This window comes from Aeromonas sp. A04 (genome assembly GCF_047780465.1).
In the GTDB taxonomy this organism is placed as follows: domain Bacteria; phylum Pseudomonadota; class Gammaproteobacteria; order Enterobacterales; family Aeromonadaceae; genus Aeromonas; species Aeromonas bestiarum.
This window is the reverse complement of sequence record NZ_JBLNHP010000001.1, coordinates 515,845-744,218: the sequence shown is the minus strand read 5'-3', so window position 1 is coordinate 744,218 and position 228,374 is coordinate 515,845. Positions and strand designations below refer to the sequence as shown.

Genomic DNA, 228,374 nt, shown 5'->3' with positions numbered 1-228,374 from the left:
CAAATGGCTTGTGTTCAAACTTAAAATATAATTCTGATAAATCGTACCATTGACTCCCTGTACTTCTAACAGAGCGCTCCCAATTTTGATAACTGTGAGCTCTAGTACTAGTATAATCCAGCTGTGGATTAGCTACAATAGCGCCTTTCAAGCCGAGCAAAGAGGCATAATATATGGCAGCATACCCTCCCATTGAACCACCAACGGTGTAAACTGATTGCTCAGATACATTTGCCAGAGACATATAGTGAAGTATTATTTTCCTAAATGTTTGAGATAGTGGTTTTTCATCATCACCAAGGAAATATTTGAACGAATCATCCTTGATAAATAAATAAGCATAATCACACCATTGCTCATCTTCTGACCAAAACCAAGAATATCGGTCAAATCTATCCTTACCCATAGAGGAAAATATTACAATTAATCCCTTTGCATTTTCACATGGATAGTAAATGCCAAATTGCCCAAGCATTTGAAATCCATACTTTCCTCTTACATAATCACGATCCCATTTCATAATGAGTACCTTATTTTTTAATCTGAATGAGTGCCTTATCTTTTTTCTTAAAACATGGGATCAAAATTATATTGTATCCATGAGATAAAATTATTTTTTTTGCTATGGAAAATAATAACGGGTTGTCAAAAATTATGACTCTACACTGATTTTTATGCAACTCATTATAAATGAAATCAATTTTTTTTATATTATCCAAGGGGTTTTCTAGAGTACTACCTATAGATACATGTCGATATGTATTCTTCTGTGTCATATCGAAGCTATAATTGCCCTCGTTAGGAGTATCTATATTTTCCTCATTAATATAGTACAGGCCGTGTGTTATTGTATTTCTGAATATGGAATATATGGCTTTAGCAGTGATTTTTGTGAACAATTGAATAGATTCACTCCATGTTTTTGCAATGCTTGATAAGCATCTCTAATGTTTTTTATTTGTACACAGGTAAAGTTATCTATGGGTGCTGGGTTTTTTTCTTTATAAAATCTAGGTTTATCTTTTGGATATGTCAAATCAACTCCAACAAGATATATATTTTTTGCCCCTAAGTAAGCGGCTAACTGTATTGAAAACATTGTTGTGGTACATCCAAAATAAAAGCCATTCGTAAGGTTGAAGCTGAAACCATCACGACCAATAGCATTTACATAGTATGTGGCATCAATTAAATTTGCTGCATCGTGCTTTTTTAATTCACTCCTGAAAACTCTTATTGTCTTATCATTTATGACTTCGGTAGCTATTTTGAATTTTTCATTATCTTTTATGAAGCGCTCATCACTTACAGTGTAATAGCTTAATTTTAATGAATATTCTTTACAAAGAAGTGGAGTTGCGTTCATTCCAATGATGACTTTGTCAGATAATTTATCAATTACGGACTTGTCATTTGCGGAATGACCATTTGCAACAATATAAATATCTCTGCCACGCTCTTTGTTTTTAAGATTACTAACTTTCATAGAGAACCTTTATAAATATCAATCAAGCGAGCTGCTGTTCTTTGTGGAGATAAATATTTCTTATAAAATCTTAGTGATGCTTGTTGAGTTGAGTAAACAAAATCTTTGTTCGATAAAACTTCTGGTAATTTCTCCGATACATTTTTATCATTCATCCTAATGAATGGAACATTCTCTGAGGATTTAGATAACGTCTCAAGAAAAATATTACTGAAATAGTCGCTATTATTTACAACTAAGTTACCAGCAGCCAAACCTTCGAGTGATATCTGATGATATGAGCCAGTAGATATTTCATCGATAGTGATATTGCATGTTTTACGTAATTCAAATAGCGTTGAGGGTGATACTTTGTTTGGTGTAATAATTTCTAAATTTTTATCTTTAGTAATAAGCTTCAATGTCCGTTCAAGCTCATTAGATACTTTATCATTCCATCTCCCACCCGTTCTTGTATGGCTAGGGCTGAATAGTAGCCTAATCTTTCCATCAACACTTTTTACTTTGGGTGGAGCTTTAAACGGTACGATATTCAACAATGGAATAAAGTCAGGGTAATGTCTTGGATGATACTGACCGACAACAATTTTTTTATAAAACTCTATCCCAAGTGTTTTATACACCTCGAAGAATAGCGGTCCTTCTCGAAGAGGTGAGTGAACATGATAAACAAATTTACAGCTGGGCTCTTGATCCATAATAAAACGTAGGCAATCTGCACTTAAATCATTATGAATATGGATGATATCAGCAGAAGAAATAGCATGCTTTAATATATCCCATGAGCTACCACAGTCTAACAATATACTGTTATAGATAAATTTACCGCATAGTTCGCCAGGGTAATCTCTCTCAATGAATGCTAGCGAAGATATGTCGTTCACTTTATTGACTTCATCAGACAGTCGACCAGGGCTGCCAGCTAGAGGGGTTTTGCTTATGTGTATTATATGCATCACTCGCTTACCTCAATGCGTAATCCATCCTTCGTCGTTGCTAGAATAAACTTACCAATGTCTCCTCTGATAATAACATCTTCATATCGTTGATATATAGATTCTTTACATAGGACAAAAGAAGTTTTTTCTGCAATTGCAGTTGATAGTTCTTCAAACGTAAATTGTTTGGATTGGGTAGAAATCTTACTATTTATTTTTATGTAGACATCATGGCCTTCTTCATTTAGGTCATCAATGCCATTTAAAAATGGAACATTTCCAAAGCATGGTATTAATAAATCATATGGTTTTGAACCATTGATGAGGATAATATCCGCAATGCCTTTAAGTAGCTGAGCTGTTGTAGAAAAAAAATGTGTCCGATTAACTGAAAAAGAAAAATCTTTATGGCTTGAATGTAATATTGCGGTGTCTACATTTCCAGACCATCTTATGCAACGTTCAATGTCATCAGTGGATGACTTTTCTGTAAAGACACAATGTACAAAAACAGATGGAGATGTTGATTTTATTAAGCTTGGTAAATTGTTGTGAGGGTCGATTAAAAATATGTTTTTGTATGAAGAAAAAGGAGTGGATAACCAGAATTTATTTTGAAACGCCTCTTTGAAATCTAGAAAACTATCCAAAGTGTTCTCGTGCGCATCAAGAAGACTGATGTTGGTATCTCTAAACCCGATAAAATTATTTGGATTATCTAGTATGTTCGAATAAATAGGCTCATTTCTGGGAGAGCTACTTTTTCTCTCTTTTATAACAATAGATGAAAATGCCTGATTAGTTGGCTTTTTACTGCCGACAAAATTAATGCTAATAGCATTATCATCATTTAAAAAAATCTTCCCTATGGAATTATGAGATATTGCAGGCTTAATTAATTCTGGGGTGTCTCTTTTTATTACTGTGGGCAATACTTTTGAATCTTTAAAAAAACCTTTGGGATCTCTGAGTAGTTTTTTAAACTTTCTCTGTAATCTATCGGTATTCATTTAATTAACCCGTAAATGTCATGGTAACGTGATGCTATTTCTTTCCATTCTTGCGGCATGCGTTTAAAATCTTGCTTTATATTTTTTTTTGTGGATGCCGCATGCTTGAAGATAAGCTCTATATCTGTATCTATGTCAAATGTGATGATGTCATCATCTCGAATAAACTCATTTGCCATGCCACAATTAGATGATATAACGCTGCAACCTGCTGAAATTGCTTCAGGAAGAGATGCTGGACCTCCTTCATAAGGACTAAAGATAAAAACAATATTTATTATGCTGTATATGCGAATAAGGGCTTGATAATCATCAGGCTGTAGTATTTTGACATTGCCAAACTTATGTAGTGAACATTGTTCCCACTCTGCTCCGATGAGAAAAATATTAAACTTATTCTTAGGCAATTTTTTCACAACTTTTTCAAGATATTTATTTCCTTTGCGACCATCCTTATAATACTTCGAAAAAATACCTATGTTTATTTTTGAACATGGATATTTTTCTTTTCTTAATAATAGTGAGGAGTCATACCCATGGTTTATTAAATGTTTTTCTGCAAATTTAAAGTTCCAGCGTTCATATTCATTTCTATTTATAAAAACAAGATGTTTAAATGAATCTAACTTATCTAATGTATGATTGATGCTGGGATGCTGTCTTAGATCTAAAAGATCATAGTGTATAGTACAGACAGAGTTCTCTCGAATGTCATGGCATTTATTTGGGCGATGATAGTGATATATATCACTATCATCTATTGGTTCAATGGAAATTAGGTGTCGATATCCTATTGGGTCAAATAATGACAACCTTTTAATAAAGTCATCAAAAATCGATGACTTTGAATCAACACTCATTACATGGTTGATTATTCGCATTTTTATAGCAGTACTAATGCTCTGGCCGAAATGGCGATTTGATAGAGCACCTCGGTAATATCCTTGGTGATCTGCAGTGACTTGGTATCGACCTGCGGCAGAACGAAGATCTCGTCACCCGGCTTGATGGTGATATCTTTATTTTCCAGATCGCTCTTCTCGATCTGGCTGAAGGTGCCATCACGATGCAGCAACAAAATACGGGAGTTGCTGGCTTTCTGGGTAAAGCCGCCAGCCAGATTGATGTAATCGGCCACGGTACGCTTGTTGTCCATCAGGATGGCATTCGGGAACATGACATCGCCGTGCACCATGATGAGGTTGGTCTGGCGCGGAATGCGGATGATATCGCCCGGTTCGAGCCGCACATCTTCCATATTGGTGCCATTGGCGAGTACCACCTGACCGTTGGGTTGAATATCCTTGGCGCGCTCAACCCACTGCATCAGCAGTTGGGCTTCGCTGTTGCGCAGCTTGGCTTCCCCCTCGGAAGAGGAGCGGGCGGTCAGAATACTGGCTTCCAGCGCCTTGAGTGAGGAGTTCAACATCTCCTTCTGGCGCACCTTGACCGAGTCACGATAGAGCTGGATGGCGCTCAGGTCCGCATCCTGGGTCAGTTTCAGGCCGTTGAGGATGTCGCCGAGACGGGCACCGTACTTGAGCACATACTCCTGCGCGCTGTCGTGTTCCCCTTCGACCCGCACCGCGATGGAGGCATAGCGTTTGTCGGCGATCACTTCCACCGTATCGCCCGAGCTGACCATGTGGCTGGCGAGCTGCTCATCATTGATGGGGTAGTAATCCATGCGAATATCTTCCCCCTGATTGCGGCTCACCCGAATATGCGTGGCATCGGGATCGGGACTGGCCATCTGCATCAGCTCGGCCAGGGTGACATGGGGTTTGCTCAGCTCGAACTTGTTGGCATTCGCCACCTTGCCGCGCACCGTGGTCTGATAACGCAGCGGCGCCACCACTATGATGTCGCCATCGCGCAGCTGGGTCGGCAGCAGGGTGCCATTGACCAGGAACTGGTAGAGGTTGTAGTGGCGCAGGGTCTGGCCATTGCGCTTGAGGGCCACATCCAGATAGCTGCCGCGCTCGGGGGCGATACCGCCAGCCTTGTCGAGGAAGTAGAGGATGGAGTCGCCAGACTGGCCAGCAAACAGCCCTGGTTGTTTGACAAAGCCGGTCACGAAGATCTTGACCGGCTGACTCACGTCCAGGGTGGCGTAGACGCTGACGTTCTTCTGATAGACGGTGGTGACGGCGCCGAGCAGGGTGTCGTTCAGTTGCTCGTTGCGTACTCCGGCCACCTTGATGGGGCCCACCTTGGGCAGGAAGATATTGCCCTGGTGATCGACCGTCAGGGGTTGATCAAACTCGACCCCTCCCCACAGTTGCACCTGCAGGCGATCGCCGATGGCGATGCGGTAATCCGGGTTGAAGCCATTGAAGGATTCACGGGCAAACTCACCGCGAAACAGCCAGTTGCCAAACACAGGATCCCGAGTCTGGGTATCCGTGATGACCTTGCGCACCGGAGCCCCTTCCTGGGAGATTTCCAGGGCATAAGCGGGTTGCAACAAGAGGCCCAGACTCAGAGCCAGCAGACTCGGCTTGATATTCAGTGATCTAGTAAAGAAGGTATTCAACGACATACTCCTGTCAGTCCTGATGTTCGCGCAGGGTGGCAAGACCCATCACGACCAGGCCGTAGAAAAGGCAAAGCAGAACGCCTATGGTGGCCAGATTGTAGAGACGACGGGGATATTCGGCCTCTTCGGCCTGAGTGGGCTGGCTCACCACCAGCAGGTGTTTCAATTTTCGGTAGGCTTCGACGCGTGCCTGCTCCATGCTGACCAGACCCGTCTTGTAGACATCGGCCGCCAGCTGGGTTTGAACCTGCACCGCCTGATAGTCGGCATTGACCTCGTTGAGGGACTGTTTCTCGTTGCCGGTCAGGCGCTTCTTCTCTTGCGCCAGCTGGCGGGTGAGGGCATCGACCCTGTCTTTTACTGCCACCACGTCAGGGGCATTGGGGTTCATGTAGATTTGCAGTCGTTTGAGTTCGGCATCCTGGCGCACCAGTTCTGCTTCGAGTTCCGACACCACCCCCATCATGGCGGTACTGGTGGCTTCCGGGCTCATCAGCTGGTGCTGGTTCTGGAAGGCCAGCATCTTTTCCCGTTCACTGAGCAGTCGCTCGTGTGAGCGGGCCACTTCGGTTTCCACGAATTTGAGCTGCTCCATCGCCACCTGGCGGCTTAACCGGTTGATAAAACCTTCGCTCTCTTTGAGCATCAGACTGACAACCTGTTTGGCATAGTCAGGCTCGAAGGCTTGCAGGCTGACGGTCAGTACCCCGGAGAGTTCATCCAGACTGACGGTGAGGTGATCCCGATAAAATGCCAAAAACTCTTCGCGGGTGGCATCTGCCGGCAGGCGCGAGAACATATCGGCACTGTCGCTCTGAAAGTGTTTTTTCAGTTGCAGCTCTTTATCCAGGGTGTTGAGCATATCCCAGGACTTGAGGTAGTCCTGGATCACCAGCACATCCTGATGATTGCTGCCCCCAAGCCCCAGCATGGAGAGGGCATCCGGCAGCATCTTGAGCTGATCGGCCTGCTTGATGATGAGACTCGCCTGGCTGACATAGCGATCGCTGGCAAGAGTACCGTAATAGAGAGTGGCCAGGCTGAAGCAGACTACCACCCAGAGAAAACTGCCAAGCTTGATGGCTTTTTTCCAAGAGAACTGGGCTACCTGATAACCTTTGGAATCAATGAGAAATAATTTTGGGTCTCGTTTCAGCTTGCGTAACTTTCGCCCGAAAGGAGAGATAAATCTGGCCATGTTCATAATTTAACAACGTATTTTGAAGTGGGAAGGTTAGAGGTGGTTGTAGCGTTCAATTGCCTCTTCAATATCTGGATATAAGCGTAATTCACCATGGTGTAATAAAATTCCCATATCACATTGGCGTCGAAGCGTTCCCATATCATGAGATACCATAATAAGATTTGCGCTTTCCTTCTTCTTGTCAAAAACATCCACGCACTTTTGTTTAAAACGAGCATCACCAACAGCGGTGATTTCGTCAATAAGATAAGTATCAAAATCAAAAGCCATACTGACAGAAAATGAAAATTTTGATTTCATTCCACTAGAGTAACCTTTTATTGGCAGCTCATAGTGGAGCCCAATTTCTGAGAACTCCTTGACCCACTCCTCCACCGCTTTCGTATCATGGATGCCATGAATACGGCATATAAAGCGAGTATTTTCACGGCCCGTCATGCTGCCTTGAAAACCACCGCTCAGGGCCAGTGGCCAGGATACTCTGTTATGGCGTTGGACCTTGCCCCTGTTGGGCATATCCATTCCGCCCAGTAACCTGAGCAGCGTCGATTTTCCTGCTCCGTTGGCTCCCAAAATACCGATGTTTTTTTCACTGGGTAGAGTGAAACTGACATTTTTTAATACGTAATAGCGACCAAATTTGGTGGGGTAATACTTGGTGACATTGTCTAGGATGATCATTTTTAGGTCGCAATCAATTTCTGATGACTCAAGCGGTAACTGCTCATGGCCAGAGTTAATGTTATCAACGTAAATGCTCCCAGATAGAACCAGCTTCCTCCTGGTGTTTTGAAACCGGCAATCCAACCGCTTCTTATCAACTCAAGGGCATGAACAATGGGGTTCCATAGCAATAAGTGTTGATAGCTTTGTGGAACCGCAGCAAGAGGGAAAAATACGGCTGATACCCAAAGCATGGGTCTCATCACAATTGGAATTAATCTTTCAGCCTCACTTGATAAACTGGCCGCAATACAGAACAGCATTCCAATAGCAAACGAAAGCATCATCAGCAACCCGTAGCCCAGTAATACGGCCAGTGGATCTGCAGGCATGGCATTGAAGCCAAACCACACTAGCCCTGAGATCAGCACTACTGCGACAAGTACGCCAATTGTCACTTCCAGCAAGAAGCGAGAAAACAAGGTAGTAAAGGGGGTGACTTGTCGATAACAGAACAAGCCTCTGTTGGCACTAACCGCTGATTGTAGACGGCTGGCGGTGTTTTGAAACATCAGAAATGGCAAGTAACCTGAGGCAACGAAAACGGGGGCTTCTACCCCCCCGAATCCATTTCTCTGTCTGAGTCCAAAAATCACACAGAAAACGGCAATGGTGATAAGAGGATCCAGCAGTGCCCATGCATATCCCATTCGATAGTTACCAAAACGGGTTTTAAGTTCCCGCATTAATAAACCGAAGGTGACGTCACGCAGTACCTGTAGTGATGTTCGTGAAGTGAGTGTGGTCATCAGTTAAAGAAATCGACAATTCCAACCGGTATTTTGGCGTCATCAACAACCAGCAGTTGTTTGATTTGACGTTCGCGCATCAAGTCTTCAGCGTCACTCAACATAGAGTGTTGGGATGCAGTGATTGGGCTTTGAGTCATGATGTCTTTAGCTTTGAAAGTGTTCAAATCAAAATCTTGACGTGTCATGGCACGGCGTAAGTCACCATCGGTAATGACACCAATCAAAGAGGCTTCTTCAATAACCAGCGCAATGCCGTGTTGATCTTGTGTCATTCCAACAATGACGTCCTTAAGGGCTGCATCGGGAGAGACCTTGGTCAGTCTGGGGCTCATGACATCTTTAAGACGCGTCAGCAGACGACGGCCCAAGCTACCGCCAGGATGGAATCGGGCAAAGTCATTGGGCATGAAATGGCGTTTGTTCATCAGAGCGGATGCCAGCGCATCACCAATGGCCATTGTCAATGTTGTTGATGTCGTTGGAGCCAGATTGTTGGGACAAGACTCACCTTGCATTCTTATTTCAAGCACTGAGTCCGCATTCTTCGCCAAAGTGGACTGAACACCACCTGTGATAGCAATAACGCGATTGCCGAAATTTTTGAGAGAGGGGATAAGCTTCAGAATTTCATCAGTTTCACCACTGTTGGAGATCAGTATGACAACGTCATCACTGGTAATCATGCCCAGATCACCGTGAAATGCTTCAGCGGGGTGTACGAAGAAACTCGGTGTACCAGTTGATGCCAATGTGGCTGAAATTTTGCGTCCGACATGACCAGATTTGCCCATACCACAAACAATCACATGGCCTTTACATTGAATCATCAGAGAGAGAGCCAGTTTGTACTGAGCCTTGTTGAACTCTTCTGACAAACGCATCAAGGTATCGCCTTGTTGTTTAAACGTTTGCTTGATGCTATCCGTGATGTCTCCGTCGAAAGGTACTTCATCATAGAAGCTACGGATATCGACAGTTTTTTTCTGTTGCTGCATTTTAATTCCCTGTGCAATTTATGTTTTAATTTTGTTGGTTTTTCCGCTTAATGATGTTGCGGTTAGACGGTTCACTTTTTCGGTGTGAACTCTGAGATCATTGAATGAGCAAATTTTGGGATGGCTACCGCACGGAAATGACTTATTCCCGGGCTATACAATGAAATGTTGAGCGATTTGGGGATGATAGCGAGGGACTGCGTGTTTAAAAAACAAACAGAATTCAACTTACAAAGGTAAGCAACCAACCCGTGCATATGGCGCCATTATGTGACGCACGTCATGCTTCATTTTATTTATGGCGCATAGTACCTACCAGCTACAATTGAGTCAACACATGATAGTTAATCAGTTCAATGTCAGTCGTCACCTGTAACATATTGTTATGTAAGGAATAGTTGTGTTCTTAGGCAAAAAAGCATGCAGGTCAGATGAGTATTCGTGACGATAAGCCGATTAATTCAGCAGTTGCTAACATAAGCCAGTGACGTCATTTTATCTTTTTTTTGTGATCTGTATTTATTGTATTTTCTGTGACGTTATGAAATTAAATTCCTATGGTTTGATTGGTCAAATAATGACCTTTCGTTGTTGGTTCATCTGAATTGAAAGTCATGGTGCTATCATTGCTAGACTATTTATCCTGAAATGATGTTTTTTTTAGTTTTATCCATCGCGTTGACAAGCCTCCATCCCACTGACTATTCCTGATATGTGCCCGTTCGGATGGCACCATAGATAACAAGGATGTAGGAGGGGACATGGACGCTAACACTCTCTTGCTCTCAGGACTGCTGGCTTCGTTGGTCGCGAGTTCAGGGGCAATCGCCAATGACGATATTGTTGCACTGCAATTGGGTACACCTGCCGAGAGCGAGAAGCTCGACATCTTTACTGCTGACGTGAAATTTCATCACATGTTCTGGCGCTGGGGTGATTCAGGCTGCCAGTTTGGTCTCGGCGTACGGGGAGGCATGCTGAAGGTGGGGGATGAGAACACCGCCAGGCTGGGCACGGGTGCTCGCGCCGAATGCCTGTGGGGTAACTGGGTGATCTGGCTGCCGGCTGAGGTGCTCTGGCTGGCGGACCATGAGTTTGGTCATCGCGGCAATGGCTTCAAGGATTACGGCGGTCCTTTCCAGTTTTCCACCGGTATCGGTCTTGGCTATGCAATCACCAGCAACTGGCTGATTGGCTATCAGTATGAGCACATGTCCAACGCCAACATGTATGAGCAGAACCCGGGTCTGGATAGTCACTCCCTTCATATCGAATACCGGTTTTAAGCCTTCCTTCTCTTCTTGTTACCAAGCCCCTGCTCGCCAGGGGCTTTTTGTCTGCCCGTGAGTATTGAGTCGTTGGCAGACAAGCATGGCGTTCGGGGTCAGCGCCCCAGGTATTCCCGATCGAAGAAGGTGTTGACCCAGTGGGGGCGATAGATGGCGAGCAGCGTCATTGTCATGCCGTTGAGCAGGGCTTCGGGGAAGAGCAGCAGCGGCCAGATGGAGAGGTAGTCGGCGCTGATGGTGTGCCACGGATAGGTGCCACTCATGCCCATCAGCAGGGCGCTGGCGATCACCTTGACCGAGATGCTCAGCGCCCCGCCGCCGAAGGCGACCACGAACAGGTAGACGAACAGGTGGCGGGGCATCCAGGCCCAGCTGGCCAGAAACAGCAGCCAAGTGGTGGCCACGGGCAGGGCGATGCCGATCAGCGCCTGCCAGCCGATGTCGGCGAGCTCGATGACATCGAAGTAGCCGAGCACCAGCAGTGTCAGGCAGGGAGCGAGCAGGGCGAGGCGCCACCCCAGCAGCAGGGTCAGGCTGGTGAGACCGAGAAAATGCACCTCCAGCCCCTCGTGCAGGCCGGCACGCAAGACCCAGAGTGGTACCAGCGCTATGGCGCCGCCAAGGCAGAGGTGCTGATAGAGTGGCTGGGCAAGCAGGGTTCGCAGCAGGGCGCCGCGCAGGCTGAATATAAGCAGCAATAGCCAGAGCAGGAGGGCTGCGGCTTGTCCTTCACTCATGGCATGTCCTTGTCATGTGATGGCGTACTGAGCGAGCAGGGGTGACGGATAACAATAACAAGGGCTGGCGTCTTCCCTGCCAGCCCTGCTGTAACAATCAGTATTTGACGAGCTTGTGATACTTGCTGAGGATGCCCTGGACGCGGTCCATGGTCTCCTTGCTGGGGGGCTTGATCCCGGTCAGATCATAGTTCTCACCCAGTACGTCCCACTTGTGCTTGCCCAGTTCGTGGTAGGGCAGCAGCTCCACCTTCTCGACGCAATCACCCAGCTCGGCGATGAACTGGCCCAGCCCTTCGGCGCTCTCGTCATCGTCTGACCAGGTCGGCACCACCACGTAGCGGATCCACATGGTCTTGCCCCTGGCGGCCAGATAGCGGGCGAACTCCAGGGTGTACTTGTTGCTGACGTGGGTGAGCGGTATGTGCTTCTCGTCATTGATCTGCTTGATGTCGAGCAGCACCAGATCCGTGTTGTCGAGCACCTTGTCGAGCTGTTCGTCGTAGTGACGCACGAAGCCGTTGGTATCGAGACAGGTGTGTATGCCTTTCTCTTTGCAGGCGGCGAACAGTTCGGCGATGAAGTTTTGTTGCAACATGGCTTCGCCACCCGAGGCGGTCACGCCACCGCCGGAGGCATTCATGAAGTGGCGATAGCTGGTGATGTCGCTCATCAACTCCGGCACAGTCACTTCGCGGCCACCCTGGGTGTCCCAGGTATCCCGGTTGTGGCAGTACTTGCAGCGCATCAGGCAGCCTTGCATGAACACGATAAACCGTATCCCGGGGCCATCGACGGTGCCGCAGGTTTCAACGGAATGGATCCGGCCAATGATCCCGGACGCGCTGGTTTCAGCGACCACACCGCTGGTTTCGACAGCAGGGATCCGATTAATGACAGACATAGACAACTCCAACGATTCGAGCAGGTCGTTATTTTATTACATAAAGCCCTATAAATCCTACATGTTTAGCCCGGTTGGGGCGAACCCAGCAGGCTCTCCAGGGCCCTGACAGTGAGTGGCCGACTGGTCAGGAAGCCTTGATAATGCTGGCATCCCAGTGCTTTGAGGATGGCGAGCTGCTCCTCATCTTCCACCCCTTCGGCGGTGACGGTAAAGCGGAAAACCTTGGCCAAGTCCAGGATCGCCTTGACGATGGCCTTGTCCTGTTCGCTGTGCACCAGGGTCTGAATGAAACTTCTGTCTAGCTTCACCTCGTCCGCCGGCAAGTCGCGCAGGTAGGCGAGCGACGAGTAGCCGGTGCCGAAGTCGTCGATGGAGAGCAGGATGCCGAGATCCTTGAGTTGCCGCATGCGGGCTATGCTTTCCAGCCGGTTCTCCAGTACCACGGATTCGGTCACCTCCAGCAGCAGGCGGGAGGGGGGCACGCCTGTGTCGCGCAATATGTACTCCACCTGCTGCACGAACCCCGCGGTGTGGAACTGGCGGGCGCTGACGTTGACCGACAGGTGGGGAATGGCAAAGCCGCGGTTGAGCCAGAAGCTGTACTGGGCGCAGGCGGTCTTCATCACCCAGTATCCTATGTCCTGGATGAGGCTGGTCTCCTCGGCGATGGGGATGAAGTCTCCCGGCGGCACCATGGTGCCGTCGCTGCGCTGCCAGCGCAGCAGCGCCTCTATCCCTGACAAGCTGCCGTTGTCGACCCTGTATTGCGGCTGGTAGTAAAGCAGCAGCTCGTGGTTGCGCAGGGCATCGCGCAGCTGGTTGTTGAGGGCAAGCTTGTTCTTCTCCTTCTCCGCCATGGCCTCGCTGAAGAACACATAGTTGCCCTGACCAGAGCGCTTGGCCATGTGCGTGGCGGTATCGGCCTGCTGCATCAGCACCAGGTGATCCTGATCCTCGTTGGAGAAGAGGCTGATCCCCACAGAGGCGCTGCAATGCAGCTTGTGATCCTCGATGTCGAACGGGGTGCGAAACAGCCCCATCAGTTCGCGGGCGAAGTGCTCGGCCAGGATCTTGGCGGTGACATAGCCCTGACCCAGGGCGGTGAACAGCAGGGCGAACTCGTCCCCCGAGATACGGGCCAGCACCAGGTTGTCCTGGGGCAGCCCCTTGAGCCGCTCCACCACGGCTTGCAGCAGCAGATCGCCGCAGGCGTGGCCGAGGGAGTCGTTGATCGACTTGAAGTTGTCCAGATCCACCAGCAACAGGGCGCCCCACTGGCCACTGGGCGCCTGCAGGGTGCGCTGCATGATGTCGTTGAGGCTGCGCCTGTTGTAGAGGCCGCACAGATCGTCGTAATAGGCGAGCTGCTCTATGTGGCGGGCGGCGTCCTTCTCCCGGGTGATGTCGTAGAAACTGCAGACGTAATGGCTGAGCTCGCCATGCTCATCCTTGACGCCGCTCACCATCAGCCGTACCGGGAACAGGTGACCATCCTGGTGCAGGCAGCGCTCCTCGCCCATCCAGAACTCCTGCTCATCGACCGCCCGTCTGACATCCTCTTTCAGGTGATCGCCGTAATAGGTGGGCCTCAGCTTGACGATATGCTGGCCGATCATCTCATCATCGCCAAAGCCGGTGATGCGGCCAAAGGAGCGGTTGACCTTGAGGATGATCCCCTGGTGATCCATCACCAGCAGGCCATCGTGGGTGTTGAAGGCCACTTCCGCCAGGCGCAGGGCATCGTCGGCGGCGAGCCGCTGCAGTTCGATGGCGGCCCGCTCGTGCTGGCTGCTGAGGGCATCGAGCAGGGGCATGGGGTCGGCCAGCGGCTCGTCGAGCAGCAGGGTGAGCTGGCCCATGGGGGCGCCGCTCGGCCCGTGCAGCGGTATGCCGACATAGGCCCTGGCATTGAGGGCCAGCAGCTGGGCCGCCTGGGGGTAGCGCAGGGGCAGGTCTTCCACATAGACAGCCTGACCGTGCTGGAACAGCTCCTGGCCGGGGCCCGGATCCATTTGTATGGGCTTGAGGACGGAGAAGGTCTCCCCCTCCAGCACGCAGCGCGGAATGATCCAGAGATCCTGGCCGCGCGGCTGGTACTCACCGATCCAGCCTATGCGGGCGCCACAGGCGGTCATGGCCCAGTGCACCAGGGCACGGCAATAGGCGATGCCGGTCAGCAGGGTCAGCTCGGTCGGCAGGGCCAGCCCGGGGCTGAGCAGGGGCTCGGGTTCCGGCTGCCAGTGGCCGAGCAGTTGGGCGCTGTGGCGCACCAGCTGGAGCATCTCCTCGCTGAGCGGAGTGGCGTTGAGGTATTCGAGGCTCAGCACGCCGATGAGTTTTTCCTGCTCCAGCAGGGCGCCGTCGAGGCGCGAGCTTATCCCCTCGCAGGCCAGGTAGTAGTGCTGGCTCAGCATGGGCTGGTGGGCGGCTTCGGAAAAGCTCAAGGATTTGCGGGTGCGCAGGGCGCGTATGTAGCGGCTGTCACCCCGGATGGCCGAGAGCCCCTCGGCGCCGAGGGCAAAGACAGGGGTCAGCTGCTCGCTGCCGAGCGAGCCGTTGGCCTGATAGTGCCAAAGAATGAGGCGATCAGCCCCCAGGCTCTCCTTGAGGGCTTCCAGCATGGCGGCAAACTGCTGCTGGCTGGCCATCTGGCTCAGCCGTGGCAGCTGCAACGCCAGATCGGCGATGGGCTCCTGGCGCAGGGTCTGCAGGCAGATGAGCCAGAAGGCATCCTGCTCGTGAGAGAGGGCTATGTGCCACTGCTGGCCGGCGAAGCGCAGTACCAGCTTGCCTCCCTGGCCGCTGGCAAGGGCTTGCTCTATGGGCAGGCGCAGGGCATCGGGCAACTGGGCGGGCCAGGCGCTTCTCGGTTCATCCAGCCAGTAGAGCGGGGTTTGCATCACATCGGTCAGGGCGACCAGCCGTTGGCTGCGCACATCCAGACGAAAGAACAGGGGGGTCTGGCTGGCAGGGGGAAGGTGACTGAGCGCGGTAGACGACATGAACTGATAACATCCTGTTGAACAACTGTCGGGTGGCAAGAATACTGCAAAATCGATGCAAACAAAATTTCATTGAAATCTAAATTAGAAGTTACTAATGTAATGGCAATCTGTAGTTAACCGGAGTCTTGCTGATGAAACGGATCCTGATTGTAGGCGGTGTGGCCGGTGGTGCCTCTGCGGCGGCCAGAGCCCGCCGCCTGAGCGAAACGGCCGAGATAGTGATGTTCGAGCGGGGCGAGTTTGTCAGCTTCGCCAACTGTGGCCTGCCTTATCATATCGGCGGCGATATTCAGGACCGTTCGGCCCTGCTGCTGCAGACGCCGCAAAGCTTCAAGCGCCGTTTCAACGTGGATGTGCGGGTCTTTCACGATGTGATCGACATCGACAAAGCTGGCAAGACGCTCTTGGTGCGCAACCTGCTCACCGGTGAAGAGCGGTGCGAATCTTATGATCAGCTGTTGCTGAGCCCGGGGGCGGCCCCCATTCGCCCGCCTTTCCCCGGCATCGACAGCCCGGGCGTGCATACCCTGCGCAATATTCCCGACATGGACCGCATACTGGCGGCCCTGCAGCGCGATGATCCGCGCCATGTCACTGTGGTGGGGGGCGGCTTCATCGGGCTGGAGATGATGGAGGCACTGCACCAGCGCAAGCTGAATGTCACCCTGCTGGAGCTCTCCGATCAGGTGATGGCACCGGTGGACAGAGAGATGGCCAACATGCTCCATGCCCGCATCCGCGAAGAGGGGATCGACCTGCGGCTGCGCACCGGCCTCTCGGCCATCGAGCGCCAGGACGGGCAGCCGGCGCAAGCGGCCAGCACCGGCTTGCGGCTGACCCTGAGTGATGGCACCCGGCTCGACACCGACCTGCTGATCCTGGCCATCGGCGTCAAGCCCGAGACCTTGCTCGCCGCCAAGGCGGGGCTTGAGCTGGGGCCGCGCGGCGGCATCAAGGTGGATGCAGGCATGCGCACCTCGGATCCCTTTATCTATGCGGTGGGGGATGCGGTGGAAGAGACCGACTTCGTCACCGGCGAGTCCGTGCTGATCCCGCTGGCGGGCCCGGCCAACCGGCAGGGGCGGATCGCCGCTGACAACATGCTGGGCCGCGCTGAAACCTACAAGAAGACCCAGGGCACCGCCATCTGCAAGCTGTTCGACCTGGCGGTGGCCAGCACGGGCCTCAACGAGAAACGGCTGCTGCAACTGGGGCTGCCGTTCGAGAAGGCCTATGTGCATCCGGGCAGTCACGCCGGTTACTACCCGGGCGCCCACCCGGTCAGTCTCAAGCTGCTGTTTGCCCCCGATGGCAAGATCTACGGCGCCCAGGCCATCGGCAAGGACGGGGTCGACAAGCGTATCGATGTGCTGGCAGTGGCACAGCGCGCCGGGCTCAGCGTGTTTGATCTGCAGGATCTGGAGCTTACCTATGCGCCGCCGTTCGGCTCGGCCAAGGATGTGATCAACATGGCGGGTTTCGTGGCGAGCAACCACTTGAAAGGGGATACCCTGCTCTGTCACGCCGCCGAGGTGCAGGCCCGTCATCCCCATCAAAAGGTGCTGGATGTGCGCAATGGCCCCGAGCTCGACAAGCTGGGTCGCATCCCGGATGCCCTGCACATCCCCCTTGATGAGCTGCGTGGCCGGCTGGATGAACTGCCCAGGGATAAAGAGCTGCTCATCAGCTGTCAGGTGGGCTTGCGCGGTCACGTGGCCTGTCGCCTGCTCAGCCAGCACGGCTTCAAGGTGAAGAACCTCTCCGGCGGCTTCAAAACCTGGCAGATGGCCACCGCCGAATAGCGCTGACCCCGAGGGGGCAGTGTCAACATCAGTCAAAAGGCTACTCGGGGGAGTGGCCTTTTTGTTTTCGTTATTTGCCTGATGAATGGCTAGTGCGGCGTGTTGCCCAGTTGCTTGCGAACATGGTGTTGCAGGATCGCCAGCATGCAGGCGCCGGAGAGGCCTATCATCAGGGCGCCGTTGACCGCCTCGAGCGGTCCGAGCAGCTTCCACTGCGGGCTCATGACGATGTCGCCATAGCCCAGGGTGGCGAAGTTGACCCCGGAGTGGTAGACGGCCTCCTGCAGGGTGTCGAACTCCCCGAGCCACAGGAAGAGCCCGCCCCAGACGCCGATCTGGGCCAGGTTGCCCAGCATCACCAGGGTGATGATGCCAAACAGCGCCAACACCCCGGCGAGCATGCCTTCCCGCTCACTGAATCGCTTGACGTAGAAGCGGATGCACCAGACGGACATCAGGGATTGCAACAGCATGTTGGCCAGGATCACCGGGATGCCGACCAGAAAAATGGAAAACATATCAGTCTCCTATCGATGCTTCTGCCAGTGGCCGGCCGACGGGCCAGCACTGTTCGAGCAGCCAGATACACAGCCAGCCGTAACCGGCCACCAACAGATAGAGGCCGCAGCGCATCGCGGCCGCCAGCCAGACATCCTTGCCGGTGGCACTGTCCTCGATTGCCGGACCAAACAGGATCAGCGCCGTGATCCAGGCGTTGCTCCAGAACGACGGCGAGCAGCGGCTCGCCACCAGCCGGATCAGACGCCGCGCCAGCCAGAGGGTCATCAGGGCCAGCATCAGCACCAGCATCAAGAGCGAGGGCCAGAGGCTGAGACCCAGCCAGAGTGCGCAGGCCAGCAGGGCGCCCATCAGGGTCGAGAGCACCAGCTCCTGGCCCGCCTGTCTGGCGTTGAGGGAGGTACTCTGCTGGGCCAGCGCCACCGTCTTCATCACCGCCGGAATGTAGAATGCCGGGTTGCCGAGGGCCAGCAGCCACACCGGCAGCACTATGGCGACGGCGCGCAGCGCCAGCCGTTTGGGATGTTCGGGGGGCAATGGCACCGGCCTTGACGCCGCTCCCGCCACCGGCAGGGGAGGGAAGAGTGCGTGAGCCATGCGGTTGACCAGGGTACCTATCAGGATCCCCAGCCCCATCATCTGGGCGATGGCGATGGCAAGGGACTGCTCGATGAGCCCGGCCACCGGGATCACCGTAATGGCCATGATGAGCAGCATGGCGGCGGCCCCCTTGCCGGCCATCGACTGCTGCATCAGCAGGTAGAGCAGCAGGCCGATGAGCAGCACGGCCGCCAGGGCATAGTGGGTCAGCAGAGGGACCAGCAGCACTCCGGCGGCCATGATCCCCAGCAGCAGGAGCCCCCCTGCCAGCCCCTTCTTCAGGCCGAGCGCCTCCCCGGGGCGGCACAGCACCACCCAGGCCATGATGACGCCGAGGTGGGGCATGGGCAGGGCCAATCCGTAACAGATCCCCGCCGCGAGCCCGATGCCCGTGCCAATGCGCAGTACAGCCCTGTCGGCGTTATGCATATGGCGCCTCAATAGAGGAAGGAGAAGAGGCTCATCAGCCGGATATAGAGCGCCCCCAGGAAGTGCATCACCCCGCTCTCGCCGGTGTAGACCAGCACATCGGCCTGGCCGCCGACCCGCAGCGCCTCGACCGGCGGAAAGTCATCACTCTGGAAGGCGATTTTGACCGGGAAACGCTGCGCCTGACGCAGCCAGTCGCGGTTGTTGTCCACCGTGGGCAGGGCACCGGCGGGCTGGCTCTTGCCATCGCCTACCCCGTAGCCGACGCTGCGGATCTCTCCCTTGAACAGCTGTCCGGGCAAGCTGTCGAGCAAGATGGTGACCTTGTCCCCTGGCCGGACGTTGCCCAGGTTGTTCTCCGTCAGATCCGCCGACACCCAGACGTCATGGATGGCGATCAGTGTCATGGCCGGTGCGCCGGCCCCGATGAACTGGCCGGCATCCGTACTGAGATCCGTGATGAGGCCGCGACCCGGTGCCACTACTCGGGTGTTCTGGCGATCCAGTTGCGCCTTATGGACCGCCGAGCGGGCGCTGAGCAGCTGGGAGTTGTCATCACCGCTCGCCCCGGCGGCCTCGATGGCGCGACGGACGTCGGCTTCCGCTGCCGCCACCTGGCTCCTGGCCGTCTCGCGGCTGGCCTGGGCCACCTCGAGGCGACGTACCGAGATGGCGCCCGGATCCTCGCGATAGAGCCGCTCCTGGCGCTCCGCATCCTTGGCCGCGTTGTCATAGGCGGCGCGCATGGCCATCAGGGAGGCCTCGGCCGCCTTGACCCCTTCGGTGTTCGCCTTGACGCCGCTCAAGACCGTCTGGTAGTCGGAGTTGGCCTTGGCCAGGGCAATGTCATAGGGTTCGGGGTCTATCTCGAACAGGGGGGAGCCTGCGTCCACGTCCTGATTGTCGTGGACATAGACCCGCTTGATCTGGCCGGACACCTCGGCGGCGACGGGGATCACGAAGGCCTGCACGCGAGCCTGGGAGCTGTAAGGCGTCAGCCGGTCGGCCAGCAGATACCAGCCAAGCAGCAGGACGATTAACCCCAGCAGCCCTTGGGTGGCGCGGCGGCTGGCCTGACCGGGCGAGGCAGATCTGTCAGTCATGGGGGATTACCTTGATGGTCGTGGGTGGGGGCCGGGTGGCATCGAGCAGGGGAGCCCAGTCTGCGCGGGCTCTGAGCCGGGCATCGACCTCCGGGGTCACCAGGGCGCGCGATCGTCCCGGTTCCCAGCCACCGCCGAGAGCCTTGTAGAGCGTGATGAGGTCGCGCATCTGGGCACCGCGACTGTTGACCAGGCGCTCCTGCTGGTTGAACAGGGCGCGCTGGGAGTCGAGTACCCGCTGGAAGTCGGCCATCCCCTCGCGGTACTGGGTGTTGGCGATGTCCAGAGAGCGACGGGCCGCCGCCCCTGTCTGGATCAGCAGGGCGAGTTCATCCTGGTCGTTGGCATAGGCCACGGCTGCATCGTCCACCTCGCGAGCCGCCTTGAACACGGTATCGCGATAGCGTTCGTGCAACTGCTGGAAGCGAGCATCCTGCACCAGGATCTGGTTGCCGAGCCGCCCCTGATCGAGCAGGTTCCAGCTCAGTGACGGCCCGACGGCCCAGGAGAAGGTCTCGTTGCTGCCGCTGGTCGCGCTGATCCCCAGGGTGCCGAGCAGGGTGATGGCGGGGTAGAGTTCGGCCTCTGCGACCCCGATCAGCGCCGACTGGGCGGCCAGTTGCCGCTCCGCGACGCGCACGTCGGGGCGACGGCGCAGCAAGTCTGCCGGCATCTCGGCGACCAGTGCGAGCGCACCTTGCGGGATCTTCCCGGTATGGCGGCTCATCTCCGGCAGCGGCCCCGGAGCCCTGGCAAGCAGGGTACTGAGGGCATTCTGACTCTGGCGCAGGTTGGTTTCGAGCTGCGGGATGCCGGAGAGGGTGCCGAGGTACTGGGTCTTGGCCTGCTGCACATCCAGTTCGGCGCTGTTGCCGCTTTTGAACAGCCGCTCGGTGATCTCCAGGCTGCGCTGCTGGATGCGGGCGTTCTCATTGGCTATCTGCAGGCGGGCCTCGACTGTGCGTATGCTCACATAGAGCTGGGCCACCTGGGCAATCATCAACACCTGCACATCGTCATACTGCGCCAGGGTGGCAAAGTAGTTGGCATCCGCCGACTCGACACCACGCTGGAACCTGCCCCAGAAGTCGAGTTCCCAGCCGAGGTTGAAGCCAGCGCCATAGCGACTGCCCGCGCTGCTGTGGCCGCTCTGGGTCTGGCCGGCCTGCAGCCATTCCCCCGTGCCCACAGTGGCTTGCGGGCCGAGCAGGCTCTCGGCTATGCCGAGCTGGGCCTGGGCCTCGAGGATGCGCAGGCCCGCGATCCGTACGTCCGGGTTTTTGACCAGAGCCTCCTCGACCAGCGCAGTCAGCACGGGGTCATTCAGCCGCTGCCACCACTGGTGATAGTCGAGAGAGCGAGCCGCTGCTGGCATCTCGTGCTGGCTGGCGTTCTGCCAGCTGGCTATCTCCTCGACTCGGGGCGTCTGATAGTCGGGGCCGAGCAGAGTACAGGCGCCGAGCAACAGGCATGCGCCCCCGGCAAGCAGGGGGCGCATGAGAGGCAGGTCGGGAGCCATAGGGTTATTGGCCCGTGCTGGCCAGACCTTCGTTGACCCAGGCCATGAAGATGCGATAGCCGATGGAGAGCAGGGTGGCCCCGATGAACATGCCGAGGATACCGCTGGTGGCCATGCCGCCCAGGGCGCCGAGCAGCACCACCGGCATGGGGGCATCGACACCACGCCCCAGCAGCAGCGGCTTGAGCACGTTGTCTGCCATGCCCGCTACTATCAGCAGTACAGAGTAAATGATGTTCACTACTGTGCCGTGATCGCCCGCCGCCCACATGTAAGCGATGGCGGGGCCTGTCACCAGAATAACGGGGACCTGGGCTATGCCCAGGATGAGGGCCAGGATAAAGAAGATGCCGACCGCCGGGATCCCTGCCAAGGACATGACGATGCCTGCCAGCAGGGCCTGAATGAAGGCGACCCCGATGACCCCTTGAGCGACGGCCCGTATGGTGCTGGTGCACAGCTTGGTCAGGGCGAGGCCCTTGCGCTCATCCGTGATGCGCATGGCGATGCGGTCGGCACTGACGGCACCTGCCGTGCCCCAGGCCATCATGATGCCGGCGACGATGAAGGAGACAACGAAGCCAAGCAAGCCGCCCCCCATGCTGGCCAGCATGCCGACGACTTGCTTGGCCAGATCTCCCAACTGCGGCCGGTAGCTGTTCACCAGGCTGGGCAGATCCTGCGAGGCTTTTGACCAGATGCCATGCAGCTTGGCGCCCACCAGCGGAATGCTGGCGATGTCAGCAGAAGGTGCCGGGATCACCAGAGTATTGTTGTCCATCTTGTCGACCAGGGCGCTGACGCTGTCGCCCAGCGAGCTGAGCATGGCCACGGTGGGGGCCACGATCAGCAGCACGCCAAGCAGCACCAACAGGGTCGATGCCCGCCCTTGCTTTCCCCCCAGCCGTGCGGCAAAGCGCTGGTGCAGCGGATAGAGGGTCACGGCCAGGATAAGGGCCCATAGCATCATGTTCATGAAGGGTGAAAAGACGGTAAAGCAGAAAGAACCCAACCCCATGATCAGACCAAACTTGATGAACATATCTAGGAATCTGGCAACTAGTCGTTTTTCAAAAAGAGACTGGTCATTATTTTCCATTTTGACGAAACCTCATGATTAACAAAGGGGGCATACTATTCGGTGTGGCTAACGTCCAAGCCGGCAATCACATAAATATAATTGGATCTTTCATGTCGCTATATTCATGGCTGCACATCATCTCGGATGATGTTTGTCGCAATGCATTGAATAAATTAGATGTTTATCAAGCTTCTTAAAGATGGATTCTCTTTGTAATTTCCATTTCGACATGTTCTAAAAACAGTTGCTGTCTGAGCGTGAACCATCGTTAACTTCAGTAAAGATGGCAGTGACATTCAGTTTAGCCGGGGTTGATAGAAAGCATGTGGGTAGCGTCACACCAAGCATGGGTTTCGTAAGAGGTGCCCAATGACATGTCTGCCGGCTTGTTATTCGAACGACAACGCTATGGCCGTCTGGAATCACTGCTGAACAGCGAGGCGCTTGGCCTCCAGGAAATGAGTTTTGTGTCAAGCGAGTCGGATGTCTTATCCTGTTGCCTATCGCGCTGCTGTGGCAGCGATCCAATCCGGGATGGAACCTATGCGCCCCTTTGACCCTCGCCCTGCTGCCCACCACCTTGCTCCCCTGCGGCTTGCGCCGCGCCGGCGTCGCTGGTCTGCCTTGTTGTTGAGCGGACTGGCCGGTCTGCTCCTGGCCGGCTGCGGCCCTGACAAGCCCGCCACTCATGCCACAGCCAGTGCGCCGACTACGCAAACCGGCGCGCAGCAGGAGGCAGGAGCACCTGGCTCAGTGGTGCAGGCCAATGCCCGCCAATATAGAGACGCACCGGCGTTGGCGCTGGTCTTCTCCGGCCCGCTGGCGCCCAGGGCGAACTGGCAGAGCTGGCTGGCGGTGAGCCAGGGGGGCAAGCAGGTGCAGGGGGAGTGGATCCTGGCCGAGGATGGCCGCACCCTCTACTTCCCGCAGGTCGCACCCGACCAAAGCTACGAGGTGACCCTCAAATCGGGCCTGGGTCCTGAGCCCCAGCGCTGGACCCTCAAGACCCGGCCGCTGGAGGCGGGGGCCTCGTTTACCGCCAGCGGCATGGTGTTGCCGCTGCGCCAGGAGCTGCGCCTGCCCATCAGCGCGGTCAACGTGGATGAGGTCAATATCGACTTCTTCCGGGTCGATGCCGGCTATCTGCCGCGCTTCTTGGCCGAGTACAGACCCGGCGCCGGCATGGGCAACTGGGAGCTGGATCAGATCACCAGCCGCGCCAAGCGGGTATTCAGCGGCCGCTACGCGCTGGCGCTGGATGCCAACCGCCGCGAGACCCGCCTCATCAACGTCAAGGAGCCGCAGCTGGCCGAGGCCGGTGTTTACTTCGCCGTCATGTCCCCCCTTGGCAACTACGACTGGCGCAAGGAGACCACCTATTTCGCGGTGAGCGACATGGGGCTCAGTGCCCGCCGTTACCGGGATCAGCTGGAGGTGTTTGTCAGCTCGCTGGCGAGTGCGGATCCCCTCAAGGAGGTACAGCTCTCCCTGCTCGATGAGAAGGGCAACCGGCTGCAGGTGCAGACCAGTGACAATCAGGGCCATCGCCGCTTCGACCAGGTGCAGGGCGCCCGCCTGCTGCTGGCCGAGCAGGGCAGCCATCTGGCTGTGCTGCGCCTCGATGGCGCCGCGCTGGATCTCGCCGCCTTCGATCTCGGCACCCAGCCCTGGCAGGCCCAGCAGTTGTATCTGTTCAGCGGGCGGGATCTCTATCGTCCCGGCGAGCGGCTGGACAGCGAGATCCTGCTCAAGGGGCAGGATGGCCAGCTGCTGCCGGGAATGGCGGTGGAGCTGGAGGTGAAACAGCCGGACGGCCAGCTGCTCGAACAGAAACGGCTGCTGCCGGACAGCCTGGGGGCCGCCCACTACGGTCTGCGCCTGCCGGATGACGCGCCGCTCGGGCGTTGGACCATCAGCCTGAAAACCGCCGCTGGCAGCCGCTTCGAGTGGCCCTTCCTGGTGGAGGAGTTCCTGCCGGAGCGGCTCAAGCTGCAACTTGGCAAGGGGCCGGATGGCGAATTGCTGACCCCGCAAGAGGCGCTCACCCTGCCGTTGCAGGGTGATTATCTCTACGGCGCCCCCGCCAGCAACACCAAGGCGAAGGCCGACGTGAAAATAAGCCGTGCGGCCATGCCCTTCACCCAGTGGCAGGAATTCACCCTGGGGGACGTGTTGCTCGCCGAGCAAACCAAGGAGCTGGAACCCCTCAACCTCACCCTGAATGAACAGGGGCAGGGGACCTTCTCGCTGGCAGATGAGCTGGATGGCGTGCACGCCCTCGGACCGCTGGAGGTAGCCTATCGGGTGTCGCTCTCCGAGCCCGGCGGTCGCGCCGTCAATCGCAGTCGCACCCAGTACGGCTGGCCGGCGGGCAGCCAGTGGCCGGCCCTCAGGGCCGATTTCGTGGCGGACAGGGTGGAAGGGGGCAAGCCGCTGCCCTTCCAGATCCTCAACCTGGATGACAAGGGCCAGCCGGTGGCGGGCGAGGTGAAGGTGCGGCTGGTCAACGAATACCGCGACTACTACTGGCACTACGCCGACGGCGAGGGGTGGAAGTACGAGTTCAACAGCCAGCCCTATCTGGAACAGGAGCAGACCTTGCAACTCGATGGCAAGGGGCCGACCGCCCTCAGTTTGCAACTGGCGGCGGGCTGGTATCGATTGGAGGTGGAGAACAGTCAGGGCCATCAATCCAGCCTGAGGGTCGAGATCGGCAGTTACGCCTGGGGCGGTGGTGGTGAGCAGGCGCGGCCTGACAAGATTGCCATCAGCCTCGACAAGCGCGCCTATCAGGCCGGCGACAAGGCGAAGGTGACCCTGGTTGCCCCCCGTGCAGGCAAGGGGCTGCTGCTGGTGGAAGATGGCGACGGCCTGTGCTGGTGGCAGCGTATCGAGCTGCGAGCCGAAGGCGGTGGCTCAGCAGAGGCGCGTGGCGAGTTCGAGATCCCCATCAGCCCTGAGTGGCAGCGTCACGATCTGCATATCTCAGCCCAGATCGCCGCTCCCGACAGCGAATCAAAGCCGGTGAGCCAAAAGAGCGTGCAGAGTCTGCGCTCGGTCGGCCTGGTGCCGCTCACCCTGGACAGAGAAGCCCGCCGCCTGCCGCTCAGCCTGAGTGCGCCGGACAAGGCGGTGCCGCTCACCCGTTTCGAGGTAACCGCCACCTCCACCCCCAACAGTCAGGGGCGAGTGGTATTGGCGGCGGTGGATCGGGGCGTGCTCAATATCAGCGATTACCAGCCCCTCTCCCCGTTCGAGATCTTCTTTGGCCGCAAGCGCTTCGCGCAAGACTTGTTCGACAACTACGGTCAGGTGATACCGCCGCAGGATGGCAAGCTGGCCCGCCTCAACTACGGCGGCGATGCCCCGGCGCTGAAGAAGGGCGGTGCGCTGGAGAGCCGGGTCGAGATCGCCGCGCTCTGGAGCGGTGAGGTGAGTTTTGACGAGAGTGGCAAGGCGGTGATCCCGCTCGATCTGCCCAACTTCAACGGCGAGCTGGCACTGATGGCGCTGGCCTGGAACGCGCAGCAGGTGGGGGAGGCCGAGCGCGCCGTCAAGGTGGTGGCACCGCTGGTGGCCGAGATCGGCTGGCCGCGCTTTGGGGCCAGGGGGGATCAGACCCGCGCCCTGATGCAGCTGCGCAACATGAGCGGCGAGGATCAGAGCCTGTCGCTGGTCTGGACCCTGACCGGCGGCTTGCAGGCGGGCGGTGAACTGCCCGAGACGCTGACGCTTAAAAACGGCGAGGAGCAGTGGCTGACCCTGCCGCTCACAGTGACCGGGGCGAGCGGGGTGGCCCGCCTGCAACTGGCGGCGAGCGGCAAGGGCTTTGCGATAAGCCGCGACTGGTCGCTGCCGCTGCGCTCCCCCTGGCCTGCCCAGACGCGCCAGCGCTACCAGATGCTGACACCAGGTCAGCAGATGAGCTTTGCCCAGAGCGAACTGGCCGGGCTGGATCCCGCCAACCTGCAAGGGCTGCTCAGCCTCTCAGGTACGCCCCCCTGGGATCCGGCGGCCCAGTGGCAGGCGCTGGCCGATTACCCCTACGCCTGTCTGGAGCAGACCCTGTCCCGCGCCTGGCCTTACTTGCTGACCACGGCGGATGAGCGTGCGGCCTGGTCCAAACCTGTGCAGGGGAGCAAGCCGGTGAGCGAGGCGGATCTGCAGCGCACCCTGCTGCAGCGGCTGCAACGGTTACAACTGCCGAGCGGCGGCTTTGGCCTGTGGGACGGTCGATCCGACGAGGAGCAGTGGCTCACCGCCTATGCGGCCGACTACCTGCTGACCCGCAAGGAGGCCGGGGACGCCGTGCCCGAGGCCATGTTGAGTCAGGCCCTCAATCGCCTGCAGAGCTACCTCACCGACAGCCAGTACGGCGATCGCTGGAGCAGTGCCCCAGAGCACAGCCGGTTGGCCTATCAGGCCTACAGCGCCTATGTGCTGGCGCGGGTGGGCAAGGCGCCACTCGCCACCCTGCGCCTCATCTGGGAGCAGCAGGCGGATCACGCCCGCTCAGGCCTGCCGCTCTTGCACCTCTCGCTGGCGCTTTCGGCCATGGGGGATGAGCAGAATGCCGCCAAGGCCCTGGCTCGGGCATTGGCGACCGAGCGCGGTGAGGATTATCTGGGGGATTACGGTTCACCGTTGCGCGACCAAGCTCTTGCGCTTTCGCTGCTGCGCCAGCACAAGCTGGCCGAGGATCGCTGGCCTGCGCTGAGCGCCAGGGTGGCCGATACCCTGGCTCACCGTCAGTGGCTCAGCACCCAGGAGCGCCTCGCCTTGCTGCGACTGGCGCAAGTTGATCCCGCTGCCGACTGGCAGGCAAGGCTAGTGTCAATCAATGGCGATCATCCCGTTGCCGGTCAAAACAGCCTGCAGATCGGCGCACCCGAGGCGCTGGCGGCGAGCGCCGTCACCAACGAGGGCAAGGGCTCCCTGTATGTGCAACGCACCCTGGTAGGCTACCCGGAGCAGGCGCCCGCACGCATCAGCCAGGGCATGAGCGTGACCCGTAGCTGGTTCAATGCCGATGGTAAGCCGCTCGATCCCGCCAAGGTGCGGGTCGGCGATCTGGTGGTGGTGCGGCTCAATGTGAGCAGCGAGCAGACGGTGCCCGACGCCCTGCTGGTGGAGATGCTGCCGGCGGGCTTCGAGCTGGAAAACCCGGCCCTTGGCACCAGTATCAAGCTCGAGGAGCTCAGCATAGAGGGCAAACCTGCGTGGCAGAGCGAGTGGAACGACTACCTCAAGCATCAGGAGTTTCGTGACGACCGCTACACGGCGGCGCTGGATTTGAGCGAGGGGGGCAATCAGCAGCTGGTCTACCTGATGCGGGCCGTGACCCCGGGCCGTTATCAGGTGCCGCCGACCCAGGTGGAGGATATGTACCGGCCGGAGCTGCGGGCGGTCGGGCAGGATATTCACGAGGTGATCATCTCTGAGTAACGCCCCCTTGCTGGAGACGATTCTCCCGGCCACCTTCTGGCAACGTGGCCGTTTGTGGTTGCGCCAGACTTGGCTTGTGCTGCGGCATCTACCCCGCTGGCTGCGCCTGACTGGGCTGTTATTGGCTGGCGTGATCCTGTTGTTGCTGGTGCTGGATCGCGCCTTCCCGCCGCCACCGCTGGATCCCGCCTTTGCGCGGGTGGTGCTCGACATCAAGGGGCGGCCGCTGCGGGCCTTCGCCGATACCAGCGGGGTGTGGCGCTATCCCGTGACCCTGGAGCAGGTCTCCCCCCGCTATATAGAGGCGCTGCTGGGCTACGAGGATCGCTATTTCTGGCGCCATCCCGGGGTCAACCCTGTGGCCATGGTGCGCGGCATCGGTCAGTGGCTGCGCTATGGGCGGGCTGTTTCGGGGGGCTCGACTCTCACCATGCAGGTGGCCCGCCTCATCGAACCCTATCACAGGAGCGTGCCCGGCAAGCTGCGCCAGATGGCGCGGGCGCTGCAACTGGAGTGGCACTACGACAAGCGCACCCTGCTTACCGTTTACCTCAATCGGGCGCCGTTTGGCGGCAACCTCGAAGGGGTGCAGGCGGCCAGCTTTGCCTATCTGGGCAAGAGTGCGGCCAAACTCACCCATGCCGAGGCCGCCCTGCTGGCGGTGCTGCCGCAGGCACCCAGCCGTTACCGGCCGGACAGGCACCCGGATCGCGCCCGCGCCGCCCGTGACAAGGTGATGCAGCGACTGGTCAGGCAGGGGGCCTGGCCAGCGGCAGTCTGGACGGAGGGGCGCATCGAACCCGTGCTGGCGCGCGGCCACTTCACCCCCATGGAGGCGCCGCTGTTTGCCCGCCTCGCCGCCGACAGCCAGCCGGGGGCCCTGGTGCACACCACCATAGACGGGGATCTGCAGCGCTGGCTTGAGGCGCGGGTGGAGAGCTATATCCGCCGTTTCCCGGAGCAGACCTCCGCCGCCCTGTTGCTGGTGGACAACAGAACCATGGCGGTGCGCGCCTACGTGGGCAGCGCCGAGTACGGCAACTTGAGGCGCCACGGCTACCTCGACATGGTGCAGGCGATCCGCTCCCCCGGCTCCACCCTCAAGCCGTTCATCTATGGTCTGGCGCTCGATGCCGGGCTGGTGCACTCCGCCTCCCTGCTCTCCGATGCCCCCAGATTGGGATCCGACTATAGACCCGCCAATTTTACCGGGGCCTTTCAGGGACCCGTGACCCTGACCCGGGCGCTGCAGCAATCTCTCAACGTGCCGGCCGTGCAGGTACTGGAGGCGCTGGGGCCAGCTACCCTGGTCAATCGACTGGACAACGCCGGGGTCAGGCTGGCCCTCTCCGACAAGCCCAACCCCGCCATTGCGCTGGGGGCGGCGGGCATTCGGCTGGAGCAGCTGGTGGCCCTCTACAGTGCGCTCACCCGGCAGGGACAGGTGGCGATGCCGGTCTGGCTGGCGGGACAACAGGCGGTCTCGCGACCCTTGCTGAGCCCGGGCGCCGCCTGGATCGTCTGGCAGATCTTGAGTGCGCAGGGGCGGGCGGATCAGCCCTTTGCCAGCGAGGCGACCGGCCGGGTCAACCGGCTGGCCTGGAAGACGGGCACCAGCTACGGCTATCGCGACAGCTGGGCGCTGGGGGTCTCCGGTCGCTGGACCATTGGTGTCTGGCTGGGGCGCCCGGACGGCACCCCCTTGCCCGGTTTTTACGGCCAGAGCGCGGCCGTGCCGCTGCTGCTCTCCGTTTATTCGCGGCTGGGGGACAACAGCCCCTTGCCGGCGCAGCCCAATACGGTGAGCGAGGCCGACATCTGCTGGCCGCTCGGGCGGCGGGTGAGTGCCACCCTGCCAGAGGCCTGCCTGCAACAACAGAGCGCCTGGCTGCTGGATGAGCGGGATCCCCCCACCTTGCCGGACCCCATGGATTGGCCCTCGCCGCTGCGCCAGGTGGCGCTGACCGAGCAGGGAAACCCCACCCTGGCGCGCTGCAGTGATGCGACCCATTCAAGCTGGCGAGCACTCTGGCCGCTCTCGCTGGAACCCTGGCGGGCGCCGGGGGAACGGCGCACGGCGCTGCTGGCAAGCCATTGCGCGGGGGAGGGGCAGAGTGCCGATCTGCAGGCGCCCATTCGCATCGTGGCGCTGGGGGAGGGCAACCTTATCCGCAGCCAGCGCTATCGCCTGCAACCCAGGGTGCTGGGTGGCGTGGGCAAGCCGTTCTGGTTTCTCAACGGCCAGCGGCTGCGTTGGGACGGGGATCAGGTATTGAGCGAGGCGGGACGCTACCAGCTGGTGGTGGTGGATGAGGCGGGCAACAGCGACAGAGTCGAATTTCGGCTGGAAAACCCCTCCTGAGGAGACTCCTGATCCGCGCTGACCAAGCGCCAGAATATTGACGGCGCCTCATGTCACCAAGACGGGATCAGACGGTGATCCGATCCCGTTGGACCCTGTTGGCGGCCGGCGGGCTCAGGGTTTGACTTGCCCCAGCCGGGTGAAGAAGTGCTGGCTCTTGCGCTGGTGAAAATGACTCTTCTTGATGGGATGGAAGATGAGGCTGCTCTTTGGGTGGCTCGCCTTGAGCTGGTGGATCATCGCCATGGCGGGCAGGCCTGTGCTGACCAGCGTGGTGAGCGGCAGGCTTTGAGTCTCTGGCCCCAGCAGCTGATTGAGCCCTTGCTGCGCCAGCTCGAAACGAGTCAGGGCCGTTGGCTCGGCATAGCCACTGCCGAGCATGGCCAGCAGGGCATCGAGGGCCTGATGAAACTCGGCCAGCTGCTGGCGAAAGCCGCTGCGGGCGCGCAGGGCAATCAGCTCGGCAAACGGGATCTCGCTCAGGTGAGTGGGCACTTGCAATGGTATCTCGAGGTGGAAGCAGTCCTGCCCGCCCCGGTTGTGGTAGCGGGATTCGAGCAGGTGCAGCAGCCGGTCCAGATAGTCGTGATCCGTGATGAGGGCACCCTCATTGGCGAGTGCCCACTCACGGGCTAGGCGCATGGAGAGCAGATTCGCGAAGCGCCGCGCCATCCTGATCCCCCCCTCATCTTGCGTAGCAAAGCCGTGAGTCAGGCAAAAGCCGTGCAGCCGCTCGAGACCGGCCTGGGTCGGGCAGAAGCAGTCGTGGTTGGCGCCTTGGCGCCAGCGAGTGATCAGCTCCTTGTTGCCGAACACCTTGTGGCGAGTGAAGTCAGGGGCTATGAGGCCGCCGAGCTGGCTCTCCAGCTGCGGGGTGATGTCTGCAAAGAAGCCAGGCTCAGGCCGCTCTGCCAGCAGATCGGTCTGCTCTTCCAGGGTATGGAGCAGGGCGGTGAGGCCGCTCTTTTCACTGACGGTAAAGACGAAGGCGAGTCGCTCTAGATAGAGCAGGGCAAACTTGAGCCAGAGCTCGTCGCGTACCTCCATGCCGGGGTAGTAGATATAGGTCTTCATCGGATCAGTCTGTTGTCAGGGGGTTGCCAGGGCGCAGGCTTGGGAATATACGCAAGATTGCCGCCGCGTCGCAAACGTTGCGTGGGGGAATGTGAGCAAACGCGCATCCAGTAGGCGCCGGCCAGAAAGTTCTGATATAATTCGCGCCCTTAAATCAAGGCCACCCGAGTCAAAACCATGAAGTTCATTATCAAGCTGTTCCCGGAAATCACCATCAAGAGCAAGTCAGTTCGCCAGCGCTTCACCAAGATGTTGCAGGGCAACATTCGCAACGTGTTGCGCCGTTTCGACGAAGACGCCCGCGTACGGATGGATTGGGACAAGCTGGTAGTGAGCTCCCGCAACGATCAGTTCCACGCCCAGTATCTGGAGACGCTGGCCTGCATCCCGGGCATCCAGTATTTCCTCGAAGTGAAGCTGAGCAACTTTACCGACCTGCACGACATCTTCGAGCAGACCCGCGCCGTCTGGGGCGATCGCCTGAAAGGCAAGACCTTCTGCGTGCGTGCCCGCCGCGTCGGCAAGCACGACTTCAGCTCGCTGGAGCTGGAGCGTTATGTGGGCGGCGGCCTCAATCAGCATTGCGAAACCGCCGGTGTGCGTCTGAAGAAGCCCGATATCCAGGTCAACCTGGAAGTGGAAAATGACGAGCTCTACATCATCAGCGCCGTTCACCACGGCATGGGGGGCTTCCCCATGGCGACTCAGGAAGATGTGCTGAGCCTGCTCTCCGGCGGCTTTGACTCGGGCGTGGCCTCCTACCAGTTCATCAAGCGCGGTTGCCGGGTGCACTACTGCTTCTTCAATCTCGGCGGCGCCGCCCACGAGATCGGTGTCAAGCAGGTGGCCTACTACCTGTGGAACAAGTTTGGTGCCTCCCACAAGGTGCGTTTCACCGCCATCGATTTTGAACCCGTGGTGGCCGAGATCCTCGAGAAGATCGACAACGGTCAGATGGGCGTGGTGCTCAAGCGGATGATGATGCGTGCCGCCGGTCAGGTTGCCGACTACTTCCAGATCCCGGCGCTGGTGACGGGGGAGTGCGTGGGTCAGGTCTCCAGCCAGACCCTCACCAACCTCAACGTCATCGACCGGGTGACCGACAAGGTGATCCTGCGCCCGCTCATCACCTGGGACAAGCCGGACATCATCAGCGAAGCCCGCCGCATCGGCACCCTGGAGTTTGCCGAAACCATGCCGGAGTATTGCGGCGTCATCTCCAAGAAGCCGACCATCAAGGCTGTGCTGTCCAACATAGAGGCTGAAGAGGCCAACTTTGACTTCGCCATCCTGGACAAGGTGGTCTCCGAGGCCCGTTACCTCGACATCCGCCGCATCGGTGAAGAGACTGCCGCCGAGGTACAGGAGGTGGAGACCACGCAAGTGCTGGCCGCCGATGAGGTGATCCTGGATATCCGCTCCAGTGATGAGCGCGACGAGAAGCCGCTGGTGGTGGAAGGGCGCGAGGTACAGCACCTTCCCTTCTTCAAGCTGGCCACCGCCTTTGGTGATCTGCCAAAAGAGAAGACCTACCTGCTCTACTGCGATCGCGGTGTGATGAGCAAGCTGCAGGCGCTCTATCTGAAAGAGAAGGGCTTTGACAATGTGAAGGTGTACCGCCCGTAACGGCATGCGCTTTCCATAAAAAAATCCGGCCAATGTGCCGGATTTTTTTATTTCACGCTGATTGCATCCTGACGTCGTGCGCGGCTCAGGGGCAGGGGACGGGTGTAAAGGTCGATTGCCCCTGACAGCGCCAGCCCATTTCGGCTTGCCGCATCTGCCACAGGTTGTTGCTGCGAAACAGGGTCAGGATGTAGATCATGTCGCTCTTGTTGCCATCGAGGGCCACCGAGAGCACCAGATCGTTGTCCAGCTGTTGTGCCTGGATACGACTGGGTATGTCGCTGTGGCCGACGAAACGCAGCGCCACTTCACGATAATCATTGACCCAGGTTTGCTGGGCAGTGCTTGCCTGGCGGATCTGCTGGTTGAACTGCTGTACCGGGGTAGAAGCCAGTCGTCCGAACAGTACCTGTGCATCGGCTTGCGCCGTTGCCACATTCATCAGTAACAGGGAAGTGATGAGCCCAAGTTTTTGCATGAGGGATTCCGGCTTACAACGACTGGATCCTATGACAACAGAAAAGCCTGCTTGGTTCAACGTAACGAGGCCGGGAGTGCGACATGGCGCCCCCGGCCTGGATATCAATGGCGTTGCAGCGAGAAGGTGGGCAGTGACAGGTGCCAGTAGATGGCGGCAACCCGCAAACCGAACACGGCCGTCATGCAGATGAGCATGGCGGTGACCCTGTCCATATTGACCTCAAGCGCCAGGGTGTAGAGGATGCCGCCCAGGATGCAGGCGGTGGCATAGATCTCCTTTTGCAGCACCATGGGCACCTCCCGGGCCAGCACATCGCGGATCATGCCGCCAGCCACCCCTGTCATGGTTCCCATGATCACGGCAATCAGGCCGGGGGAACCAAAGTTGAGGGCCTTCTGGGTGCCGATCACGGTGAAGAGGGCCAGCCCGAAGGCATCCGCCACCGGCAGCACATACCAGGGCATGCGACGGGGCAGCTTGACCATCCACATGCCGATCAGCGCCGTGGCGATAACGACCCAGATATAGAGAGGGTCACGCACCCAGAACACGGGGGTGGCCCCCAGGATCATGTCACGTATGGTACCGCCACCAATGGCGGTGACGGCTGCCAGCACCATGACGCCGAAGCCATCCATCCTGAGCCGCCCCGCAACCAGCACGCCAGAAAACGCGAATACCGCAGTACCAAACATGTCGCTGATGTAAACAATCTGCTCAACCAGTGTCTGCATGGAGAACAACTCACGTCCAATTGTTGATGGGGCCGCGATTTTAGGGGCTGGGCCAGCATCTGACCAATGGCTGCCTGCAAAAGTGGGAGCCAGACCAAGTTTTTGCAGGCGGGATGGGTGGGAGGCAGAGGGGACGTGGCTGCTGGCTTGAGGCGGGAGCCGCAGCTGGCAAGGGGGCTGTGCTTCTCATTGTCCTCCGCCTGTGCCTGCATCCTGCTGATAAGGGGCACTTTTTGAATTTTTTCCCTTAAGTCCTGCGAGAATGTGCCGATAAATAGGGTAAGCGGCGTTAATGCGATGAAGCGTTAAAAATAATGCTAAAGACATCGAAAAAGAGGCCGTTAAATAAGACGCATCGGACATGAAAGACAATAAAGTTCGAGCAAATTAGATAGTAAATTTAATAGCTTAGGAGAATGGTCATGGGTCTTTATATCAATACGAACGTTTCATCGCTCAACGCTCAGCGTAACCTGATGAACACCAACAAATCTCTGGATACTTCCTACACCCGCCTGGCATCTGGTCTGCGCATCAACAGCGCAAAAGATGATGCCGCCGGTCTGCAAATATCCAACCGTTTGACCTCCCAGATCAATGGTCTGGATCAAGGTAACCGCAACGCCAACGATGGTATTTCCGTTGCCCAGACCGCTGAAGGCGCCATGGACGAAGTGACCTCCATGCTGCAACGGATGCGTACCCTGGCTCAGCAATCCGCTAACGGCTCAAACAACACGGATGACCGTACCGCGTTGCAGCAAGAGTACTCCCAGCTGATGACTGAAATCGACCGCGTGGCCAAAGACACCACCTTCGGTGGCCAGAACCTGCTCAAGGGCGGTTACGTGGGCTCCTTCCAGGTCGGTGCCGATGCGGGTCAGACCATTACCTTCCGGATGACCACAGCCTTTACCATCTCGGGCATGGCTTCAGCAACCAGCGGCAGTGCGACTGTGGCGACCACTGCCTCAGGTGAACCTTATGCAATCACCAAGACGGCGGGAACACCGGTCAGCTCCACCAGTATGTCGACCATCACTGCAGCAAGTTCCGCCCAGTCGGCCATGGCCAACTTGGACTTCATGATCAAGGTTGTGGACAGCAAACGAGCTGAATTGGGTGCGGTACAGAACCGGTTTGACTCGACCATTCGCAACCAGGCGAACGTGTCCGAGAACGTTAGTGCGGCCCGCTCACGGATCCGTGATGCAGATTTCGCGACAGAAACCGCCAACCTGACCAAGCAGAACATTCTGCAACAGGCTGCATCGACCATACTGTCACAGGCAAACCAGCGTCCTCAGTCAGCCCTCTCGCTGCTGCAGGGCTAACAAAAGAAAACAGGGCGGTTGTTCAGGCCGCCCTGGTCAAGAGATGGAACAAAGGGGTGTTCGGGTTTGCACTCTGTTCTATCGGGAGAGAATCAATTCTCTATTACTAATGCCAAGTGTTGTCCAGCTGTTCAGTTCTGTCACCCTTGGTCGTATTCTCCTGAGCATATGCTCATTTTAGGCCGGATTTTCCGGCCTCTTTTTTATTGTGCCGTCAAATTGACGCCACTCCATCATAGCAAGCACAAACCGTGCCAAAACCAATCTCTCCTGTGTGCATGTCGTCATGGTGCCTGACGTCACATGGCGAGTCTTCTGATGCCTGCGATTTGCCGCTTGCCGGATAAAACTTGCCGCCTTCGGCAATTATTTTCCTAAAGCTTGTGTCCATGCGGCCGTTAAATAAAGTGAAGCAATCGAGGGGTGTTCGGAATCCAACGTTTGCACTACTGCGGGTGGCCTGTTCGTTCAAACAGACACCCGCCAGAAGACACAGGATTGTTCAACCTGTTCTTCTAACGGTGGGACGTCGCTTTGGCGGCGCAACCCGCAGTCGCATGTTCTTCGGGAGAATATTTTATGGCCATGTATATCAACACGAATACTTCATCACTGAACGCCCAGCGTAACCTGATGAACACCAACAAGTCCCTGGATACGTCCTATACCAGACTGGCCTCAGGTCTGCGTATCAACACCGCCAAGGATGACGCAGCCGGTCTGCAGATCTCCAACCGTTTGACCTCACAAGTCAATGGCCTGGATCAAGGTAACCGCAACGCCAACGATGGCATCTCTGTTGCTCAGACCGCTGAAGGCGCCATGGATGAAGTCACCTCCATGCTGCAGCGTATGCGTACCCTGGCCCAGCAATCGGCCAACGGTTCCAACAACACTGACGACCGTACAGCACTGCAGCAGGAATTCGACCAGCTGACCACAGAGATCGACCGTATCTCCACCGATACTTCCTTTGGTGGTCAAAAACTGCTGGATGGCAACTACAAAGGTTCCTTCCAGGTCGGTGCCGATGCCGGTCAGACCATCACCTTCAAGATGACATCTGCCTTCACGATCAGCGGTATTGCGTCATCGACCAAGGGCAGTGCTACCGTTGCAACCAGCGCTACCGGTGAACCCTACACGGTAACCAAGGGCACCACTGCTGTGACTTCCACCAGTGTAAGCAGCATCAGTACTGCTAAGGATGCCCAGACCGCCATGGCCAACCTTGATTTCATGATCAAGGCGGTTGACAGCAAGCGGGCAGAGTTGGGTGCGGTGCAGAACCGTTTTGACTCGACCATTCGCAACCAGTCCAACGTCTCCGAGAACCTGAGTGCAGCACGCTCTCGTATTCGTGACGCAGACTTCGCGACTGAGACGGCCAACCTGACCAAGCAAAACATCCTGCAACAGGCTGCCTCCAGCATCCTGGCGCAAGCCAACCAAAGACCGCAATCTGCCCTGTCCCTGCTGGGTTAACAGACAGGCTGTGATGAGATAGAAAGAGGAGCGACGATATGGCCAATGAAATTGGAATCCCGTCATCGGTCACTCCTTCTTCTCTTCAGTCAAGTAGCAAGAGCGGCCAATCGGCCGCTCAAGTGCTATCTGGCACGACAGAAGAGCAGCGGGTGACGGCACAGGATGTGAAAAAACAGCAAGAGGTCAAAGCTGAAGAAAAAAGCAGCAAGCAGGACACCTCCGAGATTGATGTTGAAAAAGAGGTTCAAAACTTGCAGGAGTTCAGTAAGTTGCAAGGATGGACAGTAAATTTCAGTGTTGAGAAGGATCTCGAGCAGGTCGTCATCAAGGTGATGGATGCTGAAACCAAATCTATGATTCGCCAGATACCCAGTGAAGAGTTGCTGGCCATCAGCAAACGGATCAAGGATTTGCGCGAAGGCGATGTGGCCGGTGGAGGCTCGCGCGTCGGGTTGTTGCTCGATAAAGAGATCTAATACGCAAGCGTTACGAGGAGAGTGAGTATGACCACGATTACTTCTGCAGGTGCGGGTTCGGGACTCGACCTGGAGTCAGTGATTGCTGCCAGTGTCGATGCCAAGAAGGCACAGCTGCTGCAGCCTATCACCACCAAGAAGACCAACACTCAGATCACTCTCTCAGGGGTTGGGCAGCTGAAATCCGCAATTGCCTCTTTCGTGACCACGCTCAAGGCGATGTCCAAGGATGATGCCTTCAACAAGCGGGCCATCTCTATCACCCAGGACAAGGATAATCCTGTCCTCAAAATCGAGAGTAAAGCGGGAGCTTCCAACGGGCAGTATGACATTACCGTCGAAAAATTGGCAAAGACCAGCAGGTTTGAAGGTGTGTTCGACAAATCCACCGACCCTCTTATTACCCAGGATGGTGTCCTGACCTTCAAGGCCGGTGACAAGACCTTTGACGTGGATGTCAAGGCGGGGGATACGCTGCAATCCATTCGCAAGCGCATCAATAATGACGGTGACAACTTCGGCCTGAGCGTCAACATCATGAACACATCCGATGGCAAGTCCAAACTTGTCATCGACTCTGGCATCAGTGGTACAGGCAAGGATCTGCAGATTACCGGCAATACCACTGAGCTGACTGACAACCTTGTCTCCAAGCTGAGCCAAAAACAAGCTGCTCAAGATGCCCAGATCAAAGTGGATGGCAGCACGCTGACCAGTGCGACCAACACATTCGATGGCACCATTGCAGGACTCAAGCTCACTGTGTTGAGGGAATCGGACAGTACCACGGTCGGGACCACGACTACTTACAAGTCGAACAAGGTTGACGTGACCACCGACAAGGGCGGCATCAAGGACATGGTCAAAAGCTTCATCGATGGCTATAACGCCTTGGTGAAGAAGAGCAGTGACCTTGGCAAACGCAACTCGATTGTGGCAGGGGTCAGTCAAAATGATGGCGGTGCCTTGGCCGGTGACGCCACGACTCGCGCCGTGGCCAACATGATGAGCGGTGCGATCACAGAGCCTTCCAATAACTCCTCCACTTTTTCGACCATCTTCCAGTTGGGTGTCAAGATGGACAACAAGGGAGTACTCTCCCTCGATAGTGAAAAATTTAATGAGGCTATCGACAAGAACTTCGACCAGGTAGTTGCCGTATTTGGTGGCAAGGATGGTGTGGCGGGCAAGTTGGCCGGGCAGCTTGAAAGTTACTCAAAAACGGGCGGGTTGCTTGCCAAACGTGAAGAGAGCCTCAATTCGGATCTGCGCGATGTCAATCGCAAGCAGTCGGATGTCGCGGCCCAGCTGACCAAGTATGAAGAGACCCTGCGTGCCCGCTACGGGAGTCTGGATAGCATGCTGGCCAAGATGAACAAGTCGGCCTCATATTTGAATCTGCTCAACACCAAGAGCAGCTAATTTGTAGTCAGGATCGGTGTTTCATATGTATCGGAAAAATATCAAAGCCTATACCACCCAGAGTCTGCAATCCGAGCTGGCAGTCGCAGACCCTTATCGCGTCATCCAGCTGTTGATGCAGGGGTGTCTCGAACGTCTTGCTCAGGCGCGTGGTGCGATTGAGCGCCGTGATTTTGAGAGCAAGTCCCAATCCATTTCCAAAACCATGGCCATCATCAACGGGTTGCAGGACTCGCTGGATCTCTCCTATGGCAAGGTGCCAGAAGATCTCTTTGCACTTTATGACTATATGAAGGTACGGATGATGGATGCCAGCCGCGACATGGATATCGCCGTCGTTGACGAGGTGATGGCCCTGATGTTGACCGTGAAAAGCGGGTGGGATGCGATTCCTGTTGAAGAGCGTGACAAGGCGCTGGCTCAGCAAAAAGTGGGCCGGCCGGAATGAGCCATGTCCCGTTATCCGAGCTGATTGAGCATGGTAACCAGCTGTTGGCCCTGCTGGAGCAGGGCGACATGCTTGCGGCAGACAAGCTGACGGCTCATTACTTGAGCGCGCTTGATGGTGTGTTTCAACACATTGAACTTGGAACTGCATTGAGTGTGGAACAGCAACAAGTATTGCTGCAGTTTCAAACCATCCACGACTGGGTAGAAAAAGCGAAGCATCTGACAGAACAAGAGTTACTGCAGTTTTCCAAGGCCGGTCGAGCCTCTGATCTTTACAAATTGAATGCAGGTTAGGCATATAGAATGGATTTTAATAAAAATATTACTCAGGTCGAGAATGAATTATCCCGCCTCGAACTGCAAAAAAAGCAGGAGGCCGCCATGCTGGATGTGCTGCCTGCCCGTTATGAACTCAATATGGCGGCCTTCGAAAAATACATGCCTGGCATTCATGAATTTTTCAAAGATTACCAGCCTGTCAGGCCGTTTCGCTTCTTCTGCAATGAGAATGGTATTCCCAACGTCTTATGGCTTGATGAACAAGTGTCACTCTATGGGGAAGACCCACTTGTCGAAGCACAAGCACAGATAACCGAAGTGATTGAACAGAGTGTGTTGCAATGCATCGATTTTGTTCCCCAGTGGTACATCGATGGTCAAATCCATATAAAATACAACAATGAAATATCCAATCTTAAAGACAAGGCCGCGTTGGAAGGACTTAGATTAAATAAGGTATTGAATTCAGATATTCCATTGTCACTCATGTTTGGCATTGGTCTGGGTTACCAGCTGGGTTATCTCTATGAGCGGTGCAAGATAAGGAATCTCTTTGCCTTCGAGCCTGATCTCGACATGTTCTATGCTTCCCTCTACTGCTTCGACTGGCATACTTTGCTTGAGTATATGGAGCAAGAGTCACTGACTCTGCACCTGTTCATCGGTGTAGATGAACAATTGCTGGTAGCGGACATGATGGAGGCCCTCCATCGCAAGGGGGCATTCTGGTCGGCCAGTTATTTCTCGTTTTGTCATTATCATTCACCAAAATTACATGAATTGATAGATCAGGTAGAGCGCGAGTTCTATTTGCTCAAGACGGGTTGGGGATTTTTTGACGATAATATTTATGCGCTTGCCCATAGCCATAATCATCTGCAGGAGGGAACGCCATTCCTCAAGCGGCAGCGTGATACATCTGCATTCAGCCAGGTCCCTGTATTTGTTGTAGGTAATGGGCCGTCTCTGGACCAGAGCATAGATTTTATCAAGCAGCACCAGCAGCAGGCCATTATCATCGCCTGTGGTACGGCCGTCAGCGCGCTTCACAAGGCAGGAGTCAAACCAGATATCTATGTGGCGGTAGAGCGAACCAAGAGTTCGGCCGATTTTCTGCGTATCCTGGATGCCGATGATTTTATCAAGGATACCGTCTTCCTGAGTGTTGATGTCATCCACCCTGAGTGCAAAGAATTCTTCCGCAAGACGGGATTGACGTTCAAACCGAACGAGCCCATGTTCTCCATGCTGATAAGTGTCTTTGGCCAAGCATTTGAATATGACTCCATTGAGTTTTCCAACCCGTTTGTTGGGAATACAGGTCTCAACTATGCAGCCTTGCTGGGTTTCAAACAGGTTTATCTGTTCGGCATCGACAATGGTTACAAGTCTGCTGGAAAACACCACTCCAGTTTGAGCCTGTATTATAACGACAAGAAAGAAGCAAAATATGACGAGGATCTGAAAGACACTTTCCCCGCACCAGGCAACTTTGGTGGCGAGGTGCGCATCAACCATTTGTTTGGGCTCGCTATCCATAATATGGAGCGGGTACTGAATGATTATCCTGATTTGCGCTGTATCAACAGCAGCGATGGTGCCTATATAGAAGGCGCCAAACCTCAGCGTATCGAATCTCTGCAGCCATTCTGGCCTGAACTGAATAAAGTTCACTTGATGGATGAGGTGATGGAACGTTGTTTCCAACCTTTTGACATGTCCAGTTTTGATTTCAATGCTGCGCTCAATGCGCCACTCTTCGATGAGCTGATAGATAAACTTCGAGCAGACTGGCAAGTCGTGCCGTGCGAGCACAATGCCATATTAGCCCTGATGCAACGGCACCATGATTATCTCCTCTACTTGCTCATGAGTCGGGAATGCCATTTCTATCGTGTACTGATTGGTTCGATAAACTATTTCTATGCCAATATCATCAGCTTGATGATGGCATTGGTGAATGCAGAGTCTGACGAGTTTGAAATAAAGCTGAAAGAGGCTGAAGCAATACTCGGTCACTTCTTTGATGAGAGTAAGGTCATGTATGCCGATGCGTTCCAGCGGCAGGATTCTACCTACTTCGCCGGGCTTGATGTCTTCAAACATACCTGACAAGCAGGCCATGCCTTCTACTGAAAAGATGCCTGTTCAGGCATAACGAGACGCCGGCTGATGCCGGCGTCTCTGTTTTCAATATCTTGGTGTCATGACCAGATCTGGTTGCTACTTGGTTTGCAACTGCGCGATGGCATCACACACCTGCTGTACGGCATTGAGTGCCCTCGGGGTGAAGCGGTGCAACTCGTCCGAGTTGATGAGTTGCAGGCGCTGGTGCTTGACCGCATCGATCATGGGCCACTGCTGCCAGTGACGCAGGGCGTCGGGATCTTGACTCCCCGCCAGGATCAGTGCCGGGTTGGCCTTGATGATCTGCTCCAGGCTGACCTGTGGGTAGGGAGTACGGGCTTCCGCCATCACATTCTCTCCGCCACACAGTTCGATGGCCTGAGCCGGCCAGGCGGAACCGCTTACGCTGGTCAGGGGGGGATCCCAGAGCTGATAAAACACCTTGATATGCTTGGGCTGGCCGTAGCGTTGCTTGAGGTCGGCCAACCTGGCGAGATAGGCATCAGCCTGGGCATTGGCCGCTTGCTCCAGCTCCAGCCGTGTTCCCAGTGCGCGTATTTCCGTGGCCAGGGAGGCGAAATCCGTGGGCTCGGAGTAGAACACCGGAATACCCAGCTGCTCTATGGGAGCCAGCATGCGGGATTGGGCCGAGTGCCAGGCCACCACCAGATCCGGTTTCTGGGCCAGCAGGGCTTCCAGGTTGATGCTGCGGTAGTTGGCCACGTGTGGCCGTGTCGCCACCTCGGGTGGAAAGTCGGAGGCATCATCGGTGGCGACGATGCGATCGCCTGCACCGATGGCAAACAGCAGCTCGGTCAGATGGGGGGTTAGGCTGACGATGCGCATCGGCGCAGCCGCCTGCAGCATCAGTGGCCAGCAGAGCAGGCAGATCAGGGCGACATGCCTAGCCATGCAGTTGCTCCAGCGCGGTGAAGAGGACGGCCAGTGCCAGCCAGCCCCAGCCAATTTGTTGCAACCGGTTGAGCAAGCGCAGTGCACTGCTGGCATCAGGGTCGCTCACTGCATCGAACACAGGGAAGCGAAACAGGGTGTCCTGGTAATAGCGTGGGCCGCCCAGCCGGATCCCCAGCGAGTGGGAAAGCAGCGTGAGCAAGGCGCCCATGGCAGGGTAGGGCCACCGTATGGCCGTGCGCAGGCGAGCCCCCAGTTGGCGCAGCTGGGTCAGGCACAGGGGCAATGCCAGCAGCAGAATGGCGGGGGTACAGAGCCCCTGGTAAAGCACGGTAGCGGCACGGCCGAAGTGACTGAATGCCGCTTGCTTGGGGCTCCAGCCCTGGTTCATCAACTGAGCGAGTCGCCACAGCAGGGCACCCTGAACGCCCGCCAGTGCAAACCCGAGCAGGGGACCGGCCCATTGTCCTGTCAGTCGCAGCGCGCAGGTCTCGCTGACCGCCTTGGCGACCCCCATCACGGAGAGTTTGCCGGTATCGCGCCTGAGCCAGGGGGCGGCCTGCAGCCGGGCAACCACTAGTGTCTCCTGACTTGCCAGCGAACGGGTGGCCTTGGCCAGCTCTCGCAGCGGGCGCGACTCTATCATCAGCAGCAGAAACAGCAGATCAAACAACGGCTCCGAGAGGGAAAGGTTGCGCACCGCCCAGAGTCCGGCGGCGCACGGCAGCCAGACAACCAGCAAGGCCAGCAGACCGGCCTGGAATTGCTGCCTGGGCGCGCCATCTGGCCTGTGTACCTTGTGGCCGAGGCGGGTCAGCAGGGGCACCAGAGCGGAGAGCCTGAACTGGGCAGGCCAGGGCAGTATGGCTTCCAGCAGCGCGGCCCCGAGCAAAATGGCCGCCGGAGTGGCGGCCATTTGTTCCAGCGTGGCGAGGTCGATCACAGCTTGCCGAGCATCTTTATGATCATCTCGGCCGAATGCTGGCCCGCCACCTCGATGAAGGCGTCGAAGGATTCAACTTGTTCCTTGCCGGCGATGTCCGACATGGCGCGGACTACCAGGTAGGGAACCTTGAACATGTGGCACACCTGGCCGATGGCGGCCCCTTCCATCTCAACTGCCAGCATCTGCGGGAAATCGGCACGGGCTTTCGCAATCGCCTCGGGCTTGCACATAAACTGATCGCCGGTGCAGATGAGGCCAACTTTGGTCTGATGTTTGCCTTGCTCGGCGATGCAATCCTGGGCCACCGCGATCAGCTTCTCGTTGCAGGGGAAGGCGGCGGGTTGTTGCGCCATCTGGCCCATCTCGTAGCCGAAGGCGGTTACATCCACGTCGTGGAAGCGCATTTCGCTGGCGATGACCACGTCACCTATATGCAGATCCTGGGCAAAGCCGCCGGCGGAGCCTGTGTTGATCACGCAATCCGGGGCAAATTTTTCCAGCAGCAGGCTGGTGGCGACGCTGGCGGCGACCTTACCGATGCCGGAGCGAGTCAGGATCACCTCTTTGCCCGCCAGCATCCCCTGATAGAACTCGCAACCGCCCAGTTGCAGGGTGGTTGGCTCGCTCATCTGGCTGCGCAGCAGGGCCACTTCCTGTTCCATGGCGCCGATAATACCTACTTTCATCACTCACCTCGTCTCGATGGCCGCGTGGCCGAATAAGTTGTTGTGGATCATAACAAAAGTTGGCGATGGCGCCGAGCATTCCGAGAGGGTCGTCAGGAGGAAGATAAAAGGGGAAAGAGGCGGAAGTGACGTGTCCCCGCTCAGCGGTATTGTTCCACCAGCCTGGTCAGCGCGCCGCTGTCGGCCAGTTGCTGCAGCGTGCTGGCAAACAGGGCCAGCCGTGCGGGCGAGGTGTGTTGATGAAACAGTATGTAGAAAGGGGTCTCCTCCATGACGGTGGGGAGTATGCGCACCTGGCCGGTGAGCCTGTGCTGGCGAATATCGAATTCGAAGCCGGGTGAGCGGTAATAGATGAAGCGCCCCCGTTTCATCCGCAGCTTGTCGTAGTTGGCCGTGCTGTTGATCCCGCCGCTGTCGATGAGGAGCCCGCCGATGGCTTGCAGCCGCTCTATGGCTCCGCTGCCATGGTTGATGAGGATGATGCCCTCCTTGCCGAGGGCCCTGACATCGTCCCAGTGACGAATATGGATAGGGTCGTCGCTGCGCACCGCCAAGTGGTAGCGCACCGTGAAGATGGGCGGTTGCAGATAGATGAAGTGGTTGCGGCGGGCCGGGTTGTCGCCGACGCCACAGATAAAATCGAGCTGGCCGTGCAGTACGCTCTTCTCCAGCCGTTTCAGCGGCAGGAAGATCTGATCGCCCTGGATGCGCAGGGTGGGCTCTCGCTGCTCCATGAGTCGAAACAGGTCGACGCAGATCCCGCCGACGTGTCCATCCGGGTTTTCAATGTATTTTGGGGCCGACTCCGGCTGCGCCGCCGTGTGATAGACCTCTATGGCACTGGCTGCCCAGAGCGCAGGGGCAAGCAGGAAAAGCAGTGAGGCCACCCAGGATCTCATCTCATGCAGGCCCTCGATGAAGGCTCGGGGAGATCCCGATGCCAGCTATGTCAGTATCGTCAACGAATGAGACATTGGGCTATTTATCAGCATCTTATCAACCCAATGCGGTGTCGAGCGTCATCATGAGGGCAAAGCCGGCCATCAGCCCCAGGGTGGCGTGGGTCTGGTGACCATTGCGATGAGTCTCGGGGATCACCTCGTGGGAGACCACAAACAGCATGGCGCCGGCGGCCAGCCCCAGCCCTATGGGGTAGGCGATGGCCATGCCGCTGGAGAGGCCCACCCCGAGCAGGGCGCCGAGCGGTTCCAGCAGACCGCTGCCGATGGCGACCAGTACGGCTTTGCCTGGATGAAAACCGGCGGCGCACATGGCCAGCGCCACCGCCAGCCCTTCCGGAATGTCCTGCAGTGCGATGGCTGTGGTGAGCGGCAATCCCACCGACATGTCTCCTTGGGAGAAGCTCACCCCGATGGCCATGCCCTCCGGCAGGTTGTGCAGGGCGATGGCAAACACGAACAACCAGACCCGGGAGCAACTCTCATGGCCCGGGCCGCAGGGGCCCGTCTTGTCATGTTCATGGGGGGTGAACTGATCCAGTCCCAGCATCAACAGTACCCCCAGCGTCATACCGGCTACCACCACGGCGGCGGCGAGGAAGCCATCCCCGGTGATCCCTTCCGCCGCCTCGAGTCCCGGCAGCAGCAGGGAGAAGGCACTGGCGGCCAGCATCATGCCGGCGGCAAAGCCCAGCATGCTGTCTTCCACCCGTTGTGGCACGGCGCGCAGGAAGAGGGCCGGCAGGGCCCCGAGGGTGGTGGCGGCAAAACCGGCCAGTCCACCGATGAGGCCATAACGGGCTCCCGGACTGATGTCGCCAGCTGCCAGCATGATGAGGCTCTGCAACAGCAGCAACAACACGGCTGCCAGGGCGATGAGCAGGCCGATCGCGGTCAGCGGGCGAGCCTGCATCTGCTCGCGCAGCTGAATTGACCAGGAGGAAACCGGCAGCGCCGACGCGTTATCCATAAGCATGACCTCGATTGGCAGCGGATGAGGGGGCTCATCACCATGGTCTTGCATTACACCGAGACGGGCCTGCTTTGTCCATGCCCGCTGACCGATTGCCTTCATCGGTTAACTATTTGATATGTTTTGGTCGCTATAAAAAGTTTGTGATGAAAGTCCGGTTGTACGGAAAAACAACTTGCTTTCACGCCGCGAAATCCGGTGAAGGAGTAGGCAGATCTGTGGTAAAGTGCCGCCCTCGCGAAACCAGCCCTTCCCTTGGTTTTTCGCAACGTCCCATCTCCCGTCAGGAATGTCCGGGTATCAGCTCATACGGATGTGATCGCCACAGTGCACCTGCTTGTCAGCAGTTGAGGATCACCAGCCACCATGTTTTATAAAAATCTGTCTATCGGCAAGAAGATTGCCGTGGTCTTTGCGGTCATTGCCGCCGTCAACGTGATATTCGGTATTTTTCTCTCCAGCGAGCTGCGCGGCGTGCGCGACCGCGTGCTGAACTTTACCGACTCCACCCTGCCGAGCGTGCTCTCGGTGGAAACGCTGCTCTACGATGTCTCCTACGTGCGTCGGGCCCAGTTCGCCCTGCTGATGGTTGACGATGCCGCCGATCTGCAGGCCCGCCGTGGCCGCATTCAGGACAATGTCCAGAAGGTCGAGCGTGCCTTTCGTGCTTACGAGTCAACGGTTGGTGCCGATCATGAGCGCCAGGTGTTCAACCGCGCCAAGCAGGACTGGCAGCAGTACCTGAACTCGGTCAATGCGGTCGATCAGCTGCTGGTACAAGGCCAGCTGGCCCAGGCCAAGGCGCAGCTGTTCCAGTCCAACGCCGCCTATGGTGCGCTGGAACAGTCGGTCAACAGCCTGGTGGAGGTGAACCTCGGCTTCGTGAAGGAGAATCGGGGCAGCCTGCTCGACAGCGTCAACATGGTGACCAGCTTTGCCATGGTGAGCATAGGCGGCCTGCTGCTGTTCATGATGGCCATGACCTGGTTCCTGACTCGCCAGATCTGCCTGCCACTGCAAGCCGTGGTGGCGCAGGCCAACGCCATCGCCGCCGGTGATCTGACCCATCAGCTGGATCGCCAGCACATAGGCCGAGATGAGCTTGGCATGCTGGCCAAGGCATCCCTCAAGATGCAGGACAACCTGCGTGGCTTGATCGAAGAGGTGGTAGCCGCGGTGACCCAGCTTGGCGCCGCCATCGAAGAGGTGAGCGCTGTTTCCGAACAGTCGGCGCAAGGGATCCAGAGCCAGCAGCAGGAGATCTCCCTGGTGGCAACCGCCATGACCCAGATGAAGGCGACCGTGGCCGACGTGGCCGGCAACACTGAGACCGCGTCCGAATCGGCCAGCTCTGCCAACGCCCTGGCCCGTCGCGGCAATCAGGATGTGCAGAGCTCGCTGGTGGCCATTACCCGGGTCGCCGAGGAGATTGAACAGGCGGGGACCCTGGTCGCCGAGCTGGAGCGTGAATCTGCCCAGATCAACGTGGTGGTGGATGTGATCCGTGGCATCGCCGATCAGACCAACCTGCTGGCGCTCAACGCCGCCATCGAGGCGGCCCGTGCCGGCGAGCAGGGTCGCGGCTTTGCCGTGGTGGCCGATGAGGTGCGTACCCTGGCGGGCCGTACCCAGGCATCCACCGGCGAGATAGTGGCCATCATAGAAACCCTGCAGGCGCGCGCCAACCAGGCGAAAGAGGTGACAGGTCAAAGCTGTGACATGATCCGCCAGTGCGTGGTGCAGAGCGAGCAGACCAGCAACGGCATCCAGCAGATCGAAGAGGCGGTCGCCCAGATTGCCGACATGGCCATTCAGATTGCCAGTGCCTGTGGCGAGCAGGATGCGGTCTCCGATGAGCTGGGTCGCAACGTGGAGCGGATCAATGAATCCTCCAACGAGGTTGCCATCGGTGCCGATCACACCGCCCGCGCCTGTCTGGAGCTGAGCCAGCTGGCAGCCGGTCTGAAGCAGACCATAGGTCGCTTCCGCCTGGCCTGATGAGGGCAATGCTGGCTTGGTCTAGGCTGAGCCGGCCAATGCCCGCTGGACACACAACAAAACCCGGCGCTTGCCGGGTTTTGTTGTTTTACAGGGCGCCAGGGGAGGCGGATACCCGGTGCATAGTGAATCCTGATCTTCACGCCGGGCCTGCGACAGCGGGCGGATGGCCGCGGGCAAGGGATTGATGTCGGCAGTGACGCCTGGTGAAACCCGGTTGGCAGGAAAGGGGGTATGAGGATTTGCGTTGATAACGCTCATGCCAGCTGAGCTGAAAGGGAGGCTCAGCACTGCCACGGGATGGCCTGGCCTCGTTGCTGTAGCAATAAAAAAACCCGGCCAAGGCCGGGTTTTTTGTGCGTGCGCTGCGAGAGGCTGGCTTATTTGGCCAGGGACTCCGGCAGGTTTTCGCGGATCTTGCCGAGCATCTCTTTCAGGACACGCGGGTTGGCAACCACTATGTTGCCGGAGTTTTCGTAGTTGTGACCACCTACGAAGTCGGTGACGATGGCACCGGACTCTTTGGCCAGCAGCTCACCGGCAGCGGTATCCCAAGGCTTGAGGCCGATTTCCCAGAAACCGTCGACGCGACCGGCGGCCACATAGGCCAGATCCAGCGCGGCAGAGCCGGAGCGACGGATGTCGGCACATTCGATGAACATGCTCTGGAACATCTTCAGGTACGGCTCTATGTGGTGCTTCTGCTTGAACGGGAAACCTGTGGCCAGTACTGTGCCAGCCAGCTCTTTGGCCTTGCCGACACGGATGCGGTAGCCGTTCAGCTGGGCGCCGTTACCACGGGTCGCGGTAAACAGCTCGTCACGGATGGGATCGTAAACGACGGCCTGTTCGGTCTTGCCCTTGACGCGCAGGGCGATGGAGACGGCAAAGTGCGGAATGCCCTTGACGAGGTTGGTCGTGCCATCCAGTGGGTCAATGATCCATTGGTAGTCCGGATTGGTACCGGCAATCTCACCAGACTCTTCAGCTATGATGCTGTGTTCCGGGTAAGATTTTTTGATGGTGTGAATGATGGCCGCTTCGGCGTCACGGTCAACGTTGGTCACGAAGTCATTGCTGCCTTTCTGGATGGCCTCGATGTTCTCGGGCTGGGAGAAGGCTTTTACTACTACTTGACCGGCGTTGCGCGCAGCGCGCACGGCGATATTCAGCATCGGATGCATAGGTTCACCACTGGATGTTAAAGAACGGGGGATAAAAGGACGCGGTATAATACCAGTCTTTTCGATAATGGCAACCGTTATACGCCTTCTCCCTGACCTTGGCGACTGCCAGATCTGACGGCTCCAATATAGGCTTCTTTTGGTCTAGTCTTATGGCAGCAGCCGAATAACAGGCTGCATTGAGCATAGGGACGTGGATCATGAATCTGTCATTAGTCAGTCAAAAACCGTCGGCAGCGAGCACTCAAGGGCTGCTGGCTGCCTTGAGAGCATCAACCGGATATGGCGACTACTTCAATGAGGTGAGCATTGCCCAGCCATCACAGTGGCAACCGGGCAAAGAAGAGGCGGCCATACTGCTGCTCGATGGCGATACCCCCTGGCCCGAGTTTGCCTGGCAGCGCAGCGGCGAGACGTTCGGCTTGCCGGTATTGCCGTTGCTGATGCGCGGCGGGGATGAGACCCTCACCATTCAGGGGCCGGATGTGCGGGATCCGCGCTTCTATTTTGTCTCCAACGGCATAGTGCTGGACGAATCCGAGCTGGCCGATCCCGCCTGCAGCAGAGTGCTGTTGAGCAAGCTTGAGTCCTACTTCCCGCTGTTGTCCCGCCTCATTTTGCTGCGCCAGCGCCAACCCGTGGGGCTGTGCAACTAGCGCTTATCTTCCGGCTTCCGGGCTGTTCAAGCGGTGCAATATTTGTCATAACTGACCCGTATTGCGCCGCTTTGCCATGCCGGAGCCGGGAAAATGTCCGCATGGCGTCTATCCCGTAGTCTTTACCTGCTTGGCATCAGCACAGCAGTGGTCGTGTCTGTGCCAATGTGTGGATCACAAGGAGTTCATGATGATCGATTTTTATACCGCAGCCACCCCCAATGGTTTCAAGGTGGCGATCGCCCTCGAAGAGCTGGGGCTGCCCTATCGGGTGATCCCGCTGGATTTGTCGGCGCTGGATCAGAAAACCCCCGCGTTTCTGGCCATCAACCCCAACGGACGCATCCCGGCCATCATCGATCGGGATAACGGTGACTTCGCCGTGTTCGAGTCCGGCGCCATCCTGCTCTATCTGGCAGAGAAGGCGGGCAAGTTGTTGCCGCAGGATCCCAAGCGTCGTTCCCAGGCCATCCAGTGGCTGATGTTCCAGATGGGCGGGGTCGGCCCCATGATGGGGCAGGCCAACGTCTTCTATCGCTACTTCCCGGAGAAGATCCCGGCGGCCATCGAGCGCTATCAGAAGGAGGGGCGCCGCCTGTTCGAGGTGCTCGACAGCCACCTGGCGCAGCACGAATACCTGGCCGATGAGTACAGCATCGCCGACATCGCCACCTGGCCCTGGGTACGCATTCATGACTGGAGTGGCATCTCCATCGAGGGTCTGCCGCATCTGCAAGCCTGGATGGCGCGCATGGCAGAAAAACCCGCCTGCCAGAAGGGGATCACCATACCGCCACGCAACGAGACACCGGAGGATCTGGTCAAGCAGGCCCAGCAGATGGTAACGCGTTGATTTTTATTGCTGACGGGGCAAATTGCCCCGTTACATTAGAAAAACTAGGGAAAGCTGATTACAAAGATTCGTTCGTTTTTCGTGATCTGAATCACTAAGATCACGCCAAGCCAAGGGAGTGTCCTGCTCCCGGCCGGTGCGGGTTCTCCGCCTTGTATTTTCACCTTTGATTGACTCTGTTTTTTGGATCCCCTCTGCAGGTTTCTGCCAGGGGTGCGGCAGCTTTTTGATGATTTGCGGGACTGAGATATGTATCGGCACAGTTTTTACCCTCTGTTTTTTCTGACCATCCTGATGGTCGCCGTGGGTCAGATGACCCAGACCCTGTATGTGCCCTCCATTCCCATGATGGCGGGGGACTTCAACGTGGCCTCCGGCCAGTTGCAGGCGGTGATGGCCTGTTACCTCATTCCGTACGGGCTCTCCCAGTTTGTCTATGGCCCGCTGTCGGATCGCATCGGTCGTCGTCCTGTGCTGCTCATCGGCATGATGGTGTTTCTGGTGGGGACCCTGACCATTCAGCTGATCCCGAGCTTCACCGCGCTGCTGGTGGGCAGCCTGATCCAGGGGATGGGCACGGGTGCCGGCGGTGCCATGAGCCGGACCGTGATGCGCGATCGTTACAGCGGCGCCGAACTGAACCGGGCCAACAGCCTGGTGAGCATGGGGGTGATCTTCTCCCCGCTGCTGGCCCCCGTCCTGGGTGGCTGGTTGACCGAGCTGTTCAACTGGCGTGCCGGTTACTGGTTCCTGTTTGGCTTTGGCGCCGTGACCACCCTGGCCCTGCTGGCCTGGTTTGGTGAAACCCTGCCGCAGGCGGCTCGCCAACAGCCGCTGCGGGTCGGCGCTGCCTACCGCCACGTGCTGGGCAATCCGCGCTTTCAGGGCAATCTGCTCTGCCTGATGGCGACCTTCGCCGGTCTGGCGGTGTTTGAAGCGGCGGCCGGCGTGCTGCTCGGCGATGTGCTCAAGCTGAGCGCCCGCACAGTGAGCGTGCTGTTCGTGTTGCCGCTGCCCGGCTACCTGTTCGGCGCCTGGCTCTCCGCCAAGCTGAGCTTCCGGCTGAGTCAGGGCAAGCTGATGCGCCTTGGTATCGTCTTCCTGGCGCTGGGCTCCCTCATCATACTGTTGCCTGGCTTGTTCGGGGTGGTGAGTGCGGCCTCGCTGGTGGGGGGCGCGGCCGTCTACTTCATCGGTAGCGGCATCCTCTATCCGACCGCCACCTCCTGCGCCATCGAGCCCTTCCCGGGGCAGGCGGGCACCGCCGGCGCCATCCTGGGTGGCATGCAGAACCTGGGGGCGGGGATAGTCACCCTGCTGGCAGCCTGCTTCCCGATGGAAGGCCAGGTGACCCTGGGAGCCATCATGACGCTCATGGTCCTGCTGGTGGCCCTGAGCTTTGCCTGGCTGCGCCACCACGGCTCGCCGCACGAGCAGATGGCCGTCTGATCGCCTCGTGACAGTGACAAGCCCGCCCTCGCCGGCGGGCTTTTTATTGGCTCGATACTGGGTGTCGTGGGGGCCTGGGTTAGGGGAGAAGTAGGGGATGAACCTGAGCAGACAAGAATGAGCTGTCGCGCTGGGTCCCTGTAAACGAGAGACAAAGAAAAAGCCCGTCATCGTGATGACGGGCTTTTTGCTGTTGGTACCCCGGAGATGCCGTTGCCGGTTTGGGCCCTTGAACCGTAGGTTCAAGGCGGGAATCGAATCTGACCGCAGGCTTCTCGGTCGTGCCGAGCATGCGCAATAGCCAGAAGGCCGATCCCCTGGTGGGTATGATTATCGGCTCGGGGACTTGAACCGGCTGACGCACATCCCAGGGAATTTTAAAACGGTGCGCGATTAGGGCTGCAGGCCCTCGCCGCTGGATTCGCCATACTGTCCGTGCTCGATCAAGGCCGCTTCTATGGTGCGTTGCAGCATCTTGATCCGCTTGTCCATGGTCTCAGAGTATTGGTGATTCTTCTCTTTTTCAAGGCAGAGCTCATGGCAAAAATTGAGCGCTGCCATGATCGCCAATTGCTCGTTGCTGGAGACCTTGGAACGTTGACGCAGCTCGATGAGTTTGTCAGTCAGCTGGTCGGCGGCCTGGCGCAGGGCATCCTGCTGTCCCAAGGGACAGGATACCTTGTAGGGACGTCCCAAAATGACGATTTCTACGGCCTCTGTGCTCATGCCTTCCTCAATACGGCGGTGCTGATTTCCGCCTTTATCCACGTGGACAACTGGGCGGGACTATATAGCGCAGATGCAGAAGTTTCAAGGCCTTGCTGGCTCTGGAAGGGGGAGAATGCTAGGATCCTGACCATTAATTTTGCATATTTGCCTGAACTTTGAGCGGATCTTCGATGAGCAAAACGAACCCCCTGAAATACACGGCCGTGGCCGACCTGATGGAACAGCATGAGCTGATGGCAACGGCGGTGGAGGCCCATGGCGTGATCTGCGGTCTCGTCTGCGGTGGCGTGGCACTGGATGACAAGAGCTGGCTGCCGCCCTTCAACGATCTGGTCAACGACGGTTTCGGCTTGCCGGCCCCGGTGCGCCAGGTGATGACAGATCTCTATCACGAGATAGTCGAGAGCCTGATGGCCCAGAAGGGCGTCGAGCTGCTGCTGCCAAGCGATGAGGCGCCGCTCGATGAGCGCATCGATTCGCTGGTGGACTGGTCACAGGCATTTCTGGCCGGGTTTGGCGTGGTGCAACAGGAGCTTTCCAGGGCGTCCGAAGAGTTGCAGGAGATGATCCAGGACATCGCCAGCATCACCCAGGTCTCTGCCGAGTTCGATCAGGAAGACGACGAGAACGAAGCCTCCTTCCTGGTGCTCTACGAGCATGTACGCCTGGGGGTCATGATGACCTTCGAGGAGTTTGGCAAGCGTCCCGATACCCCGATCGCGCCGCCGACCCTGCACTGATCGCCCCTGCGACAGAAACAGCAAAAAACAAAGCAGAGCGCCCCGGTGGCGCTCTGCTTTTATCCGGCCGTATGGGGGAGCCAGCTCAGCATTTTTTCAACCAGATCATGGTCGTGACGCCGTTTTTTGCCCGTGGCCTCGCATCCCGGCCCCCCGCTTTGTGATAGCATGAGGTCACGTTCCCAGCTTCTTCCTCTCATCTCATGTCTCAATCTGATCTGGTTCACGTCGACGTGGCTATCGTCGGCGGTGGAATGAGCGGTGCCGTGCTGGCGCTCTCTCTTGCCGCGTTGCGAGGTGCCGACGGCGAGCCCCTGCAGATCCTGCTGCTGGAGGCGAGCGCCCCCGAGCTCAATGCCCATCCGGGCTTCGATGCCCGCGCCATCGCGCTCTCTGCTGGCACTTGCGAGGCGCTGGTCCGTCACGGGCTCTGGCCTCGCTTCGCCCCTCACTGCTCCCCCATCACCCAAATCCATGTCTCGGATCGGGGCCATTTCGGCCAGGCCAGCTTGTCGGCGGCGGAATATGGTCTGCCCGCGCTCGGCCAGGTGATCGAGCTGTCGGCGGCTGGCATAACACTGCAGCAGGGGATGGCGGCCTGCCCCCACATCCATATGCTGTGCCCGGCCCAGCTCTCGACCATTGAGCCGCTTGAGGAGGGCGTGACCCTGACGCTGGCCGGTGGCGAGCGTTACCAGACCCGGCTGCTGGTGGCGGCCGATGGCGGCCACTCCTTCGTGCGCCAGCACTTCAAGATGGCCGTCACTCGTCACGACTTTGAGCAAAGTGCCATCATAGCCACGGTCAAGACCGCCGAGGATCCCGCCGGGCGGGCGTTCGAGCGCTTCACCCAGGGGGGGCCGCTGGCCTTGCTGCCGATGCAGGATGGGCTCTCCTCCCTGGTGTGGAGCGTCGGGCGGGAGCAGGCGGATGAACTGATGGGGCTGGATGAGGCCGCCTTTCTCGCCCGGTTGCAGCAGGCGTTTGGCTGGCGGCTGGGCCGTTTCGAGCGATGCGGCCAGCGCCACGTCTATCCGCTGGTACAGACGGCCACCGACTACCCGCTGGCCCAGCGCACCGTGCTGGTGGGCAATGCCGCCCACCTGCTGCACCCCATCGCCGGGCAGGGCTTCAACCTCGGTATGCGCGATCTGGACCTGCTCACCCAGGCGGTTGCCGGCGCGCTCGCGGCGGGGGAGGACATAGGCAGCTTTGCGGTGCTGAACGGTTACTGGCAGCTGCGCAAGGAGGATCAGGCCCGGACCATCTGGCTCACCTCCTCGCTGGCCCAGCTCTTCTCCAATGGCCACGATCCGCTGGTGGCGGGCCGCAACCTGGCGCTCTCCCTGATGGGACGGCTGACTTGCCTCAAGGCGCCGCTGGCCTCCCGTACCCTGGGGTTTGTGGCCGACCTGTGCCGTAAATGAGGGGCGCCGCCCACCCGCGGCGGTCAATCGCGAATTGAAAGGGGCTATGCCAACGGGCGTCCCCTGCTGACCCGGCGGTCAGCCACGAAAGGAACAGATGATGCAGATGCAAAATGTGGATGTGGTGATAGTGGGGGGCGGCATGGTGGGCCTGGGGCTCGCCGCCGCGCTCAAGCAGAGTGGCCTCAAGATTGCCATCGTGGAGGGGCAGTTGCCCGATCCTGAGCTCGGGGACGCGCCGGACAACCGGGTCAGTGCCCTGAGTCTGGCCAGCCAGCGCATCTTGCAGCAGGTCGGCGCCTGGGCCGGGATAGAGGCGCGGCGCCTGCAGCCCTACGAGAAGATGCAGGTGTGGGAGCAGGACAGCTTCGGCCAGATTGGCTTTGATGCCGCCAGCCTGCGCCAGGGGGCACTCGGTCACATAGTTGAGAACCGGGTCATCCAGCTGGCACTGCTGGAGGCGATTCTTGTTGGCAATGCAGGGGATGCAGACAACATACAGCTGCTGAGCCCGGCCCGGGCCGCCAGCCTGCAAAGTGGCGAGGCGGGGTCGCTCCTGCTGCTGGACGATGGCCGCGCGCTGTCGGCCAAGCTGGTGGTGGCCGCCGATGGCGCCCACTCCTGGGTGCGCCGCCAGGCGGACATTCCGCTCACCAGCTGGGATTACGGCCATCACGCCCTGGTGGCGACGGTGCGCTGTGCCGAGCCCCACGAGGCGGTGGCCCGCCAGATCTTCACCCCGGATGGCCCGCTCGCCTTCCTGCCCCTGTGGCAACCGGATCTCTGCTCCATCGTCTGGTCCGTGCCCGCCAGCCGGGCCGAGGCACTGTGCGCCTGCGATGACGAACGGTTCAACCGCCAGCTCACCACCGCCTTCGATGGCCGGCTGGGGTTGTGCAAGGTGGAAGGGGCGCGCAGCGCCATCCCGCTCACCGCCCGCTATGCCCGCGACTTCGCTCGCGAGCGGCTGGTGTTGGTGGGGGATGCGGCTCACACCATACATCCGCTGGCGGGGCAGGGAGTCAACCTGGGCCTGCTGGATGCGGCGGCGCTGGCGGAGCAGATTGTGCAAACGCATCGTGCCGGTGGGGACATAGGTCTGCTGGCCAACCTGCGCAGCTACGAGCGCTGGCGCAAGAGCGAGGCGGCCCGCATGCTGGCGGCCATGGAAGGGCTCAAGCGGCTGTTCAGCGGGGCCAACCCCCTCAAGAAGCTGGTGCGCGGGGTGGGATTGTGCGCCTTCGACGCGCTGGCGCCGCTCAAGCAGGGGGTGATCCGGGCTGCCATGGGGCTCGATGGCGAACTGCCCGCCCTGGCCAAGGGTGAAAAAATCTAATACTACTCAGGTTTTTTTACAACAAAACTAATCTGACGAGGCTGATGACCCATTTTGGGCATCAGCCTTTAATCTGGGTGGCAGGCGAAACGTTTTTCTTCAAATTGTGACGAAACGGTAAAAATCAAAATTTAATCTCGTGTGAGTCGCTGTTCGACTGTTTTTATCACTGTTTTTACCTTAGTGTCTGGGGTCTGTTTACTGGCGGTGGATTAGTTTTTTTTGAGCGGCAGGCTCGCCCGCTTGTCATATAATCCGCTGCGTTCAAGGAATCACTCTTGCCCCGCGGGGCTGGAACGAGCACAGACTCCGACTGTCTTTTCTCTTTCTGTTGCACAGGCGATTGCATGTCCTGTTGGCTGTCAGGGGAGGGCGGATTGCGAGTGTTGTCGCGAACGCTTAAGGAAACACAGCGATGATCCAGACTACAGTACTGCATCCCAAGCACCTGGAAGCCGGCGCCAAAATGGTGGACTTCCACGGTTGGGAAATGCCCATCAACTACGGCTCCCAGCTGGAAGAGCACCACGCGGTGCGCACCGATGCCGGCATGTTCGACGTCTCCCACATGACCATAGTCGACTTGACCGGCGAACGGGTCAAAGCCTTCCTGCAACACCTGCTGGCCAACGACGTGGCCAAACTCACAGTCCCGGGCAAGGCCCTCTACAGCGGCATGCTCAATCCGGAAGGCGGCGTCATCGACGACCTCATCACCTATTATCTTGGCGATACGTTTTACCGCCTGGTGGTGAACTCCGCCACCCGCGAGAAGGATCTGGCCTGGATCCGCCACCACGCCATCGATTTTGCCGTGAGCGTGACCGAACGTCCCGAGCTCGCCATGATCGCGGTGCAGGGCCCCAACGCCAAGGCCAAGACGGCCAAGGTGTTCACTCCTGAGCAAAATGCGGCAGTGGAGGGGATGAAGCCCTTCTTCGGCGTGCAGGCAGGAGATCTCTTCATCGCCACCACAGGCTACACAGGCGAAGACGGCTATGAAATCGTGGTGCCACAAGAGAAGGCGTGCGACCTGTGGCAGGCGCTGCTGGACAACGGCGTGGCCCCCTGCGGGCTGGGCGCGCGGGATACCCTGCGCCTCGAAGCCGGCATGAACCTCTACAGCCAGGACATGGACGAGAGCATCAGCCCGCTCGCCGCCAACATGGCCTGGACCCTGGCCTTCGAGCCGGCCTCCCGCCAATTTATCGGTCGCGCCGCGCTGGAAGCACAGAAGGCGGCGGGCACTCAGCCCAAGCAGGTCGGTCTGGTGATGGAAGAGAAGGGCGTACTGCGTGCCGGCATGCCGGTCACCTTCACCACCGCCAGCGGCGAGAAGCGGGAAGGTGTGATCACCTCGGGTTCTTTCTCGCCGACCCTGGGCTACAGTATTGCCTTGGCGCGGGTGCCCCGCGACATCGGCGAACAGGCCGAGGTGGAGATCCGCAAGAAGCTGGTCACCGTCAAAGTCACCAAGCCCGCTTTCGTGCGCAACGGCCAGAAGCTGGTGTAACAACCCCATTGCGGCGAAGGGGCTGCCCTTCGCCAGTACCCCTTGTACGCGGTCCAGGTACAAGTGATCCAAGTGAATAAGAAGGAAGCACAAATGAGCCATATCCCGAGCGAACTGAAATATGCCACCTCCCACGAGTGGATCCGTGTTGAAGCCAACGGCGAGGCCGTGGTCGGTATCACCGAGCACGCCCAGGATCTGCTGGGAGACATGGTGTTTATCGATCTGCCGGAAGTGGGCAAGCAAATTGGCGCCGGTGATGACTGCGCCGTGGCCGAGTCGGTCAAGGCCGCCTCCGACATCTACAGCCCGGTGAGCGGCGAAATCATCGCCATCAACGAAGAGCTGGAAGGCAGCCCGGAACTGGTCAACTCAGACCCCTACGGCGCCGGCTGGCTGTTCCGCATCAAGCTGGATGACGCGGGCGAGCTCGCCAATCTGCTGGATGCCGAAGGCTACCAGAACCTGGTGGACGAAGAGTAATGCCCCCGGGCCCTGCCAACACAGCAGGGCCCCTTTGTATGACCGCCAGCCGGGCACATGCCGGCCGGTGGAAGGGTGAAGTCGCCCGCGCCTGCCGTTTGCCAGCCTGGCCTTGCCAGGGGGCAAGCGGGCCGGTACGCAACAAGGCGATCCCCTGTCGATGCTGGCGCAGCATCCGGTGCCGCACCCAGCCTGCGGGACCCAGAACATGAGTGGAGTCGGTATCAACCGGCTATCAGGAACATCAGGTCTTGGTTATCAGGACTTAATACCAGGAATAGGGAAATGACCCAGTCACTGTTTGAACTCGAGCAAAAAACCGATTTCATCCGTCGCCACATAGGCCCGGGTGAGGAAGAAGTGCGCGCCCTGTTGGCCACCGTGGGCGCAGAGAGCCTGGACGATCTGATTGAGCAGACGGTCCCCGCCGCCATTCGCCGGCCGGGCCCGCTCGGCATCGGCGTCCCCATGACGGAAGTGGAGGCACTGGCCAAGCTCAAGGGCTACGCCGCCCAGAACAAGATCGCCAAGAGCTATATCGGCATGGGCTATCACGACACCCATGTGCCCCACGTCATCCTGCGCAACGTGCTGGAGAACCCGGGCTGGTATACCGCCTACACCCCGTACCAGCCCGAGCTGGCCCAGGGCCGTCTCGAAGCCCTGCTCAACTTCCAGCAGCTGACGCTGGACTTGACCGGCATGGATCTGGCAAGTGCCTCCCTGCTGGATGAAGCCACCGCCGCCGCCGAAGCCATGGCGCTGGCCAAGCGCATGGCCAAGTCCAAGTCCCATCTCTTCTTCGTGGCCGATGACGTGCACCCCCAGGTGATCGACGTGGTCAAGGAGCGCGCCGTGCATTTTGGCTTCGACGTGGCCGTCGGCCCCGCCGGCGAGGCGGTGAGTGAAGAGGTGTTCGGTGCCCTGTTCCAGTACCCCACCACCACGGGTGAGGTGAAAGATCTGCGTGCCCTGATCGCCGCCGTGCAAGCCCAGAAGGGGCTGGCCTGCGTCAGTGCCGACCTGCTCTCCTTGCTGCTGCTCAAATCCCCGGGGGAACTGGGGGCCGACGTGGTATTCGGCTCAGCCCAGCGCTTCGGCGTGCCCATGGGTTACGGTGGCCCCCACGCCGCCTTCTTCGCCACCCGCGATGCCTACAAGCGCTCCATGCCGGGCCGCATCATAGGCGTCTCCAAGGATGCCCGCGGCAAGAGTGCCCTGCGCATGGCGATGCAGACTCGCGAGCAGCATATCCGCCGCGAGAAGGCGAACTCCAACATCTGTACCGCCCAGGTGCTGCTGGCCAACATGGCGAGCTTCTACGCCGTCTACCACGGCCCTGTGGGGTTGAAAACCATCGCCTCCCGCGTTCACCGTCTCACCAGCATCCTGGCGCTGGGGCTTAAAGCCAAGGGCGTTGCCCTCAAGCACGCCAGCTGGTTCGATACCCTCACCGTACAGAGCGCTGACAAGGCAGCCCTGATCGCCAAGGCCGAAGGGCTCGGCATCAACCTGCGTGCCGATCTCGATGGTGCCGTGGGCGTGTCCCTCTCCGAAACCACCACCCGCGCCGATGTGGCCGAGCTGTTCGATCTCTTCCTCGGCAAGGGCCACGGCCTGGATGTGGAGGCGCTCGACAAGGCGGCCCAGACCCATCACGGCATACCGCAGGATCTGCTGCGCACCGACGCCGTACTGACCCACGAGGTGTTCAACAAGTACCACTCCGAGACCGAGATGCTGCGTTACATCCACCGTCTCGAGGCGAAAGATCTGGCGCTCAACTACGCCATGATTTCGCTGGGTTCCTGCACCATGAAGCTCAACGCCACCGCCGAGATGATCCCGGTGACCTGGCCCGAGTTCGGCAAGCTGCACCCGTTTGCGCCGCTGGCCCAGGCCAAGGGCTACCAGCTGCTGCTGGCAGACCTGGAAGACTGGCTGGTGAAGGTGACAGGTTACGATGCGGTCTGCATGCAGCCGAACTCTGGTGCCCAGGGCGAGTACGCGGGCCTTCTGGCCATCAAGAAGTACCACGAGTCCCGTGGCGACGGTCATCGCGACATCTGCCTCATACCGGCTTCTGCCCACGGCACCAACCCGGCCTCCGCCCAGATGGCGGGGCTGCGGGTCATAGTCACCGCCTGTGACAAGTCCGGCAACGTGGATCTCGACGATCTGCGCGCCAAGGCCGCCGAGGCGGGGGAGAAGCTTAGCTGTCTGATGGTGACCTACCCTTCTACCCACGGGGTGTACGAGGAGACCATCAAGGAGGTGTGCGACATCGTTCACCAGCACGGTGGTCAGGTCTACCTCGACGGCGCCAACATGAACGCGCAAGTTGGGCTGACGGCGCCGGGCTTCATCGGGGCGGACGTCTCCCACCTCAACCTGCACAAGACCTTCGCCATCCCTCACGGCGGTGGCGGTCCGGGCATGGGCCCTATCGGTGTGAAGAAACACCTGGCACCCTTCGTGGCCGGTCACGCCGTGGTCAAGACCGACAAGGAGAGCCGCAACAACGGCGCCGTGTCGGCAGCCCCGTTCGGTTCGGCCAGTATCCTGCCCATCAGCTGGATGTACATCGCCATGCTGGGCGACGAGGGGCTCAAAAAATCCACCCAGGTGGCCATCCTCAACGCCAACTATCTGGCCAAGAAGCTGGGTGAATCCTTCCCTGTGCTCTATTCCGGGCGCAACGGCCGGGTGGCCCACGAGTGCATCCTGGATATCCGCCCGCTCAAAGAGGCGTCCGGCATCAGCGAGATGGACGTGGCCAAGCGGCTGATGGACTACGGCTTCCACGCCCCGACCATGAGCTTCCCGGTGGCGGGCACCCTGATGGTCGAGCCGACCGAATCTGAATCCAAGCGCGAGCTGGATCGCTTCGTCGAGGCCATGACCGCCATCCGTGCCGAGATAGCCAAGGTGCAGGACGGCCACTGGAGCCTGGCCGACAACCCCCTGGTCAACGCGCCCCATACCCAGGATGACGTGATGGACGAGCAGTGGAACCGTGGCTACAGCCGCGCCGAGGCGGTCTTCCCGTCCGACGCCGTGCGCGCCGCCAAGTTGTGGCCGTCGGTCAACCGCATCGATGACGTCTACGGCGATCGCAACCTGTTCTGCTCCTGCATCCCCACCGAGGATTACGCCAAGTAATAGCGGCGCAGAGTGAACGCGGGCCAGCTGCCCGATAAAATCAAGGCCACCCCTGCGGGTGGCCTTGTTGTTTATGGCGAATGTCAGACATGACATCACGCAGGAGCCTTCTCAGCCTCGGGCTGCGTCAGGATTTGGCCGGTGCGAGCAGGGCTAGGGCTTTGGCCAGGGTATCGACGGATTCCTGATGCTTGCCCGCCTTGTGCAGTGCCTCGCCTTCGGCGCGCAGCTGCTTCACCTCGGCCAGCTGCTCGGCGCTGAGGGCGGGGCCTGCGGCGAGGGCATCATCGATCTTCTTCATGTCTGCAGGGCAGTGAAACGCGAGGGCACTGCCGGCAAAGAGCAGGCCAATCAATAACAGGACAGGTTTCATCTTGGTTACCTCAATGGTGGGTCTCATCAAGGATAGTCCGGCCGTGGCGGGGCCGGTTGGGTTGAAGTGGGCGGGAAGCAAACGGTACCATGGCTGTTTAGCCCTACAGGGAGACCCCATGACACTCACAAGGTTGTTGTCACCCTTGGCCAGTCTGGTGATATTCATTCTGGGCCACGGCATGTTCAATACCCTGCTGACGGTGCGACTCTCGGCCGAGCAGGTGTCGGTGCAGGCCATCGGCCTGGTGTCGGCGGCCTATTTCGGGGGCCTGGTGCTGGGGGCCTTCATCAACGCCCGCCTCATCATACGGGTGGGCCATATCCGGGCCTATGCGGCCTACGCCTCCCTGCTCTGTTTCCTGTTCCTGCTGCACGGCATGGTGGTGGAGCCCATCGCTTGGGCGGCGCTGCGGCTGGTGGGGGGCTTTGCCACCGGCGGCCTCTTCGTGGTGCTGGAGTCCTGGATGCTGGTCTCCAGCACCCCGGCCAACCGGGGACGGCTGATGTCCCTCTACATGATACTGCTCTACGGATCCCTGGCCATGGGCCAGTTGCTGCTCAAGTGGGTGGATCCCATGGTGTTGACCCCCTTTGCCCTGTGCGCCATGGCCGCCACCCTGTCTGTGGTGCCGCTCGCCCTCTCCCGGGTGGCCACCCCTGCCATGGTGGCGCCCCAGCCGGTGGGGGTGCTGGAGCTTGTTCGGCTCACTCCGGCGGGGATGGGTAGCAGCTTCACCTCGGGCCTCATTCTCGGGGCCATCTACGGCCTGCTGCCGCTCTACTTTACCGACAGCGGCGCCTCGCTCTCGCGGGTGGCGGACATGATGGCGCTGGTGATCCTGGGGGGCATGTGCCTGCAATACCCCATAGGGCGGATGTCTGACCGCTATGACAGGCGGCTGGTGATCCTGCTGCTGTGCGCAGCGCTGACCCTGCTCGCCCTGCTGATGGTGCTGCTGCCCGAGGGCTGGCGCGAGCCGATCGCGGGGGCCCTGGTGTTCTTGCTGGGGGGGATGGCGTTTTCCATCTATCCCCTGAGCCTGAGCCACGCCTGCGATGAGCTGCGTCCGGATCAGGTGCTGGGGGCCAATCAGGGGTTGCTGCTCGCCTACAGTCTGGGAGCCATGATAGGGCCGCTGCTGGCGCCTTTCGTCATGCTGCAGTTCGGGCCGCAGGGCTTGTTCGTCTACTTCGCCCTGTGCGGCACCCTGCTGACGGCGTATCTGGGCTGGCGCAAGCGGCAGCGGGCCCCCATTCCGCTGGCCGATCATCAGGTGTTCATGCCGGTGCCGCCCAATACTCCCATGACTGCCGAACTGGAGCCGAGAACGGATCTGGCGGGAGAGGCTGTCCCTGCCAGCTATGCCACACCTGAGTCGCCCGGACCGCAGGATATGAAGGCCGGCTAGCAGTCGCTGAATCACGCGGATAAAAAAAAAGCCGGCTCCAGGGAGCCGGCTTTTTATTGGTAACGGAGACTATCAGGCGGTCACGGCATCGGCCTTGGCGGATGTCTCGATGGCGTCCGGCGCCGCATTGCGGATGAGGTAATCAAATGCCCCCAGCGCAGCGGTGGCACCCGCGCCCATGGAGATGATGATCTGCTTGAACGGCACTGTCGTGGCGTCGCCTGCGGCATAGACGCCGGGCAGGGAAGTGGCGCCCTTGGCGTCGATCTCGATCTCGCCAAAGCGGGTCAGGGCCACTTCGCTCCCTTTGAGGAACTCGGTGTTCGGCACCAGGCCTATCTGGACGAAGATGCCGGCGACCGCCAGATGCTTGATCTCGCCGGTGGTGCGATCTTCGTAATCCATGCCGACCACCTTGCTGCCGTCACCGATCACTTCCGTGGTGCGGGCGCTCATGATGATGTCGATGTTGCCCATGGAGCGCGCCTTCTTCTGCAGTACCTCGTCGGCGCGCAGGGTATCGGCGAACTCCACCACGGTCACGTGCTCGACGATGCCGGCGAGATCGATGGCCGCTTCTATGCCTGAGTTACCGCCACCGATCACCGCTACGCGCTTGCCCTTGAAGAAGGGGCCGTCGCAGTGCGGGCAGTAGGCCACGCCCTTGGTGCGGTATTCAAGTTCGCCCGGCACGTTCAGATCACGCCAGCGGGCACCGGTCGCCAGGATCACGGCGCGGCTCTTCAAGGTGGCGCCGGAGGCCAACTCCACGTTGACGTAGCCATCCTTGCTGATGGCGGCGGCGCGCTGTTCGGTGATCACTTCCACGCCGTACTGCTTGACGTGCTGCTCCAGACTGGCGGCCAGCTTGGGGCCTTCGGTGTAGGTCACCGAGATGAAGTTCTCGATGCCGACCGTGTCCATCACCTGACCACCGAAACGCTCGGCGACGATGGCGGTGCGAATGCCTTTGCGGGCGGCATAGATGGCAGCAGCGGCGCCAGCCGGGCCACCGCCCACCACCAGCACGTCGTAAGGCGCTTTTTCATTGAGCTCTTCAGCCTTGCGTTCTGCGGCGCCAGTGTCGAGCTTGGCCACTATCTCTTCCAGCGAGATGCGACCCTGGCTGAACGGCTGACCGTTCAGGTAGACGTTCGGCACCGCCATGATCTGACGCTCGTTCACCTCGTCCTGGAACAGGGCGCCGTCGATCATGGTGTGGGTGATGCCGGGGTTCAGGGTCGCCATCAGGTTCAGCGCCTGCACCACGTCCGGGCAGTTGTGGCAGGAGAGGGAAATGTAAGTCTCGAAATGGAACTCGCCCTTCAGGTTCTTGATCTGCTCCTGCACGGCCGGATCGGCCTTGGAGGGGTGACCACCGCTTTGCAGCAGGGCGAGCACCAGGGAGGTAAATTCATGACCCATGGGGATGCCGGCAAAATGAACGCGCGGGGTCTGGCCCTTTGGCGCGATGCTCATGGAAGGCTTGCGAGCGGCAGTGCCAGAGGTCTGGGTAATCTTGGGGGACATCTCGCTGATCTCGCTGGCCAATGCCAGGAGTTCTGCGGATTTGTCACTGTCATTGCCGGACACGCTGATCTCGATGGGATTGACGATGTACTGCAGATAGGTGTTCAGCTGTTGTTTGAGGTTGGTATCCAACATCTTCGAATTCCTTCTTTTGATTGCGGGTCGGCGTTTTGTCAGGCCAGAAAGCAGACCGGCCCTTGAATGGGCCGGTCTTGGAAGCGGAGGCTTAGATTTTGCCTACCAGATCCAGGGACGGGGCCAGGGTGGCATCGCCTTCTTTCCACTTGGCCGGGCAGACTTCACCCGGGTGGGAAGCAACGTACTGGGCCGCTTTGACTTTGCGCAGCAGTTCCAGTGCGTCACGGCCGATGCCGCCAGCGTTGATTTCAACGATCTGGATGATGCCCTGCGGGTCGATGACGAAGGTGCCGCGGTCAGCCAGACCGGCTTCTTCGATCATGACGCCGAAGTTGCGGGTGATGGCGCCAGTCGGGTCACCAATCATCGGATACTGGATCTTCTGGATGGTGTCGGAGGTGTCGTGCCACGCCTTGTGGGTGAAGTGGGTGTCGGTGGAGACGGAGTAGATCTCGACGCCCAGCTTCTTGAATTCGGCGTAGTTGTCAGCCAGGTCACCCAGCTCGGTCGGGCAAACGAAGGTGAAGTCAGCCGGGTAGAAGAACACCACGGACCACTTGCCTTTCAGGTCAGCGTCAGACACCTGAACGAATTTGCCATTGTGGTAGGCGGTGGCGTTGAACGGCTTGATTTCAGTGTTGATGTAGGTAGACATGTATTAGCTCCTTGGTGATGTACATATGCCTGTCTGGTATTGAAGAGTCTGTCCGGACCAGGCGTTTAACGTTCGATGGATTCATCATAGGGGCTTCTCCTAATCGGTTAAAGCCGCAATTTTGAATCACTTCAATCTATCTATTAGATAACCTACCGCTGCTGTACCTAACATGAATATTTCTGACATGCAGAGGTAACCCCTTGTCGAGATTCAACATCTGTGCGGTTCTTGGGTTTTTCAAGGGGCGAATGGGCAGCTTTCTCGGGGGGACGGGGCGTGGCAGTGACGTACTGGGCGAAACACGCAAAAAGAGGGGGCCCGGGGCAGGGCAGGAGGGTGCAGATAAAAAAAATCCCGGCGCTGTCGTAAGGACAAGGCCGGGTCATCAAACAAGGAATGGCTATATAAACAAAAGCTTTACAGCAAAGACTAACTACGGGGTGTGCAAACTTGCAGACATATGAGAGGAAGAGGCTGGGTGCACAATCCCTCGTCTCCCCCTCGGCAACTATTGCATGGGGAGATAATAGTGTGATGCAGATCACAAAGCAAGGTTGTGATGTAAATTTTCAATCAAAATGAAAGTCTTTCAGCTTTATTGTCGATTCCATGTGCTGAAAACGCTTTTATTGTAATTTTATTACAGGTTTTAAAGATCAGAAATCGCCGGGCGGCTCCTGTTCTTCCATCAGTTCGAGCAGGTTGATGGCAACCGCAATGAAATCCGACTCCGTGACTATGCCCACCAGCTTGCGTCCCTTGAGCACCGGCAGGCAGCCATATCTGTGGCGCTGCAGGTAGAGCGCCGCCTCCTTGATGCCGGCGTGGGGATCCACGCTTGCCACCTGGCGGGTCATGATCTCGTCGAGCTGGACGCTGTCGGTGAATTCCGCTTCCCGCTCCGGGTTGATCAGCAGCAGCTTGGACTCGCGGGTGGCCAGGATGTCGGTGAGGGTGACCAGACCTAGCAGGTGATGGTGCTCGTCGACGATGGGGATGTGGCGGATCCGCTCCTGCTGCATCAGATCCATCGCCTGTTTGACGCTGTTTTCCGGACCCAGAGTGAAGGGATGTTCTGTCATGATCTCGGATAAGGTCATCATGGTGGGCCTCCTTGTGTATCTGCTTTCACCCTAGCCCAGCCCCCACAGGCAAAACATGATCAGGGTCAATACAAAACCTTAAAGGTTTTTTAACTGGCCCTGCTTCACATAATTGCTCGCTATCCCTTGTCTCTCTTGGGTTTTTGGTCTTTTGGGTTGCCTTGGAAGAGGGGGATAACTAGACTAGCCGCCGATTCCCCCGAGGTGAAAGATGCAAGTATCCGATTTTCATTTTGATCTGCCAGACGAGCTGATTGCCCGCTATCCGATGGCAGAGCGTACCGCCAGCCGCCTGTTGCAGCTCGATGGTCAAAGCGGCGCCCTGCGCCATGGTCAATTTGTGGATGTGCTGGACCAGCTCAACCCCGGCGATCTGCTGGTATTCAACAACACCCGTGTCATTCCGGCGCGCATGTTTGGCCAGAAGGCCAGCGGCGGCAAGCTGGAGGTGCTGGTGGAGCGCATCCTGGACGAACACAGCGTGCTGGCTCACGTGCGCTCTTCCAAATCGCCCAAGCCCGGCACCCGTCTCATTCTGGATGGTGGGCCCGACGGTGAGAAAGTCGAAGCCGAGATGCGGGCCCGCCACGATGCCCTGTTCGAGATCCATTTCCAGGACCCCCGCCCCGTGCTGGAGATCCTGGAAGCCATAGGCCACATGCCGCTGCCGCCCTATATCGACAGGCCCGACGAGGATGCCGACAAGGAGCGCTACCAGACCGTTTACAACCAGAAGCCGGGCGCCGTGGCGGCGCCGACCGCCGGCCTGCACTTCGACGAGCCATTGCTGGCAAAGATCCGTGCCAAGGGGGTTGAAACGGCCTTCGTCACCCTGCATGTAGGGGCGGGGACCTTCCAGCCGGTGCGGGTGGACAAGATTGAAGATCACCACATGCACTCGGAATATGCCGAGGTGCCGCAGGAGGTGGTGGATGCCATAGCCGCAACGCGCGCCCGCGGTGGCCGGGTGATTGCGGTGGGGACCACCTCGGTGCGATCGCTGGAGAGCGCCGCCAAGGTGAGCCTGGCTCAGGGCAAGCCGCTGGCGCCGTTTTTCAGCGACACCGACATCTTCATCTTCCCCGGCTACCAGTTCCAGGTAGTCGATGCCATGGTCACCAATTTCCACCTGCCGGAGTCGACCCTGATCATGCTGGTCAGCGCCTTCGCCGGGTACGATCACGTGATGGCGGCCTATCAGGCGGCCGTGACCGAAAATTACCGTTTCTTCAGCTACGGGGACGCCATGTTCGTCACCCGTCGCCGGGCGGTGGCATAAGCCTCGCCCTTTATACCGGGCCTTCGGGCTCTCTATTGTCAGACTGTTTCTCTGACGCAACGAGGTAGCAATGAAATTTGAACTGAAAACCACCGACGGCCGTGCCCGTCGCGGCCAGTTGGTATTCGAGCGCGGCACAGTGCAGACCCCAGCCTTTATGCCGGTCGGTACCTATGGCACCGTCAAGGGGATGACCCCGGAAGAGGTACGTGAGACAGGTGCCCAGATCCTGCTTGGCAACACCTTCCACCTCTGGCTGAGACCGGGGCAGGAAGTGATGCGCGCCCACGGCGATCTGCATGACTTCATGAACTGGCAGGGCCCGATCCTGACCGACTCGGGTGGTTTCCAGGTGTTCAGCCTGGGGCACATTCGCAAGATCACCGAGGCGGGCGTGCACTTCCGTCACCCCATCAACGGCGAGAAGATCTTCCTCGACCCCGAGAAATCCATGGAGATCCAGTACGATCTGGGCTCCGACATCGTGATGATCTTCGACGAGTGCACCCCGTATCCGGCCACGTACGAAGAGGCGCGCAAGTCCATGGAGATGTCCCTGCGCTGGGGCAAGCGCTCGCGCGACAAGTTTGATGCCCTGGGCAACAAGAACGCCCTGTTCGGCATCATTCAGGGCTCCGTGTATGAAGAGCTGCGGGACGTGTCCCTCAACGGTCTGTTGGAGATCGGCTTCGACGGTTATGCGGTCGGTGGTCTGGCGGTGGGTGAGCCAAAAGAGGACATGCATCGCATCCTCGAGCACGTCTGCCCGAAAATTCCGGCCGACAAGCCGCGTTACCTGATGGGCGTGGGCAAGCCGGAAGACTTGGTGGAAGGGGTGCGCCGCGGGGTCGACATGTTCGACTGCGTGATGCCGACCCGCAATGCCCGCAACGGCCATCTGTTCACCACAGATGGTGTGGTCAAGATCCGCAACGCCAAGTATCGCAGCGACACCAGTACCCTGGATGCGGACTGCGATTGCTACACCTGCAAGAACTACACCCGCAGCTATTTGTACCATCTGGACAAGTGCAACGAGATCCTCGGTGCCCGTCTGAACACCATTCATAACCTGCGTTATTACCAGCGTGTGATGCAGGGTTTGCGGGACGCGATCGAGCAGGGTAAATTAGACGACTTTGTAGCTGAGTTTTACCGTCGGCAAGGGAAGCCTATGCCTCCGTTAGCTGAAAATGACGTGAAATAACAACGATATATAAGCCAGTTCTCAAATCTACATCAATAAGAGGTTGTTAAATGAGCATTATCTCCAAGGCGTATGCAGAAGGCGCAGTTCCGGGTGCACAGGGTGGTGGTATGGAAATGATCATCATGCTGGCCGTGTTTGGCCTTATCTTCTACTTCATGATCTATCGTCCCCAGGCCAAGCGCGCCAAGACTCATCGTGATCTGATGAGCTCCCTCTCCAAGGGTGATGAAGTGCTCACTTCCGGTGGCCTGGTCGGCAAGATTGCCAAGGTGTCCGCCGATAGCGAATACATTGTGCTGGCCCTGAATGATCAGACTCAAGTCACCATCAAACGTGATTTCGTCTCTGCCGTTCTGCCCAAGGGTTCTATTCAGTCCCTTTAATCTCCCGAGGAGCACAGCGTGTTAAATCGCTATCCGCTGTGGAAATACCTGATGGTGGTCTTCGTGATCGCCATCGGTTTTCTATATGCAGCCCCCAATCTTTACGGCGAAGACCCGGCCTTGCAGATCTCTGCCAGCCGGGGTGCCGAAGTCAAGCTAGAGACGCTTGATCTGGTGAAAGAGACGCTGGATGCGGCTCAGATCCCGGTCAAGCATGCTGCGTTCGAACACGGTTTCATTCTGATCCGTTTCAAGAACACCGAAGAACAGCTCAAGGCGCGCGACGTCGTCGCCAACAAGCTGGGCGACAACTTCATTACCGCTCTCAACCTGGCGCCCTCCACGCCTGCCTGGCTCGAAGCCATCGGTGCCAACCCGCTCAAGCTGGGTCTTGACCTGCGCGGCGGTGTGCACTTCCTGATGGAAGTGGACATGGCCGAGGCGCTGACCAAGCAGCAAGAGCAGATGGTGCAGGATTTCCGCGCCGAGCTGCGTACCCAGAAGATCCGTTATTCCGGCGTGCGTCGGGCCGGTGATCAGGTACAGGTGCTGTTCCGCGATGAAGCGGATCAGGCCAAGGCGGTCTCTCACCTGCGTCGTCAGAACCCTGATCTGACCTTCACCACAGAACAGAAGGGGGATGAGTTCATCCTGCTGGCGGGTCTGAGCGAAGCCAAGATCAAGGAAGTGAAGAAGTACGCCCTCGAGCAGAACATCACCATCATCCGTAACCGGGTGAACGAGCTGGGTGTGGCCGAGCCGCTGGTACAACAGCAGGGTGCCGAGCGCATCGTGGTGGAGCTGCCCGGTATTCAGGACACGGCCCGTGCCAAGGAGATCCTGGGCGCGACCGCGACCCTGGAATTCCACATGGTCGATGAGACTGCCGATATCCAGGCCGCCGCCGATGGCCGGGTGCCACCGAGCTCCAAGGTCTACAACGATCGCAACGGCCGTCCCGTCGTGCTGCAAAAGCGCATCATACTGACCGGTGACCACATAGTGGGTGCCCAGTCCGGTTTCGACGAATACAGCCGTCCCCAGGTCAACATCAAGCTCGATGGCCAGGGTGGCAACAAGATGGCCAACTTTACCAAGGACAACGTCGGTAAAGGCATGGCCACAGTGTTCATCGAATACAAGCCGGTCGGTCAGCCGGGTCCGGATGGCAAGCGCAAGTTCCGCAAGCAGGAGGAGGTGATCAACGTCGCCACCATCCAGTCGCGTCTTGGCAGCCAGTTCCGCATCACGGGTATCGACAACGCCAACGAAGCCCACAACCTGGCGCTGCTGTTGCGTGCCGGTGCCCTGATAGCCCCGATCCAGATCGTCGAAGAACGCACCATAGGCCCGAGCCTGGGTCAGCAGAACATCGACAGCGGTATGGAAGCCATCGGCTGGGCCATGCTGGTGATCGTGCTGTTCATGGGGATCTACTACCGTGCATTCGGTTGGGTGGCCAACCTGGCGCTCACCATGAACCTGGTGCTGATCGTCGGCATCATGTCGATGATCCCCGGGGCCACCATGACACTGCCGGGCATCGCCGGTATCGTCCTGACCTTAGGGATGGCGGTGGATGCCAACGTGCTGATCTACGAGCGTATTCGTGAAGAGATCCGCAACGGTCGCGGGGTGCAGCAAGCCATCCATCTGGGCTTCGACCGCGCCTTCTCGACTATAGCCGACTCCAACGTCACCTCGCTCATCACCTGCGTGATCCTGTTCGGTATCGGCACCGGCGCCATCAAGGGCTTCGCCCTGACGCTGGGCATTGGTCTGAGTGCCTCCATGTTTACGGCCATCACGGTATCCCGCGCCATCATCAACCTGGCCTGGGGTGGACGGCGCATCGACAAGCTGCCGATCTAAGGAAGAGACATGTTTCAGATTCTACATTTTGAAAAGCCCATTCCCTTCATGCGCTTCGCCAAGTCGGGAATGGTGTTCTCTGCCCTGCTGACGATACTCGCCCTGTTCTGCCTGTTCGATCGGGGTCTGAACTGGGGTCTGGACTTCACCGGTGGTACCACCATAGAGGTGGGATTCCAGCAATCGGTGAGCCTGGACAAGATGCACGAGGCGCTGGATCAGCAGAAGATTGAAGGGGCGACCCTGCAATTCTTCGGCTCCAGCCGTGACGTGCTGGTGCGCATGACCCCGAAAGAGGGGGTCAAGGTGGAGCAGCAGGGTAACGAAGTGCTGGCTGCAGCCAAGTTGATCGATCAGAGCGCCGTGCTCAAGCGCGTCGAATTCGTCGGCCCCTCGGTGGGTGACGAGCTGGCGACAGACGGTGCCCTGGCCATGCTGGCCTCCATCATCTGTATCCTGATCTACGTGGCGGTGCGCTTCGAGTGGCGTCTGGCCATGGGGGGCATTCTCTCCCTGGCGCACGATGTCATCATCACCCTCGGCATCTTCGCCTACTTCCAGTACGAGTTCGATTTGACCGTGCTGGCGGCGCTGATGACGCTGGTGGGTTACTCCCTGAACGACACTATCGTGGTGTTCGACCGGCTGCGGGAGAACTTTCGCAAGGTGCGCAAGGGAAATACCAGCGAAATCATGGATCTCTCCATGACCGAGACCCTGAGTCGGACCATCATCACCTCGGGGTTGACCTTCGTGGTGGTGGTGGCGCTGCTGCTCAAGGGCGGTCCGCTGATCCACGGTTTTGCCATCGCCATGGTGATCGGGGTGGCCTTCGGGACCTACTCCTCCATCTATGTGGCGAGTGCCTCAGCCATGTTCTTCGGGGTCAAGCGGGAGCACATGCTGCCGACCCAGGTGGAAAAAGAGGGCGCGGATCAGCAAGAGATCCTGCCGTAAACGACAAGGGCGCCGCGAGGCGCCCTTTCTCTTATGGCCCGGGTGAGTCATTATGCTCCCCGTTACCCATCTCCTATCATCCAAGGCAAGGAGCAAGCCATGCAACACAATCCCCGTTTTCTGGCGCTGGTAGAGGCCGTTCGTCCCCAGGTGCAAGAGACAGACGTGCATCAGGTCAAACGCTGGCAGGATGAGGGGCGCGCCTTTCATCTTATTGACGTGCGGGAAGAGAGCGAGTGGGCAAGGGGTCATCTGCCGGGGGCCGAATACCTGGGCCGTGGCGTGATCGAGCGTGACATAGAGACTCGCTATCCGGATCCGGCCACCGAGCTCTACCTCTATTGTGGTGGGGGATTTCGCTCCATCCTGGTGGCGGATAACCTGCAGAAGATGGGTTATAGCCGGGTTGTCAGCGTAGATGGTGGCTTTCGGGGCTGGTGTGATGCCGGATACCCTGTCGAATCCTGATTTATTTGAGGGAGAGAGGATCAGCCACATGACAAAGTGTCGGTTGACCTTTACCATATGCGGGGTCAAGCGTAAGCGTCGGAGTGTTCATTGAACGTCAGGAAAGGGATTGGATACCTCCTTGGTATCCTGTTGCTGCTCCCCATGTGGGGTTGCAGCAGTAGCAGTCAGGTTGAAGCGCCTCAAGTTCCCAAGCCGCAACCCGCTTCACTGGTATTGGCGACCCCCCTGCAGGTCTCTTACCAGAGCGAGTTGGCGTTGGCGCGACTCGGGCAGATGCTCGGTGAGATGGAATTGACCACAGAGCAACGGGCTGAACTGTTTTATGAGCGTGCCGTGGTGTTTGACCGGGTCGGCTTGCGCTCCCTGGCGAGGCTGGATTTCAACCGGGCCTTGCGGGAGAAACCGGATTTTGCCGAGGCCTACAACTTCATCGGCGTCTATCTGGTGCAGCAGCAGAATTATGACGAAGCCTACGAGGCATTTGATTCCGCCCTCGAGCTGGCTCCCGATTATGACTATGCCTATCTCAACCGTGGCATAGCGCTCTATTACGGCAATCGTCCCGAGCTGGCCGCAGCCGATATGAAACGCTTCTATGAAGCGCAGCCGGAAGATCCCTATCGGGTGATCTGGCTCTATCTGGCCGAGCAGAAGCTCAACGCGCCGGCCGCCATGAGCCGGATGCGCGAGCGTCTCAACAAGTATGACGACGACGCCTGGAACTGGGATCTGGTTCGCCTCTACACAGGCGAGCTCAATGCGACCCAGTTGATGGGCAACGTGGTGAAAGGGGTGAAGGACAACCGGGAGCTTGCCGAGCGCCTGTGTGAAACCTACTTCTACCTCGGCAAGTTTGAACTGGCCAAGGGCAACCGCAAGGAAGCCATCAGCTACTTCAAGCTGGCACTCGCCAACAACGTGTACGACTTCATCGAGCACAGGTATGCCTTGCTTGAGCTGGAGCTGATGGCGCGCAAACCCTTGCCGCCGGGTGCCCAGAGCGCACAGGGCAAGAGCAGCAAGCAGGCCTCCTGATTGCAGGCTCTCGCGATGTAAAAAAGGCCTCACAATGAGGCCTTTTTGCTGTCTGCGCTCTGGCATGGGAGTGGTGTTATTCCACCAGGCTCATGCCGGGGATATTTGGCAACAGTAGCCGTGGCAACCGTGCCCAGGCCTGTCTGCACTCTGGCATGGGAGTGGTGTTATTCCACCAGACTCATGCCGGGGATCTGACGCCAGTAACCGTTGCAGTCTAGCTCCTGCTGCAGGGGGAGAGGAGCCTGACCCTGCAGGTTGGCCTTGAAGCTGGTCAGCATCTCCAGTGTCTCCATCCCTTCGGGAGAGAGGCGCACCACGTCCACCAGACCCTCCATCGTTTTGAGCTCGTTGCCCAGGTTGTAGCAGTAACCTGACTGGGTCTGGATACCGTTGAGGTTGAATACCTTCTGCCCCTCGCGGCTGCTGGCGAGGCGCCCCGTGGGGTAGTGGATACAGGCGAGCTCGCAGCTGTCCTTGGGCTTGTCGAGGGAGCGGGCGGTGAAGCAGCGCGCCGAGTAGGCGAGCGGCAGGTGGCCGTAGGCAAACACCTCCACCTCGAACTGGCGGCGAGCGCTGCCCAGATCCTGATTGAGCTGCACCAGCCAGTCGCGCGACAGCTCCACCGGCATCACCCAGCGTTGCATCCCCTGTTTGAGCAGCATGCGCAGCACGTCGGCGTTGTAGGCATTGATGGCCGGGCCGCAGACAAACGGGAGCCCCGCCTCCCTGGCAAGTTGCACCGTGCCGAGATCGTTGGCCTCGACCATGAGATCGCCATTGTCGACCAGCCGCTTCACCTCCTTGAGCTCCGAGGGGGCCGAGATCAGCGCCAGGGTGGAGAGCACCACCTGCTTGCCCGAGGTCGCCACCTGGCGGGCGAGGGTAATCCAGTCATCTACTTTCAGTTCGCGGCGCTTGCTGCAGACGGTTTCCCCCAGATAAATGATCTCCGCCTGGCTCTGTGCAGCGGCGTCGTAGAAGGCCTGGGTGTCGGCCTTGGGCCAGTAGAAGAGCAGAGGCCCGAGAGAGAATTGCATGTGGTTGAGCTCCTTTATTGCCACTGACGATGATAGGCACCCAGGGTAGTCTGACTCCCCTCGGAGACGCGGGCGAGCTGGGCATCCCACTCGGCCTTGACGCTATAGCCCTCTGGACTGGCCTGGTAGGCATCGATGGCCGCGCGCCAGACCCGGGTGACCTGCTCCACGTAGGCGGGACTGCGCTGGCGCCCCTCGATCTTGACCGACTGGATCCCGGTCTGGAACAGCTCGGGCAAGAGGCCGAGCGTGTTGAGGCTGGTCGGCTCCTCCAGGGCGTGGTAGGTCTGGCCATCCACCTCGAAGCGGCCCTTGCACAGGGTCGGGTAACCGGCGTTTTCACCCGGGCCATAGCGGTCGATCAGCACCTCGTTGAGGCGGGACTCGAGGCCAGCCGGCGTCTCCTCCCAGCGCACAAACTTGGCCGGTGAGCAGGCACCCACGGTATTGGGACTCTCGCCTGTCATGTAGGAGGAGAGATAGCAGCGCCCCTCGGCCATGATGCAGAGGCTGCCAAAGGCGAACACCTCGAGACCGACATCGGTCTCGCGGGCCAGCTGTCTGACCTGATGCATGGAGAGCACCCGTGGCAACACCACACGGCCGACGTTGAAATGCTGCTGATAGAAGCGGATGGCGGCGGCATTGGTGACGCTGGCCTGCACCGAGACGTGCAGCTCCATGTCCGGATGATGGCGGCTGGCGTAATCGAGCACGGCGAGATCGGCGATGATCAGGGCATCGGCACCGAGCGCCACCCCCCGGTCCACAGCCTGCTTCCATCTGGCATCCGAGCCCGGGTGGGCGAAGGTATTGATGGCGATGTGCAGCTTGCGGCCATGCTGGTGCACGTAGTCCACCGCCTTTTCCAGCTTGCTGTCGGTGAAGTTGAGGCCGGCAAAGTGGCGGGCATTGGTGTCATCCTTGAAACCGATGTAAACCGCATCGGCCCCGTTATCCACGGCTGTTTTCAGTGCCGGCAAACTGCCTGCCGGACAGAGTAATTCCATCGGGTACGCTCCGAGAGGGCAAAAAATGCAAAAGTGGTCCGATTGTATTCATCGATGCCTTCCCACTTTTTGACCTGAGGCAGCTTTGTGTGGCTTTACCCTTCTTGAGGTAAGTCGGCACAAGTTTGATTTCCAACAGGATCCAGAGCGTGGCCCTGTGTTTGAATGCGCAAAAAACTGGGAGTTTATCGTGTTTCAACAACTGCAATGTCGCCTGGTCGAACAGGCTCCCCGCTTTCTGCGCCGCCCCCTCAAGCTGGTGCCGTTTGCACTGCAGCAGAACCTGATGGAGCGCCTGCTGGCGCGGGTGTTCAAGGAAGCCATCCAGGACGGTGACTTCGAGTTTCTGGCCGGCAAATGGCTCAAGGTCGAGGTATCGGATCTCGAGCTGTGCTGGTTCATCAGCGAACAGGATGGAAAACTGGTGGTGGCCCGCGATTGTGAGCGGGCGGATGTCTGCTTCAGCGGCACCACCAACGACCTCATACTGATCGCCGGCCGCAAGGAAGATCCCGATTCCCTTTTCTTTCAGCGCAAGCTGAAGATTGAAGGGGATACCGAGCTGGGACTGGAGGTGAAGAACCTGATGGACAGCCTGGATCTGGCTGGCTTGCCGAGCCTGATGCGCTACCCGCTGATGGATCTTGCCACCTTCATCGAACGGGCACGGACCGCGTTAGCGCAGGAGCCGCACTCTGCGCCGACGGGCGGGGTCCCGTCTCAGGTGTGATGCCAGGCCACCGGCATGGTGGCGGTAGTGACTGCGCGCCCACAGGCAGCGGCAGGCCCAGACGCAAGGGAGCAAGGCCAGCAGGGCAGTGGCGTTGGGGAGGCGGGAGAGCAACAGGCCCAGCGCCAGCCAGACGAAGGGCTGCGCCTCGTACAGCCACTCCGGCTGAAACCAGCGTTTGGCCGGAAAGATGACCAGATCGGTGCGCCGATAGCTGGAGCGCATCATCCAGATGACGGCGCCTGCGACAAACAACAGGCTGCCCGCCAGCCAGAGCAAGGGGGTCTGGGTAAGCGTGAGCGTGCCGACCGCGGTCAGCAGATAGCAGACTGGTAACCTCTCATAAAGCCAGCGTGGGCACATGTTGCCTCCGCTCCTGGATCCACTCATCCTCCAAGTTTAGCCTGCGGTCAGCCTCCGCTCATGATGCTTTGTTCTACACAATGATGGTTTTGTTGTGAAATGGCGCGCCTTTTACGGTGCCAAAATAGCGATTGGCTATGTTACAATTGCGCGCCATTTTTGACTGAAGATTGACTGGGCATGTTGGATCAGATTCGTATCGTGTTGGTAAACACTTCTCACACCGGCAACATGGGCTCTGCGGCGCGCGCCATGAAGACCATGGGACTGACTCAACTGGTGTTGGTTGATCCACAGGCCCTGCCAGATGACAACGCCATGGCCCTGGCGGCAGGGGCCAGCGATGTCCTGGCCAATGCCCGTATCGTCTCGACGCTGGATGAAGCCATTGCCGATTGTGGTCTGGTCATAGGCACCAGCGCCCGTTCCCGGACCCTGAGCTGGCCCATGCTGGATCCTCGCGAAGCGGGGAAGAAGGCGGTGGTGGAGGGCGTGAAGCATCCGGTGGCTCTGGTGTTTGGTCGTGAACGCACCGGCCTCACCAACGACGAGCTGCAGAAGTGCCACTACCACGTGGCCATTGCGGCCAACCCCGAATACAGCTCCCTCAATCTGGCCATGGCGGTACAGACCATCTGTTACGAAGTGCGGATGCACTGGTTGCAGGGTCAGGCTCCCGAGGTGGAGAGCGAGGCAGATTATCCCAGTGCCGATCAGCTGGAAGGCTTCTATCAGCACCTGGAGCAGACCCTGCTCAAGACGGGTTTCATCGCCGATGATCATCCGGGGCAGGTGATGAGCAAGCTGCGTCGCCTGTTCAATCGAGCCCGTCCGGAAACGGTGGAACTCAACATTCTGCGCGGCATTTTGACCTCGGTACAGAAGCCGAAACCGCAGGATTAAACCTGACTGGTTTACTCAACCATATACTTGACTGTTTTAGTCGGGTATGTGACCATATGCCCATATTGATTGGTTCGCAAGACGGTAAGGCATATGAGACTGACCTCAAAAGGACGTTACGCTGTGACTGCCATGCTCGACGTGGCGTTGCATGCAGAGCAGGGGCCCGTGCCTCTGGCTGATATTTCAGAACGCCAGGGCATCTCCTTGTCCTATCTGGAGCAGCTGTTTGCCCGCCTGCGCAAGCATGGTCTGGTGAGCAGCGTACGTGGCCCGGGTGGCGGTTATCGCCTCGGTCTGGCCCCTGACGCCATCTCGGTCGGTCAGGTGATCACCGCGGTCGACGAGTCGGTGGATGCCACCAAGTGCCTCGGCAAAGGCGGCTGCCACGGCGGCACCCAGTGCCTCACTCACTCCCTGTGGCGTGATCTCAGCGAGCGCATTTCCAGTTTCCTGGGGGATATCACCCTGGCAGAGCTGGTGGGTCAGGCGGATGTGCGCCGGATCGCCGGCAAGCAAGACGAACAAATGAAAACCGTGTTGTCCCTGGTTGATCGGGCAGAACGCGGCGATGTGAGCTTGAAAGTCCAACTATAAACAAACGTGCTTTCCACAGTCGGTCGATGTGTGACCCTGGCTGTAACGGAGAAAAACATGAAACTGCCTATTTACCTTGATTATTCGGCAACCTGTCCGGTGGACCCGCGTGTCGCAGAAAAAATGATGCAGTGTCTCACCATGGATGGCCTGTTCGGCAATCCAGCATCCCGTTCCCACCGCTTTGGCTGGCAAGCCGAAGAGGCGGTAGACCTGGCCCGTAATCAAGTGGCAGAGCTGATCGGTGCCGACCCGCGCGAGATCGTCTTCACCTCCGGCGCGACAGAATCCAACAACCTGGCCATCAAGGGCGTTGCCCATTTCTATGCTGGCAAGGGCAAACACATCATCACCTCCAAGACAGAGCACAAGGCAGTACTCGATACTTGCCGCCAGCTGGAGCGTGAAGGCTATGAGGTGACCTACCTCGAGCCGATGCCGAACGGCCTGTTCACTCTGGAGCAGATCGAAGGTGCCCTGCGCGATGACACCATTCTGGTCAGCATCATGCATGTGAACAACGAGATCGGCGTGGTGCAGAACATTGCCGCCATCGGCGATCTGTGCCGCTCCCGCAAGATCCTGCTGCACGTGGACGCAGTCCAGAGCGTGGGCAAGATCCCGGTGGATGTGGAAGCCCTGAAAGTGGATCTGCTCTCCATGTCCGCCCACAAGGTATACGGCCCCAAAGGCATAGGTGCCCTCTATGTGCGCCGCAAGCCGCGCGTTCGTCTGGAAGCCCAGATGCACGGTGGCGGTCATGAGCGCGGCATGCGTTCCGGCACCCTGCCGACCCACCAGATCGTCGGCATGGGCGAAGCCTTCCGCATCGCCAGGGAAGAGATGGTGAGTGAAGGTCAACGTATCATGGCCCTGCGTCAGCGTCTGTGGGATGGCATCAAGGACATCGAAGCCGTTTACATCAACGGTGACCTGGAACAGCGTGTGCCGGGCAACCTGAACGTCAGCTTCGCCTATGTGGAAGGAGAATCCCTCATCATGGCGCTGAAGGATCTGGCGGTCTCTTCCGGCTCTGCCTGTACCTCGGCCAGCCTGGAGCCCTCCTATGTGCTGCGTGCACTGGGTCTGAACGACGAGCTGGCGCACAGCTCCATCCGTTTCAGTCTGGGTCGCTTCACCACAGAAGAAGAGATTGATTACGCAATCAAGCTTATCCGTGACTCCATCGGTCGTCTGCGCGAGATGTCTCCCCTGTGGGAGATGTACAAAGACGGCGTCGATCTGAACACGGTCGAATGGGCTCATCACTGATCCACAGGATCAGTGATCAACGGAATTAGCAGGAGTTAGATATGGCTTACAGTGAAAAAGTAATCGACCACTACGAGAATCCCCGCAACGTAGGTGGCTTCGACAAGAACGATCCCAACATTGCGACCGGCATGGTTGGCGCCCCGGCTTGTGGCGACGTGATGAAGCTGCAGCTGAAGATCAGCGACGACGGCATCATCGAAGATGCCAAGTTCAAGACCTATGGCTGTGGTTCCGCCATTGCCTCCAGCTCCCTGGTGACCGAGTGGGTCAAGGGCAAGACCCTGGACGAAGCCGCCGGCATCAAGAACACCGACATCGCCGAAGAACTGGCCCTGCCGCCGGTGAAGATCCACTGCTCCATTCTGGCTGAGGACGCCATCAAGGCCGCCATCGCCGATTACAAGCAGAAGAAAGGTCTCTAAGGTCAGGAGCGCAGTATGGCCATTACCATGACAGATGCCGCAGCGGCACGGGTTTCCTCTTTTCTGACCAACCGGGGCAAGGGCATTGGCCTGCGCCTCGGCGTCAAGACCACCGGCTGTTCGGGTCTTGCCTATGTGCTCGAGTTTGTCGATGAGCTGGCGGATGAAGATCAGGTGTTTGAGCAAAACGGTGTCAAAGTCATCGTCGATGCCAAGAGCCTGATCCATCTGGATGGCACCGAGCTGGACTTCGTCAAGGAGGGGCTCAACGAGGGCTTCCAGTTCAACAACCCCAACGCCAAGGGCGAGTGTGGTTGTGGCGAAAGTTTCAGTGTCTAACCGATTTGACGCACGGCATGTGTTGCCGCTTGAACTGGCCGGAAACGGCCAGTTCAACATCGCCAGCGCCAAGGGCGAGTGTGGTGATGGCGAACGTGTCTAAGAGGCTTGCATGAATCATTTCGAGCTGTTTGGGCTGGTTGAAGGCTTCGAGCTCGATACCCGTCAGCTGGCGGACACCTACCGTCAGTTGCAAACCCAGTTCCACCCCGATCGTTTTGCCACGGCTCCCGAGCGGGAGCAGCTGGTTGCGGTGCAACGTGCCGCCCAGATCAACGATGCCTTCACGACCCTCAAGGCGCCCCTGCGCCGAGCCGAGTATCTGCTCTCCCTGCGCGGCACCGAACTTCGTGGCGAGCAGCAAACCCTGCAAGACACTACCTTCCTGATGCAGCAACTGGAGTGGCGCGAGCGACTGGCCGACTTGAAAGGGGAGCCCGAGCCTGAGCGCGCCATCAAGGATTTTCGCCACGAAATCAGGCATGATCACCAGTTGTTGATGCAACGCCTGACGCAGGATCTCGCCGCTGGCGATGATGTGAGCGCGGCTGATTGCGTTCGCAAACTCAAGTTTGTCGACAAGCTCCTCGAAGAGCTGGAACGATTCGAAGACTCGCTGTTCGAGTCTTGATCCTTTAACGCTGGAATTTTGATTACCCATGGCATTACTGCAAATCGCCGAGCCCGGCCAGAGCGCCGCACCTCATCAGCATAAACGTGCCGTTGGCATCGATCTTGGCACCACCAACTCTCTCGTTGCTGCGGTTCGCAGCGGCCACGCCGATACCCTCTGCGACGAGCAGGGACGCGATCTGCTGCCGTCCGTGGTGCACTATCAGTTCGACAATGGTCAGGCTGATGCGATCCGGGTCGGCTTCGACGCCAAGCGCGAGGCGGCCCTCGATCCGCACAACACCATCGTCTCCGCCAAGCGGATGATGGGCAAGGCACTGGCCGATATCGATACCCGCCAGCAGCCTTACCAGTTCGTGGCTGCCGACAACGGCATGCCCCAGTTGCAGACCCGTCAGGGGCTGGTCAACCCGGTGCAGGTCTCAGCCGAAATCTTGAAGAAACTGGCCGAGCGGGGCGCCGCCGCACTGGGCGGCGAGCTGGATGGCGTTGTCATTACCGTGCCCGCCTATTTCGATGACGCCCAGCGTCAGGGCACCAAGGATGCGGCCCGTCTGGCCGGTCTGCACGTGCTGCGCCTGCTCAACGAGCCGACCGCGGCCGCCATCGCCTACGGCCTCGACTCCGGTCAGGAAGGGGTGATAGCTGTCTATGACCTCGGCGGCGGTACCTTCGACATCTCCATCCTGCGGCTGCACCGCGGCGTGTTCGAGGTGATGGCCACCGGCGGCGACTCCGCCCTCGGCGGCGATGATTTCGATCACCTGCTGGCGGACTGGATCAAGGCGCAAGCCGGCCTTGAAGGCCAGCTCGACGCCCGTACCCAGCGCGAGCTGCTGGACGTGGCCGCCGCCGTCAAACACGGCCTGACCGATGCCGATCGGGTGCCCTGTGCCTTTGCCGGCTGGCAGGGAGAGGTGAGCCGCAGCCAGTTTGATGAGCTCATCATGCCGCTGGTCAAGCGCACCCTGCTGGCTTGCCGCCGCGCCCTGCGCGATGCGGGGCTGGAGCAGGTGGAAGTGCTGGAAGTGGTGATGGTCGGTGGTTCCACCCGAGTTCCGCTGGTGCGCGAGCTGGTGGGCGGTTTCTTCCAGCGTCCGCCGCTGACCAGCATAGATCCGGACAAGGTGGTGGCCATCGGCGCCGCCATCCAGGCCGACATCCTGGTGGGCAACAAGCCCGATGCCGAGATGCTGCTGCTGGACGTGATCCCGCTCTCCCTGGGGCTCGAGACCATGGGTGGCCTGGCCGAGAAGGTGATCCCGCGCAACACCACCATACCGGTGGCCCGCGCCCAGGAGTTCACCACCTTCAAGGATGGCCAGACCGCGATGGCGATCCACGTGGTGCAGGGCGAACGCGAGCTGGTGGCCGATTGCCGCTCCCTGGCCCGGTTCACCCTGACCGGCATTCCGCCGATGGCGGCGGGCGCCGCCCACATTCGCGTCACCTTCCAGGTGGATGCGGATGGTCTGCTGTCGGTCAGCGCCATGGAGAAATCCTCCGGCGTGCAGGCCGAGATCCAGGTCAAGCCCTCCTACGGGCTGGGGGAGGAGGACATACTCACCATGCTGAGCGCCTCCATCGCCAATGCCCAGCAAGACATGGATGCCCGCATGCTGGCAGAGCAGCAGGTGGAGGCCGATCGTGTGGTCGAAAGCCTCAACGCCGCGCTGGCCGCCGACGGCGATGCGCTGCTGAGCGCCGCCGAGCGCGCCGCCATCGACGGTGCTATCACCCATCTGCTGGCCATGCGCGCCACAGGGACAACCAATCAAATCAAAGATGCCATCGAGGCGGCGGACGCCGCCAGTGGCGAATTTGCAGCCCGCCGGATGGATGCCTCCATCCGCAAGGTGCTGACCGGACAAAACGTCAACAAGGTGTAATATGCCAAAACTGATTATTCTGCCCCATCCCGAGCTCTGTCCGGACGGTGCCGCCCTCGAAGGCAAGAGTGGCGAGACCATTCTGGACGTGGCGCTGCGCAACGGCATCGAGATCGAGCACGCCTGCGAGAAGTCCTGCGCCTGCACCACCTGTCACTGCGTGGTGCGGGAGGGGTTCGACTCCCTCGAGCCGAGCGATGAGCTGGAAGATGACATGCTGGACAAGGCATGGGGACTGGAGCCGGAATCCCGCCTCAGTTGCCAGGCCCGTCTGGCGGACGAGGATCTGGTGGTGGAACTGCCCAAGTACACCATCAACCTCGCCTCAGAACGCCATTGATGACGCCTTAATTACACATGAGTGAATTGAGCGTGCAGCATCCCATGGTGCAGTAATGATATGGTGAAGGCCGTGACCCTCGAGGGGAACGGCCTTTTTTGTGCTCGTTATTTCCCTGTTCATGAATGAAAGTGCCAATAAAAAGGAAGCAAGCGAAGATGGCTGACATGATGAAGGTTCTGTTGTCCACCCAGGCCGCCGCCGCCCATTGGGGCGAAGGCGCCCTGCTCAGTTTCAACGATGACCAGGTGCTGATCCATCTGGACCTTGCCCGCCAGGAGCCGGATGCACTGCGTGCCATCCAGCGTGCTGGCCGTCGACTCGAGTCGACCGGCATCAAGCGGGTCAAGCTGGCCGGTGATGCCTGGGATCTGGAGCGCCGCTACGCCTTTGTCCAGGGCTTCTATGCCGCCAAGGGCGTGCGTGAGCTGGACCTAGGTGAGCAGAGTGTTGCTGATGCCCACGAGCTGGATGCGCTGATCAAGGCGAGCCGCTGGGTGCGCGAGGTGACCAACGGTTGCCCGGAAGACATTTATCCCATGAGCCTGGCGGAATCCGCCCTGCTGCTCATTCGCGGTCTGGCCGGGGATCAGGTGACTGCCCGTATCACGGCTGGTGAGGCGCTGCGTGAAGCCGGCCATATCGGGATCTGGTCGGTGGGCCGTGGCAGCGAGCGCGAACCCGTGCTGCTGGAGCTGGACTACAACCCGACCGGGGATCGCAACGCCCCCGTGGTGGCGGCCCTGGTGGGCAAGGGCATCACCTTCGACTCCGGTGGCTACTCCATGAAGTCCTCTGACAACATGCTGCCGATGAAGTCCGATATGGGCGGCGCCGCCATGGTGACCGGTGCCCTGGCGCTGGCCATCAGTCGCGGTCTCAAGCAAAGGGTCAAGCTGATCCTCTGCTGCGCCGAGAACCTGGTCTCCGGCCATGCCTTCAAGCTGGGTGATATCCTCACCTACAAGAACGGTATCTCGGTCGAGATCCAGAACACCGATGCCGAAGGGCGTCTGGTGCTGGCCGACGGCCTGATGGCCGCATCCGACAGTGGCGCCGCCTATATTCTCGATGCCGCCACCCTGACCGGCGCCGCCAAGACGGCGCTGGGCCGCGACTACAACGCCGTGTTTGCCCTCGATGAGACCGAGCAGCAACGCGCCCTGGCGGCCGCCAAAGCCGAACAGGAGAAGGCCTGGGCCCTGCCGCTGGAACCCTGGCATGCCAGCCAGCTCACCTCCGCCTTTGCCGAGCTGGGTAACGTGGCCTCCGCCGAGGGCACGGCCGGTGCCACCACGGCGGCCGCGTTTCTGTCCCGCTTCGTGCGTGACGAGGGGCGGGGCTGGGTGCACCTGGATCTGGCGGCTTCCTATCAAAAATCCGGCAACGATCTGTGGGCGACCGGTGCCAAGGGCCATGGCCTGCGCACTATCGCTCGCTGGCTGCAGGAGGTGACACAATGAGTGTCTGGCTGGATCAAGAATTGGGTGATGGTTTGGGACAACCGGCGCAAAGAGCCACGGCCTGCGCATTATCGGTAGCCCGCAGGCTGCAGGAGGAGACAGCATGAACGTCTGGTTAAGCCGTGAGTTTGCGCCAGCCGAGTGGGGGGAGGGAGCGCTGCTCTCTCACCGCGCCGATGGCATGGTGATCCATCTGGTCACCGCCACGCCACTGCTCGATATCCAGCAGGCGGCGCGTCGTCTGTGCAGCCAGGGGATCCAGAAGGTGGCGCTGGCCGGTCATTGGGAGCGCGAACAGCAGTGGGCCTTCGCCCAGGGGCTGCAAACGCCCAAGGCCGAGGTCGAATTGCAGTGGGCCACCTCGTCGGAAGAGGACAGGGAAGAGCTGGAGGCACGCTGGCTGTGCGGGCGCTGGGTGCGCGAGATGACCAATGCTACCCCGGAGCAGCTGGGGCCGCTGGAGCTGGCGGTGGAGGCGGCGGCCTTCATCACAGAGCTGGCGCCGGACAAGGTGAGCCACCGTATTTTGAAAGGTGAAGCCTTGCAACAGGCTGGCTGGGTCGGCCTCTATCAGGTGGGCCGTGGCAGCGAGCGCGAACCCGTGCTGCTGGAGCTGGACTTCAACCCGGGGCGGGATCCCAAGGCGCCGGTGGCAGCCGCTCTGGTGGGCAAGGGCATCACCTTCGACTCGGGTGGCTACTCCATGAAGAGCTCGGAAGGCATGCTCACCATGAAGTGCGACATGGGCGGAGCGGCCATTGTCACGGGCGCGCTGGCGCTGGCCATCTTGCGCGGACTCGACAAGCGGGTGAAGCTCATCCTCTGCTGCGCCGAGAACCTGGTCTCGGGTCACGCCTACAAGCTGGGTGACATCCTCACCTACAAGAACGGCACCACGGTGGAGATCGTCAACACCGACGCCGAAGGGCGCCTGGTGCTGGCCGATGGGCTGCAACTGGCGAGCGACAGCGGGGCGCCGCTCATCATAGATGCCGCCACCCTGACCGGCGCCGCCGTGATGGCGCTGGGGGGACGTTACAACGCCCTGTTTGGCCTGGACAAGGGGCTGCTGAGCCGGGCCATGGTCTACGCCGATGCGGAGCAGGAGCCGGCCTGGCCGTTGCCGCTGGAGCCCTGGCATCGCCAGCAGTGTCCGTCCCACTATGCCGACACGGCCAACAGTCGTCCGGTCAAGGGCGGCGGTCCGGGTGGTGCTTCCAATGCGGCGGGCTTCCTCTCCCGTTTTGTCGCGAGCGAGGGGCAGGGCTGGTTGCATATCGATCTGGCCGCCTGTTTCAGCGACAACGGCGACAGCCTGTGGGCGCCGGGGGCCAATACCCTGGGCATGCGCACCATAGCGCATACCCTGCTGGCGGAAGCGCGCTGAGCAGAGAGACAATCGTCAAGGAAGGGCACCTGAGGGTGCCCTTTTCAACCGTGCTGGATGAGTGAGCAATAGGCAGGGTTTCAGAGGCTTAACATTGCTATCGTGCACAAGCGCACATTTTTTCCTGCTGCCCTGGGCCAAGATGAGTGGTGATGTTGTTTTAAGGACGTGTTTGTTTAATAAAAAGTTGCTTTTTTGTGTGTTATTTCGGTTTTTGTTTACGTATAATCGCCGCCGAACATGGATTCTAACAATAAAACTCTGTAGTTAAGGAAAGATCTCAATGGCCATCGAACGTACCTTCTCTATCGTGAAACCGGATGCTGTCAGCAAAAACCTGATCGGTGCCATCTACAACCGCTTCGAGAGCGCTGGCCTGAAGGTCATCGCCGCCAAGATGCTGCACCTGAGCAGCGAGCAAGCCGCCGGTTTCTACGCAGAACACCAGGGCAAGCCTTTCTATGATGCGCTGGTCAGCTTCATGACCTCTGGCCCTGTGATGGTACAGGTGCTGGAAGGGGAAGAGGCCATCCGCCGTCACCGTGAAATCATGGGGGCGACCAACCCGAAAGAGGCCCTGGCCGGTACCCTGCGTGCCTGCTACGCCGAGAGCATCGACCGCAATGCGGTGCACGGCTCCGACGCCCCGGCCTCTGCCGCCCGTGAAATTGCCTACTTCTTCTCCGACGACGAAATCTGCCCGCGCGGCTGATCTTGCCCTGAGATGATCAAGGGAGCCTCGGCTCCCTTTTGTTTTTTGGCCTTTTGGTCAATATCCTCTTATTCTCCAGCTGGAAAGCCGGACCCATTATTTGTACAATGCCGCCCCCTGACATCGTCAGCCAATAATTTGTGTAGTTTGTGGACTGAGGCCTTTGATGAGCGAAATAAAAACCAACCTGCTGGATCTTGATCGGGATGCCATGCGTGCCTTCTTCGTCGAACTGGGCGAGAAGCCATTCCGGGCAGATCAGATCATGAAGTGGATCTATCACTTCGGTTGTGATGATTTCGATCAGATGAACAACGTCAACAAGGTACTGCGCGAGCGCCTGAAGGCGATCGCCGAGATCCGCGCGCCACAAGTGAGCCGTGAACAGCGTTCCGCGGACGGCACCATCAAGTGGGCGCTGCAGGTCGGCGATCAGGAAGTGGAAACCGTCTACATTCCGGAAGAGGACAGGGCCACCCTGTGCGTCTCCTCTCAGGTCGGCTGTGCGCTGGCGTGCAAGTTCTGCTCCACGGCCCAGCAGGGTTTTAACCGCAACCTGAAAGTGTCCGAGATCATCGGCCAGGTATGGCGCGCCGCCAAGATAGTCGGTGGCAAGCGCCCCATCACCAACGTGGTGATGATGGGTATGGGCGAGCCGCTGCTCAACCTCGCCAACGTGGTGCCGGCCATGCGTCTGATGATGGATGACTTCGGCTACGGCATCTCCAAGCGCCGGGTGACCATCTCCACCTCGGGTGTGGTGCCGGCGCTGGATATCCTCGGCGATCAAATTGATGTGGCCCTGGCCATCTCCCTGCATGCGCCGAACGACAAGCTGCGTTCCGAGATCATGCCGATCAACGACAAGTACAACATCGAGGACTTCCTCGCCGGTGTGCGCCGTTATCTGGCCAAGTCCAATGCCAACGGTGGTCGCGTGACGGTGGAGTATGTGCTGCTCGATCATATCAATGACGACATGCAGCATGCCCACGAGCTGGCCAAGGTGCTCAAAGATACCCCGAGCAAGATCAACCTGATCCCGTTCAACCCCTTCCCGGGCAACCCCTATGGCAAGCCGAGCAACAGTCGCATCGACCGTTTCTCCAAGGTGCTGATGGAATATGGCTTCACCGTCATAGTCCGCAAGACCCGTGGTGACGACATAGACGCCGCCTGCGGTCAGCTGGTGGGAGAGGTGATAGATCGCACCAAACGCACCATGAAAAATCGGATGCAACAGGATGGGATTTCCGTCAAAATGGTTTAAATTGCTAAGCCATTGTATAGTCAGGGAATGGATACACGTACATTGATCGTAGTGGCAGCGCTCTGCGCGCTGCCAGGCTGTGTTACCGAGACCACTTACGCGGGCCAGAATTCGACCCAGCGTGAGGTGGGTCCCGACCTCAAGGCGGCTGCCCAGACCCGTCTGGACTTAGGCATTCAATATTTGCGACAGGGCAATGCCGAACAGGCCAAGTTCAACCTTGATCGCGCCCTCCAGTACGACCCCGACAACCCTCAGGTCTACATCGGCTTCGCTTACTTCTACCAGCAGGTAGAGGATTACAAGGCGGCCGAGGAGAGCTACAAGAAAGCCCTCGCCATGGATCCGTCCAATGCTGACGCAATGAACAACTATGGTGCCTTCCTGTGCAACCGTGGTCGCTTCGACGAGGCGGAGAAGGCATTCCTGCAGGCAATCAGCCAACCCAATTACATCAAGATTGCCGATACCTATGAAAATGCGGCACTTTGCGCCGCGCAAAATCGCAGAAATGATAAAGCAAGCGAGTACTATCGCTTGGCCTTGGGGTATAATCCCCGCAATCCAAGGTTATTGCTGGACATGGCTGAGCTTTCCATGAAAGATGGCAAGCTGCCTGATGTGCAGGCCTATCTCGCTCGTTTTGCCGATGCGTCAGACGAGAACGAGAGCAGTCTCTGGTTGAGATTGCGGCTGGCTCAGGCCATGGACAAACCGGCACTCCTTCACCAATTCGGGACTGAGCTGGTAAGGCAATATCCCTCTTCGCAACAAGCCAAGCGTTACTTAGCCAATGACTACTGAACAGCCACACGATTTTCAAGACGACTCTCAGGCAGCAGGCCCAGGCCAGCTGCTGCGCAACGCCCGTGAACAGCTTGGCTGGACACGAGAACAGGTTGCGTCCCGCATTCACCTTCGTCTGACCCTGATTGCTGCGATCGAATCAGATACGTATGACAAGCACACTTCCCATACCTTTATCCGGGGCTACCTGCGTACCTACGCCAAGCTGGTCGGCATTCCGGATGAGACCATACTGGCCGCCTACGACAAGCTGGGGCTGACGCCCCCCGACAACATCGACATGCAGAGCTTCTCCCGTCGCTCGCGCCAGCAGGCCAACGACAGTCGACTCAAGGTGGTGACCTGGCTGGTGATCCTGGTGCTGATCGCGCTCTCCGTCGCCTGGTGGTGGCAGAGCACTGCGCGCCGCTCCGCCGGTGACGAAGCTCTGGCGGCCACTGAAATGAGTGCGACCGCCAACCCGCAGGGGGCAACCCTGTCGTCAGCGGCGGATGTGGTCGACCCTGTGCTCATGCCTGTTGCCTCCGATGCGATGGCAACGACCGCAGAGCCGACCGTGAGCGGCGCTGCTGCCACGGCGCCGCAGGTTGAGGCCAGCAGTGCCGCCGTGGCGACTGTGACCTCTGCGAGTGTGGCGACGCTGCCGGTCGCTGACGATGCGGCCGCGGATCCCGCCAAGGCTCCTCAGCTCAAGATGAGTTTCACCGCCGATTGCTGGCTGGACGTCAAGGACGCCAAGGGCAAGACACTGTTCAGCGGCCTGAAGAAGGCAAATGATCAACTGGTATTGGAAGGACCCGAGCCGCTCAAGTTCATCATTGGCGCGCCCATGGCGGTCAATATCGAATATCAGGGCAAGTCCATCGACATGAGCCGTTACAACAACGGCCGGACTGCTCGCCTCTCACTGCCGCAGGAGTAATCTGTCCGCCATGTCCGCTCACGAATCTCCCATCATTCGTCGTAAATCCAGGCAGATCATGGTCGGTAACGTACCGGTTGGGGGCGACGCCCCCATCACGGTGCAGACCATGACCAACACCAAGACCACGGACGTGGCCGCCACCGTCGAGCAGATCCGGCGGATCGAGCGGGTTGGCGCCGACATAGTCCGGGTCTCGGTACCCACCATGGAAGCGGCGGAAGCCTTCAAGCTCATCAAGCAGCAGACCCGTATCCCCATCGTTGCCGACATCCACTTCGACTACCGCATCGCCCTGAAAGTGGCCGAGTACGGCGCCGATTGCCTGCGCATCAACCCGGGCAACATAGGCAACGAAGAGCGGGTGCGTGCCGTGGTCGACTGCGCGCGCCACTACAACATCCCGATCCGCATCGGCGTCAACGGCGGCTCTCTTGAGAAAGACATTCAGGAGAAGTACGGCGAGCCGACCCCGGAGGCGCTGCTCGAGTCGGCCATGCGCCACGTGGATTACCTGGATCGCCTCAACTTCGACAACTTCAAGGTGAGCGTCAAGGCGTCTGACGTCTTCCTGGCTATCGGGGCCTATCGCCTGCTGGCCAAGCAGATCGAGCAGCCGCTGCACCTTGGCATCACGGAAGCGGGCGGTTTTCGCGCCGGCGCGGTGAAATCCGCTGTCGGGCTCGGAATGCTGCTGGCCGATGGCATAGGCGATACCATCCGCATCTCGCTGGCGGCCGATCCGGTGGAAGAGATCAAGGTAGGCTTTGATATCCTCAAATCCCTGCGCATCCGTTCCCGCGGCATCAATTTCATCGCCTGCCCCTCCTGCTCCCGTCAGGAGTTCGACGTGATCGGTACCGTCAACGCCCTGGAAGCGCGGCTGGAAGACATCATCACTCCCATGGATGTCTCCATCATCGGCTGTGTGGTGAACGGGCCGGGCGAGGCGCTGGTCTCCGATCTGGGGCTGGCGGGGGCCGCCAACAAGAGCGCCTTCTACGAGGGTGGTCAGCGGGTCGACCGGCTGGACAACAAGGATCTCATCCCGATCCTGGAGCGCCGTATTCGCGCCCGGGCGGCCATGCTGGATCCGGCCAACCAGATCCAGGTGGACGAGGGTTGAGCCAGTGCGGGGCCACCTAGGGTGGCCCCGTCTTTAGGTTGCTGATTTTAAATCCCGCATTGGAACGCCCTGATTTTACCTCGGGGTCGAAAATCCCTATAATGCGGCCAAATTTCACGTCTTTTTCTCGAGTATCAACGTGGCAAAACAGATCCAAGCTATTCGCGGTATGAACGATTGCCTGCCGGAGCAGAGCCCGGTATGGCAGAAAGTAGAACAGATACTGCGCCAAGTGGTCGCCAGCTATGGCTACAGCGAAGTGCGCATGCCGATCGTCGAGCAGACTCATCTGTTCAAGCGTGCCATCGGTGAAGTGACCGACGTGGTCGAAAAAGAGATGTACAGCTTCGAAGACCGCAACGGCGACAGCCTGAGCCTGCGTCCGGAAGGGACCGCCAGCTGTGTCCGCGCCGGTATCGAGCACGGCCTGCTCTACAACCAGGAACGCCGGATGTGGTACATGGGCCCCATGTTCCGCCACGAGCGTCCCCAGAAGGGCCGTTACCGCCAGTTCCACCAGTTCGGGGTCGAGCTGTTTGGCATCAACGGGCCGGATATTGACGCCGAACTCATCATGCTGACCCACCGTCTGTGGCGGCTGTTCGGCATCAGCGATCATGTCACCCTGCAGCTCAACACGCTCGGTCAGAGTGCCGAGCGCGCCGCCTATCGCGATGCGCTGGTAGCCTACCTTGAGCAGTACAAGGATCAGCTGGACGAAGAGAGCCAGCGCCGCATGTACAGCAACCCGCTGCGGGTGCTCGACTCCAAGGATGCCAAGGTACAGGCCATTCTGGTGGATGCCCCGCGTCTGTTCGATCACCTGGGCGAAGAGAGCCTGGCTCACTTCGAGGGGCTCAAGCGCCTGCTCACCTCCGCCGGTATCCAGTTCGAGGTGAACGAGCGTCTGGTGCGCGGCCTTGACTATTACAACCTCACCGTGTTCGAGTGGGTCACCAACAGCCTGGGTGCCCAGGGCACCGTCTGTGCCGGTGGCCGTTACGACGGCCTGGTGGAGCAGCTTGGCGGTCAAGCGACCCCGGCGGTGGGCTTTGCCATGGGCATGGAACGTCTGGTGCTGATGCTGGAGACCCTCGAGCTCAATGCCGACATTCGTCCTGCGGTGGATGCCTATCTGTGCATGGTGGGCGAGGGGACTGAGCAAGCGGGCTTCCAGTTGGCCGAGCGTCTGCGCGATGCCCTGCCTGACCTGCGCCTGATGAGCCACTGCGGTGGCGGCAACTTCAAGAAACAACTCAAGCGTGCCGACAAGTGCGGCGCGGCCATTGCCCTGATCCTCGGTGAAACCGAGGTGCAAAACGGGGAGATCACCATCAAATATCTGCGTGGCCAGGCCGAGCAACAGACCGTCACGGTCGACGCCGCCATTGCCCTGCTGGCAGCCAAAGGAGAGTAAGCAGTGGAAGTTTATACCACCGAAGAACAACAGGTTGAGGTCATCAAGAGCTGGTGGAAAGAGAACGGAACCTCGGTGCTCGCAGGAACTGTTATCGGTCTGGTTGGACTCTTTGGCTGGCGTTATTACAACGAGCGTCAGCAGACCAACCAGGAAGCCGCTTCCCAGGCTTACAACGAGATCTCGGCCCAGCTGGCCAAGGGTGATGCCGCCGCCTTCGAACAGGTGCAAGGCTTCATCAGTGCCCACCAGGGTGACTCTTATGCCGAGCTGGCCGCCCTGCAACTGGCTGCCGCTGCCGTCAAGGCAAACAAGCTGGACTTGGCTGCCGAGCAGTTGACCCAGGTGGCGAACAATGGCGATGAGAGCATTCGTCCCATCGCCGCCCTGCGTCTGGCCCGGGTCCTGAACGATCAGGGCAAGGCCGACGAGGCCCTGGCCCAGCTTGGCAAGATCAGCAATGACGCCTTCAAGGCCCAGGTGGCGGAAGTGCGTGGCGACATCCTGCTCAAACAGGGCAAGGCCGAAGAGGCGCGCGATGCCTATCAGGCGGCAGCCGATGCCGGCGGCCTGCAGGGCAGCGCCGAGCTCAAGCTGAAGATGGACGATCTGGCGTTGCCAGCCGTGACCACGGGTGGAGCTCCGGATGCGTAATCTGTTCAAGATGGTGGCGTTGGGGGCGGCAGTCTCCTTCGCCCTGCAGGGGTGCTCCCTGTTCAGCTCGGAAGAAGATCTCAACCCCATGGCGCCTTTGCCCGTGGTTGAGTCTGCCTTCACCGCCGACACGGCCTGGTCCTCTTCCGTCGGTGACGGCATAGGCGACTTCTACTCCCAGCTCAAGCCGGCGGTGGAAGAGGAGCGCATCTATGCCGCGGCCCGCGATGGCGATGTGACCGCCTTCGATCGTGCCAGCGGCAAGGAGCTGTGGAGCGTGGATCTGGCTGACCTGCCCATCAACGCCGACAAGCGCAGCGCCCGTCTCTCCGGCGGTCTGGTCTCTCGCTACGGCAAGTTGTTCCTCGGCTCCGAGAACGGGGTTGTCTACGCCCTGAACGAAGAGAACGGGGAAGTGTTGTGGCAGACCACTGTGCCGGGTGAAGTGGTGGCAAGCCCCGCCGTCGAAGACGGTCGTGTGGTGGTGCTGACCACTTCGGGTCGCCTGGTGGCGCTCGATACCGATGAAGGCAAGTTGCAGTGGACCCTGGCGGAAGAGCAGCCGCCGCTGACCCTGCGCAGTGCCGGTGCCCCCATCATTACCAACGGCGCCGTGCTCTATGGCCGTGCCGATGGCAAGGTGGGCATTGCCCTGCTGAGCAATGGTCAGCCGGTGCGTCAGTCCAAGGTAGCCGATCCGCGCGGTGCGACCGAGCTGGATCGCATGGTGGACGTGGATGCGACGCCGCTGATCGCCGGCGATGAGCTCTATGCCATCGCCTACAATGGTCAGCTGATGGCGCGCAAGCTGATGACGGGTGACGAGGTGTGGAAGCGCAAGTATTCCGGCTACCGTGACATGGCGGTGACCGGCAATGCCATAGTGCTGACCGACAGCCGCAGCCATCTGTTTGCCGTTGACAGACGCAACGGGCTTGAGCTGTGGTCCAATACCCAGCTGGAAAACCGCACCGTGACTGCCCCCGTCATCCTGGGTGACTATGTGGTGGTCGGCGATGTGGAAGGTTACCTGTATTGGCTGGATCGTACCGACGGGTCCATCAAGGCCATGCAGCAGCTCGACAGCAGTGGTCTCTACGCCGCCCCTCTGGTGGACGGTGACACCCTGTATGTGCAGAGCCGTGGCGGCAAGTTGTACGCTATCAAGCGTCCCTGATCGTCCGATAATGTGAATATCCGGCTCCTGGTCTTCGGACCCGGAGCCTTTGTCGTCTTGAGAATGAGGCTTTTATGACTCCTGTAGTAGCCCTGGTGGGCCGCCCCAACGTGGGGAAATCCACCCTGTTTAACCGCTTGACCCGTACCCGGGATGCCCTGGTGGCCGACTTCCCCGGTTTGACCCGGGACCGTAAATACGGTCAGGCGAAGTTGGGCGAGCTGGAATTTATCGTGGTGGATACCGGTGGTATCGATGGCACCGAAGAGGGGATCGAGCTGAAGATGGCCGAGCAGTCCCTGCTGGCCATCGAAGAAGCCGATGTGGTGCTCTTCATGGTGGATGCCCGTGCCGGTCTGACCGCCGCGGATCAGGCCATCGCCGAGCACCTGCGCAAGACCCACAAGACGGTGTTTCTGGTGGCCAACAAGACAGATGGCATCGACGGTGACTCCGCCGTGTCCGAGTTCTACGGTCTGGCGCTGGGGGAGGTCTACCAGATCGCTGCCGCCCACGGCCGTGGCGTGCTGAGCCTGCTTGAACTGGCGCTGGCACCCCATTTGGAAACCCTGGTCGAAGCCGCTGCCGAAGAAGATGCGCAGGATGAAGAAGAGGAGGACTTCGACGAAGAAGCCCTGCTGCGCATGGTAGCCGCCGGTGATCTCGATACCCGGGAAGATACCAAGGAGACCCCGTTCGCCGACTTGCCCATCAAGTTCGCCATCGTCGGTCGCCCCAACGTCGGCAAATCGACCCTGACCAACCGCATGCTGGGTGAAGACCGCGTCATCGTCTATGACATGCCGGGCACCACCCGCGACTCCGTCTATGTGCCGATGGAGCGTGACGAGCAGAAGTACGTCATCATCGACACCGCTGGTGTGCGTCGTCGTGGCAAGGTGCATGAGACGGTGGAGAAGTTCTCCGTCATCAAGACCCTCAAGGCCATTGAAGATGCCAACGTCTGCCTGCTGGTGATCGATGCCCAGGAGACCATCACGGATCAGGACTTGAGCATCCTCGGCTTCGTGCTCCACTCAGGCCGCTCAGTGGTGCTGGTGGTGAACAAGTGGGACGGCCTGGATCAGAAGGTGAAAGAGGACGTCAAGAACGAGCTGGACAGACGCCTGGGCTTCATCGATTTCGCCCGTGTCCACTTCATCTCCGCCCTGCACGGCAGCGGTGTCGGCCACCTGTTCGAATCCATTCAGGAGGCGTACCAGTCCGCCACCCGCCGTACCAGCACCGCCATGCTGACCCGCATCATGCAGATGGCGCAGGAAGATCACCAGCCGCCCATGGTGAACGGTCGCCGCGTCAAGCTGAAGTATGCCCACGCCGGTGGTTACAACCCGCCGCGCATCGTGATCCACGGCAACCAGTTGAACGACCTGCCGGATTCGTACAAGCGTTACCTCATCAACTACTTCCGCAAGTCGCTCAAGATCATGGGCTCCCCGATCCGGGTCGAGTTCCAGGAGTCGGCCAACCCGTTCGAGGGCCGGAAGAACACCATGACCCTGAGCCAGGAGCGTCAACGCAAGCGCCTGCTCAAGGCCAAAACCAAGAAGTAAGGCCCAGCGGCTGCCCTCACCGGCAGCCGTTTTTTCTTGGGGAGAGGCGAAGGGGATCTGCTGTGGGGAGACCCACAGCAGATCCACTTTGAGAGGAGTCGAGTATGAGCACCCTGATATGCCCGGCCTGCGGCGCCGAGCTGGACAGCCGCAGTTCCGAGGTCTGCTGTGGCCAGTGCCAGGCCCGTTATCGCATCCGCGCCCTGTGTCCGACCTGCCAGCAGGAGCTGGAGCGGCTCAAGGCCTGCGGCGCCGTGGATTACTTCTGCAACCACTGCAACAGCCTGGTGTCGAAGCGCGCGGTGTACTTCGAGGCGAGCCCGGCAGGGTAGGCGTGAGGCAATAAAAAACCCGGCAAATGCCGGGTTTATGCTGTGTGTTCTGCTATCAGCAAGGTGTAGGAGCGGTTTCTGCGCCATATCTTGCGTTTGGTGTCATTGAGCTTGAGTTTGCGTCTGGGGCTCCAGGCGCACTTTGCTTTTCTGACCAGAGTAGTTCTTCTACGAGCTCGCATCTTGGTCTCCTCCCATTGGATGGCCATCCCGGCCTCGATGAATGGAGCCCATCTGAAAATGCTGTCATCCAGCTGTCAAGCTGCTGAAATCAGGCGATAAAAACAGTTTCGGACAGGCCCCGGCACATCCGGATGGTAACAGAGAACCTACCGGTAAAACAAACTTGTCAACAAGGGCTCAACGCAGGGTGATCTGCTTGACCACTTCGGCGATGACGGTGGGGCGTTCGGCACTGGTCGGCTCGCTGCTGTCGTCGTCATCCAGCTCCTCGCGGCGGTGGGCCTTCTGCTGCTCGTTGTCGAGCCAGAGCAGGCTCTGGTAATACTGGCGCACGTTGTTGACGTAGTTGCGCGCCTCGCCGCCCCGGGCATAGCCGTAGCGCGCCTTGCGGTGCCAGCGCGCCTGCTGCAGCAGGGGCAGCACCTCTTTCACGTCGCTCCAGGCGTCGGGATTCTTGCCGAGCTCCTTGGTCAGGCGGCGGGCATCCATCATGTGGCCGTAGCCGATGTTGTAGGCGGTGAGGGCAAACCACACCTTCTCGTCATCGGGCACTGAGGCGGGCACCTTCTCCATCATCTGTTGCAGATAACGGGCACCGCCCTTGATGCTCTCCTCCGGGTGCAGCCGGTTGTTGACCCCCATCGCCTTGGCGGTGGGTTCGGTCAGCATCATCATGCCGCGCACGCCCGTGTAGGAGCGCGCCTCCGGATCCCAGTGGGACTCCTGATAGCTGATGGCGGCCAGCAGGCGCCAATCCACCACGCTGGCGTGGGTCTTGAACAGATCCTGATACTTGGGCAGCAGACTCTTGGCCCGTTGCAGGAAGGTGCGGGTGTCGACGAAGTCGAAGTTCTGCACGTGGCCGAAGTACTTCTCGTCCAGCTTGGCAATGGCGCCATCCATGAAGCGCTGGCCGAAGAAGTCGATGATGCTGGCGTAGAGGCTGTCATCGGGCAGCTTGGTCATGGCCCAGGCCACCGTCTGGTTCTTGGAGAGGGTCAGCCCCTCGGTGAGCTCGGGGTAGTAGCGCTGGGTACGGGCCAGCACAGTATCCTGCACCACTGTGTAGTCAATCTTGCCGTCGGCCACCTGCTTGAGCAGCTCTTCCACATCCGCGTCCCGGTTGGTGCTCCACTTCAGGTTGGGGTGCTGTTTGCCGAGCTCCTTGAGCAGATCTTCCCCGGTGGAGCCGGCAGGCACCACTATGGAGCCCTTGAGATCACCAATCCCCTTGGGCTTGGGGGAGCCGTTGCGATAGACCAGCTTGGGGGAGACCTGATAAAAGCCGGGGCCGAAGCGAAACAGGGCACGCCGCTCCGGAGTGACCACGATGGCGGCGGCGGCGAGATCCAGCTTGCCCTTCTTGAGCAGCTCGACCAGTTCGGCGGTGGAGTAGACGGGGACTATGGTGAGCTTGACGCCCAACCAGTCGGCATAGCTTTTCGCCAGCTCGTAATCGAAGCCCTGGGCGGTCTCGTCACGCTGGTAATAGGAGGTGGGGCCATAGATGGTGCCAACCCGGATCTCGCCCCGTTGGCGGATCTGTTCCAGCTGGCTGGAGGGGGTGTAGAAGTCACAGCCGACCAGGGTCAGCAGCAACATCAGCCCGATAAACAGTCGAAAAATGCAGCGCAAGTAGGTGAGTACCCTTGTTGAAAAAATCGGCATTTGTCAAAAAAGAGGGACCTTTATACCAGAGAGTGTGCACCGAGTCACACTTGGCAAATCAAGAAAAACGTTTGTCCGGCGTCGGCCTGATCCCTATAATACGCGCGTCTCAATTCCCCCCCACTTTAACACTTGGTGAGAAAGGTCATATGGATATCTTGCGTGGTGCCCCAGCACTGTCTGATTTTCGTGTCCAAAAACTGCTGCAACGCTTCGCACAGATGAGAAAGGAGAGTGGAGTAGAGAGCGGAGTAGAGATAGAGGATGTCTATGCCGAATATGTGCACTTCGCCGAGCTCTCGAGCCCGCTGTCACCGCCCGAGCGAGCGACATTGGGCCAGCTTCTGCGCTACGGCCCGACCATCCCCGAACACACCCCCAGCGGTCAGCTGTTTCTCGTTACCCCCCGCCCCGGCACTATCTCCCCCTGGTCTTCCAAAGCAACCGACATAGCCCACAACTGCGGCCTGACCCAGGTCAAGCGGCTGGAGCGCGGCATCGCCTATTACGTGCAGGCCAAGGGCGAATTGACCCAGGCCCAGTGCGCTGACGTTGCCGCCGTGCTGCACGATCGCATGATGGAAGTGGTGTTTGCCGAGATGAACGAGGCAGCCGCCCTGTTCTCGCACCAGGCGCCACGTCCCTTCACCCAGGTGGATGTGCTGGCCGGTGGCCGCAGCGCCCTGGCCTCTGCCAACGTCGCTCTGGGTCTGGCGCTGGCCGATGACGAGATCGACTATCTGGTGGAGAACTTCACCAAGCTTGGTCGCAACCCCAACGACATTGAGCTCTACATGTTTGCCCAGGCAAACTCGGAGCACTGTCGTCACAAGATCTTCAACGCCGACTGGACCATAGACGGTGAACAGCAGCCCAAGTCGCTGTTCAAGATGATCAAGAACACCTTCGAGCAGACGCCGGATCATGTCCTGTCTGCCTATAAAGACAACGCCGCCGTGATGGAAGGCAGCCAGGGTGGCCGCTTCTTCCCGAGCCCCGCCAGCGGTGAGTACCAGTATCATCAGGAGCGCGTCGACATCCTGATGAAGGTGGAGACCCACAACCACCCGACCGCCATCTCCCCCTTCCCGGGGGCGGCCACCGGCTCCGGCGGCGAGATCCGCGACGAGGGGGCGACCGGCCGTGGTGCCAAGCCCAAGGCGGGTCTGGTGGGCTTCACCGTCTCCAACCTGCGCATCCCCGGTTTCGAGCAGCCCTGGGAGCAGGACTTTGGCAAACCGAGCCGCATCGTCAGCGCCTTTGACATCATGCAGGAGGGGCCGCTCGGCGGCGCCGCCTTCAACAACGAATTCGGTCGTCCGGCCATTCTCGGCTACTTCCGCACCTTCGAAGAGGAGGTGCCGAGCCACAACGGCGTCGAGGTGCGCGGCTATCACAAGCCCATCATGCTGGCGGGCGGGATAGGCAACATCCGCACCGAACACGTCCAGAAAGGGGAGATCCCGGTCGGGGCTGCCCTCATAGTGCTGGGCGGCCCGGCCATGAACATAGGCCTGGGGGGCGGCGCAGCCTCTTCCATGGCCTCCGGTCAGTCGGCCGAAGATCTCGACTTTGCCTCGGTCCAGCGTGACAACCCCGAGATGGAGCGCCGTTGCCAGGAGGTGATCGATCGCTGCTGGCAGCTGGGGGACGACAACCCCATCGTCTTCATCCATGACGTGGGGGCCGGTGGCCTCTCCAACGCCATGCCGGAGCTGGTCAACGACGGTGAGCGCGGCGGTCGTTTCGATCTGCGCGCCATCCAGAGCGACGAGCCTGGCATGAGCCCGCTGGAGATCTGGTGCAACGAGTCCCAGGAGCGTTACGTGCTGGCGGTGGCGCAGGACAAGCTGCCGCTGTTCAAGGCGCTGTGCGAGCGTGAGCGCGCGCCCTATGCCGTCATCGGCATCGCCACCGAAGAGAAGCACCTCACCCTCTCCGATAGCCACTTTGACAACCAGCCCATCGACTTGCCGCTGGACGTGCTGCTGGGCAAGGCGCCCAAGATGCACCGTGATGTGGTCACCCTGCCTGCCCAGGGCAAGCCGTTGCAGCTCGATGGCACCACCCTCTCCGAGGCAGCCGAGCGGGTACTGCGTCTGCCGGCCGTGGCGGAGAAATCCTTCCTCATCACCATAGGTGATCGCAGCGTGACCGGTCTGGTCAACCGTGACCAGATGGTCGGCCCCTGGCAGATCCCGGTAGCCGATTGCGCCGTCACCGCCGCCACCTACGACGGCTATCATGGTGAGGCAATGTCCATGGGCGAGCGCACCCCGGTGGCGCTGCTCTCCCATGCCGCGTCGGCCCGCATGGCGGTGGCCGAAGCGCTCACCAACCTGGCACCGGCTCACATAGGATCGCTCAAGCGGGTCAAGCTCTCCGCCAACTGGATGTCCGCAGCCGGCCATCCGGGTGAGGATGCCGGCCTCTATGAGGCAGTCAAGGCGGTGGGCGAGGAGCTCTGTCCGGCCCTTGGCATCACGATCCCGGTTGGCAAGGACTCCATGTCCATGAAGACCCGCTGGCAGCAGGATGGCAAGGAACAGAGCGTCACCTCGCCGCTCTCCCTGCTCATCACCGCCTTTGCCCGTGTCGAGGATGTGCGCAATACCGTCACTCCGCAACTGCGTACCGATCTCGGTGAGACAGACCTTATCCTCATCGATCTTGGCAACGGCAAGCAGCGTCTCGGCGCCTCCGCCCTGGCCCAGGTCTACCGCCAGCTGGGGGACAAGGCGCCGGATCTCGACAATCCGGTCCAGCTGAAAGGCTTCTTCAACGCCATTCAGGCGCTGGTGGCCGATCGCAAACTGATCGCCTATCACGACAGATCCGACGGCGGCCTCTTCGTCACCCTGACCGAGATGGCCTTCGCCGGTCACTGCGGCCTCGACATCCAGCTCGATCGCATCGGTGGCGAACTGCTGCCGGCGCTGTTCAACGAGGAGCTGGGTGCCGTCATCCAGGTGCGTCGCGACGACAAGGAAGCCGTGATGACACTGTTGGCCGGTCACGGCCTGGCCGCCTGCTCCCACGTGCTGGGCACGGTGCGCGAGGGGGATCACATCACCCTGCAGCGCGCGGGCCAGGAAGTGTATCGCGCCAGCCGCACTGCGCTTCGCACCCTCTGGGGCGAGACCAGTTGGCAGATGCAGCGTCTGCGCGACAACCCGGCGTGCGCCGATCAAGAACATGCCGCCCGTCAGGACGCCACGGATCCGGGTCTGCAGGCCAAACTGAGCTACAACCCGTCCGACGACGTGGCTGCGCCCTATATCGCCCGCGGGGTCTCCCCCCGTCTGGCGGTGCTGCGCGAGCAGGGGGTCAACTCCCACGTGGAGATGGCGGCGGCGTTTGATCGGGCCGGCTTTGCGGCAGTCGACGTCCACATGAGCGACATCCTCAGCGGCCGCATCAAGCTGGAAGAGTTCCAGAGCCTGGTGGCCTGTGGCGGCTTCTCCTACGGCGACGTGCTGGGGGCTGGTGAGGGTTGGGCCAAGTCCATCCTGTTCAACGACAACGCCCGCGAGCAGTTCCAGCGCTTCTTCGAGCGTGGCGACACCCTCTCCTTGGGCGTGTGCAACGGCTGCCAGATGATGTCCAACCTGCGCACCCTGATCCCGGGAGCCGATCTGTGGCCGCGTTTCGTGCGCAACCGCTCCGAGCGTTTCGAGGCGCGCTTCAGCCTGGTGGAGGTGCAGGAGTCACCGTCTGCCTTCTTCGCCGGCATGGCGGGTTCAGTGATGCCCATTGCCGTCTCCCACGGGGAAGGGCGAGTGGAGGTGCGTGATGCCGCTCACCTGAGCGCGTTGCAAGCCAGTGGTCTGGTGGGACTGCGCTTCGTGGACAACCGTGGCAGCGTGACCGAGCAGTACCCGGCCAACCCGAACGGCTCGCCGGACGGCATCAGTGCCGTGACCACCACAGACGGTCGCGCCACCATCATGATGCCGCACCCGGAGCGGGTGTTCCGCACCGTGGCCAACTCCTGGCACCCAGACAACTGGGGCGAGGACGGTGCCTGGATGCGGATGTTCCGCAACGCCCGGGTGCAACTGGGTTAATCCCGCAGCGCAACCTGCAACAATAAAAAACCGGCCAGCAGGCCGGTTTTTTATCTCTGCCTCCTGCTAGCCGTTGCCCAGCTCGTGGGGGGTGAAATCCCCCCGATCCAGAATGCGCAGGCAGGCATCCACCACGGCCTCGTCCAGCTGGGCTCCCCGCATCCGTATGATGTGAGCCCTGGCCTGGGGAATGCCGAGGGCGGCGCGGTAGGGACGATCCGAAGACATGGACTCGACAATGTCGGCCACGGTGAGAATGCGCGCCTCCAGCAAGATCTGATCCCCCGCGAGACCCTCGGGATAGCCTGAGCCGTCGAGATACTCATGATGCTGGTGGATCATCTGGGCGATGGGCCAGGGGAAGGCGATGTCCTTGAGGACCTGGTAACCGGCGCCCGGGTGCTCCTTGACCAGGTTGAACTCCTGGGGGGTCAGCCTGCCCGGTTTGGTGAGGATGTCGACCGGTACCTGGATCTTGCCGATGTCGTGCACCATGGCCCCCAGATAGAGGCCGCGCAGCTGTTTGTCGCCCAGTACCAGCTCGCGGCCTATGGCCATGGCCAGGGTGGCGACATGCTTCTGGTGACCGGCTGTGTAGGGGTCGCGTTGTTCCAGTACGGCGGCGATGGCCCCCAGGGCATCCTCCAGCGCCAGCTCCAGCTGACGGGCATGCAGCACCTTGTCCCGCTGTGCGGCGAGATAGGCCTGTTGAGTGCCACGGGCGTGCAGGCCATAGGCCAGGTAATCGGCCAGCTGGCTGAACAGTCGCACCTCCTCCTCGGTGAAGGCCCTGGCCTGTGGGCTGTGGATGAGCAGGGCGCCCCGCACGCTGGAATGCCACGGCAGCGGGAGCAGCAGGCGGGCCCGCAAGGTGGCCGAGTGATGGACAATCTCGCTCGCCAGTGCTTCGTTGCGTGGTTCGTCATCGCGAATGGCCTGACGCAAGGCAGGATCCCGGGTGAGCCAGCGGTCGTTGGCAAACCAGACGGCGTTGCCCGCCTGCGCCAGGATCTGCAGCGCATCCGACTCCGCGGCCTCCTGCAGCACGGTAACGAGGGGAAAGCGGCCATCGAAGGTGATGGCGTCACAGATCTCCTGCAGCAGCATCTGCTCATCCCCCTGCCTGAGCATGGCATGGTGGGCTCGGCCAATGGCCTCCAGGGTCCAGGTATATTGCAGCAACTGCTCCTGCTGCTGTTTCTTCTCCGTGATGTCATCGAAAAAGACCCCGACGCCGATCACCTGGCCCAGCTCATCGCGCAGGGGAAACTTGGTGGTGCTGAGCCAGCGGGCCTCGCCGCCCTTGAGGTAGGGCTCTTCGTGCCGGTGCGTTGTGCCGTTGGTCATGACCCTGAGATCGTCATCCCGATAGCGCTGGGCCAGTTCGGCCGGGAAAAAATCGGTATCGCACTTGCCGATGATCTGGGCCGGCTCCAGGGCGAGATCATCGGCCAGCAGCCGGTTGCAGGCGGTGAAGACGGAGCGGGTATCCTTGAGCAGGACGCGATAGGGCAGCTGATCCATCACCTGAGTGAAGAGAGGGCCAGCGGGCAACGGCAGCTGGGCGTCGAGCTGATGGCGGGATGAGGGTTCCGGTCTTGAAGTCATCTGTGCTCCTGCGGCTGATCAGCTGGTAGTGAAACGGTAGCCCGCCTGCCACACGGCGAGACAGGCGTTCACCACCTGCTCGTCATAGTGGACGCCGGCATAGCGCGCCAGCTGGGCGAAGGCATCGGTCAGCGACATGGCGCGGCGGAAGGGGCGGTGCGCCGTCATGGCAGCCAGCGAGTCCGCCACCCGGATGATCCTGGCCTCCAGGCAGATGGCATCACTCTGCAGGCCCTGTGGGTAGCCGCTGCCGTCCATGTTTTCGTGATGCTGCTGCACTATGGTGGCGATGGGCCAGGGGAAATCTATCTGCTGCAGGATGTCACAGCCGGCCTGAGGGTGCAGCTTGATCAGTTCAAACTCCACCGGCCTGAGCTCACGGGGGCGGGTGAGGATTTCGGCCGGGATCTGCAGCAGGCCTATGTTGTGCACCATGGCCGCGAGACCGAGCCCATCCAGCCGCTCCTGTGGCAGTTGCAGGTGTTGACCTATGGCCAGCGCCAGGTCGTGTACGCGCCTTTCATGGCCGGCCGTGCCGGGATCCTTGTGGGCGATGGCGGAGGAGAGCGCCGCTATGGTTTGAAACAGCAAGGTGCGCTGATGCTGCTCGCTCTCCTTGATATGGGTGATATCGACCAGTGCTCCTATGATGCCGGCCACCTTGCCCTGATGGTCATAGAAGAGATCCTTGAAGTTGAGCACCTGATAACGGTGGCCGCTGCGATCGAGCAGACTGTGCTCGAAATATTGCGGTTGCTTGCTGCGCAGTACCTCCATGTCCCGCTGGCTGTACTCGTCCGCCATCTCGGGCGGTAGAATTTCATCCACGCGTTTCCCCAGCAGCTCTGCCTTGCTGATGCCGGTGATCTGGGTAAAGGTCGGGTTGCAACTGATGAAGCGCCCCTCGACGTCCTTGTAGAACACGGGAATGGGGATCGCCTTGAGCAGGGATTCGTTGAAGCGCTGCATGTCCACCAGCTCCGCCTGCTGACGCAGGGCCAGCTGCTCGCTGTCCCGGCACAGCTGGATGGCGCGAGCCAGGTTGCCGAGGATGGGGCTGAACAGGTGGCACAGCTGTTCACCCTCTTGTTCGGCTCTGGGGGAGAGCAGCAGCATGAGGTAGCCCCCTTCGATCCGCAAGCGGTAGGCAAAGGGATAGGGGCGGGAGCCGGGCAGGGGGATGGGGCCGTGCAGGGTGCACTGCTCGCCGCCACTGACCCAGGCGGGCAGCACCAGTGGTTGCCCGTGCTGCTGGATCAACTGCTCGTCCCCGATGGCCTTGACGATCTTGTACTCCCCCTGCGGCAACTGCTGCAGCACGAGACCAACCGGGCAGGCGCAGTGAAACAGAAAGCGTTGCAGCACCTTGGTCAGCAAGGCATCCAGGGTCACCTCGCGTCCAATGCAGAGGGCGAGATCGCAGACGATGGCCATGGCATGGTCGTTGTTCATGACGGCGTTGCTCCGTTGCAGAGAATGGCGCCATTGTGGAAGAGGGGATAATCCCCCGCCCGCAAACTGCCAATCTCGCCGAGTGAGAGGGCGCCGACCAGCTCGCGGGCGCCGCTATGGGTAAACAGCGTGCTCAGCTCGAGCTCGCTCTGCTGGCCAAAATGCTGCTGACGGCCGGCGCAGTAATAGAGCTCCAGTGTGTCGACCGGGCCGTGCTGGCGGAGCTTGCCGGCCAGTTCGATGGCATGGGCGGTCGGGCTATGGGGGGCCTTGAGCAGGGTGAGAATGCTGTGATCCGGCACCTCGCCGACACAGAGCAGGGCGCCCTCTTCGGTGACTGTGACCGGGATCCTCACGACCACGTCGCCATTGGCCCGCAGCAGACCCAGCGGCAGGTGGACGCCGTACTGATAGAACTGCGCCTGGGTCAGCGCCTGCTGAAATTGTTGCCGGACAAGCGACTGGTAGCGGCTGAAGGCGGGCTCCCAGTCGATGAAGGAGACCTTGTTGCCCTCCGTACTGGTGGCGAGCATGGGCTGGGCCATGAGTTGATAGCCATGCTCCAGCAGGGGATAGCTGTGATGGGGCAGTAGGCTGCAGATGACCGCCTGACTCGTCAGGGTCTGGCTGTCGAACAGGCAGGGCATGGCCTTGAACTGGCCGCTGCCCGCATTGACGCCTGCGTAGTTGACCCTGTCCGCCAGCCTGAGATAGATCCCCTCGAGGATGGAGGCGATGTTGGGGATCATGGCATCGAAGGTCAGAAAGAGGGTGGGGGGGCGGGCCGGATCCGGCCATTGCGCGAGCCGGGGCGCCAGCTGTTCGCAGAGCATGGCGGCAAGCCGGTCTGCATCGTCATTTTGGGGTAACGAGATCAGCCGGGGATCGTGGGATGACGGACGGGGCAGCAACCAGGCGCCCCTGTCATGAAAACCCTGTCGGCTGATGAGGCGGGGAAAGATGGCGCCGGAAAGCGAAATCGCCAGCTGCCGGCACTCTTGCTGCAGCTCGGCGACACGGTCGATATCCTGTTCGGCCAGCAACACATCGAGCCGACCGCCTCGATAGGGGAGCAGTGCATCGACCAGTGAGCGGGTATCAAAGAGGCAAAAGGAGGGTTGCGTCATGGCTCCTGGCTCCATTCCTGTATTTCATGAATATATCAGCAAGGGGCGGGGTGATGATACTCAGCGGTGACCTGCGATGTGACATAAGTGGTTATAAATACGCATAAAAAAAGAGCTTGCCACCTTGCGGCCGTGCTCTTGCTCAACCAGCAATAAAAAACCGGCCACCTGGGCCGGTTTTGTGTTTCTGGCAGAGGCGTTACTTAGCGCAGTACCAGGTTCTGGAAGCCCTGCACCAGGCTGATGACGGGTTGGGGGTAGATGCCCAGCGCCACCACAGCCGGACTTTGACCGTCACGTAGATGGGACTTGCCGATAAAGCCCAATGTCATGGGAATACCTGGGCGATTCCCTAACCTGGGATATAACGCTCCCACTTACACAAAAAATGACATGGTTTTGTTTGAATTCACGTCGGTGAATGGTTACACACATCCCAGTTTAAAAATAAAATTTGATCCCTTGGTGAACTGGATATAAGACTTACTCTGCACGGGACTCACAAGGAAGATAAAATGAAAAATGGAAGAACAGGATGGTTAAATATTTTAACCATCCTAGGGTCAGTAATGTTCACTGTTCAAACGGAGGCTGCAATACCTTATGTCAACTATCATCACACGGTTACGCAGCCGGATGGTTCGACACTTGAGTTGATCCTCAATGGTTCAACTCTTTACGCAGATCAACGTACTAAAGATGGCTATCCGGTTATCTATGACAATACCCTGAAAGGTTACGCTTATGCCAAGCTTTCAGAAAATGGAGAAATGTTTGAGTCGACCGGAATTCTAGTTACCAAGTCGAATGGTGTTAGCACCAGGTCCATACAGAAGGGCACCGATATTCCTCAACATGCCAAGCGTTCTATCGTGCAACGTAACGCCAAGCAATTACAAATTTTACAATATCAACCCCAGTCACCAAAAATCAGTGTTTTTGCCAATCAATATGCCAATGTAACAGGTAATGTTCGAGGGTTGACCATATTAATTCAGTTTCCTGATGAATCCAGTTCTATTCCACCCAGTGAGGTCATCAACTACACCAACCAAATCGGTTACACAGGCTATGGAAATGCACAATCAATCCGGGACTATTTTCGTGCTGTGTCTGGTAATAAATTAGACTATACCAATACTGTTGTTGGATATTATACGGCCAAGAAATATAAGTCCTACTACACAGACCCCACGATAACCTATGGTGCCAGAGCAAGAGAGTTGATAGCCGAAGCTCTGGATTGGCTTGAATACACCGAAGGCTTCGACTTTTCGACCATCTCGAAAGATAGTGACGGCAATATTCGTGGTTTGAACGTGTTCTATTCTGGCAGTACTGGTGGTGGCTGGGCTCAGGGCCTATGGCCTCATCAAGGTGGCTTGAACCGCTGGTGTGCTGATGGGGTCTGTGCATCCAAATACCAGATCTCCAACATGGATAGCAGTTTATCTATCGGGACCTTCATCCACGAGTCAGGACACCTGTTGTTCGGCTGGCCTGATCTTTACGATTACGATGGCAGCTCAGGAGGATCCGCTGGCTCGCACTGCATTATGGGATATGGCGGTGTAACCGGTAACAGACATAAAAAACCAGTTCCACCCAATGGCTACTTTCGCTCACTGAGTGGCTGGGAAACGATCACCGAGCTCAATCCTGCGGTTAACAGCAATGCTCCTTCAGGTCTATTGAGTCACCAGGCTAACAGCAACACACTATACCGCTGGTCCAACCCGAATAAAGCTGGTGAGGCTTTTTATATAGAGACAAGAACGCAAGTCGGGCAAAATCAGTATATGCCAGGTCAAGGTCTGATTGTATGGCATGTTGATCCTAATGGCTCCAATAATAATGAGTGGTATCCATATGTTCAGATGGAGCATGCGGATGGGAATCGTGACCCAGAAAAAAATACTAATCTTGGTGATGCTTATGATATGTATCATGCTTCTGGGCAAGACACTTTCGGTGATACTCAACCCAATGCGCTGTCCAGCCGAGGAACCAATTCACGCTGGTGGAGTGGTGCTGATTCAGGGTTGGAGCTGACTAATATCAGCGCTGTCTCAAGTCAAATGACATTTGACATCGGTGGCAAGGGTAATTCAAATCAAGAGGAAAATTATTCAGGTTATCTGAGTGGGAAGGGCGTTAGTCATATCATTCCGAATGGCAGCTGGTTTCAATATGATGGTGGAGCCCTGAGTGGTGTGTTGACCGGCCCCGGCAATGCTGATTTCGATTTGTCACTGGAAAAATGGCAGAATAGTACTTGGATAGCTGTGGCAACATCAACAAGCGTCACCTCGAATGAAGCGATTAACTATGTTGCAAGTAGTGGTTATTATCGGTTTAATGTTTATTCTTATAATGGTGAGGGGAACTATGATTTCACGTTGAGAAAATAGATTCTTGTCATAAATATAAAGGGTCTTAATAAACACATTAATGGAATGTGTCGACTAAAGTCCTATTCTGAATCTGTAGGTTTCATCTGCTGACAATCACATTAATCCGAAACCAGCCAAGCTGGTTTCGGATTTTTTCATCTCTGGAAGATGGCCAATGGTACCTGACACAAGGGGCATTGGCCATCAGGGCGGGTTAGCGCAAGACCACGTTCTGGAAGCCCTGCACCAGGCTGATGACGGGTTGGGGGTAGATGCCCAGCGCCACCACTATGATGGCGGAGAGCAGGACCACCATGCCGCCCGAGGAGACGGCCCAGTCGGCCTTGGCATCGCGCAGCTGCATGCCGGGTTCCCGCAGATAGAGGGTGACCATGACGCGCAGGTAGTAATAGAGACCCAGGGCGCTGCCCAGCACTATGGCGCCAGAGAGCCACCACAGCTTGGCATCAACCGTCACCCCGATGAGATAGAACTTGCCGATGAAGCCCAGCGTCATGGGGATACCCGCGAGCGACAACATCATCACCGTCATGACGGCGGTCAGATAGGGGCGGTGCCAGAACAGACCACGGTAGCTGTGCAGGGAGTCCGCATCCTTGCCGCGATAGGGGCTGGACATCATGCTGATGACGCCGAAGGCCCCCAGGCTGGTGAACAGGTACATCAGCAGGTAGACACCGGCCGCTTCCACCGGCATCTGGCCGAGGCGGCTGGCGACGATCACCGCCAGCAGATAACCGAAGTGGGAGATGGAGGAGTAACCCATCATCCGCTTGATGTTGGTCTGCAGCAGGGCCAGCAGGTTGCCGATGACGATGGAGACGACCGCCATGGCGGCCAGCAGCCAGTGGATCATGGGATCTCCCGCCGCAGGCACCGCCAGGTAGAAGCGCAACAGCACGCAGAACACGGCTATCTTGCTGACGGTGGCCAGGAAGGTGGCCACAGGTGCCGGGGCGCCTTCGTACACGTCAGGTGTCCAGAGGTGGAAGGGGGCCAGGGAGAGCTTGAAGGCAAACCCCACCAGCATCAGTCCCAGACCGCCCATCAGCAGCGGGTGGTGAGCCGGGGTGGTGGCCAGGGTCAGGCCGAGATCGCTGAAGCTCAGGCTGCCCGCCTGGGCATAGAGCAGCGCCATGCCAAACAGCAGGAAGGCGGTGGCGGCGGCGGAGAGCACCATGTACTTGATGCTGGCCTCCAGCGAATGGCGCTCGCGGTAGGCGTAGCCCACCAGACCGAACATGGGCAGGGTCAGCATCTCGATCCCGATGAACAGGGAGGCGAGGTGGCGGGAACCGGCCAGCACCAGGCCGCCGGCGGTGGCGATCAGCAGCAGCAGGTAGAACTCTTCCCGGTTGTCCGGATAGCCCTTGAGCCAGGAGCGACCGAAGGTGCAGGTGGCCAGGGCGCCGATGAGCACCAGCCCCATGTAGAAGACGGCGTAGCCGTCTATCTGCAGCAGCGGAGTGACCCCCTGATCACCCTGCGCCATCACGATGGGCAGGGAGAAGAGCGCCAGGTTGAGGCCCGCTATGGTGACGACGAAGGCTGTGTCGTCACAGCGCCGCCAGGCGATGGCCAGCATCAGGGCCAGCATGGCCCCCGTGGTCAGCAGCAGGGGCAACAGGGCCAGCAGTTGAGAAGCTGTGAATGTCATTGCAGTGCTCCTGTAATGGACAAGTAAGGCAACAGGGCCAGCGGTCGGGAAACAGTCAGGTTCATTGCAACGCTCCGGCGGACGGCAGTGCGTACCAGTGCAGCACGCTCATCAGGCTGCTGCCTGCGGTATCGAGCACCGGCTGGGGATAGACACCGAGCAGCACCAGCAGGCCGGCTATGGTCAGCATCATGGCGAGCTCGCGGCTGTCCAGTCCCTTGAGGATCTTGTCGTCCTTGGGCGCGCCGAAGCAGGCCCGTTGCAGCATGATGAGGGAGTAGACGGATGCCAGCACCAGACCGAAGGTGGCGATGATGGTGATGATAGGAGCGACCTGGAAGCTGCCGATGAGGATCAGGAACTCGCCGACGAAGTTGCCGGTACCCGGCATGCCAAGGGAGGCCACCGAGAAGAACAGCATGACGCCGGGCAGGTAGCGCAACCGGCCCCACAGGCCGCCCATCAGGCGCAGGTCACGGGTGTGCAGCCGCTCGTAGAGCTGACCGCACAGGATGAAGAGGCCGGCGGCGGAGAGGCCGTGGGCTATCATCTGCACCACGGCGCCTTGCAGCGCCAGCTCGCTACCCGAGTAGATGGCGATCATCACGAAGCCCATGTGGGAGATGCTGGTGTAGGCCACCAGCCGCTTGATGTCGGTCTGGGCGAACGCCACTATGGCGCCGTAAACGATGCCGACCAGGCCCAGCAGCATGGCGTAGGGGGCGAACTCGGCGGAGGCCTCCGGGAACAGCGGCAGGGCGAAGCGCAGCAGACCGTAGGCGGCGGTTTTCAGCAAGATGCCGGCCAGGTCCACGGAACCCGCGGTCGGCGCCTGACTGTGGGCATCCGGCAGCCAGCCGTGCAGCGGTACCAGCGGCATCTTGACCGCGAAGGCGATGAAGAAGCCCAGCATCAGCAACCACTGGACGCCCTTGCTCATCGGGGTGTTGAGCAAGTCCTGATAGTCAAAGGTGAACACGCCGGTGGCGGCGTGGTGGGTCAGCACCAGACCCAGGATGGCGACCAGCATGATGAGGCCGCTGACCTGGGTGTAGATGAAGAACTTGGTGGCCGCGTTGATCCTGGACTTGCCGTCGGTGACCGAGTGGCCCCACAGCGCGATCAGGAAGTACATGGGGACCAGCATCATCTCCCAGAAGAAGAAGAACAGGAACAGATCCAGCGCCATGAAGACGCCGAGCACACCCCCCAGGATCCAGAGCAGGTTCAGGTGGAAGAAGCCGATGCGCTGCACGATTTCCTTCCAGGAACAGAGGATGGCCAGCACGCCGATGAAGCAGGTGAGCATCACCATCAAGAGCGACAAGCCATCCACCGCCAGATGCAGGGAGATGCCGAAGCGGGGGATCCAGGGCAACTGCAGTTCGGCGGCCCAGGCGGACACGCCCGTCTGGGTTGCAAGGGAAAAGTCACCGCTCCACCAGATGGCGCCGGAGAGCAGCAGGCAGGCGCTCATGGACAGCAGGGCGACCCAGCGCACGAAGTATTCACCGAAGCGCTCCGTCTGCCAACAGAGCAGACCGCCGATGAAGGGTATTAACAAGATCCAGAGTAAGGTCACGATATCAGCTCTCGTCTATGTTCTAGTCACTGTGCAGGCCCGTGGGCTTGCTGCGAGTTCAGGGGCTGCATCACGGGATCAGCCGAGCAGCAGCAGGGCCAGGATCAGGGCGGCGCCCATCCCCATGGAGGCTGCATACCAGCGCAACTTGCCGGAAACGGTCCAGGCCAACAGCTGGTGGCCACTCTGTGCCAGCCAGGCCGGCAGGTTCATCATCCAGTCCAGCGGATCCTTGCCGAGCAGACGGGTGCTGAGCAGGTAAGGCTTGACCCACAGCTGATCGTACAACCAGTCAAAGCCCCAGGCATTGAACCAGAGGGTGCTGAGCAGACGGCCAGGCGCGCTGTTCGCCACGCTGGTGGCCAGTCGACGCTCACCCAGGAACAGGAAGGCGGCCAGGGCTATGCCCGCGATGGCGACTATGCCGGAGGCTATTTCCAGCGCATGACGACCCGCTTCTATGTGATCTCCCGGCCCGGCCGGCAGTACTCCGGCTAGCGGCGGCACTATCAGGGCCCCGATCCCGGTGGAGAGCACCAGCAGCACCAGCAGCGGCAGCTGGTGGGCCAGACCGTGGCCGGCGTGGGCCTCGGTCTGCACCTTGCCGTGGAAGGCGATGAAGATGAGGCGGAAGGTGTAGAGTGAGGTCAGGAAGGCCCCCACCAGACCGGCCCACAACAGTGTGGTCTGGCCGGATGCCTGCACCTGCCACAGGATGGCGTCTTTACTGTAGAAACCGGCCGTGACCAGCGGCAGCGCGGCCAGCGCCGAGCCCCCCACCAGGAAGCAGGCATAGACCAGCGGCAGACTCTTGCGCAGGCCTCCCATCTTGAAGATGTTCTGCTCGTGGTGTGTCGCGACTATGACGGCACCGGCGGAGAGGAACAAGAGCGCCTTGAAGAAGGCGTGGGTCATCAGGTGGAAGATGGCCCCTTCCCAGGCGCCGACCCCGAGGGCCAGGAACATGTAGCCTATCTGGCTCATGGTGGAGTAAGCCAGGATCCGCTTGATGTCGGTCTGTACCAGGGCCGCAAAACCCGCCAGCACCAGGGTAATGGCACCGACCAGTGCCACCAGATGCAGGATCTCGGGGGCCAGCAGGAAGAGGCCGTGGGTACGGGCGATGAGATAGACACCGGCGGTCACCATGGTCGCGGCGTGGATCAGGGCAGAGACAGGCGTCGGGCCCGCCATGGCATCCGCCAGCCAGGTTTGCAGCGGCAGCTGGGCCGATTTACCGACGGCGCCGCCGAGCAGCATCAGGCAGGCGAACGACAGGGCAGGGGATCCCTCGGCGAACATCGCGGGGGCGCGCACCAGCAGCTCATGGATGTTGAGGGTGCCCAGCTCCCGGTAGAGGACGAACAGGCCGATGGCGAGGAAGACGTCGCCGACCCGGGTCACCACGAACGCCTTCAGGGCGGCCGCCCCGTTGGCCGGGTTGCGGTAGTAGAAGCCGATCAGCAGGTAACTGCACAGCCCCACCCCTTCCCAGCCGAGGTAGACGAACAGTAGGTCATCGGCCAGCACCAGGAACACCATGCTGGCGATGAACAGGTTGGTATAGGTGAAGAAGCGGGAATAGCCCTCTTCTCCGCGCATGTACCAGGAGGCGAACAGGTGGATGAAGAAGCCCACCCCGGTCACCACCCCCAGCATGGTCAGCGACAGGCCGTCCAGCGCCAGGCGGAAGGTGGGATTGAAGCTGCCCACCGACATCCATTGCCACAGGGTCTGGGTGTAGACACCGCCGACCGGCATGGTATTGAGGAAATTGATGCCGACCCACAGGGTGGTGAGGGCCGACAACCCTATGCTGCCGACGCCGATGAGCGCCGAGCTGCGCTCGCCGAAACGGCCGAGGGAGAAGGCCAGCACCAGCCATCCCAGCAGCGGAAATAGAAAAGTCAGGTATAAGAGGCTCATCCGCGCATCTCGCTCACAGTGTCCACGTTGAGGGTGTGGTAACGACGATAGAGCAGCAGTAACAGGGCCAGGCCGATACTGGCCTCCGCTGCCGCCAGAGAAATCACCAGTATGTACATGATCTGGCCATCGGCCTGGGCCCAGCGGCTGCCAGCCACCACGAACGCCAGTGCGGACGCATTCATCATGATCTCGATACTCATGAGGATAAACAGCAAGTTACGGCGGATCAGCAGACCGCACAAACCGATGCAAAACAGCACGGCGGCCAGCAGCAGACCGTGTTCCATGGGGATGCCACTCATTGCTGACCTCCTTCTTGAGATGGACTTGGTGCTGGGCGCACGGCAGTTTTGGGAACGGAAAGCACTTCCCCGCTCTTGTCTTCACGGCCCAGGTGGTAGGCGGTCACCAGACCCGCCAGCAGCAGGATGGAAGCGAGCTCCACCGCCAGCACATAAGGGCCGAACAGGGCGATGCCGACCTCTTTCGCGCTGACGTCGGTCAGACCAAGCTGACCCCCTGTCACGCCGAGGATGCCGTAGGCCAGAAAGCCCAGCAGGACGAGAGAGAGCAGACCCGGACCCACCCAGGTGGTGGGGGTGAGCCAGTTCTTCTCCTGATCCTGGGACGATCCCAGGTTCAGCATCATCACCACGAACACGAACAGCACCATGATGGCGCCCGCGTAGACGATCACCTGCAGGGCTCCCGCGAAGGAGGCACCCAGACAGAAGAAGATCATGGCCACGGCGATGAGCGAAATAATGAGATTGAGCAGCGCATGCATCGGGTTGCTGGTGCTTATCACCCGCAGCGTGCTGTAAACGGCTACCAGGGCCGCGGCATAAAATGCCAGTTCCATGATTGACTCCTAGGGCAGCAGGCTCTTGACATCGATAGGTTTGGCTTCGTGCTCGGCATCCCCTTTCGGCTTGCCGTCGATGGCCATACCGCTCATGCGATAGAAGTTGTAATCCGGGTATTTGCCGGGCCCGCTGATCAGCAAGTCTTCCTTCTCGTACACCAGATCCTGGCGGCGGTATTCGCCCATCTCGAAATCCGGCGTCAGCTGGATGGCGGTGGTGGGGCAGGCCTCTTCGCACAGGCCGCAGAAGATGCAGCGGGAGAAGTTGATGCGAAAGAACTCCGGATACCAGCGACCATCGTCCCGCTCCGCTTTCTGCAGCGAGATGCAGCCGACCGGGCAGGCCACGGCGCAGAGGTTGCAGGCCACGCAGCGCTCGTCGCCGTCCGGGTCGCGGGTCAGCACGATGCGGCCACGGAAACGGGGGGCGGCATAGACAGCCTCTTCCGGGTAACTCAGGGTTTCGCGCGGGCGCCAGGCATGGGAAAACACCATGCCCAGACTGCGAAGTTGGGTACCGACACCCTTGATTATGCTAACAATTTTCATAGTCGTGCCTCACTGCACATTCATCAGCACCACAGCCCCTGTGTCTTGCATCCCGAGTGGGGTACAAGGCGCGAGGCAAGCAGACGTTCCAGCCAAACGGCATCACAATGTTCATATCCATTCCGGCCTCACTGCGCACTCATCAGCACCACGGCACCCGTGATCAGCATGTTGATCAGGGTCAGCGGCAGGCAGACTTTCCAGCCAAAGGACATCACCTGGTCAAAACGCGGACGGGGCAGGGAGGCCCGCAGCAGGATGAAGAGCACCATGAAGCAGGCGGTCTTCAGGGCAAACCAGATGAAGGGCGGCAACCAGGGGCCGTGCCAGCCACCGAAGAACAGGGTCACTATGAGGGAGGAGATCAGCACTATGCCGATGTACTCGCCCACGAAGAAGAGACCCCATTTCATGCCCGCATACTCGATGTGATAGCCGTCGGCGAGCTCCTGCTCTGCCTCCGGCTGGTCAAACGGGTGGCGGTGGGTGACGGCAACGCCGGCAAACAGGAAGGTGATGAAGCCCAGGATCTGGGGCACCACGTTCCACAAGCCCGCCTGGGCCTCGACTATGTCTCTCAGGTTGAAGCTGCCGGTCTGGATCACTATCCCCATCAGGGAGAGCCCCAGGAACACCTCGTAGGAGAGAGTCTGGGCCGAGGCGCGCAGGCTGCCGAGCAATGAGTATTTGTTGTTGCTCGACCAGCCGGCGAACAGCACGGCATAGACCGCCAGTCCCGCGATGGCCAGTATGTAGAGCAGGCCCACGTTGAGATCCGCCACGCCCCAGGTGGGGGTGAGCGGCACCACGGCAAACGCCAGAATAAAGGCGGTGAAGGCTATGATGGGGGCCAGGATGAAGATCCGGCGATCCGCGAACGGCGGGATCCAGTCCTCCTTGAAGAACATCTTGACCATGTCGGCCGCCAGCTGCAGCAGGCCGAACGGGCCCACCCGGTTGGGGCCATAGCGATCCTGCCACAGCGCCAGCAGGCGACGTTCGATGAAGCTCATGAAGGCGCCAGCCCCCACTATCCCCACCAGCACGATCAGCGCCTTGCCGACTTCAATCAGCAGCTCCATCAGGGAATCACTCATGCGATCGCCTCCTGCAGGTTGTTGATGTAGGCCTGTTGCAGCGCGGTCGGCAGACCGTTCACGCCGAGCGGTAGACCCAGCAGACCCTGTGCCAGAGCATGGCTCAGCCGCAGCTTGAGGCGCCAGTGGTTGCCACCCCAGGAGAAGCTCACCTGGTTGCCCGCGTTGAGGGCAAGGCGAGCCGCATCGGCCGGGTTCAGCACCAGTTCGGGTTCGTTCATGCGGGCCTGGATCACCGGGCTGCGAGCGGAGAGCTCCTCGCCGCCAAACAGCTGGTCATAGTTGACCACCTGCAGGGCTTCCTGAGCCGCGAAGGGGGCAGGTATGGCATCAAACCAGCCGAGATTGTCTTCACCCGGCTCCAGCAGGCGGCGACCGGGATCACCGGCGCGCAGCTTGCCGCCCACCTCGTCCTGGAACTTGTTCCAGGCTGACGGGGAGTTCCAGCCCGGCGCCCAGGCAAACGGCACCTGTTGCATCGGTTGGCGGGCTCCGGCATAGCCTTCCATGGAGAAGTTGAAGGGGGAGTCCGGATCCTGGGCCACTCTCGGCTCGCTGACGTTCTGATCCGCCAGCATGGAGGTGCGACCGCTGTAGCGGTGCGGCTCACGAGCCAGCTTCATGCCACGGATCCGCAGCCCGGCGTTGGGCGAGGCTTCCAGCATGGGGGCGAGCAGCTGCGTCGAGGCGGCGCAGGCACTGCTGATCTCGTCAAGGTTCTGCCAGCGCAGAGGCTTGTGATCGAGAGCCCCCTGCAGCGCGGCCAGCCAGCGCCACCCTTCCCGGATCTGGATGTCGGCGTTGTAGAAGGCTGGCGCATAGACCTGGAAGTAGCGCTGGGCACGGCCCTCCATATTGACGAGGGTACCATCGGCCTCGGCAAAGCTGGCGGCAGGCAGCACCAGATCGGCCTTCTGGGCGGTCTGGGTATCCTGATGATCGACCACCAGCAGGTGTTGCAGGCGGGCGATGGCCGCATCGACCCGATTGCGCGGGGCGCGGCGATAGAGATCGTTCTCCAGGGTCACCAGCGCCAGGTTATCCTGGGCTTCGATGCGCTCGAGGGCAGCTTCCAGCGATTTGCCTGACGACTTGCCTGCATCCAGCATGGCCAGACCCAGACTGTTGGCTTCTTGGGCCACCAGTGCCAGGCTGACGTCCTGGCCACGGCCCTTGAGGGCACGGGCTATGTTGCTGGCAGCCTCGATCAGTGCCGGGGTGCGGGCGCCCGAGCCTGCGATGATGAGCGGCTTTTTGGCGTTGCCAAGCAGGTCGGCCCAGCGAGCGGCTTGCGCCTGTTGTTCTTGGCCGAGATCGGCCAGGGCCGGGGCCGAGCTGTCGAGCAGATGGGCGATGGCAAAACCGAGGCGGGCCTGATCCGCGTGGGGGGCGTGCAGTTTTTCTGCCGCCACGTCGTCGAGGCGGGTGCTGTCCAGGCTGGTGATGAGCAGCGGGTAGCGCTCATTCTGGCCCAGGGTCTGCACCGCAGCGACCTGCCACAAGTCCACCTTCATCTTGCGGGCGATCTCGCGCGCCTTGCCCTTGACCGACTGGCGCAGGGCCAAGGCGATGCGGGCGGCGCTCATGGTGACATCTTCACCCAGCACCAGAATGGCGTCGGCCTCTTCCATGTCCCGCAGGCTCGGCGTGCGAATGCCGCCGTGTTGCAGTATGTGCAACATCTTTTGCAGGCACTCCCACTCGCTCTGCTCGACGCCGCAATAGAAGTTGTCGGCACCTACCAGCTCGCGCAGGGCGAAGTTGCTCTCCAGCGACGCGCGGGGAGAACCGATGCCGATGACGCCGGCCGCGGTGCGCAGGGCGTCGGCGGCGCGGTTCAGGGCGCCGTCCACCGTGATGGCCAGCTTGTCGTTGCCGTCACGCAGCAATGGCTGACGCGGGCGATCCGCCAGATTGACGTAGCCATAGCCAAAGCGGCCGCGATCGCACAGGAAGTAGTGGTTGAGGCCACCGTGGAAGCGGTTCTCGATGCGGCGCAGCTCGCCGTAGCGCTCGCCCGGGCTGATGTTGCAACCGACCGAGCACTGCTGGCAGATGCTGGGGGCAAACTGCATGTCCCACTTGCGGTTGTAACGCTCGGAGTGGGTTTTGTCGGTGAACACGCCGGTGGGGCAGACCTCCACCAGGTTGCCGGAGAACTCGCTCTCCAGGGTGCCATCTTCGACCCGGCCGAAATAGACGTTGTCGTGGGCGCCATAGACACCCAGATCCTCGCCACCGGCGTAGTCCTTGTAGTAGCGCACGCAGCGATAACAGGCGATGCAGCGGTTCATCTCGTGATTGATGAAGGGCCCCAGTTCCTGATTCTGGTGGGTGCGCTTGGTGAAGCGGTAGCGACGGCTGTTATGGCCTGTCATCACCGTCATGTCCTGCAGGTGGCAGGCGCCACCCTCTTCACATACCGGGCAGTCGTGGGGGTGGTTGGTCATCTGCCACTCCACCACCGTCTTGCGGAACTCTTTCGCCTCTTCGTCCTCGATGGAGATATAGGTGCCATCGGTAGAGGGGGTCATGCAGGACATGACCAGGCGGCCGCGCTTGTCGTCGGCATTCTGATACTGCTTGACCGCGCACTGGCGGCAGGCGCCGACGCTACCCAGCGCCGGGTGCCAGCAAAAATAGGGGACGTCCAGCCCTAAGGAGAGACAGGCTTGCAGCAGGTTGTCTGCCCCGTCTACCTCGTACTCTTTACCGTCTACAAAAATGGTGGCCATACAACTTCCCTGACATCAATTAGATAAAACGCGCAGATTGGATTAGCCAGCAGGCGTAATCAGACAATGGCGTCATCAAACATTCGTGAACTCTGGTTTGCACCTGTGTTGCATGAAACGGCCGATCAGGCTTCGCCCATCGGCCCTGCGTCCTCGTCTTACCAGCGTTCACCCAGCAGATTGGGCTGGATCCCTTTGAGCAGCTTGTGATTATCCTGCGGTCCCTTGATCCCGGCCTCGAACTCGGCGCGGAAATACTTGAGAGCGCTGCCAAGCGGCTCGACGGCGCCAGGGGCGTGGGCACAGAAGGTCTTGCCCGGGCCTAGGAAACTGACCAGCTGTTCCAGCGTTGCCAGATCTCCTTGCTGACCCTCGCCCCGCTCCAGCGCCCGCAGCAGCTTGACGCTCCAGGGCAGGCCGTCGCGACAGGGGGTGCACCAGCCACAGGATTCGCGGGCGAAGAACTCTTCCATGTTGCGCAAGAGCCCCACCATGTTGATGCTGTCATCCACCGCCATGGCGAGGCCTGTGCCCATGCGGGTGCCGACCTTGCCGATGCCGCCGGCATACATCTGGGCATCCAGGTGCTCGGGCAGCAGGAAGCCGGTACCGGCGCCGCCCGGTTGCCACGCCTTGAGGCGGTAGCCGGGCTTCATGCCACCGGCGTAGTTTTCAAACAGCTCGCGGGCCGTGATGCCAAACGGCAGCTCCCAGACCCCAGGGTTGTTCACCTTGCCGGAGAAACCCATCAGCTTGGTGCCGTGATCTTCGGAGCCCGGCAGCGCCAGCCCCTGATACCAGGCAACCCCGTTGCCTATGATGGCGGGCACGTTGCACAGGGTCTCGACGTTGTTGACGCAGGTAGGCTTGCCCCAGACGCCGGAGACGGCGGGGAAGGGGGGCTTGGCGCGCGGGTTGGCGCGGCGCCCTTCCAGGGAGTTGATGAGCGCCGTCTCTTCGCCGCAGATGTAACGACCTGCGCCGGTGTGGACGAACAGCTCGAAGTCAAAGCCAGAGCCCAGGATGTTCTTGCCGAGCAGGCCGGCGGCCTTGGCCTCTTCCACCGCGCGGCGCAGATTGATGGCGGCATCCACGTACTCGCCACGCAGGAAGATGTAACCGCGATAGGCCTTGAGGGCCTTGGCGGAGATGATCATTCCCTCGATCAGCAGGTGGGGCAGTTGCTCCATCAGCAGTCGATCCTTGTAGGTATTCGGCTCCATCTCGTCGGCGTTGCAGAGCAGGTAACGTATGTTCATGCTCTCGTCTTTGGGCATCAGGCCCCACTTCACCCCGGTGGAGAAGCCGGCGCCACCACGACCCTTGAGGCCGGCATCCTTGACAGTGCCGACTATCTCATCCGGGCTCATCTGGCCGAGGGCTTTGCGGGCAGCATCATAGCCCTGCTTGCTCTGGTATTCATCCAGCCAGACCGGCTGGCCGTCGTCACGCAGCCGCCAGGTGAGCGGATGGGTCTCGGGCGCGCGCGCGATCAGGTTGGCCGTGCCGATGGAGGCGAGAGGCGTGGTCGGCCGTGGGCTCATGGACATAGGTTGGCCTCCGGGGTCTTGTTGCGTTCAAGGCGCATGGGCAGATTGCCCTCGTGAAGACTCATGGGTAGGCCTCCAGGGTCTTGAGCAGGCTGATGGCATCGAGTCCGCCATAGGTGTCGTCGTCGATCATCAGTGCCGGCCCCTTGTCACAGTTGCCGAGGCAGCAGACGGGCAGCAGGGTGAAGCGGCCGTCGGCGCTGGTCTGGCCGGGGGCCAGATCCATCACTTCCTTGAGGCCGGCCAGCAGCCCTTCGTGGCCGTTGATGTAACAGACCATGCTGTCACAGACCCGGATGATGTGGCGCCCGACCGGCTGGCGGAAGATCTGGCTGTAGAAAGTCGCAACCCCTTCCACGTCGCTGGCGGGAATGCCGAGTTCGGCAGCGATGGCATGGATGGCACCGTCAGGTACCCAGCCGCGAGCCTGCTGCACTATCTTGAGCGCTTCTATGCTGGCGGCGCGGGGATCTTCGTAGTGGTGTATCTCATGCCGGATGGCATCGCGTTCGGCCTGGCTCAGGACGAAGCCGTCCCCCTTGCCCTGGCACTCACTTTGCCCCTGCGGGGTCTGATTGTTTTGGCACTGACATTGCTGGCTCATGGCTTAACCTTTTGTGGCTTGTCCTTTTTGTCGCGTAACGGTTGTTTAGTAACAGCGGTTACTCAACGATCCACATCCGACATAACGAAATCGATACTGCCCAGGTAGGCGATGAGATCCGACACCATGCTGCCCCGGATCACCGAGGGGATCTGTTGCAGGTGAGCAAAGCTCGGGGTGCGGATCCGGGTCCGGTAACTCATGGTGGAGCCATCGCTGGTCAGGTAATAACTGTTGATCCCCTTGGTCGCCTCTATCATCTGGAAGGATTCGGCGGCCGGCATCACCGGGCCCCAGGACACTTGCAGGAAGTGGGTGATAAGAGTCTCTATGTCTTGCAGGGTGCGATCTTTGGGCGGCGGCGTGGTGAGCGGGTGATCCGCCTTGAATGGCCCCTCCGGCATGTTCTTCACACACTGTTCTATGATGCGCAGGCTCTGGCGCATCTCTTCGAGGCGTATCATGCCGCGGTCGTAAACATCACCGTTGGCACCGACCGGCACCTCGAACTCGAACTGATCGTAGCCGGAGTAAGGGCGCCATTTGCGCACGTCAAAGTTGAGGCCGGTGGCGCGCAGACCGCCCCCCGTGATGCCCCACGCCAATGCCTGTTCTGTGGTATAGGGGGCGACGCCTATGGTGCGGCCGCGCAATATGCTGTTGCGCATGGCCGCCTTCTCATAATCCATCAGCCGCTTGGGCAGCCAGTTCAGCAGGTTATCCTGGATGAGACGAGCCCAGCCCACCGGCAGATCGTGCGCCACGCCGCCGATACGGAACCAGGCCGGGTGCATGCGTGCGCCCGTGATGGCTTCGATGATGGTGTAGATCTTCTGGCGATCGGTGAAGGTGAAGAAGACGGGGGTCATGGCGCCCACGTCCTGGATATAGGTCCCGAGGAACAGCAGGTGGCTCTGGATGCGGAACAGCTCCGCCAGCATCACCCGGATCACGTCGACCCGGTTTGGCACCTTGATGCCCGCCAGCTTCTCGACCGCCAGCACATAAGGCAGGTTGTTCATGACGCCGCCCAGGTACTCGACCCGGTCGGTATAGGGGATGTAGCTGTGCCAGGACTGACGCTCACCCATCTTCTCGGCACCGCGGTGGTGATAGCCGATGTCGGGCACGCAGTCGCGTATCTCCTCGCCATCGAGCTGCAGCACCAGCCGGAAGGCGCCGTGGGCGGAGGGGTGGTTCGGACCCAAGTTCAAGAACATGTAGTCCTCGTTCTCGTTGCCCCGGTTCATGCCCCACTCTTCGGGTTTGAACAGCAGGTTGTCCTGCTCCTGATCCTGTTTGACCGCATCGAGCATGAAGGGATCGAACTCGGTGGCGCGCGCCGGATAGTCTTTGCGCAGCGGGTGACCCTGCCAGCTCTTGGGCATCATGATGCGGGTCAGATGGGGGTGACCATCGAAGTTGATGCCCATCAGATCCCACACTTCCCGCTCGTACCAGTTGGCGTTGGGGAAGTGGCGGCTGATGGTTGGCAGGCTCAGATCGCTCTCTTTGAGCGGCACCTTCAGTATCACATCGGCGTTGCGGTCGATGGAGATGAGATGATAGAAAACGGTGAAGTCGCTCTCGGGCAGGCCGTCGCGATGGCTGCGCATCCGCTCGTCGGTGGCGCTGAGATCAAACAGCATCACGAACGGGGAGGGGAGCTTGCGCAAGAAGCCGATCACGTCCAGCAGCAGCTCGCGGGAGAGCCAGACCACGGGCACGCCGGTGCGGGTGGTCTGAACGGTGAAGCGCTCGGCGCCAAAGTGGGCAAACAGCTCGCCGACCACCTGGGCATCCTGGTGATCGCTCGGTTGCCACTGGGCCATGGTGTAGTTACTGGGGAATTCTCGAGTCAGTTTCATGATCAGATCTCATCCGGCGTGCGCAGGTTGGTAACGTTGATCCGCTCGCCGCGCTTGCGTTCCTTCTCGGCCTGCATCTGGGGACGGTAGATCCCCTGATCGCCCACCACCCAGGAGAGGGGGCGGCGTTCCTTGCCGATGGAGTCCTGCAGCAGCATCAGGGCTTGCAGGAAGGCCTCGGGACGGGGCGGGCAGCCAGGAATGTAGACGTCGACCGGCAGGAACTTGTCCACGCCCTGTACCACTGAGTAGATGTCATACATGCCGCCCGAGTTGGCGCAGGCGCCCATGGAGATGACCCACTTGGGTTCGAGCAGCTGTTCGTACAGGCGCTGGATGACGGGTGCCATCTTGATGAAGGGCGTCCCTGCTATCACCATGAAATCGGCCTGACGCGGCGAGGCTCGAATAACCTCGGCGCCGAAGCGGGCCACGTCATGGGGGGAGGTGAAGGCAGTACACATCTCCACGTAGCAGCAGGAGATGCCGAAGTTGTAGGGCCAGAGGGAATTCTTGCGACCCCAGTTGACGGTGTCTTGCAACACCTCCTCGAGACGCCCCATCATGATGCCGCGTTCAGCCTGTTGCGCCAGCGGATCATCGACTGTCTGGCGCTGTTCCTGGGGGTAGCGCTCAACCGGCGCATCCGGGTCAATCCGGGTCAGGGTGTACTTCATGGTGCAACCTCAAAGGGAATATCGGTAATTCAGTCTGGCTTCTTGTCAGTCAGAACGCGTTTCTTTGGTGCCCAGTCGAGGGCGCCGATGCGCCACAGGTAGATAAGACCTACCAGCAGCAGAGTGATAAAGATGGCGGCTTCAATAAAGCCGACCCAGCCACTCTCCCGAACGGAGACGGACCAGGCGAACAGATAGAGTGCCTCGACGTCGAAGATGACGAAGAACATGGCGACCAGGTAGAACTTGGCGGAGAAACGCAGACGGGCATTGCCAACCGAATCTATGCCCGATTCGAAGGGCTTGTTTTTGGCTCGACCGTAGGCACGGCCTCCCAGCAAGGCGGCCAGACCTATCATGATCAGGCACAGGCAAATGGCTGCAACGACATAGATAGCAAAAGCCCAATGCTGGACAGCAATATCAGCAAACATATAGGTTTTCCCTAACCGAATTAATCATGTGACTTAACAAGGGTGTTACGCATTATGCCACTTCCATACTGATTTACATGTCATTTCAAAGGATTAATTATTAATCATGGGGGGAAAAATCGGTTTTTGCTAGCAAGGTCAATTTTCTCATTTGAGAATCATTTTCAATGGCGCGAATAGACCCGGAAAACGGCGCGCCGCAGGGGCCTGTACGGCGTGGCATGCGGGGAAAATAGGGGATGCTGGTCGGATGACTTGGGCGATAACGGCTGGATGAGATGCAAAGAAAACCCCGCTGGGCGGGGTTTGCTGATCAGGGTTTGAGGATGGGGAGCGCCTCTTCGGCAGCCTTGCCTTGGGAGAGGGTGATCTCGACCCGGCGGTTGGCCTGTCGATGCTCAGGCGTGTCGTTGGCATAGCGCGGCTGGGCATCGGCCACCCCCTGAGCTATGACCCTGGTTGCGTCCAGCTTGGGGTTGGTGAGCAGGGTATGGACGATGGAGGCCGAGCGCAGCACCGACAGCTCCCAGTTGCTGCGATAGAGCTCTATCGGCGCCTGCGAGTTGTCCGTGTGGCCTGTCACCACCACCTTGCCCGGGATGTCGGCCAGTATGCCGGAGATCTTGCTGACCAGCGGAATGAACTGGGGCTGCAGGAAGGCCGAATCGGCCGGGAACAGCGCCTTCTCGCCGATGCGGATCACCAGCTGGCTGCCGAGCTGCTCCACCTCCAGATCCTTGGATTCAATCTGTGCCTTGAGCTGCTGCTCGAGTTTCTTCTTGGTGACCTGTACCCACTCCTGTTCCTTGGTCTTGTGCGGCCAGGCCTCGGTGGCACTCGGCTTCTCCGAGGCCCCTATGGTTTCGTTAAAGGGATCTGCCGCCGCGGTCGGTGCCTCTTTTTCCAGCACGGTTTCTTTATCCGGGCTGCTGGGGGCCGTTCTGGATTCCGGCTCCAAGATCCCGGTGCCGCCCTGCATCACAGGGGAACCCGCGGGTGGAGAGATGAGGCCGATTTTACCCAGCGACTCGATGAAGCCCTGGATCAGCACCCGGGTCTCGGACTGTTTGGCCATGGCAAAGGAGTAGAGCACCACGAACAGGGCGAACAACAGGGTCATGAAGTCGGCATAGGAAACCAGCCAGCGTTCGTGGTTCTCCGGCGCTTCAGGCTTTTTCTTTTTGGCCACCATGGCCTCCCAGATAAGGTTCGAGGGTAACTTGTAACCGGGCTTGCGACTCGCCATCCACGATGCAGAGGATGCCGGTCAAGGTCATCTCCTTGTAGTGGCGGATGTCATGGGCAAACCCCTTGTAGCGGTTACCGAAGGGAAGAAAGATCAGGTTGGCGGCACCCACCCCGTAGATGGTGGCGATGAAGGCCACTGCGATGGCACCACCCAGTTTGTCAGGGGCATCCAGCAGGCCCATGGCGTGGATCAGGCCAAATACCGCGCCCACTATCCCCATGGTCGGGCAGTAGCCGCCCATGGCCTCGTAGAATTTGACGGTCTGCTCGAGATCCTCATGCTCGAACTCGATCTCGTTCTCCAATACCTCGTGGATCTTGGTCTTCTCGTAGCCATCGACCATCATCTGTACCCCTTTTTGCAGGAAGGGATCCTTGATCTCGTCGATCATGCCTTCCAGGGCCAGCATGCCGCTGCGTCTGGCGTTGCCGGCCAGGGTTTCCAGCAACTGCGCCTGTTCCAGCATGTCGAGTTTGGGGGGGGCAAGCAGCCACTTGAAGCGCTTGAAGGTTTTACCGACGACGGAGAAGGGAAACTGGGTCAGTGCGGCACCGACAGTACCGCCTATCACTATGAGGAAGGCTGGCAGATCGAGCAGGGCGCTGGGATGGCCCCCCTCGATGATGTTACCGCCAAGGATACAGATTATTGCAAAAATCAGGCCAATCAAGCTCATTCTTTGTACGTCCCTGAATATTGATAATGGCTAGTGTAGCTATTTAAGTATCAGTTTTTCAAAATGATATCCAATCGGTGTGCAATAAATCAGAGCCGGGTCCGGCGGGAAAATATTTAACGGCGTAGGGCGGAACATCTATCTGGACAGGGCGAGAAACCAGGCATTGTGATACCGAGGAACAAGGACGCCTGATATGAAGAATGCCCTCAGGGTCATGCCGGTGTTTTTCGAGCGGGCGGTGAGAGCATTAGCCGCTCGAGAGCCGATGGCCCAGGCCAGAAAGCAAAAAGCCCGACCAGTGGGTCGGGCTTTGTAATTTGGCGGTGAGGGAGGGATTCGAACCCTCGATACGTTGCCGTATACACACTTTCCAGGCGTGCTCCTTCAGCCACTCGGACACCTCACCAAATTTTTGACCAGAGTTTAACGTGTTTGGCCAACACTGCGTTCGCTGCGCCGTTGCGCTGGAACGGGGCGTAATTTAGGGGAAAGGGCTGCCGGGGTCAACCACTTTTCCCCTTATTTTTCATAATCTTTATCGGATGCCTATCCCTTGAACAGAATGCCGGTTTTTTAAACCCGATCAGGGCTTGTCGAGGATGATCAGGCTGTCGGGCAGCTCATTCTGATCCCGGGTCGCCGGGAAGGCATCGGTCAGGATGGCGCTGGTGCGCTCCACGCACTCGATGAATCCCTGCTCCACTTCCCGGTTGCGCACCCGTTGGGTGAAGTCGTCGATGATCGCCTGCCACTGGGCATTGTCGATGTGCTGGGCTATGCCGTCGTCCACCAGTATCTCCACGTAGTGCTCGGCCACCGAGACGAAGATCAGCACCCCCAGCCGGTCACGGGTGCGGTGCAGACCCTGTTCGATAAACTGCAGGCGAGCCATCAGCGCCGCCCTGTGCCGGCGTACCTTTTTCGGGATCAGGTACATCTTGATGGGGGTCCAGTGGAACAACAGGCTCAGCAGCAGCCAGACCGACCACTGTGCCAGCAGGATCTCGTACCAGCCGAGCCAGAAGCCGAGCTCAAACACCAGCAGGGGTGTGAGCATGGCAATCAGCGCTGCCCACAGGGTGGGAATATAGCGATAACCGTCACTGGCTGGCGCCAGCACTGTGACCAGTTCAGCATCCGTTTCCAGCTCAGCCTCGCGAACCTTGGCCTGCAGCGTGTGGAAGAACTGTTTAGAAATCATGGTGTCGTCTCTTCATTCCTGTATTCCTGTTACCAACCACCGGAGGCTCCGCCGCCGCCAAAACTGCCGCCGCCCCCGCTGAAACCGCCACCGCTGCCGCCACGGCCACCGAAGCTGCCGGCCCCGAAGCCTCCGGTCAGCAAGGCCGCGCGGCGTCGGCCACCGCTGCCACCCCCTCCGCCACCGCCGCGCAGGTTGTGCAGCACTAGCATCACAATCACCATCAGGATGAACAGCCAGGGGCCGCCCAGCTTGCCTTCCTGTTTGTCGGTGTCCACCGGCGTGTACTCACCCGCCAGCGCCTGCATGATGCTCCGGCTGCCGGCGACCACGCCGGCGACCATGTCGCCACGCTTGAAGGCGGGCAGGATCCGGGTCTGGATGATGTTGGCCGCAATGGCGTCGGGCAGGGCACCTTCCAGCCCATAACCCACCTCGATGCGCACCTTGCGTTCATCCTGGGCGATCAGCAGCAGGACGCCGTTGTTCTTGCCCTTCTGACCTATGCCCCAGTGGCGGCCGAGCTGGTAGCCGTACTCCTCTATGGTGTCGCCATCCAGCGTGTCGATGGAGACCACCACCAGCTGGATGCCGCTGCGTTTTTCAAACGCGGCCAGTTGCTGGGTCAGCTGATGGGCCTGCTTGCGGGACATCAGGTTCGCCTCGTCCACCACCCGGCCGCTGAGGGCCGGAAAGGTAGGGGCGGCTTGCAGCGCCGCCGTCCACAGCAGCAGACAGGGCAACAGCCAGCGAACAAGCCTGCTCATTGGAAGCTGACCTTGGGCGCCTCATCGGCACCTGGCTTGGCACTGAAGCTAGGTTTGGCTTCCAGATCCGAGTAGAGCAACTTGGACCAGATGACGCCGGGGAAGGTGCGGATCTCGGTATTGAACTGGCGCACCGCCTCTATGTAGTCGCGCCGGGCCACAGAGATACGGTTCTCGGTGCCTTCCAGCTGGGCCTGCAGGGTGAGGAACTGCTGATCCGCCTTCAGATCCGGATAGCGTTCGACCACCACCATCAGCCGGGAGAGGGCGCTGGAGAGCTGGTTCTGGGCCGCTTCAAACTCCTTGAGCTGGGCGGGATCGCTCACCTGCACGCTGCCGACCCGGGCACGGGCATCGGTGACCGCTTTCAGGGTCTCCTGCTCATGGCTGGCATAGCCCTTGACGGTGGCCACCAGATTGGGAATGAGATCGGCCCGGCGCTGGTACTGGTTCTCGACCTGGCCCCAGCTCGCCTTGACCTGTTCATCCAGGGTCGGAATGTTGTTCATGCCGCAACCCGTCAGTCCCAGCAGCAGGGTCAGGGTCAACAGGCTCTGCGTTGTCCTGCGCCAGAGTGAAGTGGCCATCTTGTTGTTCTCCATTGAAATTTCTAGCGGATATAGGTGCACCATAACAGCTTGTGGTCAACTGCCACAACGGGCGGGCAGCCTGGGTTTGCTGTACGCCATCGAGACCTTGGGCAATTGCGGCTTGTCCTTGAGCCAGGAGGCCAGTTCGGCGCCGCAGCCATTGCCGGGCGGGATAGGGGCCTGGGGCTGGCAATCCGGACTGCCAGCCGGACAGCGCAGGCGCACATGGAAGTGGCTGAAGTGGCCGACCCAGGGACGCAGCTTGGCGACCCAGGGTTCGTCGGCGGCCCGTTTGCACACCTCGCCCTTGAGCACAGGGTTGATAAAGATGCGGGCCACCTCGGGCTTGCTGGCCGCGAGACGCAGCAGTTCCAGTTGCTGGGGGCCGAAGCGTCCCGGCAAGACCCGGTAACTGGGCTCGTCGATCAGTGCCCACTCCCTGGGGGCATCCTGCTCCCATTTGCTGATGGGCTGGTTGGCCATCCGAAACCAGATGTCGGCATCGAGCCCGGTCTGGTGGCTGCGATGGCCCGAGCTGAACGGGCCGCCGTGGGCCATGGCCAGATCGGCGATATAGAGATCCGGCATGCCGGCCATCCGGGTCTGGTTTGCCAGGGTAGTGAGGTAGTGAATAAGGTCGGGGTGACCGTAGTAGCGCAGCCGTTTGCTGCGGATCACCTGATAGCCGGGCCCTGTCAGCGGCAGGGCCATGCCATTTTTGAGGCAGCCGGCCGAATAGCCACCAATGGCTTCGGGATCGATCGGGCGGCTGGTCCCGGTATGCAGGGCACTGGCCATGAAGAGCAGGGTGGTAGCAAGCATGAGACTCCCGACAATCACGCTAAGAGGTGGGCTCAGATAACCCCAATCATATCAAGAGTCTGGCAAGGTCGTCATCCGACTTGCCGGTCGGGTTGCATCTTGGCGTCCGGCTCCCGCACAATGCACGCCACAGCCAGGTGAGCGCGCGAGAGCATGAGGAGAAGGAGATGAAGGTGAGTGAGCTGGTGGAGAAGGCGGGGCTCTGTTGCCTGATGCCTCCCGCCCGACGTTTCTATCCTGTGATGGGGGTCTTGCTGCTGGCGAGTCTGGTAACCGTGTTTGCCGCCGTCGGCCTGGGTTATCCGACGATGGGGCTGCTGCCCTGGGTGGGTCTGGTGTTTGGCGGCATAGTGCTGCTGATGATGGTGCTGCCTCGCAACTGGCAGCGCTGGCGACTGGCCGAGCTCGCCTGGGACGATGAGCGCCTCTATCTGCTCAATGGCAGCGAGGACAGGGCGCTGGCACTGCCAAGAGCGGCCCTGGTCGGCATAGAGCGGGATCGCAAGGTGGGCCACGACGGCCAGTGGCTGGAGTTCAGCCTGGATCTCCGGCTCGATGGCGAGCAGCTCGCGGCGGCGACCAAACTGATGGGGCTTGGCCGTGAGGGGACCCACGAGGTCGCGCCCGGCATTTATCGCTTTGGCTTTAAACGGGCCTGGCACGGTCGCCGTGCACTCAAGGAGATACTCAAGGCGCTGCTCCCCATTTGAGCTGACTATTTTCTCGACAATCCACCTCAAAGCTCAGATACTGCCAGTGACTCGAATTGATCTTGCCTGTTCTGTTCGCCCAAGAGATCAATGACTTGAGTGAACAGGACGGGGAGTGCCTCGGCATGATGCCCTGGCAGGTCCGGCATGGAGGTTGTGCCCTTACTTCTGTGTTGGTGATTGGATAGAGAAGGCACCTTGAATCGAGAGTGGATGGCATGAAGATTTACGTAGGTAATCTGTCGTACCGGATGACGGCCGACGAACTGACAACCGTGTTCAGCCAATTTGGGCAGGTAGAAAAGGTCGATATCATCATCGATCGCGATACCGGTCAGTCCAAGGGGTTTGGCTTTATTGAAATGCCTGTCAATGGCGATGCCGAGAAGGCCATCGCCGGTTTGCATGGCACCGAAATCGGTGGCCGCACCATCACAGTCAACCAAGCCAAACCGAAGACAGATGCACCACGTGGTCGCCCCCAGCGTCATCGTTGAGTTGCCTCGATAATGCAAAACGGCATGGGTATCCCCCATGCCGTTTTTGTTGGTGCGGCGCCATGCCGCTATCACTCAGGGTCAGGGCACGTCATACCCGAGCGCCGCCTTGCGAATGCGGAACCACTGCTGGCGAGTGAGCTGGATGGATTCGGCGGCCACGGCGGCGGCGATCCGCTCCCGCTTGCCTGATCCTATCAGCGGCAACGGCTGGCTTGGCAGCATCATCACCCAGGCGTAGACCAGCTGCTCTATGTGCTGAGCGCCCACTTCATGGCGGATCTGCTCGAGCTCGGCGCGCAGCGGCGCATACTCCTGGCCGTTGAACAGGCGTCCGCCACCGAGGCAGGACCAGGCCATGGGTTTGATGCGCAGTTGCTGGCATTGATCCAGGGTGCCATCCAGGGTGGTGCTCTGGTTCAGCGGCGAGATCTCCAGCTGGTTGGTGACCAGCGGGAAGGGCAGGCGCGACTGCAGCAGCTCGAACTGGCGAGGGGTGAAGTTGGATACCCCGGCGTGCTTGATCTTGCCTGCCTGCCTGAGGGTGATGAAGGCATCGGCCACCTCGTCGGCATCCATCAGGGGATCCGGACGGTGGATCAGCAGCAGATCAAGATGGTCGGTGCCGAGCTTTTGCAAGGAGGCCTCGGCGCTGGCGACGATATGGGCCTTGCCGGTGTTGTAGTGGTTGAGGGCATGTTCCGGCCTGGCGGTGAGGGCGATGCCGCACTTGCTGACGATCTCCATCCGCTCGCGCAGGGAAGGCTCGAGGCGCAGGGCCTTGCCGAACGCCTCCTCGCACTGGTAACCGCCGTAGATGTCGGCGTGATCCAGGGTGGTCACTCCCAGATCCAGGTGGTACTTCATCAGGTCGAGCAGCGCGGCCGGGGAGAGTTGCCACTCCATCAGACGCCAGTAGCCCATGATGAGGCGGGAGAAGGTCGGGCCCTGATCGTGCAGGGCGACGCGAGATACAGACATGAGTGACTCCTTGGGAAATTAATGCTGCCAGCATCTTGGTCTCTTCTGCCTGGCAAGGCAATAATGCGGCTTTTGTTCACTCGAACTTTGGTTCTGACGGGATACATATGGAAGGATTTGCCGAGCGGTTGCGGAGCCTGATCGGGGCGGGCAGCATCAGCGCGTTTGCGCGTAAAGTCGGCTTGAGCGAAGCCTTGATCCGCAAATATCTGAAGGGGGCCGAGCCCGGCCTTGGCAAGGCAAACCAGATCGCCATGGGGGCCAACTGCTCGCTGGAGTGGCTTGCTACCGGCTGTGGTTATCTTTACCGACAGGCAGAAGTGGTGGATCGGGAGGCGCTGGCCGCCGCAGGCGCCCTGCTGCAGGAGCTGCAGCAGGCGCCATCCTTGCCTGATGAAAGGCAACTGGTCACCCTGCTCGCCTACTACCAGTTCCTGCGCAGCCACAAGAAGGCCGACGGTTTCCTGGATCTGGCACTGGCGCGCGAATTTGGCAAGCACCTCAATGAGGCATGAACCCGGATGGGCATAGCCGACCAACTCTTGGCGGCAGCCGGTTATTATTCTGATAACCTCTAAACAGACGGCAGATCCGGGGAGAGGGTGATGGGCTATCTGATCTTGGGCAGTGGTGGATTGGGCACGGCGCTGGCCAGGGAGCTGTCGGACCGAGGCGAGGAGCTGGTGCTGGCGGGCAGGCAACTGCCAAAAGGGCTGGATCCGGCCTGCTACTTCCCGTTGCAGGAGGTGGATCCACTCTCCTTCGATGCGCTGTTCACCCTCTATGACACGACCACTCTACCGAACGTGGTGATCAACACCATAGGCTTGCTGCACGACATCAACTTCATGCCGGAGCGGCGGGTGGAGGAGGTCAATCCCAAGTGGCTGTGCGACAGCCTGCTGGCCAATGCCTGGCCACATCTGGCCCTCGGCGCCTGCCTGAGTCGCCGCATGGCCCCGGATGCCAGCTTGTGGCTCTGTTCTCTCTCCGATCTGGCCGGCAGCCTGACCGCCAATGAGACGGGCAGCCGCTATAGCTACCGGATGAGCAAGGCGGCCCTCAACATGGGGGCCTGGACGCTGGCGCTCGAATGGCGGGACCGCTTCCCCTGTGCCGGGGTGATCACTGTGCATCCGGGTTCCATGGATACCCCCATGAACCAGCCCTTTCTCCATGAGCTGGCCCCCGCCAGCCTGCAGGATCCGGCCTGGGTCGCCCCCCGTTTGCTGGATCTGATCGCCGGTTTGTCGTTGGCGCAATCCGGCACTTTTGTGGATCTGCAGGGGCAGCCGCTGCCCTGGTAAGCCGTCACCGGGTTCACATTCCGGCGACTCCCTGCTTGCCAAGCCCGCCCGGGCTGGCTAACGTCGTCCTCCTGCACCAGGAGGGATGTCATGCGCTACATCGATTTACGAAGTGATACGGTCACCCAGCCCACGGATGCCATGCGCCAGAGCATGCTGCATGCCGAGGTCGGGGACGATGTCTATGGGGAGGATCCGGGCGTCAATGCGCTGGAAGCCTATGGCGCCGACCTGCTTGGCAAGGAGGCCGCGCTGTTCGTGCCGTCCGGCACCATGTCCAACCTGCTGGCGGTGATGAGCCATTGCCAGCGAGGGGAAGGGGCCGTGCTGGGCTCGGCAGCCCACATCTATCGCTACGAGGCGCAGGGTTCTGCCGTGCTGGGGTCTGTGGCCCTGCAACCCGTGCCCATGCAGGCCGATGGCTCGCTGGCACTGGCGGATGTGCGGGCGGCCATCGCCCCTGACGATGCCCATTTTGTCCAGACCCGCCTCGTCTGCCTCGAAAATACCCATAACGGCAAGGTGCTGCCCCTGTCTTATCTGCGCGAGATGCGCGAGTTTGTCGACGAGCATGGCTTGCAGTTGCACCTGGACGGCGCGCGTCTGTTCAACGCCGTGGTGGCGAGTGGCCATACGGTGCGCGAGCTGGTCGCGCCGTTTGACAGTGTCTCCATCTGCCTCTCCAAGGGGCTGGGGGCGCCGGTGGGATCGTTGCTGGTGGGTTCCCATGCCTTCATCGCCCGTGCCAGAAGGCTGCGCAAGATGCTGGGTGGCGGCATGCGTCAGGCGGGGATCCTGGCCCAGGCCGGCCTGTTTGCCCTGCAGCAGCATGTGGTACGCCTCGCAGACGATCATCGCCGTGCCAGACGGCTGGCCGAGGGGCTGGCGGTGCTGCCCGGCATCAGGCTGGATCTGGCGCAGGTGCAGACCAACATGGTGTTTCTGCAACTGACGAGTGGCGAGAGTGCACCCTTGCTGGCCTTCATGAAGGAGCGGGGGATCCTCTTCTCCGGCTATGGCGAGTTGCGGCTGGTGACCCATCTGCAGATCCACGATGATGACATCGAAGAGGTGATCGACGCCTTTACCGAGTACCTAGGAGCGCATTGATACGGATTGTTCACTACAGAAACAACACAGGGCGCCGCGGCGCCCTGTTTCATTTTTGAATGATGTTGTTGGTCACGGCTGTCGCTGGCCTGTCATCAGCATGGCCTCGTCGGTAGCATCGTAGATCATCACGGCGATATGGGTCACCTGACCGCCGAAATCGGCCAGCGGCACCAGGGTCAGATTCTGGAACATGTGGGGGGCCGAGCCCGTGATGGGGCGATAGTTGGAGAAACGCAGCAGATAGGGTTTCTGCTCCCAGGTGCTGAAGGCGCGATTGTTGAGCTTGAACACCATGTTGGCCTTGCGTTCGAACCAGGCCCTGTCCACGTCGGGGAAGAGATCGAACAGCACGCCATCGCGCACCTCACCGGCCAGCCGGCCGCTGTGGCTCTCCATGAAGCCGTTCCATACCTGCACCCTGTACTCCTTGTCGAGCACCACCAGCCCCACGTCCAGGTTCTGGACTATGTTCATCAGCCAATGAAATTCACGAATTTCCATGGTCACTCCCTAGAGCATGTGCATGATTTTGTTGTTCATGGTGGCGATGGAATCTTCGGTAAACAGCAGCAGCAGGTCACACTGCACCGCGTAATCCTGGACCCGGTAATTGATCTCGATGGCCAGGGTGCGGCGCCAGCGGCTCTTGTTGGTGTTGATGAGATCCTTGATGGGCCTGTGCTGACCGAGCACCACAGGGTGACCTTGGCTGAAGGGGGTATCGAGCTGGCTGGCGTAACCGCGCAGGAAGGCGCCGATCAGCACGTTGGCCGTGTCCATCAAGAGTTCCAGCTCGGCATTGCGATCCAGCGCGCCCTGATGGTTCATCAGCCGGGCCAGATCCTTGAAGCTGGAGTCGTGAAACAGGATCAGCGCTTCGCCGGCGATCCCCGCCCCGATGAAGCCCTGACAGACGGCGGAGAGGGTATCCGAATCGGCTGCGGCCGAGAGGGCCATGTGCAGCTCGGAAACCTCCAGCACGTTGACGTTGGGGATGGGCAGCACCACGAAGGCGTTGAGCAGGCGGGCAAGCAGGTCGGCGGCCTGGCCCATGGAGACGTTGGCAAGCTCCTGGTAAACGTCGCGGATCTCGGGGGTGATTTTGATGCCGACATCGGCATCAGGTTCACCTGCCGCTAGGCCCTCGAGCAAGGCAGGCGCAGCGGCGACGCCATTGGGTTGCCACAAACCGTGTTGTCTGAGCAGGGCGCTCAGGGTCTCGGGGGCGGCGGGTTTCTTGATGAAATCGAGGGCGCCCAGGCTCATGACCCTTTGATGCGCCTCGGGCTGGATGTCGCCAGAGACGACGAACACCTTGTTGCGCAGCCCTTCCTGTTGCAGTGTCTCCAGCACCCCGTAGCCGTCCATTTCCGGCATGGTCAGATCCAGAAAGATCAGATCGCCATGCCCCATCAGCACCTGTTCCACCCCTTCGAGCCCGTTTGCGGCGTAATGCAGCGTCACATCCCAGTCGGAAGGAAGGGCGCGGGCCAGCTGCTTACGAGCGAATCCTGAGTCATCACATATCAATACATTCATAGTGTTAGGCTGGCCTGGTCAACGAGGATTGCTATAAGTGTGGCCCGCTGACGGTCAGATGCAATGGGACAAACTGGTTGCCGGTGAAAATTGGTTGTCCCATTGATGGTTCCGGTAGCGCGCTGAGTATTTTTCAACGAATTCAGCGAACATCTTAACACGCAGCGGGGCGAACTGAGGCTGGCAGCGCAACATATAGAAGGGGCGATTGCCGGTTTTCCAGTCCGGCAGCACGGCGACCAGTTGCTCATCCTGCAGGAAGGGGTGCACGTAGTGGCGCGGTGCATTGACTATCCCCAGATGCCGTCTGGCGGCCCTGACAGCGGCCTGGGTCTGGTTGACGGTGAGCTTGGCGGCGCGCTTGATCTGCACCGTCTGCTCGTCCCGGCCGGTCAGTTGCCAGTGCTGATGGGGCCAGCAGTAGATCAGGGAGTGCTCCTCCAGCTGGGCCGGGTGCGCCGGTGTGCCCATCTTCTCCAGATAGAGTCTGGAGGCGAACAGGCCGTATTCGATGTGACCGAGACACTGGGCATTGGTCATGGATTGGGGCAGTTCACCGTTGAAAAACACCAGATCCCGATCGTTGTCGAGCAGGTGCTGATGGTCGTTGGTCTGGGCGATGTCGAACCGCACCGCCGGGTAGTGCAGGCCAAAATCCGCCAGCATGTCGACCAGTATGGTGTTGGAGAGCGCGATGGGCGCGGCGAGGCGGATCACCCCGTTGATGTCGGCTTCCCGACCCTGGATTTCACCCGTGGCCTGCTCAATCTCGGCCAGCGGGGTGCACAGACGCTCGTAATATCTGAGCCCGTCGTCGGTGAGGCGGAGTTTGCGGGTGGATCTGTGTAGCAAGGAGCAGCCGAGCTGCTCTTCCAGCTGAGAAATACGTCGACTGATGGTGCCGGTAGGCATGCCCAGTGCGGCAGCCGCGTGGGAGAAGCCTCCCTCTTGCACCACCTTGACGAACAGATAGAACTCTTCGATGTACTTCATAAGCGGTGTTCTGGGTGTAACAAGGGAGTGACCTTAAAAAGAGCCGCCCGCCTTGGCAAGTGCAATCCGGCGTTTAATTGATCTGGATTAGATTCGACTCCCGCTGGTATTGGTGCAACAGGCGGACAAATTCGGCCGGATCCCGGTCCAGGCTGTTGTCCGGCACCAGCAGATCGTAACCGAGCAGGTCACGCAAGCGGGTCATGCGATTGGCCAGCATGGCGATCACCCCCTCGTAGCGCTGACCAGACGGGGAGCGAAAGTGGCTCTCTTCCAGCAATCCCTCCCCCTGAAAGGCATCACCGCAGCCGCCGCTGGCACAATCTTGTCGTTCACTGCGCAGGGCTTGCAACAGCACTGCCCGCTGTTCGGTCAGCAGGCGCACGGCCAATCTGGGTGTGATCAATGTCAAAAAATCGTCGTAATCTTTTATCTTCAAACCTATGTAGGGCAGGGCGACCAGATCCCAGCCCAGATGAATGCGTGGTTGGTCAATACGTTGAATATTTCTCCATTTCAGGATCCAACCGCCGTATTTATGGTGATATTGCAAACAATCGTGACAGAGCGAGAGGCTGAAATGGGGTTCAACCAGCTTCAATGAGCCGATAAATATCATCATCAGACCCGCCAACAGGCCGGAGACGAAGGGGATTAGTGGTTGTTCACGGAATAAAAAAAGTATAAAAATCATAGTAATGGTTACTATGATGCCCAACAATATCAAGGTGAGTCCGTTTTTCCTGACCATGGGTTTCACATGTAGCGTTTTCATATGAAGTCAGCCCTTGTGCGCATGCTTATTTCCAGATTATGGGCTGGATCCGATTTTGTACCAGCACCGGGCGTCCCGATAGGGCGTCTTGTTGCAGGGTTTCCCTGTGATCACACATCATGAATCACCATATTAGATGAATACGCTAGACGAACGGTTATTGAACGGGATGGATGTGCTGCATACCCCGATCTGGGTTTATGACATCCGCCACCATCATATCTACTGGGCCAACCGCACCGCATTGGGGGTGTGGGAAGCCAGCTCGCTTGCCGAACTGCAATCGCGCGACTTCTCGGCCGACATGGCCGATGCCATCGACTTGTTGCTGCAACGCTATCTCGGTGATTTTCAGCAGGGGCGCAGCTACAGCGAGTGGTGGACTCTCTCGCCCAAGGGCGTCAAGAAGCAGATCTACCTGCGGCTGTCCGGCATTCAGCTGGCTGGCCGCCTGATGATGATGACGGAGGCGGTGATCGATGCCGATACCCTCTATCAGGAGTCCTCTCTCGCCACCGGCGACACCCTGGCCTGCCTGTTTGACAATCAGGGGCGGCTGGAGAGTGGCAACCACCACTTCGACATGTGTTTTGGTGGCCAGGTCAGCCAGCTTTCCCAGGTGTTTTCCGGCAATGACGAAGCCTTCTATCAGAAGCTCTCCCGACTCGACGAAGTGGTGGCCGAGGGGGAGTGCCGGACGCTCAAGGGGATGCGCTGGTTCCAGTACCAGTTCCGTCATATCCAGCAGGGGGCGCAGATCCTGCTCACCATGCGCGACATCACGGACCGCAAGCTGGAAGAGCTGGAACACCGCCATCTGGCCTGGCACGACTCGCTGACCGGGTTGCTCAACCGTTACGGCCTGATGAAATCCCTCGAGGCATATTGCGGTCTGGGTGGGCGTTTCGCGCTGGTGTTCATGGATCTGGACAACTTCAAGCTGGTCAACGACAACTATGGCCACAAGGCCGGGGATCGGCTGCTGGAGCGGGTGGCCGGTCGGCTCAAGCAGGTTTGTCCGCGAGATGTGGAGCTGGCGCGCCTCGGCGGGGACGAGTTCACCGCCCTGGTGCCGCTGACACACTCCAGCGATCGGGCGCAGGAAGTGGCCGATCTCATGCTCTCCCAGATGACCAAGCCGCTGCAGCTGAGCGGGGTGCCCGAGGTGACCATAGGTGGCAGCATAGGCATCGCCATCTACCCGGACGATGCGGATGACGGCGACAACTTGATCACCCGCGCCGACATGGCCATGTATCAGGCCAAGCAGATGGGGCGCCTGCGCTGGCAGCGTTTCACCCCCAGCATGCAGCAGACCCTGCACCGCAAGCTAACCCTGAAGCAGTTTCTGGCCAAGGCCATAGGTCGGCAGGAGCTGAGCCTCTGCTACCAGCCCCAGGTGGATGTGGCAAAGGGCAAGTTGCTCGGTTACGAGGCCCTGCTGCGCTGGCACAACCCTGTGCTCGGCCATGTCTCGCCGGTGGAGTTCATTCCGCTGGCCGAGGAGATGGGGCTGATCCGGGAGATCGGCAGCTGGGTGCTCTCGACGGCCTTGGCCCAGATGGCCCATTGGCAGCAGCAGTGGCGGGTGCGGGTGCCGGTTTCGGTCAATCTGTCCGGGTTTCAGCTCTCCTCCTCCTTGCCGGAGCTGGTGGCTCAGCAGCTCAAGGCGTATGGCGTGGATGCCAGCCTGTTGACTCTGGAGCTGACCGAGACAGTCCTTATGCTGGACATGAAGGGCTGCATCGAGATCCTCGATGCCCTGAGCGAGCAAGGGATCAAGATCGCCATCGACGATTTTGGTACCGGCTATTCGTCGCTGGCCTACCTGAACCGACTGCCGATCGACACCATCAAGCTGGATCGCTCGTTCGTGGTGGGGCTGAACCTGCCGGTGATCCGCGCCACCGTCGCCATGGCGACCAGCCTGGGGCTTGGCATCATGGCCGAAGGGGTGGAGGATGAGCATGAGCTCGCCGCGCTGCGTGCCCAGGGTTGTCACGTGTTCCAGGGCTTTTTGTTCAGCAAGCCGATGACAGTGGAGCAGGTGGAGGCCAGTGCCTTTCTGGTGTGCTGCAAGGCGGGCGACTATCCGCTGGCGGGATAGGGCCAAAGAAGTGCCTCTGTCATCGTCAGCTGCGAGGGGCCTTGGGCCCCTCCGTTTTTTTGGGTAGAGTGTGGGCTTCTTCCTGGAGGCATCATGAACCCGACCATAGACCTTATTCTCGCCCATAGATCCATTCGTCAATTTACCCCGGAGCCCATCACGGCGAGCCAGCTCGACCAGATCCTGAGTGCGGCCCAGTCTGCCTCCAGCTCCAGTTTCCTGCAGGCGAACAGCATCATACGGGTGACCGACATGGCCCTGCGTGCCCGGCTCGCCGAGCTGGCGGGGCATCAGGCCTATGTAGCCGAGGCCGCCGAGTTTCTGATGTTCTGCGCCGATTATCATCGCCACGGCCAAATCGTGCCGGATGCCCAGACAGGTTTTGTCGAGCAGCTGCTGATCGGGGCCATCGATGGCGCCCTGATGGCCCAGAATGCCCTGCTGGCCGCCCAATCGCTGGGATTGGGTGGCGTCTACATCGGTGGCATTCGCAACAGTCCGGTCGCCGTGAGCGAGGCGCTGGGGCTGCCCCATCAGGTGATCCCCCTGTTTGGGCTCTGTCTTGGCCATCCGGCGCAGGCTCCCGAGCAGAAACCCCGCTTGCCCCGGGCGCTGGTGGTGCACGAAAACCACTATCAGGCCGAGCTGGACCGCCCCTTGCTGGCGCAATACGATCAGCAGATCGAGGCTTACTATCAGGCTCGCAGCAGCAATAACAAGCAGCAGACCTGGAGCAGCCAGATCCGGGGCATCCTCGGCAAGGAGGCGCGCCCCTTCATGCAGGAATTCCTGCAATCGAAAGGGTTCAACCTCAAGTAATGGGCCCGATGGGCGATACTATGAGGTAATGGCAGTGTTGCCATCGCTGCGTGATCCTGATCTCCGCTGCCGATTTGTGGCTCCAAAGCGCAATAAATCGTGGGTAAGCGCGGCGGTGCGGACTACCTTAAGTGGGTAAGCTGTTGTAGGATCACGCAATTGGATTGGGACAGGAGTTTGAACATCCTATGATTTTAACCTTGGTATTGCTGTCTATTGGCGCACTCCTGTTTCTGGTGATCGCCTATAACGTGATGCAGCAATATAAGCAGAAGGCAGAGGCCGACAAACGCCATGCCATCGCTCGTCATAAGGCAGTGGCGGATGAAACCGAAGAGGTGCTGCTGAATGTCAACTTGGTGCCCTTCTCCAAGAACATAGTGCTGTTGCTGCAACACCGTATTCTGGATGCGTACCGGGCGATCGCCCTGGTGATGCCCAATGGCCAGATCAAGCAGCGCATCGCAGACGTGCAGACCCAGATCAAGAATGTGCAGGAGAATTACAGCAGCCAGGATGAGGGGCATTTCAAGACGCCCGAATCCGACCGCCAGGCCATTCAGATGCTGCAACTGGTCAAGAAGATGCGGGCCGTGCTGCGGGTCGAGCACAACAAGGGCAAGATAGATCCCCACGGTTTTGCCCAGGAGGAGCGTCGGCTCGAGCTGATGCAGCTCAAGATCAACATCTCCAATCTGGTCAAGCGGGCCATGGATGCCCAGATCCAGGGGCAATATGGTACCTGTCGTCAGCTCTATACCAAGGGACTCTCCGCATTGGCCGGGGTGTCTGACAAGGATCCCTACCTGATGGCCCGTGAAGAAGACATGCGCCAGGGACTGGCCGGACTGGATGCCCACCTGCAGCAGCACAGCGAGAAGGAGCTGCAGAACATCAAGGATAAAGAGGCGGACGAGCTGGACGTCCTGTTCCAACCCAAGAAGAAATGGTGATCATGTCCCACCCACTCGATACCACACTGGGGCCCATGGCCCCATTTGTTTGCCAGCTGCTGGCTGAACTGGCGCAACGGGCCGTCCATGTCGATGCCATCGACGTTGACCACCTCTGTTACCGTGCGGCCACGCTGGTCGAATATCAGGCCCTGAAACAGACTCTGGTGGCGCACGGTGCCCTGCTGGTGGAAGGCATGATAGGGGGGCGTCCCATTGCCACCTACCAGCTGCATCATCCCGTGTGCTGTGGCGACGTCAGCGTGCCCTGCATCGAACTGGCGGCGCCCAAACCGGGTCGCAGCCATCAGGCGGGGCTGGAGCACATAGAGCTGGTGGTGCCGTCACTGCCGGCGCTGGTGGCCGCGCATCCCGATGTGCCGTTCAAGACTGGCAACATGGATGATCTCCGCAACCCTGACGTGGGCTTGATGCTGACATCGGGCCAGATCAAGTTTCACCTGCGCTCTTTGGCCGAGGTGATCGAGGAAGAGCTGCACACTGGCGCCGTGGTGCCTGTGCCCGCCGATTATTACGACAACCTCTGATTGATGCGAGCGCGGGCACGGGTGCCCCTTGATGATGATGCTGTGTAGGCGTGGGGGCCGCTACCCGTGACTACGATGGCGTAAGGAGAGGGGGCGGGTGTTACGCCCCTTCAAGTGACCGAGCCAGAGGCTCAAGCCCGCGGTGATCACCAGCACCAGCTCGATGCCGAGCACCAATCCCCCCAAGCCACCCCGCTCCCAGAAGGGATGCAGGTAGAGGCCTCCCAGGCTGGCACCCAGATAATACCCCACCAGATAGAGTGATGAGGCGAGCGCCCGGTTGTGTTCCACGTGCTGGCCGACCCAGGCACTGGCACAGGCGTGGGCGAGAAAGAACCCGAAGCTCGAGATGAGCAGCCCCGTCAATATGGCCGCCAGCGAGCCGTGCAACAGCAGCGCACTGCCCAGCGCCATCAGCGAGATCCCCGCCAGCAGCAGGCGCTGTGCCCCCCAGCGGTGGGCGCAGCGACCACTCAGGGAGGAGGCGACCGTACCCGACAGATAGGTCAGGAACAGCATGCCGAGCCACTGGGTGGGCAGGGAGAAAGGGGCCTTGGCCAGCAGGAAGGTGAGGTAGCTGTACTGGTTCAAAAACACCATGAAGTTGAGCCCGCCGATGAGATAGGCACCGACCAGCAGCGGGTTGCCGAGGTGGCTGCTGATGGCCTGCCGGAACTGGCCCGGCTCGGCGATGACGGGCACGAAACGGGTCTGGGCCGGCAATAACCAGATGACGAGGGGCAGCAGGGTCAGGCTTATCAGGCCTATGCCGAGAAAGGTGTGCTGCCAGTCGCCAAACCAGCCGGCCAGCAGACCACCGACCACCCGGCCGGCGATCCCGCCGAGCGAGTTGGCGGCGATGTAGACGCCGACTGCGGAGAGCAGGGCGCGCTTGCTGAACTCTTCTCCCATGTAGGCGATGGCGGTGGCGGGCAGCCCGGCCAGCAACACCCCTTGCAGTATCCTCAGCAGCAACAGCGATTCAAACTGGTTCACCAGGCTGATGAGCAGGGAGAGCAGTATGGCGCCGGCCAGGCTCCACAGCATGATCCGTCGCCGACCGAACCTGTCCGCGAGGCGGGCGCAGAGCAGCAGCGAGGCGGCCAGACCTGCGGTGCAGCCAGCCAGTGTCCAGCCCGCCGCCAGCGAGCTGACAGAGAAGACATCTGCCAGCAATGGCAGCAGGGGGTGGGTCTGGTAGAGGTTGAGAAACACCAGGAAGGAACCCAGGCTCAGGGCCAGGGTGGCGCGTATCCATTCGCGGCTGCCTACTTCGATCATATGCGGTTGTCCTGACGGCTTTTGTGCAGAGTAGTGCGCCGCAGAGCATAAATATAATATATTTAAGTTATCCAACTAATAAGATTAATTGATATGGATTTGAAACAGCTCACCTATTTGCTGGCGGTGCGGGATGCCGGTTCCTTCACTAAAGCGGCCAATGGCCTCCATATTGCCCAGCCCGCCATCAGCATGGCCATCGCCAAGCTGGAACAACAGCTCGAGTTGCGGCTGTTTGACCGGCAGGATCGCACAGTGCGGCTCACCCCGGAGGGGGAGGTACTCTGCCGTCATGCCGAGCGACTGTTGTTGCAGATGCACCAGGCGGAAGCCGAGATGGCCGAACTGAAAGGGCTGGAGCGTGGTGAGGTGCGTATCGGCATTCCCTACATGATGGGCTCTTACTACTTTCCGCCGATCCTGATGGCCTTCAAGCATCGCTATCCCGGCCTCAAGATCCGGGTGGAGGAGGCGGGCTCGCGTGAGCTGCTGAGCCGCATGGTGGATGGCACCCTGGATCTCGCCATCCTGATCACCAGCGATCTGCCGCCTGCATTGGAAGGGGCCCAACTGCTGCGTGAAGAGATGTTGATGGTGGTGGGGGAGGAGCACCCGCTGCGGCAGGCCCCGGCCGTCTCCCTGACCCAGTTTTTCAGCCAGGAGCTGGCCATGTTCCGGCGCGGTTTCTACCACCGCGAGCACATGGAAGCATTGGCGCAGGGGCTGGGCTGTGAGCCCAATATCGCCTTCGAGAGCAACCTCATCCCGCTGCTCAAGGCGGTGGTAAAGCAGGGATTTGCGGTGACAACTTTCCTGCGGATGGTGCTGGACGAGGAGACTGCCTTGACCGGCGTGCCGTTTGCTCCGCCCATTTTCCTCGATCTTTGCGTGGCGTGGCGGCGGGGGGATCCGCTCTCCATGGCGAACCGCGCCTTGCGGGATTTTTTGCTGGCGCAGGCCCGGCCATAAATGGCCAAGAAGGAAAGGCTATCAGGCAAAAGTTTGTTAGTATTAGTTCAAGTCGCCTTTAGAGCCTAACACCATGAAACTCCAACAGTTGCGTTATATCGTTGAGGTTGCCAACCACAGATTGAACGTGTCGGCAACGGCAGAGAGCCTCTACACCTCTCAGCCAGGGATCAGCAAGCAGGTGCGCATGCTGGAAGATGAGCTGGGGATCCAGATTTTCGAGCGCAGTGGCAAGCATCTGACCCAGATCACTCCGGCAGGGCGGGATGTGATCAAGATAGCCAACGAGATCCTGGGCAAGGTGGAGAGCATCAAGGCGGTGGCGAGCCAGCATACTCATCCCGAGCAGGGCACGCTGCATATCGCGACCACCCATACCCAGGCCCGCTATGCGTTGCCCGATGTGATCAAGGGGTTCATCAAGCGCTTTCCCAAGGTCTCCCTGCACATGCATCAGGGCACCCCGACCCAGATCAGCGAAGCCGTGGTCAAGGGCCAGGCCGACTTTGCCATTGCCACCGAGGCGCTGCACCTGTACGAAGATCTCATCATGCTGCCTTGCTACCACTGGAATCGCAGCGTGATCGTGCCCAAGGGCCACCCGCTGACCCAGGTTGGCAAGCTCTCCATTGCCGATATTGCCCGCTTCCCGCTGGTGACCTATGTGTTCGGCTTCACCGGCCGCTCCGAACTAGATACCGCCTTCAACCGGGCCGGGTTCGAACCCAACATCGTCTTCACCGCCACCGATGCCGACGTGATCAAGACCTATGTGCGATTGGGGGTGGGGATCGGCGTGATGGCGACCATGGCGCTGGATCCCCAGGTCGATACCGATCTGGTGGCGCTCGATGCCAGCCACCTGTTCGCCCACAGCACCACCAAGATAGGATTTCGCAAGGGCTCCTTCCTGCGCACCTACATGTATGACTTCATGACCCGTTTCGCCCCGCACCTGACCCGGGATGTGGTGGAGCGCGCCATTGCGCTGCGCTCCAGTGACGATGTGGATGCCATGTTCGCCGATATCGAGCTGCCCATCCGCTAGCGCGGCCAGTCTGAGTGTCTGCCAACAAAAACGCCTCCCGATGGGAGGCGTTTTTCATGCCGGCGTGGACGAGTCGGGATCACTTCTTGAACAGGTGATCCAGCTTGCTCGCCTTGGTCGAGAGATAAAACTCGTTGTGGGGATTGCGCCCTTCCTGCAGGGGAACCCGCTCCGCCACCGGAATGCCAAAGCTCTCCATTGCCTTCATCTTGCGCGGGTTGTTGGTCATCAAACGCAAACTGGTGACGTGCAACGCCTTGAGCATGTCGGCGCAGATGGTGTAGTCGCGCATGTCGGCGGCAAAGCCCAGCGCCACATTGGCCTCAACGGTATCGGCGCCCTGATCCTGCAGGTGGTAGGCCCGGATCTTGTTGAGCAGGCCTATGCCGCGCCCTTCCTGGCGTACGTACAGCAAGACGCCACGACCGGCCTTGGCGATGTTCTCCATGGCGGCCTGCAATTGAAAACCGCAGTCGCAGCGCAGGCTGAACAGGGCGTCTCCGGTCAGGCACTCAGAGTGAATGCGGCCCAGCACAGGCTCATCACCCGTGACATCGCCCATCACCAGCGCAGCATGATCCTTGCCGGTACCGGTTTCCTGAAAGCCTACCAGCGTGAAGGTGCCCCAGGGGGTCGGCAACTTGGATTTGGCCACGAGGGTAACGCTGCTCATAGGTTGCTCCTTACTACAGCTGCTTAAAAAGGGCGGCCAGTTTAGCGCGCCTTGTCCATAACAACCATAAGAACAAAACCTTGCACTGTTTAATGACTTGAGTCGCTGTACGCAAACCACGCGATCGCGACGGCTTCTGCGCAAATGTGCGCCTTGACGACTGCCAGGCTCGGCACATTTGGGTATAATCGGCGCCCATTACCCCATCCCTTCCGGGATGTGTGCAACAAGTGTGCAGGAGAGAAGTTATGCCTCAGATGGCCCCCGTGATGACAATCGATGGCCCGAGTGGTGCCGGTAAAGGCACCCTGTGCCAGTTGCTGGCTGAGAAACTGGGTTGGCACCTGCTCGATTCCGGCGCCATCTACCGGGTGTTGGCCCTGGCTGCCTTGCATCACGATGTAGAGCTCGATTCTGAAGCCGCGCTGGTCCCACTGGCTGCCAATCTGGATGTGCAATTCCAGGTGGACAGCGAGCAGGTCAAGGTAGTGCTGGAAGGGGAGGATGTCTCCCGTACCATACGTACCGAAGAGGTGGGCAATGCCGCGAGCAAAATCGCCGCCTTCCCACGGGTACGCGAAGCCCTGCTGCGCCGCCAGCGTGCATTTCGTCAGGCACCGGGTCTGATCGCCGACGGACGTGACATGGGAACCGTGGTTTTCCAGGAGGCCGAGGTGAAGATTTTCCTCGACGCCAGTGCGGAAGAACGCGCCCAGCGCCGCTATAAGCAGTTGCAAGATAAGGGCTTTGATGTTAACTTTGAGCGTCTTTTAACCGAGATTCGGGAACGTGACGATCGCGACAGAAATCGCGCCGTAGCGCCCCTTAAACCGGCAGAAGATGCTCTCGTGGTGGATTCTACCGCCATGACCATAGATGAAGTGCTGGCAACGGTACTCGCCTATGCAGAGCAACAACTTGGTGATGCCAGCGCAAGCTGACATCCGGTCGTCTGCACCAAGGATGGCGCAGATTATTTAAAACAGCCCCGCTTGTGCCGGATTGCAAGTGGATGTTTCATTTGTGACATAAACAATGATCGAATCTTTTGCTCAACTCTTTGAAGAGTCCCTGAACTCCGTTGAAACCCGTCAAGGTTCCATCGTCAAGGGTACTGTCGTTGCTATCGAGAACGGTTTCGTACTGGTTGACGCCGGTCTGAAATCTGAGTCCGCCATCCCGGCTGAAGAATTCAAGAACGCCCTGGGCGAGCTGGAAATCAGTGTGGGTGACACTGTTGACGTAGCTCTGGACTCTATCGAAGATGGTTTCGGCGAAACCAAGCTGTCCCGTGAAAAAGCCAAGCGCCACGAAGCCTGGCTGCAGCTTGAAAAAGCTTACGAAGAGCAAGCTACCGTTATCGGTATCATCAACGGCAAGGTCAAGGGTGGTTTCACCGTTGAACTGAATGGCATCCGTGCCTTCCTGCCGGGTTCTCTGGTTGACGTGCGTCCGATCCGTGACACCGCTCACCTGGAAAACAAAGAACTCGAGTTCAAAGTCATCAAGCTGGACCAGAAGCGCAACAACGTTGTTGTTTCCCGTCGTGCCGTGATCGAGACCGAGAACACCTCCGAGCGCGAGAGCCTGCTGGCTAACCTGCAAGAAGGTCAAGAAGTTAAGGGTATCGTCAAGAACCTGACCGACTACGGTGCATTCGTAGATCTGGGCGGTGTTGACGGCCTGCTGCACATCACCGACATGGCGTGGAAGCGCGTTAAGCATCCTTCCGAAATCGTCAACGTTGGCGACGAGATCGCAGTCAAGGTTCTGAAGTTCGACCGCGAGCGTACCCGTGTATCTCTGGGTCTGAAGCAGCTGGGCGAAGATCCCTGGGTTGCTATCGCCAAGCGTTACCCGGAGACCACCCGTCTGTCTGGCCGCGTGACCAACCTGACCGACTACGGCTGCTTCGTTGAAATCGAAGAAGGCGTTGAAGGCCTGGTACACGTATCCGAGATGGATTGGACCAACAAGAACATCCACCCGTCCAAAGTTGTTAACGTTGGCGACGTGGTTGACGTGATGGTTCTGGATATCGACGAAGAACGTCGTCGTATCTCCCTGGGTCTGAAGCAGTGCAAATCCAACCCGTGGCAGCTGTTTGCCGAAACTCACGCCAAGGGCGACCGTGTTTCCGGTAAAATCAAGTCTATCACTGACTTTGGTATCTTCATCGGTCTGGACGGCGGCATCGACGGCCTGGTTCACCTGTCTGACATCTCCTGGAACAACCAGGGCGAAGAAGCAGTTCGTGAATTCAAGAAAGGCGACGAGATCGAAGCCGTTGTTCTGCAAGTGGACCCGGAGCGTGAGCGCATCTCCCTGGGTGTCAAGCAGATCGAAGAAGACCCGTTCAATAAGTACCTGTCTGATAACAAGAAAGGTGCTATTGTGAAGGGTAAGGTTACCGAGGTTGATGCCAAGGGTGCCGTGATCGAACTGGCTGACGGCGTAGAAGGCTACCTGCGTGCCTCCGACGCTGCTCGTGACCGTGTTGAAGACGCGACTCTGGTACTGTCTGTTGGTGATGAAGTTGAAGCCAAGTTCATGGGCGTTGATCGTAAGAACCGCACCGTAAGCCTGTCTGTCCGTGCTAAGGACGAGGCTGACGAGCGTGTTGCTATCGATAGCCTGAACCAACAAGAAGAAGTTGTGTTCAGCAATGCTATGGCTGAAGCGTTCAAAGCTGCCAAGGGTGAATAATCCTTGATGCAAGAAAAGGGCGGCTTCACGCCGCCCTTTTTTATATTGGCGTAATGAATATTGCATGTGATCGGGGAAGGAGATTTAACGTTATGACCAAATCAGATCTCATCGAACAATTGGCTGCGAGCCGCATGCATATGCCGGCCAAGGATGTCGAAGCTGCCATCAAGGAGATCCTTGAGCAGATGGCATCGACTTTGCAAAACGGCGATCGGATTGAAATCCGTGGATTTGGAAGTTTTTCACTGCACTATCGTGCCCCCCGTGTGGGTCGTAATCCCAAGACCGGGGACAAGGTTGAACTGACCGGGAAATATGTCCCTCACTTCAAACCTGGCAAAGAGTTGCGCGAGCGCGTGAACATTATTGAATAATGCAGAAAACGGCATACTTGGGTATGCCTTTTTTGTTTTTATGGCCGCTATTGTGCCAATCGTCCGGTTTCTCCAAGTCTTTTCCCATTCGCTCTAGAGTCTGCCCGTGATTTTAAGGATAATCAGCCTTTCATTAGATACTGACAGGGAGCTCCTATGAAGCGTATCTTGGCCCTCATTCCGCTGGTGCTGGTGTTTATTCTGACCCTGGCCATCGGTTCGCAAAATGGTCAGCTGGTGCAGTTCAACTATCTGATTGCCCAAGGGGAGTTCTCGCTCTCCATGCTGCTGGGTTTCTTCTTTGGCGGTGGTTTCCTGCTCGGCTGGCTGGTATTCGGCCTGCTGTTTTTGCGCCTCAAGATGCAAAACCGCACCCTCAACCGCACCATGCGTCGTCAATCCCGCGAGTTGGAGCTGGCTCGGTCGGCAGTCAAGGAATAATGTCCCTCGATGCTTGAACTGCTTTTCCTGCTGTTGCCGATTGCCGCTGGTTATGGCTGGTACATGGGGCGCAGGAGTGTTCGCCAGGACACCCAGAAACAGAGTAACCAATTTTCCCGCCAGTACGTGGCGGGCCTCAACTATTTGCTGTCTGACGAGTCGGACAAGGCGGTGGATCTCTTCATCCAGCTGCTGGAAGTGGACAGCGAAACCATCGAAACCCACCTCTCCCTTGGCAACCTGTTTCGCCAGCGCGGCGAAGTCGACCGTGCCATCAAGATCCACCAGAACCTGGTGACCCGTGAGTTGACCCGTGAACAGCGCCAGCTCGCGTTGCAGGAGCTGGCGCGCGACTTCCTGGCCGCAGGCTTGCTGGACAGGGCCGAGGCGCTCTGGAACGAGTTGTGCGAAGACGGTGACTATGAGGAGACGGCGCTGGCCCAGTTGTTGATCATCCATCAGCAGTTGCGTGACTGGGACAAGGCCATCGAGGTCGCGGTGCGGTTGCAAAAATATCAGGGCAAGAAGCTGGCCGATCCCATCTCCCATTTCTATTGCGAGCAGGCAGACAGTGCCTTGCGCGACGGCGACAAGCCAGCTGGGCTTGCCAAGCTCAAGCGGGCGCTGGGGGTCAACCCTGCCTGTGCCCGCGCCAGCCTGCGGCTGGCCGAACTGGCGATGGAGGCGGGGGAGTATGAGCAGGCCGGCAAGGATCTGCTGCGGGTGTTCGAGCAGGACATCGATTTTGCCTCCGAAGCCATCCCCCGGCTCACCGAATGCTACCAGCGCCAGGGCCGCTCTCTCGAGCTCATTCCCTTGCTGGAGCAGGCGGTGGAGGATCACGCCGGCGTCAGCGTGACCCTGGCCCTTGCCAAACTGGTGGAGGAGCGCGATGGCCTGAGTCAGGCCCGCGCGCTGGTGCTGCGCCAGCTGCGCCGTCACCCCTCCATGAAGGGCTTCTACCAGTTGGTGGGCTTCCAGCTTGCCAGCGCGGAGGAGGGGCCCGCCAAGGAGAGCCTGGAGTTGCTGCAGCAACTGGTTGGCGAACAGATCAAGATCAAATCCACCCACAAGTGTCGGCAGTGTGGTTTTGCCACCCACTCGCTGTTCTGGCAGTGCCCATCCTGCCGTCAGTGGGGATCCATCAAGCCGATCCGCGGCCTGGACGGCGAGTAAGAGCCAGATCAATTGAAAGTGAGATGCCGGGAGCTGCAAGTGCCGCCGCGGTGTCATCAGGTTGAACCTGGGCCTGGATGGTGAAGCCGTGCCCAGATGGTGAACAACAATCAATAGGAAGTGAGATGCTAGATCCCAAAGTACTGGTAGCGCTGGATTATCAGCACGAGGCCGATGCCTTCGCGTTCATTGAACGTATCTCTCCGGCCCAGTGCCGCCTCAAAGTAGGCAAGGAGATGTTTACCCTGTTTGGCCCTCAGTTTGTGCGTCAGCTGGTCGCCAAGGGATTCGATGTGTTTCTGGATCTGAAGTTTCACGACATTCCCAATACCGTGGCCAAGGCCGTGGCCGCCAGTGCCGAGCTGGGTGTCTGGATGGTCAACGTCCATGCCAGCGGTGGTGAGCGCATGATGCGTGCCGCCAGAGAGGCCTTGCTGCCCTATGGCGACAAGGCGCCGCTGCTGATCGGGGTGACAGTGCTGACCAGCATGGAGCAAGCCGACATGGCGCCCCTTGGCCTGGATGTGAGCCCGGCCGAGCAGGTGATCCGGCTGGCGACATTGACCAGGGCCGCAGGGCTGGATGGGGTGGTCTGCTCCGCCAATGAGGCGAGTGAACTCAAGGCCCTGCTCGGTGCCGGCTTCAAGCTGGTGACCCCGGGTATTCGCCCCACCGGGTCTGCGGCCGGGGATCAACGCCGGGTGATGACACCGCTGGCTGCGATGCAAGCCGGCGCCGACTATCTGGTCATAGGTCGCCCCATCACCCAGGCAGAGGATCCCGCCGCCATGTTGGCAGGCATCAATGCGGAGCTGGCCGGGCGTTAAGGTTTGAAGGCCGGGTGACCCCCGGCCTGTTTTTTGGCCAAGGCAAGCAGGCGTTGGGCGCCATCACTCCTTGATGGGCTGGTTGCCGAGACTGACCGGCAACAGGCCGAGCAGCAGGCCCGCCACCGAGCCAATCAGATGTGATTCGATGTGAACCCGGGCGCCAATCAGTACAGAAACCGGGCTCTCGCCCGCGCTGTAGAAGTCCACTCCAAGCTTGATGGCCACCCCCAGCAGCATCAGCCAGCCCGAATAGCGGCGATAGCGGATGTCCTGCAAGGCTCCCCATACGAACAGGCCGTGCAAGGCGCCCGACAGCCCCATGTACCACTGGGTCTGCGGGCATAACCACCAGATGCCGAGACCGACGGCACCCCCCAGCAACAGCAGCAATACCGGCAGGCGACAGCCCGTCAGGTATTCACGAAACAGGCTGTAGAGCACGCACAGGCCGCTCAGGTTGAGCAGCAGGTGCCATAAATTGGTGTGGGCCAGATTGCCTGTTATGATGCGCCACCCTTCGCCTTGGGCGATCAGGGTGCGATCGAAGGAGAGCAAATGATTCGGTACTGTGAAGAAAAGCAACAAGCTGGCGAGTGAAAGCGTGATGACCCAGAGCAATCCTGATTTTTCTGACAACATGAAACAGCCCAACGACAAGAACAGCCGATACTGTACACGTTGCACCAGAGCCCTCAAAGCCTGTCTGTGTGATTATATTCGGCAGGTGCCGCATCTCGCTCCCCTCCATATTTTGCAGCATCCGAGCGAAGCGGGGCACCCCAAGGGCACAGCCGCTCTGCTCGCCGCCTCTCTCACCCAGGCCAGTATTCATGTGGGGGAGGATTTTGCCGAGGCGCATTGGCTCAATGACTTGCTGGCGGATCCCGAGGTGCACTGCTATCTGCTCTGGCCTGACGAGCATGCGCTGGCGCTGGATCAGGTGCGCGATCAACGGCATCAGGCAGGGGATCGCCGTCAGGTCTGCTTTTTGCTGCTCGATGGCACCTGGCGCAAGGCGTATCGCATCTTGCACAGCAATCCGGCGCTGCTAAGGCTGCCCAGGATCAAACTCGGCGCCATACCGGGCCAGTACTCCATTCGCAAGAAGCCGTTTCCCGAGGCGTTGTCGACCCTGGAAGCGGGTTATCATCTGTTATCCCAGTGGGAGGGCGAGCCCGCGCGCTTCGCCCCGCTGATGAACCTCTTTACCCATTTAAACCGGCAGTGGCATGACTTTGCACAAGGTCGCCGTACTTGAACTGCCTGAAGGAGTGATAAACGTGAAAAAAGCCGTCGTGGTATTCAGTGGTGGGCAGGACAGCACCACCTGTCTGGTGCAGGCTCTGGCCCAGTATGACGAGGTGCACGCCATTACCTTTGACTATGGCCAGCGCCATCGGGAGGAGATAGAGACGGCTCGCCGACTGGCCGGCGCGCTTGGCATTGCCGCCCACAAGGTGATGGACGTGACCCTGCTCAATGAACTGGCGGTCTCGGCCCTGACCCGGGACGACATTCCGGTCAGCTGCGAGCTGCAGGACAATGGTCTGCCCAATACCTTCGTGCCGGGCCGCAACATATTGTTTCTGACCCTGGCCTCCATCTATGCCTACCAGGTGGGTGCCGAGTCGGTGATCACAGGGGTGTGCGAGACCGATTTCTCCGGCTACCCGGATTGTCGTGACGAGTTCGTCAAGGCGCTCAATCAGGCGGTCTCCCTGGGGCTGGGTCGCGGCATCCGCTTCGATACCCCGCTGATGTGGCTCGACAAGGCCGAGACCTGGGCGCTGGCGGAGCACTATGGTCACCTGGAGACGGTGCGCCAGCAGACGCTGACCTGCTACAACGGCATCGCCGGCGATGGTTGTGGTACCTGTCCCGCCTGCGAACTGCGTAGCCGGGGGCTGAATCTGTATCTGGCCGACAAGGCGGGCATCATGGCCCGGTTGTACGAGAAAACCGGGCTGGGTGAGAAAAGCGGACTGTGAGCCTGCGTCTTGCCTCCGCTTGGGGTATAATCCGCGACTTTTGCAACAAGCCGTGACCGAGATGTACTACCCAATCAACGAGATTTTCCAGACCATCCAGGGGGAGGGCATCTTCACCGGCCTGCCCGCCATCTTCGTTCGCCTGCAAGGCTGCCCTGTGGGCTGCCCCTGGTGCGATACCCGCCATACCTGGATTGTCGATCCCGCTCGTGAAGTGGGGGTTCAGGCGGTGCTCGACTGTTCCAATGAATCCGATGGTTGGAGCAAGGTGAACACTGAGCAGATCCTGGCCAGTTTCCAGCAGCTCGGTTATCAGGCGCGCCACGTGGTGATCACGGGTGGGGAACCCTGCCTGTATGATCTGCAGGGTCTCTCTACCGCCCTGATTGAGGCGGGTTACCAGGTGCAGATTGAAACCAGCGGTACCAGCGAGATCCAGACCCATGCCAATACCTGGGTCACAGTGTCGCCCAAGATTGGCATGAAGGGGGGCCTGCCCGTGCTGGTTTCGGCCCTCGAGCGTGCCAACGAGATCAAGCATCCGGTGGCGACCGAGCGCCATATCGAGGAGCTGGATGCCCTGCTGGCGACCGCCACCTTGCGACCTGACGTGGTGATTGCGCTGCAACCCATCAGCCAGAAGCCCAGAGCCACCCAGCTGGCGATGGCCACCTGCATCGCCCGTAATTGGCGGCTCTCCATCCAGACCCATAAATATCTGGACATTGATTAATATGGAGTGGCTCTCTGACGAGCGGGTGTTGCTGACCCTGGCCCACAAGATGCCTTACGGCAAATATCAGGGGCGGCGCATCATAGATATTCCAGAGCCCTATCTGGTGTGGATGGCGCGCACCGGTTTTCCTGCTGGCGCGTTGGGCCAGACCCTGGCCCTTGCCTATGAGATCAAGCTCAACGGGCTCGAATCCATGATTGTTCCCATTATTAACAGGATGTCGGTATGAGAATATATACGAGGCAGGGTGATAAAGGCATGACCCGGCTGGCCGATGGTGTGCAATTGGCCAAGGACGATATGCGGGTGGAAACCTATGGCTATATCGATGAATTAAATTCTCATATAGGTCTACTCATTGCCGAGGTTCCTGCTGCTGAAACCGGCTTATTAGCCGACTTGTTATTATTGCAACAAGAGTTGTTCGATTTGGGCGGTGAACTGGCATTTTCCAGCGCTGGTCAGCAGGAGGCCATCTGGCAGGTGAATAATGAGTGGACCTTGCGCCTGGAGCGGCAAATTGATGGCTATAGCGCCAATTTGCCCGTGCTGCGCAATTTCATTTTGCCCAGTGGTTCCCGGGCGGTGGCGCAAGCCCATGTGGTGCGCACCCTGACCCGTCGCTGTGAGCGCCTGCTGCTGAGCCTGAGCCGTGCGGAGCAGATCAATCCGGCCATACTGCCTTATATGAACCGGCTGAGTGACTGGTTCTTCACCATAGCCCGCTACCTGCTGGCCTGTACCGCGACGCCGGAAGTGCTCTGGGTCAAGGCGGCAGAACGGAGTTGATGAGCTGATATCAGGCAATAAAAAACCTCGCAGTGCGAGGTTTTTTATTGGAGGTCGTTTGCCTGATCAGATGGCAAATTCTTCGACGGATTTACCGTCGGCAACGGCCTTGGCAATCACGGATGGCATGCGACCCTGACCGGTCCAGGTTTTTTCAATGCCGTTATCCAGATAGCGATATTTGGCCGGGCGAGGGGCGCGCTTGCCTTTGGCAGCTTTGGCCGGTTCAGTGGCAACCGTGCCCACCAGTTCGGCCGGATCAATGCCGGCGGCTTTCAGCATTTCGGCATATTCGTTAATCTTGCGCTGATGCTCTTCACGGGCCTGACGATCGGCGGATTCATCTTGCTGACGTTCGGCAACAATAGCAGAGAGCTTTTCCAGCCCCTCTTCCAATTGCTCCAGGGTCAGCTCACGGCAAGCTGCGCGCAAGCTACGGATATTCAGCAGTACTTTCAAAAATTCGTTCATAGTGTCCACCACGCGAGCAAAGGAGTGAATTAAATAAAAAGAGTAATTTTGGGTAATTTATACGGCAGCTTGCTATTAAGTCAAGATAAGCGAATTAATAAATTCAGAGTGCAAATTAAGTGAACTATTTTGAATTCAGGCTGGATTCAGCAATATTGGCCGTCATCATACTCGACTGAGTTCTGGATAGATGAAAATAGCGACAAAACCAATATATTTGCACCATTTGACTACCATTTTGCCATTTTAAAACGCCCCATGTGGGGATTTAATCAAAAAACTTGCTATAACGTGCCGGCACGATAAAATGTGCCTCGAATACCTTTAAGTAGAGGCGCGCTGCCTATGACTACTTGTGCGGAGGGTGATGCCTGTGATGCATGAGGAAAGGAGTCAGCGCCGAAGTGGCCAGGCCATCATACCGGGCTGCTGGTTCTGCATCGAACAGGTGCAGGACTGCCATAGTCATCCACTATGGAGCGCTACCTGAAGGGGCTGAGGAGTATAACCTCCCCATGGGTTTTGTTTCTTTATCCTCTCGGTAGATCTCCACCTGCTGTCTTTAGGTGCAAAGAGATCATGGACATCATTCATTACGCCGACTCCGGTTGGTCTGTCATTCCCCCTTTACTGGCCGTCGCTCTGGCGATCATCACCCGCCGCGTCCTGGTGTCGCTGGGGGTAGGTATTGTTGCCGGCAGCCTGCTGCTCAATCAGTTTTCCCCGCTCGATTCCCTGCATTACATGTTGAATACCGTGCTCAAGATCTTCTGGGTCGAGGGTGCACTCAACCGTGACAACGTCAACATGCTGCTGTTCATGCTGCTGCTGGGCGGCCTCATCAGCCTGATGAGCGTCTCCGGTGCGACCCGTGCCTTCGCCGAGTGGGCAGAGCGTCGTGCCAAGACCCGCAAGGGGGCCAAGGCGCTCACCGGCATGATGGTGTTTGCCTTCTTCATCGATGACTTCTTCCACAGTCTGTCGGTGGGGGCCATCTGCCGTCCGGTCACCGACCGTTTCCAGATCTCCCGTGCCAAGCTGGCCTATCTGCTGGACTCCACCGCGGCGCCCGTCTGCGTGCTGATGCCCATCTCCTCCTGGGGTGCCTACATCATTGCCCTGGTGGGGGGCATCATGGCGGCGCACGGTCTGACCGATCAGAGCCCCATCTCCGCCTTCGTCGAAATGATCCCGATGAACCTCTACGCCGTGTTCACCCTGATCATGGTGCTGGTGGTGATCGCATTCCAGCTCGACATAGGCTCCATGCGTCAGCATGAGCAATGGGCACTGGAAGGCAAGCTGTGGGACGAGTCCAAGGGCCGCCCCATAGGTCTGGACATGGAGAGCCCGGAAGAGAGCAATGGCGGCATGATCGACATGGTGTTGCCGATCCTGACCCTGACCGCCGCCACCGTCTACTTCATGATCCACTCCGGTGCCGCCGTGCTGAGCGAGAAGGGGCTACCGTTCAGCGTGCTCGGCTCGTTCGAGAACACCAATGTCGGTTCTTCCCTGGTCTATGGCGCCCTGTGCAGCCTGGTGGTGTCCATCGGTCTGGCCATGCGCCTCAAGCTCGGCGCCAAGAACTGGATGAAGGCCGCCCCGCAAGGGATCATGGCCATGCTGCCTGCCATCAACATATTGCTGTTTGCCTGGACCATAGGCGCAGTGGTACGCGACGTGGAGACCGGCAAGTACCTGGCCTCCATGGCCAACGGCAACCTGCCGATCGAAGTGTTGCCGGCGGTGGTGTTCATCCTCTCCTGCGCCATGGCGTTTGCCACCGGCACCAGCTGGGGCACCTTCGGCATCATGCTGCCGCTGGCCGGTGACATGGCGGCAGCCAGCGACATCAGCCTGATGCTGCCCATGCTGGCCGCCGTGCTGGCAGGCTCTGTGTTCGGTGACCACAGCTCGCCCATCTCGAGCACCAGTATACTGTCGGCCACGGGCGCAGGGTGCCATCACATCGATCACGTGATGACCCAGCTGCCCTATGCGCTGGCCATCGCCTTCGGGGCCGCGCTCGGTTACCTGGTCATGGGGTTGATGCATTCCGTGCTGGCAGGCTTCACGGTCAGCGGGCTCTGGTTTGTGATCTTCTCCGGTTACCATCTGCGCAAGGCTCGGCTCCATCGAGAGCTGGCTATCGCATAAATAGAACAAGGGGCCCACGGGCCCCTTGGTTTTGGCAGGGGCTTTGGTTAGCATGCGCCCCATAAATTCAGTTTCGGAACAACACCATGGCTTCACTGCACTACAAATTTGCCACCATGAATTCAGGCAAATCCACCCAGCTCATCCAGGCCCACTTCAATTATCTGGAGCGGGGCATGCAGCCCCTGGCCATGACACCGGCCATCGATGACCGCTTCGGCGCGGGGGTGATCAGTGCCCGGGTGGGATTGGAGCTGAAGGTGGATGTGTTCAGTGACGGCTGCGATCTGTTCGAGATGGTGAAGGCGCGCCATGCCGAGAAGCGCATCGATGTGTTCATCGTCGACGAGGCCCAGTTTCTGACCCGCGAGCAGGTCTACCAGCTGGCGCGCATCGTCGATGAGCAGGATATTCCCGTGATGGCCTACGGTCTCAAGACCGACTTTCGCGGTGAACTGTTCCCCGGCTCCTACCATCTGCTCTGTCTCGCCGACAAGTTCGAAGAGCTGAAAAGCATCTGCTGGTGCGGCAACAAGGCGCACATGAACTCCCGGGTCAATGAAGCAGGCCAGGTGATGCGCGATGGCGAGCAGGTGGAGATAGGTGGCAACGATCGCTATGTGTCGCTGTGCCGCAAGCACTATCTGGAAGGTCGGGCCTACAAGTGAGTCGGCCGGGATAAGAGAGAAGGGCGCCAATCTGGCGCCCTTCTTGTTTGCGACTCAGTCGATCTCGATATCCACGGGGGCAATGATGGGATCGGCCACCGGCAGGCGATGGAACAGCTGGCGAAAATGTTGCTGAACCCGGCCTATGTCCACCAGCGACATGCCGGAGGCGAAGCCGAACCAGACGTAGAGCCCGGTGAGATCGCGAAACATGGGCGGCAGGTAGCGGGGGGCATCGATCAGCCCTTCCAGATAGTGCTGATAGAGTACGGGGATGTCGTCCAGGGTCACCTTGCCGACGAACAGCATGGGCAGGATCTCGGGGACCCCTTCCAGCACGGCGCTGCGGATGAAGTTGACCGTCTCCACGTAGCCGCGTACGTAGGAGAGATCCTTGGTAAAGCAGGCGCCGCCACCCACCATGCCGCCACGAAACACCCGCTGGGTGATCTTGTAGGCATCGTGCTCGCTGGTGCCCTGCGCCACAAAATGCTGGAACACCTCGACAAAATTGGCGCCTCGCTCCGCCATGTCGATGGCCATTACCCGATCCGAGATGCGCTTGGCCCGATCCGGAAAGGAGCTGAAGGTGAGTGTCTCGATCAGGACCGCCAGCCCCTCCTGACAGGCGGTGATGCGCGGCGAGCCGGCGCTGAGCCAGGTGGCGTAGGGCTGCTGGCGGCCGTTGAGGGTGGTGCCCACGTGCACCCAGCCCTCGTGTACCTCCAACACCTGCAGATCCAGCTCGGAGAAGCGGGCGTGGGAGTTGAGCTTGATGTAATCGCCGCCAGCGGCGGCGTCTGAGACGATGCCATCGCTCAGTTTGACCTGTACCGTGCCGTCGCTGAAATAGCTTGACAGCTTGCCCTGCAGCTTGGCGACTGCCGCTTCCCCTTCAAACTCCTTGGGGTAGGGGCGCACCAGATGACGGGCACCGGGCAGGGAGAAGATGTCGCACAAGCGGGCTCCCAGCTCCTTGAGGGTCTTGCGATCGCCGCGCAGGTGATCGCTGGCCGAGCCGTACAGCAGCTGGCTGTAGCGCAGGAAATCAGGCTGCCCGCGTTGGCGCAGCATCTCGATCACCACCATGTACTGATCGACCGTCTCTTGCAGGATCCGGCCCAGGTCATCCTGAGGGCCCAGCCGGCGCCGGATCCTGTCCCGCAACTCCTTGAGTTCAAGATACTTGTTGCGGGGATCGAAGCCGAGGGGCAGGGCATCGTAGAAGTGCTGATCGATGGTGGGCAGCACTCGTCCCCCGTTGGCCAGAAAATCGGCTTGGAGGTGACGGGGCCACTTGATGGCATCCAGAATGCGAATGGGCTTTTGCAGGGCCAGCAGTTCATCCGACAGGGATTTCAGATGCAGGCGGTACTTTTCTTGGATGGTCATCAGGCCTTCTGTGGGGTGAAGGTGGGGCGAGAATGGCTGAGTATATGCATAGTGTTTGCCAAAAAGAAGCTGGCTCCCTGCTTATCCGGCCACTGCACTTTTGGTTGCCGGAAAATTGGTTTAGACTGCGCCCCTTGATCCTTATCGTGTCGTGGAAATGATGAATATCCCCAGCTCTGAAATGATAATGCGTTGGTTGCAGCAGGCTCGTATCGAGCACTATGTCTGCGATCAGTGTCATGGCATCCACATTGTCTCCCTGCAGTCCGTCGACGGCATCCAGGAGAGCCGGATCTTTGTCGAAGAGGAAGGGCTGCTGTTTTCATCCGAGCTGGAAGTACGTCCCTCCTCGCTGCTGCCGCTGATGGCCGAACTGGGTCGCCTCAACATGCAGTACCCGTCGCTCAAGGTGTTCCTCGACATTATCGATGACAACCTGCCGCGCCTCATCGTGGGCCACACCGTCTTCACCAAGGCGGGTCTTTCAGTGGAACAGTTCCTGCTGTTTGTCGAAAGCACCACGGCCGCGACCCATGAAGTGGTGTCCGAATGCGAGCGCCTTGGCTTCCTGAACCTGCCCGAGATCCTGGTCGCGCCGGAATGCGTGCACTGATTTGTGCGTTAAATGTGCGAACGATTCGTCAGGCAAAAAAAGCCGTTGACGCCGGCGGGGCTTTCCCCTAAATTACGCCCCGTTCCAGCGCAACAGCGCCGTGAACACAGTGTTGGCTGAACACGTTAAACAACAGACCAAAATTTGGTGATGTGCCCAAGTGGCTGCCAGTCGATGGTATTGGCAAGCAACGGCACATGACTAAAACAAATTGGTGAGGTGTCCGAGTGGCTGAAGGAGCACGCCTGGAAAGTGTGTATACGGCAACGTATCGAGGGTTCGAATCCCTCCCTCACCGCCAAATAAAGCAAAAGGGCCTGTCGAAAGACAGGCCCTTTTGCTTCTCCAGTGCTTGCTGGTGCAACCCCTATCCAGGCTCGGCAAGCGGACAGGCTCCGCCATGCCGGGCCGCCGAAGCTGACGGAGGGGCTGCAACTCATGATGCCCGGCGCCTTGATCACGCAGACGCTGGTCGGGTTTGATATCGACTAGCCAGGACAAGATTCTGGGGTCTGCGTCGAGCAACTCGCCCAGGGTCGGAGCGGCTGGCCAGCGTGAGCCCGCCTCAGCCACCAGAGGCTTAGTCACACCTGGCGCAGTCCGGCTGCGCCGGGTGTTTTTTAGATGCCGCCATGCCTCATCTCTCCCGAGTTGAGATGGGGGAGCCTGTGCTAGGCCGTGACTCGCCGGGCGTGGCCTGCATATGAGGGCATATCGGCGTCAGCCAGCGACTGTGCATTGGCGCAGGGCTGGGCAAGCGTGACGAACACCCGGGAGGTGAGGCGGGTCAGCAGTTCATAGGGGATAGTCCCTATCTTCTCCGCCACCTGTTCCACCGGCAGACCCTCTCCCCACAGGATGACCTCATCCCCGCACAGGTCGCTGGCGTGTGGCCCGAGATCGACCGTGATCATGTCCATGGAGACCCGGCCGACGATGGGCACCCGGCGACCATTGACCAGCATGGGCGTCCCCTCGGGAGCCATGCGCGGGTAGCCGTCGCCATAGCCGACCGCGACCACCCCCAGGGTGGTGTCGCGCTGGGCCACCCAATGGGCGCCATATCCTACCGATTCTCCCCGCTTGCACTCTCTGATGGCGATGAGCTGGCTCTTGAGGGTCATGACGGGGCGCAGCCCATGATCGGTGGCCAGCTGACCTCCGAAGGGGGAGGCGCCATAGAGCATGATGCCAGGTCTTATCCAGTCGCTGCGTGAACCCGGCCAGGCCAGGATCCCCGCCGAGTTGGCCATGGCCCGCTCGCCCGGCAGGTGGGCGGTGAGCAGGTTGAACGCCTCGATCTGCTGCTGGGTGGCTTGGTTCTCCTGCTCGTCGGACTGGCCGAAATGGGTCATCAGATGGAATGGTTGTACCACGCTCCTGCAATGGCTCAGTCGTTCGATGAAGGCGGGCAGATCCTGCGCCCTCACCCCCAGCCGGTTCATCCCGGTATCGAGCTTGAGCCAGACCCTGATGGGAGTGGGCAGCTTGGCCTGTTCGAGCAGCGCCAGCTGATCCCAGGTGTGCAGTGTGGTCTCTAGATTGTGCTCCGCCAGCAGCGGCAGCGCCTCGGCCGAGAAGAAGCCACCCAGCACCAGAATGGGTTTGGTGATGGCATTGGCACGCAGCACCAGCGCCTCTTCGAGTCGCGCCACCGCATATGCATCCGCCTGGACCAGGGTGTTGGCGACCTGCAGCAGACCATGACCATAGGCGTTGGCCTTGAGGACCGCGATGATCTTGCTGTGGGGGGCGTGACGTCGCACGACGGCAAAATTGTGATGGAGCGCATCGACATCGATGCTGGCCGTAACTGTGTTCATCATGGGATCGGGTGTCTGCTCGATGAGGATCTGGGTTGGCTGTTCGTCTCAATCTTGACCCGCTGGCTTGGGTGCCTTGTGTCGGGTCGCTGGAGCACGCAGCGGATGTTTGTTTATATGCTTTAAAATGTACGATTATGTTATCAGTTGTTTTTTATTTGGTAAATTACGTGGCGAATGGGAGCGCATTAATGGCCTGAATACGGGATATTCCTCTGTATAAATGTGCTTCCCAATGCTTTGTCTTGCTCCCTATCACGCGATATTTATCACTGGTTATGACCCGCCAAAAGGCAGGGGTTTATGTGGGTTTTTCAGTGAGTTGGCGGCAGGATCCGGCTCGGATTGATGGGGTTTGACACGGATTGGGGGCCGAGACGGGCCGGATGAAGGCGCAGGGGAGGGGGAAAAGCAGGGCTGCCGGGATGGCAGCCCTTGCTGGCCTGTTACACCTTGAAGAAACCTATGCCCTGGTTGAGCTGGTGGATGATGTCGGTCAGCTGGGAGGCATCGTGGTTGACGCTCTCGGCGGCGGATACGTTCTCCAGCGACATCTGGGTGATCTCCTCGACCGACTGGGCGATCAGCTGGCTGGCGGCGGCCTGCTCATGGAGCATGGAGCTGATCTCCTGGATGAGGCCCACCACCTTGCGGGAACTCTGATCCACCTGGGCCATGGTATCGCTGGAGCTGTCGGTGGTTTCTCGCACCCTGCTCATGCTGTCGGCACAGGCATTCATTCCCTTGACCGCGCCTGTGGCCCCCTGCTGGATCGACTTGAGCATCTCGTTGATCTCTTGCGTCGCCTGGGTCGTCCGCGCCGCCAGGGTGCGCACCTCGTCGGCCACCACGGCAAAGCCACGGCCCATGTCACCGGCCCGGGCGGCCTCGATGGCGGCGTTGAGTGCCAGCAGGTTGGTCTGATCCGCCACCCCCTGGATCATCACCGAGATCTGGCTGATGCGGGTGATGTCATCGAACAGCCCCTGCACCTGTTTGGCCGAGTCGTTGACGGCCGTGGTGACCTTGAGCACCTCTTGCGAGGCGTGCTTGACCTGCTCTTCACCCGAATGGGCAATCTCCCCCGACTGCATCACCACGCTGTTGGCCTGGTTGGCGAAGGAGGAGAGCTGGGAGACCGAGGTGGTCAGCTCTTCTACCGATGCGGCTGTGTTGGCGGTCGCCAGCGACTGTTGCTGGGAGCTGGTGTTGACCTGCTGGGCGGCGGCGACCAGCTGGGAGGAGCTGGCGGTCAACCCTTCGGCGGCGCGCTGCATGGTCGAGACGATGTCGCGCAGGCTGTGGCGGGTGCTGCTCATGGCTTGCTGCATCTGGGTCAGCTCGTCGTTGCCTTCCGCACTGTCCTGCGCCGTGAGATGCCCTTGCGCCAGCTGCTTCAGCTCGCTCATGATGGCGAGCAAGGGCAGATTGATGCTGCTGCTGAGCAGCCAGCCCAGCAACAGGGAGAGCATGACGGATCCGGCGAGTATGGTGTAGGTGGCGGTGGTGATATCGGTGACGATCACGTCGCTGTCATCATAAGCCTTCTTGCCGAGCCCCTGATTGATGTCCACCAGCTTGCTGAGCAGGTCGTCGACCACCTGGAAGCTGGCGGCGGCTTCCCCCTTCATCAGCTTGATGGCGGTGTCGTTGTCATTGGCTGCGCTTGCCGTCATGGTTTTTTTCGCCGCTTCCTTGTAAATCGGCCAGGCTCTGTCCACCTCCGTCAACACGGATTTTTCCTGATCGGAGGTTTGGGTTGCCCGGTATTTATTCAGCAGGGCATTCATCTTCTGTTCGTAGCCATCCATCTGGCTGGCGATCTTGTCCATCCCCGCAGGAGTGGGCTCGATGACATAGTCAAACAGCGAACGGTTATGGTAGATGGCCTGCATATTGGCGTTGGAGACATCTGTGATGGGGGTCAGAATGTTGAGATACATGTCATTGAGCATGTCGTTGACGGTGGCGGTATTCTGTTTGCCGTAGAGCCCCACCCCGATCAGGATGAGGTTCAGCAACAGAAAAGAGACGATAAGCCGCGTCTTGATGGAGATCTGGCGAAGTAGGTTGCTCATGGTAGCCTCATGCTTGTTTTATTTGCGTTCCCTGCAGCGAGATTACGACTGCTCTCTTGTCATCTCACCCCTGGCCGGGTGAGCACCACAATATCGTTTCTGCATCCTTGTTATTTCACCCTTCATGTCACCCTGGCTTGCCATTCGGCAAACCAGGACGCTATCTGTGCCACAGGCAAGGGACGACTGACGTAATAGCCCTGGGCCAGTTCACAGCCCAGCAGGGCCAGTTGCCGCCAGTCCTCTTCGCTTTCAACCCCTTCGGCCACCGTCTTGAGCCCGAGCTTCTGGCTCATGACGATGGCTGAGGTCAATATAGCCAGCTTCTTCGGGCTGCTATGGGCGTCGTGGACAAATTCTTTATCTATCTTGATCTCGGTGAAGGGGCAGCGGGATAACTGCTTCATGGAGGAGTAGCCGGTGCCATAATCATCCATTGCGACGCCAAACCCCCTGAGCCGCAAACGGGCCAGGGTGCCCAATGACATGGAGAGATTGGACATGAAGGTGGTTTCGGTGACTTCAATAATGATGGCGTTGCAGGGCAGTTGATGCTCCTGCACGACGGCAATCATGTTCTCGACCAATTTATCCGTGAGCAGCAGGCTCACCGGCAAATTGATCGAGCAGCTGATGGGGCCGGGCAGGCTGGCCAGTGTCGTGAGCGCATCACAGGTGGCGTGCAGGAAGTGATAAAAGAAATCCAGCGCCAATTGCCCCTCTTCCAGATGGTGGACGAAACAGACGGGCGGGATCACGCCGTGTTCGGGATGGAGCCAGCGCACCAGGGCCTCAAAGCCATAGAGGCGCGAATCCGCCATCGTGATCTTGGGTTGCAGAAAGGGCACCAGTTGCCGGTTGTCCAGCGCCTGTTGCACATCGTCGGCGGTGAAGGCGAGCTGCATCCACTTCTTGTTCTCCCTGTGCACCAGGGGATCGCAATGCTGCAGCATGTTGCGCAGGTCGCTCTGTTTGAGCGGCTTGGACAGCACGCCTATCACCTCCAGGGTACCCGCATCGGCAATGGCGTGGATCACGTCCAGCACATCCCGCTCCACTCCGCTCATCACGGCCACAAACATCCGGTAGTGGGTATTTTTCTCCAGGTTGCTGATGAGCTCCACCCCGTCCATGCCCGGCATGTTGAGGTCGGTCAGCAGCAGATCGATGCGCTCGTCTATGTGCTCCAGTTGCTGCAACTTGTTCAGTGCATCCTGACCATCCTGAGCCACATGAACGTGGCCAAACCCCAGCTCCTGCAACAGGCAGGTCACCTCATACTGCTGGGTGCGGGAGTCATCCACCACCATAGCACTGCGTCCTTGCCATTTTTCCAACGACATAATTACACGCCTCGCTGATCCGGACGGCTGAGCGTCTGGGTGATGTGGGTGAGTGACATGACTTCGTCCACGCCGCCATGGGCTATGGCCTCCTTGGGCATGCCAAACACCACGCAACTGCTTTCATCCTGCGCTATGGTGCGGGCCCCTGTGTCGTGCAGCTCTTTCATGCCCCGGGCACCGTCGTCCCCCATGCCGGTCATGATGATGCCGAGCGCATTGCTGCCCGCGCTCACAGCCACCGAGCGAAACAGCACGTCCACCGACGGGCAGTGGCGGGAGACTGGCGGGCCTTCTTTCACCTCGGCCAGATACTGGGTGCCGCTGCGCTGGATCAGCAGGTGCTTGCCGCCCGGGGCTATGATGGCGACGCCCGGCAGCAGGCGATCGCCGGTGGCGGCTTCCTTTACCTCCAGCTGGGAGAGGCTGTTGAGCCGCTCGGCGAAGGAGGCGGTAAAGCGGGCCGGCATGTGCTGCACTATGGCCAGCCCAGGGCAACTGGCCGGCAGGCGGGAGAGCAGGTACTCCAGTGCCTGGGTGCCGCCGGTGGAGGTGCCTAGCGCGATGATCTTCTCCGTGGTGCGAAATGAGATCCGACCGGCCGGGGGGGAGAGCATCTCATCGGCATTGTGGCGCGGGACGACCGCAATCTGATTGGTCGCGGGCAGCAGATTGCGCAGCTTGGCACTGACGGCACCTCGTATCTCCTGGATGAAGTCGTTGGTCGACTGCTGCAGGAAGCTCTTGATGCCCACGCTGGGCTTGGTGACGATGGAGATGGCCCCCGCCGAGAGGGCCTCCAGGGTGATCATGGCGCCCTCCTCGGTCAGGGAGGAGCAGATGATGACGGGGGTCGGGCGCTCGGCCATGATCTTCTTGAGGAAAGTCAGCCCGTCCATGCGCGGCATCTCTATGTCGAGGATGATGACATCGGGCCAGCACTTCTTCATCTGCTGCATGGCGAAGATGGGGTCGAAGGCGGCGCCAATGACCTCTATGTCCGCAGCCTTGCTCAGCATCTGGGTCAGCACTTCCCGCACCAGGGCCGAGTCGTCGACGATCAATACCCGTATTGTCATGGCGCATCCTTTGCTGGCAGATGGTGATAGCGGGAAGGGGCCTCCTGCACCAGAGAAAGGTCCTGTTGGCGAATGACCTCTGAGTGCCCGACCAGCAGATAGCCACCGGGTCTCAACAGCTGGCAGAGCTGGGTCAGGACGCGGGCCTTGGTGGTGTCGTTGAAGTAGATGAGGACATTCCTGAGCAAAATCACATCGAAATTGCGCTCCTGATACTCGCCGCACGACAGCAGGTTGAGGTTGGCGAAGGCGACTTTTCTGGCGAGCGCCGGCTTGACCCGGATCTTGCCCGCGTATTCGTCGTGACCGCGCTGAAAGTAGCGCAGCCACAGATGGGGTGGCACATGGCGGGCCCGCTCGACCGAATAGATGGCACGCCGGGCAAAGGGAATGACGCGGGTATTGATGTCGGTGCCATGAATGCTCCAGCGTTCGTTGATGCCGAGCTGTTCGGCCAGCACCATGGCGGCGGAGTAAGCCTCCTCGCCGGTGGAGCAGGCCGCTGACCAGACGCGAAGCGGCTGGCTGCGACTGGCGAGCAGCTGCTCGGCATGGTGTTTCAGCCAGCTGAAGTGCTGGGCCTCGCGAAAAAAATAGGTCTCGTTGGTCGACAGCAGATTGATGGCAAGCTGGCGTTCCTGGGGATCGAGGGGCTGGTTTATCCGCTCCCAATAGGCTTGATAGCTGGTGAGCTGCAACGCCCGCAGCCGCTTGGCGAGTCTGGATTGCACCAGCGCCCGCTTGCAGGGGGCGAGATCTATGCCCGCCGTGTTGAGGATGAAGCGTCGAAACAGATCAAATTCGCTCTGACTGAGGGTCGGGACCAGCTCTGGCGTGAACAGCGGCGCCGCCATGTTCATCCGCCTTGCTCTTGCGAGAACAGCTGGCCGGTGGCGGCCTCGGCCATGGCGCTCAGCTCTGTGATGGAGAGCGCCTTGTGCATGTCGAGCAGGATGGCAAACCGCTGATCTATGGTGACCACCCCCTGAATGAAGTCGCCCCGGATGTGGGTGCCGAAGGTCGGGGCCTGCTCTATGGTGTCGGTTCGGATCTCCAGCACCTCGCACACCGCATCCAGCAGCATGCCGATCTCCTGCTCCTCCCCATTGCTGTTGGGCAGGGAGAGGATCGCGACGCAGGTGGTGTGCAGCAGCGGGGTCTGATCTCTGCCAAAGCGGATGGAGAGATCGATCACCGGTACCACGGCGCCGCGCAGGTTGATGATGCCCCGCACGAAGCGCGGCATCATGGGGACCGGGGTCATGCCTTCGAACTCGATGATTTCACGGATGCAGCCTATGTCGACCCCATACAGCTCCCCTCCCAGCATGAAGGTGACGCAGTGAAAATGGGAAGCCGTGGCAGCAGGAGCAAAGGTATCTCTCATCGGCCTGCTCCTAATAGTTGGTGAACTTGCCATCGTCGATTTCCCGCTCCAGATCCTCTTCGTGGAAGGGCTGCTGACGAGCTGGTCCCTTCTTCGGCTTGATGCGTCTGGCGGCGGAGTAGGTGGCACTGTGCAAGGGATGGGGTTGGCGGTTGTTGCCCCCCCTGAGTGTGAACTGCTGCATCAGCTCCTGCAGTTGCAGGGCGGTGGAGCTGAGCTCTTCCGAGGTGGAACTGAGCTCTTCCGCCGAGGCGGCCGAGGCCTGCATGCCATCGCTTATCTGGGTCACGGCTATGTTGATCTGGGAGACGCTGGCCCGCTGCTCGCGGGAGGCGGAGGCTATCTCCTGCACCAGGGTGGCGGTCTGATCGATGCCGGGCAGCATCTCGCGCAGCAACGAACCCGCCTGCTCGGCCACGCTGACGGAGCGACCCGCCAGCTCGCCGATCTCCTTGGCGGCGGTTTGTGACCGCTCCGCCAGCTTTCTCACCTCGGCGGCGACGGTGGCAAAGCCCTTGCCGTGCTCACCGGCCCTGGCCGCCTCGATGGCGGCATTGATGGCCAGCAGATCCGTCTTGTTGGCGATGTCATTGATGACTGTGATGCGCGAGGCTATCTCCTTCATGGCGTGGACCATCTCGCCAACTGCCTTGCCACTGTCGGTGGCGCTGCTGGCGGCCTTGGTGGAGATGTTCTCGGTCACCCTGGCGTTGTCGGCATTCTGGCTCACTGTCGCCGTCATCTCCTCGACCGAGGCGCTGGTCTGCTCGACGCTGGAGGCGAGTTCGGACGACGTCTGGGAGAGGGCATTGGCGGTGGCGGCGACCTGCTCGGAGGCCGAGCCTATCGCCTCCGACATGGCACCCACCTCGTTGAGGGTATCGGAGAGGCGGTGGGCCATGCTCTTGATAGCGTAAAGCAGGCTGCTGGTGTCGTCGGCTCTGAGCAGCACAGGGGTGGAGAGATCGCCGTCGGCGACGCGGGCTACCACCTGCACCGTATAGGAAGGATCTCCTCCCAGCTGGCGCAATATGCTGCGGGTCACCAGCAGGGCCAGCACGAAGCAGATAAGAAAGGCGCTGCAGGCGATGGCGATCATGATCTGCAGATTGTCCCCATAAACGATTTTGCTGTCGGCTAATGACTGGGTGGCGAGTTTGTCATTCAGGTTGACCAGGTTGGTGAGAAGATCGTCAGCAACATTGAACGCCGGTCGCCCCTGTTCGGTCAGCATGATGGCGGCTTTCTGGTTATTGAGATTGTCCCCCGCATCGGATTGCACAGTCCGTATGATGCTGTCGGCTATGGGTTTGTAAATTGCCCATGCCTGGTCAAAGCGAGCCAACAGATCTATTTCTGGCTGGGTGAGGGAGGTTTTGCGGTACTTGTCGATCAGTTCATTCATCTTGCTTTCATAGCGCAACATGTTGTTTTCATTTTCTTTTCTTGTTTTTTCATTGCTTTCAAGCACATAACGATAGAGGGCCCGACTCGTGTATATGGCCTGTATATTGGCGTTGGCCAGATCCTTGATGGGGACGAGCTGATTGGCATGCATGTTCTCGACCAGCGTTGCCATCTCCTTGGTGGAGGAGTAGCTGGTGAGCGTCAGCACGCCCAGCAACAGCATGAGAATGGAAAACGAGAACACCAGCTTTGTTCTGACTTGCAAGTTGTGAAACCAGTCCATGGCTCTACTCCGTGAATCCTGTCAGTGACAGTGTGGTCTGTGGTCAATGCCTGATGGTGAACAGGACGTCGGCCTGCTGATGGAGCAAGTGTTGCTCCCGCCGCCACGCCAGCTGAATGAGTTGGGGTACGTCGAGGATCAGCGCCGGCTGGCCATTGCCCAGAATGGTGGAGCCGCTGACGTAACGCAGGGATTTGAACAAGTCTCCCAGCGGCTTGATCACCGCCTGCACTTCCCCTATCAGGCGATCCACCACGATACCGGCGCGGTTGTCGGCGTAATCGACCATCACCACGAACTCGGGTTCGGTCGCCGCCGGCAGGGCAAACAGTTCGCGCAGGGCGATGAAGGGAACCCACTCCCCGCGCACGTTGATCTGGCGACTCTGGCTGTGCAGGGCATCCGGCGGCAGGTCGATGCACTCGACCATCATGTCGAGGGGGATCACCAGGGAGGCGTGATCCACCTCAATCCGGAAGCCGTCTATGATGGCCAGGGTCAGGGGCAGCCTGAGCCGGAAGGTGGTGCCTGCACCCAGCCGACTCTCTATGGTGGTTTCACCGCGCAGAAAGTCCAGATTGCGCTTGACCACGTCAAGCCCGACCCCGCGCCCCGAGAGATCGCTGACATCGGCGGCAGTCGAGAACCCCGGCAGGAACAGCAGCTGGAAGATCTCCTGCTCACCGAACACCTTGCCCTCCGGCACCATGCCCTGGGCGTGGGCCTTGGCGAGGATCTTGTCGCGATCTATGCCCCGGCCGTCATCGCTCACCTCCACCACAACGGCACCGGCGTCATGGTAGGCGTTCAGGGTGATCACCCCTTGCGCCGGCTTGCCGGCCGCCAGCCGAAGTGCCTGATCTTCGAGGCCGTGATCGGCGGCATTGCGCACCAGGTGCATCAGGGGATCGGTCAGTTTCTCGACCATGGATTTGTCGATGTCGGTGTCGGCGTTGCGGATCTGCAGCTGGATCTCCTTGCCCGTCTGCTGGGAGAGTTCGTGCACCAGTCGCGGGAAACGGTTGAAGATCTCGTTGATGGGCACCATGCGCAGGGTCAGGGCATCGTCACGTATCCCCTCCACCAGGGTGTTGACGGTGGCGACTGATTCGATGAGCTCCGCATCCCCCCTGAGCCTGGCCTGCAGTGTGGTGGCCGAGGTGGCGATCACCAGCTCGCCGACCCGGTTGATCAGGCGATCCAGCTTGGCCGCCTCGATCCGGATGTAGTGCCCTTCGGCGCGCAGCTGCGGCTTGGCCTGAACCAGGGGGGCGGGGATGGGGGCCGGCTCGGGCTCTGTTGGTGTCGGCGTCGTGGCGGCACTCGACAAGTCACCGCTCGCGATGCGGGCGGCTTCCGCTTCGGTCAGTGCCTGAGCGGCCACCCAGCGTTGCAGTTGGGCCGAGAGCGGTTCATCCCGCCATGCCGCCAGCCGTTGGCCCTGCTCGGCAAACAGCGCCAGATCCTGATGCGGCGTGAGCACGCTGATGAGGCTGGCGTGGGCGACAAAATCGAAGGTGCCCAGGATCCGTTCTCTGGGCTCGGCACTGAGCAGGCCTATCTCGTAGCCGAGAAAACATTCTGTGGGATCGAGCAGTTGCAGCGGTGGCCACTCGTGCCAGACCGGCTGGATGAAGTGGATCCGTCCCAGATTGGCCAGGTAGCGGATGAAGGCAAGCAGGTCGAAGCCATCCTGATACAGGGCCGGATAGAAGCGCAAGGAGAGGTGCCAGGGGCGCAGATCCTGCGAGGCGACGGGAGCCGGCGAGGGCATGGCCAGCGGCTCGCTGGGCAGGGTCTGGTGACCCTGCAACTGGGAGAGCAGGGCCAGGATCTGCTGGGTCTCGGTCTGCTGCAGTTCGGGATTATGTTCGGCGCCCTGCAACAGATCGCGCAGTTGATCGTTGCAGGCCAGCAACAGGTTGATCAGGTGTTCATCCAGCGCTATCTCGCCGCTGCGCAGCCGCTCCAGCATGTTTTCCATGGCATGGGCGAAGCGCACCAGCATGGTCAGCCCCAACATGCCCGCCGAACCCTTGATGGTGTGGGCGGTGCGAAACATCAGGTTGTAGGTGTCGGGGTGGGCCGGATAGCTCTCACGATCCAGCAGGGCATGTTCCAGGTTGTCGCATTGCTCATAGGCCTCTTCGAAAAAGAGGGCGCGGGCCTTATTGATGTCCATGAATCGCCCCCTCTGAGCCTACGTCTGCCCACAACCCCAGCTCGGTCAATACCTCGTGGGCGACACACTCATCGCTCGCCAGCAGCCGCAGCCGCTTGCTCTGCTGGCTTGCTTCCTGCTGCAAGATGGCGATGAGCTGGGCGCCACAGCCGTCGAGCACCTCCAGCGGGTTCAAGTCCAGGTTCAGGTCGGCAAAGTTGAGCAGGCCGAACAGATCGTCCTGCAGATCCCCCAGCGTCATTATGCTCAGTTCACCGCTCAGGGTGGCGGTGGGGGGCGTGTGCCGGGTATCGAGTTCCAGGCTCATGACAGTCGCTCCCGGATCATGGTTGCACCACCTTGTAGACATCATCGAGCAGCTTGAGCGGCTCGAACGGCTTGGTCAGCCAGACCCGGGCGCCGGCCTCGAATCCCTCTCGCTTGATCTGGTCGGAGTCTTCCGTGGTCAGCATGATGAAGGGGAGGTAGCGGGTCGTCTGCTGCGCCTTGACCCGTCTGAGCAGCGTCATGCCATCCATGCCGGGCATGTTGAGGTCTGAAATAATGAGGTGTACGCGTTGGTTGTCCAGCTGGATGAGGGCGGCCTCGCCATCCCCTGCTTCTATCACGTCAAAACCGGCGCTGCTGAGCGTCATGGTGATGGCCGCCCTGATCCCGACGGAATCATCCACCACCAGTATGGTCTTGCCCATAAGTCATCCTCTCGACGCTACATCAGGAGTGGGCCCCAGCGCAGGGGCGAGGCCAGCTCTGGGCCTCAGTGATAATTGTTGTTCAAGAGTCTGATGTTGGAGAGATTTTTTATATTGCAACCATACTTGGGAGACACTTGGCACTGATTGTGCAATCTCATATGGGGGCTAGGTGTGAGGCGAGGGGTGGAAACGAGGAAAAGGCTCCTGGCCGTAGTGCGGTTTTGCCCAAATAAAAGGCAGTTGAATGAGCGCTGCCATGAGCACGATATTGACGGAACGACAGCTGATAATAAATATCATTGGCAAGTCTATTCTTGTTGTTTACATATATGATCACAAATAATAAAGGTATATTTTATCGGCCTCTTTCTTTTCTGGCTATCACTCATGGCTGATAACATCAGTGGCCTGGAAAATAGTGTGACAACGCTTTCATTCTGATTATTTAACATCACGAATTAACGAATGATTTTTATGTTGTTAATTCATAAAACCATAAAAATAACCCTTTATGGGTATTTTTCTGGCTCATTGCAGTGTTGCCTAACTACATGCTGCATATGGTTTTTTTAAATTAATGATGATGAGTTATATATCCGGATAATGTCCCGCAGCTTGATGGAGATCAACACGGGAGGGGAGGGGAGTCCTTAGCATTTCCGCTATTAAGCATTTATCAAACAAGTGCTCACTAACGGGAATAAGAAGAATGGTCGAGGATAATTTTTTATCGGCTCATGGAATTAATCGCCGTGACTTTATGAAATTGTGCGCCGGGATGGCCGCAACCCTGGGATTAAGCCAGAATGCCGTGGCCAAGATGGCCATGGCGCTCACCAGCCCCGAGCGGCCACCGGTGATCTGGATTGGCGCGCAGGAGTGCACGGGTTGCACCGAGTCACTGCTGCGCTCAACCCACCCCACCATAGAAAACCTGATCCTCAACACCATTTCGCTGGAGTACCACGAGGTGCTCTCGGCGGCCTTTGGCCATCAGGCGGAAGAGAACAAGCGCAACGCCATCGAGCGCTACAAGGGCAAGTATGTGCTGGTGGTGGACGGCTCCATTCCATTGAAAGATGGGGGCGTCTACTGCATGGTGGCCGGTGAACCCATAGTCGATCACATTCGCCGTGCGGCTGCCGATGCGGCTGCCGTCATCGCCATCGGTTCCTGCTCTGCCTGGGGCGGTGTGCCCGCCAGCGGTGGCAACCCGACCGGCGCCGTCAGCCTGGAGGAGGCCCTCGGCAATATCGGCACCCCCATCATCAATATTCCAGGTTGCCCGCCCAACCCCCACAACTTCCTCACCACGGTCGCCTACTACATCACCTACGGCAAGTTGCCGGCGCTGGATGCCAAGAAGCGCCCGCTGTTTGCCTATGAGCGCCTCATCCACGAGAACTGCGAGCGTCGCCCGCACTTCGATGCGGGACGCTTTGCCAAGGAGTTCGGCGACGAGGGCCACCGTCAGGGCTGGTGTCTCTATCACCTCGGCTGCAAGGGACCCGAGACCTATGGCAACTGCTCGACCCTGGAGTTCTGCGACGTGGGTGGCGGCATCTGGCCGGTGGGCATAGGCCATCCCTGCTATGGCTGCAACGAACAGGGGGTGGGTTTCAGCAAGGGGATCTTCCAGCTCGCCAAGGTCGAAAATCCGACCCCGCGGGTGGAGAAACCCGACGTAGCCATTCAGGAGGGGGGGCACATGTCGCCCACCGCCACCGGCCTCATCGGCGGTGCCCTCGGGGTGCTGGTCGGGGTGAGCCTGATGACGGTGCGCGAACTCGGTCGCCAGCAGAAGCGCCACGAAGCCGGGCAGCACCCATCACGGGAGGAGTGACCGTGAACAGACGCAATTTCCTCAAGTTTGCCTCCGCCAGCGCGCTGGCGGCAGGGGCCGCCGTGCCCGGCAGCGCCATGGCGGCGGCCAAGAACAAGCCGCCCATTCCCGGATCGCTCGGCATGCTCTACGACTCCACCCTCTGCGTCGGCTGTCAGGCCTGCGTGGCGGAGTGTCAGCGCCTGAACGGCAACCCGGCCAACCCGGTGGGAGAGCAGACCTGGTCCAACAACGACAAGCTGACCCCCTACACCAACAACATCATCCAGGTGTGGAAGAGCGGCACGGGTGAGCACAAGGATCAGCTGGTGGATGGCTATGCCTACATCAAGAAGCAGTGCATGCACTGTGTCGATCCCAACTGCGTCTCGGTCTGTCCGGTGCAGGCCCTTAAAAAAGATCCCAAGACCGGCATAGTCCACTACGACCCGAGCGTCTGCACCGGCTGCCGTTACTGCATGGTGGGCTGCCCGTTCGATGTGCCCAAATATGACTACGACAACCCGTTCGGGGCCATTCACAAGTGCGAGCTCTGCAACCAGCAGGGGCTTGAGCGGATTGATCAGGGCAAGTTGCCCGGTTGTGTCGAGGTGTGCCCGACCGGCGCCGTCATCTTCGGCAGCCGCGAGGATCTGATGGCCGAGGCCAGGCGCCGCCTGCTGGCGAGCCCGGGCAGCGAGTACGCCTATCCGCGCCAGACCCTTAACGCCAACGACCCTTATCTGCATGAAGTGCCGAACTACCAGCCCTACGTCTATGGCGAGAAAGAGGGCGGTGGCACCCAGGTGCTGGTGCTGGCAGGGGTGCCTTACACCAAGCTCGACATGCCTGATCTGCCGGAGCTCTCCTCAGGGGCGCGCTCGGAGCATATCCAGCACACCCTCTACAAGGGGATGGTGCTGCCCATGGTGGTGCTGACCGGCCTCTCCGTGCTCATTCGCCGCAACGCCAAGAAGCACGATCAGGCGCACCCTCATGACGAGGACCCTGCGCCTGGGCAGGGCAAAGAGCCGGGTTCTGACAAGGGAGGCAAGGATCATGAGTAACCACAAGGCACATCCGCTCGGTGGCAAGCTGGTCAGCTGGCCCGTCATAGTGCTGGCGCCCTTCGTCATCCTGTGCGGCATGCTGATCCTCAAGCGCCTCATCTTTGGGCTGGGCTCGGTCACTGATTTGAACGGCGGCTACCCCTGGGGTCTGTGGATTTCGTTTGATCTGCTGATCGGCACAGGTTTCGCCTGCGGCGGCTGGGCACTGGCCTGGGCCGTCTACGTCTTCAACCGGGGCGAGTATCACCCCCTGGTGCGACCGGCCCTGCTGGCGAGTCTGTTCGGCTACTCCCTTGGCGGCCTCTCCATCACAATCGATGTAGGCCGTTACTGGAACCTGCCTTACTTCTACATTCCGGGTTTCTTCAACACCTCCTCTGTGCTGTTCGAGACGGCGGTCTGCATGACCATCTATATCGGGGTGATGGCGCTGGAGTTTGCGCCCGTGCTCTTGGAGAAGTTCGGCTGGAAGACCTCCATGGCCCGGCTCAACAAGATCATGTTCTTCATCCTGGCGCTCGGGGCCCTGCTGCCCACCATGCACCAGTCCTCCATGGGATCCCTGATGATAGTGGCGGGGGAGAAGATACATCCGCTCTGGCAAAGCTACGAGCTGCTGCCGGTCTTCTCCTTGTTGACCGCCTTCATCATGGGCTTCTCCATCGTAGTGTTTGAAGGTTCTTTGGTGCAGGCGGGGCTGGCGGGGCGGGGCCCCAACGAGAAGTCGCTGTTCTACAAGTTGACCCAGGTGATCGACATCTTCCTGATCCTGTTTGTGGCGCTGCGCTTTGCCGAGATCGTCATCAACGACAAGTCGGCCTATCTCTCAGAGTTCAACCGCTACGCCGTCATGTTCTGGAGCGAGATTGCACTGATGATATTCCCGCTGCTGGTGTTCCACTGGGACAAGAGCCGCCGGGACTCGCGCATGTTGTTCCTGGGGGCACTCAGCATGCTGCTGGGCGCCGCCCTCTGGCGACTGGATTACTCCCTGCTCGCCTTCAACCCCGGCAATGGCTATCACTACTTCCCCTCCGCGGCGGAAGTGCTGATCTCCCTTGGCTTCGTCGCCATCGAGGTCTGTGCCTATTTGCTGCTGATCCGGCTCTTGCCGGTACTGCCATCACTTGAACGTGTTCACCAAGATTATCAGGCCCGAGGGAAAGCCAACGTATGAGCCAACGTATCACCATAGACCCCATCACCCGTATTGAGGGGCACCTGCGTATCGACTGCGAGATCGAAGGCGGCATAGTCACCAAGGCCTGGTCGTCCGGCACCATGTGGCGCGGAATGGAGGAGATCGTCAAGGGCAACGACCCGCGCGATGCCTGGATGATAGTGCAGCGCATCTGCGGGGTATGTACCTCCATTCACGCCATCGCCTCGGTGCGGGCGGTGGAGAACGCCATCGGCGCCCAGGTGCCGGTCAACGCCCAGTACATCCGCAACCTCATCATCGCGGCCCACAATATCCACGATCACATAGTCCACTTTTACCAGCTGTCGGCGCTGGACTGGGTGGACATCACGGCGGCGCTTGAGGCCAACCCGCAAAAGGCGGCGGACATCCTCAAAGGGGTGTCCACCTGGTCCCTCAACAGCGCCGAAGAGCTGACCAAGGTGCAGGACAAGATCCGCGCCCTGGTGGCGAGCGGCCAGCTCGGCATCTTTGCCAACGGTTACTGGGGTCACAAGGCCATGAAGCTGAGCCCGGAGGTGAACCTCATCGCCGTGGCCCACTACCTGCAGGCGCTGGAGTGTCAGCGCGATGCCAACCGCATCGTCGCCATCCTGGGAGGCAAGACGCCCCACATCCAGAACCTGGCGGTAGGCGGGGTAGCCAACCCCATCAACCTGGATGCCCCTAGCGTGCTCAACCTGGAGCGGCTGCTCTATGTGAAGAGCTTCATCGATCGGCTCGGCGAGTTCATCGAGCAGGTCTACAAGGTGGATGCCGCCATCATAGCCGCCCACTATCCCGAGTGGCTGAGCCTGGGGCAGGGGGCCAAGCATTACCTGAGCGTGCCCGAGCTTCCCACCGATGCCAAGGGTGGCAGCTTCCTGATGCCGGGCGGCTACATCGAAAACGGCGATCTGGCGGGTTATCGCCCCATCGAGAGCCATCAGGATGCCTGGCTGATGGATGGCATAGCCGAGAGCAACAAGCATGCCTGGTACAAGGATGACGAACCCCTCAAACCCTGGGAGGGCAAGACAGAGCCCAACTACACCGGCTGGCAGGATGATGGCAAGTACTCCTGGGTCAAATCCCCTACCTTCTACGGCAAGGTGGTGGAGGTGGGGCCCCTCGCAGACTTGCTGGTGAAGCTGGCCGCCAAGCACCCGGAGACTGTGGCGCATTTTGATCAGCTGAACGGCATCTACAAGGCGCTGACCGGTTCTGCCATCAAGACAGAACAGCTGCACTCCACCATGGGCCGCATCATAGGCCGCGCGGTGCGCTGTTGTGTGCTCAAAGACACCCTGGCGCACCAGTGGAAGGCGCTGGTGGACAACATCGGCAAGGGGGATTTCAGCGCCTACATCAAGGCCGAGATCCCGGCGGACAAGGAGTTTCGCGGGGTGGGCTTCGAGGAGGCGCCGCGCGGCATGCTCTCCCACTGGATCGTCATCAAGGAGGGCAAGATCGCCAACTATCAGGCGGTAGTGCCGTCGACCTGGAACTCGGGTCCGCGCAACTTCAACGACGAACCCGGCCCCTACGAGCAGGCGCTGGTGGGCACGCCGGTGGCGGATCCCGCCAAACCGCTGGAGGTGGTGCGCACCATCCACTCGTTCGACCCCTGCATGTCCTGCGCTGTGCACGTGGTGGATACCCAGAATGGCGAAGTGACCCAGGTGAAGGTGCTGTGATGAACACCTTGATCCTGGGGGTCGGCAACCTCTTGCTGAGTGACGAGGCGGTGGGTGTGCGCCTCGTCGAGGCGCTGGGGCGCGAATACCGTTTCGCCCCCGGCATCGAGCTGCTGGACGGCGGCACCGCCGGCATGGAGCTGCTCGAAGCCATGGCCAGTCGCGACCACATCATACTGGCGGATGCGGTGCGCAGCGGCAACCCGCCGGGCACTGTGGTGACCCTGCAGGGCGAGGAGATCCCGACCCTGTTTGGCCGCAAGATCTCCCCCCATCAGCTGGGGCTGGCGGACGTGCTCTCGGCGCTGCACATGACGGGGGAATCCCCCAAGCGGCTCACCCTGATAGGGGTGGAGCCTGAATCACTCGAGCCCCGCATTGGCCTCACCCCGGTGGTGGCGGCGGCCATGGGGGAGGCGAAGGATAGGATCTTGACCCTGCTGGCCAGTGTCGGCGCCCCCGCCATTGCGCTTTCCGAACAGGAAAAGGCAAAACAGGAGCAGGAGGGCCTATGGCGCAGTCCCATTTGAGCGAGGCTGATGCCGTCCAGGAAAGCGTGCAGGAGTTCATCGGTTTTGCCACCAATCCCGCGCCCCTGCTGGTGGCCCAGTATGAACGGATTGCCCGGGAGCAGATGCAGGGGTTGCCCTTCTATCACGCCACCATGCCCATAGTGGCCGAGTGCGTGTTGTTTGAAGAGCAGTGGCTCGGCTGCGTGCTCACCCCCTGGATGCTGAGCCTGGTGGTGCTGCCGGGGCCGGATCAACTGTGGCCCGTGCGCAGCAGCAGCGATCGGCTCGCCCTGCAGCTCCCCTGCGGCAACATGACCTTCATGGTGGGCGAACTGCCCGAGACGGGGCAGTTGCTGGCCTGCTCCCTGATGTCGCCGCTCGATCCCCATCTCGGGGCCGATGAGGGGCGCTCACTGGTGAGCAGCACCCTCAAGATGCTGCACTCCTTGCCGGTGCAGCAAGGCGCCGCCGGTGTGGATCTGGGGCGCAGACGGCTGTTTGGTGCCCGTCGTGGCCAACCGGCATAGCCGCTAGGTTTCACGCGAAATCAAGTTTAGAATAGGGGCCCGTTTTGGCCCCTCACTCGCTTCTTCGTCTGGCGTTTTTCTTCGAGGTGAGTGGTACAAACGAACAAGGAATCTTATGACCATTCAATGCCATGGCCGCCGCAAGGGCGTGCCTGTCGTCGCGGCCACCCTGCTGGCCCTGCTCTCGGGCGGACTCTCTCATGCGGCACTGGCAGCCCAGCCGGTTCCTGCCGAACTCAAGCTCGCCATCGGCGCCGAACCTACCGAAGGGTTTGACCCCCTGCTTGGCTGGAGTCACGGCAGCTACCTGCTGCTGCACAGCCCGCTGCTCAAGCAAAACGCAGACCTCAGTTGGCAGAATGTGCTCACCCAATCTGTGACCCCGAACCAGGATGGCAAGGGGTGGCTCATCCGCCTCAAGCCCGATCTGAAATTCTCCAATGGCGCGCCGCTCACCGCCGAGGATGTGGCCTTTACCTACAAGAGCGCGGCCAGGGGCGGCGGCAAGATCGACATGGGCAACTTTGTCTCTGCCAAGGTGGTCTCACCCACCGAGGTTGCCATCACCCTGAGTGCCCCCCAGAGCACCTTCGTCAATGTGTTGGGATCCTTGGGCATAGTGTCGAAGCGGGATTACGATCCCAAGCGTTATGCCCGCGAGCCGGTCGGTGCCGGCCCTTACCGGCTGGTGAGCTTCCTGCCCGGTCAGCAACTGGTGGTGGAGGCGAACCCCCATTACGCCGGCGGCAGCAATGACTTCAAACGGCTGGTGTTTGTCTTTATCGACGAAGAGAGTGCCTATGCCGCCGCCCAGAGCAGCCAGCTCGATCTGGTGCGCATCCCTCCGTCGCTGGCCCCCACAGTGCCTGCCTCACTCAAGCTCTGGGTTCGGCCAAGCGTGGAGAACCGCGGCATCGTCTTCCCCATTCCTGCAGCGAGCAAGCGTGGCGAAGAGGCTAAAAAAGACGCCAAGGGTTATGCCATCGGCAACGACGTGACCGCCGATGTGGCGGTGCGCCGCGCCATCAACTACGCCATCGACCGCAAGCTGCTGGCCGATCAGCTGCTGGAGGGGCACGCCATCCCTGCCTACAGCGCGGTGGAAGGCTTGCCCTGGCAAAGCAAATCTACCGCCTTCAAGGACGGCGATGCCGCCCATGCCAACGATCTGCTCGACAAGGCGGGCTGGAAGAGGGGCAGTGACGGCATTCGCCACAAGGGCGACCAGCGCGCCGCCTTTACCCTCTGGTACACCAGTGGCGACAGCACCCGCCGGGATCTGGCGGAAGCTGTGCGCGCCATGCTCAAACCCATAGGTCTGGAGGTGAGCCTCAAGTCCGGCAGCTGGGAGCAGGTGGAGCGTGAGATGCACGCCAATCCGGTGCTGATGGGGTGGGGGAGTCTGGATCCCATGGAGCTCTATCACCACTACCAGAGCGGAGCCGGCGGCGTTGAGTTCTACAACCCGGGCTACTACAGCAACCCTGTGGTGGATGGCCACCTCAAACAGGCGCTGGATGCCCCGAACTGGCAGGCGGCCGTGCCCTTCTGGCAGCAGGTTGAGTGGGATGGCAAGACAGGCGCCGGAGTGCAGGGGGATGCCGCCTGGGCCTGGTTGCTCAACGTGCAGCACACCTATCTCGCCAACCGCTGTATCGATCTTGGCAAGGGGGCGCCGGAGATCCACGGTAGCTGGTCTTTGCTCAACAACCTGCAGGATTGGCGGTGGACGTGCCGCTAAGTTCGCCCTTGAGCACGTCAGGTTATATCTTGCTAAAAGCCCTGCTGCGTCTGGCAGGGCTGTTATGTCTGGTCTCTGTCGCCACCTTTGTGTTGCTCAGCTACTCCCCCATAGATCCCATCAAGGCCTATATCGGCAACGATCTGCTCCATGTGCCTCCCGAGCAGTACGCCCGCATCGCCGCCCGCTGGGGGCTGGATCAGCCGCTGTGGCTGCGCTACTGGCACTGGTTCGGTCAGGTGCTGCAGGGGGATCTCGGCTACTCCATGCTCTACAACGCGCCTGTGGCTCAGGTGATAGGCAGCCGCTTTGCTGCCTCTTTCCTGCTGCTGGCCGGCGCCTGGCTGCTCTCCGGCGTTTTCGGCATTTTGCTTGGGCTCTGCGCCGGTCGCTATCTCAACCGCTGGCCCGATCGCCTGATTTGCCGCTTTGCTTACTTGCTCGCCTCCCTGCCCACCTTCTGGGTTGGCCTCTTGCTGCTCGCCCTGTTTGCTGTGCACTGGCCGCTGCTGCCGGTCTGCTGCGCCTGGACGCCGGGGCTCTCTGCCGATGAGGCGGGTTGGGCATTGCGGGCGCGCCATCTGCTGCTGCCGGTGACCACGTTGGCGTTGCTCGGGGTGGGCAACATAGCCCTGCATACCCGGGGGCGGGTGGCCGAGGTGCTGGCGAGCGACTTTATCCGCTACGCCCGCGCCCAGGGGGATGGCGGTTGGCCCATGCTGCGTTTTCACGTGCTGCGCCACGCCCTGACCCCGGCGCTCTGCCTGCAGTTTGCATCCCTGGGTGAGCTGATTGGCGGATCCCTGCTGGCGGAGAAGGTCTTTTCCTACCCGGGGCTCGGGCAGGCGACCGTGGATGCGGGGCTGCGGGGGGATATCCCCCTGCTGATGGGCATAGTGCTCTTCTGCACCCTGCTGGTCTTTATTGGCAATACGGTGGCCAGTTTGCTGCTGGCCCGCATCAACCTGGGTTGGGAGGGTGAGCATGCTGTTTAATCCGCTCCCCTCAATGTTGCGTCTGGGCTTTGCCCTGATCGGATTGGCGTTGCTGGCCGCCTACGGCTGGAGCCTCTCTCATCAGGATGTGCCCATGGATCTGCTGGCCCGCCAGCAACCACCCTCGCTGGCCCACTGGTTCGGTACCGATCAGATGGGGCGGGATCTCTGGCTGCGGGCCTTTCAGGGCACCCTCACCAGTCTGGAGCTCGGCATCAGCACGGCCCTGTGCAGCGGCCTGCTGGCCATGGTGGCGGCCAGTGTCTCGCTCATCCACCCCAGATGCGATGTGGCGGTGCGCCTCGTGATCGACGCCATGCTGGCGCTACCCCATATGCTGCTGCTGATCCTCATCTGCTTTACCGTGGGGGGCGGCATGCGCGGGGTGATCCTGGCGGTGGCGCTCACCCACTGGCCCAAGCTGGCGCTCATTCTCTGCGCGGAGGCGCGACGGATCGCCTGTAGCGACTACGTGGTGCTGGCCCGCTGTCAGGGGATGGGGGCGCTGCGGCGCTGGCGCACCCACCTGCTGCCGGGGCTCTTGCCCCAGTGGTTTATCGGCACCTTGCTGATGTTTCCCCATGCGGTGTTGCACAGCGCGGCATTGAGCTTTCTCGGCTTTGGTCTGGCGGCCCATGAGGCCTCCCTTGGCCTGCTGCTGGCCGATGCCTTGCGTTATCTGGCCGGTGGCGGCTGGTGGCTTGCTCTCTTCCCCGGCCTGATGTTGCTGCTGCTGGTACTGCTGTTTGATCAGGCTACCCGCGCCCTGCAGCAGCTCTGGTTTGGGGGTGAAGCATGCTGATATTTGAAACCGCCATCTGGCGTCAGCACAGGCTGGCGCTGCTGTTCGATCAGGTTACTCGCGCGCCCCGCAACAGCGGCTGTGGCACAGGAGTGAAGCATGCTGAGTTTTGACCATGTGACCATAGAGGCCGCCCACTACTCCTGGTTGGGACGGCGCAGCTGGCAGCCATTGCTGACCGATATCAGCCTGCAACTGGCGCCGGGGAAGATAGTGGCGCTGGTGGGGGGGAGCGGAGAGGGCAAGAGCCTGTTGCTGCAAAGCGCTCTGACCCTGCTGCCGGACAACCTGCGGATGCGCGGTGCCATTTCCCTCGATGGCACGCCCCTGTGCGATGCCAGCCGGGCCCGTCTGCGCGGCCACACCCTCTGTTATGTGCCGCAGGGGGTGAGCGCCCTCAATCCGCTGCTGACGGTGGAGCGCCAGCTGGGCCGGGCGGCCCGTCTCTGTGGCCAGAACGGTTCCCGCGAGCGGCTCGGCGAGCAGTTGCAGCGCTATCAGCTGCCCGCTGCCACCCTGGACAGATACCCGCGCCAGCTCTCCGGCGGCATGGCCAAGCGCATTCTGGCCTGCACAGCGGCGCTCGGCGGCGCCCGCTATATTCTGGCGGACGAGATCACCGCCTGGCTCGACGAGGAGCTGGCCTGTCTGCTGCTCAGCCAATTGCGCGAATTGGCCAATCAGGGCAGCGGCATCCTCTGGGTGACCCACGATCTGGCGCTGGCGGCCCGCTTTGCCGATCGCATAGTCGCGCTGCATCAGGGCAAGGTGAGCGATACCTTGAGCAGCCACCATCTGCGCCAGGGGCAGGGAAGCGAGATGCTCCGTGCCCACTGGCAGGCGCTGCCGGAGTTCAACACGCTCTTCTCTGCGCCGGAGGTTTCCTGATGTTCGCGTCTCTTAAACAGGCAGCTTGCTGCGCGGCAAATATGCAATGGCGGGGATTCAATCTCAGGGCTCGCAACAACGCCGTTCACCCTTTGTTACCCCGGAGGTCTGCTGATGTTTGAAGTACGGGATCTCACCATCGCCCAGGGGGAACGCCCCCTCTGGCAGGGACTGTCACTGGCGGTGAAGGCGGGCGAGCGGCTGGGGATGTCTGCCCCGAGCGGTTATGGCAAGACCACGCTGGGGCGGGTATTGGCGGGCTGGCACCCGGTTCGGGCCGGTGGGCAGATCCTGCTGGATGGGCAGCCTTTGCCTAAGCAGGTGAAAGGCTACAACCCTATCCAGCTGGTGCCCCAGCACCCGGAACTCACCTTCAATCCCTATCGCACCACAGGGCAGGCGCTGTGGGATGTGTGGCACCCCGATGACGCCATGCTGGCCCGCTTTATGGTCAAACCCGAGTGGCTTGAGCGCAAGCCAGGCCAGCTCTCCGGTGGTGAGCTGGCCCGCATCGCGCTGCTGCGCGCCCTGGATCCCCGCACCCGGTTGCTTGTCGCCGACGAGGTGACCGCCCAGCTGGATCCGCAAATTCAACGCCAACTCTGGCGTGAGCTGATGCGTGAGTGCGAGTCGCGCGGGCTCGGCATGCTTGTTTTCAGTCACCAGCAGGCGCTGCTGTGTCAGATTTGCCATCGGGTGCTGCGCTTTGGTGAAGCGCCTACTGAGCAGGAGGCGATGGCCCGCAGCGTGGCCTGAGGATTGGTGTTCCCCCTCATCCCCAGCCCTTCTCCCGCAAGGGGAGAAGGGAGCAGAAGGTGCCATCTCGCCAGGCTAGCGGTTTGGGAAATATGGCTTGTTGTTATGCTCGCAGACTCTCTCTGGGGGCGAATATTTCGAACATATTGCCAGCATCCATGAATAGGTTTCCATTTCCCTGTTGAGACGAGAGAGAAGAATGCGGTATCCACGAACCGGTTCCCTCTCCCTGGGGAGAGGGCCGGGGTGAGGGGGCGCGAGTGTGAGAAGCTGGCCTTTCGGTACAGATAGAACGGCTGACAAGATTCGCAGATAAAGAGAGGGAGGCATCAGCCTCCCTCTTTTGTTATCCACAGTTAGCTACGGCGTTTAACCGGTTTACCACTCAGGCACTGGCCAGCCAGTTGAGCCAGGCATCCATCCCTTCACCCGTGGTGGCACTGACCTGGATCACCTGAATATAGGGGTTGACCCGTTTGGCGTTCTCGATGCAGCGGGCCACGTCAAAGCTGACATAGGGCAGCAGATCGATCTTGTTGATCACCATCAGCTGGGCGGCGGCAAACATGTCCGGGTATTTGAGGGGCTTCTCTTCCCCTTCTGTGACGGAAAGGATCGCCACCTTGTACTTCTCGCCGAGATCGAAGCTGGCGGGGCAGACCAGATTGCCCACGTTCTCGATAAACAGGATGCCCCCTTCATTGGCGGGCAGCTGGTGGCAGGCGTCGTGGACCATTTTGGCATCCAGATGGCAGCCCTTGCCGGTGTTGATCTGCACGGCAGGGACGCCGGTGGCACGGATACGATCCGCATCGGCGCTGGTCTGCTGATCCCCTTCGATCACAGCGCAAGGGCGCTTGTCGGCCAGTTGGCGCAGGGTTTCGCACAGCAAGGTGGTCTTGCCTGACCCCGGGCTCGACACCAGGTTAAGCACCAGCTGGGCCGCCTCGTCGAAGTGTTCGCGGTTGTGGGCCGCCAGCTTGTTGTTCTTGGCCAGCACATCCATCTCGATGGCGATCAGCTGGCGCTGTCCCATGCCGGGCACCGACAATCCCGCTTCCCCTTTGCCATAGTGCAGATCACCCTGCTGATGGTCATGGTCATGGTCATGGTCATGGTCATGGTCATGGCTGTGATCATGGGGATGCGCGTGGGAATGGCCGTGATCATGAGAGTGGGCATGATCATGATGATGGTCGTGAGGGTGACTGTGATGGTGTTCATGACCCTCTGCTCCCACTGGCGCCCGTACCCCGTGGTAGTGGTGATGGACATCCCCCTGATGGTGATAGTGGTGGTGAACGATCAGGGTGCGCGGTGCGCTCTGCTCGTGGGCATGATGGTGCTGAGCCTCATGGGCATGAGGGTGGCCGTGCTCATGGTTATGATGGTGCTCATGATCGTGGGGGTGTGCATGGTCGTGATCCTCTTCATGGCCGGCGATCCGTGCCTGGCCGCATCCGCATACGCTACACATATCAACTTACCTCGATGTCGGTGATGCGCAGGCTATCACCCTGCGCGACTCGTAATTTGTATCCGCCACACTCGGGACAGGCCTGCCCGCGCTCGGTGAGGGTGACCGTCTGGTTGCAGTCGTAACACCAGGCTTCTGCCGCCCGGTGTTGAAAGTGAAGTTGGGCCCCTTCGACGGCGGTGCCCTTGGCGGCAGCCTCGAAACAAAACGCAATGGTGTCCGGGTCGACGCAGGAGAAGCTGCCGACCTCGAGCCAGAGGGCGGTCACCTTGTTAAAGCCCCGCTGTGCAGCCTGTTCGGCCGCCAGATCGATGGCGGCCATGGCCAGAGACATTTCGTGCATGGTGGCTCCTTAACCGATATTGGGAGGAGCAGTGACTCCTCCCGGTAATTGACGGAACGGCATGGCCGCTCAACAGATCCGCGGGAGCAGTTCCCCTTGCGGTAGCTCCAGATAACGGCGGCTGCCCCAGGGGTTGTTGAGCACCACCTTGTGGCGATCGCTCGTCTGCACCACGCCTATCTGGCTGGCAGAGGGGTTGAATTGCCGCAATATGCCCAGCGCGTCCTGCGCTTGTTCGGCAGGCAGAGCCAGCACCATGGTCCCCTCGTTGGCAAGATCATGGGGCTCGAAGCCGTAGAGCTCGCACAGGCCGCGCACCGGATCGCAGACCGGAATGGCGGACTCCTCCAGCTCGATACCTACTTGGGAGGCGGTGCTCCACTCGTTGAGTACGGCGGCAAGGCCGCCGCGGGTGGCATCGCGCAGGGCATGGGGGGTAAGCCCCGCTTGCAGCAGTGCCTCCACCTGCGGCCAGAGGGTGGTGCAGTCGCTCTTGAGTGTCGAGCCCAGCTGCAGGGCGTCGCGGGCCATCAGGATGCAGGCGCCGTGGCTGCCGATATCCCGTGACACCAGAATGGCGTCACCGGCCTTGAGGTTTCGTACCGAGATGCCCCGGCTCTGCTCAGGTAGCGGGAAGGTGCCGACCCCGCTGGTGTTGATGAAGATCTTGTCGGCCGCTCCCCTCGGCACCACCTTGGTGTCGCCGCAGACGATGCGGGCGCCGCTCTTGGCCAGCTCTGCGGCCATCGACTCGACGATGCGGACGAGATCCGCGTAGGGGAACCCCTCTTCGATAATGAAGCTGCAGCTGAGGTATTCCGGTTTGGCCCCCATCATGGCGAGATCGTTGACCGTGCCGGCGATGGCCAGCTTGCCGATATCGCCCCCCTCGAAGAACAGCGGCGAGACGGTGAAGCTGTCGGTGGTGAAGGCGACGGGGCCGCTCACCGGCAACAGGGCGGCATCTTCACCGCGCAACAGGATCTCGTTGCCAAAGTGGTGAAAGAAGAGCTTATTGATAAGCTGGTTCATCTCGACGCCACCGCCCCCATGGCTTAACTGAATTTCTCTCATCGGGTCTGGTTCTCCACAAGATTGCCGAAACAGGCTGGTTCATCTCCACCCATCACCCGACCGTCGTGGCTAAGTTGAGTTTCTCTCATTGCTGCTGGATCCCCATATAGCGGTAGTAGGCATTGCAGGCTCCCTCGGAGCTGACCATGCAGCTGCCCATGGGCTGGGTCGGGGTGCAGCCCCGGCCAAAGACTTTGCACTGGTTCGGCTTGGCCAAGCCGCGCAGAATATCGGCGCACTGGCACGCCTTGTGGTCATCGATGGGGGTCTCACTGAGTTGAAAGTGGCGCTCCGCATCGCGCCTGGCGAAGGCATCGCGCAGGCGCAGGGCGGAGGCGTTGATATCCCCGAGGCCTCGCCAGCGAAAGTGCTCGCGGGTCTCAAAATATTGGTCGACCAGCCGCTGGGCGGCCCGGTTGCCGCTGGCGGTGACGGCGCGGCTGTACTGCACCTCCAGCGCGTAGCGACCCTCCACCTTCTGGCGCACCATCATCAGCAGCGCCTCCATCACATCCACCGGCTCGAAGCCGCTCACCACCACAGGCACCTGATAGCGATCAACGATGGGAAGGTAGATATCGGCACCTGTGATGACGCTGACGTGGGAGGGACCGATAAAGGCGTTCACCTTGGCAACCCCGTCGGCCATCACGGCGTGGATGGCGGGCGGTACCAGCACATGGTTGATATGAAACAGCAGGTTCTCCACCCCCGCAGCGTCGGCTGCTGCCAGCAGCGCGGCTGTCATGGGGGTGGAGGTCTCGAAACCGATGGCGAAGAAGACCACGGTTTTTTCCGGGTTCTCCTTGGCGATGCGCAGCGCATCGAGGGGGTCATAGACGGGGCGGATATCGCTCCCCTTGGCCCGCTGCTGGGCCAGCGTGCCCTTGGAGCCCGGCACCCGGATCATGTCCCCCAGGGTGACCAGAATGACGTTGGGCTCTCTAGCCAGTTCGATGGCCTGATCGATGCGCTCCTTGGGCATGATACAGACCGGGCAGCCGGGGCCGTGGACGAACTCTATGCTGGCCGGCAGCAACTGGGGCAGGCCGTATTTCATGATGGTGTGGGTATGGCCGCCGCACACCTCCATCACCCGCAGCGGCTCGGGCAGATCCTTTGCCAGTTCAGTAATTTGCGCGGCGAGGGCGCGGATCACCTCGGGCTGGCGAAAGCCCTGAAACAAGTCATTCAAGGTCAGCATGGCAAGATATCCTGTTTGGGCATCAGGGCCACCATCTGGCGGAAGCTCTCCAGGCTGGCCTGCGCCTCCGCTTCGTCAATCTTGCTCATCACAAAGCCGATATGGAGCAGCACATAGTCGCCAAGGTTGAGGGGTTCTTCGAGCAGCATGCAGCTGACCCGGCGTTGCACCCCCAGGGTGTCGACGGTGACGCAGTTATCTTCTGGGTGCAGCTGCACCACCTGAGAAGGTATGGATAGACACATGGATTTCAGGACTCCGACAAGGTGGCACAACCGGTTGTGGCAGGCTGGTGCGTGGCAATATGGTGGATGGCAAACCAGAGCTGACCGGCGGCTATGCCACCGTCATTGAGCGGCAGGGTTTCGCTGGTCAATACCTGCCGACCGGCGGCTTCGAGGCCGGGCACAAGCTGATCCATCAGCATCCGGTTTTGAAACACGCCACCCCCGAGCGCCACCGGATAGCCGGGGAAGCGCTCGGCCAAAGCGATGATCAAATCGCTGATGGCGCAGATAAAACCGGCGGCCAGGCTGGCGGTTGAGGTGCCTTTGCGCCGCTCGCCGACAAGGGTATTGAGCAGCTCTGCCCACTCGATTTGCAGTGGCCCCTCCGCGCTCTGGTGCAGGCCAAAGGCGAGGGGGAAGGGCAATTCATCGGGGGTCAGCTGCAAGGCGGCGGCCTCCAGCAAGAGCCCGGCTTCTCCCTCGTAATCCGGGGTATCGATCACCCCCAGCAGCGCCGCGACGGCGTCGAACAGTCGGCCGATGGAGCTGGTATGGGGGGCGTTGCGACCGAGATGCCAGAGCTGGTGCAGGTTGCTGATCCGATCAGCTGACAGTCGCTTGATCGCCGGAATATCGAGGGCGCAGACCTCCTCCACGCCATAGGATTCAAACAGCAGCCCCAGCAGCTGGCGCACCGGCTCGCGAATGGCCGCCTCGCCGCCAATAAGCTTGAAGGGTTTGAGGTGCGCAACCCGTGTAAAGCCCTTCACATCGGCCAGCAGCAGCTCGCCACCCCAGAGGGTGCCGTCATCCCCAAGGCCGGTGCCATCGAAGGCAACACCCAGCACTGGGCCCCTGATGTCGTGCTCGGCCATCACAGCCAGCAGGTGGGCGTGATGATGCTGCACCTCGAGATGGGTCGCACCCTCTGCCGCGCAATAGCCCTTGGCCCACTGGTGGCTGAGGTAGCCCGGGTGGCAGTCCGACACCAGCAGCTCGGGCTTGAGATCGTAGAGTTCGCGAAAGGTAGCCAGGGTCTGCTCGAAGTGGCCCTGCATCGGCAGGCTGTGCAGATCGCCGATATAGGGGCTGTAGATGCGCTGGCGACCGAAGGCCAGCGCCAGCTGGTTCTTCTGCTGGGCTCCGACTGCCAAGAGCGGCACCTTGACCGCCTCTTTCAGGCTGGGGGTGCAGGGGGCATAGCCCCGGGCGAGGCGCAAAGTTTGGCGTCGCCCGCCTGCCCACTGCACCAGACTGTCGTCGCACGGGTGCAGTATGGGGCGGTTGTGATCCAGGATGCCGTCGATTTCGCCCCCGAGTTCCCTGACCACTGCATCGCATTCGATGAGGATCGGGCTGCCGCGACCATTGGCGCTGGTGGCCACCAGCGGTAGGGCACAGGCGTCCAGCAGCAGCTGATGGAGCGGGGTATAGGGGAGCATTACGCCGAGATAGGGAATGCCGGGGGCTATCCCCTCGGCCAGCGGGGCCGCGGTGTGTTGGGATTCTGACGGCCGTTCATCCTTGGTGCGCTTGCGCAGCAAGGTGATGGGTCTGGCCTGAGAGGCGAGCAGCTTCCACTCCTCCTCGCAGCCGGTGACATGCAATTTGGCCTCGGCAAGGGAGCCCATCATCACCGCCATCGGCTTGCGCTCGCGCCGCTTGAGCTGGCGAAGCCGTGCCACGGCGGACTCGCTGCGCGCATCACATATCAGGTGATAGCCCCCCATCCCCTTGACCGCGATAAGCGCCCCCGCTTGCAGGGCGCGGGCAGCCATTTGCAGGGCATGATCGCGCTCGGCCAGGGCATCGCCCTTGCCTGTGCGCCAGCTGAGGTGGGGCCCGCACTCGGGGCAGCTCACCGGCTGGGCGTGATAGCGTCTGTCCAGCGGGTTTTCATAGGCCGCAGCGCAGCGCGGGCACATGGCAAAGCCCGCCATGGCGGTGTGGGGTCTGTCGTAGGGGAGGCGGCGGATGATGGTGTAGCGCGGGCCGCAGTGGGTGCAGTTGGTAAAGGGGTAGTGGTGGTGGCGATCAACGGGGTTGGCCACATCCGTGGCGCACGCCTCGCACATTCCCTGATCCGGCGAGATGGCGACCGTGGCGGCGCTCTGCTGCTGGCTGGCCTTGATATGAAACTGGCCGTCATAGTCGGGATTATCTTCTCGGAGAAGCTCCCGCTCGCTGAAATGATCGATGCGGCTGAGCGGTGGTGCCAGCTCCCGCAGTTCGCGGGCAAAGGCGGCCAGCCGCTCGGGCAGGCCTTCGGCACCTATGGTGACGCCGTTGGCATCGTTCAGCACATAGCCGATGAGGCCGTGGCGCAGCGCCAGCCCATAGACGAAGGGGCGAAAGCCGACCCCCTGCACTATGCCGTCGATATGAAATTCGCGGCGCAGTCGGCTGGCCACAAGATTGGGAGAGATAGAGGGGGCGATGGCGGTGCTCATGCCGGCTCCAGTTCATCTTGAGTGGCTGGCAAACGCAGCACCCGGCGCTCGTTCTCCTCGCGCCGCACCCAGCCATCCATCTCCATGCGCAGGCAAAACGGAATGGCGTATTTACGCGACAAGCCGGTGATCTCCTTGAGGGATGCCATGTCGATCAGATCTCCCACCTGCTGGCCCGCCAGCACGGCGGTGACCATCTGGTTGTAAAGCACGGCGTCGTAGTAGATGGGGCCATCGAGCTGCACCAGATACTTGAGTCGCGCCAGGTTGCGCAGCTGCTTTTGCAGCGCGCAGTTTTTTTGTAAACCATTGCGCTGCAAGCCCTGCTGCAGGGCGGCGGGCAGCTTGCGGGTGATAAAGGGATCCAGCTCCACGCCGCCGGGGCCCAGTTTACCGGGCTCGTAACCCTCCTTGCCTTGATCTCGCACCACTTTGAGCACCAGCTGCGCCTCTTCCCCCAAATCATCTTCCGACTCGCCACTGCCCGGCTGCCACTTGTCATGGTGCAGACGAACCAGCTGCTCACTTTTGAGCTGCTGGAGCAGGGCTTGAATGACCGGCAGGGCGATGCCAAATCGGGTCGCCAGCTCGGCGGCGCTCAGGGGCTCGCATTTCAGTGTGGCGAGCAGCTGCTCGCGGCTCTGCGCCAGCCAGTGGTTGTCCAGCAGCCAGTCACCGAGCGGGGTGACCTGATCGGGCTGCTCGTCAAAGCGGCTGGCCAGCACATAGCCGTTGAGCCCCAGTTGCAGGGTGGCCGGGTTGTAGTTGGCGAGTTCATCGGGCAGCTCGCCCAGCAGGGCGTGCAGCGCCTTGCGTCTGGCGGGGTGAATATCGCCGCACCAAAGGATGCGGGCGCCGTGCAACAGTTCGCTGCTGCCGTGGCGGATAATGGCGAGCGGTTGGCCGAAGAAGCAGGGGATGGGGTTGGCAAAGATCAGTCGCGCCAGCCGGGTATCCTTGATCGGAACAAAACGGGCCCGGCCGTGCCAGCTGCCGAGGGCTACTTCCACCTCGCGGTTGCGTTGCTCCCGGATGCTGTCGCCGACTTCGTTCAGTCGCACGATAAGGTGGGTCGCCGCCTCGCACTGGCCGGCGGCGCTGGTGAGGCAGTGGCCGCGTGCCGCCTCCTTGTGGGGCACCTTTTTAAGACCCACCGCCACCCGACAGACGGCGCCAATTTCATCGACGCTCTGGTGATAGGCCTGCAGGGATCGCACCTGCACCTCCCGATCAGCGGGGTAGAGGCGCAGTTTGTCCCCCACCTTGAGGCTGCCCTGCTGCAGGGTGCCGGTGAGCACTGTGCCTGTGCCATTGGCGGTAAAGACCCTGTCTACATAGAGACGCGGTGGCGCCTCTTCACGAGAGCGGCGCGGGGCGCCCTGTTCGCGGGTTATATGTGATTCAGGCAGATCGGCAAGCTGGCGCACAATGGCGGTGTGCAGGGCGGTCATGTTGGCGCCGGTTTTGGCGCTGACGCTGACGATGTCGGGCACCATGCCGCTCTCGTCCATCACCCGCTCCAGCAGGCTCTCCTCCAGCAGGGCCAGCTCGTCGGCGCTGACCAGATCGCACTTGTTGATGCAGACCAGCAGGCGCGGCACCCCCATGGCCTTGAGCAGGCGCAGGTGATCCCCTGTCATCGGCATCCACCCCTCGTCGGCGGCAATAACCAGCAGCACCAGATCCAGACTCCAGAGCCCCGCCACCATGTTGCGGATATAGCGCTCGTGGCCGGGCACGTCGATGACGCCTATGGTGTTGCCCTGACCGTCGTCGAAGTGGGCGAAGCCGAGATCCTGGGTCATGCCGATGGCCTGCTCGTGGGCGCGGGCTGTGGTGATGCCGGTGAGGGCCTTGATAAGCAGGGTCTTGCCGTGATCCACGTGGCCGGCAAGGCCGATAACGGCGCGATAGGGGGTCATGGGATCAGGGCTCCTCTGTCGCATTGATCTGGGCGGGCAACAGCAATTCCTTGAGTTGGGCTATCAACAGCGCCATCTCAGCCGGCAGCAGGGTGGCCATATTGAGCAGCGCCTTCTGCTGGCGCACCGTGGCAATCACAGGCACCGGTAATTCCCGCAGGGCGTCGAGCAGTTGCTGGGCCGGGCGCGGATCTGTGCATTCGAGCGCCAGCGCCGGGTAGAATTCGTCCGGTAGGGTGCCGCCGCCCACCACCAGCTGGGCGGGCACCTCGGCAAAGCAGCCGGGCAGGGCGGCCATCAGCTGATCGGCTCTGGCCTGCATGGCGGCGGGGTTGCTCAGGGTGCGCTGGGCAATCCCTTCGCCGATGGGGGACTTGTTGAGCTTGTGGATGAGCAGGCGTTCCAGCAGGGAGTAGACGATGCGGCTCGGGCGGAAGGTGCGCATCATGGGGTGTTTTTCCAGCCGCTTGATGAGATCGCTGCGGCCGCTGATGATGCCCGATTGCGGGCCCCCCAGCAGCTTGTCGCCTGAGTAGCAGACCAGATCCGCCCCCGCCTTGATGTACTGGCGCACCGAGGTTTCGTCCGGCGCAAACTCTTCTGTGGTCAATCCCGAACCCTGATCCACCGCCAGCACCACGTGCTCTGGCAGGGCGCGGGCCAGCTCGCCGATGTCGGGGGATTCGGTAAAGCCGCGAATGGCGAAATTGGATCTGTGCACCATCAGCACCAGCGCGGTCTGATCCGTGATGGCATCCAGGTAATCTTTGGCGGTAGTGATATTGGTGGTGCCCACCTCCACCAGTTTGGCGCCGGAGAGGGCCAGAATGTCGGGAATGCGAAAGCCGCCGCCAATCTGGATCTGCTCGCCCCGCGAGACGATCACCTCGCGCCCCTTGGCTATCTCTTGCAGCAGCAGGAAGAGGGAGGCGGCGTTGTTGTTGACCACCAGCGAATCCTCGGCCTGGGTGAGGCAACGGAGCAGGGGAGCGATCAGCCCCTTGCGCCCGCCGCGCTTGCCGGTGGCGAGATCCAGCTCCAGATTGTTGTAGCCGGTGTTGAGGTCACGCACCTCGTCCCACAGCTCACTGCTTAGCGGCGAGCGCCCCAGATTGGTGTGCACCAGGGTGCCGGTGGCGTTGATGACCCGGGTCTGACGCTGGCGCAGCTGCTGCTGGCAGCGGCTGGCAACCAGCGCTTCAAGATGCTCGGGGGCGACCCCGTGCTGGCGAAACGCCTCGCTCTGGCGCAGTTCACTCAGGGTCTCGCGCACTGCCTGGGTCACCAGCGGGCGGCTCAGTTCATCGATGTAAGTGGCGAGAAAAGGTTGCTGCAGCAGCTGTTCCACTTGTGGCAAACGGCGCTGGTTTGCTGGAGTCGCGGTATAAGAGGCGCTGGGGGCGAGGGAGGATACGTCAGACGGAGTTGGCATGGGATGACCCGGGCTGTGCGTGGGAGTGACATGCACGCCGCTTTGCCGGAGGAAGGCCGCTGCGACGCTGCTTATTTGCTGCTTTCGCCATTCATGAATTAATAAAAAAGGCGAATAGATAAATTAATGTTCGAGCAGAGAAATAAGAGTGTCGGAGCGCATTCAGATTATATTGGCAATGCGACAGGCGCCTTGTTAGAACAATGTGTGAAACAGTCGTCAACCAGCCTGAAACATAATTGACGGTTTCTCTCCAATATATGAAATTTGGCGGAAGAGGCAGGAATCGAACCTGCCAAAGCCTTCTCGGCTCTCATCGGTTTTGAAGACCGAGGAGGCCACCAGACCCCATCAGCTTCCGCAATGGCCACCATTTTGTGGCAATTTTCTGTGACTGGCAACGCTTTTTTATGTTTAAAAATAGCTAGTTGGCCGGTTTTCTGAAAAATATCCGTGCGTTGATTTATATCAATTTCATGGCAATTAGCCCGATGTTTTTAATTTAACATCGGGCGTTTATATATGCCTTTTGAGGGATCGATAACTGCCGCCGTTAACAAGCCGGCAAATAATCGGTGGCCGCATTGGTGATATTCCACTGGGCCAGCCTATTTATTAACAACTCGCTATCTTTAGCCTCTTCCAGATGATCGTAGAGATAATCCATGGCCCCGCTCACCATCTCTGTCATCGGGAAGGAGAAGGCGACTATGGCCGGTTGCACCCCGACAAAGATCACCTCGGGGACAAAGGTCTTGAGTTCGTCGATCAAAAAATTGAGCGGCATATTGTGGGTCGAGAAGATAAACATCTCGGCTATGGTTTCGGGGGGGATCACCTGCAGGGTGCCCGCCTTCTCGCCGATCTCGGCGGCATCCACCAGCACTACCCGCTTCGGTTGCAACTCCCGCACCTTGTGGACCACATTTTCCGGCGCTATGCCGCCGTCGATATGGAGCCAGCCGGGCAGGGGGGCGGCTTGCAGCTTGTCCGCCAGATAGGGGCCGGCACCGTCGTCCCCCATCATGGCATTGCCCACGGTCAACACGAGATTGCAGCCCATCAGCGGCTCCTTACCATCAGGTACATATGGGGATCGTTATAGAGGGCGGTGAGCTGATCCATAAAGGTGTCGGTCCAGCCCAGCTCCTGCTCATCGAGCACACCTTGTGCCTTGCGCAGCCGGTCGAAGGCACAGGCCAGCATATGACAGTGCTCGCGATAGACGGTGATCTCGCCAAAGGTGAGAAACCCCTCCATCTTGCGGCGCGCCTCGCTCCCTTCGGGCAGCTTGGCCACCCAGTCGCGATAGCCCGCCAGGGGGCAGACCAGATCGGCGCTCAGACAGTCGACGATGCCGAGGTGGTGGCCGATGGCGAGGCTGTAGTACATCACCTCTTTCGCCTCCTCCGGCACATCGAACTGCTCATCCACAAACTTGCGGGAGAGGCGGTAGAAGAAAACCTGATCAGCCATGCACTGCCTCTCTCTTGCCTGCTACCCGGTTGAGGCAGGCGTTGGCCAGGTTGTTGACGATCTCCGACAGGCGCGGGTCGTCGTGCTGATTGAGGTAGCTCTGGATGCGCAGATCCACATCCTGCTGGGTCGCCCCTTCGAGCAGTGCCATAAACTGGTCGGCGATGATCTGTCCCTGACGGTAACCGGCCATGCGGCGCGCTTCGCGCTCGATCATCACCCGAATTTCATTGGGGATGCCGGTGTGGCGCAGCTCGACCCGCACTCCCGGTTGCACCTCGTGGCTGATGGCTTTGAGTTTTTGCTCAAGCAGACCGAGCGCCACCGCAAAGCCATAGATGGTGGCGGCGGGAGTGGGGGGGCAGCCCGGGATGTAGACATCCACCGGTACGATTTTGTCGGTGCCGCCCCAGACGCAATAGAGATCGTGAAAGATGCCGCCGTCACAGCCGCAGGCGCCGTAGGCGATGCAGATCTTGGGATCAGGGGCTGCTTCATAGGCGCGCAGGGCAGGGACTCGCATCGCCCGGGTCACCGCGCCGGTAAAGAGCAGGATGTCGGCGTGACGGGGGGAGGCGACCACCTTGATGCCGAAACGCTCGGCATCGAACAGCGGTGTGATGGTGGCGAAGATCTCGATCTCGCAGGCGTTGCAGCCACCGCAATCGACCCGATAGACATAGGCCGAGCGGCGAATGTCTTTGAGCAGGGTTTTTTTAAGTTTGGTGATCTCGGGATCCTGTGCCAGCGGCACGGCGCGGGTATGGGCATGGCCGACAACCGGTTCTATGCCTTTGATCTTGCTCATCACATCCACTCCTGTTGTGTGGTAGTCGGTGCGGCAATCGGTGTGGTCAGGGCCGAGTCAGGCTGGCTCAGCATGCCCTGTTTTCGTTTGCAGTCGGGGCAGTGGTGCAGGCGCTCAGGGGTAGCGAGCGGCGTGCCTGCCTGCTTGAGGGTGTCCTCCACCAGCGCCACCAGTTTGCTCGGGGCAAAGTAGGTGCCGCACAGGGTGCAGGGGGCCAGCGCGAAGCGGGCCTCCTCATAGAGATCGGCCTTGTTGGTCACCGCCAGCTCGAACTCGGGGGAGAGGGCGATGGCGCGGGTCGGGCAGACCTCTTCGCAGCGGCCGCAGAAGATGCAGCGGGCCATGGAGATCTCCCAGCGGCGCTCGCCGGTCTCCATATCGACCTCCATCACCAGCGCGTTGGCCGGGCAGGCCTTGGTGCAGGCGGCGCAGGCGATGCACTGATCCGCCTGATATTTCGGTTTGCCGCGAAAATCCCGGTTCACCTCGTAAGGGGCGAAGGGGTACTTGGCGGTTGGGGTGCCAGCCTTGAGGATGGTCTTGAACAGCTTGATCATGATGACCCCTTATTTCAGCGGAGAGTTTTTGCGGTCGATGCCGTAGCGCTCGATCTCCTTGTAGGAGACCACGGTGGACTTGCCCTTCTTGGGGTCGACCAGGGTGACCCGATCGGTACAGGAGTAGCAGGGATCCAGACTGCCGATGATCAGCGGCGCATCGGCGACGGTATTGCCGCGCAGCATGTAGCGCAGGGCGGGCCAGTTGGCGTAGGTGGCGGCGCGGCAGCGCCAGCGGAACAGCTTCTGGTTATCCCCGGTCATGCTCCAGTGGACGTTCTCGCCGCGGGGCGCTTCGGTAAAGCCCAGCGCAAACTTGCCCGGCTGATAGGTGAACCCTTCGGTGAGCAGTGGCCCCTCCGGCAGGTGCTCAAGACCAAACTCGATCATGTCGAGGGAGTCGTAGAGCTCGTGGATGCGCACCAGCACCCGGGATTGCACGTCGCAACCGGCCAGGGTCTGGATCTCCATCGGCAATTCGCGATAGGCGGCAAAGTCGTGGACCCGGCGCACATCGCGCTTGAAGCCGCTGGCCCGCACCATGGGGCCGACGCAGCTGAAATCGCGGGCCACTTGCGGGTCGAGGCGGCCTATCCCCACCAGACGGGAGGTGATATTGGCGGTGTCGAGCAGCATGGCCACCAGCGGTTTGAGCTCATCACGGAGCTCGCGCACCAGCTGGGCGCCCTTGATGCGATCTTCCTTGAAGATGTCGCGGCGCACCCCGCCAATCAGGTTGAGGCCGTAGGTCTTGCGGGCGCCGGTGAGCAGCTCGGCCAGAGTCATGGACTTTTCCCGCACCCGGAAGAACTGCATAAAGCCGGTGTCGAAACCGGTGAAGTGGCTCGACAGCCCGATGTTGAGGATGTGGCTGTGCAGGCGCTCCACCTCCAGCAGCACGGCGCGGATCATCTTGGCCCGCTCGGGCACCTTAATGCCCATGGCGTTCTCCACCGAGGTGGTGTAGGCCACGCTGTGGGTAAAGCCGCAGATGCCGCAGACCCGGTCGGTCAGAAACGCCACTTCGTTGTAGCCCATGCGGGTTTCCGCCAGCTTCTCCATGCCGCGATGGACATAAAACAGCCGGTAGTCGGCATCGATGATGTCTTCCCCATCGACAAACAGACGAAAGTGACCCGGCTCGTCCGAGGTGATGTGCAGCGGGCCGACCGGTACGATGCGGTTGGCCTCATTGCCCAGCTCATTGACGAAGGGGTAGGTCTCGGTGTCGGTGGTGGGCATGGGGCGCTGGCGGTAATCCATGGCGTCCTTGCGCAGCGGGTGGATATCCTCCGGCCAGTCGTCCGGCAGCACCAGACGGCGTTCGTCCGGCAGGCCGACGGCGCGCAGGCCGTACATGTCGCGGATCTCCCGCTCGCCCCACACAGCCGCCGGAATGGTCGGGGTGATGGAGGGGTACTCCTGCGAGGTGGCTTCGACCAGCACCTTGACGGTGATCCAGCTCTTGGTGTCGCCCTCCATGGAGAAGACGTGGTAGACGGCGAAATGGCCGTTGAGGCTGCGTTCGTCATTGGCAAACGAAACCGAGAGCCAGCCGCCCTGCTTGTGGAAGATCAGGCTGGTGAGGGCCACCAGGCTGGTGGGCTTGACGGTCAGGGTGGCCTGATCGGCGGTCTGCCATTGCTCGTCGATAATGGCGTGGGGCAGTTGCTGTCGCAGTTGCTGGATATAGTCGCAACCGATGCGATCCTGGATGGCGATGGTCATGCAGTTCTCACTTTATGTTCGGGAATGAGCAATCGGAAAAGGTGAAATCGAAAAAAGCAGCTGTGATGGCGGGCATGAGTTATACCCCGACCAGATAGGCGAGCAGCGCCAGCAGTGCCAGCCCCAAGCCATAGCGGGTGAGCTTGTGGGTGCGCACGAACTGGGTGCGGGCCATGGAGTTCTCGATAATGCCCGCAAGTCCAAATGCCACCAGCAGCTTGCAGAGCAGGATCAGGGTTGCCAGCGCCAGTGCGGGCAGGCTCCAGTTCGCCGCCTTGCCGAAGGGGAGGAAGATCACCAAAAAGAGCTGCACCACCACCAGCTGCTTGAGGCCCATGCTGAGTTTGAGCAGTGCGAGACTTGCGCCCGAGTATTCGGTGAGCGGCCCCTCCTGCAGCTCCTGCTCGGCTTCGGCGCAGTCAAAGGGCAGCTTGCCCATCTCCACAAACACCGCGAAGGCGCAGGCGGCACCGGCCAACAGGGTTGCGATGGGGGCGGCCAGCGGCTGGGTGGCCACATAGTTGCTGATGTTGCCCAGATCCGAGCTGCCCACCATCATCGCCATGATGAAGCAGGCGAGCACCAGAATGGGCTCCACCAAAATCCCTAAGGTCAGCTCGCGGCGGGCACCGATCCCGGCAAACATGCTGCCGCTGTCGAGCCCCGCCAGGGAGAAGAAGAAGCGGAAGATGGCGAACAGGTAGATGTCGGTGATGAGATCCCCGGCGATGGGAAAGGGGGACTCGTGGGTCAGGGTCGGCAGCGCCATCCCTACCAGCAGCAGGGCTGCGATCAGCAGCGCCGGCATCAGGTTGAAGATGATGCCGGCAGGCTCGGGGGTCACTTCCTGACGGCGCAGGAGCTTCCCGATATCCCGGTAATCCTGCAGCAGGCCCGGCCCCTGACGGGAGTGCATCTTGGCCCGCAGCACCCGGTTGAAACCGGTGGCCAGCGGCGCCAGCGCCAGCATGGCGATGGCCTGGGTCAGGGCGAGGGCAACCATGCCCCAGCTCGGCATTTCAAGAACAGGCATATCAGACTCCTACAGCCATCAGGATAAAGAGCGCCAGCACCAGGCCGTGCAAGAGCCAGCCAGCGGCAGAGGGCGACGCGCTCACCCCGTGCAGGGCGGTGGCCAGATCAAGCTGTGGCTGTTTGCGATAGAGCGGGGCACAGAGTTGGCGCAGGGTATGGGTGACACCACCGGAGGTGAGGCTCATGCGCTCCTCGTAGGCGTAACCGCAGGCCCAGGGGGTACCGGCATGACGACGACCCAGCTTGGGCCCCTTGAAGATGGCCACGACCAGCAGCGGGATGAGGAACAGCCCCAGCAGGGTGATGGCAATCACCGGCGGGGAGAGGATCGCCTGTGAGCTGTCGAGCGGCAGCAGGGTTGCGCCAGTGGCCACGCTCATTTGGCCCATTAGGTGAGTAGAGACGAGCGCTTGGCCGTAGCCGCTGACAAAGGGGGCAATCCAGGGAGCGCCCAGACCCAGCACCAGACAGACCGCTGCCAGCAGCAGGGTGCCTGCCACCATGGCATTGGGTACTTCGCGGGCCTGACTCGCTTTTTCGCTGCGCGGTGCGCCGCAGAAGCAGATGCCATACACCTTGACGAAACACATCACCGCCATGGCGCCGGTCACCGCCAGCATCACCACCGCCAGCGGGGCCACCACAGAGGTGCCGAGCTTGGTCATGGAAAGTAAGGCCTGATAGATAAACCACTCGCTGACAAAGCCGTTGAGCGGTGGCAGGGCCGAGATGGCCATGGCGCCAATGAGGAACGCCAGCGCGGTCCAGGGCATCAGTTTGGCCAAGCCACCCATTTTGTCCATGTCACGGGTGTGCAGGCGGAACATCACGGAGCCGGTGCCCATAAAGAGCAGGCTCTTGAAGATGGCGTGGTTGAGCAGGTGATAGAGCGCGCCGAGCAGCCCCAGCACCACCAGTGCCGGTTGCTGGTTGGCGATGCCGATCATGCCGATCCCCATCCCCATCAGGATGATGCCGATGTTCTCCACCGTGTGGTAGGCGAGCAGCCGCTTGAGATCGTGCTCGGCCAGCGCAAACAGCACCCCGAGCACTGCCGAGCAGGCACCAAAGATCAGCACCATGTAGCCCCACCAGAGCTGGCTGGCACCGAGAAAATCGATGCTGACTCGCAGAATGCCAAACAGACCCAGCTTCACCATGACGCCAGACATCAGCGCCGAGATATGGGACGGAGCAACGGGCTCTGCTACTGGCAGCCAGCCGTGCAGCGGCACGAAACCGGCGCGCAGGCCAAAGCCGCAGAAGCTGAGCAGGAACACCAGGGATGCCAGTGTGCCCGCCAGATGGTGCTCGCGCAGCGCGGCGAACTCCAGCGAACCGCTGTCGCGGCAGAGCAGCCAGAAGGCGATCAGCACCAGCGCCATGCCGATATGGTTCATCACCAGATAGAGGCGGCTCTGTTTGGCCGCGTCCGGGTTGGTCTTGACCAGCCAGTAGGTGGTGAGGGTTACCAGCTCGTAGCAGAGCAAGAAACCGAGCGCGTTGTCGGCCAGCACCATGCCCACCATGGCGAACAGGAAGAGGTTCATTAGCGCGCCGATGGCCACATCCCCCTTGCCCTGATATTCGCGAATATAGGCAAAGGAGTAGAGGGAGACAGCCAAGCCCACAAGCGTGATCACCAGCAGCATCAGGGCTGCCAACATATCCAGATGCACCGAGCCCAGCAGCCAGATCTGGCCGTCGATGGTTGCATCCTGGGCCAGCGCCTTGATGGCGGCAACAACACCGACGAGCGAGCCCAGCAGGGCGAAGCCGCTATTGAGACGGTTGGCAAGCCAAGGCTGCTTTTGCAGCATCAGACAGGCGGCAGCGCCCAGCAAAAAGAGCAGGAGCGTGCCCATAACAAGGGGGGACAACATCAGCAGGATCCCTCAGTGATTGAAGCGTCGGGTGAAACAGGCGTAGCCGTGGCGGTCGAGCAAGACGCGCTCGCGCAAGCAGAGGCCGAGAAGGCGGGGGCACCTTGCGGGTGAGCATTGGCCGCTTGCAGGCGACGGTCGCGGGCGGCGTTGGCGCAGGAAGTGTCGTTGACCATGCTCAGTGACTGGGAGGGGCAGGCACTGACACAGGCGGGGCCTTCAGCGCGAAACTCACAGAGGTCACATTTGACCGCAATGCTGCGCACCCCGGGCTCCCAGCTCAGCAGATCCTCGCCAAAGCAGCGCAGACCGGCGGAGGTGGAGGGATTGCTGGAGCGGATGGAGCAGGGAATATAGGTGTCGTAGCTGTTGGCCATGGCCACCGGACGGCTGCCACCGCTCTGGATGGCACCGAACGGGCAGGCCACGGCGCACAGGTTGCAGCCGATGCAGAGCGACTCGTTGAGCTGCACGCAATCGCCCGTCTGGGCAATCGCCTCGACCGGACACACCTTGATGCAGGGGGCGTCTTCACAGTGACGGCACTGAACCGGCATGGTCGCCTGCTCGTGTCGCATAACGGTTAATCGGGGGGCTTGCTGCAAACCTTGCGCCTTGTGAACCGTGCTGCAGGCCGCCATACAGGTGCCACAGCCGATACACAGCTTGGGGTCAGCGATAACGAAGCGGTTCATAGCCTACCTTGTCGTGTCGCGAACGGAGAGAATAGGGGCAGGATGGCAAAATGCGGGCCAGATTGACTTTTGGCGTAAAATTGATTTCAACTTGCTGTTTTTAAATGACTTTAAATTTGGTGTCGAACCGTGACCAGGACGCGGCACAGTGTCGAAGTGTGACGTTCGTCACTTGTGACGAAGGGCGGGAGAGGGTTCGTCACCTCGGAAAAACAGTGCCGACAGGGAGCAATGCGGGGTCGTAATGAAGGGCGGAAGGGTTATTCGTCTGCGGTAGGGAATGGGGTGCAAAGAACGAAGTGAATTGCACCGTTTAGCCATATGGTCGCCGTGCTTTGCACCCTTCTCCCCTCGTGGGAGAAGGGTTGGGGATGAGGGGAAAGTCAGCCATATGGTCGCGATGCACTGTGCTTGTTGTACCCTACGGCTGTTGTGAGAGGGGGCGGTATAGCCGTAAGTGAGCAGGTTCGATTAGGTGTAGGGTGCAAAGAACGAAGTGAATTGCACCGTTTAGCCATATGGTCGTCGTGGTTTGCTCCCCTCTCCCCTTGTGGGAGAAGGGCTGGGGATGAGGGGGGAGAAATGCCCCCGTGGTTAACGGCAAAAAGAGAGGGAGGCCAATGCCTCCCTCTCTCTTGCTGGCCTTCTTTATGCCCTCAGAACGCCATCAGATATCCACCTGCGAGCCCAGCTCTATCACCCGGTTGGGCGGGATCTCGAACTGATCCGGTGCGCGCAGGGCGTTGCGCTGCAGCAGCATAAACAGCTTGCCGCGCAGGTAGAGATACCAGGGGCGTTCCTTCATGATCAGTGACTCGTGGGCCATGAAAAACGAGGTTTCCATCATGCGGCAGCTCAGCCCCTCGGCGTTGCAGCGGTGGAAGATCTCTTCCATGTTGGGGGTCTCGCGCCAGCCGTAGCTGGCCACCACCCGCCAGAAGGTGGGGGAGAGCTGCTCGATGCAGACCCGGCGCACGTTGTGGACGTAGGGCACATCCTCCACCCGCAGGGTGAGCAGGATTATCCGCTCGTGCAGCACCTTGTTGTGCTTGAGGTTGTGGAGCAGCGCATGGGGGATCACATTGACCACCCGCGACATATAGACGGCTGTGCCGGCCACCCGGGTCGGCGGGGATTTTTCCAGCGAGGCTATCATGGGCTCGAGCGAATTGCCGTGCTCGTTCAGGCGGCGAATGAGCTGGAAGCGTTCACTCTTCCAACTGGTCATCAGGGTGAACATGACGGCGCCCAGGGTGAGCGGCAGCCAGCCACCGGAGAAGATCTTGCCCAGGTTGGCGGCAAACAGCGGCACGTCGATGGCCAGCAGCAGGGCGAACAGGGCAGCGACCAGATAGGTGGGCCAGCGCCAGCTGTTTTTGGCCACTGAGCAGAAGAGGATGGAGGTGAGTACCATGGTGCCGGTCACGGCGATACCGTAGGCTGCCGCCAGATTGCTGGAGTGCTCGAAGCTCATGATCACGATCACCACTGAGATATAGAGCATCCAGTTGATGACGGGAATATAGATCTGGCCGGACTCCTGCTCGGAGGTGTGGACGATGCGGATGGGTGAGAGATAACCGAGCCGCACCGCCTGCCGGGTGAGGGAGAAGACCCCGGAGATCACCGCCTGGGAGGCGATCACGGTCGCCATGGTCGCCAGCACCAGCAGCGGCAGCAGCGCCCATTTGGGGGCAAGCAGGAAGAAGGGGTTGGCGATGGCCGCCGGGTTGCCCAGCAGCAGGGCGCCCTGGCCGAAGTAGTTGAGCACAAGCGACGGCAGCACCACCACAAACCAGGCGAGCCGGATCGGGTTCTTGCCAAAGTGGCCCATGTCAGCGTAGAGCGCCTCCACCCCTGTGATGGCCAGCACCACGGCGCCGAGGGCAAAGAAGGACGTGGTCTGGTACTCGGCGAAGAAGCGCAGCGCCCAGATGGGGTTGAGCGCCCCGAGCACCTCGGGATTCTGGATGATGCTGCGCAGTCCCAGCACGGCCAGGGTCAGAAACCAGGTGAGCATGATGGGGGCAAACAGCTTGCCCACCATGGCGGTGCCATGTTTTTGAATGGCAAACAGCAGGGTCAGCACCAGCACGGAGAGCGGCACTATATAGGGGTCGAGGGAGGGGGCCATCAGGCTCAAGCCCTCGATGGCCGACATCACCGACATGGCCGGGGTGATCACCACCTCGCCATAGAAGAAGCTGCCGCCAATCAGCCCCAGGATGATCAGCACAGGCGTCCAGCGGGGAGAGGCGTTGCGGGTGGCCAGTGACATCAGGGTGAGAATGCCCCCTTCACCGGCGTTGTCGGCCCGCATCACGAAGGAGAGGTACTTGACCGAGACCACCAGGATCAGCAGCCAGAAGATGAGGGAGAGAAATCCCAGGATGGCGGCGGGTTCGGCCCCGATCCCGAATTGACCCGACAGGCACTCACGCAGGGTATAGAGGGGGCTGGTGCCGATATCACCATAGACCACGCCAATCGCCGCCAGCGTGACGCCGGACAGGGCTTGTTTGTTATCACAGCTCATGAGGTTATCTTGTTACACGTTTGCCAAAGCACAAGGGCCCGAGCGATCAGGAAAACCCTGATATTCAATCGGGATAGTATTAAGAGATTGCGATGGGAAAGGGAGTTAACTGGATATAAAGGGGCTCATTATGGGACACAGTCTGTTCATCTGCCGTTAAGCGTATGATGACACACACTCTGTGGGATCATGCTCTGGTATAAATAATCAAAAGGGGCTTTTGAACGAAATCATTAATTATCCATTGATTGAAATAACCCGTCGGGGCGCGTGCAAGCGTTTGTTTTCTCTGAGTATCCATTTTGGCCAGAGTTTTCAATTAGGCTGGTTGAAAAATAGACGATAAAATGCTGACTAATAAATTGATGCAGAGGTGGGTAAAGAGGACTGTGTTGGGTGGCGATAGAGTCTTTATTTGGTCTGGGGGCAGGGACGGAAAGAAAAAGGATATGGCCACCACAACATCAGCCATCATCAAGCAAAGCAAGAGAGAGGATATATACGTAGGGTGCAATGAACGAAGTGAATTGCACCACTAATTGAACATACGTAAGAGGTGTAATGCGCTGCGCTTATTACACCCTACGGCACCATAAATATTCCCTATGCTAGGTTGTTATTTTTATTTGCCTCGTATGTTGAGATTAAAAATAATGACATTGCGCCAGCTAAATTTACGGCAAGTTCAGCATGCCTTGCTTGTGGTTTAACTGGATGTTTACCATGCCCATGAGCGTCACCTAATTTATTGCGTAGTGTACCCAAACCATTAACTATTCCAGAGCACCCGCCCAAAATCTGTTTGAATATTGGTTCGTTATGCTGCTCTGGAGCCATATTTAACTCTTTTGCTGTAAGTTTATAAAGATCAGACAGTTCAATTGATGAGTTGTTATAAGCAACACTAAGTTCTTCTAGAATATGCTTACATACGCTTTCTAAGATTGTACGTGCAATTGTAATTGCACCTTCGGGATCTCTCACTTTGCGCTCTAGAGCTTTAGTCCATGCATAATGGATGCTGTCTGAGTCAAAACTTTGTAAAACATCGGATATAGATTGTTGAGCTGGGTGTATTTGACCTTTTTCTAAGTACTCAAGTAGTGGGTTGAACTCTTGCCATATATATTGTCTGCGATCAGCATAAGTTCCATACTCAAATTTGATGAACTGCCAAAATTGATCGAGGTTACGATTGGTTTTAACACATCGTGGGGTCATAGTCGCTATTGTTGGATTGCCAAGTAACTCAGTTCTAATAACTTGGTAATCAGCATTATCACCAGCACCGCCTGTTGCTTGCGCAACCAGCATATTTTGTAAATATGTTACCCGGTCAAATAATGTTCCCAAATAACTTAACTCACTCATTTTATATCTCACAGCCTCTAATACAATATCAAATGTCGGCAGTGTTCGTACCAACTGCTTAAATTACTTTTCTTGCTTCAATTTCAGTCATTGATTCTTTTTCAAACTTAAGAGCTTCGGTGCGATCACCTAGATACCTTGGTAGGTTATCCAAAGCCATAAAACCACCTAGACGTTGTTCATGATGCCCGATTATTAGTCCCCCGTAACAATTATGTGCATGACAACCACTAATTAAAGTCGAGTTATTTGTGATTAAGATATTGCGAGGTCTAACCAATATCTCGACACCATTTCTTAAGAATCGGCCTCGATTTATAATGACTTTGTTTGGTGGTTTGAAATCTACTTCTATAAGTATCTTTCGGCGTGCCTCACGAATCGATAGTTTTGTGCCAATTAACTGTATGTCCCATGGTGTTATCGAGTAATAAAGTTGATTGTTTTTTATATGAAGAACGGGAGCGTTAAATTCATCGAAAATAACTAAATTTAGGAGTAAGTGACCATCTGCCATGATCAGGCCGATCAAGGGATTGCCATCAACACTAATGGGTACCATTGCGGTTCCATACCCTTGGTCATCGCATGTAAAGGTGTTTCCACCTATTTCAACTTCAGCTGTTTTTCCGGAAAAATGCAAGCTATATGGTTTAGACACACCCTTACGAAGGTTAAATGGATTTTCATTCGCATTTCTTACTACTTCTTTTGGAAGTAGGCCACCCGTTTTTTCTCTGTGGTGTTGGTCACACAATAAAGTTATCTCTTCAGCTACATGGCGTTTAACGTTAGCCCATTCCTCCATATGCTCATATTCATACAGCGGCATTCCGCAGATAACACAACCGAAGCCACAACGTTGTCTAACCTCTCGTTGAATCGGAAGAGGTATATTCCTACTATTTAAATCTTGTTCTTTAGTCATGCAGATTCCTATTTAAGCTAATAATTCTTTAAATGGAGAATGCTAGTACTGTAACTTGGTATTCTAAAAATGGTTTTCGTAGCTATCTCTCAATTTCCCCAAGTTTCAGTCATCAATCTATTTTTTGAACCAGTGACATTGTGCTGTGTATCTGCATGGTAGCGATCTCAACGGAGCTGATTGTCAAGTGAGACATATTAACCGTACAGGTAAAAAACTGAAGAGGTAGGAGCTGAAAACCGGTTCTGGCTCAATAAATTTATCAATATAAGGCGCTTTATTCTTCGGTTTGGCTTGGTGCTGATGGGCTGGCGCGATAGTAAAACCAAACAACAGGCCGCTCCGGCATCCTCTCTGATGGTGCCATTTATCCTCCGATAATCAAGCGGGGCAGGGGGCTGTCAACCGGTGTCGAGCTCGTCACTTTTGTCGTGTCGATCACAGTTCAGCGGAGCTGTCGTCATCGTCATCGGCCTGAAAGTCGTCGTCCATTTTTCTGATTACCCCTTTATTTTCAGTTGCTTGTGAACTTTATTTGGCCCGTCCCCGCTTTTGGTCTGATAAATGCTTTGTGGGTGAGCCGGCTGCGTCGTCGGTGTTTGAGTGTGCGCCCCCTGAGGCGATGACACTTGGGCACGCCGGGCGATGCCAGTGCGGCAGTAACGAAACATTTAGGATCCCTCTCTATGAACAGCTTCGTGATTGCAGATCCCAGTCTTTGTATTGGGTGTCGTACCTGTGAGGTGGCGTGCGCCGTTTCACACCAGTCAGGGTCTTGCAGCGGGACCCTTGAGCGGGAGGGCGGCCTGCATCTTGCCATCGAGGATGGACATCTGGTCTCCAAGGACAGCTATTTCCAGCCGCGCCTGAAGGTGATCGTGGGCAGCAAGGTGACCACGCCCGTGCTCTGCCGCCAGTGTGAAGACAAGCCGTGTGCTGTGGCCTGCCCCAACAATGCCATCGTGACCGAAGATGGCTGTGTCAAGGTGCTGCAGGTGCGTTGCATCGGCTGCAAATCCTGCGTGGTGGCCTGTCCTTACGGTGCCATGGCGGTGGTGGTGAAAGAGGTGGCCCCCGCAGCCGATGCGCTGTTCAAGCGCCCGCAGACCAAGGCGCAAGCCTTGAAGTGCGATCTCTGCCGTCACCGTGAGGCGGGCCCGGCCTGTGTCGAGGTGTGCCCGACCCAGGCGCTGCGCTTGGTGACGCCGGAGTCGCTCGGCGAGCTGAACCGCCAGAAGCAGCTGGCCAGTGCCGAGGCGATGGCGTCCTGCCAGCGCCAGCCGGTCTCCGCACAGGGGTGAGGCATACGGGAGTGGGGCATCAAGATGGCGTACGCAGCCCCTTGCTGGCCGCCGCTTGCGCCTCTGTACTCTCTACCCCTGACAAGCCATTTTCGTTAAAGGCCTTTTAGCGTTAACAGCCTTTTACCGTTAACAAACAAGAGTGTGAGTCATGAAAAAAGTCATTACCGTCTGCCCCTATTGCGGCACCGGTTGCAAGATCAACCTGTTGGTTGAAAACGACAAGGTGGTGGGGGCCGAAGGCGCCAACGGCCGGACCAACGAGGGGCAGCTCTGCCTCAAGGGTTATTACGGTTGGGATTTCCTGAACGACACCAACCTGCTGACCCCCCGTCTCAAGAGCCCTATGATCCGCCGCGAGCGCGGTGGCAGGCTTGAAGCCGTCTCCTGGGACGAAGCCATCGAGTTTGCCAGCAGCCGTCTGTCCGCCATCAAGGCCAAATATGGTGCCGACGCCATCATGACCACAGGCTCGGCCCGTGGCCCCGGCAACGAAGCCAACTATGTGATGCAAAAATTTGCCCGCGCCGTGCTTGGGACGAACAACGTCGACCACTGCGCGAGGGTGTGACACGCACCCTCAGTCTCCGGTCTGGAGACAACTGTAGGCAACGGCGCCATGAGCAACGCCATTCCCGAAATTCAAGAGACCAAGTGCTTGCTGGTGTTTGGTTACAACGCTGCTGACTCTCACCCCATAGTCGCCCGCCATATCCTCAAGGCGAAGGCGAACGGGGCCAAGGTGATTGTGTGTGATCCCCGCATGGTGGAGACCGCCCGCATCGCCGATCAGTGGCTGCCGCTCAAAAACGGTTCCAACATGGCGCTGGTCAATGCCTTCGGCAACGTGCTGATCGCCGAGAACCTCTATGACAAGGCGTTCGTCGCCAACTACACCGAGGGGTTTGAGACCTACAAAGCGCTGGTAGCCAGGTACACCCCGGAATACGTGGAGGGGATCACTGGCCTCAAGGCCGCCGATATCCGCGCCGCCATCCGCACCTATGCGGCCTCGCCTGCGTCCATGATCCTGTGGGGCATGGGGGTGACTCAGTACGGTCAGGCGGTGGATGTGGTCAAGGGGCTCGCCGGAATTGCGCTGCTGACCGGCAACTTCGGTCGCCGTGGCACCGGCTGCGGTCCGGTGCGTGGGCAGAACAACGTGCAGGGCACCTGTGACATGGGGATGCTGCCGCACCAGTTCCCGGGCTATCAGTCCGTGAGCGATCCCGCCATCAGCGCCAAGTTCGCCAAGGCGTGGGGCGTGCCGGCGCTTTCCCAACAGCCCGGCTACCGTCTGACTGAGCTCAGCCACAAGGTGGAGGAGGGCAAGTGCAAGGCCTTCTATATCTTTGGGGAAGATCCGGCCCAGACCGAGGCCGACCTGGCCCAGTTCAGGCGCACCCTGGGGGGCATGGATCTGGTGATAGTGCAGGACATCTTCATGACCCAGACCGCCGAGATGGCGGATGTGATCCTGCCCGCCACCAGTTGGGGCGAGCACGAGGGGGTTTACAGCTCGGCGGATCGCGGCTTCCAGCGCTTCTACAAGGCGGTGACGCCGCCGGACAACGTGAAGCCGGACTGGGCCATCTTCTCCTTGATGGCCACCGCCATGGGGTATCCCATGGAGTACCGGGATACCAACCAGATCTGGGACGAGATGCGCGCCCTTTGCCCGCTCTATACCGGGGTCAGCTATGACAAGATGGCCGATCTCAAGAGCGTGCAGTGGCCTTGCCCGACCGAGGATCACCCGGGCACCAGCACATTGTTCGAGGGCAATGTGTTCACCACCCCGAGCGGCAAGGGTCAGCTGATTGCCTCCGAGTGGCGTGCGCCGCTGGAGCAGCCCTGTGCCGAGTATCCGCTGGTGCTCTCCACAGTGCGGGAGGTGGGTCACTACTCCTGCCGCTCCATGACAGGCAACTGTTCGGCGCTGCAGACCCTGGCCGATGAGCCCGGCTATGTGCAGATCCACCCGAGCGATGCGCAAAAGCTCGGCGTGAAGGATCAGGCGCTGGTCTGGATCTCGTCGCGGCGCGGCAAGGTGATCACCCGGGCCAACTACAACGAGCGGGTCAACGCCGGTGTGGTCTACATGACCTACCAGTGGTGGATAGGGGCGTGCAACGAGCTCACCATAGAGCACCTTGATCCCGTCTCCTACACCCCCGAGTACAAGTACTGCGCAGTGAAGATTGAGCGCATTGAGGATCAGCCCGAGGCGGAAGTGTACGTCCAGACTGAATACAGTGCCCTCAAGGCGAAATTGCGTAGCGCCGCCAAAGGGTAATCGTCGTTAAATAAAGTGGATCCAGGCTCTGTTCACAGGGCCCGGATCCTCTCATCCTTTTTTCAGCTGGCAGGTGTCCTTCATGAAAAATGAATTAACTCTCTCATTCGGGATCTTTTATGTTTCCGCTTATTTTCTGGTGATGTTATTGGGGCTGGTCTGCTTCTGGTGGCACGACGAGTTGATATTTCTGCTGGGGTTCGGTTTCTTCGGCTGTTTTATCGCCGCGCGCATCGCCATGGGCGCCGTGCTGGCGGCGCTGAGCGTGCAGGCGGCCTGGCTGATAGCCTTTCTCTCCACCACCCTGGTCAACGGCCTGCTGACGGGCTTGCTGGCGCTGGTGATCCTGTTCACCCATCAGGCGGTGTCTGCAGAAATAGCCGACAATATCAGTGGGTTATTGATTGCATTCCAACTGCTGTCGGCCGGCTTCATCCTGGGGGGCCTCAAGCTCTACAACTACCAGCTCATCTCCTCCTGACGGAGCGCAGCCATGGGCAAGCGGCGGCTATCCAGTCAACCCATCAAACGACGCAATGCGGCGACGCGAGCCGACAGGAATTGGCGGAGCACGGCAATATATGTGAGCCAATGTGAGCATATTTGGTAGTGATGGCGGGATATTGGCGCTGGCCTGTCTGGTTGTAATGGGGGTAGGGCTACCTTATTATGCGTCAGGCAGTGAGAAGCTATTTCAAGGCATGTTAGTTTTTATAATTAAGCGTTAAGTTTTTAAAAATTAATTATAACATCTGACGGATCTGGCTGACCTGTTGTTTACCGTCGTTGCTGACCGCAATGTGCCTGCAATCTTTTGCCCATATAGATGTAACGTGAGGCCAGAATGCTGAATGTGAGTGCCATTCCGTTAACCGACATCTCACCCATCTGGGATGACGGCTTTCTCTCTCTCTCCAAGAACCTGCTCTCCGCCGTCACCCTGGATGATTTCATCAAGAAGCTGAACCGGATCGATGCCTGCTTCGCCGGGGTGACCCGGGTCAACCTGATCCTCAATCTGGGGGCGGGGGAGGAGGCCCTCTTCTACTTCATGGGGGAGAAGGGCCCCAAGCACCTGGTCTGTGCCAAGGCAGATCTCCATTTCTCCAGGGAGCAGGCCATAGTGCTGCCCGCGGCCCGCTTTCACAACCGCTGCGAGTTACTGGCGGCGGCCGGGGTGTATGAGGGGTTGCACTCTTACTGCCAGTTGCCCATCACCACGGCCCGCAGCCACCTGGGCGGGGTGGAGTTCATCAGCCCGGCGGCCAACGCCTTCCCGATGGAGACCCTGGCCAAGCTGACCCAGCTGGCGGCCATCGTCGCCATCGCGCTCGAAAACGTGCTCGACAAGGAGCGCACCCTGGAGCAGGCCAACTCCCTGCGTCTGGAGCGCGACAGCTGCAAGATCCTGGTGGATGTCACCAATGCGGTGATCAAACTGGTGCGCATCGCCGAGTTGCCGAGGAGCCTCTTCTCCATACTGCAGCACCACTTCTTCATCAGCAGCCTCTGCCTGGCGGAGTACAACGCCACCTCCGACAGCTTCAAGAGCTATCTGGTCAATCAGCAGCAGAGCGATCAGCCCGGCATCATCAACCACTCCTGTTTCGAGAAGAACTGTCTGCAGGGGGCGCTCGGCCACAGCGAGCCCTTCTTCATCTATCGGGAGCAGGGCCACGGCTGCGATTCGAGCTGCCGCTTCAGCTCCCAGATACTGCCGGCCGATGCGGACAGCTCCTGCATACTGCCGCTGCGCTATCGGGGCAACCTGCTGGGGGTCTTGATCCTCTCCCACCCAGATGCCGATTTTTTTGCCGACATCGATATCTCATTGCTGGAGCAGGTGGCGGCCCGCACCGCCATTGCCATGAACAACGTGCAGGCACAGCAGGAGATCTCCAACACCACGGGTGCCCGCGAGAAGACGATCCGGGTGGCGGAGCTCGAGCCCAACGCCGATTTCTCCAGCATCATCTATCAAAGCGCCGCCATGGAGAGCGTGCTGGAGAAGGTGAAGCTGGTGGCCCAGAGCGACTGCTCAGTGCTGATCCTGGGGGAAACCGGCACCGGCAAGGAGCTGATCGCCCAGGCCATCCATCGGCTGAGCGATCGCCGCGAACAGGAGATGGTGAAGGTGAACTGCGCCGCCATTCCCACCGGCCTCATCGAGAGCGATCTGTTCGGCCACGAGAAGGGGGCCTTCACCGGCGCCCTGGCCCAGCGCATCGGTCGCTTCGAGCGGGCCCACAAGGGCACATTGTTTCTGGACGAGGTGGGGGACATGCCGCTGGACTTGCAGCCCAAGCTGTTGCGGGTATTGCAGGAACACGAGCTGGAGCGGGTCGGCAACAGCAACCCCATCGCCATCGACGTGCGGCTGGTGGCGGCCACCAACTGCGATCTGCTCTCCATGGTCAAGAACAAGCGCTTCAGAAGCGATCTCTACTACCGGCTCAACGTCTTTCCCATCGAGTTGCCGCCCCTGCGCGAGCGGCGCGAAGACATACCGCTCTTGGTCAACTTCTTCATCAAGAAGATCGCCAAGCGGATGCGGCGCAACATCACCTCGATCCCGGCCGATGCCATGAAGATGCTGGTGTCGCTCCCCTGGTACGGCAACATCCGCGAGCTGGAAAACATCATAGAGCGCGCCGTGGTGATGACCCGGGGCCATGTGCTCAACCTCTCGCCGGACGAGCTGATGCCGCTCAAGGGCTATCACAAGATAGAGACCCTGGTCTATGACGAGCCCGAGCAGGCCTTGTTCAAGGGCGCCAGCAGCCAGAGCGAGGGGGTGGAGGACGAGCGCCAGACCATCATAGACACCTTGCGCGAATGCAACGGCATAGTCGCGGGGGAGCGGGGCGCTGCCAACCGGCTCGGCATGAAACGCACCACCCTGCTGTCGAAGATGAAGCGGCTCGGTATCTCGGCGAAAGCCCCCCAGACCCTCAACTAAGGGCTCCAAGATGTTGCTCGAACTCGATAGCGATACGCCGCTGGCGCTTAGCGCCCACCGGGAGGTGGTCCATTACCAGCGCGATGGCGTCACCACGGACAGCGCCATGCAACTGCCCTGCGAAACTCCGGTGGCGCTGGTCTACAACGGCCTGGCCCACAGCGTCATGATGTGTTCGGCCGCCGATCTGGAGGACTTTGCCATCGGCTTTTCACTTTCCGAGGGGATCATCGACGCCCTGCAAGACATCCACGACATCGAGCAGGTCGATGGCTGCCAGGGCATAGAGCTGCATATCACCCTGGCCAATCGCTGCGTCCATCGCCTGAAAGAGAAACGGCGCACCCTGGCGGGGCGCACTGGGTGCGGCATCTGTGGCAGCGAGAGCCTGGAGCAGGTGGTGCGCACCTTGGCACGGCTGCCGGACAGCCAGCGCTTCGAGGTGACCCTGATCGACAAGGTGCTGGACGCGCTGCGCCCGCTGCAACTGCTGGGGCAGAGCACCGGGGCCACCCATGCCGCCGTCCATGTGGATGGTGCGGGCAATATCCTGGCCATTCGCGAGGACGTGGGGCGTCACATAGCGCTCGACAAGCTGGTGGGGCACCTGCAGCGCACCGGCCGGCGCGATGGCGCCATTCTGGTGACCAGCCGCGCCAGCTTCGAGATGGTGCAAAAGTGCGCCAGCGCCGGTGTGGAGATCTTGCTCGCCATCTCGGCCGCCACCGAGCTCGCGGTCGAGCGGGCCGAGCAGACCGGGCTCACCCTGGTGGGCTTTTGCCGCCCGGGCCGCGCCGAGATCTACAGCGGTCGTCAGCGGATCCTGCTGGGCTAGTGTGGCCGCAGTCGCTGCCTCATCCGGTTGGCGACGTCATAGCGCCGGCAGGCACAAGGCCAGTGGCGGACGGGGGGCGGCTCGGGTATAGTCCTGCGCCAACAAGATAGGTTCGGCCGGGCGAAGCGCAACCCGCACCCGCGAGGGTTGCCTGAGGTCGCCGCCCGCCGACACAGCGTCAAAGGATACTTAGCCCATGAAATTCAGCCCCTTGCTGGATGAGATGATGAAGGCCCTGCAGGTGCTGCCGGGGGTCGGTCCCAAGTCGGCCCAGCGCATGGCGTTCACCCTGCTCGAGCGCGAGCGCAGCGGCGGTTTGCGCCTGGCCCAGCTGCTCAACCGGGCGCTGACCGAGATAGGCCACTGCAGCCATTGCCGCACCTTCACCGAGAACGATCGCTGCGAGATCTGCGCCAATCCCAAGCGCGAAGAGAGCGGCCTGCTGTGCGTGGTGGAGAGCCCGGCGGACGTGGCCGCCATCGAGCACACGGGCCAGTTCTCCGGCCGTTACTTCGTGCTGATGGGGCACCTGTCCCCCCTCGATGGCATAGGTCCGGAAGAGCTGGGGCTGGAGATCCTGGAGCGGCGCCTGAAGGCCGAATCCATCAGCGAGCTGATCCTGGCCACCAACCCCACCATCGAAGGGGATGCCACTGCCTGGTATATCGCCGACATGGCCCGCGCCGCCGGCGTCAAGGTGAGCCGGATTGCCCACGGCGTGCCGGTGGGGGGCGAGCTGGAGCTGGTGGATGGCACCACGCTTTCTCACTCGCTGATGGGGCGTCAGCCCCTTAATTGAGCCTGCGTCAGCCCCTTAATTGAGGCCGCATCAGCCACTGAGCTGAGCCTGCGCCAGGCTTATTGTTTCCCAAACCCGCCTCGGCGGGTTTTTGTTTGAGCGATGGGCGGCGCCTGGCTGAGTGCTGGCGCAAAAATCGCCATTCGCACCGTCAGCAGACTTGTCCCCCTTGAAATGGGGATCCCAGGCCCCATCTTGTATCAGGAATGTGTTCAACCCGAATCGCCTGAGGATAGTGTCGATGACCCAAAGCGTTCATGCCGAAACCCACGGGTTTCAGACTGAAGTCAAACAACTGCTGAGCCTGATGGCCCACAGCCTCTACTCCAACAAAGAAGTGTTCCTGCGCGAGCTGATCTCCAACGCCTCAGATGCGGCGGACAAGCTGCGCTTCAAGGCGCTTTCCGATGCCTCTTTGTTCGAAAACGACGGCCAGTTGCGCGTTCGCCTGGTGGTTGATAAAGAGAACCGGACCCTGACCATCTCTGATAACGGCATAGGTATGAGCCGGGATCAGGTGATCGAGCATCTGGGCACCATCGCCAAGTCCGGTACCGCCGAGTTCTTCAAGAACTTGTCCGGTGATCAGGGCCGCGACTCCCAGCTGATCGGTCAGTTTGGGGTGGGTTTCTACTCCGCCTTCATCGTTGCCGACAAGGTGACTGTGGTTTCCCGCGCCGCCGGCACCGAGCCTGATCAAGGGGTGCAGTGGGAATCGGAAGGGGAAGGCTCCTTCACCGTGGCCGATGTGACCAAGGAAGGCCGTGGTACCGACGTCATCCTGCACCTGCGTGCCGAAGAGGAAGAGTTCCTCGACGACTGGCGTCTGCGCGCCGTGGTCGCCAAGTATTCCGACCACATCAGCGTGCCGGTGGAGATGTTCAAAGAGGGCACCCCGGACCGTGAAGAAGATGGCGAGACCGTCGTCGGCACCCCGGGCGAGTGGGAGCAGGTCAACCGAGCCACCGCACTCTGGACCCGCAATCCGAAAGAGATCAAGGACGAGGAGTATCAGGAGTTCTACAAGCACGTCGCCCACGACTTCGAAGATCCGCTCTTGTGGGGTCACAACCGGGTGGAAGGGGCGCAGGAGTACACCAGCCTGCTCTACGTACCGGCCCGCGCGCCCTTCGATCTCTACAACCGGGATCAGAAACACGGCCTCAAGCTCTACGTGCAGCGCGTCTTCATCATGGACGACGCCGAGCAGTTCATGCCGGCCTACCTGCGCTTTGTCAAAGGGGTGCTGGATTCCAACGATCTGCCCCTCAACGTCAGCCGTGAAATTCTGCAAGACAACAAGGTGACCGTCTCCCTGCGCAAGGCCTGCTCCAAGCGGGTGCTGACCATGCTGGCCAAGCTGGCCAAGGATGACAGCGAGAAGTACGCCAAGTTCTGGAGCGAGTTCGGCAACGTGCTCAAAGAGGGTCCGGCCGAGGATCACGCCAACCGCGAAGAGATCGCCAAGCTGCTGCGCTTTGCCAGCACGGCGGGCGAGGGCGAAGCCCAGACCGTCTCTCTCGAGGATTACGTTGGCCGCATGAAGGAAGGCCAGCAGAAGATTTATTACATCACCGCCGACAGCTTCGCCGCCGCCAAGAACAGCCCGCACCTCGAGATCTTCCGCAAGAAGGGCGTCGAAGTGCTGCTGATGTGGGAGCGCGTCGACGAGTGGCTGATGAGCCACCTGACCGAGTTCGACGGCAAGCAGCTGGTCTCCGTCACCCGTGGCGAGCTGGATCTGGGGGATCTGGAGGACGAAGCGTCCAAGCAGGCGCAGGAGGAGGCTGAAAAAGCCAACGCCGGTCTGGTGGAGCGGGTCAAGCAGAGCCTGGCCGACGCGGTGAAAGAGGTGCGTGTCACCCACCGTCTGACCGATTCACCCTCCTGCATCGTCACCGACGACCACGGCATGAGCACCCAGATGATCAAGCTGATGCGCGCCGCCGGCCAGCCGGTACCTGAGCAGAAGTACATTCTGGAGCTCAACCCCGACCACGCGCTGGTGAAGAAGCTCGACACCATCCAGGACGAGGCGCTGTTCGGCGAGTGGGTCACCCTGCTGCACGAACAGGCCCAGCTGGCAGAGCAGGGCGGGCTGAATGATCCGGCGAGCTTCGTCTCCCGTATCAACCGTCTGTTACTCCAGGCATGATGTTTGGGCCCACTGCATGCAGTGGGCCTTTTTTATGTGGCGCTTGCCCGACAAGGGGCAAGCGCCTCTCTTCGTTATTGGGGGGGCGCTGCATTTTCACTCATTTTTTCAGGGTAGCGTTGCGGCTTGAGTCGCCTCGCCGCTGCGGGAACATGGTGAAAAATAAGCCACTCACACGGGGCAAGCTTGTGAAAATGAGCGAAACCGTGTAGTTTTTTGCCTTCTCAAGAATTGAATAACCAATCAATAGGAGCGTGTATGCGCATTGTTCTGTTGGGGGCTCCGGGTGCCGGCAAGGGTACTCAGGCTCAGTTCATCATGGAAAAACACGGTATTCCGCAGATCTCCACCGGCGACATGCTGCGTGCGGCGATCAAGGCGGGCACCGAGCTGGGCCTCAAGGCCAAAGCCGTGATGGACGCAGGTCAGCTCGTCTCTGACGACATCATCATTGGCCTGGTCAAAGAGCGTATCGCCCAACCGGATTGCGCCAACGGCTTCCTGCTGGATGGCTTCCCGCGCACCATTCCCCAGGCGCAAGCCATGAAGGATGCCGGTGTCGTGGTCGACTTCGTGCTGGAATTCGACGTGCCGGACGAAGAGATCGTCAAGCGCATGAGCGGTCGTCGCGTCCACTCCGGCTCCGGCCGTACCTACCACGTGGTGTTCAACCCGCCGAAAGTGGAAGGCAAGGATGACGTGACCGGCGAGGATCTGGTGATCCGTGCCGACGACGAAGAGACCACGGTGCGCAAGCGTCTGGACGTGTACCATCAGCAGACTGCGCCGCTGATCGGTTTCTACGGTAAAGAGGCGGAAGCGGGCAACACCCGTTACGTCAAGATCGACGGCACCCAGCCGGTGGATCTGGTCAGCAAGCAGCTGGCCGCCATCCTGGGCTAAGCCTGCCGTTGCCAACCGCAATCGGTCGATAACGAGTCTGAGACAAGGGTCCATCCAGGGCCCTTTCTTGCATCATAACAAGAACGACAAAAACAGCATGACAGGAAGCTAACGTGACCACCAAAACCGGGATCTTGCTCGTCAATCTGGGGACGCCAGCGGCGCCGACCACCTCCGCCGTCAAGGCCTTCCTCAGCCAGTTCCTACAGGATCCGCGGGTGGTCGAGATACCTCGCCTGTTGTGGTCCCCCCTGCTCAACTTCGTCATATTGCCACTGCGTGCCCCCAGGGTGTCCAAGCTCTACCAGCAGATCTGGACCGAGCAGGGATCGCCGCTGATGGCCATCAGCCAGCGTCAGCGCGATGCCCTCGAGCAGGAGCTCAAGCGCGAAGGGGTGGATGTGCCCGTGGTGCTCGCCATGACCTATGGCAAGCCGTCACTGGCCGACGGTTGGCAGGCGCTCAAGGCGCAGGGGGTCAACCGGGTGATACTGTTGCCGCTCTATCCCCAATATGCCGCCAGCACCACGGCCGCGGTGTTCGACGGCTGGGCGCGGGTGATGAAAAACGAGCGCCACCTGCCGGTGATGCGGCTCATCCGCGACTATCACAATCACCCCGAATACATACAGGCGCTGGCCATGAGCGTGCGCCGCCAGTGGGAGCAGCAGGGCCAGGGTGAGCATCTGCTGATGTCGTTCCACGGCATCCCCCAACGCAGCGAAGACGAGGGTGATCCCTATGGTCATCAGTGCCGGCGCACCGCGACCCTGCTGGCCGAGGCCCTGGGTCTTGCGCCCGAGCAGTGGAGCGCCAGTTTCCAGTCCCGCTTCGGCAAGCAGGAGTGGCTCAAGCCTTATACCGATGCCACCATCACGGCGCTGGCGGGGCAGGGGATCAAGCGACTCGATGTGATCTGCCCGGCGTTTTCCGCCGACTGCCTCGAGACTCTGGAGGAGATCCAGGTCGAGAACCGCCACCTCTTTACCGAGGCGGGTGGCGAGCAGTTCCATTACATTCCGGCGCTCAACAGCGATCAGGCCCATATCCGCATGATGGTGTCGCTGATCTGCCGCGAGCTGGCGTGACCACCCGGGTTTCAACGTTCAACGATAAGGATTGTCTTCATGATGCATATCACCCTGATTTACGCCGGCCTCTTGGGGCTGCTGTTCCTCTTGCTCTCCTTCTGGGTGGTCAAGCGCCGTGCCCAGTTCAAGGTGATGATAGGGGAAGGGGAGGCGCCCGAGATGCGCTCCGCGATCCGCGCCCACGGCAATTTCGCCGAGTACGTGCCGCTCACCCTGCTGCTGATGGCCCTGTGTGAACTGGCGGGGGTCGGTGCCCTCTGGCTGCACCTCGGCGGTGCGCTCCTGCTGGTGGGGCGAATCCTGCACGCCATCGGCATCCAGATCCCCAGGGCGCCGAACAAGCCCAGGCTGTTTGGTACCCTGTTCTTCTGGCTGTCCCTCGGCCTCTTCTCCGTGCTGGCCCTGGTGCAGGGGCTCTCGTTCGGCTGATTTCCTCATCGTGGCTGACTGAAAAAACCACCTCCCGGCGAGGTGGTTTTTTTATAGGAGCGGGATAAACGTTTTCCTCTGCAGCCCTTGTCTATACTGACGCCATATTTTAATCAGGCGACTTTTCGGCGCGGCGGATTGTGTTAAAATCCCGCCCCTCTTTCCCCCAGAGCACAGAACATTGCCATGAAATTTCCCGGTCAGCGCAAGTCCAAACACTACTTCCCGGTCGACAGGCGCGATCCCCTGATCCCGCAAAATCCCCTGCTTACCGAACTTGGCAAAGCCTATGTGGTGGGAATCGATCAGACCCTGGTGGACATCGAAGCCCATGTGGATGAGGACTTCCTGAACCGTTATGGCCTGAGCAAGGGCCACTCTGTGGTGATCAGTGACGACGTGGCCGAACGGGTCTACGAAGAGCTCAAGACCAACAACATGGTGGTGAGCGAGTTTGCCGGTGGCACCATAGGCAACACCATGCACAACTATTCGGTGCTGGCGGACTCCCACTCCATCCTGCTCGGTGTCATGAGCCAGGACATCCGCATCGGCAGCTACGCCTACCGCTATCTGTGCAACACCTCTTCCCGCGTCAACCTCGATTACCTGCAGCCGGTAGACGGCCCGGTCGGTCGCTGCTTCACCTTCATCACAGAGTGCGGCGAGCGCAGCTTTGGCATCAACGCCGGCAAGATGAACCAGCTGGATGTGCACCATGTGCCGGAAGAGGTGATCAAGGGGGCTTCCGCCCTGGTGATCACCGCCTATCTGGTGCGCGGTGACGATGGCGATCCCATGAAAGAGGCCGCCATGGCCGCCGTGCGTTACGCTCGCGAGGCCGGCGTGCCTGTGGTGCTGACCCTGGGTACCCGCTTCGTCATTGCCGACAATCCCCAGTGGTGGCGCGACTTCATCGCCGAGAACGTGACTGTGCTGGCGATGAATGAAGATGAGGCCGAGGCTTTGACCGGCATCGCCGATCCCCTCGGCGCTGCCGACAAGGCGCTGGACTGGGCCGACATGGTGCTCTGCACCGCCGGCCCCATCGGCCTCTACATGGCGAGCTACACCGAAGAAGATTACAAGCGCGAGACCACCCATACCCTGCTGCCCGGTGTCATCCCCGAGTTCAACATGTATGAGTTCAGCCGCCCCATGGCCCGCGCCAAGTGCCGCAAGCCTGCCCGCATCTACTCCCACATCTCCCCTTACATGGGTGGCCCGGAGAAGATCAAGAACACCAACGGGGCAGGGGATGGCGCGCTGTCTGCCGTGCTGCACGACATGGTGGCCAATGCCTATCACCGCATGAATGTGCCGAACTCCGCCAAGCACATGTCCGAGTTCCTCACCTACTCCTCCCTGGCCCAGGTGTGCAAGTATGCCAACCGGGTCAGCTATGAGGTGCTGGCCCAGAGCAGCCCGCGCCTCTCTCGCGGTCTGCCCGAGAAGGAAGACAGCCTGGAAGAGGTTTACTGGGAGCGTTGATCCCGACCATGGCAAACGCCTCCTTCGGGAGGCGTTTTATCAGGCAAAACACGGCATTGGGCAGTTTTTTGTGCGAATAACCCCAAGATGCTTGAGTCCATGTCACTTTTGCGACACCATTTGGCCACCGCATTGCCACTCGGCACTGCAGTGGCCGCAGCACCCGATAAAGAGAGAGCCCCATGAGTAAGTTAACTGACAATCTTGACGCCAATTTCCAACTGTTCATCGAAGAAGTCCGCGAGTCGGGTCAGGTGTGGGGCTTGCGTTATGGTGAAGACTGGGTCGTCTGCCGCTCTGCCGAATTTGAAGATGCCGATGTGATGCCGCTCTGGTCCGCCGAGGTAGATGCCCGCCTGCATTGCGTGGACGAGTGGGCCGACTACGAGCCGGAAGTGATCGAGCTGGAAGAGTTCCTCGACATCTGGATCAACGATCTGGACGAGGACGATGTGCTGATCGGCCCGAACTGGAATGCCGATCTGGAAGGCCAGGAGCTCGAACCCATAGAGCTGGCCAAGGCACTGGTCGAACTGGACGCCTGAACCGTTCTGCATTGATGGCCACGGCCATCGGATGCCTGAAGAACCGATATCCGCGAGGATGTCGGTTTTTTTATGGCCAGCTTGCAGAATACTGAATGAAAAGGCGATTTGGCTTTGCACCTGCGGGGGGTATGGTCCATCATCAACCTTTTGCCGAGCGGGAGGAGCCATGTTTGTATTCGACGTAACCGGCATTGCAGGGGAGCGCGCCGAGATCCGGGTCCAGGCGCTGGACTGGGGGCAGACAGGCCCAGTCACCTTCAGCTGTGATGACGATCAACTGGCCGTGCTGCTGTTGACCGAGTGCCGCTGCGATGCGGTGGGTTTCTTCAATCTGCTGGCGGGCAGCAAGCCGCTTTATCTCGAACAGTGGCTCGCCTATCTGCAGGAGACAGGCCGCATCGCCAAGCAGAGCAGCCAGCTGGAGAGCCCGGCCCAGAGCGACTACCTCGCCAGAGCCGGCTTCGAACACGAAGAGCTCAATGCCCTGCTGGGCCAGATCTATCAGGTGGCGGGTTTCAACCGCCTGCAGATCAACCGCTACCTCAAGAATCGCCACAATCCCACCACACTGGCGACCCGTTACGATCAGAAGGAGCTGGAACGTTATCGCCAGCTCAACGACATCATTCTGACTCTGCTGAAGTTGAAGCGTCCTCAGTAAATAGGCCAAGCTGGCTGATATCCGGCCGCAACTGCTGGGGCTTGGCGATGAGATAGCCCTGCAAGCCGTCCACATACATGCCCTGCAGCAGCTGTTTCTGGCCAAGTTGCTCCACCCCCTCCGCTATCACCTGGCAGCCCATGCGATGTGATACGTCCACTATCATCCGCACGAACTGCTGATTGGTCAGATCCTGCTCCAGCCCCGTGATCAGGGCGGGATCCAGCTTGATGTAGTCGGGCTTGAGCTCGCGAAACAGGTTGAACGACCCTATCCCCTTGCCGAAGTTGCAGATGGCGGAGCGACTGCCGTTGCGCCTGAGCAGCTCGAACACCCGCTTGGCCCCCGTCATGTTGCGCTCCAGATGCTCCTCATCCAGCTCGAACACCAGGTTGGCGCTGGTGTTGGGATCCTTGAGCAATTGCCGGTCGAGCCAGATCAGGAAGGCGCTGTTTTGCAACAGGTTGCTGGAGAGGCTGATGCCCCAGCGACTCTGGTTGGAGCCAAATGCCCGGTACTGCCGCATGACGTTGATGACCAGCATCTGCTCCAGCCGCATCACCATGTCCAGTCGCTGGGCCATGGCAAACAGGGTGTCGGTCGGCAGCACTGTGCCATCGGCGCCGCTGAAGCGGGTGTAGATCTCGTTGTAGGCCAGCATGCTGCGGTGCATGGGCTGGATCGGCTGATAGGTAAAGCTGATGCGCTCCTGCTCCAGCAGATCATTGAGCACCAGCTTCCAGTGGTGCTGGCCCTGCAGTTCCACCACGTCATCGTCCTGTTGAATGGCCCAGCCGTTGACCGTTTCTGTCTGGGCGCGAGCCAGCGCCAGATCCGCCCGCGCCAGTATGGCCTCTATCTTCTGCCCGCTGCTCAGGCGCGTCAGCCCCGAGTAGGCGGCGCTCTCCAGCTCGTGTTGTTGTTGATAGTGATCGAAGGCGATTTTCAGATCCCGGCCGAGCAGGGGCGGCGGTATGTTGGCCACCGGCTGCACCAGCACGGCGAAGTCGGCCCCCGAGATGCGATAGACCTGATGACCCGGGAAGCGGCTGACCACCCGGGTGATGAGATTGGCGATATCCTTGATGTAGGCGTCCCCCGACTGGAAGCCGCGCTGGGCGTTGAGCTTGCCAAGTTCGGTGGCGCGGATCAGCACCAGGGTGGCGGTCTGGGTATCCTGATCCCGCTGCAGCAGCTCCGTCATGTCGCGCCGAAACGCGTGGCGGTTCTGCAACTGGGTCAGCTCATCTTGGGTGGCCTGATTGTGCAGCTCGCTGATCTGACGGTGGGCGTCGAGCTCGGCTTCATTGAACCGGGTCAGCAGTTGTTGCAATGCCTCCTGGGCTGCCGGGCTCTCCAGACAGGCGGGATCGCGCAGTCGCAGTGCCTTGAGCCAGACTTGTTCCTGCTGTTCACGCTCAGCGTTGCGGGTGCGATGGGCCAGCATGAACAGCAGGCCAAAGCCGAGCAGGGTAGTGCCGACGATGAGGACCAGGGTGAAGGGGGTTGCCTGTACGGCGAGCCAGATACCTTGTAACAACAGCAGAGGAGCACAGGTGACGGCTGCGATCAGTAACAGGTTACTCCCGAGCTTGTTCAACATCTTGTCATCCTTGATGATGCGTGTGATGTTGAAATTCTAACCAAGCTCGGGGTGTAAAGCATGGGATCCCGCTCAACTCCTGGAAAAGGGCCAATTGAAATCGGTTAAATGTGAGTGAAACCACTTTCATGGGCACTTAAAAAGGCGAAGATGGGTTGAAAATAGATCAAACAAGGCAGAGGTAAATCATGTTGTTAGAACCCGTAAATACTGCCAAAGCACGGCAACTATTGAATCAGAGTATGGCCTTGGTGCTCGCGGGGGGACGGGGCAGCCGCCTGAAGCAGTTGACGGACAACCGCGCCAAGCCTGCCGTCCATTTCGGCGGCAAGTTCCGCATCATCGACTTCGTGCTCTCCAACTGCATCAACTCGGGCATTCGCCGGGTGGGGGTGGTGACCCAGTACAAGTCCCACAGTCTGTTGCGCCACCTGCAATCGGGCTGGTCCTTCCTGCGCTACCAGATGAACGAATTCATCGACCTGCTGCCCGCCCAGCAACGGGTGGACGAGGTGCACTGGTATCGCGGCACCGCCGATGCCATCTATCAGAACGTCGACATCATTCGCGACTACGGCCCCAAATACATAGTGGTGCTGGCAGGGGATCACATCTACAAGATGGATTACGCCGCCATGCTGCTTGATCACGTGCGTCTCGGTGCCAAGGTGACGGTGGCCTGTATCGAGGTGCCACGGGCGGAGGCCTCTGCCTTCGGGGTCATGGACATAGACGAGCAGCGCAAGATCCGCGCCTTCGTCGAAAAACCGGCCAACCCGCCGGCCATGCCGGGCCATGAGGACAGATCCCTGGCCTCCATGGGCATCTACATCTTCGAGGCGGAGTACCTCTATCAGCTGCTGGAAGAGGACATCCACAATCAGGAGTCCAAGCACGACTTCGGCATGGACGTGATCCCGCGCATCGTGGGAGAGGGCAAGGCCTTTGCCCATCCCTTCACCATGTCCTGTGTCGGTGCCAAGGAGGGGCAGAAACCCTACTGGCGCGATGTGGGGACCCTGGATTCGTTCTGGGAAGCCAACATGGATCTCGCCTCCGTGGTGCCCGAGCTCGACATCTATGACGAAAACTGGCCCATCTGGACCAGCCAGACCATGACGCCGCCCGCCAAGTTCGTGCAGGACAGAAACGGTCAGCACGGCATGACCATCAACTCCATGTTCGCGGGGGGATCCATCGTCAGCGGCTCCTTCGTGCTCAACTCTGTGCTGTTTACCCATGTGCGGGTGCACTCCTTCTGCACCCTGGATCAGGCCATCATATTCCCCGGGGTCGAGATAGGTGCCGGCTGTCGTCTGCGCCGGGTGGTGGTGGACAAGGGCTGCGTGCTGCCCGATGGACTGGTGGTGGGGGAGAACGCGGACGAGGATAGCCGCCGCTTCTATCGCTCCGAACAGGGGATCGTGCTGGTGACCAAGGAGATGCTGGCCAAGCTGGCGTGAGAGAGAAGCGTGAAACTGTGTCAGACGTTGTAATGCAAAGGGAGCCGAATCGGCTCCCTTTCTTTATGGTGTGTCGTTGGATTTATCCGCTGACTTATTTCTCGCTGACAATGGTCTTGGCGGCCATCACCATGGCGGTGCCATGTTTGCCACCGGCGGCGGTGACTTGCGGCACGCCGTCTTCGTCCGTGTCGCCACCGGCTCCTTCGATGACGTTCTCACCGGAGTCGCCGATCCACTCGGCCATCTGCATGCCGCCGTTGACCGTGGCACGGAACCAGCTCACGTAGCGCTGGGTCAGCTGGGCCAGTTCCAGCGCGGGGGCTTTCTCGCCTCCTTCGTTGCGCAGGTTCAGCATGGCGGAGCGCAGGGCGCCCGAGATGGCGGCCTGGGTCCAGGGGGTGTATTCGCCCTGCTTGGCCGTGAGCCAGGTGCCGGCCTTGGTATTGAAGTAGGCCTTGTCGGCGGCGATGAAGAGCTCGCGCGCGGCAGTGCGGTACTTGGCATCCGAGGTCGCCAGGAAGGCGGCCGTCAGACCCCGCACGGCGGCAAATTGCGCGTCGATGGACTGACCGGCATCCAGCTTGCCACCCAGGGTCAAACCGTCATGCACCAGACCGTTCTTGCCCTTGAGCTTGCCGAGGATGAAGTCGGCCTGCTGGCGAATGAGCACCAGTGCCTGCTGGCCTTGTGCGGTTTTCAGGTTCAGCTCGCCGTTGTCACCGGCGGCGTAGCCGACCGGCAGTGCATCCTGGGCACGCTGGAAGATCTGCAGGGCGACCAGGGCGTAAGCGGCGTCGAAGGTGGTGACGTGCTTGCCCTGTTTGCCTGCCTGCCAGCTGTCGACCAAAGTGCCGGCCTTGGGTTCGAAGTGCAGGGCGTTGAGGTTCTTGAACACCATGCCGGAGAGGTTCAGGGCCAGGGAGAAGGCGTCGTCGCCGACCACCTGCTTGGCGCTCTGACCCTGGGTGTTGGCGGCCGGGGCGGCGGCAAACGGGGCACCGTCAAACACGGCGTGGAAGGCCGGGTTCTGGTTGGTGTTGGCCGTGCGTTGATCGCTGAAGGCGTAGAACTCGGAGAGCGGCCACAGCATCATCCAGGCGTCGCGCAGCTGGGCTGAGCCGTCCACCACCTCCAGTTTGCCGATGGCGCCCACGTCATTCTTGCTGGTTTCGGTCACTTTCACCTGATGGGGGAAGTAGACGATACCCTTGGATGGATCGTATTGCGGTGTGATTTTGGCACCCAGCTGCTTGCCATCGAAACCGAGCTGGCCCTGCATGATGGCCAGCTTGTCGATGGACTGTTCGGTCAGCATCATGCCGTTGAAGCCGTCGGCGGCAGAGACGCCCAGCTTGTGCTTGCCGTCCTGATCCATGGTGGACGACGCGGCTTCCACTTCTTCATCGCTCTCGGCCACGTGCATGCCGCCGAGGAAGTCCTGGGACCACATCACCTCTTTGAGCAGTATGCCGCCCACGGCTGCCGGGTTCAGCAGGTTGTCGGCTCCGCTCCAGCGCAGGGTGGCGTAGTCGCGAAAGTAGGCCGGTACCTGGGTCTTGACGGTTTTCTCTGTGCCCTTGGCGGTCTTGATGGTGATCTGATCGCCGTTGACCGGGGTGGTGTTCACCGCTTGTGCAAACTCCGGA

General features: G+C 59.7%; 204 protein-coding genes, 3 tRNA genes, 1 other RNA gene and 1 riboswitch (2 of these 209 only partly in view). Of the genes, 105 read left to right on the top strand and 103 right to left on the bottom strand.

The window, feature by feature from the left end; genetic code table 11:
* The 10 genes from ACM3N8_RS03265 to ACM3N8_RS03220 all read right to left on the bottom strand — a co-directional run.
* Positions 1 to 520, bottom strand: partial view of a hypothetical protein gene (locus tag ACM3N8_RS03265; protein WP_416015444.1) — the 5' portion only. It extends 194 nt beyond the left edge of the window; the window shows 520 of its 714 coding nt (coding positions 1-520); the start codon lies at positions 518 to 520; its stop codon lies off the left edge, out of view.
* Positions 521 to 844: 324 nt separating this feature from the next.
* The gene (locus tag ACM3N8_RS03260; RefSeq protein ID WP_416015443.1) at positions 845 to 1,486 is read right to left on the bottom strand and encodes a 6-hydroxymethylpterin diphosphokinase MptE-like protein; all 642 of its coding nucleotides are present in this window, start codon (positions 1,484 to 1,486) and stop codon (positions 845 to 847) included.
* Positions 1,483 to 2,442: a hypothetical protein gene (locus ACM3N8_RS03255; RefSeq protein WP_416015442.1), complete on the bottom strand. Its 960-nt coding sequence runs from the start codon at positions 2,440 to 2,442 to the stop codon at positions 1,483 to 1,485. Before ACM3N8_RS03255 ends, ACM3N8_RS03260 begins: the two co-directional genes overlap by 4 nt.
* On the bottom strand, positions 2,442 to 3,434 hold the full coding sequence (locus ACM3N8_RS03250) for a hypothetical protein (RefSeq protein WP_416015441.1): 993 nt from the start codon (positions 3,432 to 3,434) through the stop codon (positions 2,442 to 2,444). The genes ACM3N8_RS03255 and ACM3N8_RS03250 overlap by 1 nt, the downstream gene beginning before the upstream one ends.
* A complete protein-coding gene (locus ACM3N8_RS03245) occupies positions 3,431 to 4,294 on the bottom strand; it encodes a glycosyltransferase (protein ID WP_416015440.1) in 864 nt (287 codons plus the stop codon). Before ACM3N8_RS03245 ends, ACM3N8_RS03250 begins: the two co-directional genes overlap by 4 nt.
* Before the next feature lie 23 nt (positions 4,295 to 4,317).
* The gene (locus ACM3N8_RS03240; RefSeq protein WP_098985175.1) at positions 4,318 to 5,946 is read right to left on the bottom strand and encodes a polysaccharide biosynthesis/export family protein; all 1,629 of its coding nucleotides are present in this window, start codon (positions 5,944 to 5,946) and stop codon (positions 4,318 to 4,320) included.
* Between the two features lie 37 nt (positions 5,947 to 5,983).
* Positions 5,984 to 7,177 carry a sugar transporter gene (locus ACM3N8_RS03235; RefSeq protein WP_416015439.1) on the bottom strand — a complete coding sequence of 398 codons (1,194 nt, stop codon included), beginning with the start codon at positions 7,175 to 7,177 and terminating at the stop codon, positions 5,984 to 5,986.
* Between the two features lie 30 nt (positions 7,178 to 7,207).
* Positions 7,208 to 7,858: an ABC transporter ATP-binding protein gene (locus ACM3N8_RS03230; RefSeq protein ID WP_416015438.1), complete on the bottom strand. Its 651-nt coding sequence runs from the start codon at positions 7,856 to 7,858 to the stop codon at positions 7,208 to 7,210.
* Between the two features lie 2 nt (positions 7,859 to 7,860).
* Positions 7,861 to 8,649 (bottom strand): ABC transporter permease, encoded by a 789-nt coding sequence (locus tag ACM3N8_RS03225; protein WP_416015437.1) that lies wholly within the window; start codon positions 8,647 to 8,649, stop codon positions 7,861 to 7,863.
* Positions 8,649 to 9,647, bottom strand: a complete 999-nt coding sequence (locus tag ACM3N8_RS03220) for an SIS domain-containing protein (protein WP_411584858.1) — start codon at positions 9,645 to 9,647, stop codon at positions 8,649 to 8,651. The genes ACM3N8_RS03225 and ACM3N8_RS03220 overlap by 1 nt, the downstream gene beginning before the upstream one ends.
* Positions 9,648 to 10,408: 761 nt before the next feature.
* On the opposite strand from ACM3N8_RS03220, the gene ACM3N8_RS03215 reads away from it, so the two are divergent.
* Positions 10,409 to 10,933 (top strand): acyloxyacyl hydrolase, encoded by a 525-nt coding sequence (locus ACM3N8_RS03215; protein ID WP_098984394.1) that lies wholly within the window; start codon positions 10,409 to 10,411, stop codon positions 10,931 to 10,933.
* Between the two features lie 98 nt (positions 10,934 to 11,031).
* Here the strand turns inward: ACM3N8_RS03215 and ACM3N8_RS03210 are convergent, their stop codons facing one another.
* The 3 genes from ACM3N8_RS03210 to ACM3N8_RS03200 all read right to left on the bottom strand — a co-directional run bounded on the left by ACM3N8_RS03210 (position 11,032) and on the right by ACM3N8_RS03200 (position 15,582).
* On the bottom strand, positions 11,032 to 11,673 hold the full coding sequence (locus ACM3N8_RS03210; protein ID WP_098984393.1) for an energy-coupling factor ABC transporter permease: 642 nt from the start codon (positions 11,671 to 11,673) through the stop codon (positions 11,032 to 11,034).
* A gap of 97 nt (positions 11,674 to 11,770) precedes the next feature.
* Positions 11,771 to 12,577, bottom strand: coding sequence for a pyruvate formate lyase 1-activating protein (gene pflA, locus ACM3N8_RS03205; protein ID WP_080741090.1), 807 nt, complete (start codon positions 12,575 to 12,577; stop codon positions 11,771 to 11,773).
* Positions 12,578 to 12,642: 65 nt separating this feature from the next.
* A complete protein-coding gene (locus ACM3N8_RS03200) occupies positions 12,643 to 15,582 on the bottom strand; it encodes an EAL domain-containing protein (RefSeq protein WP_416015436.1) in 2,940 nt (979 codons plus the stop codon).
* 134 nt (positions 15,583 to 15,716) lie between these two features.
* Here ACM3N8_RS03200 and ACM3N8_RS03195 point away from each other — a divergent pair, with 134 nt between their 5' ends.
* A complete protein-coding gene (locus ACM3N8_RS03195; protein ID WP_416015435.1) occupies positions 15,717 to 17,387 on the top strand; it encodes an FAD-dependent oxidoreductase in 1,671 nt (556 codons plus the stop codon).
* Between the two features lie 89 nt (positions 17,388 to 17,476).
* Here the strand turns inward: ACM3N8_RS03195 and ACM3N8_RS03190 are convergent, their stop codons facing one another.
* The 5 genes from ACM3N8_RS03190 to ACM3N8_RS03170 are packed head-to-tail and all read right to left on the bottom strand — an operon-like array spanning position 17,477 to position 22,599.
* Complete coding sequence (locus ACM3N8_RS03190) at positions 17,477 to 17,905, bottom strand: ion channel (protein ID WP_290016906.1); 429 nt, start codon at positions 17,903 to 17,905, stop codon at positions 17,477 to 17,479.
* Between the two features lies 1 nt (position 17,906).
* Positions 17,907 to 18,935, bottom strand: coding sequence for a hypothetical protein (locus ACM3N8_RS03185; RefSeq protein ID WP_290016905.1), 1,029 nt, complete (start codon positions 18,933 to 18,935; stop codon positions 17,907 to 17,909).
* A gap of 8 nt (positions 18,936 to 18,943) precedes the next feature.
* Positions 18,944 to 20,038 (bottom strand): HlyD family secretion protein, encoded by a 1,095-nt coding sequence (locus ACM3N8_RS03180; RefSeq protein ID WP_416015434.1) that lies wholly within the window; start codon positions 20,036 to 20,038, stop codon positions 18,944 to 18,946.
* Entirely contained in the window at positions 20,031 to 21,536 is a 1,506-nt protein-coding gene (locus tag ACM3N8_RS03175; RefSeq protein WP_416015433.1) for an efflux transporter outer membrane subunit, read from the bottom strand. Before ACM3N8_RS03175 ends, ACM3N8_RS03180 begins: the two co-directional genes overlap by 8 nt.
* Positions 21,537 to 21,561: 25 nt before the next feature.
* Complete coding sequence (locus ACM3N8_RS03170; protein ID WP_241278201.1) at positions 21,562 to 22,599, bottom strand: AI-2E family transporter; 1,038 nt, start codon at positions 22,597 to 22,599, stop codon at positions 21,562 to 21,564.
* 582 nt (positions 22,600 to 23,181) lie between these two features.
* Between ACM3N8_RS03170 and ACM3N8_RS03165 the strand changes: the two genes are divergently transcribed.
* The gene (locus ACM3N8_RS03165) at positions 23,182 to 28,083 is read left to right on the top strand and encodes an alpha-2-macroglobulin family protein (protein ID WP_290016901.1); all 4,902 of its coding nucleotides are present in this window, start codon (positions 23,182 to 23,184) and stop codon (positions 28,081 to 28,083) included.
* A gap of 19 nt (positions 28,084 to 28,102) precedes the next feature.
* A complete protein-coding gene (gene pbpC, locus ACM3N8_RS03160; protein ID WP_416015882.1) occupies positions 28,103 to 30,445 on the top strand; it encodes a penicillin-binding protein 1C in 2,343 nt (780 codons plus the stop codon).
* A 114-nt stretch (positions 30,446 to 30,559) separates the two neighbouring features.
* On the opposite strand, the gene ACM3N8_RS03155 is transcribed toward pbpC, so the two are convergent.
* Complete coding sequence (locus ACM3N8_RS03155; protein WP_290016900.1) at positions 30,560 to 31,519, bottom strand: hypothetical protein; 960 nt, start codon at positions 31,517 to 31,519, stop codon at positions 30,560 to 30,562.
* Positions 31,520 to 31,696: 177 nt separating this feature from the next.
* Between ACM3N8_RS03155 and thiI the strand changes: the two genes are divergently transcribed.
* Positions 31,697 to 33,145, top strand: coding sequence for a tRNA uracil 4-sulfurtransferase ThiI (thiI, locus tag ACM3N8_RS03150; protein ID WP_043557085.1), 1,449 nt, complete (start codon positions 31,697 to 31,699; stop codon positions 33,143 to 33,145).
* 85 nt (positions 33,146 to 33,230) lie between these two features.
* On the opposite strand, the gene ACM3N8_RS03145 is transcribed toward thiI, so the two are convergent.
* Complete coding sequence (locus ACM3N8_RS03145) at positions 33,231 to 33,623, bottom strand: hypothetical protein (RefSeq protein WP_042865809.1); 393 nt, start codon at positions 33,621 to 33,623, stop codon at positions 33,231 to 33,233.
* 104 nt (positions 33,624 to 33,727) lie between these two features.
* A complete protein-coding gene (locus ACM3N8_RS03140) occupies positions 33,728 to 34,360 on the bottom strand; it encodes a trimeric intracellular cation channel family protein (protein ID WP_042865810.1) in 633 nt (210 codons plus the stop codon).
* Positions 34,361 to 34,782: 422 nt separating this feature from the next.
* On the opposite strand from ACM3N8_RS03140, the gene flaA reads away from it, so the two are divergent.
* From flaA to ACM3N8_RS03105, 7 genes are all read left to right on the top strand, one after another.
* Positions 34,783 to 35,694, top strand: coding sequence for a flagellin A (gene flaA / locus ACM3N8_RS03135; RefSeq protein WP_098984381.1), 912 nt, complete (start codon positions 34,783 to 34,785; stop codon positions 35,692 to 35,694).
* A 579-nt stretch (positions 35,695 to 36,273) separates the two neighbouring features.
* Entirely contained in the window at positions 36,274 to 37,179 is a 906-nt protein-coding gene (flaB, locus tag ACM3N8_RS03130; protein WP_098984380.1) for a flagellin B, read from the top strand.
* Between the two features lie 38 nt (positions 37,180 to 37,217).
* Positions 37,218 to 37,658, top strand: coding sequence for a flagellar protein FlaG (locus ACM3N8_RS03125; RefSeq protein WP_098984379.1), 441 nt, complete (start codon positions 37,218 to 37,220; stop codon positions 37,656 to 37,658).
* A gap of 27 nt (positions 37,659 to 37,685) precedes the next feature.
* Positions 37,686 to 39,080, top strand: coding sequence for a flagellar filament capping protein FliD (fliD, locus tag ACM3N8_RS03120; RefSeq protein WP_290016899.1), 1,395 nt, complete (start codon positions 37,686 to 37,688; stop codon positions 39,078 to 39,080).
* Between the two features lie 25 nt (positions 39,081 to 39,105).
* Positions 39,106 to 39,528: a flagellar export chaperone FliS gene (fliS, locus tag ACM3N8_RS03115; protein WP_043136836.1), complete on the top strand. Its 423-nt coding sequence runs from the start codon at positions 39,106 to 39,108 to the stop codon at positions 39,526 to 39,528.
* Positions 39,525 to 39,824: a hypothetical protein gene (locus ACM3N8_RS03110; protein ID WP_098984376.1), complete on the top strand. Its 300-nt coding sequence runs from the start codon at positions 39,525 to 39,527 to the stop codon at positions 39,822 to 39,824. Before fliS ends, ACM3N8_RS03110 begins: the two co-directional genes overlap by 4 nt.
* Positions 39,825 to 39,833: 9 nt before the next feature.
* Positions 39,834 to 41,921, top strand: coding sequence for a 6-hydroxymethylpterin diphosphokinase MptE-like protein (locus tag ACM3N8_RS03105; RefSeq protein WP_172955370.1), 2,088 nt, complete (start codon positions 39,834 to 39,836; stop codon positions 41,919 to 41,921).
* 111 nt (positions 41,922 to 42,032) lie between these two features.
* Here the strand turns inward: ACM3N8_RS03105 and ACM3N8_RS03100 are convergent, their stop codons facing one another.
* The 5 genes from ACM3N8_RS03100 to ACM3N8_RS03080 all read right to left on the bottom strand — a co-directional run bounded on the left by ACM3N8_RS03100 (position 42,033) and on the right by ACM3N8_RS03080 (position 46,409).
* Positions 42,033 to 42,848, bottom strand: a complete 816-nt coding sequence (locus tag ACM3N8_RS03100; RefSeq protein WP_290016897.1) for a cobalamin-binding protein — start codon at positions 42,846 to 42,848, stop codon at positions 42,033 to 42,035.
* On the bottom strand, positions 42,841 to 43,791 hold the full coding sequence (locus ACM3N8_RS03095; RefSeq protein ID WP_290016895.1) for a cobalamin biosynthesis protein CobD/CbiB: 951 nt from the start codon (positions 43,789 to 43,791) through the stop codon (positions 42,841 to 42,843). The genes ACM3N8_RS03100 and ACM3N8_RS03095 overlap by 8 nt, the downstream gene beginning before the upstream one ends.
* Complete coding sequence (gene mtnN / locus ACM3N8_RS03090) at positions 43,788 to 44,480, bottom strand: 5'-methylthioadenosine/S-adenosylhomocysteine nucleosidase (RefSeq protein WP_290016893.1); 693 nt, start codon at positions 44,478 to 44,480, stop codon at positions 43,788 to 43,790. The genes ACM3N8_RS03095 and mtnN overlap by 4 nt, the downstream gene beginning before the upstream one ends.
* Positions 44,481 to 44,620: 140 nt before the next feature.
* Complete coding sequence (locus ACM3N8_RS03085; RefSeq protein WP_290016892.1) at positions 44,621 to 45,379, bottom strand: substrate-binding periplasmic protein; 759 nt, start codon at positions 45,377 to 45,379, stop codon at positions 44,621 to 44,623.
* Positions 45,380 to 45,476: 97 nt separating this feature from the next.
* Entirely contained in the window at positions 45,477 to 46,409 is a 933-nt protein-coding gene (locus ACM3N8_RS03080) for a ZIP family metal transporter (protein ID WP_290016890.1), read from the bottom strand.
* Positions 46,410 to 46,778: 369 nt separating this feature from the next.
* Between ACM3N8_RS03080 and ACM3N8_RS03075 the strand changes: the two genes are divergently transcribed.
* Positions 46,779 to 48,410, top strand: coding sequence for a methyl-accepting chemotaxis protein (locus ACM3N8_RS03075; RefSeq protein WP_043136824.1), 1,632 nt, complete (start codon positions 46,779 to 46,781; stop codon positions 48,408 to 48,410).
* Positions 48,411 to 48,790: 380 nt separating this feature from the next.
* On the opposite strand, the gene suhB is transcribed toward ACM3N8_RS03075, so the two are convergent.
* A complete protein-coding gene (gene suhB, locus ACM3N8_RS03070; RefSeq protein ID WP_005310327.1) occupies positions 48,791 to 49,594 on the bottom strand; it encodes an inositol-1-monophosphatase in 804 nt (267 codons plus the stop codon).
* Positions 49,595 to 49,794: 200 nt separating this feature from the next.
* On the opposite strand from suhB, the gene ACM3N8_RS03065 reads away from it, so the two are divergent.
* The 3 genes from ACM3N8_RS03065 to emrD all read left to right on the top strand — a co-directional run bounded on the left by ACM3N8_RS03065 (position 49,795) and on the right by emrD (position 52,552).
* Positions 49,795 to 50,250 (top strand): hypothetical protein, encoded by a 456-nt coding sequence (locus ACM3N8_RS03065; RefSeq protein ID WP_043136820.1) that lies wholly within the window; start codon positions 49,795 to 49,797, stop codon positions 50,248 to 50,250.
* 190 nt (positions 50,251 to 50,440) lie between these two features.
* On the top strand, positions 50,441 to 51,103 hold the full coding sequence (locus ACM3N8_RS03060) for a glutathione S-transferase family protein (protein ID WP_241278190.1): 663 nt from the start codon (positions 50,441 to 50,443) through the stop codon (positions 51,101 to 51,103).
* Between the two features lie 249 nt (positions 51,104 to 51,352).
* Positions 51,353 to 52,552, top strand: coding sequence for a multidrug efflux MFS transporter EmrD (emrD, locus tag ACM3N8_RS03055; protein WP_043136815.1), 1,200 nt, complete (start codon positions 51,353 to 51,355; stop codon positions 52,550 to 52,552).
* 194 nt (positions 52,553 to 52,746) lie between these two features.
* Here the strand turns inward: emrD and ssrS are convergent.
* Both ssrS and zapA read right to left on the bottom strand, forming a co-directional pair.
* Positions 52,747 to 52,929, bottom strand: a non-coding RNA gene (gene ssrS, locus ACM3N8_RS03050) — 6S RNA.
* Positions 52,930 to 52,945: 16 nt separating this feature from the next.
* On the bottom strand, positions 52,946 to 53,278 hold the full coding sequence (gene zapA / locus ACM3N8_RS03045) for a cell division protein ZapA (RefSeq protein ID WP_042865847.1): 333 nt from the start codon (positions 53,276 to 53,278) through the stop codon (positions 52,946 to 52,948).
* Positions 53,279 to 53,451: 173 nt separating this feature from the next.
* Here zapA and ACM3N8_RS03040 point away from each other — a divergent pair, with 173 nt between their 5' ends.
* The 6 genes from ACM3N8_RS03040 to gcvP all read left to right on the top strand — a co-directional run bounded on the left by ACM3N8_RS03040 (position 53,452) and on the right by gcvP (position 61,942).
* Positions 53,452 to 54,021, top strand: coding sequence for a UPF0149 family protein (locus tag ACM3N8_RS03040; protein WP_042034443.1), 570 nt, complete (start codon positions 53,452 to 53,454; stop codon positions 54,019 to 54,021).
* A 203-nt stretch (positions 54,022 to 54,224) separates the two neighbouring features.
* Positions 54,225 to 55,448: a 2-octaprenyl-6-methoxyphenyl hydroxylase gene (gene ubiH, locus ACM3N8_RS03035; RefSeq protein ID WP_241324714.1), complete on the top strand. Its 1,224-nt coding sequence runs from the start codon at positions 54,225 to 54,227 to the stop codon at positions 55,446 to 55,448.
* Between the two features lie 100 nt (positions 55,449 to 55,548).
* Positions 55,549 to 56,784 (top strand): FAD-dependent 2-octaprenylphenol hydroxylase, encoded by a 1,236-nt coding sequence (locus tag ACM3N8_RS03030; protein ID WP_416015432.1) that lies wholly within the window; start codon positions 55,549 to 55,551, stop codon positions 56,782 to 56,784.
* Between the two features lie 415 nt (positions 56,785 to 57,199).
* Complete coding sequence (gcvT, locus tag ACM3N8_RS03025; protein ID WP_241278187.1) at positions 57,200 to 58,297, top strand: glycine cleavage system aminomethyltransferase GcvT; 1,098 nt, start codon at positions 57,200 to 57,202, stop codon at positions 58,295 to 58,297.
* A 93-nt stretch (positions 58,298 to 58,390) separates the two neighbouring features.
* Complete coding sequence (gene gcvH / locus ACM3N8_RS03020) at positions 58,391 to 58,780, top strand: glycine cleavage system protein GcvH (protein ID WP_043136806.1); 390 nt, start codon at positions 58,391 to 58,393, stop codon at positions 58,778 to 58,780.
* 285 nt (positions 58,781 to 59,065) lie between these two features.
* Positions 59,066 to 61,942, top strand: coding sequence for an aminomethyl-transferring glycine dehydrogenase (gcvP, locus tag ACM3N8_RS03015; RefSeq protein ID WP_416015431.1), 2,877 nt, complete (start codon positions 59,066 to 59,068; stop codon positions 61,940 to 61,942).
* Positions 61,943 to 62,069: 127 nt separating this feature from the next.
* Here the strand turns inward: gcvP and ACM3N8_RS03010 are convergent, their stop codons facing one another.
* On the bottom strand, positions 62,070 to 62,315 hold the full coding sequence (locus tag ACM3N8_RS03010) for a hypothetical protein (protein WP_043136802.1): 246 nt from the start codon (positions 62,313 to 62,315) through the stop codon (positions 62,070 to 62,072).
* 118 nt (positions 62,316 to 62,433) lie between these two features.
* Here ACM3N8_RS03010 and ACM3N8_RS03005 point away from each other — a divergent pair, with 118 nt between their 5' ends.
* Positions 62,434 to 63,726: an MFS transporter gene (locus tag ACM3N8_RS03005; protein ID WP_290016880.1), complete on the top strand. Its 1,293-nt coding sequence runs from the start codon at positions 62,434 to 62,436 to the stop codon at positions 63,724 to 63,726.
* A 72-nt stretch (positions 63,727 to 63,798) separates the two neighbouring features.
* Here the strand turns inward: ACM3N8_RS03005 and ahpF are convergent, their stop codons facing one another.
* From ahpF to ACM3N8_RS02990, 3 genes are all read right to left on the bottom strand, one after another.
* Positions 63,799 to 65,391, bottom strand: coding sequence for an alkyl hydroperoxide reductase subunit F (gene ahpF / locus ACM3N8_RS03000; RefSeq protein WP_416015430.1), 1,593 nt, complete (start codon positions 65,389 to 65,391; stop codon positions 63,799 to 63,801).
* A 91-nt stretch (positions 65,392 to 65,482) separates the two neighbouring features.
* The gene (gene ahpC, locus ACM3N8_RS02995; protein ID WP_017411392.1) at positions 65,483 to 66,049 is read right to left on the bottom strand and encodes an alkyl hydroperoxide reductase subunit C; all 567 of its coding nucleotides are present in this window, start codon (positions 66,047 to 66,049) and stop codon (positions 65,483 to 65,485) included.
* A 659-nt stretch (positions 66,050 to 66,708) separates the two neighbouring features.
* Positions 66,709 to 67,155 (bottom strand): CBS domain-containing protein, encoded by a 447-nt coding sequence (locus ACM3N8_RS02990; RefSeq protein ID WP_043136795.1) that lies wholly within the window; start codon positions 67,153 to 67,155, stop codon positions 66,709 to 66,711.
* Positions 67,156 to 67,366: 211 nt separating this feature from the next.
* Here ACM3N8_RS02990 and queA point away from each other — a divergent pair, with 211 nt between their 5' ends.
* From queA to nlpI, 7 genes are all read left to right on the top strand, one after another.
* Complete coding sequence (gene queA, locus ACM3N8_RS02985) at positions 67,367 to 68,434, top strand: tRNA preQ1(34) S-adenosylmethionine ribosyltransferase-isomerase QueA (RefSeq protein WP_043555277.1); 1,068 nt, start codon at positions 67,367 to 67,369, stop codon at positions 68,432 to 68,434.
* A 70-nt stretch (positions 68,435 to 68,504) separates the two neighbouring features.
* Complete coding sequence (tgt, locus tag ACM3N8_RS02980) at positions 68,505 to 69,641, top strand: tRNA guanosine(34) transglycosylase Tgt (protein ID WP_290016877.1); 1,137 nt, start codon at positions 68,505 to 68,507, stop codon at positions 69,639 to 69,641.
* A gap of 50 nt (positions 69,642 to 69,691) precedes the next feature.
* Positions 69,692 to 70,027 carry a preprotein translocase subunit YajC gene (yajC, locus tag ACM3N8_RS02975; RefSeq protein ID WP_098984364.1) on the top strand — a complete coding sequence of 112 codons (336 nt, stop codon included), beginning with the start codon at positions 69,692 to 69,694 and terminating at the stop codon, positions 70,025 to 70,027.
* An 18-nt stretch (positions 70,028 to 70,045) separates the two neighbouring features.
* Positions 70,046 to 71,899 carry a protein translocase subunit SecD gene (secD, locus tag ACM3N8_RS02970; protein WP_043555278.1) on the top strand — a complete coding sequence of 618 codons (1,854 nt, stop codon included), beginning with the start codon at positions 70,046 to 70,048 and terminating at the stop codon, positions 71,897 to 71,899.
* Positions 71,900 to 71,908: 9 nt separating this feature from the next.
* Positions 71,909 to 72,856: a protein translocase subunit SecF gene (gene secF, locus ACM3N8_RS02965; protein ID WP_043136784.1), complete on the top strand. Its 948-nt coding sequence runs from the start codon at positions 71,909 to 71,911 to the stop codon at positions 72,854 to 72,856.
* A 99-nt stretch (positions 72,857 to 72,955) separates the two neighbouring features.
* On the top strand, positions 72,956 to 73,324 hold the full coding sequence (locus ACM3N8_RS02960) for a rhodanese-like domain-containing protein (RefSeq protein WP_290016876.1): 369 nt from the start codon (positions 72,956 to 72,958) through the stop codon (positions 73,322 to 73,324).
* A gap of 90 nt (positions 73,325 to 73,414) precedes the next feature.
* Complete coding sequence (gene nlpI / locus ACM3N8_RS02955) at positions 73,415 to 74,362, top strand: lipoprotein NlpI (RefSeq protein WP_280136097.1); 948 nt, start codon at positions 73,415 to 73,417, stop codon at positions 74,360 to 74,362.
* 167 nt (positions 74,363 to 74,529) lie between these two features.
* Here the strand turns inward: nlpI and ACM3N8_RS02950 are convergent, their stop codons facing one another.
* Both ACM3N8_RS02950 and ubiU read right to left on the bottom strand, forming a co-directional pair.
* Positions 74,530 to 75,402, bottom strand: a complete 873-nt coding sequence (locus ACM3N8_RS02950; RefSeq protein ID WP_290016874.1) for a U32 family peptidase — start codon at positions 75,400 to 75,402, stop codon at positions 74,530 to 74,532.
* Between the two features lie 14 nt (positions 75,403 to 75,416).
* Positions 75,417 to 76,412: a ubiquinone anaerobic biosynthesis protein UbiU gene (ubiU, locus tag ACM3N8_RS02945; protein ID WP_416015429.1), complete on the bottom strand. Its 996-nt coding sequence runs from the start codon at positions 76,410 to 76,412 to the stop codon at positions 75,417 to 75,419.
* Between the two features lie 190 nt (positions 76,413 to 76,602).
* Here ubiU and ubiT point away from each other — a divergent pair, with 190 nt between their 5' ends.
* On the top strand, positions 76,603 to 77,142 hold the full coding sequence (gene ubiT, locus ACM3N8_RS02940) for a ubiquinone anaerobic biosynthesis accessory factor UbiT (RefSeq protein WP_416015428.1): 540 nt from the start codon (positions 76,603 to 76,605) through the stop codon (positions 77,140 to 77,142).
* Here ubiT and ACM3N8_RS02935 read toward each other — a convergent pair.
* A complete protein-coding gene (locus ACM3N8_RS02935; protein WP_416015427.1) occupies positions 77,089 to 77,505 on the bottom strand; it encodes a hypothetical protein in 417 nt (138 codons plus the stop codon). The genes ubiT and ACM3N8_RS02935 overlap by 54 nt on opposite strands.
* 180 nt (positions 77,506 to 77,685) lie before the next feature.
* Here ACM3N8_RS02935 and trmJ point away from each other — a divergent pair, with 180 nt between their 5' ends.
* The 20 genes from trmJ (at position 77,686) to ACM3N8_RS02835 (ending at position 96,744) form a co-directional block, all read left to right on the top strand.
* The gene (gene trmJ, locus ACM3N8_RS02930) at positions 77,686 to 78,408 is read left to right on the top strand and encodes a tRNA (cytosine(32)/uridine(32)-2'-O)-methyltransferase TrmJ (protein ID WP_416015426.1); all 723 of its coding nucleotides are present in this window, start codon (positions 77,686 to 77,688) and stop codon (positions 78,406 to 78,408) included.
* Positions 78,409 to 78,501: 93 nt separating this feature from the next.
* Positions 78,502 to 79,005 carry a Fe-S cluster assembly transcriptional regulator IscR gene (gene iscR, locus ACM3N8_RS02925; RefSeq protein ID WP_042865866.1) on the top strand — a complete coding sequence of 168 codons (504 nt, stop codon included), beginning with the start codon at positions 78,502 to 78,504 and terminating at the stop codon, positions 79,003 to 79,005.
* Positions 79,006 to 79,062: 57 nt separating this feature from the next.
* Positions 79,063 to 80,277, top strand: a complete 1,215-nt coding sequence (locus ACM3N8_RS02920) for an IscS subfamily cysteine desulfurase (RefSeq protein WP_043136767.1) — start codon at positions 79,063 to 79,065, stop codon at positions 80,275 to 80,277.
* Between the two features lie 41 nt (positions 80,278 to 80,318).
* A complete protein-coding gene (gene iscU, locus ACM3N8_RS02915) occupies positions 80,319 to 80,702 on the top strand; it encodes a Fe-S cluster assembly scaffold IscU (protein WP_005310405.1) in 384 nt (127 codons plus the stop codon).
* A 15-nt stretch (positions 80,703 to 80,717) separates the two neighbouring features.
* A complete protein-coding gene (iscA, locus tag ACM3N8_RS02910; protein ID WP_042865868.1) occupies positions 80,718 to 81,041 on the top strand; it encodes an iron-sulfur cluster assembly protein IscA in 324 nt (107 codons plus the stop codon).
* Between the two features lie 112 nt (positions 81,042 to 81,153).
* Positions 81,154 to 81,672, top strand: a complete 519-nt coding sequence (hscB, locus tag ACM3N8_RS02905) for a co-chaperone HscB (RefSeq protein ID WP_043136762.1) — start codon at positions 81,154 to 81,156, stop codon at positions 81,670 to 81,672.
* Positions 81,673 to 81,700: 28 nt separating this feature from the next.
* Positions 81,701 to 83,563 carry a Fe-S protein assembly chaperone HscA gene (gene hscA / locus ACM3N8_RS02900; protein ID WP_416015425.1) on the top strand — a complete coding sequence of 621 codons (1,863 nt, stop codon included), beginning with the start codon at positions 81,701 to 81,703 and terminating at the stop codon, positions 83,561 to 83,563.
* Between the two features lies 1 nt (position 83,564).
* On the top strand, positions 83,565 to 83,903 hold the full coding sequence (fdx, locus tag ACM3N8_RS02895; protein WP_005310414.1) for an ISC system 2Fe-2S type ferredoxin: 339 nt from the start codon (positions 83,565 to 83,567) through the stop codon (positions 83,901 to 83,903).
* A 158-nt stretch (positions 83,904 to 84,061) separates the two neighbouring features.
* Entirely contained in the window at positions 84,062 to 85,366 is a 1,305-nt protein-coding gene (gene pepB, locus ACM3N8_RS02890; RefSeq protein WP_416015424.1) for an aminopeptidase PepB, read from the top strand.
* A 103-nt stretch (positions 85,367 to 85,469) separates the two neighbouring features.
* Positions 85,470 to 86,753 (top strand): aminopeptidase PepB, encoded by a 1,284-nt coding sequence (gene pepB / locus ACM3N8_RS02885; protein WP_043136753.1) that lies wholly within the window; start codon positions 85,470 to 85,472, stop codon positions 86,751 to 86,753.
* A 283-nt stretch (positions 86,754 to 87,036) separates the two neighbouring features.
* Positions 87,037 to 87,465, top strand: a complete 429-nt coding sequence (gene ndk / locus ACM3N8_RS02880) for a nucleoside-diphosphate kinase (RefSeq protein ID WP_043136750.1) — start codon at positions 87,037 to 87,039, stop codon at positions 87,463 to 87,465.
* A 166-nt stretch (positions 87,466 to 87,631) separates the two neighbouring features.
* Positions 87,632 to 88,735 (top strand): bifunctional tRNA (adenosine(37)-C2)-methyltransferase TrmG/ribosomal RNA large subunit methyltransferase RlmN, encoded by a 1,104-nt coding sequence (locus tag ACM3N8_RS02875; protein ID WP_098984356.1) that lies wholly within the window; start codon positions 87,632 to 87,634, stop codon positions 88,733 to 88,735.
* Positions 88,736 to 88,747: 12 nt separating this feature from the next.
* Positions 88,748 to 89,539 (top strand): PilW family type IVa pilus biogenesis/stability lipoprotein TapF, encoded by a 792-nt coding sequence (gene tapF, locus ACM3N8_RS02870; RefSeq protein WP_098984355.1) that lies wholly within the window; start codon positions 88,748 to 88,750, stop codon positions 89,537 to 89,539.
* Positions 89,529 to 90,464 carry a RodZ domain-containing protein gene (locus tag ACM3N8_RS02865; protein ID WP_290016862.1) on the top strand — a complete coding sequence of 312 codons (936 nt, stop codon included), beginning with the start codon at positions 89,529 to 89,531 and terminating at the stop codon, positions 90,462 to 90,464. Before tapF ends, ACM3N8_RS02865 begins: the two co-directional genes overlap by 11 nt.
* 10 nt (positions 90,465 to 90,474) lie before the next feature.
* A complete protein-coding gene (ispG, locus tag ACM3N8_RS02860; RefSeq protein WP_043136741.1) occupies positions 90,475 to 91,590 on the top strand; it encodes a flavodoxin-dependent (E)-4-hydroxy-3-methylbut-2-enyl-diphosphate synthase in 1,116 nt (371 codons plus the stop codon).
* 139 nt (positions 91,591 to 91,729) lie between these two features.
* A complete protein-coding gene (gene hisS, locus ACM3N8_RS02855) occupies positions 91,730 to 93,007 on the top strand; it encodes a histidine--tRNA ligase (protein ID WP_043136738.1) in 1,278 nt (425 codons plus the stop codon).
* Between the two features lie 3 nt (positions 93,008 to 93,010).
* On the top strand, positions 93,011 to 93,661 hold the full coding sequence (locus ACM3N8_RS02850) for a YfgM family protein (protein WP_042865878.1): 651 nt from the start codon (positions 93,011 to 93,013) through the stop codon (positions 93,659 to 93,661).
* Complete coding sequence (bamB, locus tag ACM3N8_RS02845; RefSeq protein WP_043136735.1) at positions 93,654 to 94,838, top strand: outer membrane protein assembly factor BamB; 1,185 nt, start codon at positions 93,654 to 93,656, stop codon at positions 94,836 to 94,838. The genes ACM3N8_RS02850 and bamB overlap by 8 nt, the downstream gene beginning before the upstream one ends.
* A gap of 74 nt (positions 94,839 to 94,912) precedes the next feature.
* Positions 94,913 to 96,412 (top strand): ribosome biogenesis GTPase Der, encoded by a 1,500-nt coding sequence (der, locus tag ACM3N8_RS02840; protein ID WP_042865880.1) that lies wholly within the window; start codon positions 94,913 to 94,915, stop codon positions 96,410 to 96,412.
* Between the two features lie 104 nt (positions 96,413 to 96,516).
* The gene (locus ACM3N8_RS02835; RefSeq protein ID WP_290016860.1) at positions 96,517 to 96,744 is read left to right on the top strand and encodes a zinc ribbon domain-containing protein; all 228 of its coding nucleotides are present in this window, start codon (positions 96,517 to 96,519) and stop codon (positions 96,742 to 96,744) included.
* A 360-nt stretch (positions 96,745 to 97,104) separates the two neighbouring features.
* Here the strand turns inward: ACM3N8_RS02835 and mltF are convergent, their stop codons facing one another.
* Positions 97,105 to 98,595: a membrane-bound lytic murein transglycosylase MltF gene (mltF, locus tag ACM3N8_RS02830; RefSeq protein WP_103472950.1), complete on the bottom strand. Its 1,491-nt coding sequence runs from the start codon at positions 98,593 to 98,595 to the stop codon at positions 97,105 to 97,107.
* A gap of 149 nt (positions 98,596 to 98,744) precedes the next feature.
* On the opposite strand from mltF, the gene purL reads away from it, so the two are divergent.
* On the top strand, positions 98,745 to 102,662 hold the full coding sequence (gene purL, locus ACM3N8_RS02825; RefSeq protein WP_290016859.1) for a phosphoribosylformylglycinamidine synthase: 3,918 nt from the start codon (positions 98,745 to 98,747) through the stop codon (positions 102,660 to 102,662).
* 66 nt (positions 102,663 to 102,728) lie between these two features.
* On the opposite strand, the gene ACM3N8_RS02820 is transcribed toward purL, so the two are convergent.
* The 4 genes from ACM3N8_RS02820 to ACM3N8_RS02805 form a co-directional block, all read right to left on the bottom strand.
* Positions 102,729 to 104,270 carry an HD domain-containing phosphohydrolase gene (locus tag ACM3N8_RS02820; RefSeq protein WP_290016858.1) on the bottom strand — a complete coding sequence of 514 codons (1,542 nt, stop codon included), beginning with the start codon at positions 104,268 to 104,270 and terminating at the stop codon, positions 102,729 to 102,731.
* Positions 104,271 to 104,288: 18 nt separating this feature from the next.
* Complete coding sequence (locus ACM3N8_RS02815; protein ID WP_043555303.1) at positions 104,289 to 105,722, bottom strand: HD domain-containing phosphohydrolase; 1,434 nt, start codon at positions 105,720 to 105,722, stop codon at positions 104,289 to 104,291.
* Positions 105,719 to 106,849: an FIST signal transduction protein gene (locus ACM3N8_RS02810; protein ID WP_241278169.1), complete on the bottom strand. Its 1,131-nt coding sequence runs from the start codon at positions 106,847 to 106,849 to the stop codon at positions 105,719 to 105,721. Before ACM3N8_RS02810 ends, ACM3N8_RS02815 begins: the two co-directional genes overlap by 4 nt.
* Before the next feature lie 203 nt (positions 106,850 to 107,052).
* Complete coding sequence (locus ACM3N8_RS02805; RefSeq protein WP_277604278.1) at positions 107,053 to 107,181, bottom strand: hypothetical protein; 129 nt, start codon at positions 107,179 to 107,181, stop codon at positions 107,053 to 107,055.
* A 183-nt stretch (positions 107,182 to 107,364) separates the two neighbouring features.
* Here ACM3N8_RS02805 and ACM3N8_RS02800 point away from each other — a divergent pair, with 183 nt between their 5' ends.
* Entirely contained in the window at positions 107,365 to 109,260 is a 1,896-nt protein-coding gene (locus ACM3N8_RS02800; RefSeq protein ID WP_290016857.1) for a M6 family metalloprotease domain-containing protein, read from the top strand.
* A gap of 196 nt (positions 109,261 to 109,456) precedes the next feature.
* On the opposite strand, the gene nuoN is transcribed toward ACM3N8_RS02800, so the two are convergent.
* From nuoN to mepA, 20 genes are all read right to left on the bottom strand, one after another.
* Positions 109,457 to 110,920, bottom strand: a complete 1,464-nt coding sequence (gene nuoN, locus ACM3N8_RS02795; protein WP_043136710.1) for an NADH-quinone oxidoreductase subunit NuoN — start codon at positions 110,918 to 110,920, stop codon at positions 109,457 to 109,459.
* A gap of 61 nt (positions 110,921 to 110,981) precedes the next feature.
* On the bottom strand, positions 110,982 to 112,502 hold the full coding sequence (gene nuoM, locus ACM3N8_RS02790; RefSeq protein ID WP_103472933.1) for an NADH-quinone oxidoreductase subunit M: 1,521 nt from the start codon (positions 112,500 to 112,502) through the stop codon (positions 110,982 to 110,984).
* A 78-nt stretch (positions 112,503 to 112,580) separates the two neighbouring features.
* Complete coding sequence (gene nuoL / locus ACM3N8_RS02785; RefSeq protein ID WP_290016855.1) at positions 112,581 to 114,428, bottom strand: NADH-quinone oxidoreductase subunit L; 1,848 nt, start codon at positions 114,426 to 114,428, stop codon at positions 112,581 to 112,583.
* Entirely contained in the window at positions 114,425 to 114,733 is a 309-nt protein-coding gene (gene nuoK, locus ACM3N8_RS02780) for an NADH-quinone oxidoreductase subunit NuoK (RefSeq protein ID WP_042034381.1), read from the bottom strand. The genes nuoL and nuoK overlap by 4 nt, the downstream gene beginning before the upstream one ends.
* On the bottom strand, positions 114,730 to 115,293 hold the full coding sequence (gene nuoJ / locus ACM3N8_RS02775) for an NADH-quinone oxidoreductase subunit J (protein WP_043555311.1): 564 nt from the start codon (positions 115,291 to 115,293) through the stop codon (positions 114,730 to 114,732). The genes nuoK and nuoJ overlap by 4 nt, the downstream gene beginning before the upstream one ends.
* Positions 115,294 to 115,302: 9 nt before the next feature.
* Positions 115,303 to 115,845, bottom strand: coding sequence for an NADH-quinone oxidoreductase subunit NuoI (nuoI, locus tag ACM3N8_RS02770; protein WP_043136700.1), 543 nt, complete (start codon positions 115,843 to 115,845; stop codon positions 115,303 to 115,305).
* A gap of 128 nt (positions 115,846 to 115,973) precedes the next feature.
* Positions 115,974 to 116,942 (bottom strand): NADH-quinone oxidoreductase subunit NuoH, encoded by a 969-nt coding sequence (nuoH, locus tag ACM3N8_RS02765; RefSeq protein ID WP_043136698.1) that lies wholly within the window; start codon positions 116,940 to 116,942, stop codon positions 115,974 to 115,976.
* Positions 116,939 to 119,677, bottom strand: a complete 2,739-nt coding sequence (gene nuoG, locus ACM3N8_RS02760) for an NADH-quinone oxidoreductase subunit NuoG (RefSeq protein ID WP_416015423.1) — start codon at positions 119,675 to 119,677, stop codon at positions 116,939 to 116,941. The genes nuoH and nuoG overlap by 4 nt, the downstream gene beginning before the upstream one ends.
* Before the next feature lie 158 nt (positions 119,678 to 119,835).
* Positions 119,836 to 121,221, bottom strand: coding sequence for an NADH-quinone oxidoreductase subunit NuoF (gene nuoF, locus ACM3N8_RS02755; protein WP_043136999.1), 1,386 nt, complete (start codon positions 121,219 to 121,221; stop codon positions 119,836 to 119,838).
* A 67-nt stretch (positions 121,222 to 121,288) separates the two neighbouring features.
* Positions 121,289 to 121,831 (bottom strand): NADH-quinone oxidoreductase subunit NuoE, encoded by a 543-nt coding sequence (gene nuoE / locus ACM3N8_RS02750; protein WP_043136692.1) that lies wholly within the window; start codon positions 121,829 to 121,831, stop codon positions 121,289 to 121,291.
* 62 nt (positions 121,832 to 121,893) lie between these two features.
* Entirely contained in the window at positions 121,894 to 123,699 is a 1,806-nt protein-coding gene (gene nuoC / locus ACM3N8_RS02745; protein ID WP_098984344.1) for an NADH-quinone oxidoreductase subunit C/D, read from the bottom strand.
* Between the two features lie 2 nt (positions 123,700 to 123,701).
* Positions 123,702 to 124,376 carry a NuoB/complex I 20 kDa subunit family protein gene (locus tag ACM3N8_RS02740; RefSeq protein WP_042034369.1) on the bottom strand — a complete coding sequence of 225 codons (675 nt, stop codon included), beginning with the start codon at positions 124,374 to 124,376 and terminating at the stop codon, positions 123,702 to 123,704.
* A 29-nt stretch (positions 124,377 to 124,405) separates the two neighbouring features.
* A complete protein-coding gene (locus tag ACM3N8_RS02735) occupies positions 124,406 to 124,810 on the bottom strand; it encodes an NADH-quinone oxidoreductase subunit A (protein WP_042865893.1) in 405 nt (134 codons plus the stop codon).
* 313 nt (positions 124,811 to 125,123) lie between these two features.
* Positions 125,124 to 126,002: a flagellar motor protein MotB gene (locus tag ACM3N8_RS02730; protein ID WP_043555315.1), complete on the bottom strand. Its 879-nt coding sequence runs from the start codon at positions 126,000 to 126,002 to the stop codon at positions 125,124 to 125,126.
* Entirely contained in the window at positions 125,977 to 126,735 is a 759-nt protein-coding gene (locus ACM3N8_RS02725) for a flagellar motor protein (protein WP_043555316.1), read from the bottom strand. The genes ACM3N8_RS02730 and ACM3N8_RS02725 overlap by 26 nt, the downstream gene beginning before the upstream one ends.
* 321 nt (positions 126,736 to 127,056) lie before the next feature.
* Positions 127,057 to 127,144 (bottom strand) — tRNA-Ser (locus ACM3N8_RS02720).
* A gap of 177 nt (positions 127,145 to 127,321) precedes the next feature.
* Complete coding sequence (locus ACM3N8_RS02715) at positions 127,322 to 127,939, bottom strand: TPM domain-containing protein (protein ID WP_274452118.1); 618 nt, start codon at positions 127,937 to 127,939, stop codon at positions 127,322 to 127,324.
* A 29-nt stretch (positions 127,940 to 127,968) separates the two neighbouring features.
* Positions 127,969 to 128,706, bottom strand: a complete 738-nt coding sequence (locus ACM3N8_RS02710; RefSeq protein WP_290016848.1) for a TPM domain-containing protein — start codon at positions 128,704 to 128,706, stop codon at positions 127,969 to 127,971.
* A complete protein-coding gene (locus ACM3N8_RS02705; protein WP_172955367.1) occupies positions 128,703 to 129,308 on the bottom strand; it encodes a LemA family protein in 606 nt (201 codons plus the stop codon). The genes ACM3N8_RS02710 and ACM3N8_RS02705 overlap by 4 nt, the downstream gene beginning before the upstream one ends.
* A gap of 42 nt (positions 129,309 to 129,350) precedes the next feature.
* Positions 129,351 to 130,118, bottom strand: coding sequence for a penicillin-insensitive murein endopeptidase (gene mepA, locus ACM3N8_RS02700; RefSeq protein WP_290016846.1), 768 nt, complete (start codon positions 130,116 to 130,118; stop codon positions 129,351 to 129,353).
* Between the two features lie 167 nt (positions 130,119 to 130,285).
* On the opposite strand from mepA, the gene ACM3N8_RS02695 reads away from it, so the two are divergent.
* Both ACM3N8_RS02695 and ACM3N8_RS02690 read left to right on the top strand, forming a co-directional pair.
* On the top strand, positions 130,286 to 130,828 hold the full coding sequence (locus ACM3N8_RS02695) for a hypothetical protein (RefSeq protein WP_416015422.1): 543 nt from the start codon (positions 130,286 to 130,288) through the stop codon (positions 130,826 to 130,828).
* 218 nt (positions 130,829 to 131,046) lie between these two features.
* Complete coding sequence (locus ACM3N8_RS02690; protein WP_080741091.1) at positions 131,047 to 131,325, top strand: RNA recognition motif domain-containing protein; 279 nt, start codon at positions 131,047 to 131,049, stop codon at positions 131,323 to 131,325.
* A gap of 81 nt (positions 131,326 to 131,406) precedes the next feature.
* Here ACM3N8_RS02690 and ACM3N8_RS02685 read toward each other — a convergent pair whose 3' ends face one another.
* Positions 131,407 to 132,306 (bottom strand): aldo/keto reductase, encoded by a 900-nt coding sequence (locus ACM3N8_RS02685; RefSeq protein ID WP_416015421.1) that lies wholly within the window; start codon positions 132,304 to 132,306, stop codon positions 131,407 to 131,409.
* Positions 132,307 to 132,413: 107 nt separating this feature from the next.
* Between ACM3N8_RS02685 and ACM3N8_RS02680 the strand changes: the two genes are divergently transcribed.
* The 3 genes from ACM3N8_RS02680 to ltaE all read left to right on the top strand — a co-directional run bounded on the left by ACM3N8_RS02680 (position 132,414) and on the right by ltaE (position 134,723).
* Entirely contained in the window at positions 132,414 to 132,821 is a 408-nt protein-coding gene (locus ACM3N8_RS02680; RefSeq protein ID WP_416015420.1) for a helix-turn-helix domain-containing protein, read from the top strand.
* 90 nt (positions 132,822 to 132,911) lie between these two features.
* On the top strand, positions 132,912 to 133,613 hold the full coding sequence (locus ACM3N8_RS02675; protein WP_416015419.1) for a short-chain dehydrogenase: 702 nt from the start codon (positions 132,912 to 132,914) through the stop codon (positions 133,611 to 133,613).
* Positions 133,614 to 133,703: 90 nt separating this feature from the next.
* Positions 133,704 to 134,723 carry a low-specificity L-threonine aldolase gene (gene ltaE, locus ACM3N8_RS02670; RefSeq protein ID WP_416015418.1) on the top strand — a complete coding sequence of 340 codons (1,020 nt, stop codon included), beginning with the start codon at positions 133,704 to 133,706 and terminating at the stop codon, positions 134,721 to 134,723.
* Positions 134,724 to 134,795: 72 nt separating this feature from the next.
* Here ltaE and ACM3N8_RS02665 read toward each other — a convergent pair whose 3' ends face one another.
* From ACM3N8_RS02665 to ACM3N8_RS02650, 4 genes are all read right to left on the bottom strand, one after another.
* A complete protein-coding gene (locus ACM3N8_RS02665) occupies positions 134,796 to 135,227 on the bottom strand; it encodes a PAS domain-containing protein (RefSeq protein ID WP_416015417.1) in 432 nt (143 codons plus the stop codon).
* A gap of 9 nt (positions 135,228 to 135,236) precedes the next feature.
* Positions 135,237 to 136,265: a response regulator gene (locus ACM3N8_RS02660; protein ID WP_290016838.1), complete on the bottom strand. Its 1,029-nt coding sequence runs from the start codon at positions 136,263 to 136,265 to the stop codon at positions 135,237 to 135,239.
* Positions 136,266 to 136,319: 54 nt separating this feature from the next.
* Positions 136,320 to 137,258, bottom strand: coding sequence for a LysR family transcriptional regulator (locus tag ACM3N8_RS02655; protein ID WP_043136656.1), 939 nt, complete (start codon positions 137,256 to 137,258; stop codon positions 136,320 to 136,322).
* 73 nt (positions 137,259 to 137,331) lie between these two features.
* Positions 137,332 to 138,033, bottom strand: coding sequence for a DUF2982 domain-containing protein (locus ACM3N8_RS02650; RefSeq protein WP_043555338.1), 702 nt, complete (start codon positions 138,031 to 138,033; stop codon positions 137,332 to 137,334).
* 169 nt (positions 138,034 to 138,202) lie between these two features.
* On the opposite strand from ACM3N8_RS02650, the gene ACM3N8_RS02645 reads away from it, so the two are divergent.
* The 4 genes from ACM3N8_RS02645 (at position 138,203) to ACM3N8_RS02630 (ending at position 142,460) form a co-directional block, all read left to right on the top strand.
* Entirely contained in the window at positions 138,203 to 140,140 is a 1,938-nt protein-coding gene (locus ACM3N8_RS02645; protein ID WP_043136650.1) for a putative bifunctional diguanylate cyclase/phosphodiesterase, read from the top strand.
* 93 nt (positions 140,141 to 140,233) lie between these two features.
* On the top strand, positions 140,234 to 140,959 hold the full coding sequence (gene nfsA, locus ACM3N8_RS02640; protein ID WP_416015416.1) for an oxygen-insensitive NADPH nitroreductase: 726 nt from the start codon (positions 140,234 to 140,236) through the stop codon (positions 140,957 to 140,959).
* 188 nt (positions 140,960 to 141,147) lie between these two features.
* On the top strand, positions 141,148 to 141,912 hold the full coding sequence (locus ACM3N8_RS02635) for a hypothetical protein (RefSeq protein ID WP_043136644.1): 765 nt from the start codon (positions 141,148 to 141,150) through the stop codon (positions 141,910 to 141,912).
* On the top strand, positions 141,906 to 142,460 hold the full coding sequence (locus ACM3N8_RS02630) for a VOC family protein (RefSeq protein WP_274452111.1): 555 nt from the start codon (positions 141,906 to 141,908) through the stop codon (positions 142,458 to 142,460). Before ACM3N8_RS02635 ends, ACM3N8_RS02630 begins: the two co-directional genes overlap by 7 nt.
* Before the next feature lie 60 nt (positions 142,461 to 142,520).
* Here the strand turns inward: ACM3N8_RS02630 and ACM3N8_RS02625 are convergent, their stop codons facing one another.
* Positions 142,521 to 143,741, bottom strand: coding sequence for an MFS transporter (locus ACM3N8_RS02625; protein ID WP_290016837.1), 1,221 nt, complete (start codon positions 143,739 to 143,741; stop codon positions 142,521 to 142,523).
* Between the two features lie 93 nt (positions 143,742 to 143,834).
* Here ACM3N8_RS02625 and ACM3N8_RS02620 point away from each other — a divergent pair, with 93 nt between their 5' ends.
* Both ACM3N8_RS02620 and cysB read left to right on the top strand, forming a co-directional pair.
* Positions 143,835 to 144,710, top strand: a complete 876-nt coding sequence (locus ACM3N8_RS02620; RefSeq protein WP_290016835.1) for a LysR family transcriptional regulator — start codon at positions 143,835 to 143,837, stop codon at positions 144,708 to 144,710.
* Between the two features lie 73 nt (positions 144,711 to 144,783).
* Complete coding sequence (gene cysB, locus ACM3N8_RS02615) at positions 144,784 to 145,758, top strand: HTH-type transcriptional regulator CysB (RefSeq protein ID WP_043136635.1); 975 nt, start codon at positions 144,784 to 144,786, stop codon at positions 145,756 to 145,758.
* A gap of 79 nt (positions 145,759 to 145,837) precedes the next feature.
* On the opposite strand, the gene ribA is transcribed toward cysB, so the two are convergent.
* Entirely contained in the window at positions 145,838 to 146,431 is a 594-nt protein-coding gene (gene ribA, locus ACM3N8_RS02610; protein WP_043555348.1) for a GTP cyclohydrolase II, read from the bottom strand.
* Positions 146,432 to 146,679: 248 nt separating this feature from the next.
* Between ribA and cmk the strand changes: the two genes are divergently transcribed.
* From cmk to pyrF, 6 genes are all read left to right on the top strand, one after another.
* Positions 146,680 to 147,372, top strand: coding sequence for a (d)CMP kinase (gene cmk, locus ACM3N8_RS02605; protein ID WP_042871343.1), 693 nt, complete (start codon positions 146,680 to 146,682; stop codon positions 147,370 to 147,372).
* Positions 147,373 to 147,466: 94 nt separating this feature from the next.
* Positions 147,467 to 149,137, top strand: a complete 1,671-nt coding sequence (gene rpsA / locus ACM3N8_RS02600; RefSeq protein ID WP_042034339.1) for a 30S ribosomal protein S1 — start codon at positions 147,467 to 147,469, stop codon at positions 149,135 to 149,137.
* Positions 149,138 to 149,229: 92 nt separating this feature from the next.
* A complete protein-coding gene (ihfB, locus tag ACM3N8_RS02595; protein WP_005299934.1) occupies positions 149,230 to 149,514 on the top strand; it encodes an integration host factor subunit beta in 285 nt (94 codons plus the stop codon).
* Between the two features lie 156 nt (positions 149,515 to 149,670).
* The gene (locus tag ACM3N8_RS02590; RefSeq protein ID WP_042034338.1) at positions 149,671 to 149,955 is read left to right on the top strand and encodes a LapA family protein; all 285 of its coding nucleotides are present in this window, start codon (positions 149,671 to 149,673) and stop codon (positions 149,953 to 149,955) included.
* Positions 149,956 to 149,964: 9 nt separating this feature from the next.
* Positions 149,965 to 151,131, top strand: coding sequence for a lipopolysaccharide assembly protein LapB (gene lapB, locus ACM3N8_RS02585; RefSeq protein ID WP_098984332.1), 1,167 nt, complete (start codon positions 149,965 to 149,967; stop codon positions 151,129 to 151,131).
* 125 nt (positions 151,132 to 151,256) lie between these two features.
* A complete protein-coding gene (pyrF, locus tag ACM3N8_RS02580; RefSeq protein WP_290016830.1) occupies positions 151,257 to 151,958 on the top strand; it encodes an orotidine-5'-phosphate decarboxylase in 702 nt (233 codons plus the stop codon).
* A 63-nt stretch (positions 151,959 to 152,021) separates the two neighbouring features.
* On the opposite strand, the gene rrtA is transcribed toward pyrF, so the two are convergent.
* A complete protein-coding gene (rrtA, locus tag ACM3N8_RS02575) occupies positions 152,022 to 152,600 on the bottom strand; it encodes a rhombosortase (protein WP_240485600.1) in 579 nt (192 codons plus the stop codon).
* On the opposite strand from rrtA, the gene ACM3N8_RS02570 reads away from it, so the two are divergent.
* The 5 genes from ACM3N8_RS02570 (at position 152,530) to ACM3N8_RS02550 (ending at position 155,474) form a co-directional block, all read left to right on the top strand.
* Entirely contained in the window at positions 152,530 to 153,219 is a 690-nt protein-coding gene (locus ACM3N8_RS02570) for a tRNA-uridine aminocarboxypropyltransferase (protein ID WP_122974233.1), read from the top strand. The genes rrtA and ACM3N8_RS02570 overlap by 71 nt on opposite strands.
* A 22-nt stretch (positions 153,220 to 153,241) precedes the next feature.
* Entirely contained in the window at positions 153,242 to 153,949 is a 708-nt protein-coding gene (gene queC / locus ACM3N8_RS02565) for a 7-cyano-7-deazaguanine synthase QueC (protein WP_416015415.1), read from the top strand.
* Between the two features lie 61 nt (positions 153,950 to 154,010).
* Entirely contained in the window at positions 154,011 to 154,682 is a 672-nt protein-coding gene (queE, locus tag ACM3N8_RS02560) for a 7-carboxy-7-deazaguanine synthase QueE (RefSeq protein ID WP_416015414.1), read from the top strand.
* A 1-nt stretch (position 154,683) separates the two neighbouring features.
* Positions 154,684 to 154,914 (top strand): DUF3820 family protein, encoded by a 231-nt coding sequence (locus tag ACM3N8_RS02555; RefSeq protein ID WP_042871355.1) that lies wholly within the window; start codon positions 154,684 to 154,686, stop codon positions 154,912 to 154,914.
* On the top strand, positions 154,911 to 155,474 hold the full coding sequence (locus ACM3N8_RS02550; RefSeq protein ID WP_274452103.1) for a cob(I)yrinic acid a,c-diamide adenosyltransferase: 564 nt from the start codon (positions 154,911 to 154,913) through the stop codon (positions 155,472 to 155,474). Before ACM3N8_RS02555 ends, ACM3N8_RS02550 begins: the two co-directional genes overlap by 4 nt.
* Positions 155,475 to 155,540: 66 nt before the next feature.
* On the opposite strand, the gene ACM3N8_RS02545 is transcribed toward ACM3N8_RS02550, so the two are convergent.
* On the bottom strand, positions 155,541 to 155,945 hold the full coding sequence (locus tag ACM3N8_RS02545) for an H-NS family nucleoid-associated regulatory protein (RefSeq protein WP_042871358.1): 405 nt from the start codon (positions 155,943 to 155,945) through the stop codon (positions 155,541 to 155,543).
* A gap of 321 nt (positions 155,946 to 156,266) precedes the next feature.
* A riboswitch (Lysine riboswitch) is annotated at positions 156,267 to 156,438 on the top strand.
* An 86-nt stretch (positions 156,439 to 156,524) separates the two neighbouring features.
* Between ACM3N8_RS02545 and ACM3N8_RS02540 the strand changes: the two genes are divergently transcribed.
* Together ACM3N8_RS02540 and ACM3N8_RS02535 are read left to right on the top strand one after the other, a co-directional pair.
* Positions 156,525 to 158,105 carry a Na+/H+ antiporter NhaC family protein gene (locus ACM3N8_RS02540; RefSeq protein WP_042871359.1) on the top strand — a complete coding sequence of 527 codons (1,581 nt, stop codon included), beginning with the start codon at positions 156,525 to 156,527 and terminating at the stop codon, positions 158,103 to 158,105.
* An 86-nt stretch (positions 158,106 to 158,191) separates the two neighbouring features.
* On the top strand, positions 158,192 to 158,773 hold the full coding sequence (locus ACM3N8_RS02535) for a thymidine kinase (RefSeq protein ID WP_043136617.1): 582 nt from the start codon (positions 158,192 to 158,194) through the stop codon (positions 158,771 to 158,773).
* A gap of 54 nt (positions 158,774 to 158,827) precedes the next feature.
* Here the strand turns inward: ACM3N8_RS02535 and ACM3N8_RS02530 are convergent, their stop codons facing one another.
* Entirely contained in the window at positions 158,828 to 160,165 is a 1,338-nt protein-coding gene (locus tag ACM3N8_RS02530; RefSeq protein WP_290016823.1) for a flavohemoglobin expression-modulating QEGLA motif protein, read from the bottom strand.
* A gap of 157 nt (positions 160,166 to 160,322) precedes the next feature.
* Between ACM3N8_RS02530 and ACM3N8_RS02525 the strand changes: the two genes are divergently transcribed.
* Positions 160,323 to 160,778: a YbjN domain-containing protein gene (locus ACM3N8_RS02525; protein ID WP_084214039.1), complete on the top strand. Its 456-nt coding sequence runs from the start codon at positions 160,323 to 160,325 to the stop codon at positions 160,776 to 160,778.
* Between the two features lie 213 nt (positions 160,779 to 160,991).
* A tRNA-Ser gene (locus ACM3N8_RS02520) sits at positions 160,992 to 161,079 on the top strand.
* A 370-nt stretch (positions 161,080 to 161,449) separates the two neighbouring features.
* Here the strand turns inward: ACM3N8_RS02520 and alr are convergent.
* From alr to ACM3N8_RS02470, 10 genes are all read right to left on the bottom strand, one after another.
* A complete protein-coding gene (gene alr, locus ACM3N8_RS02515) occupies positions 161,450 to 162,604 on the bottom strand; it encodes an alanine racemase (protein WP_290016822.1) in 1,155 nt (384 codons plus the stop codon).
* Positions 162,605 to 163,047: 443 nt separating this feature from the next.
* Positions 163,048 to 164,679 (bottom strand): methyl-accepting chemotaxis protein, encoded by a 1,632-nt coding sequence (locus ACM3N8_RS02510; protein ID WP_290016821.1) that lies wholly within the window; start codon positions 164,677 to 164,679, stop codon positions 163,048 to 163,050.
* A 122-nt stretch (positions 164,680 to 164,801) separates the two neighbouring features.
* Entirely contained in the window at positions 164,802 to 166,022 is a 1,221-nt protein-coding gene (locus tag ACM3N8_RS02505) for an EAL domain-containing protein (RefSeq protein ID WP_416015413.1), read from the bottom strand.
* A 2-nt stretch (positions 166,023 to 166,024) separates the two neighbouring features.
* Entirely contained in the window at positions 166,025 to 167,101 is a 1,077-nt protein-coding gene (locus ACM3N8_RS02500; protein ID WP_416015412.1) for a protein-glutamate methylesterase/protein-glutamine glutaminase, read from the bottom strand.
* A complete protein-coding gene (locus ACM3N8_RS02495; RefSeq protein ID WP_416015411.1) occupies positions 167,098 to 167,961 on the bottom strand; it encodes a CheR family methyltransferase in 864 nt (287 codons plus the stop codon). Before ACM3N8_RS02495 ends, ACM3N8_RS02500 begins: the two co-directional genes overlap by 4 nt.
* The gene (locus ACM3N8_RS02490; protein WP_416015410.1) at positions 167,958 to 168,488 is read right to left on the bottom strand and encodes a chemotaxis protein CheW; all 531 of its coding nucleotides are present in this window, start codon (positions 168,486 to 168,488) and stop codon (positions 167,958 to 167,960) included. Before ACM3N8_RS02490 ends, ACM3N8_RS02495 begins: the two co-directional genes overlap by 4 nt.
* Before the next feature lie 10 nt (positions 168,489 to 168,498).
* Positions 168,499 to 170,178: a methyl-accepting chemotaxis protein gene (locus tag ACM3N8_RS02485; RefSeq protein ID WP_290016817.1), complete on the bottom strand. Its 1,680-nt coding sequence runs from the start codon at positions 170,176 to 170,178 to the stop codon at positions 168,499 to 168,501.
* Positions 170,179 to 170,221: 43 nt separating this feature from the next.
* Positions 170,222 to 172,360 carry a chemotaxis protein CheA gene (locus ACM3N8_RS02480; protein WP_290016816.1) on the bottom strand — a complete coding sequence of 713 codons (2,139 nt, stop codon included), beginning with the start codon at positions 172,358 to 172,360 and terminating at the stop codon, positions 170,222 to 170,224.
* Positions 172,347 to 172,667 (bottom strand): STAS domain-containing protein, encoded by a 321-nt coding sequence (locus ACM3N8_RS02475; RefSeq protein ID WP_098984280.1) that lies wholly within the window; start codon positions 172,665 to 172,667, stop codon positions 172,347 to 172,349. Before ACM3N8_RS02475 ends, ACM3N8_RS02480 begins: the two co-directional genes overlap by 14 nt.
* A 16-nt stretch (positions 172,668 to 172,683) precedes the next feature.
* A complete protein-coding gene (locus tag ACM3N8_RS02470; protein ID WP_042871385.1) occupies positions 172,684 to 173,052 on the bottom strand; it encodes a response regulator in 369 nt (122 codons plus the stop codon).
* Between the two features lie 712 nt (positions 173,053 to 173,764).
* Between ACM3N8_RS02470 and hybO the strand changes: the two genes are divergently transcribed.
* From hybO to ACM3N8_RS02415, 11 genes are all read left to right on the top strand, one after another.
* Positions 173,765 to 174,898 carry a hydrogenase 2 small subunit gene (gene hybO, locus ACM3N8_RS02465; protein ID WP_043136597.1) on the top strand — a complete coding sequence of 378 codons (1,134 nt, stop codon included), beginning with the start codon at positions 173,765 to 173,767 and terminating at the stop codon, positions 174,896 to 174,898.
* A gap of 2 nt (positions 174,899 to 174,900) precedes the next feature.
* Positions 174,901 to 175,944: a hydrogenase 2 operon protein HybA gene (gene hybA / locus ACM3N8_RS02460; RefSeq protein WP_290016810.1), complete on the top strand. Its 1,044-nt coding sequence runs from the start codon at positions 174,901 to 174,903 to the stop codon at positions 175,942 to 175,944.
* Positions 175,937 to 177,124, top strand: coding sequence for a Ni/Fe-hydrogenase cytochrome b subunit (hybB, locus tag ACM3N8_RS02455; protein WP_042871392.1), 1,188 nt, complete (start codon positions 175,937 to 175,939; stop codon positions 177,122 to 177,124). The genes hybA and hybB overlap by 8 nt, the downstream gene beginning before the upstream one ends.
* A complete protein-coding gene (gene hybC, locus ACM3N8_RS02450) occupies positions 177,121 to 178,824 on the top strand; it encodes a hydrogenase 2 large subunit (RefSeq protein ID WP_416015409.1) in 1,704 nt (567 codons plus the stop codon). The genes hybB and hybC overlap by 4 nt, the downstream gene beginning before the upstream one ends.
* Positions 178,824 to 179,354, top strand: coding sequence for a HyaD/HybD family hydrogenase maturation endopeptidase (locus ACM3N8_RS02445; protein ID WP_416015408.1), 531 nt, complete (start codon positions 178,824 to 178,826; stop codon positions 179,352 to 179,354). Before hybC ends, ACM3N8_RS02445 begins: the two co-directional genes overlap by 1 nt.
* A complete protein-coding gene (gene hybE / locus ACM3N8_RS02440) occupies positions 179,336 to 179,863 on the top strand; it encodes a hydrogenase-2 assembly chaperone (protein WP_241324764.1) in 528 nt (175 codons plus the stop codon). Before ACM3N8_RS02445 ends, hybE begins: the two co-directional genes overlap by 19 nt.
* Before the next feature lie 115 nt (positions 179,864 to 179,978).
* On the top strand, positions 179,979 to 181,604 hold the full coding sequence (locus tag ACM3N8_RS02435; protein WP_416015407.1) for an ABC transporter substrate-binding protein: 1,626 nt from the start codon (positions 179,979 to 179,981) through the stop codon (positions 181,602 to 181,604).
* Complete coding sequence (locus ACM3N8_RS02430) at positions 181,589 to 182,599, top strand: ABC transporter permease (protein ID WP_416015406.1); 1,011 nt, start codon at positions 181,589 to 181,591, stop codon at positions 182,597 to 182,599. The genes ACM3N8_RS02435 and ACM3N8_RS02430 overlap by 16 nt, the downstream gene beginning before the upstream one ends.
* Positions 182,589 to 183,401: an ABC transporter permease gene (locus tag ACM3N8_RS02425; protein WP_290016803.1), complete on the top strand. Its 813-nt coding sequence runs from the start codon at positions 182,589 to 182,591 to the stop codon at positions 183,399 to 183,401. Before ACM3N8_RS02430 ends, ACM3N8_RS02425 begins: the two co-directional genes overlap by 11 nt.
* 99 nt (positions 183,402 to 183,500) lie before the next feature.
* Positions 183,501 to 184,289 (top strand): ATP-binding cassette domain-containing protein, encoded by a 789-nt coding sequence (locus ACM3N8_RS02420; RefSeq protein WP_348685204.1) that lies wholly within the window; start codon positions 183,501 to 183,503, stop codon positions 184,287 to 184,289.
* A 114-nt stretch (positions 184,290 to 184,403) separates the two neighbouring features.
* Positions 184,404 to 185,045, top strand: a complete 642-nt coding sequence (locus ACM3N8_RS02415) for an ATP-binding cassette domain-containing protein (RefSeq protein ID WP_416015405.1) — start codon at positions 184,404 to 184,406, stop codon at positions 185,043 to 185,045.
* A gap of 385 nt (positions 185,046 to 185,430) precedes the next feature.
* Here ACM3N8_RS02415 and hypB read toward each other — a convergent pair whose 3' ends face one another.
* The gene (gene hypB, locus ACM3N8_RS02410) at positions 185,431 to 186,285 is read right to left on the bottom strand and encodes a hydrogenase nickel incorporation protein HypB (protein WP_416015404.1); all 855 of its coding nucleotides are present in this window, start codon (positions 186,283 to 186,285) and stop codon (positions 185,431 to 185,433) included.
* Here hypB and ACM3N8_RS02405 point away from each other — a divergent pair.
* A complete protein-coding gene (locus ACM3N8_RS02405; protein ID WP_416015403.1) occupies positions 186,166 to 186,546 on the top strand; it encodes a hypothetical protein in 381 nt (126 codons plus the stop codon). The genes hypB and ACM3N8_RS02405 overlap by 120 nt on opposite strands.
* Here the strand turns inward: ACM3N8_RS02405 and hypA are convergent.
* From hypA to ACM3N8_RS02310, 19 genes are all read right to left on the bottom strand, one after another.
* Positions 186,524 to 186,865 (bottom strand): hydrogenase maturation nickel metallochaperone HypA, encoded by a 342-nt coding sequence (gene hypA, locus ACM3N8_RS02400; RefSeq protein WP_416015402.1) that lies wholly within the window; start codon positions 186,863 to 186,865, stop codon positions 186,524 to 186,526. The genes ACM3N8_RS02405 and hypA overlap by 23 nt on opposite strands.
* A gap of 69 nt (positions 186,866 to 186,934) precedes the next feature.
* A complete protein-coding gene (gene hypE, locus ACM3N8_RS02395; protein ID WP_416015401.1) occupies positions 186,935 to 187,939 on the bottom strand; it encodes a hydrogenase expression/formation protein HypE in 1,005 nt (334 codons plus the stop codon).
* A gap of 85 nt (positions 187,940 to 188,024) precedes the next feature.
* A complete protein-coding gene (gene hypD, locus ACM3N8_RS02390) occupies positions 188,025 to 189,143 on the bottom strand; it encodes a hydrogenase formation protein HypD (protein ID WP_005315141.1) in 1,119 nt (372 codons plus the stop codon).
* On the bottom strand, positions 189,137 to 189,388 hold the full coding sequence (locus ACM3N8_RS02385) for a HypC/HybG/HupF family hydrogenase formation chaperone (RefSeq protein WP_241278126.1): 252 nt from the start codon (positions 189,386 to 189,388) through the stop codon (positions 189,137 to 189,139). The genes hypD and ACM3N8_RS02385 overlap by 7 nt, the downstream gene beginning before the upstream one ends.
* Positions 189,389 to 189,393: 5 nt before the next feature.
* Positions 189,394 to 191,820, bottom strand: a complete 2,427-nt coding sequence (gene hypF, locus ACM3N8_RS02380; protein WP_416015400.1) for a carbamoyltransferase HypF — start codon at positions 191,818 to 191,820, stop codon at positions 189,394 to 189,396.
* Positions 191,817 to 193,742: a selenocysteine-specific translation elongation factor gene (gene selB / locus ACM3N8_RS02375; protein ID WP_290016793.1), complete on the bottom strand. Its 1,926-nt coding sequence runs from the start codon at positions 193,740 to 193,742 to the stop codon at positions 191,817 to 191,819. The genes hypF and selB overlap by 4 nt, the downstream gene beginning before the upstream one ends.
* 4 nt (positions 193,743 to 193,746) lie before the next feature.
* The gene (gene selA / locus ACM3N8_RS02370; RefSeq protein ID WP_169045967.1) at positions 193,747 to 195,174 is read right to left on the bottom strand and encodes an L-seryl-tRNA(Sec) selenium transferase; all 1,428 of its coding nucleotides are present in this window, start codon (positions 195,172 to 195,174) and stop codon (positions 193,747 to 193,749) included.
* Between the two features lie 268 nt (positions 195,175 to 195,442).
* A tRNA-Sec gene (locus tag ACM3N8_RS02365) sits at positions 195,443 to 195,534 on the bottom strand.
* Between the two features lie 193 nt (positions 195,535 to 195,727).
* Positions 195,728 to 196,237 (bottom strand): hydrogenase maturation peptidase HycI, encoded by a 510-nt coding sequence (gene hycI / locus ACM3N8_RS02360; RefSeq protein WP_290016790.1) that lies wholly within the window; start codon positions 196,235 to 196,237, stop codon positions 195,728 to 195,730.
* Positions 196,237 to 196,650, bottom strand: a complete 414-nt coding sequence (locus ACM3N8_RS02355) for a formate hydrogenlyase maturation HycH family protein (RefSeq protein WP_290016789.1) — start codon at positions 196,648 to 196,650, stop codon at positions 196,237 to 196,239. Before ACM3N8_RS02355 ends, hycI begins: the two co-directional genes overlap by 1 nt.
* Positions 196,643 to 197,458, bottom strand: coding sequence for an NADH-quinone oxidoreductase subunit B family protein (locus ACM3N8_RS02350; RefSeq protein ID WP_416015399.1), 816 nt, complete (start codon positions 197,456 to 197,458; stop codon positions 196,643 to 196,645). The genes ACM3N8_RS02355 and ACM3N8_RS02350 overlap by 8 nt, the downstream gene beginning before the upstream one ends.
* On the bottom strand, positions 197,458 to 198,015 hold the full coding sequence (locus ACM3N8_RS02345) for a formate hydrogenlyase complex iron-sulfur subunit (RefSeq protein ID WP_416015398.1): 558 nt from the start codon (positions 198,013 to 198,015) through the stop codon (positions 197,458 to 197,460). Before ACM3N8_RS02345 ends, ACM3N8_RS02350 begins: the two co-directional genes overlap by 1 nt.
* 9 nt (positions 198,016 to 198,024) lie before the next feature.
* Positions 198,025 to 199,743 (bottom strand): NADH-quinone oxidoreductase subunit C, encoded by a 1,719-nt coding sequence (locus ACM3N8_RS02340; protein ID WP_416015397.1) that lies wholly within the window; start codon positions 199,741 to 199,743, stop codon positions 198,025 to 198,027.
* Positions 199,744 to 199,822: 79 nt separating this feature from the next.
* Positions 199,823 to 200,776: a respiratory chain complex I subunit 1 family protein gene (locus tag ACM3N8_RS02335; protein WP_265453088.1), complete on the bottom strand. Its 954-nt coding sequence runs from the start codon at positions 200,774 to 200,776 to the stop codon at positions 199,823 to 199,825.
* A 1-nt stretch (position 200,777) separates the two neighbouring features.
* On the bottom strand, positions 200,778 to 202,661 hold the full coding sequence (gene hyfB, locus ACM3N8_RS02330; RefSeq protein ID WP_416015396.1) for a hydrogenase 4 subunit B: 1,884 nt from the start codon (positions 202,659 to 202,661) through the stop codon (positions 200,778 to 200,780).
* Positions 202,661 to 203,356: a 4Fe-4S dicluster domain-containing protein gene (locus tag ACM3N8_RS02325; protein WP_416015395.1), complete on the bottom strand. Its 696-nt coding sequence runs from the start codon at positions 203,354 to 203,356 to the stop codon at positions 202,661 to 202,663. The genes hyfB and ACM3N8_RS02325 overlap by 1 nt, the downstream gene beginning before the upstream one ends.
* Before the next feature lie 667 nt (positions 203,357 to 204,023).
* Positions 204,024 to 205,892, bottom strand: a complete 1,869-nt coding sequence (gene kup, locus ACM3N8_RS02320; protein WP_098984253.1) for a low affinity potassium transporter Kup — start codon at positions 205,890 to 205,892, stop codon at positions 204,024 to 204,026.
* Positions 205,893 to 206,495: 603 nt separating this feature from the next.
* Positions 206,496 to 207,263, bottom strand: a complete 768-nt coding sequence (locus ACM3N8_RS02315) for an abortive infection family protein (protein ID WP_416015394.1) — start codon at positions 207,261 to 207,263, stop codon at positions 206,496 to 206,498.
* 58 nt (positions 207,264 to 207,321) lie between these two features.
* A complete protein-coding gene (locus ACM3N8_RS02310; RefSeq protein ID WP_416015393.1) occupies positions 207,322 to 208,191 on the bottom strand; it encodes a hypothetical protein in 870 nt (289 codons plus the stop codon).
* A gap of 686 nt (positions 208,192 to 208,877) precedes the next feature.
* On the opposite strand from ACM3N8_RS02310, the gene ACM3N8_RS02305 reads away from it, so the two are divergent.
* From ACM3N8_RS02305 to ACM3N8_RS02245, 13 genes are all read left to right on the top strand, one after another.
* Entirely contained in the window at positions 208,878 to 209,492 is a 615-nt protein-coding gene (locus ACM3N8_RS02305; RefSeq protein WP_416015392.1) for a 4Fe-4S dicluster domain-containing protein, read from the top strand.
* A 151-nt stretch (positions 209,493 to 209,643) separates the two neighbouring features.
* Positions 209,644 to 211,788, top strand: a complete 2,145-nt coding sequence (gene fdhF / locus ACM3N8_RS02300) for a formate dehydrogenase subunit alpha (RefSeq protein WP_416015391.1) — start codon at positions 209,644 to 209,646, stop codon at positions 211,786 to 211,788.
* An 82-nt stretch (positions 211,789 to 211,870) separates the two neighbouring features.
* Positions 211,871 to 212,269 carry a hypothetical protein gene (locus tag ACM3N8_RS02295; RefSeq protein WP_416015390.1) on the top strand — a complete coding sequence of 133 codons (399 nt, stop codon included), beginning with the start codon at positions 211,871 to 211,873 and terminating at the stop codon, positions 212,267 to 212,269.
* Positions 212,270 to 212,632: 363 nt separating this feature from the next.
* Entirely contained in the window at positions 212,633 to 214,747 is a 2,115-nt protein-coding gene (locus tag ACM3N8_RS02290; RefSeq protein ID WP_416015389.1) for a sigma 54-interacting transcriptional regulator, read from the top strand.
* A 10-nt stretch (positions 214,748 to 214,757) separates the two neighbouring features.
* A complete protein-coding gene (gene fdhD, locus ACM3N8_RS02285; RefSeq protein ID WP_111588762.1) occupies positions 214,758 to 215,582 on the top strand; it encodes a formate dehydrogenase accessory sulfurtransferase FdhD in 825 nt (274 codons plus the stop codon).
* 196 nt (positions 215,583 to 215,778) lie between these two features.
* Complete coding sequence (gene recR, locus ACM3N8_RS02280; RefSeq protein WP_043138375.1) at positions 215,779 to 216,381, top strand: recombination mediator RecR; 603 nt, start codon at positions 215,779 to 215,781, stop codon at positions 216,379 to 216,381.
* 241 nt (positions 216,382 to 216,622) lie between these two features.
* A complete protein-coding gene (htpG, locus tag ACM3N8_RS02275) occupies positions 216,623 to 218,536 on the top strand; it encodes a molecular chaperone HtpG (RefSeq protein ID WP_098984246.1) in 1,914 nt (637 codons plus the stop codon).
* Between the two features lie 258 nt (positions 218,537 to 218,794).
* Positions 218,795 to 219,439 carry an adenylate kinase gene (gene adk / locus ACM3N8_RS02270; protein WP_043138383.1) on the top strand — a complete coding sequence of 215 codons (645 nt, stop codon included), beginning with the start codon at positions 218,795 to 218,797 and terminating at the stop codon, positions 219,437 to 219,439.
* 113 nt (positions 219,440 to 219,552) lie between these two features.
* Complete coding sequence (hemH, locus tag ACM3N8_RS02265) at positions 219,553 to 220,527, top strand: ferrochelatase (protein ID WP_043555430.1); 975 nt, start codon at positions 219,553 to 219,555, stop codon at positions 220,525 to 220,527.
* Between the two features lie 39 nt (positions 220,528 to 220,566).
* Positions 220,567 to 220,959 carry an MAPEG family protein gene (locus ACM3N8_RS02260; protein ID WP_290016771.1) on the top strand — a complete coding sequence of 131 codons (393 nt, stop codon included), beginning with the start codon at positions 220,567 to 220,569 and terminating at the stop codon, positions 220,957 to 220,959.
* A 186-nt stretch (positions 220,960 to 221,145) separates the two neighbouring features.
* Positions 221,146 to 222,450, top strand: a complete 1,305-nt coding sequence (locus ACM3N8_RS02255; RefSeq protein WP_043138387.1) for an inosine/guanosine kinase — start codon at positions 221,146 to 221,148, stop codon at positions 222,448 to 222,450.
* Between the two features lie 182 nt (positions 222,451 to 222,632).
* Entirely contained in the window at positions 222,633 to 222,995 is a 363-nt protein-coding gene (locus ACM3N8_RS02250; RefSeq protein WP_042034251.1) for a DUF2750 domain-containing protein, read from the top strand.
* A 169-nt stretch (positions 222,996 to 223,164) separates the two neighbouring features.
* Positions 223,165 to 223,659, top strand: a complete 495-nt coding sequence (locus ACM3N8_RS02245; RefSeq protein ID WP_043138390.1) for a hypothetical protein — start codon at positions 223,165 to 223,167, stop codon at positions 223,657 to 223,659.
* On the opposite strand, the gene ACM3N8_RS02240 is transcribed toward ACM3N8_RS02245, so the two are convergent.
* Positions 223,622 to 225,262: an EAL domain-containing protein gene (locus ACM3N8_RS02240; protein WP_416015388.1), complete on the bottom strand. Its 1,641-nt coding sequence runs from the start codon at positions 225,260 to 225,262 to the stop codon at positions 223,622 to 223,624. The genes ACM3N8_RS02245 and ACM3N8_RS02240 overlap by 38 nt on opposite strands.
* Positions 225,263 to 225,450: 188 nt before the next feature.
* Between ACM3N8_RS02240 and glgC the strand changes: the two genes are divergently transcribed.
* Entirely contained in the window at positions 225,451 to 226,725 is a 1,275-nt protein-coding gene (gene glgC / locus ACM3N8_RS02235; RefSeq protein WP_043555434.1) for a glucose-1-phosphate adenylyltransferase, read from the top strand.
* Between the two features lie 94 nt (positions 226,726 to 226,819).
* Here glgC and ACM3N8_RS02230 read toward each other — a convergent pair whose 3' ends face one another.
* Positions 226,820 to 228,374, bottom strand: the 3' portion of a protein-coding gene (locus ACM3N8_RS02230) for a hypothetical protein (RefSeq protein WP_416015387.1). It continues 446 nt past the right edge of the window; 1,555 of the gene's 2,001 nt are visible here — the last part of the coding sequence; its start codon lies off the right edge, out of view; its stop codon occupies positions 226,820 to 226,822.

Bases quoted from the DNA above. Each gene is read 5' to 3' on its own strand.
- fliD (WP_290016899.1), top strand. From the start codon at position 37,686: ATGACCACGATTACTTCTGCAGGTGCGGGTTCGGGACTCGACCTGGAG.
- ACM3N8_RS03040 (WP_042034443.1), top strand. From the start codon at position 53,452: ATGAGCAAAACGAACCCCCTGAAATACACGGCCGTGGCCGACCTGATG.
- ACM3N8_RS02815 (WP_043555303.1), bottom strand. From the start codon at position 105,722: ATGAACAACGACCATGCCATGGCCATCGTCTGCGATCTCGCCCTCTGC.
- ACM3N8_RS03140 (WP_042865810.1), bottom strand. From the start codon at position 34,360: ATGCAGACACTGGTTGAGCAGATTGTTTACATCAGCGACATGTTTGGT.
- ACM3N8_RS02530 (WP_290016823.1), bottom strand. From the start codon at position 160,165: ATGACCATCCAAGAAAAGTACCGCCTGCATCTGAAATCCCTGTCGGAT.
- ACM3N8_RS02685 (WP_416015421.1), bottom strand. From the start codon at position 132,306: ATGTCTGTATCTCGCGTCGCCCTGCACGATCAGGGCCCGACCTTCTCC.
- ACM3N8_RS02325 (WP_416015395.1), bottom strand. From the start codon at position 203,356: ATGAACCGCTTCGTTATCGCTGACCCCAAGCTGTGTATCGGCTGTGGC.
- pepB (WP_416015424.1), top strand. From the start codon at position 84,062: ATGGCTGACATGATGAAGGTTCTGTTGTCCACCCAGGCCGCCGCCGCC.
- hypE (WP_416015401.1), bottom strand. From the start codon at position 187,939: ATGAGAGAAATTCAGTTAAGCCATGGGGGCGGTGGCGTCGAGATGAAC.
- ACM3N8_RS02315 (WP_416015394.1), bottom strand. From the start codon at position 207,263: ATGAGTGAGTTAAGTTATTTGGGAACATTATTTGACCGGGTAACATAT.
- hybE (WP_241324764.1), top strand. From the start codon at position 179,336: ATGGCGCAGTCCCATTTGAGCGAGGCTGATGCCGTCCAGGAAAGCGTG.
- ribA (WP_043555348.1), bottom strand. From the start codon at position 146,431: ATGAGCAGCGTTACCCTCGTGGCCAAATCCAAGTTGCCGACCCCCTGG.
- ACM3N8_RS03030 (WP_416015432.1), top strand. From the start codon at position 55,549: ATGCAGATGCAAAATGTGGATGTGGTGATAGTGGGGGGCGGCATGGTG.
- ACM3N8_RS02810 (WP_241278169.1), bottom strand. From the start codon at position 106,849: ATGACGCAACCCTCCTTTTGCCTCTTTGATACCCGCTCACTGGTCGAT.
- ACM3N8_RS03215 (WP_098984394.1), top strand. From the start codon at position 10,409: ATGGACGCTAACACTCTCTTGCTCTCAGGACTGCTGGCTTCGTTGGTC.
- queA (WP_043555277.1), top strand. From the start codon at position 67,367: ATGCAAGTATCCGATTTTCATTTTGATCTGCCAGACGAGCTGATTGCC.
- ACM3N8_RS02535 (WP_043136617.1), top strand. From the start codon at position 158,192: ATGGCTTCACTGCACTACAAATTTGCCACCATGAATTCAGGCAAATCC.
- ACM3N8_RS02550 (WP_274452103.1), top strand. From the start codon at position 154,911: ATGAGAATATATACGAGGCAGGGTGATAAAGGCATGACCCGGCTGGCC.
- ACM3N8_RS02555 (WP_042871355.1), top strand. From the start codon at position 154,684: ATGGAGTGGCTCTCTGACGAGCGGGTGTTGCTGACCCTGGCCCACAAG.
- ACM3N8_RS02920 (WP_043136767.1), top strand. From the start codon at position 79,063: ATGAAACTGCCTATTTACCTTGATTATTCGGCAACCTGTCCGGTGGAC.
- ahpF (WP_416015430.1), bottom strand. From the start codon at position 65,391: ATGTTGGATACCAACCTCAAACAACAGCTGAACACCTATCTGCAGTAC.
- ACM3N8_RS03005 (WP_290016880.1), top strand. From the start codon at position 62,434: ATGACACTCACAAGGTTGTTGTCACCCTTGGCCAGTCTGGTGATATTC.
- ACM3N8_RS03065 (WP_043136820.1), top strand. From the start codon at position 49,795: ATGAATCTGTCATTAGTCAGTCAAAAACCGTCGGCAGCGAGCACTCAA.
- nuoL (WP_290016855.1), bottom strand. From the start codon at position 114,428: ATGAGCCTCTTATACCTGACTTTTCTATTTCCGCTGCTGGGATGGCTG.
- ACM3N8_RS02950 (WP_290016874.1), bottom strand. From the start codon at position 75,402: ATGCAATTCTCTCTCGGGCCTCTGCTCTTCTACTGGCCCAAGGCCGAC.
- nuoE (WP_043136692.1), bottom strand. From the start codon at position 121,831: ATGAGCCAGCAATGTCAGTGCCAAAACAATCAGACCCCGCAGGGGCAA.
- ACM3N8_RS03145 (WP_042865809.1), bottom strand. From the start codon at position 33,623: ATGCAAAAACTTGGGCTCATCACTTCCCTGTTACTGATGAATGTGGCA.
- selA (WP_169045967.1), bottom strand. From the start codon at position 195,174: ATGCCAACTCCGTCTGACGTATCCTCCCTCGCCCCCAGCGCCTCTTAT.
- ACM3N8_RS03060 (WP_241278190.1), top strand. From the start codon at position 50,441: ATGATCGATTTTTATACCGCAGCCACCCCCAATGGTTTCAAGGTGGCG.
- ACM3N8_RS02680 (WP_416015420.1), top strand. From the start codon at position 132,414: ATGGAAGGATTTGCCGAGCGGTTGCGGAGCCTGATCGGGGCGGGCAGC.
- ACM3N8_RS02255 (WP_043138387.1), top strand. From the start codon at position 221,146: ATGAAATTTCCCGGTCAGCGCAAGTCCAAACACTACTTCCCGGTCGAC.
- zapA (WP_042865847.1), bottom strand. From the start codon at position 53,278: ATGAGCACAGAGGCCGTAGAAATCGTCATTTTGGGACGTCCCTACAAG.
- ACM3N8_RS02355 (WP_290016789.1), bottom strand. From the start codon at position 196,650: ATGGCTGATCAGGTTTTCTTCTACCGCCTCTCCCGCAAGTTTGTGGAT.
- ACM3N8_RS03220 (WP_411584858.1), bottom strand. From the start codon at position 9,647: ATGCAGCAACAGAAAAAAACTGTCGATATCCGTAGCTTCTATGATGAA.
- ACM3N8_RS02960 (WP_290016876.1), top strand. From the start codon at position 72,956: ATGCAACACAATCCCCGTTTTCTGGCGCTGGTAGAGGCCGTTCGTCCC.
- ACM3N8_RS03200 (WP_416015436.1), bottom strand. From the start codon at position 15,582: ATGTCGTCTACCGCGCTCAGTCACCTTCCCCCTGCCAGCCAGACCCCC.
- nuoG (WP_416015423.1), bottom strand. From the start codon at position 119,677: ATGGCCACCATTTTTGTAGACGGTAAAGAGTACGAGGTAGACGGGGCA.
- hycI (WP_290016790.1), bottom strand. From the start codon at position 196,237: ATGGGCTGCAATCTCGTGTTGACCGTGGGCAATGCCATGATGGGGGAC.
- hybB (WP_042871392.1), top strand. From the start codon at position 175,937: ATGAGTAACCACAAGGCACATCCGCTCGGTGGCAAGCTGGTCAGCTGG.
- ACM3N8_RS03165 (WP_290016901.1), top strand. From the start codon at position 23,182: ATGCGCCCCTTTGACCCTCGCCCTGCTGCCCACCACCTTGCTCCCCTG.
- fdx (WP_005310414.1), top strand. From the start codon at position 83,565: ATGCCAAAACTGATTATTCTGCCCCATCCCGAGCTCTGTCCGGACGGT.
- iscU (WP_005310405.1), top strand. From the start codon at position 80,319: ATGGCTTACAGTGAAAAAGTAATCGACCACTACGAGAATCCCCGCAAC.
- pyrF (WP_290016830.1), top strand. From the start codon at position 151,257: ATGCTAGATCCCAAAGTACTGGTAGCGCTGGATTATCAGCACGAGGCC.
- ACM3N8_RS02545 (WP_042871358.1), bottom strand. From the start codon at position 155,945: ATGAACGAATTTTTGAAAGTACTGCTGAATATCCGTAGCTTGCGCGCA.
- tgt (WP_290016877.1), top strand. From the start codon at position 68,505: ATGAAATTTGAACTGAAAACCACCGACGGCCGTGCCCGTCGCGGCCAG.
- flaA (WP_098984381.1), top strand. From the start codon at position 34,783: ATGGGTCTTTATATCAATACGAACGTTTCATCGCTCAACGCTCAGCGT.
- ACM3N8_RS02240 (WP_416015388.1), bottom strand. From the start codon at position 225,262: ATGTTGAACAAGCTCGGGAGTAACCTGTTACTGATCGCAGCCGTCACC.
- lapB (WP_098984332.1), top strand. From the start codon at position 149,965: ATGCTTGAACTGCTTTTCCTGCTGTTGCCGATTGCCGCTGGTTATGGC.
- iscA (WP_042865868.1), top strand. From the start codon at position 80,718: ATGGCCATTACCATGACAGATGCCGCAGCGGCACGGGTTTCCTCTTTT.
- ACM3N8_RS02660 (WP_290016838.1), bottom strand. From the start codon at position 136,265: ATGAATGTATTGATATGTGATGACTCAGGATTCGCTCGTAAGCAGCTG.
- ACM3N8_RS02305 (WP_416015392.1), top strand. From the start codon at position 208,878: ATGAACAGCTTCGTGATTGCAGATCCCAGTCTTTGTATTGGGTGTCGT.
- ACM3N8_RS03155 (WP_290016900.1), bottom strand. From the start codon at position 31,519: ATGAAGACCTATATCTACTACCCCGGCATGGAGGTACGCGACGAGCTC.
- ACM3N8_RS02620 (WP_290016835.1), top strand. From the start codon at position 143,835: ATGGATTTGAAACAGCTCACCTATTTGCTGGCGGTGCGGGATGCCGGT.
- ACM3N8_RS02295 (WP_416015390.1), top strand. From the start codon at position 211,871: ATGAAAAATGAATTAACTCTCTCATTCGGGATCTTTTATGTTTCCGCT.
- recR (WP_043138375.1), top strand. From the start codon at position 215,779: ATGAAATTCAGCCCCTTGCTGGATGAGATGATGAAGGCCCTGCAGGTG.
- ACM3N8_RS03230 (WP_416015438.1), bottom strand. From the start codon at position 7,858: ATGATCATCCTAGACAATGTCACCAAGTATTACCCCACCAAATTTGGT.
- ACM3N8_RS02740 (WP_042034369.1), bottom strand. From the start codon at position 124,376: ATGAAGTACACCCTGACCCGGATTGACCCGGATGCGCCGGTTGAGCGC.
- ACM3N8_RS02340 (WP_416015397.1), bottom strand. From the start codon at position 199,743: ATGACCATCGCCATCCAGGATCGCATCGGTTGCGACTATATCCAGCAA.
- ACM3N8_RS03195 (WP_416015435.1), top strand. From the start codon at position 15,717: ATGAAACGGATCCTGATTGTAGGCGGTGTGGCCGGTGGTGCCTCTGCG.
- hybC (WP_416015409.1), top strand. From the start codon at position 177,121: ATGAGCCAACGTATCACCATAGACCCCATCACCCGTATTGAGGGGCAC.
- ACM3N8_RS02665 (WP_416015417.1), bottom strand. From the start codon at position 135,227: ATGGAAATTCGTGAATTTCATTGGCTGATGAACATAGTCCAGAACCTG.
- ACM3N8_RS02485 (WP_290016817.1), bottom strand. From the start codon at position 170,178: ATGGACTGGTTTCACAACTTGCAAGTCAGAACAAAGCTGGTGTTCTCG.
- ACM3N8_RS02490 (WP_416015410.1), bottom strand. From the start codon at position 168,488: ATGAGAGATACCTTTGCTCCTGCTGCCACGGCTTCCCATTTTCACTGC.
- queE (WP_416015414.1), top strand. From the start codon at position 154,011: ATGTACTACCCAATCAACGAGATTTTCCAGACCATCCAGGGGGAGGGC.
- ACM3N8_RS02655 (WP_043136656.1), bottom strand. From the start codon at position 137,258: ATGAAGTACATCGAAGAGTTCTATCTGTTCGTCAAGGTGGTGCAAGAG.
- ACM3N8_RS02865 (WP_290016862.1), top strand. From the start codon at position 89,529: ATGACTACTGAACAGCCACACGATTTTCAAGACGACTCTCAGGCAGCA.
- ACM3N8_RS02935 (WP_416015427.1), bottom strand. From the start codon at position 77,505: ATGTGCCCACGCTGGCTTTATGAGAGGTTACCAGTCTGCTATCTGCTG.
- ACM3N8_RS02290 (WP_416015389.1), top strand. From the start codon at position 212,633: ATGCTGAATGTGAGTGCCATTCCGTTAACCGACATCTCACCCATCTGG.
- der (WP_042865880.1), top strand. From the start codon at position 94,913: ATGACTCCTGTAGTAGCCCTGGTGGGCCGCCCCAACGTGGGGAAATCC.
- hypD (WP_005315141.1), bottom strand. From the start codon at position 189,143: ATGCTGACCTTGAATGACTTGTTTCAGGGCTTTCGCCAGCCCGAGGTG.
- ihfB (WP_005299934.1), top strand. From the start codon at position 149,230: ATGACCAAATCAGATCTCATCGAACAATTGGCTGCGAGCCGCATGCAT.
- yajC (WP_098984364.1), top strand. From the start codon at position 69,692: ATGAGCATTATCTCCAAGGCGTATGCAGAAGGCGCAGTTCCGGGTGCA.
- ahpC (WP_017411392.1), bottom strand. From the start codon at position 66,049: ATGTCTACCTACATCAACACTGAAATCAAGCCGTTCAACGCCACCGCC.
- gcvP (WP_416015431.1), top strand. From the start codon at position 59,066: ATGACCCAGTCACTGTTTGAACTCGAGCAAAAAACCGATTTCATCCGT.
- mepA (WP_290016846.1), bottom strand. From the start codon at position 130,118: ATGCTTGCTACCACCCTGCTCTTCATGGCCAGTGCCCTGCATACCGGG.
- ACM3N8_RS03190 (WP_290016906.1), bottom strand. From the start codon at position 17,905: ATGTTTTCCATTTTTCTGGTCGGCATCCCGGTGATCCTGGCCAACATG.
- ACM3N8_RS03245 (WP_416015440.1), bottom strand. From the start codon at position 4,294: ATGAGTGTTGATTCAAAGTCATCGATTTTTGATGACTTTATTAAAAGG.
- gcvH (WP_043136806.1), top strand. From the start codon at position 58,391: ATGAGCCATATCCCGAGCGAACTGAAATATGCCACCTCCCACGAGTGG.
- nuoN (WP_043136710.1), bottom strand. From the start codon at position 110,920: ATGACATTCACAGCTTCTCAACTGCTGGCCCTGTTGCCCCTGCTGCTG.
- mtnN (WP_290016893.1), bottom strand. From the start codon at position 44,480: ATGAAAGTAGGTATTATCGGCGCCATGGAACAGGAAGTGGCCCTGCTG.
- ubiH (WP_241324714.1), top strand. From the start codon at position 54,225: ATGTCTCAATCTGATCTGGTTCACGTCGACGTGGCTATCGTCGGCGGT.
- ACM3N8_RS02480 (WP_290016816.1), bottom strand. From the start codon at position 172,360: ATGGACATCAATAAGGCCCGCGCCCTCTTTTTCGAAGAGGCCTATGAG.
- ACM3N8_RS02800 (WP_290016857.1), top strand. From the start codon at position 107,365: ATGAAAAATGGAAGAACAGGATGGTTAAATATTTTAACCATCCTAGGG.
- hypA (WP_416015402.1), bottom strand. From the start codon at position 186,865: ATGCACGAAATGTCTCTGGCCATGGCCGCCATCGATCTGGCGGCCGAA.
- ACM3N8_RS02510 (WP_290016821.1), bottom strand. From the start codon at position 164,679: ATGAGCAACCTACTTCGCCAGATCTCCATCAAGACGCGGCTTATCGTC.
- ACM3N8_RS03170 (WP_241278201.1), bottom strand. From the start codon at position 22,599: ATGTTCATCAAGTTTGGTCTGATCATGGGGTTGGGTTCTTTCTGCTTT.
- ACM3N8_RS03105 (WP_172955370.1), top strand. From the start codon at position 39,834: ATGGATTTTAATAAAAATATTACTCAGGTCGAGAATGAATTATCCCGC.
- alr (WP_290016822.1), bottom strand. From the start codon at position 162,604: ATGATGAACACAGTTACGGCCAGCATCGATGTCGATGCGCTCCATCAC.
- ACM3N8_RS02730 (WP_043555315.1), bottom strand. From the start codon at position 126,002: ATGGTGGCCAAAAAGAAAAAGCCTGAAGCGCCGGAGAACCACGAACGC.
- ACM3N8_RS02505 (WP_416015413.1), bottom strand. From the start codon at position 166,022: ATGTCGTTGGAAAAATGGCAAGGACGCAGTGCTATGGTGGTGGATGAC.
- ACM3N8_RS02715 (WP_274452118.1), bottom strand. From the start codon at position 127,939: ATGATTTCTAAACAGTTCTTCCACACGCTGCAGGCCAAGGTTCGCGAG.
- ACM3N8_RS02675 (WP_416015419.1), top strand. From the start codon at position 132,912: ATGGGCTATCTGATCTTGGGCAGTGGTGGATTGGGCACGGCGCTGGCC.
- ACM3N8_RS02725 (WP_043555316.1), bottom strand. From the start codon at position 126,735: ATGAGCTTGATTGGCCTGATTTTTGCAATAATCTGTATCCTTGGCGGT.
- fliS (WP_043136836.1), top strand. From the start codon at position 39,106: ATGTATCGGAAAAATATCAAAGCCTATACCACCCAGAGTCTGCAATCC.
- ACM3N8_RS02245 (WP_043138390.1), top strand. From the start codon at position 223,165: ATGTTTGTATTCGACGTAACCGGCATTGCAGGGGAGCGCGCCGAGATC.
- ACM3N8_RS03225 (WP_416015437.1), bottom strand. From the start codon at position 8,649: ATGACCACACTCACTTCACGAACATCACTACAGGTACTGCGTGACGTC.
- ACM3N8_RS03175 (WP_416015433.1), bottom strand. From the start codon at position 21,536: ATGCGCCCCCTGCTTGCCGGGGGCGCATGCCTGTTGCTCGGCGCCTGT.
- ACM3N8_RS02590 (WP_042034338.1), top strand. From the start codon at position 149,671: ATGAAGCGTATCTTGGCCCTCATTCCGCTGGTGCTGGTGTTTATTCTG.
- ACM3N8_RS03100 (WP_290016897.1), bottom strand. From the start codon at position 42,848: ATGGCTAGGCATGTCGCCCTGATCTGCCTGCTCTGCTGGCCACTGATG.
- ACM3N8_RS02630 (WP_274452111.1), top strand. From the start codon at position 141,906: ATGGTGATCATGTCCCACCCACTCGATACCACACTGGGGCCCATGGCC.
- ACM3N8_RS02385 (WP_241278126.1), bottom strand. From the start codon at position 189,388: ATGTGTCTATCCATACCTTCTCAGGTGGTGCAGCTGCACCCAGAAGAT.
- rpsA (WP_042034339.1), top strand. From the start codon at position 147,467: ATGATCGAATCTTTTGCTCAACTCTTTGAAGAGTCCCTGAACTCCGTT.
- nuoC (WP_098984344.1), bottom strand. From the start codon at position 123,699: ATGAAACTGACTCGAGAATTCCCCAGTAACTACACCATGGCCCAGTGG.
- ACM3N8_RS02835 (WP_290016860.1), top strand. From the start codon at position 96,517: ATGAGCACCCTGATATGCCCGGCCTGCGGCGCCGAGCTGGACAGCCGC.
- nuoK (WP_042034381.1), bottom strand. From the start codon at position 114,733: ATGAGTGGCATCCCCATGGAACACGGTCTGCTGCTGGCCGCCGTGCTG.
- mltF (WP_103472950.1), bottom strand. From the start codon at position 98,595: ATGCCGATTTTTTCAACAAGGGTACTCACCTACTTGCGCTGCATTTTT.
- suhB (WP_005310327.1), bottom strand. From the start codon at position 49,594: ATGCATCCGATGCTGAATATCGCCGTGCGCGCTGCGCGCAACGCCGGT.
- ACM3N8_RS02645 (WP_043136650.1), top strand. From the start codon at position 138,203: ATGGATGTGCTGCATACCCCGATCTGGGTTTATGACATCCGCCACCAT.
- hscB (WP_043136762.1), top strand. From the start codon at position 81,154: ATGAATCATTTCGAGCTGTTTGGGCTGGTTGAAGGCTTCGAGCTCGAT.
- ubiU (WP_416015429.1), bottom strand. From the start codon at position 76,412: ATGGAATTACTCTGTCCGGCAGGCAGTTTGCCGGCACTGAAAACAGCC.
- ACM3N8_RS02710 (WP_290016848.1), bottom strand. From the start codon at position 128,706: ATGAGCAGGCTTGTTCGCTGGCTGTTGCCCTGTCTGCTGCTGTGGACG.
- ACM3N8_RS02415 (WP_416015405.1), top strand. From the start codon at position 184,404: ATGTTTGAAGTACGGGATCTCACCATCGCCCAGGGGGAACGCCCCCTC.
- glgC (WP_043555434.1), top strand. From the start codon at position 225,451: ATGTTGTTAGAACCCGTAAATACTGCCAAAGCACGGCAACTATTGAAT.
- ACM3N8_RS02345 (WP_416015398.1), bottom strand. From the start codon at position 198,015: ATGATCAAGCTGTTCAAGACCATCCTCAAGGCTGGCACCCCAACCGCC.
- ACM3N8_RS02475 (WP_098984280.1), bottom strand. From the start codon at position 172,667: ATGAGCCTGGAACTCGATACCCGGCACACGCCCCCCACCGCCACCCTG.
- ACM3N8_RS02650 (WP_043555338.1), bottom strand. From the start codon at position 138,033: ATGAAAACGCTACATGTGAAACCCATGGTCAGGAAAAACGGACTCACC.
- thiI (WP_043557085.1), top strand. From the start codon at position 31,697: ATGAAGTTCATTATCAAGCTGTTCCCGGAAATCACCATCAAGAGCAAG.
- ACM3N8_RS02525 (WP_084214039.1), top strand. From the start codon at position 160,323: ATGATGAATATCCCCAGCTCTGAAATGATAATGCGTTGGTTGCAGCAG.
- ACM3N8_RS02500 (WP_416015412.1), bottom strand. From the start codon at position 167,101: ATGACAATACGGGTATTGATCGTCGACGACTCGGCCCTGGTGCGGGAA.
- gcvT (WP_241278187.1), top strand. From the start codon at position 57,200: ATGATCCAGACTACAGTACTGCATCCCAAGCACCTGGAAGCCGGCGCC.
- hypF (WP_416015400.1), bottom strand. From the start codon at position 191,820: ATGAGCACCGCCATCGCCCCCTCTATCTCTCCCAATCTTGTGGCCAGC.
- cysB (WP_043136635.1), top strand. From the start codon at position 144,784: ATGAAACTCCAACAGTTGCGTTATATCGTTGAGGTTGCCAACCACAGA.
- adk (WP_043138383.1), top strand. From the start codon at position 218,795: ATGCGCATTGTTCTGTTGGGGGCTCCGGGTGCCGGCAAGGGTACTCAG.
- nuoF (WP_043136999.1), bottom strand. From the start codon at position 121,221: ATGAGCCCACGGCCGACCACGCCTCTCGCCTCCATCGGCACGGCCAAC.
- ACM3N8_RS02875 (WP_098984356.1), top strand. From the start codon at position 87,632: ATGAGCGAAATAAAAACCAACCTGCTGGATCTTGATCGGGATGCCATG.
- ACM3N8_RS03235 (WP_416015439.1), bottom strand. From the start codon at position 7,177: ATGAACATGGCCAGATTTATCTCTCCTTTCGGGCGAAAGTTACGCAAG.
- ACM3N8_RS02695 (WP_416015422.1), top strand. From the start codon at position 130,286: ATGAAGGTGAGTGAGCTGGTGGAGAAGGCGGGGCTCTGTTGCCTGATG.
- hybO (WP_043136597.1), top strand. From the start codon at position 173,765: ATGGTCGAGGATAATTTTTTATCGGCTCATGGAATTAATCGCCGTGAC.
- ACM3N8_RS02425 (WP_290016803.1), top strand. From the start codon at position 182,589: ATGCTGTTTAATCCGCTCCCCTCAATGTTGCGTCTGGGCTTTGCCCTG.
- fdhD (WP_111588762.1), top strand. From the start codon at position 214,758: ATGTTGCTCGAACTCGATAGCGATACGCCGCTGGCGCTTAGCGCCCAC.
- ACM3N8_RS02625 (WP_290016837.1), bottom strand. From the start codon at position 143,741: ATGATCGAAGTAGGCAGCCGCGAATGGATACGCGCCACCCTGGCCCTG.
- trmJ (WP_416015426.1), top strand. From the start codon at position 77,686: ATGTTGGATCAGATTCGTATCGTGTTGGTAAACACTTCTCACACCGGC.
- pepB (WP_043136753.1), top strand. From the start codon at position 85,470: ATGAACGTCTGGTTAAGCCGTGAGTTTGCGCCAGCCGAGTGGGGGGAG.
- pflA (WP_080741090.1), bottom strand. From the start codon at position 12,577: ATGTCTGTCATTAATCGGATCCCTGCTGTCGAAACCAGCGGTGTGGTC.
- ACM3N8_RS02705 (WP_172955367.1), bottom strand. From the start codon at position 129,308: ATGGAGAACAACAAGATGGCCACTTCACTCTGGCGCAGGACAACGCAG.
- ACM3N8_RS02250 (WP_042034251.1), top strand. From the start codon at position 222,633: ATGAGTAAGTTAACTGACAATCTTGACGCCAATTTCCAACTGTTCATC.
- selB (WP_290016793.1), bottom strand. From the start codon at position 193,742: ATGACCCCCTATCGCGCCGTTATCGGCCTTGCCGGCCACGTGGATCAC.
- ACM3N8_RS02495 (WP_416015411.1), bottom strand. From the start codon at position 167,961: ATGAACATGGCGGCGCCGCTGTTCACGCCAGAGCTGGTCCCGACCCTC.
- nfsA (WP_416015416.1), top strand. From the start codon at position 140,234: ATGAACCCGACCATAGACCTTATTCTCGCCCATAGATCCATTCGTCAA.
- ispG (WP_043136741.1), top strand. From the start codon at position 90,475: ATGTCCGCTCACGAATCTCCCATCATTCGTCGTAAATCCAGGCAGATC.
- nuoH (WP_043136698.1), bottom strand. From the start codon at position 116,942: ATGAGTGATTCCCTGATGGAGCTGCTGATTGAAGTCGGCAAGGCGCTG.
- kup (WP_098984253.1), bottom strand. From the start codon at position 205,892: ATGAGCTGTGATAACAAACAAGCCCTGTCCGGCGTCACGCTGGCGGCG.
- ACM3N8_RS02420 (WP_348685204.1), top strand. From the start codon at position 183,501: ATGCTGAGTTTTGACCATGTGACCATAGAGGCCGCCCACTACTCCTGG.
- ACM3N8_RS03010 (WP_043136802.1), bottom strand. From the start codon at position 62,315: ATGAAACCTGTCCTGTTATTGATTGGCCTGCTCTTTGCCGGCAGTGCC.
- ACM3N8_RS02350 (WP_416015399.1), bottom strand. From the start codon at position 197,458: ATGAGCAAGATCAAAGGCATAGAACCGGTTGTCGGCCATGCCCATACC.
- hscA (WP_416015425.1), top strand. From the start codon at position 81,701: ATGGCATTACTGCAAATCGCCGAGCCCGGCCAGAGCGCCGCACCTCAT.
- ACM3N8_RS03210 (WP_098984393.1), bottom strand. From the start codon at position 11,673: ATGAGTGAAGGACAAGCCGCAGCCCTCCTGCTCTGGCTATTGCTGCTT.
- bamB (WP_043136735.1), top strand. From the start codon at position 93,654: ATGCGTAATCTGTTCAAGATGGTGGCGTTGGGGGCGGCAGTCTCCTTC.
- flaB (WP_098984380.1), top strand. From the start codon at position 36,274: ATGGCCATGTATATCAACACGAATACTTCATCACTGAACGCCCAGCGT.
- ACM3N8_RS02635 (WP_043136644.1), top strand. From the start codon at position 141,148: ATGATTTTAACCTTGGTATTGCTGTCTATTGGCGCACTCCTGTTTCTG.
- emrD (WP_043136815.1), top strand. From the start codon at position 51,353: ATGTATCGGCACAGTTTTTACCCTCTGTTTTTTCTGACCATCCTGATG.
- nuoJ (WP_043555311.1), bottom strand. From the start codon at position 115,293: ATGGAACTGGCATTTTATGCCGCGGCCCTGGTAGCCGTTTACAGCACG.
- ACM3N8_RS03125 (WP_098984379.1), top strand. From the start codon at position 37,218: ATGGCCAATGAAATTGGAATCCCGTCATCGGTCACTCCTTCTTCTCTT.
- ACM3N8_RS03080 (WP_290016890.1), bottom strand. From the start codon at position 46,409: ATGGATAACGCGTCGGCGCTGCCGGTTTCCTCCTGGTCAATTCAGCTG.
- rrtA (WP_240485600.1), bottom strand. From the start codon at position 152,600: ATGTTGTCAGAAAAATCAGGATTGCTCTGGGTCATCACGCTTTCACTC.
- ACM3N8_RS02735 (WP_042865893.1), bottom strand. From the start codon at position 124,810: ATGTTTGCTGATATTGCTGTCCAGCATTGGGCTTTTGCTATCTATGTC.
- ACM3N8_RS02540 (WP_042871359.1), top strand. From the start codon at position 156,525: ATGGACATCATTCATTACGCCGACTCCGGTTGGTCTGTCATTCCCCCT.
- ACM3N8_RS03185 (WP_290016905.1), bottom strand. From the start codon at position 18,935: ATGCATAACGCCGACAGGGCTGTACTGCGCATTGGCACGGGCATCGGG.
- ACM3N8_RS03110 (WP_098984376.1), top strand. From the start codon at position 39,525: ATGAGCCATGTCCCGTTATCCGAGCTGATTGAGCATGGTAACCAGCTG.
- ACM3N8_RS02260 (WP_290016771.1), top strand. From the start codon at position 220,567: ATGATGCATATCACCCTGATTTACGCCGGCCTCTTGGGGCTGCTGTTC.
- ACM3N8_RS03085 (WP_290016892.1), bottom strand. From the start codon at position 45,379: ATGAGATCCTGGGTGGCCTCACTGCTTTTCCTGCTTGCCCCTGCGCTC.
- ACM3N8_RS02470 (WP_042871385.1), bottom strand. From the start codon at position 173,052: ATGGGCAAGACCATACTGGTGGTGGATGATTCCGTCGGGATCAGGGCG.
- purL (WP_290016859.1), top strand. From the start codon at position 98,745: ATGGATATCTTGCGTGGTGCCCCAGCACTGTCTGATTTTCGTGTCCAA.
- cmk (WP_042871343.1), top strand. From the start codon at position 146,680: ATGCCTCAGATGGCCCCCGTGATGACAATCGATGGCCCGAGTGGTGCC.
- ndk (WP_043136750.1), top strand. From the start codon at position 87,037: ATGGCCATCGAACGTACCTTCTCTATCGTGAAACCGGATGCTGTCAGC.
- ACM3N8_RS02310 (WP_416015393.1), bottom strand. From the start codon at position 208,191: ATGACTAAAGAACAAGATTTAAATAGTAGGAATATACCTCTTCCGATT.
- iscR (WP_042865866.1), top strand. From the start codon at position 78,502: ATGAGACTGACCTCAAAAGGACGTTACGCTGTGACTGCCATGCTCGAC.
- ACM3N8_RS03260 (WP_416015443.1), bottom strand. From the start codon at position 1,486: ATGAAAGTTAGTAATCTTAAAAACAAAGAGCGTGGCAGAGATATTTAT.
- ACM3N8_RS03075 (WP_043136824.1), top strand. From the start codon at position 46,779: ATGTTTTATAAAAATCTGTCTATCGGCAAGAAGATTGCCGTGGTCTTT.
- ACM3N8_RS02805 (WP_277604278.1), bottom strand. From the start codon at position 107,181: ATGACATTGGGCTTTATCGGCAAGTCCCATCTACGTGACGGTCAAAGT.
- ACM3N8_RS03250 (WP_416015441.1), bottom strand. From the start codon at position 3,434: ATGAATACCGATAGATTACAGAGAAAGTTTAAAAAACTACTCAGAGAT.
- ACM3N8_RS02405 (WP_416015403.1), top strand. From the start codon at position 186,166: ATGGTCATGGCTGTGATCATGGGGATGCGCGTGGGAATGGCCGTGATC.
- ACM3N8_RS02990 (WP_043136795.1), bottom strand. From the start codon at position 67,155: ATGATGACCTTATCCGAGATCATGACAGAACATCCCTTCACTCTGGGT.
- ACM3N8_RS02690 (WP_080741091.1), top strand. From the start codon at position 131,047: ATGAAGATTTACGTAGGTAATCTGTCGTACCGGATGACGGCCGACGAA.
- ltaE (WP_416015418.1), top strand. From the start codon at position 133,704: ATGCGCTACATCGATTTACGAAGTGATACGGTCACCCAGCCCACGGAT.
- hyfB (WP_416015396.1), bottom strand. From the start codon at position 202,661: ATGTTGTCCCCCCTTGTTATGGGCACGCTCCTGCTCTTTTTGCTGGGC.
- htpG (WP_098984246.1), top strand. From the start codon at position 216,623: ATGACCCAAAGCGTTCATGCCGAAACCCACGGGTTTCAGACTGAAGTC.
- ACM3N8_RS02820 (WP_290016858.1), bottom strand. From the start codon at position 104,270: ATGACTTCAAGACCGGAACCCTCATCCCGCCATCAGCTCGACGCCCAG.
- nuoI (WP_043136700.1), bottom strand. From the start codon at position 115,845: ATGAAAATTGTTAGCATAATCAAGGGTGTCGGTACCCAACTTCGCAGT.
- secF (WP_043136784.1), top strand. From the start codon at position 71,909: ATGTTTCAGATTCTACATTTTGAAAAGCCCATTCCCTTCATGCGCTTC.
- ACM3N8_RS02335 (WP_265453088.1), bottom strand. From the start codon at position 200,776: ATGCCTGTTCTTGAAATGCCGAGCTGGGGCATGGTTGCCCTCGCCCTG.
- ACM3N8_RS03180 (WP_416015434.1), bottom strand. From the start codon at position 20,038: ATGACTGACAGATCTGCCTCGCCCGGTCAGGCCAGCCGCCGCGCCACC.
- ACM3N8_RS02435 (WP_416015407.1), top strand. From the start codon at position 179,979: ATGACCATTCAATGCCATGGCCGCCGCAAGGGCGTGCCTGTCGTCGCG.
- ACM3N8_RS02445 (WP_416015408.1), top strand. From the start codon at position 178,824: ATGAACACCTTGATCCTGGGGGTCGGCAACCTCTTGCTGAGTGACGAG.
- ACM3N8_RS03255 (WP_416015442.1), bottom strand. From the start codon at position 2,442: ATGCATATAATACACATAAGCAAAACCCCTCTAGCTGGCAGCCCTGGT.